Here is a 230,686-nt window from a genome sequence, read left to right on the forward strand (position 1 = left end):
AGGCCAAGGAGGGCTTCGAGTTCATCCAGGGCATCAAGGCGGACCTGCGCCGCCTGGAGACGCTCGGCAAGCCGGTCGTGGCGGCCATCAACGGCGCCGCGCTCGGCGGCGGCCTGGAGATCGCGCTCGCCACCCACCACCGCATCGCCGCGGACGTCAAGGGCAGCAAGATCGGCCTGCCCGAGGTCACGCTCGGCCTCCTGCCCGGTGGCGGCGGTGTCACGCGCACCGTGCGGCTGCTGGGCATCCAGAACGCGCTGCTGCAGGTGCTGCTGCAGGGCACGCAGTACAACCCGGCCAAGGCCAAGGAAGTCGGCCTGGTGAACGAGGTCGTCGGTTCGGTCGACGAGCTGCTGCCCAAGGCCAAGGAGTGGATCAGGGCCAACCCCGAGGCCGCGCAGCCGTGGGACGTCAAGGGCTACAAGATCCCCGGCGGCACCCCGTCGCACCCGGCGTTCGCGGCGAACCTGCCCGCGTTCCCGGCCAACCTGCGCAAGCAGCTCAAGGGCGCGAACATGCCCGCGCCCAAGGCGATCCTGTCCGCCGCGATCGAGGGCGCGCAGGTCGACATCGACACCGCGCTGACCATCGAGTCCCGGTACCTGCTTTCGCTGCTGTCCGGCCAGGTCGCGAAGAACATGATCAAGGCGTTCTTCTTCGACCTGCAGCACATCAACTCCGGCGGCTCCCGCCCGGACGGCTACGAGAAGTTCACCGCCCGCAAGGTCGGCGTGCTCGGCGCGGGCATGATGGGTGCGGGCATCGCATACGTGTGCGCCCGCGGCGGCATGGAGGTCGTGCTCAAGGACGTCTCGCAGGAGGCGGCCGACAAGGGCAGGGACTACTCGGTCAAGCTGTTCGAGAAGGCCGTGTCCAGGGGCAAGGTCACCCGTGAGAAGGCCGACGAGACCCTCGCGCGGATCACGCCGACCGCCAACCCCGAGGACCTCGCGGGCTGCGATCTCGTCATCGAGGCCGTGTTCGAGAGCACCGAGCTGAAGCACAAGGTGTTCGCGGAGATCGAGAACATCGTCGCGCCGGACGCCGTGCTCGGCTCCAACACCTCGACGCTGCCGATCACCGGCCTCGCCGAGGGCGTGAAGCGGCAGGAGGACTTCATCGGCCTGCACTTCTTCTCACCGGTCGACAAGATGCCGCTCCTGGAGATCATCGTCGGCGAGAAGACCTCCGACGCGACGCTGGCCAAGGCGTTCGACGTGGCGCAGCAGATCAAGAAGACGCCGATCGTCGTCAACGACTCGCGCGGCTTCTTCACCTCGCGCGTGATCGGCACGTTCATCAACGAGGCGGTCGCCATGGTCGCCGAGGGCGTGAACCCGGCCTCGGTGGAGCAGGCCGGTTCGCAGGCTGGCTACCCGGCGCCGCCGCTGCAGCTGCTGGACGAGCTGACGTTGACGCTGCCGCTGAAGATCCGCAAGGAGACCCAGGCCGCGATCGAGGCCGCGGGCGGCGAGTGGAACTCGCACGCGTCCGAGCCGATCATGGACCGGATGGTCGAGGAGTTCGACCGCAAGGGCAAGTCGTCCGGCGCGGGCTTCTACGAGTACGCGGACGGTAAACGGGCCGGCCTGTGGAAGGGGCTCTACGAACACTTCACCAGGGAAGGCCACCAGATCCCGTTCGAGGACATGAAGGAGCGGATGCTCTTCGCGGAGGCCCTCGAGACGGTCAAGTGCTTCGACGAGGGCGTGCTCCGGTCGGTGCCGGACGCCAACATCGGCTCGATCATGGGCATCGGCTTCCCGCCCTGGACCGGTGGTGTCATCCAGTACATCAACGGCTACGAGGGCGGCGTCGCCGGTTTCGTCGCGCGCGCCCGTGAGCTGGCGCAGCGCTACGGCGACCACTTCACCCCGCCCGCCTCGCTGGTCGCGAAGGCGGAAAAGGGCGAGAAGTTCGAGTAGACCGTTTCCGTTCGCTGCCGCCGCACCCCCCGGGGTGCGGCGGCAGCGGTGTTTCCGGCCGGTCCTCGGTGGACTGCCCTGAAAGGCGCGTTCAGGGCGCTCAACGCCCTGAACGCGCCTTTCAGGGCAACGAGCCGGTCCCCGGCTAGCGAGGGCGTCCCGGCACGCCGGGGCGGGTCTGCCACGGGTGCGGGCCCGCAGGCGGGCGGTACTCCACGCCCAGCGCGTCCAGCCTCGGCAGGTGGTGGGTGACCAGCCGTCGCTCGAACTCCTCGTACGTGCGCTCCGCCGGGCTCCATACCACCTCCGCGAACGCCGCCAGCCTCGGGAACGCCGCGTAGTCCACGCGCCGCGGCGAGTCCAGGTGCTCGGTCCACACCTGGGCCTGCGCGCCCAGCGCGGTCGGCAACGGCTCGTACGCGTACACGTCCGCCAACGTCCGCAGGTAACCCACCGGGATCGGCTCGTCGGGATGGTCGGACTGGCGGTGGTCCAGGTACAGGTGCTCCTCCGGGCACAGCACCACGTCGTGGCGTCCCGTGTCGACACCGAGGTGCCAGGCGCCGACGACCGTGCGTTCCGGCAGCGTGGGGCCGATGGCCTCGTCCCACACGTAACCCCTGCGGCCCAACGACTCCAGGTGCGTGATCAGCTGGGTCAGGAACCAGCCGTGCAGTTCGTCCACACCAGACAGACCGAGCTCCTCGGCGCGCTCGGCCGACGCCGGGTCGGTGGCCCACTGCGTGGCCGGGACCTCGTCGCCGCCGACGCAGATCACCTCCGACGGGAAGATCTCCGTCACGTGGGTGAGCACGCGGCGGTAGAAGTCCACCACCTCGTCGGTCATCGCGAGGACGTTGTCGTTGACGCCCCAGCGGGTCAGCACCTCCATGGGACGCCCCGTCACGCCTAGCCACGGGTACGCCGCGATCGCCGCCTGGCTGTGGCCTGGCACGTCGATCTCCGGCACCACCGTGATGTGCCGTTCCGCCGCGTACGCCACGATCTCCCGCAGGTCGTCGACCGGGTAGTACCCACCGTGTGGGCGGCCGTCGTGGTCGGGGGTCCCGTCGGGCCGGCGGCCGACCCAGGACCCCGCGCGCCACGCGCCCACCGTCGTCAGCCGGGGGAACTCCGGGACCTCGAAGCGCCAGCCCTGGTCGTCGGTCAGGTGGAGGTGCAGGACGTTCAACCGGTGCGCGGCCATCAGGTCAAGGAACCGCAGCAGCGCGTACTTCGGCATGAAGTGCCGCGCCACGTCGAGGAGGCAGCCGCGCCACCCGAACCGGGGCCAGTCCTCGACCACACCGCGGGGGAGCCGGCCAGTGACATGGTCCACCGCGCGGAACGCCGCCGGGCCGCGAAGTTGCCGCAGCGCCTGGGACGCGTAGAACTCACCGGCCGCGTCCGCCGCTTCGATCCGCACACCCTCGGCCGCGATGGTCAGCCGAAAACCCTCCGGCGGCAACGACGGGTCCGCCGCGAACACCGGCGCCCGCGCAGCCGGCACCGTCCCACCCGCCGACGTCACCCGCACCGGACGCGGCAGCAGCCCTTCGAACACGGTCATCCCTTCACCGCCCCCGCCATGCCGGACACCAGATGTCGTTGCACGATCAGGAAGAACGCCAGCACCGGCAGCGTCATCAGCGTCGAGCCCGCCATGATCGCACCCCAGTCCTGTTCCTCCGGTTTGAAGAACACCAGCAGCCCCAGCGGCAGTGTCCGGTTGTCGGTGCCGGAGATCAGGAACGTCTTCGCGAACAGGAAGTCGTTCCACGCGTGGATGAACGACACCACGCTCGCCGCCACCAGACCCGGTGCGACCAGCGGGAACAGCACCTGCCACGTGAACCGGAACCGGGAGGCGCCGTCGAGTGCCGCCGCCTCGGCCAGCTCGTCCGGCACGGTCGCGACGAACCCGCGCAGCAGCCAGATCGCGAACGGCAGGCTGAACGCCAGGTGCACCACCACGAGCGCGCCAAGCCGGTTCAGCCCGATCGCGGGCACCACCTCGCCGAACGAGCGCATCAGGAAGAACAGCGGGATCGTCAGCGCCTCCACCGGCACCATCTGCGCCACCAGCAACATCACGACCAGCACGGTGCGGCCGCGGAACCGGAACCTGGTCAGCGCCACCGCCGCCAGGAACGACACCACCAGCGACAGCGCGACCACCAGCAGCGCGACCACGAGGCTGTTCACGAAGTACAGCCCGAAGTTCTCCACGTCGAGCACACGCCGGAAACTGTCCAGAGTGGGCGCACCGGTCCACGGCCTCGGGTTCGCCGACTGCACCTCGCCCGCCGGTTTGAGCGCCGACAGCACCATCCAGTACAGCGGGAACGCCACCACCGCGGCGACCACCACGCACACGATGTCCACGACGAGCTGACCGCGCCTCACCGCGCACCTCGCTGCGCCCGCACGTACAGGCCCGTGATCATCAGCAACAGGGCGGTCATGACCACACCGATCGCCGCGCCGAGGCCGTACTGCTCACCGGCGAACGCCTTCTGGTACGCGAACACGTTGAGCACGAGGTTCTGCCCGGCCACGCCACCGCCGTTCGTCATCACGTAGATCTGGGTGAACACCTTGAAGTCCCAGATGATCGACTGGATCGTCGCGATCATCAGCAGTGGCCGCAGGATCGGCAGGATCACCGCCGTGGCCGTGCGGCGGGCCGACGCGCCGTCCAGCGCCGCCGCCTCCAGCACCTCGCCGGGGATCGCCCTGATGCCCGCGTACATCGTGACCAGCACGAACGGGAACGAGCACCAGATGATCTCCGCGGCGACCAGCCCGAACGCGGAGAACCGCTCGAAGGTCCACGAATGGCCGCGCATCCCGTCGAACCCGAGGCCCGCGAGCACCTCGTTGACCAGCCCGAAGTCCTGGTCGAACAGGAAGAGCCACACGTACGAGCCCGCCATGGTCGGCGTGGCCCACGCGCCGAGGGCGGCGAGGAACAGCAGCGTCCTCGGCACCGGGCGCGCGCGGGTCGCGAGCACGGCCAGCGCGGTGCCGACGAGCAGCGTGCCGACGACACAGACCGCGGCGAACACGATCGTCGCGGCCAGGACCTCCCAGAACCGCGGGTCGGACAGGAGCGTGACGTAGTTGCCCGCCCCGAGGAACAACAGCGGCGCCGCGCCGCTGGCCTGCGGTTGCCCGTAGTCGTACAGCGAGATGACGACCAGCTGGTAGAGCGGGTACGCCAGCAGCGCCAGCAGCACGACGGCGGCGGGCAGCAGGTACAGGAGTGCCGCGCGCCCGTCCCGCCGGTGGGCGAACGCCATCAGCTGCCGAAGGCTTCGTTCATCTCGGCCGCCGCCGCGCCGGTCGCCGCGGCCACGTCCAGCTGCCCGGTCGCGACCTGCTGGACCGCCGTGGGCAGCACACCAGCCGCGTCGATCTTCGTCCAGGCCGGGGTGGAGGGCACGAACCTGGTGCCACTCTGGACGGTCTCGATGAACGGTTCGAGGAACGGGTCCTCGGCGGCGACACGGTCCTGCACGTCGGTGAACGTCGGCATGTTGCCCATCGCGCCGTACATCTTCTCCTGGTACTTCTTGCCACCCAGCAGCCGCACGAACTTCAGCGCGAGCGCGTGTTTCGTGCTGGAGCGGAACACGCCGAGCAGGTTGCCGCCCGCGAACGCCGGTGCGATCGACCCGTTGTCCCTGCCGGGCAACGGGACCACGCCGTACCTGCCCTTGACGGCACCGGCGTCGACCGCGGCCCGGTTGAAGTCACCGCCGATCGTCATCGCGGCCTTGCCACCGGCGAACGCGGCGACGGACTGGCTGCCGGTGAGCTGTGCGCACGCGGCGGGCGGGCAGATGTCGTCGCTGATCAGTTCGGCGTACTGCGCCAGCCCCTGCCTCGCCTCCGCGGAGTCTATTGTGGACCGCCAGGTGTCGCCGTCCTGTTCGGCGACGTCGCCGCCGTTGGCCCAGATGTAGGGCAGGAGCGCGAACTGGTACTTGCCGCCGACCGCGATCCCGTACAGGTCCGGTTTCGCGGCGCGGACCGCACGTGCCGTCTCGGTCAGCTCGGCCAGCGTGGTCGGCGGCTCCAGACCGAGCTCAGCGAAGACGTCCGTCCGGTAGTAGAGCGCCCGGGTGCCGGTGAACCACGGCACGCCGTAGGTCCTGCCGTTCACCGTGGCGGTGTCGAGGACGTCCGGCACCAGGTCCTCGCTGTCGGCCCACGCGTCCAGGTCGGCGGTCAGGTCGGCGAAGCCGTTGGAGGCGGTGTAGCCCGCGAGGTCGGTGTTGCCGAACTCGGCGACGTCCGGTGCGCTCGCCTTGTCGTTGAAGGCACCGTTGAAGCGGGTGGCGCGGCCGTCGACGGGCAGGTACTCGACGTTGACGGTGACCCCGTCGTGTGCTTTCTCGAACTCCGCCCTCGCCTCGTCGACCACGGCTTCCTTGGCGGCGTTGGACGCTTCCTGGAAGAGCCACACTCGGAGCTCCCCGGTGGTCTCCCCGCTCTGCTCCGGTGTCTCGTTCGACGCTTGTGGTGGTGCGCAACCGATGGCGAGCGCGCCGAGAGCGGCGATGGCCAGCGTCCGTCGGAACCTCATGGTGGGACCTCCGTTGCACTATGCGCAATGGACGTTCTGCACTCTGCAACGGATGCTAGAGACGTGCCACCACCGGCACAAGGGTCTGGACCAATCAGCGCGCGCCGAACAGGACCGTCACGACGACGACGAGACAACCGAGAACGATCGCGGGCACCCACCACCCGGCGGCCAGCGCACCGAGCACGATCAGCCCGCCACTACCGAGGAAGACCCCGGTCCCGTTGCTGCGCCCCTCGGGCGTCCCGGCCACCGGACGGCTGCCGGGGCTCGCCTGCCAGGCGTCGCGTTCCTCACCGATCAACGGGTGCGGCGATGGCAGGTCGGCGAACAACGCGCGCAGGTCGGCCCTGGTCTGCGCGACCCGCACGAGCCCGCGACGACGCTCGTGTTCGGCCGTCGTCAGGTGCTCCTCGTCCCGGTGCTCGGCCAGCGCCGACAGCGCCGTCCTGCGGTCGGCGCTGTCCACCCAGAGTTCGTCGTCGTCATTCATGCCCGGCCGACGATACCGACCTCCGCGCCCTCACGTCCCGGTGCCCATGGCCGCCAGGAACTCCCTCGCGCGGCGTCCGATCTCCTCGAACATGGACTCGGCGGCCAGTTCCGGGCCAACCACACCGCTTCCGGCGGTCACCGCGAGCGCGCCGCCCGCGAGGTACTCCGCCGCGTTCTTCGCGTTCAGGCCGCCGGTGGCCACCAGGGGCACGTCCGGGAACGGGCCGTGCAGGTCGGCGAAGTACGCGGGGCCGAGCCGGGCCGCGGGGAACACCTTCACTGCCGTCGCACCCAGGTCGACCGCGGTCGCCACCTCCGTGGGGGTCATCGCGCCGAGCACGACCGGGATCCGCGCCCGCACCGCCTCCGCCGCGACCGAGGGACGCAGGCCAGGGGTGAGCAGGAACGTCGCACCGGCGTTGATCGCGTCGCGGGCGTCCCGGTCGGACATCACCGTGCCCGCACCGAGGATCAGACCGTCCACCTGGGACGCTCGCTCGATCAGGCGCGGCGCGTCCGGGGTGGTCAGCGCGAACTCGACGATCGGCATGCCCGCGTCGACGAGTGTCCGCGCGAGCCCGACCGGGTCGGGGATCTCGGGCGCGCGGATGATGCACAGCGCGCGCCGCGCGGTCAGTTCGGCGAGCAGGTCCATGTCAGACTCCCTTGTTGCGGATCGAGCGGCCGGCGAGCGCGCCGGTGTGCCTGCCGTCGTCGATGACGGGAACGCCGTTCACCAGGACGTACGGGATGCCCGCCGCGGGTGAGCGCGGATCGTCGAACGTGGCCGTGTCGGCCACCGTCGCCGGGTCGAACAGCACGAGGTCCGCGGCATACCCCTCGCGCACGAACCCCCGGTCGGTCAGTCGCAGCCGCCGCGCCGCGGCTCCGGTCAGGTGCGCGACGCATTCCTCCAGGCCGAGCACCCCCAGCTCACGCACGTACCGCGCCAGGTAACGGGGGAACGTGCCCCACGCCCTGGGATGCGGCCGGTCGCCGACCAGCAGCCCGTCGCTGCCGCCGGTGTGCGCGGGGTGCCGCATGATCGCGCGCACGTTGTCCTCGTGGCCGACATGCATGAGGCACGACGTGCCGAGCCGTTCCGACACCAGCGTGTCGAAGTACAGCTCGGCCGGTGTCCTGCCCGCCGCCCGTGCCGACGCCGCGACGGACTTCCCGACCAGGTGGGCGTTCTCGGCGCGGCGGACGCCGTTAACCTCGATCGACTCCCAGTCGACCGGCACGCCGTGACAGCCGTCGCAGCCGTGGTCCTCGAGGTCGGCGCGGATCCGCTCCCGGCTGTCTACATCGGACAGCCGGGCGATGGTCGCGGCCGGGCCGCCCTCGGTGGCCCAGCTCGGCAGCAGCGCGGACAGGTAGGTCGCGCCCGGCAGGTACGGGTAGGTGTCGAGCGTGATGTCGCAGCCGTCCGCGATCGCGTTGTCCAGCAACGACAACAGCTCACCGGCGCGGCCGGAGTTGACCGGGAAGTTCATGGTGGCGTGCGCGAGGTGCAGCGGGCAGCCGGACCGCCGTGACACCTCGACCATCTCCGCGTACGCCGCCAGCGCACCGGCGCCGTAGCTGCGGTGGTGCGGGCTGTGGTAGCCGCCGCCCTTCCCGACGACCTCGCACAACGCCACCAGCTCGGCGGTGTCGGCGTACATGCCCGGGGGGTAGGTGAGCCCGGACGACATGCCCATCGCACCCTCGGCGAGCCCGGTCGCGACCAGCGCCCGCATCCGGTCCACTTCGGACTCCGTGGCCGGGCGCGCTGCCCAGCCCACCACTAGCATCCGCACCGTTCCCTGCGGCACGAGGTACGCCGCGTTCACCGCGATGCCGCGGTCGAGCCGGTCCAGGTACTCGCCGACGCCGCGCCAGTCCCAGTCGAAGCCGGGCGGGTCGTCGTTCCACCCGGCGAGCTGGGTGCGCAGGACCGCGAGGGTGTCGTCGTCGACCGGCGCGTAGGACAGCCCGTCCTGGCCGAGCACCTCCAGCGTGACACCCTGCGAGACCTTCGCCAGGTGTCCGGGGTTCGCGAGCACCTGCAGGTCGGAGTGGCTGTGCATGTCGATGAACCCGGGTGCGAGGACCAGTCCGTCCGCGTCCACCACACGCCCGCCGCCCGCGTTGCCCACCGCCGTGATCCGACCACCGTCGACGGTCACGTCCGCTCGGTACGACGGGCCGCCGGTACCGTCGACCACCGTCGCACCGAGGAACGTGAGCATCAGAAGAACGTCCGTATGAGGTCGACCACGGTCTCGCCGTCGGCGCCGACCATCGGCACCATCGGCACCTTGTCGAACGTCGTGCACGGATGGGACAGCCCCAGCCCGACCCAGTCGCCGACCGCCAGCGCCGCGTCCGCGCCGAGCCGGACGAACCCGTGCTGGTCGTTGACCTTCGTCACCACGCAGCCGGTCAGCGGTGCGGTCACGCCACCCGCGCGCCGCAGTTCGGGCACCGGCAGGTCGATGTCGTAGGGCACGTCCCGCTTGCCCGCGGTGATGAACGCGAGCCGCGGCTCGGGCCGCGAGTTGACCTGCGCCCACGCCCGCACCGCCGGCCGCAGCCGCGCGCCGTCGAGCCGGGGCCGCGCGCCGAGCGGGGAGTTGCGCTCGTAGAACCCCTCGTCGTGCGTCAGGTACGCGCCGCTGCGCAGCACGGGCAGCACGGGCAGCCCGTCCGGCCACGGCGCGCCGAGCACGTCGACGACCTGGTCGAAGAACGCGCTGCCGCCCGCGGTCACGACCACCTGGTCGACGCCTGCGAAGTGCCCGCGTTCGGCGAGGTCCACCGCCAGCGCCCGCAGCCCGGTCAGATGGGAGTGCACGGCCGCGAGCCCGTCCGTCGTTGCGTCGCCCGCCACCGCGCCCTCGTAGCTCGCGACGCCGGTCAGGCGCAGCACCGGGCTCGCCGCGACCGCCTCGGCCACCGCCAGCGCGGCGGCGCGGTCGCGGCACCCGGTGCGCCCGCCCGGCACGCCGAGCTCGATCAGCACGTCCACCGGTCGCGACGGCGCCGCCTCGCGCAGCGCGGCCGTCATCAGCTCGACACCCCGTTCGGTGTCGGCCCAGCACCAGAACTCGAAACCGGCGTCGCGGTCCAGCTCACCGGCGAGCCAGCGGAGCGCGGCCGCGTCGACCAGTTCGTTCGCGAGGATCACCCGGTTCACGCCGAACGCGCGGTAGATCCGCAGCTGGCTCGCGTTCGCCGCGGTCTGCCCCCACGCGCCGTGCGCGAACTGGCGCGCGAACAGCTGCGGCGCCATCGTGGTCTTGCCGTGCGGTGCGTGGGCGAAACCGTGGCGCGCGCACAGGTCGGCCATGGTGGCGATGTTGTGGGTGAGCGCGGGTTCGTCGAGGACCGTGACCGGTGGGAGGAAGCCGTCACGGAACAGGTTCAGCCGTCGGTCCCTGGCGTCCCGGATGGACGATCCGGACAGCGAAGCCGGGATTGCCTTGAATCGCCAGTCGATCCGCTCGTCGAGAAGAGCGTCGAGGGCGGCGGGGTCCAGCCTGCCCGGGGTGATCTGCGGCATTCGCCCACCTCATATTGCGTATCGTGCAACGGCTATTGCGCTATGTGCCACAAAGGTGTGTAGCATCTCCTCGGCCGACCAGTCAACGGCGTGAAGGGGTGGCCGGTAGGCATGCCAGACGTGCTCTGTCTCGGTGAGACCATGGCCATGTTCGTGCCCGCCGAACCCGGTCCGCCCGCCGAGGTGACGACGTGGCACCGCACGGTCGGCGGCGCCGAGTCCAATGTGGCCTGTCACGTTGCCGCGCTCGGACTGCGGGCGGCGTGGGTGAGCGCGGTCGGCGACGACGCGTTCGGCACGGCGATCACCGCGGCGATCGCCACGTTCGGCGTCGACGTGTCCGGTGTCGCGGTCGACGAGGACCGGCCGACCGGCCTGTACGTCAAGGAACGCGACGTCTCGGGCAGCCCGGTCCGCTACTACCGCCGCGGTTCCGCCGCTTCCGGCATGGGCCCGGCACTGCTCGACTCCCTCGCGCTCGACGGGGTGCGGGTCGTGCACACCAGCGGGATCACGCCCGCACTGTCGGACAGCTGCCTCGCGCTGATGGACCACCTGGTGCACCGGCCGAGGACGTTCACGCTGTCGTTCGACCTCAACTGGCGGCCCCGGCTGTGGTCCGACCGCGACCCGTCGGTGCTGCGGGACCTCGCCGCCGCGTCGGACGTCGTGTTCGTCGGCGCCGACGAGGCCAAGCTCGTGTGGGACGTCGAGCAGCCGGAGGAGATCCGTGCGCTGCTGCCGGAACCGGCGACGCTCGTGGTCAAGCAGGGCGCGGCTGGCGCGACCCTCGTCGAGGGCGGCGACGTGCTGTTCCAGCCCGCGCTGAAGGTCGACGTGGTCGAGCCGGTCGGCGCCGGTGACGCGTTCGCCGCCGGGTTCCTGTGGGCGACCCTCGCCGGGCAGTCGCCGAGGCGGCGGCTGCGGGCCGGGCACCTGCGTGCCGCCACCGCGCTGCGCACCCACCACGACGTCGGCCCGTCCCTGCCGCCTGCGTACGTGGCCGCGATGCTGCGCGCGTCCGAGGCCGAGTGGGCCGCCGCGCACGTGACCGGAGACCTGCTGTGAGTCAGAGCCTCGACCGTGCGCTGGTGCTGCTCGACGAGCTGGCGAACGGTCAGCGGACCCTCGACGAGCTGGCGATGCGGCTCGACGTGCACAAGACGACCGTGCTGCGGCTGCTGCGCACGCTCGAGTCGCACCGGTTCGTGCAGCGCGACGGGGTCCGGTACTACCGGCTCGGCACGTCGCTGTTCGAGCTGGCGTTCCGTGCGCTCGACGAGCGGGACGTGCGGCGCAGCGTGGAGCCCGCGCTGCGCGGCCTGAACGCCGAGACCGGGCACACCGTGCACCTCGCGACCTACGAGGACGGTGAGGTGATCTACGTCGACAAGTACGAGAGCCGCCACAACGTGCGGATGTACTCCCGCATCGGCCGCCGCGCGCCGCTGCACTGCACGGCGGTGGCGAAGGTGCTGGTGGCCGCGTTGCCCGAGGACGAGCGCGGGGCGCTCGCCGCGTCGCTCACGTACGAGAGGATGACCCCGAACACGATCACGACGCCGCGCGCGTACCTGGCCGAGCTGGACCGGGTGGCGGCGCGGGGTTACGCGATCGACGACGAGGAGCACGAGGAGCACATCCACTGCGTGGCCGCGCCGGTGCGCGGGGCGCGGGGTGAGGTGCTCGCCGCGTTGTCGCTGTCGGTGCCGCAGGTCGTGCTCGACCTGGACGGTCTGCTGGAGCTGGTGCCCGCGCTGCTGGCCGCGGCGTCGGCGGCGTCCGCCGAGTGTGGTTACCCGCAAACGAGGAGGAACAACTGATGGCGAAGGTCGCGATCCACCCGGAGGGCACGAAGATCCCGACGGTGCCGCTCACGCACGGCATCCGCAAGGGCAACATCCTGCAGGTGGCCGGCCAGGTGGCGTTCCACCCCTCGACGAACGAGATCGTGGGCACCACGGTCACCGAGCAGACGCGCCAGGTCATGCACAACGTGCGGGCGATCCTGGAGGCCGGCGGCGCGACCCTCGACGACGTGGTGATGTGCCGCGTCTACCTGACCGACACGGCCCACTTCGGCGAGATGAACGACGCGTACCGAGAGTTCTTCGAAGAGTCCTTCCCAGCCCGCACCACAGTCTACGTAGGCCTCCCAGAAAACCTCCTGGTAGAGATCGACGCACTAGCCGTCCTGGACTAACCCCCGCGCGAGTCCCCCATCCGGAACCCGCGAGTCCCCGGTTCGGAACCGGTGAGTTGGCGGTTCGCGACACAACCGTTCGTGCCGAACCGTCAACTTCGCGGTCCTGAACGGGGAACTCGCGGGTCCTGAACGCGGGACTCGCGAGTTCTGAACCGGGGACTCGCGGGTTCTGGACGGGGGACTCGCGGGTTTGGGGTGGGGCTTGTGTGTGTGGGGGGGGTGGGGTTGGTCGATTGACTTTCGATAGATGGGTGTTGATAATCGATGTATGTTGTCTGTGTATCGAGTTGTCGTGCCGCTTCGGGTGTTCCTTGTCGTGCTGTTCGGGGTGCTGGTTCTGTTCCAGGTCATGTCGCTGCCGGGGCAGTTCGCGCACATGGCACGGGAGAACCCCGACCTCGCCTACCTGCGGTGGCCGGCGACCGTCGTGACGATCTTCTGGGTGCTGTGCGTTCAGGTGGTGATCGTGGCCACCTGGAAGCTGCTCACCCTGGTCAGGCAGGACAAGATCTTCACGCCGGGTGCCATGGTGTGGGTGAACGCGATCGTGGCGGCCATCGGCGCGGGCTGGGCGGTGCTGGTCGGCGTGTTCCTGTACGTGGGGTTCAACGCCGACGACCCCGGCCTGCCGCTGCTGCTGTTCCTGCTGACGACGGGGGTCACCGCGCTGGGGCTGTTGATGATCGTGATGCGCGCGCTGCTGCGCCAGGCCACCACGCTGCGCACCGACATGGAAGCGGTGATCTGATGCCGATCGTCGTGCGCATCGACGTCGAGCTGGCCAAGCGCAAGATGAGCGTCGGCGAGTTCGCCGAACGCGTCGGGCTCACCCCGGCGAACGTCGCGGTGCTGAAGAACGGCAGGGCCAAAGCGGTGCGCTTCTCCACCCTGGAGGCCATGTGCCGGGTGCTCGACTGCCAGCCCGGCGACCTCCTCGAGTGGGTGGACGAGGAGTGAAACCACCCGCCCGGGCCGTGGTCGTGCCGATGCTCGGCCACGGCCGCGACGTCCGGGACCGGGCGCCGTCGTTCGTGTGGACGTGATCGCACCTGCGAACGTTGTGCGAGTCCACCCGGGAGACACTGTCGGCCAGCGACAACGCCGGTACAGTGCCGAGGATGTCCGATGATTCACCGCTCGACCGGCTGAACGCCGAGGAGCCCGCGGCCGCGGAGCACGACCTGCTCGCCTGCTGCGCGTCCCGTCGCTGGGCCGACGAGATCCTCGCCCGGCGCCCGTACCACGACCTCGCGCAGCTGCGCGCCGTCTCCGAGCAGGTCCTCCGCGCGCTCGACTGGGCCGACGTCGAGCACGCGCTCGCCGCCCACCCACGCATCGGGGAGCGCGCGACCGGGTCCGGCCCCGAGGCCGCCTGGTCCCGTGCCGAACAGGCAGGCGCCGCCCCCAGCGAGGACCTCGTGGCGGGCAACGTCGTGTACGAGGAGCGGTTCGGCCACGTCTTCCTCATCTGTGCCACCGGCATGACCGGTGAGCAGATCCTGACCGCCCTGCGCACCCGCCTCGGCAACGACCCGGCGACCGAACGCGACGTGGTCCGCGAGGAGCTGCGCAAGATCGTGGACCTGCGGCTCGGGAAGGCGTTCTCATGAGTCTCTCCACCCACGTGCTGAACACGAGCGAGGGACGGCCGGCCTCGGGGGTCCCCGTGCGGCTCGAGCTGCACGACGCGGGCTGGCGCACCATCGCCGACGGGCACACCGACGACGACGGGCGCATCTCCGGCTGGGACACCGCCGAGCCCGGCGTGTACCGGCTCGTCTTCGAGATCCGCGGCGAGTTCTACCCAGAGGTCACCGTCGCCTTCCGGGTCACCGACGACAGCCACTACCACGTGCCGCTGCTCATCAGCCCGTACGGCTACTCGACCTACCGGGGGAGCTGACCCATGGAAATCCGCCTTGGTGACAACCAGTACGGCAAGGCCGAGACCCGTCTCGTGCGGGTCGACCGGCACCCCGACCGCCACGAGGTCACCGACCTCAACGTCAGCACCGCGCTGGCAGGCGACCTCGCCGCCACGCACCTGACCGGCGACAACGCCGGCGTGCTGCCCACCGACACGCAGAAGAACACCGTCTACGCCTTCGCCCGCGACGGGATCGGCGCCATCGAGGCGTTCGCGGCACGGCTCGCGCGGCACTTCGTCGACACGACACCGACGATCCACCGCGCCCGCGTGCGGATCGAGCAGTACAGCTGGGAGCGGGTCGCGCACCACTCGTTCATCCGCAACTCGGGCACCCGCACCACGACCGTCACCTACGACGGCGCCGCCGTGACCGTGGTGTCCGGCGTGGACGACCTGGTGGTGATGAACACGACCGGGTCGGAGTTCCACGGCTTCCACAAGGACAGGTACACCACCCTCGCCGAGACCGACGACCGCATCCTCGCCACCGCAGTGCGTGCCGACTGGCGGCACATGACCGCGGAGGGCACCGACTGGAACGACTCGCACCGGGAGGCGACCAGCCACCTCGTCGACGCCTTCGCCGACACGCATTCCCTTTCGCTGCAGCAAACCCTGCACGCGATGGGCGAACGGGTGCTGCGGCACCGGGAGGAGCTGGCCGAGGTGCGCCTTTCGCTGCCGAACAAGCACCACTTCCCCGTCGACCTCTCTGCGTTCGAGCTGGACAACCCCGGCGAGGTGTTCTTCGCGGCCGACCGGCCCTACGGGCTCATCGAGGGCTCCGTGGTGCGGGACGGCGCGCCGGAGCCCGGTCTCGCGTGGTGGTGACGATGGACTTCCTTCGACCGTCCACGTTGGACGAAGCGCTGGCGATGAAGGCCGAGTTCCCGGCCGCGGTGCCGATCGCGGGTGGCACCGACGTCATGGTTGAGCTGAACTTCGACATCCGCCGCCCGGCCGCGCTGCTCGACCTCGGCCGGGTCGCGGAGCTTTCCCGGTGGTCACAGGAGAACGGCCACGTCGCCCTGGGCGCGGCGGTGCCGTACACGCGGGTCGTGACCGAACTGGCCGACGTGCTCCCCGGGCTCGCGATGGCGTCCCGCACCGTCGGGTCGCCGCAGATCCGCAACCGGGGCACGGTCGGCGGCAACCTCGGGTCCGCGTCGCCCGCAGGGGACGCGCACCCGCCGCTGCTCGCGGTCGCCGCCGACGTCGAGGTGGCGTCCGTGCGTGGCACGCGGATCGTGCCCGCGCGCGAGTTCTTCTCCGGCCCCAAGAAGTCCGCGCTCGAACCCGACGAGCTGATCGTCGCGGTCCGGGTGCCGAACGCCGCCGGGCCGCAGCAGTTCGCGAAGGTCGGCACCCGCAACGCGATGGTCATCGCCGTGTGCTCGTTCGCGGTCGCGCTCGACGTCACGAACAAGTCGGTCGGCACCGGCATCGGGTCGGCGGGACCGACCCCGCTGCGGGCGCGGGAGGCGGAGGAGTTCGCGGTCACCGAGCTGCCGTGGGGCACCGGGAAACCGTTGCAGGAGAACACCGCGCGGGCGTTCGGCGAACTGGTCGCCGCCGCGGCGCGGCCGATGGACGACGTGCGCGGGAGCGCGGCCTACCGCCGCCACGCGCTGTCCGTGCTCGCCCGCCGCGCACTCGGCTGGGCCTGGCAGGAGGTTGTTGGGTGATGAGGGTCAACGTGGAGGTCAACGGCGAGCAGCGTGCCGCGGACGACGTGTGGCCGGGCGAGAGCCTGCTGTACGTGCTGCGGGAGCGGCTCGGGCTGCCCGGCTCGAAGAACGCCTGCGAGCAAGGGGAATGCGGGTCCTGCACCGTCTACCTCGACGGCACGCCGGTGTGCGCGTGCCTCGTCGCGGCCGGTCAGGCGCAGGGCCGGTCCGTGCGTACCGTCGAGGGCCTCGGCAGCGAGGAGGAACTGGACCCGGTGCAGGACGCGTTCGTCCGCACCGGCGCGGTCCAGTGCGGCTTCTGCACCCCTGGGCTCGTCGTCGCCGCGCACGACCTGGTGCACCGCAGGCCCGGTGCGAGCGACGCCGAGATCCGTGAGGCACTGGCCGGGAACCTGTGCCGTTGCACGGGATACGAGAAGATTCTGGACGCCGTCCGGCTCGCGGCGCGCACCGTGCGGGAGCAGGCATGAGGACCGTCATCGAGAACGCGGCCGTCGCGACCGTCGACGGTGCCGAGGGCGCGGGCACCGAGTACCGGTACGGGCACGTCGTCGTGAAGGACGACGTCATCGAGGCGGTCGGCGACGGTCCCGCGCCGCCGGGGCTGGACGCCCAGCGGTACGTCGACGGCACCGGCTGCCTCGTCACGCCGGGCTTCGTCAACACCCACCACCACCTGTACCAGTGGGCCACCCGCGGCTACGCGCAGGACGCCACGCTGTTCGAGTGGCTCACCACGCTGTACCCGGTGTGGGCGGGCATCGACGAGACGACCGTGCACACCGCGGCGGTCGCGGGCCTCACCCGGCTCGCCCGCACGGGCTGCACCACCGCCGCGGACCACCACTACGTCATCCCGCGCAACGGCGGTGACGTGTTCGGCGCGACCGTCGAGGCCGCCCGCACGGTCGGCATCCGGCTGCACGGGGTACGTGGCTCCATGGACCGGGGCGAGTCACAGGGCGGTCTGCCGCCGGACTCGATCGTGGAGACCCTGGACGGCGCGCTGACCGGCACCGCCGAGGCCATCGACCGGTTCCACGACCCGTCGCCCGGCTCGTTCGTGCGGGTCGCGGTCGGTCCGTGCTCGCCGTTCACGGTGAGCGAGGACCTGATGCGCAAGGCCGCGGAACTGGCGCGGGACAAGGGCGTCCGCCTCCACACCCACCTCGCCGAGACCCTCGACGAGGAACGTCAGTGCCTCGACGAGTTCGGCTGCACCCCGGCCGAGTTGGCCGACCGGCTCGGCTGGCTGGGCGAGGACGTGTGGTTCGCGCACGGCATCCACTTCTCCGACGACGCGGTCGCCCGGCTCGGCGCGACCGGCACGGGTGTCGCGCACTGCCCGACCTCCAACTCACGCCTCGGTGCCGGCATCGCCCGGGTGCAGGACCTGGTGCACGCCGGTGCCCCGGTCGGGCTCGGCGCCGACGGTGCCGCGTCCAACGAGGACGGTGGGCTCGGCATCGAGCTGCGCCAGGCCGTCTACCTGGCACGGCAGCGGAACGGCCCGCACTCGGCCACCGTCCGCGACGGGCTGTGGCTCGCCACCCGAGGTGGTGCCCGCTGCCTGGGCCGCGAGGCGGAGATCGGCTCGCTAGAGGTCGGCAAGCAGGCCGACCTGGCCGTGTGGCGGCTGACCGGCATGAACCACGCCGGTATCGCCGACCCGGTGGCTGCGCTGGTGTTCGGTGCGCTGCCGCCGCTGGCGCTGCTGCTCGCGGGCGGCAACGTGGTCGTCGAGGACGACGAGTGCCGCACCGTGTCCGAACCCGATGTGGCGAGCGCACTCGGCGTCGCGTCGCGAATGCTGGCGGAGAGGGCATGACCACCACCACAACGGGGCAACCACTCGTCACGAACGTCACCGGCGGGGTCGGCGACAGCCCGGTGCGGCCCGACGGCGCGCAGAAGACCAGGGGTGAGTTCGCGTACTCGTCGGACCTGTGGGCCGACGACATGCTGTGGGGCGCCACGCTGCGCAGTCCGCACCCGTACGCGCGGATCAGGGGCGTCGACCTCACCGAGGCGCTGAAGCTGCCCGGCGTGTACGCCGTGCTCACCCACGAGGACGTGCCAGGCGAGAACCTCTACGGGCTCGAGCACCCCGACCAGCCGGTGCTGGCCGTGGACGTCGTGCGCTACCAGGGGGAGCCGGTCGCGATCGTGGCCGCCGACCACCCGGAGACCGCACGCCGGGCCGCCGATCGCGTCGTCGTCGACTACGAGGTCCTGACCCCGGTGACCGACGCCGAGGCCGCGATGCGCCCGGAGTCGCCGGTGCTGCACCCCGGGCACGAGGGCGGCAACGTCGTCCGCCACGCGCCGATCCGGTTCGGCGAGGAGTCGCCGACCGCGGCGGTCGTGGTGACCGGCGAGTACACGGTCGGCATGCAGGACCAGGCGTTCCTGGGGCCGGAGTCCGGGCTCGCGGTGCCCGCCGAGGACGGCGGCGTCGACCTCTACGTCGCCACCCAGTGGCTGCACGCCGACCAGCGGCAGGTCACCCGTGCGCTGGGGCTGGCCGAGGACGAGGTCCGGCTGCACCTCGCCGGTGTCGGTGGCGCGTTCGGCGCGCGCGAGGACCTGTCCATGCAGATCCACGCGTGCCTGCTCGCGCTGCGCACCCGCAGGCCGGTCAAGTTCTCCTACGGCCGCGAGGAGTCGTTCTTCGGGCACGTGCACCGCCACCCCGCGCTCATGCGGTACGAGCACGGCGCCACCCGCGACGGCGACCTCGTCTACGTCAAGGCGGAGATCATCCTCGACGGCGGCGCCTACGCGTCGACGACCGCGGCCGTCACCGGCAACGCGGCCACGCTCGGGGCCGGGCCGTACCGGGTGCCGAACGTGCGGGTCGACTGCTACGGCGTGTACACCAACAACCCGCCGTGCGGTGCGATGCGGGGCTTCGGCGCCGTGCAGGCGTGCTTCGGCTACGAGTCGCAGATGGACCGGCTCGCGGCCGCGCTCGGCATGGACCCGGTCGACCTGCGGGTCAGGAACGCCGCCGAGCGCGGCACCACCATGCCGACCGGCCAGGTGATCGACGCGCCAGCGCCGGTCGCCGAGCTGCTGGAACGGGTTCGTGCCAAGCCGATGCCCGCCGTCCCGACCGGCCCGCGTGACCTGCGTGAGCTGCCGGGCGGGGTCTCCAACACCACGCACGGCGAGGGTGTCGTGCGTGGTGTCGGATACGGCGTCGGCATCAAGAACGTCGGGTTCTCCGAGGGTTTCGACGACTACTCGACCGCACGCGTGCGGCTGGAGGTGATCGCGGGCGAGCCGGTGGTGTCCGTGCACACGGCCGCCGCGGAGGTCGGGCAGGGCCTGGTCACGCTGAAGGCGCAGATCGCGCGGACCGAGCTGGGTGTGCAGCGGGTGCAGATCCAGCCGTCTAACACGTTCGTCGGCAGCGCGGGGTCCTCGTCGGCGTCGCGGCAGAGTTACGTCACGGGCGGCGCGGTGCGGGCGGCGTGCGAGCAGGTGCGCGCCAGGGTGCTGGAACTGGCCGCGGCGCGTGGGTTCGCGGCGACCGCGCTCGCGGGCGGGAAGGTCGTTTCGGCGACGCACGAGGTGCTCGCGGACCTCGTCGAGGTGCTCGGCGAGGAGGTGGTGGACCGGACCGTCGAGTGGCGGCACCGGCCGACGGAACCGCTGGATCCCGTGACAGGGCAGGGGTTCGCGCACGTGCAGTACGCGTTCGCCGCGCACCGCGCGGTGGTCGACGTTGACGTCGAGCTCGGGCTCGTGCGGGTGGTGGAGCTGGCGTGTGCGCAGGACGTCGGCCGTGCCATGAACCCGGACGCGGTGCTCGGGCAGATCCAGGGCGGCTCCGCGCAGGGGCTCGGGCTCGCGGTGATGGAGGAGATCCAGGTCGAGGGTGGCGTGGTGCGCAACCCGTCGTTCACCGACTACCTCATCCCGACCGTGCTGGACATGCCGCCGATGTCGATCGACGTGCTCGAACGGGCGGATCCCCACGCGCCGTACGGGTTGCGGGGCGTGGGGGAGCCGCCGACGCTGTCGTCGACGCCCGCGATCGTGGCCGCCATCCGCGCGGCGACCGGCCTGGCGCTGTCCCGGGTGCCGGTGCGGCCGGAGCACATCGTCGGAGCGTGACAGAACGACTCCGGGTAACGCCTGACGGAATATGAAGCGCAGTAGTGTGAGGATTACGTACCGCCATTGGCGGAGGCAGTTGCGTTCCGTATCTGCCCAGCGTGGCGCGGTGATCGCTACCCTCGGTAGTTCACTCGAATAGCCTAGCTTCCAGCACATAGGGTGTGCACCGTGGCGGTGATCGGTCCCCTTTTGGGTGCAGAGGGGTTGCGCTTTCACTGGTAATGTCACAAACCGCTTGAACCGGAGAAGGACAACCCGGATGACTTGGCCGCTGGAAGGCTCCGGTGGATCGATCTGAGCTTGCGCGCGAGTGGGCGGACGCGCTGGCACAGGTCATCTACGTGGCGCACGCGCGGGACCACGTCGAGGGTGAGCTGGCAACGGCCCTCGATGCGCTCGCCGGTGCCGCGCAGCGGGAGCCCTACGCCGAGCAGCCGGTTCTGGATGTCGCAGAACGCTTGGTGGCACTGGGTTTCGCCGGATCCGAATGTCTCGACGTGACCATCAAGGTACTGGGTGAGCGGATGCCGAAGCTGTCGGGGGTCGCGGACCTCATCGGCCTGCCGGGGCGTCTCGTGGACGTGTTCGGCTCGCTCGCCAGGGGACTCGCGGAAGGCATGCGGCAGCGGCTGTTCTCCGAACAGGAAGGGCTGACGCTCGCGCTGATCCGCGCCCGCGAGAACGCGGAGAACGCGTTGCGGGACAGCGAAGCCAGGTTCGAGGAGGTCTTCTCCACGTCCAGCGTCGGCATGGCGATCACCAATCTCGACCTCGGCATCGTCCGCACCAACCGCGCACTCGCCGACATCCTCGAACACCGGCGCGGCAAGCTGGCCGCCACCCGGCTCGACGAGGTCTTCCACCCGGACGACACCGACTACCTCAGGCTGCGCTACCAGGTCCTCCTCGAAGAGGACGCGCTGCCGTTCCGCGAGCGACGACGACTCGTGAAGAACGACGGGGAGGAGGCACTGGTCCACCTTTCGGCGTCGGTGCTGCGCACTCCCGCCGGCACACCGACGTATTTCGTCACGACCGTCGAGGACGTGTCGGACCGCCACTTCCTGGAGAACCAGCTCCAGTTCCAGGCCACGCACGACGCGCTGACCGGGCTCGCGAACCGGCAGCGGTTCGTCGGCAAGCTGGAGGAGGCGCTGTCCGACCAGAACACGGCCGACGAGCTCACCGTCCTGCACCTGGACCTCGACGGTTTCCACGCGGTGAACGACGGCCTCGGCCGGGAGGCGGGTGACCGCCTGCTGCGGACCGTCGCCATGCGCCTCAACGAGGTGTTCGCCGACGAGAACGCGACCGTCGCACGCTTCGACGGCGACGAGTTCGGCGTGCTGGTGGAGCACCGGCCGACGACCCCGACGAGCGCCACGATGGCGACCCGCATCAACGAGGAACTGGCGGAGCCGGTGTTCGTCGGCGACCACGGCGTGGCGGCGACGGCCACCATCGCGGTGCTGCACCAGCCGACACCGGGTACCACACCGGCGGACCTGTTGCGCGCCACCGACATCACGCTGCGCAGGCTCAAGCAGACCGGCCGCCGCCAGTGGGGCATGGTCGACGAACAGCAGAACGAGGCCGACCGCGAACTGTTCCACCTCGCCAGCTCCATGCCAGGCGCGTGGGAGAACGGCGAGATCGAGCTGGAGTACCAGCCGGTCGTCTCGTACGCCACCGGCAAGGTCGCCGCGGTGCAGGCCATGCTGCGCTGGGACCACCCGGACGGCTCACTGGACCACGACCGTTGCCTGCAGGTGCTCGCGGAAACCGGCTTCTCGCTGCCCATCGGCCGGTGGATGCTCGGCCACGCCTGCGCCGACCTCAAGGACATGCCCGGCCGGCCGGTGCTGTATGTCGAACTGACCCGCGAGTTCGCGGGCGACCCGGACCTGGTGGCCACGGTGCGGGCGGTACTCGCCGACACCTCCCTCGTCCCGGAACAGCTGCAGGTCGGCATGCCGGTGCAGGCGCTGTGCATGCGGGACGGGCTGGCAGAGGACAACCTGCACGTACTCGCCGACATCGGGGTCGCGGTCGTTCTGTACGAGTTCGGGACCACCAGCGGAGACCTGGCCTGCCTCGAGGACCTGCCGGTCCGGGCGGTGAAGATGGCTTCCCGGGTGGTGGCGCGGGTCGCTGACGAAGGATCGTTGTTCACTCGGGTGGTGCGGGATCTGGTGCCGCTGGTCCAGGGGAGCGGGGCCACCGTCCTCGTGGGGGACGTCGACGGCGCGGACCAGTTCGAGTGGTGGCGGGCGGTTGGCGCCGACCAGGCGCAGGGGGCTCATGTCGGGCTGCCGGGATTGCCGGTGGACATCCCGTCGAGCTGACGCGGCGTGGGTTCGAGTGCGGTGAAGACGCTTTCGGGACGGAGCGCCGGACGTTAAATCGGGTGACGCCTGAAGGGATCGGATGTCATCCTCTGCGCATGTTCCGGGTTGTCATGATCGATGCGTCCCTGGGGTTCGTCCCAGCGGACTCGGTCCTGGCCGCCCTTTCCTTGTTGGACGGCGCCCGACTCTGACCCTCCTCCGCGTGGCCTGTACACGGGGAACCCGCCGGGGAGGGTGGGTCTGCCACGTGGTTCTCCGGACGTCGTTCCACACCAGGGAAAGTCATGACCAAGCAACACTTCGCGCGCACCAAGCCGCACCTCAACATCGGGACCATGGGGCACGTCGACCACGGGAAGACGACGCTCACGGCCGCGATCACCAGGACGCTCGCCGAACTGGACCCCGCCACGACCACCTACGTCGGGTTCGAGGGGATCGACCGGGCGCCTGAGGAGCAGGCACGCGGGATCACGATCAACATCTCGCACGTCGAGTACGAGACCGCCACCCGGCACTACGCGCACGTCGACATGCCGGGGCACGCCGACTACGTCAAGAACATGATCACCGGTGCCGCTCAGCTCGACGCCGCGATCCTGGTCGTCTCGGCGCAGGACGGGGCCATGCCGCAGACCCGGGAGCACGTCGTCCTCGCGCGGCGGATCGGGGTGCCGCACATGGTCGTCGCGCTGAACAAGGTGGACCTCGTGCCGGACGGGGAGCTGCTCGACCTCGTCGAGCTGGAGCTGCGGGAGTTGCTGTCGCGGTACGGGTTCGACGGGGACGCCACCCCCATCGTGCGGGTCTCCGGGCTCCGGGCGCTGCAGGGGGACCCGGTGTGGGCGCGCGGCATCGTCGACCTGCTCGAGGCCGTCGACGCGCACGTACCGGTGCCGACTCGTCCTCTGGAAAGGCCGTTCCTGATGCCGATCGAGAACGTCCTCACGATCACCGGGCGCGGAACCGTGGTCACCGGGGCCATCGAGCAGGGCACCGTCGAGGTCGGGGCGCCGGTCGAAGTGGTCGGGCTCGGGCCGAGTCGGGCGTCGGTGTGCACCGGGCTCGAAACGTTCGGGAAGACGCTCGACCGCGCCGAGGCCGGGGACAACGCCGCCGTGCTCCTTCGCGGTGTGCGTCGCGACGAGGTGCGGCGTGGGCAGGTGCTGTGTGCGCCGGGGTCGGTGCTGCCGCACACCCGGTTCACCGCGCACGTCTACCTGCTGTCCACATCGGAGGGTGGGCGGGCCACCGGGTTCGCCAGCAACTACCGGCCGCAGTTCTTCTTCCGCACCACCGACGTGGTCGGCAACGTGGAGCTGCTCGACACCGCCGTCGCGCTGCCGGGGGACTCCGTCGAGATGTCCGTGACGCTCGGCAAGCCGATCGCGATGGGCGTCGGGCTCGGGTTCGCGATCCGTGAGGGCAACCGCACGGTCGGTGCCGGGACCGTGCGGGAACTGCTCGACTGACCATCGGCGGGCGGTCGGTGCCTGCGTTCGGGTGCCGACCGCCTGGTGGCTGTACCGCCGCGCAATTCCACGGCCAGATGGTCGCTGCGCGTCACTTAGTACCGCTAAGCACATTGGCGCCGCGTGGCCGGTCGATTACCGGGAGGGTTATTGCCGTTTTCCCGGTTGATCTGGCAATCGGCCTAATCGGATCAGGCGGCGGCCGGGGCCGGGGCGAGTGCGGCGACGCCTGCGTCGGTCAGAGCCGCGGGCACGAGTTCCCCTCTGGCGCCCTGGTGTGCCGGCTCGATGAAACCCTCGTGCGCGAGCGTGTGGGCAAGGTACTGGTCACAGCATGGCACACCGTCGATGAACAGGTCGGGCTCGGACGAGCAGCTGAGCTGTGCACGACCTGCGACGATGGCTTTCAGCATGGACAAGGCCCGGTGGTTCAGACCTTCTGGTAGCACGGACATCGTGTTCCCCTGGTTGGCGTTTCCCTGCGGAGTTATGTCTATCACTCGGCACAACAAATCGTGGGACGTGTGATGGACCTGATTGGTTTCATCGAATTTTCTCACGGATTGTTACCAACAAGGAGTACCCGGCCTCCCACTCAGATACGCGAGCCGCCCGAAAGGGCTACGCAGGGAGACCGAGTGAGATCAGTGCGTTCCCGCTGGGCAACCAGTCGAGGGGTCTCGTCGGCGACACGCGGTGACCCGCCGCCTCCTGCGCGTGTCGGCTCCTCCGGCCGGAACCCACATCGGACAGTCCGGCTCGCGGACGTCGATCACGGTTCGCGCGTCGGCCCGTGCGCCCTGGACAGCACCGCTACCACGTCGGGATCGCCGGCCAGCCTGTCCGCGGCCGCGTGCAGCAATTCCAGGTACTCCTTCTGCTTCTTCGGCGTGAACTCGCCCGCCGGGCCGGACACCGACAGCGCGGCGACCCGCTGTCCGTTCCCGGTCACCGGCACCGCGAGGCTCCTCAGCCCGGCGCTGCTCTCGTTGTCGTCGACCGCGTGGCCGCGCCGCCGCGTCCGCCTGACCTCCTTCGCCAGCCCGTCGAGCGAGGTGATCGTGCGTTCGGTGCACGCGGGGAACGGCTCGGCGGGCACGTGCGCGGCCAGCTGGTCCGGTGCGACCCCGGCGAGCAGCATCTTGCCAAGACCGGTGCAGTGCGTGCTGTCCCGCCTGCCTGGGCTGGTCTCGAACCGCAGCGGCCGGTCCGGCCGCCGCACGCAGACGTGCACGACCTCGCGGCCGTCCAGCAGACCGAGGTCGGCCGTCTGCTGCGTCTCGCTCACCAGCTCGTCCAGGTAGGCACCGGCCACGGCTGAGAGGTCCACACTGGACACGTACGCGTCGGCGAGCGCCGTCACCTTGTGCCCGAGGCGGTAGGCTGGCCGTTCGTCCACCCGCACCACGAACCGCATCTCGGTCAACGCGGCCAGCAGGCGCACCAGCGTGCTCTTGGGCAGCCCGGTCCGCTCGTGCATGCCGGTCAGCGTCACCGGCGGCGGCGCCGACGCCAGCAGCTCCAGCAGCACGAGCCCGCGGGTCAGCGCGTGCGTGTGGTAGTTCGCGCTCGTCTGGCCGGGCCGGTCCTCGGTCCTGGTCGAACGCGCCTCACGGCTCTTGGTGGCCATCGTCCTACCTCTCGGCTCCTCGCACCACCGGACGAATCGCGGAATCGCGTTCCATGTCGGGAATGCTAAGCCAGCCGTTGGTACGGTGCAATCGGGCCGGTTCCGCCGTCTGGAAGGGCATTTCATGTCTCGTTCGCAAGCGTGGTACGCCGGGGACGACCGCAACGCCTACATCCACCGCGCGTGGATGCGGCGAGGGCTGCCGGGGGACTCCTTCGACGGGCGGCCGCACATCGCGATCGCCAACACCGCATCGGACCTCACGCCGTGCAACGCGCACCTGACCGAGGTGGCGAAGTCGGTGGCCGACGGCATCTGGGCGGCCGGCGGGGTGCCACTGCACCTGCCGGTCGTTTCGCTCGGCGAGACGCTGATGCGGCCGACCGCCATGCTGTTCCGCAACCTCGCCGCGATGGCGACCGAGGAACTGCTGCGCGCCAACCCGGTCGACGGCGTCGTGCTGCTCGGCGGGTGCGACAAGACGATTCCCGCGCTGCTGATGGGAGCGTGCTCGGTCGACCTGCCCGCGCTGGTGGTGCCGGGTGGCCCGATGCTGACCGGGCACTTCCGCGGTGTGCCGCTCGGCTGTGGCACCGACGTGTGGCGACTGTCGGAAGAAGTCCGGGCAGGCACCCTGTCGCGCGAGGACTTCATGAAGTCGGAGTCGTCGATGATCCGCAGCCGCGGCCACTGCAACACGATGGGCACCGCGTCGACGATGGCGTGCGTGACCGAGGCGCTGGGCATGACGATCCCAGGTCTCGCGGGCACCCCGGCACCGGACAGCGGACTGCTGGAGATGGCGCACCGGTCGGGCAGGCTGTCGGTGTCGATGGTCGCCGACGACCGCCGCCCGAGCACCGTGCTGACGCGGGAGTCGTTCCTCAACGCGATCGTGGCGCTGGCGGCCGTCGGCGGGTCGACGAACGCGGTCGTGCACCTGCTGGCCATCGCCGGGCGGCTCGGCGTGCACCTCGACCTCGAGGACTTCGACCGCGTCGGTTCCGGGGTCCCGCTGCTGGTCGACCTGCAGCCCGCCGGCAGGCACCTGATGGACGACCTGCACCGCGCGGGCGGCCTGCTCGCCGTGCTGCGCGAGGTGGCGGACCTGCTGGACCCGGCCGCGACCACGGTCACGGGTTCGCCGCTGGTGTCGTACCTGGAGTCGGCGAAGATCTGGGACGAGTCCGTGATCCACCGCAGGTCCGCACCGTTGCAGGGCTCGGCGGGTATTGCCGTGCTGCGCGGCAACCTGGCCCCGTCCGGCGCGGTGATCAAACCCGCGGCGGCCACCCCGGCGTTGCTGACCCACCGCGGCCCGGCGGTGGTGTTCGACTCGATCGAGGACCTCAACGCGCGGATCGACACCGTCGAGGACGAGAACGCGGTGCTGGTGCTGCGCGGGTGCGGCCCGAAGGGCTACCCGGGGATGCCGGAGGTGGGCAACTTCCCGCTCCCGGCACCTGTGCTGGCGAAGGGGGTGCGCGACATGGTGCGGATCAGCGACGCGCGGATGAGCGGCACGGCGTACGGCACGGTCGTGCTGCACGTGGCTCCCGAGGCGGCGGCCGACGGACCGCTGGGGCGCGTCCGCACCGGTGACACGGTGGTGCTGGACGTGCCGAACCGGCGGCTGGAGGTGGCTGCGGACCTGTCGGCGCGCCCGGTGTCGCCGGAAGCGGCGGCCGCGTTCGCCGCGCCAGCCAGGGGCTGGCAGCGGCTGTACGTCGACCACGTGCTGCAGGCCGACCGCGGCGTGGACCTCGACTTCCTGACCGGAGGCGGCCGAGCCACCCCCACGAGGGAGTCGCACTGAACATCCTGGTCGGCACGACAACTGCCGGAGCGGCCGTGGTCACCGGATGCCGTCGTGCCTGACGCGATCTTCGCTCATCCCCGGCTGGCCGCGGTCTACGACGCGTTCGATGGCGCCCGGGACGACCTGGCGGTCTACCTGAACATCGCCGACGAGCTGGGCGCGCGCCGCGTCCTCGACGTCGGATGTGGGACCGGCTGCCTGGTCGCCCTGCTCGCGGAAAGCGGTCGCGCGGTGGTCGGCGTGGACCCGGCCGAGGCGTCCCTCGCGGTCGCGAAGGCGAAGCCGGGGAGCGAACGGGCCACCTGGCTCCACGGCGACGCCACGACGTTGCCGGACCTCGCTGTCGATCTCGCGGTGATGACCGGCAACGTGGCACAGGTCTTCCTCAGCGACGACGACTGGTCACGGACGCTCCAGGGCATCCACCGGGCTCTGCGTCCCGGCGGTCACCTCGTGTTCGAGACACGGCGTCCCGAACGTCGCGCCTGGGAGGACTGGGTGGCGGACACCGCACCGGTCATGGCGACGGTGCCGGGGATCGGTGTGGTGGAACGATGGCTGGCGGTGACCGACGTCCGGTTGCCCTTCGTCTCCTTCCGGTGCGGCTACCGGTTCCTGGCCGACGGCACGGTCCTCACGTCGGACTCGACCCTTCGGTTCCGTGACCGGGAGGAGGTGGCGGCGAGCCTGGCACAGCACGGTTTCCGGGTGCTGGACGTGCGCGACGCCCCCGACCGGCCGGGGCGCGAGTACGTGTTCGTCGCGGGGACCCCGCCGACGGGGTGAGTCACCGGCAGGACACGTGGAACGGCGTGCCATGTCGACACACCGGCCCGCGGCGCCGTGGTGGCGCCACGGCGCCGGCCGCGGTCAGTCCGTCGACCACACACCCGTCGCGGCGGTGCTGGTCACGTAGTCGGTGAAGTCGATCGGGTCCCTGCCCAGTGCCCGGCGCACCCCGTCGCCGGGGGCCGAGATGTGTCCCGCCCGCATGGCGGCGAAGATCGCGTCCAGCTCGTCGGCGAACTCCTCGGGCACCCCGCCCGCCAGCAGTTCCGCCCGGTACGCCGACGGTGTCACCTCCTCGTAGCGCAGCGGCCGTCCCGTCGCCGCCGCGATCGTCGCCACCGCCTCGGCGAAGGTCATGCCGCGCCGGCCCGACAGGTCGTACACCTGCCCGTGGTGCCCGTCGGTGGTCAGCGCGGCCGCCGCCACGTCCGCGATGTCCCGTGCGTCGACGAACGGCTCCGGCACGTCACCGATGGGCAGCGTCAACGTGCCGGCCAGCAGCGGCGCGTGCCACAGGTCCTCGTCGAAGTTCTGGCTGAAGTTGTTCGGCCGCAGGATCGTCCACTCCGCGCCGGACTCCCGCACCGCCTCCTCCATCGCCGTCATGGCGCGGAACGACTCCGCTGCGACGTTCTCGGCGCCGCGCGCGGACAGCACCACGAACCGCCGGACCGGCGCCGCCTGCTCCACGAACAACGGCACCAGCGCCGGATCCGCAGGCGCGATCACGTACACCGCCGTCGCCCCCGCCAGCGCGTCCGCCCACGTGTCCTGATCGGACCAGTCGAACCGCACCTCCGTCGACCGCGACACCGCCCGCACCGGGTGCCCCGCCTCGCGCAGCGTCCGCACCAGCCGCCGTCCGGTCTTGCCTGTCCCGCCGAGAACCACTGTCGTCATGCCCAGCAGTCAACCGCCGCGCGGCCCTCACGGACATGGCGCGGCGTACGGCGGTCATGTCCGATCGTCCGCGGCTATCGTGGATGCCATGGACCCGTTCGACGACCTGCTGCGCGGTGTCCGCGCGGACAGCGCGTGCCTCACGAGCACGGAACTGTCGCCGCCGTGGACGCTGCGGTTCACCGACGAGACCGCGCTGACGCTGTTCGCCCCGTTGCGGGGCGAGGGCCGGATCGACGGCACCACGGTGGCGACCGGGGAGACCGCCGTCGTCCGGGGCGAGGGCGTCGTCACCGGTGACGCCCCAGCGGTCGTGCTCACCGGGACCTACGGCGCCGTGCCCGCGCGCCTGCGGAGCGTGCTGCCACCCCTCGTGGTCGTGCCGGACGGCGACGACTGCGACTCACTCCGCGACTTCCTCGCCGCACAGGGGAACAGCGCCCAGGTCGTCCTCGACCGGCTGGTCGACTGGCTCGTCGTGTGCACGCTGCGCACGTGGTTCGACCGGGCGGACACGCCGGGCTGGCTGCACGCGCTCGGCGACGCCACGGTCGGCCCCGCGCTGCGCGCGATGCACGACGCGCCGGGCAGGCAGTGGACGCTGGCCACGCTCGCCAGGGAGGCCGGGGTGTCCCGCACGACGCTCGCCACCCGCTTCGCCAAGCTGGTGGGCATCCCGCCGCTGACCTACCTCACCGACTGGCGGATGACCCTGGCCGTCGACATGCTGACCGGGACCACCGCGACGGTCGCCGCGGTGGCCCACCAGGTCGGTTACGCGGACGCGTTCGGCTTCAGCACCGCGTTCAAACGGTTCCACGGCGTCAGTCCCACCGAGTGCCGCAGGGCCTGTCAGTCCGCGAACACCGCGTAGCTGAAGCCCGCCATGCGCAGCCTGCCGTCGTCCAGGGTCGTGTCGCGGCCGAGCACCTGCGTGCCGGACACCGGGATGTCCGTGATCGCGGGCTCGAACGCGGGGTTGACCGCGACCGTGAACCTGCCGCCCCGCCGGTAGACGAACGGGTAGCCGGGGTTGATGATCTCCACGGCACCGGCCGGGCCGAGGGCGGGATCCGACTTCCGCAGCGCGATCAGCTCCCGCACCAGGTTGAGCAGCGACTCCGGGTCCTGCTGCTGGTCGGCGACGTTCGGCCGGGTCGGCGACGGGTGCGGCGGCAGGTACGTGACCTCGGGGTCCGCCTTGTCCCACTGCATCGGGGTCCGTGACCCCGCCCGGTTGTAACCCGCGCGCTGACCACCGAGGACGCTGCCCTCCAGATCCGGCAGCCCTGGCTGGTACTGCATGCCGATCTCGTCGCCGTAGTAGATCGCGGGCAGCGTCGGCCACGTCAGGATGAACACCATCGCCGCGCGGGCGTGGTCGCCGGTGCGCGAACCGGCCACCAGCCGGGGGAAGTCGTGGTTCGCCGACGGCAGCACGATGTGCCCGTCGTCGCCGATCACGCTCGTCGCCGTCGCCCACTCGGCGAGGAAGTCGGACACGCTGCCCGCGCCGGACGCGTCGAAGAAGCACGGCCGGGGGCGGTAGGTGTGGTCGTACACCGCGCCGTTGTGGAACAGCGACCGGTACGCCTGGCTGGTGCCGAAGTGCAGGAAGAAGTCCCCGTGGAACCCCGACGGCACCGAGACCTGCGGCTGCGCCCACTCGCTGAACAGCGCGGCCTCCGGATGCGTGTGGTCGAGCCAGTCCCGCAGCTCCCGCCACAGCGCGGCGGTCTCCTTCTTGCCCGGGTCGTCCTTCACCAGCGACGACGCCATGTCCACGCGGAAACCGGACACGCCGGTGCTCAGCCAGTAGTCCATGATGTCCCGCAGCGCCTGGCGGTTCTCCCGCGGGCCGGGCGCGTCGACCGGCTGCCGCCACGGCTCCGCCGGGTCCTCGCGCCCGTACCCGAAGTTCAGCGCGGGCTGCACCGGGAAGAAGTTCGGCAGGTAGAAACCCTTGCGGCTGCCCGGCGACGGCTGGAAGCCCGGCGCCTGCCGGTCCGCCCAGATGTAGCGGTCGTCGGCCGGGTCGTCCGCCGACCGGACGAACCACTCGTGCTGGTCGGACGTGTGCCCGGCCACCAGGTCGAGCAGCACCCGGATTCCCTTGCGGCCCGCGGCGTCCACGAGCTTCGACAGGTCGTCGCGGCTGCCGTAGCGCGGGTCGATCGCGTAGTAGTCGGCCACGTCGTAGCCCGCGTCGCGCATCGGGGAGGCGAAGCACGGGTTGAGCCAGACCGTGTTCACTCCCAGCCAGGCCAGGTAGTCCAGTTTGGACTCGATGCCGTTCAGGTCACCGATGCCGTCGCCGTTGCTGTCGGCGTAGCTCTGCGGGTAGATCTGGTACAGCACGGCATCGGACAGCCAAGCCGGTACGGCCATGAACACTCCTCGCTTCACTGCCGGGTCAGTCGCAGGGACCTGATCCCGGGCATGGGCAGCTCGAAGGCGACCGACGCGACACCGTCGTCGCCGACCGCCACCTTCGCAAGGTACTCGATCGGGAGCTCGTCGGAGGAACGCAACGTGGCCCACTGGTCCTCGGTTGGCCAGTCGCCGCCGTCCATCTCCCGCCACACGCGGCCGATGTTCGCGTGCTCCTCGTCGACCCGCGCCGACTCGACGGCGTACGTGCCGGGCGCGAGCCCTGACACCGTGACCGTCACGGCCCTGGCCAGTCCCGGCGCACCGTCCACCTTGGACTGGTCGAGGGTTCCGTTCCACACCAGCACGGCCACGCCGTCGTCGGCGCGCGTCGCGATCGCCTCGACGAGCGACCCGCCACCGTCACCAGTGCACTCGGCGGGAACGCGGCCACCGGCCAGCCTGGACAGCAGGTACAGCGCCCAGAACCGCGGCTTGCGCAGGTTGCCGACGGTCAGCAGGCCGAACCCGCCGTGCAGCAGCCGGGGCGGCCAGCCCAGCTCCTCGAACTGGTCCGAACACACCCAGTAGGCGAGGCAGTCGGTGGACCCGAGCGCGCTTTTCATGCCGTGCAACACGAACGGCGCGGAGAACACCGAGTCGCTGACGTGGTGGAAGTGCGTCGGCGTGACGCCCCACTCCGTCCACAGGATCTCCGGTTCCGCCTTGCCGGTCGCCTGCGCGAACGACCTGGTCAGCGGGCGCAGGTCGAGTGGCGCGTTGCCGTAGGTGTGGGTGGAGACGAAGTCGACCGGCACGTCGTTGGCGCGGCAGTGCTCCAGCAGCGCGCCGACCCAGCCCGCCGCCGCCGAGGACGGTCCGCCGACGCGGATGCGCTCGTCGATGGTTTTGATCTCGCGCACCGCGATCTCGTACAGGCGGTGGTAGTCCTCCTGCGTGCCGTTCCAGAACACCTCGAGGTTGGCCTCGTTCCAGACCTCGAACTCCCAGGTCGCGACCTCGTCGGCGCCGTAGCGTTCGCGCAGGTGTGCGGTCAGCGAGCGCACGAGGTCGCCCCAGCGCTCCCACTCGCGCGGCACGGACACCTGCGCCCGGTAGGAGAAGACCGTGTGGCCGGGGTCGGCGGTGAGTTCCCTGGGCATGAAGGACAACTCGACCACCGGCTTCAGCCCGGTGGCGAGGAAGCGGTCGTAGACCTCGTCGAGCCCGGCGAAGTCGAAGGTGCCGTCGGCGTCGACCGTCACGGTCTCGGGCAGGAACGTTCCGTGCGCGCGGACGGTGCGCACGCCGATCTCGTCCTTCATGATCCGCAGTGCCTCGGCGTACTCGGCGGCCACGTCCGACCCGCCGGGGCCGGGCTCGTCCCGGATCAGCAGCGAGAGGTGCTCCGCGCCGATCATGCGGCGCCACACGTCGGGCAGCGGCGTGGGCGTCGCGGTGGCGTCGATGGCGACGGCCACCGCGCCGGTCCCGTCGCCGGGTGCGGCGGCCACCGCGTCGGACAGCGCCCCGGCGCCGCTGTCGCTCCAGGTGGCGACCCTGTAGTGGTAGGTCGCGCCCGGTTCGACCATGGTGTCGGCGTAGGGCGGGTGGGGCACCGCGAGCACGTCGCCGCCGAGGTGGTCGAGCGGGGTGAACGGGCCGTCGGCGCTGGTGGCGCGGTGCACGAGGTAGCCGAGCGCGCCGTCGACGGGCTGCCAGCCGAGGTGCACGAGCGCGGTGCCGGACGTGGCCGTGAGCCCCGATGGCGGCGGCAGCTCGCCGGTGCCGGTCAGCGGCTGGTCACTGGGCAGGCCGATGCGCCGCTCCCAGTCCTGACGCGCGGTCGTGTCCGTCACGATCGACCCCCTCGACGATGGCGAGCACTGACTGTAAGCGCATACACTAGGGGCGTCGCAAACCCGTCGCAACCAGGACGGGGAGGTCAGCGCGGTGCGGGCTCGGGGCAGCCGCAGCTCGCCCGCCTGGTCTGGGTGACCGGCAGCATCTCCGAGCGCGGCTCGCGGTCCGGGTCGGCAAGGCGCTCCACCAGCAGGTCCACCGCGGTCTCGCCGAGGCGGCGCATCGGCTGGGTCACCGTGGTCAGGCTGGGGCGGACGACCCGGCCGAGCGGGATCCCGTCGAACCCGACGACCGCCATGTCCGCGGGCACCCGCATGCCCTGCCGCTCCAGCACGTCGAGACCGCCGATCGCCATCTGGTCGTTGGCGAACACCATCGCCTGCGGCGGGGCGCCCCGCGCCAGCAGGCGGCGGGCGGCCTCGCGGCCACCGGCCTGCGTGAAGTCACCGCGTGCGGCAGGCTCGGCGGGCACCGGCAGGTCCGCCGCGCGCAGTGCCTGCTGGAACCCGGCGAAGCGGGCCCGCGCGTCGGGGGAGTCCTCGCCGCCGCCGACGAACGCGAGCCTGCGCAGCCCGTGGTCGGCGATCAGGTGCGTGGTCATGGTGAACTCGCCGTCGAGGTTCGCGACCTCGAGGTGGTCGAGGTGGTCGATCTCGCGCGGCCCGGCGATCATCACCACCGGCAGCCGCCGCGACATCAGCTCCAGGTCCTCGGTGGCGACGGTCCGTGCCAGCACCGCGAACCCGTCGACCCGCCCGGCCACCGACGCGACCAGGCTTTCCGGCCCGTCTTCCAGCGACGCCGCGATCAGCAGCGCGTACCCGTGCCGCCGCGCCGCCCGCTCCATGCCGCGGGTGATCTCGTCCGCGTACAGGGTCTGCTCGGCGTCGTCGTCGTCAAGGTCGGGGTCGGCGTAGTCCGGGAAGCACAGACCGAGCACGCCGGTGCTGCGGGAGGCGAGGCCGCGGGCGTTGCCGCTCGGCACGTACCCCAGCTCGCGGGCCGCTACCAGCACCCGGTCGCGTGTCTGCTCACGAACCGTGCCGGGGTTGCGGTACACGCGGGACACGGTCGCGATCGAGACGTTCGCCCGCTCGGCGACGTCGTACACAGTAGGTGCCGACAACCCAAACCTCCGGCGTGTCACGCATTCGGCGCGGTCAAGCTACCGCCCGACCCCCAGGTCGGCAACATGCCACGAGCGCCACAGCTGCGCGTATCGGCCCCCCGCGGCGACCAGCTCGTCGTGGGTCCCGCTCTCGACCACCTTCCCTTGGTCCAGCACCAGTATCCGGTCCGCCAGCACCGCCTGTGTCAGCCGGTGCGCCACGATCACCGTCGTGCGGCCCTCGGTCGCGGCGAGCGCGGCCCGTTCCAGGTCCCGCGCACCCGCGCTGCCCGCCTCCGCGGTCGCCTCGTCGAGGACCGCGACGGTCGGGTCGGCCAGCACGAGCCGCGCCAGCGCCACCTGCTGTGCCTGCGCGGCGGTGAGCGCGTGCGCGCTCTCCCCGACCACGGTGTCCACACCGGACTCCAGCGCACGGGCCCAGCCGTCCGCGCCCACCACCGCGAGCGCCGCCCAGACCTCCTCCTCGGTCGCGTCCGGCTTCGCGAGACGCAGGTCCTCGATCAGCGGCCCGGAGAACACGTGCACCTCCTGGCTCAGCATCGCCACGTGCCGCGCCCGGTCCAGCTCACCGACCGGCACCCCGCCGAGCACGACGGTGCCGCGTTCCTGCTCCAGCAACCCGGCCGCGATCCCGGCGAGCGTCGTCTTGCCCGCGCCGCTGGCACCCACGACCGCGAGCCGGGTCCCGGCCGGCACGGTCGCCGACACGTCGTCCAGCACGAGCGGATCCTCGTAGCGGTGGGCGATCCCGGTCAGCACGAGCGTCCCGTCCGCCGGCTCGCGCACCTGTTCCGGGCGCTTGGGCGGTTCGAGGTCCGCGACGCCGACGAGCCGGGCGAGGCTCGCCCCCGCCGCCTGCACCTCGTCGAACTCCATGATCAGCGCGCCGACCGGGTTGAACAGGCGGTGGAAGTACAGCGCGGCCGCGGTCACCGCGCCGACGGTCACCAGATCCCCGCGCACCAGCAGGAAACCCGCGGCCAGGATCGCGCCGAGACCGACGAACTCGGCCCGGTTCATCCGCGCGACCAGCCGCGTGAACAACCGGAACACCCCGATCGACAGGTCCATCGCCGTGCGGGAGCGGTCGTTGATCGCGGCCGTGTGCTCGGCCTCGAGCCGGTAGGCGCGCACGGTCGGCGCCGCCTGCAGCGCGGACACCATGGCCTGCGCGCGGTCGCCGATCGCGACCCTTTCCTTGGCGTAGAACGGACCTGAGCGCGGCAGGTACCAGCGGACCGCGAGCACGTAGAACGGCGCGGCCGCGAGCCCCGCGAGGCCGAGCCGCCAGTCGAGCGCGAACATGCCGCCGCCGGTGAGCACGACGGTCAGCAGCGCGGCCGCGAGTGTCGGCCCGGTCTGGCCGATCGCGGTCGTCACCACCGAGACGTCGTCGCCGACGCGCGAGAGCAGGTCACCCGAGGAGACCTTGTCGAGCGTGGGCGCTGGCAGGTGCAGCGTGCGGTCGAGGACGCGTTCGCGCAGCCGCGCGAGCACCGTCTCGCCGAGCCTGCTGATCAGCACCGCGGACAGCCCGGTCAGCACCCCGGCCAGCAGCGCGGCCCCGCCGATGATCGCCGCGTAGGTCAGCACGTCGCCGCGGTCCGCGCCCACCGAGATGTGGTCGACGAGGTCGCCGAGCACCCACGGCGCGACGAGCCCGGCCGCGCTCGCCGCGACCGCCGTCACCGCGGTGAGGACACCGAGCACGGGCAGTGCGCGCACCTCGGTCCACAACGCGGCCGCGGTGCGCCGCGCGGAAGCAATGGGAAGCAGTTCGCTCACGACCGCTCCTCGCGGTCGCCGCGCCTCGTCCGGTTCACTCCGCAGGCCCCGTTCACCGCAGTACCGCCTCCTGGTAACGAGCGTCCACTTCGGACAACTCGGTGTGCGTGCCGGACGCGGCCACGCGGCCGTCGGCGATGACCACCACCCGGTCGGCGACCGCCAGCAACGCCGGGCTGGCGGTGATCAGCACGGTGCTCGCGGCACGGCGCAACTCCGCGATGCCGTTGGCGATCCGCTCCTCGGTCATGGCGTCGACGGCCGTGGTCGGGTCGCGCAGCACCAGCACCGGCGGGTCGGCGGCGAGCGCGCGGGCGAGCCCGATGCGCTGGCGCTGCCCGCCGGACAGCGTGGTGCCGCGGTCGGCGACGGGGTGGTCGAGCCCGTCGGGGTGGGCGGCCACGATGTCCTCCGCGGCGGCCGCCCGCAGTGCGGGTCCGGGCTCCGCCGACATGAGGTTGGTCCGCAGCGTGCCCTCGAACAACGCCACGTCGTGGTGTTCGACCAGCACCTCGCTCCTGCCGGTGGCCAGGTCCAGCTCCGGCGCGGGCACCCCGCCGACCGTGATCGTGCCCTCGTACTCGGCAGGCGGCACCGCGCCGGACAACAACTCGACGAGCGCGTCGCAGTCGCGTTGTTCGTAGCCGACGACGCCGACCGTCTCACCCGGACCGACCGTGAGGTCCAGCCCGGTCAGGGTGCGGTAGGTGACGCCGGCGAGGGTGACGCCGCGGTCGGGGAGCGGGCCGGTGCGCGTGCCGGGCGCCAGCACCGTCGGCGCGGACAGCAGCGCGGCCACCCTGGTCGCCGACGCGCGGGCGTTCGCGAGCATCTGGCCGGCCGTGGCGAACAGGCGCACCGGCTCCGCGATGAACTGCGCGAGGCCCACGACCGTGATCAGCTCACCGATCGTGAGCGTGCCCTCGACCGCGAGCCAGCCCGCGAACCCCGCCACCGCCGCGAGGAACAGCCCGCTGACCGCGGCCGACGTGCCCTGGTAGACGCCGTTGGTGGTGGCGGCCCGCAGGCTCGCCGCCAGCGTGGTCCGGCTGGAGCGGCGGTAGCTGGTTGCGGCGCTGTCCTGCGCGCCGATGCCCCGCAGCGCGCGCACGCCCCGCACCAGGTCGGTCGCGAGCGCGGTGGTCTGGCCCGCGGCCTCCTGCGCGGCGGCCGCCCGGCGGGTGAGCAGCGGGCCGAGCACCTGCAGCACCGCGACCAGCACCGGCACCCCGATGAGCACGGCGAGCCCGAGCGGGACGTGGATCGTGAGCAGTGCCACGGCGGCGACGGCGAGCGCGGTCGCGGCGGCCGGCACCAGCGAGACCGCGTGCATGGCGTACATCGAGCGCTCGGCGTCGGACGTCGCGACCTGCATGATCTCGCCCGCGCGCCGGCCGGTGCGGTGGCCGCGCGGGTCGAGCACCCGCGCGACCACCTCGATGCGGAGCTGGTGGGTCTCCCGTTGCTGCGCCACCACGCCGAGCCGCGAGCCGAAGCGCCAGCAGAGGGTGAGGCTGACGAACAGGGCGGCCAGCACGGCGAGCCACAGCAGGATCCGCGTGGTGTCGCCCGTGCTCACGGCCTGGTCGATCGTCACGCCGATCAGCACCGGGACCATGGTCTCCGCTGCCTGGTGCCCGCAGAGCAGTGCGGTCGCGGCGGTCAGCCTGCCCCGGTGCCGCCGCAGCGATCGGCGGAGCAGCTGCCCGCCCGTCAGTGGTGTCATGATCCCCCTCCAGGTGTTAGGCAACCCTAACCCGGCGGGGGTGCAAGGTCAGGAACCGCTCGCGCGCTCCAGTTCCAGGGTCAGCCGGGACACGCCGTCGCCACCGTGCCCGGCCTCGATCGCGCGGGCGGCCAGCGCGTGGGCGGCACGCATGACGCTCGCGTCGATCCCGCGTGCCGCCGCCGACTCGATGATGTGGTGCATGCCGGCCGCGACGGCGGTGATGTTCGCGTAGTCGCCGTCGTGGTCGCCCTTGTCGAGGCGGGCGCTGTGCTCGTCGATCACCGAAGGCATCAGCATCGCGATGTCCTTGGCGAACGAGGCCAGTTCGGTCGCCGGGATGTTCTCGGCGCGTGCCATGGCGAAGGCGTGGATCACCCCGGCCACCGACGTCCAGAACAGGTCCAGCAGCGCCACGTCGTAGCCTGCCGCCCGGCCGGGGTCGGCGCCGAGGTACCGCTGCGTGCCGCCGAGTGCTGGCAGCGCCACGGGATGTCCACTGTGGAGGATCATGGCGGCGTCGGTGCCGATGGTCTCGGTGGGGGTCGTGATCGCGCCGTCGGTGTAGGTGATGCCGCGGTCGGCCGCCCACCCGGCCACCTCGCGGGCCGCGTCGGGGGTGCCGCTGGTCAGGTTCACCAGGTGGCGGCCGGACAACGCGTCCCCGGCCGGTGCCAGCACCGACCTGACCGCGTCGTAGTCGAGCAGGCACACCACGGTCAGTGGGGCGGTCGCCACCGCCGCCGCGACCGACGCGGCCCGCGTGGTGCCGGGCGGGGTCGGTCTGGTCGCGGTCCGGTTCCACGTCGTGGTGGGGTGGCCCGCCTTCGCGAACGCCGCTGCCAGGGCGTTTCCCATCGGGCCGAGGCCCAGGACTGTCACTGCTTCCGTCATGAACCCGACGCTAAAGCCTCACATCGGTGTTAAGGTCAAGTCGTGCGGATCGGGGAGCTCGCCAGACGGACCGGGGTCAGCGAGCGCTCGCTGCGGTACTACGGGGAACAGGGACTCCTGGCGCCCACCCGTACTCCCGCCGGCTACCGCGTCTACGCCGAGTCCGATGTGGACGTCGTGCGGCACGTGCGGATGCTGCTCGCCGCCGGGCTGAACACGGCCTTCATCAAAGAGGTCCTGCCCTGCATGGTCGACACCGGTGACGGTCTCGCCCCGGGTTGCCCCGAGCTGCTGCCGCACCTGCGCGCCGAGCGGGACCGCATGACGATCGCCATCGACGGGCTGGCCACCGCCCGCACCCTCCTCGACGACGTCATCGCCGCCACGCCACCGGAGGGCAGCGACTACGAGACGTGGGTCGCCAGGCGCACCGGCTGACCCACTTGTCGCATGCCCCCATGTAGGGGTATACATGGGGGCATGCCCAAGGTGAACGTGTACCTGCCGGACGACCTCGCCGACACCGTGAAGGAGACCGGCCTTCCGGTGTCCGCGATCTGCCAGCGCGCGCTGGAGCAGTCGGTGAAGCGCGTGACCGCGATCCGCGCCATCGGCGACCTGAGCGCCACCGACCCGACAGCTGGGCTGACGTCGTTCACCCAGCGCGCGAAGGACGTGCTGAAGCTGGCGATCGGCTCGGCCTCCGGTGAGGTGGGCACCACCGACCTGCTGCGCGGCCTGCTCGACGAGGGCACGAACCTGGCGCTGCACGTGCTGCGCACGATCGACATCGAGCCGGCGGCGGTGGCCAGCGAACTGCCGCCGCCTGCGGAGGGCCCCGCGTCGCGGATGAGCGTGACGGCGGCCAACGCGCTGGAGCTGACGGTGGTGGAGGCGCTGACGCTGGGCCACAACTACGTCGGCTGCGAGCACCTGTTGCTCGGCCTGGTGGCGGAACCGGAAGGGACGGCGGGCCGGGTGCTGCGCGGCCGTGGCGCGGAGACCCGTCAGGTGCGGCAGGTGGTGTCGGCCGCGCTGGCGGGTTACGTGCACCTGCAGGCGAACCAGGGCGGCTCCGCCGCGTTGACGGCCGCGGTGGGCAAGGCGCTGGAGCCGGTGCTGCGCCGCCTGGACCGGCTGGAGGAGAACGCCGGCCTGACATGAACCACGCGCGACGGCTGACGCACGTCCGGTGGATCGCGGGTGGCACCGGTGCGGGGAAGAGCACCGTGGCCCGCGACCTCGCCCCGCTGCTCACCTGGCCGGAACAAGCCGCCCTTCCTCCTGCCCACCAAGGAGTTCTGCGAGCGCGCGCTCGGCGACCGCTACGCCGACCCGGACCGGGCCATGGCCAACTGGGGCAGCGCCGACACGCGGCCGCGCTGGCCAACCGCCTCGGCCGCGACGCGCTGTGGGACGCGGAGATCCGCCGCCAGGCAAGGGAAACCGGCCTTCCCGTGATCGAGGTCGACGGCTCCCGCGCCCCGGAGTCGATCGCCACGGAACTCGCGCAGCGATTCCGGCTCCAGGACACGTCCCGTTGATCCTGGTGCCGCGAAGTCGAGCTGCCCGCTGATGCCCCGAAAGCCGTCGTTCAGGGCATGACCGCCGTACCCGCCGGGTGGCCGGTGCCGTGAATGGGCCGTTCAGGGCGCTCAGCGCCCTGAACGCGCCTTTCAGGGCATTCCCGCGCCGTCAACGCGCCATTCACAGCACCAGAACCGGGCGCTGCGCGCCCGCCCCGCGAAGCGGGGCCCAGCCCGCGTAACCCTGACGGTGGCGCAAGCCGACCCGCCCAAACCGCAGCCGAACAGCCCCCGCCACCCCCGAGACCTGCCCGTCCGGCGAGGACAAACCCCACACGACGCCAGAGCCCGGGCAGGGACCACCACCCGCACCAGCCTGCGGAACTGGCCGGGTGCACGGAACTAGTCGTCGTAACGGACCTCGGCCGCCGGGGTGCCGTCCACGCACCGCAGCCGGACCTCGATCTCCTGTTCCTCGGACTGGAACTTCACCGTCGGGTGGTCGTCGACGTCGTCGTCGTCCGGGTCCACCTGGAACCCCTGCGCGGGGCTCGCCGACACGATCCGCACGAGCGCGCCGTCGCACCTGGCGATCACCGTGCCGCCCTCGGTCACCGTGGTCTTCTCGGGGGGCGGGGGAGGGGCCGACGACGTGGTGGTCGGGGGCGGCGCCGGCCTGCTCGCGAGCAGCTCGTCCACTTCGGACTGGCTCAGCGGGTCCTGCCCGGCGCCGAAGATGTCCGTGCCGATCGCGGACACGGCGAGCAGGCCGACCGCGGTCGCGGCCGCGGCGGCCACCAACCACAGCACGAACCCGGTCGTCAGACGCACACCGCCAGTATGCCCAGGCGATGGTTAAGACACTCCTAACGTGCCCCTATCACCCGCGACCGCGCACCGGACACCGGCTACGGTCGCATCCATGGCCCAGGTACTCGTCGTCGAGGACGACGCGACGATCCGGTCGTCGATCATCCGGGGGCTCACCGACCGTGGGCACGCCGTGGTGTCGGCGCCGACCGCGATGGCCGGGCTCGAACAGGCGGTGAGCGCGCGCCCGGACGTCGTCGTGCTCGACCTCGGACTGCCCGACCTCGACGGCACGGCCATGCTGCGGATGCTGCGCGGCGTGTCCGACGTCCCCGTCGTCGTCGCCACCGCCCGCGACGACGAGACCGAGATCGTCGCCGTCCTCGACGCCGGTGCCGACGACTACGTGGTGAAGCCGTTCGGCATCGCCCAGCTCGACGCCCGCATCCGCGCGGTCCTGCGGCGCGGCGGCGAGGAGCAGACCGACCCGACGGTCACCGTCGGCGCGCTCACCGTCGACCCGCGTGCCCGCCGCGCCACCCTGGACCAGCGGGTCCTCGAGCTGACGCCCCGCGAGTTCGACCTGCTGCACTACCTCGCCGTGCGCGCGGGCGAGGTGGTCGCCAAGCGTGAGCTGCTCACCGAGGTGTGGCAGCTGCCCTACGGCGGCGCGGACAAGACCGTCGACGTCCACCTTTCGTGGCTGCGCCGCAAGCTCGGCGAGACCGCGCAGCAGCCCCGCTACCTGCACGCGGTCCGCGGCGTCGGCGTCCGGCTCGCGGCGCCGGAGGCGTGACGTGCGGCGGCGCGTACTGCTGCTCGTCGCGGCCACCACCACGCTCGTGCTGGTCGCGTTCCTCGTGCCGCTCGCGGTGCTGGTGCGCAACGTCGCCGCCGACCGCGCGGTGCAGCGCGCCACCGTCGAGGCGCAGGCACTGACCTCGTTCGTCGCCACCACCGACCGGCAGTCGCTCGCCGCGAGCGTCCGGGAGGTCGACTCGAGCTCCGCCTACGAGGTGTCCGTGTTCGTCGACGGCGAGGTGCTCGGGGCGCGGGCCGCCCGGTCGCCGCTGGTCACGCTCGCGGAAAGCGGGGTCAGCCAGTCCGCCGACGTGGCGGGCGGGCGCGAGATCGTGTTCGCCGTCGACCGGGGTGCCGGCCCGACGGCGGTGATCCGCACGTTCGTGTCCGACGCCGAGCTGGCGGCCGGGGTGCCACGCGCGTGGCTGCTGCTGGGCGGGCTCGGGGTCGCGCTGCTGCTCGTGAGCCTGCTCGTCGCGGACCGGCTGGCACGCACGTTCGTCCGGTCCACAGTGGACCTCGCGGCGGTGTCGCACCGGCTCGGCCGAGGTGAGCTCGCCGCGCGGGCCGACACGTCGGCACCCGGTGAGCTCGGCGTGGTCGCGACCGCCCTCAACGGGCTCGCCGGGCGGATCGACGGCCTGCTGAGCGAGGAACGCGAGACCATCGCCGACCTGTCCCACCGCGTCCGCACCCCGTTGACCTCGCTGAAGATGGAGGCCGACGCGCTGGGTGACCCCGAGGCGGCGGAACGCATCGGCGCCCGCGTCGACGCCGTCAACCGGGTGGTCACCGACGTGATCCACCACGCCCGCCGCCGAGGCGACCCGCCAGCGGAGGCCGACGCGGCCGAGGTCGTCACCGACCGCGTCGCGTTCTGGGCCGTGCTCGCCGAGGACACCGAACGCGCCCTGACCGTCGACGTCGCGCCCGGACCGCTGCCGGTCGCGCTGCCGCGCAGCGACCTCGAGGCGTGCGTGGATGCCCTGCTGGGCAACGTGTTCGCGCACACGCCGCACGGCACGGCGTTCCGGGTGGCGCTTCGCGCGCGGCCGGGTGGCGCGGTGCTCACCGTCGAGGACGCGGGGCCCGGCCTGCCCGGCGGGGACGCGTTGCTGCGTGGTGTCAGCGGTTCCGGCTCAACCGGCCTCGGGCTCGACATCGTGCGGCGCGCGGCGGAACGGACCGGTGGCACGGTGCGGTTCGAACGTGCCACCGAGGGTGGTCTGCGGGTGGTCGTCGACCTCTTAGGGCCGCGTTAACCGTCGGAAAGCGCGCCCATAGGCCGCGGGGCGGCACCGTTGCCGGTACCTGAACAGCAACGGAAGGAACCGGCATGACAAGGAACCTGCTCGTCGGCGCCATCGTGGCCGGCGCACTGGCCGTCACCGCGGGCACCGCGTTCGCCCTCTCGTCCGGCGACCAGCCCTCGCCGAGCGCGACGTCGACGACGACGACCACGACGACCACCACGCCGACTGCCACGTCCACCACCACGCCGACCTCGACCACGCCAACCTCGACCACGTCGTCGTCGGCCCCGACCTCGGCGACCGCCCCGACCTCGGCCGGTGCCGCTCCCGGTGAGCTGTCGGCGGACGACGCGGCCCGTGTCGTGCGGGAACGCATGGGCGGCACGGTCCACGAGGTCGAGCGCGAGGTCGAGCACGGCAGGCTCGAGTGGAAGGTCGAGATCACCGCACGCGACGGGAGCACCTACGACGTCCGCGTCGACGCCGCGACCGGCGAGTTCACCCGCGTCGACGAGGACGACGACTCGGACCGCGACGGCGACGACGACCGGGACGACGACCGGGACGATCACGACGACGACCGCGACGACGATCACGACGACGACCGTGACGACGACCGCGGTGACGATCACGACGACGACTGAGCCCGCGTTAACCTGCGGGTGTGAGCCGTGACATCGCCGTCCGTTCCGTGGACGCGTTCGAGTTGGCCGCCTACCGCGATCAGCTCGAACGCCTCTACCGGAAGTGCTTCTCCGCGCCACCGTGGCACGAGCCGGAGGAGCGGCTCGCCGCCTTCCAGGGCCGGCTCGAACAGCACCTGTCCAACAGCGGCGCGGGCGGGGTCGTCGTGGCCGACGAGGACGAGATGGTCGGCGCGGTCTACGGCTGGCCGGCCGGTACCGAGCTCGCGAGCGGCTCACCGTTCGACGACGCGCTGGCCGCCGCCGTCACCCCGACCATCGCCCGGCGGCTCGTCGCACCCGCTCTGGTGGTGGCGGAGCTGATGGTCGACCCCGGCCACCAGCGGCGCGGCATCGGCCGTGCGCTGCTCACCCGCTATGTCGAGGACTGGCCCGCCGCCTGGCTCGCCACCCACCCCGACGCGCCCGCCGCCACGCTGTACCGGCAGGAAGGCTGGCAGCAGGAGTGCGAGTTCTCGGTGGAGTACCACCCGATGGTGGTGTTCACGTGGCAGGCGCCCAGGCGAACGGGGTCATCGGCTCGTCGAGCGGCGCGCGGGTGAGCCGGTTCGCGAACGTTGACAACGTGTAGGCGCCGATGCCCAGCACCACCTCCAGCGCCTGCCCGGGGGTGAAGCCCGCCGCGGTGAACGCGGCCAGGTCGGCGTCGGGCACCTCGCCGGCCGTGGCCAGCGCCGTCAGCGTGAACTCGCGCAGCGCCAGCAGCCGGACGTCCGGCAGTGGTTCGCCCGCACGCAATGCCGTGACCAGCGCGGGGTCCGCACCGAGCCGCTGAAGTGCCGCGGTGTGCATGGCCACGCAGACGTGGCAGCCGTGCTGCGTCGCCACCGTCATGATCACGGTCTCGCGCTCGACCGGGTCGAGGCTCGTGGTCTCGAACATGGCGCTGAGCTTGAGGAAACCGTCGAGCAGCTGCGGTGACCCGGCGAGGCGTGCGACGGCGGCCGGCAGGTAGCCGAACTTCTTCCCGGTCGCGGCGAGCGTGCGGCGCGCGGCTTCCGGAGCGGTGTCGACGGTGTGGTCGGTGAACATGTCTCCCCTAGAATAGACAACGTGGTTGACCAAATGGTAAACGAGGTTGTCTAAGTTGACAATGACCCGTGTGAAGTCCCTCGTGACCCCCGGCTACGAGCTGCCACTGTTGCTGTTCGGCGGCTTCCGCACGCTGATCGACCGGCTCCACGAGGAGCTGGCGCGGCAGGGGCACGCGGACGCGCGGCCCGCGCACGGTTTCGCGCTGCAGGCCATCGGGCCGCAGGGCTCGACCGCGTCGGAGCTGGGCAGGCGGCTCGGGGTGTCGAAGCAGGCGGCGGGCAAGACCGTGGACCGGCTGGTGCGGCTCGGCTACGTCGAACGTGCCGCGTCGGCGGCCGACGCCCGCGCGAAGGTGGTCCGGCTGACCCCGCGCGGCCTCGACCTGCTGCACCGCTCCTCGGCGATCTTCGACGAGCTGCGGTCGGAGTGGGTGCGAACGCTCGGCGCCGACCAGGTGGCGGCGGTCGAGGCCGCGTTGCGCACGGTCGTGCCGCCCGGCCCGCGGGTCGACGCCGTGGGGTGGTTCACGGCGGAATGAGTGTCCCCGCGCGGCTCACGTGGGCGCTGTCGGTCGTCGACCCGGCGCCGACCGAACGCGTCGTCGAGCTGGGCTGCGGTCCCGGGGTCGCGGCCGCACTGGTGTGCGAACGGCTCACGACCGGGCACCTGGTCGCGGTGGACCGGTCGGCCACGGCGGTCGCCCGCACGACCGCACGCAACACCGCGCACGTCGAGGCCGGGCGGCTGTCCGTCGTCCACGCCGAGGTGGCCGGGCTGGCGCTGCCGCCCGCCAGTGCGGCCAAGGTGTTCGCGGTGAACGTCAACCTGTTCTGGACGCGGGCGCCGACGCGTGAGCTGGCGGTGCTGCGAGCGATCCTCGAACCGGGCGGTGCCCTGTACGTGCTGTACGGCAACGGCCCCACCGGCGTGGACCGGGTGACGCCGACAGTGGCGGACGCGCTGCGAACCGGTGGTTTCCGCGACGTCGAGGTGCTCGCGTGCGCGGCCGGGCTCGGCGTCCGCGCACGCGGTTAGAGCGGTGTCCGGGCTGGACGAGGCAACCGGCGTTCAGGTGGATTCCGGCTGTCGCCACTTGTCCCGGTACCGCTTCTCCTCCGCCTCGTGCGTGGCCGAGCCGGCTTGTCCGCGGACCGCGGTGGCATGCCCGGGCGGAAATCCGTACCGCACGAGCCGGGCGTCGACGCTTTCCGCGGCGTTGGCGAGGGTGAGCCGCAGGCTGACCAGTACACCGAGCAGGAGCGCGCCGAGTGCGATGGCCCAGCCGCCGTCGAAGCCAAGGAGGACGGCGAGCACGACCGCGAAGGCGGGGGCGAGCTGGACGAGCGTGCGGAACAGGACGCGGGGCAGCCACGTGCGGCAGGTGGCGTCGTGGAGCACCCAGTCCCGGTACCGGCCGGGCAGCCGCACGCCGTACTGGAAGAGCAGCCAGCGCACCGGCCCTGGCCGCTTCACCCCCCGTCCTCGACGAGCACGGAAATCTGGTCCCCGACGATCGACAGCAGGCAGGGCGCCAGCTCGGCGTCGGCCGGTGCGCCGGCCGCCCGGACGGCCTGCTCGACGACCTCGGCAAGCTCCCCGTCCGCGTCGGCGACGTGCACGAGATCGGGTGAGAGCACCCCGGCGACCAGACGTTCGGTGTCGAGAACCTCGGTGAGCCGCTGGTAGAAGCCGGGCAGACAGGTGACGGCCGCGACGAGCCGCCCGGACACGGTCACCACCCCGTCGTCGCGGGTCTCGACGGAGAAGTCGGAGTTCTCCCGGCAGACATCGGCCATGAGCACGTCGAACGAGACGTCCCCGAGCTGCTCGTGGGTGACGGGGTAGACCCCGGACGGCGTGACCACGGCAAGCGCGAGGAGCAGCCGGCCGGCGGCGACCGGCCAGTGGGGAAGGTCGGCGAGCTGTGGGGAGTCGCTCCGGAGCACCGGCCGCAACTCGGCCTGCAGTACGACACGTGCGGCGGCGAAGGCGTCCTCCCACCCGTCCGGTCCTGGCCGGACGAAGTGGTGGGTGGCGGTGACCTCGGGAAACGTGTCCGCGATAAACGCCGCGTCAGCAGGAGTGGGCTCCCACTCGGTGTGCAGTCCCACCACGTGCCTGGCCCGCGCGTTGTGGGACTGTTCCACCGCGTCCCATGCCTGCCGAACCCCGTCCTCGGCGAGAGTGGGCACCCGCCCGACGAGCCGCTTCTCCTTGCCCCTCCGCAACTGGAACACCACGACATTGGTGCGGGGATCGATGTCCACCGCCCGACTTTACCCTTGCGAAATCCCCCGGTCGCACTGCTGTTCCAGCGATCTTCACCACCGCACGGGCCGCCGGTCCGGCCGCTTGGGAACCCGGCTTCGGCCACTCGTCGGGCCACCGCTGCCCGGCCCCGCGATCGGCCCAGGTCACTGACCGGCAGGCGCCGAGGGCGTGTTTTTGTCGGTGCTCGATGCGAACATGTGTTCGTGACGGCGGCGACGATCCTCCACGCGGACCTGGACGCGTTCTACGCGTCGGTCGAACAGCGGGACAACCCCGCGCTGCGTGGCCGTCCGGTGATCGTGGGCGGCGGCGTGGTGCTGGCCGCGAGCTACGAGGCGAAGCGGTTCGGGGTGCGGACCGCGATGGGTGGCGGGCGTGCGTTGCGCCTGTGCCCGCACGCGATCGTGGTGCCGCCGAGGATGTCCGCCTACTCCGCGGCGAGCAAGGCCGTGTTCGAGGTGTTCCACGACACCACCCCGCTCGTCGAGGGCCTGTCGATCGACGAGGCGTTCCTCGACGTCGGCGGCCTGCGCAAGATCGCGGGACCGCCCGAGGTGATCGCCGACCGGTTGCGCAGGGCGGTGCTGGAGCGGGTGGGGCTCCCGATCACCGTCGGCGTCGCGCGCACGAAGTTCCTGGCGAAGGTCGCCAGCGGGGTCGCGAAGCCGGACGGTCTGCTCGTGGTGCCACCGAACGGGGAGCTGGCGTTCCTGCACCCGTTGCCGGTCGAACGGTTGTGGGGCGTCGGCAAGGTGACCGCCGCGAAGCTGCGCGACCGGGGCATCACGACGGTCGGGCAGGTGGCGAAGCTGAGCGAGTCGACGCTGACCGCCATGCTCGGCAAGGCGTCGGGCAGGCAACTGCACGCGTTGGCGCACAACCACGATCCCCGGCCGGTGCGGGTGGGCAGACGGCGGCGGTCCATCGGTGCGCAGCGCGCGCTCGGGAGCAGACCGAGACCGGCCGAGGACCTGGAGGCGACGCTCGCGCAGCTGGTCGACCGGGTGGCACGACGGCTGCGCGCGGCGAAGCGGTCCTGCCGGACCGTGGTGCTGCGACTGCGCTTCGCGGACTTCGCACGAGCCACCCGCTCCCACACGCTCGCGCACCCGACCACGGACACCGAGGTGCTGTTGGCGACCGCGCGCGGGCTGCTGCGCGCGGCGCTGCCGACCGTGTTCGAGCGAGGCTGCACGCTGGTCGGCGTGTCACTGGCCAACCTGGACGACGAGGAAGCGATGCAGCTGATGCTGCCGTTCGACGACGTGACCCCCGGCGCGCTCGACACGGCGATGGACGGCGTGCGAAACCGGTTCGGCACAGCCGCGGTGACACGCGCCGTCCTGCTCGGCCGCGACCCGGGAATCTCGGTGCCGTTGTTGCCCGACTGAGCGCTCCGCACCCGGCTTTCCGGGCGTCGTCCGCTCGTCAAGCGCGGAGATCACTTGTGGTGTTTGCTTTACACAGCTACATCGGGAGGTGACTGGATTGCAGGCGGTTGCGGCGGATCTGCGCCTGGACGCCAACGCGGTCGACTTCGTCCTGCTGGCGATCTACTTCGTGCTCGTGCTCGGCATCGGCTACATGGCCAGACGACACGTGTCGTCCAGCATCGACTTCTTCCTGTCCGGCCGTTCGCTGCCGGCGTGGGTCACCGGGCTCGCCTTCATCTCGGCGAACCTCGGTGCCATCGAGGTCATGGGCATGTCGGCCAACGGCGCCGAGTACGGCATGCCGACGGCGCACTACTTCTGGATCGGCGCCGTACCGGCCATGCTGTTCCTCGGTGTCGTGATGATGCCGTTCTACTACGGCTCGAAAGTGCGCAGCGTGCCGGAGTTCATGCTCCGCAGGTTCGGCAAACCGGCGCACCTCGTCAACGGCATCAGCTTCGCGGTCGCACAGGTGCTGATCGCGGGCGCCAACCTGTTCCTGCTCGCCTCCGTCGTGAACTTGTTGCTCGGCTGGCCCCTCTGGATCTCGGTGATCGTCGCGGCCGTGATCGTGCTCAGCTACACCGCGCTCGGCGGGCTCTCCGCGGCGATCTACAACGAGGTGCTGCAGTTCGTCGTCATCGTGGCCGCGCTGCTGCCGCTGACGATCGTCGGCCTGTACAAGGTCGGTGGCTGGCAGGGGCTCGTGGACAAGGTGTCGGCCGGCCCGGGTGGGGCGGAGCAGCTCGACACCTGGCCGGGCAACCAGTTGACCGGGTTCACCGACAACTTCCTCTCGGTCCTGGGGTTGGTGTTCGGCCTCGGGTTCGTGCTCTCCTTCGGTTACTGGACCACGAACTTCGTCGAGGTCCAGCGCGCGATGGCGGCCCGCAGCATGTCGGCCGCGCGGCGCACCCCGATCATCGGCGCGTTCCCGAAGATGTTCATCCCGTTCATCGTGATCATCCCCGGCATGATCGCCGGTGTCGCCGTCACCGAACTGCAGGGCGACAACAAGGCCGCGCTCATGGCCGGAGAAGAGGCGCCGAGCGGCGCCACGTTCAACCACGCGTTGCTGCTGCTCATGCGTGACCTGCTGCCCAACGGCATGCTGGGCATCGCCATCGCGGGCCTGCTCGCGTCGTTCATGGCAGGCATGGCCGCGAACCTCAGCTCGTTCAACACCGTCTTCACCTACGACATCTGGCAGGCGTACCTGCGCAAGGACCGGTCGGACGGCTACTACCTGAAGGTGGGCCGGGTGGTGACGGCGATCGCCACGGTGCTGGCCATCGGCACCGCGTTCATCGCCTCCACCTACGCCAACCTGATGGACTACCTGCAACAGCTGTTCTCGTTCTTCAACGCGCCGCTGTTCGCCACGTTCATCCTCGGTATGTTCTGGCGCCGCATGACACCGACGGCGGGCTGGACCGGCCTCGTCGCAGGCACACTGACCGCGGTCGGCGTGTTCGTCCTGACCGAGACCGGCGTGTGGGAACTGCCGGGCCAGGGCGGGGCGTTCGTCGGCGCGGGTGCCGCGTTCGTGGTCGACATCGCGGTCAGCGTCGCGGTGACCATGGTGACCCAGCCGAAACCGGCGGCACAGTTGGTCGGGCTCGTCTACTCGCTGACCCCGAAGGAGACGCGCCAGCACGAGACCACCGGCGAGGACGCGGGCTGGTACCGCAACCCTGCCCTGCTCGCCGGAATCGTCCTGGTCATCACGATCCTGCTGAACCTCCTCTTCTGAGCGGAGCCGGCGCAGTGAACATCGATACGAAGGAGGGTCGATGAGTACGGAAACCCGCACGTCCGCTTTCGACATCCGGCTGATCATCGCCCTGCTGACCGGCGTGTACGGCGCGGTGTTGACGGTCCTCGGCCTGTTCGTCACCTCGGACCAGGAGATCGACAAGTCGGCGGGCGTGAACATCAACCTGTGGGCCGGTCTCGGACTGCTGGTCGTGATGCTGCTGTTCGTGCTGTGGGTCCGGCTGCGGCCACTGCGCCTGCCTGCGGACCAGGAGAACAAGGAAACCGACGCCTGAGCGACCGATCCGGTGAGGTCGGTGTTGGCGTTGTGTTGGTTGTCCTCGCCGGGTGAACAGGTCTCGGGGATGGCAGGGAGCCCCTCTGTGGGGCTTGCGCCACCGTCGGGGTCGCGGGTAGTGCCTGGGCTTACGCACCGGCTTTCCGGCGCTAGACTCCGGCGATGGACGTCGTCGCCAAGATCGTTGTCGGGCTCGTCGCGCTGATCCACGGGTACATCCTCGTGCTCGAGATGTTCCTGTGGCGTACCCCGAGGGCGCGCAGGGCGTTCGGCACGACGCCGGAGTTCGCGGAGCAGACCGCGGTCCTCGCCGCGAACCAGGGCCTCTACAACGGGTTCCTGGCCGCGGGCCTGGTCTTCGGCCTCGTGGCCGGTGGCGGCGTCGGTTACCCGGTGACGGTGTTCTTCCTGGCGTGCGTGATCGTCGCCGGGCTCTACGGCGGAGCCACCGCGAGCAGGCGGATCATCGTCGTGCAGGCGTTGCCCGCCGCGGTCGCGCTCGTGCTGACCGTCCTCGCACACTGAGTTTTCGCCGGTCGAGCGGGGGTAGCCGTCGGTCATGGGCGCCGAGGAGTACGTGCCGGACAAGGCGGGCATCACCGGGTTGCGGAGGGCCGTGCAGGAGTGCCGCGGCTGCGACCTGTACAAGGACGCGACGCAGGCGGTGTTCGGCGAGGGACCAGCGGACGCCGCGGTGCTGGTGGTCGGCGAGGTGCCGGGTGACCAGGAGGACCGTCAGGGACACCCGTTCGTCGGGCCCGCAGGGCGGTTGCTGGACAGGGCGCTCGTCGAGGCGGGCATCGACCGCGCGCAGGTGTACCTCACCAACGCGGTGAAGCACTTCAAGTACAAGCCCGCCGAGCGGGGCAAGCGGCGCATCCACCAGAAGCCGGGCCGGACCGAGGTCGTCGCGTGCCGGCCGTGGCTCCTCGCAGAACTGGACACGGTGCGGCCCGACCTCGTCGTGTTCCTCGGTGCGACGGCGGCGCAGTCCTTGCTGGGCACCAAGTTCAAGGTCACCCAGGAACGCGGCAAGGTCGTCGAACTGCCCGACCGCACCGAGCGCGCGGTCGCCACCGTGCACCCGTCGTCGGTGCTGCGCTCAGACGACAGGGAGGCGGCGTACCGGGACCTGGTGGCAGATCTCCGGACCGCCGCCTCCGTGCTCGGCGGACGTCAGCGCACGAGGTAGCGCCGCTGCGTACGACGCGGCCCGGGCAGCGCCAGCCTGCGGATCAGGTAGGTGAGCAGGCCGGCGATGGCGAGCCACGCGATCGCGGCGAGGCCGTCGTTGAGGAACGTGCGCAACTTCAGGTTCTCCGGCACGAACAGGTCCCGCAGGCCGAGTGAGACGGCACCCGACCAGTCGTTGATGAGCGCCGCGAACCCGTTGCCCTGGTTGGCCTCGCCGATGACGAGGACGATGTGCAGGGCGAGCACGACCGCGAAGATCGCGCACACGGCGTTGATGATCGTGCACACGACGTTCACGGCACGGCGACGACTGTGGTCGGCGTCCGCGACCTCCTCGGCGGCCACCGGCTCGGCGACGGCCGGTGGCGGGTCCGCCGGGTTGAGATCGAGGCGAGTCCTGTCCGGATCCACTGGGTGGTTCATGGGCGTGACCTCTCCTGTCAGGGCCGCCCCCGGCAAGCCCGGCGCACACCGGGCCCGGCAGCCGACCCCTGCTGCGGTGACAGCAACCGCCAATGACCTACCCAAACGTGTGCCACCCGAAACACTTCCGCACGGATGGACGCGCAGGCGCGGACGCCTTGGCCCCGAAAGACGCTTTCGGGACGCTCAACGTCCCGAAAGTGTCTTTCGAGGCATTGGCCGCTCGTTGCCGGGTGCGCGTGCTCGGTGGGTGGTGGCGGGGATGGATGCGGTGGGCTGGTGTGTCCAATAGCGTGATCGTCGTGCGGTTCAGGTGGCCTCGGACGCGGGCGACGATTCGGCGGCGTGGGCATGCGTTGCGGTTGATGGGGTTGCCCATCCTGCAGTGCTCGATCGCCGCCGCGCTCGCCTGGCTGGTCGCCACCGAGGTGTTCGGGCACGGCAGGCCGTTCTTCGCGCCCATCGCTGTCGTGATCTGCATCGGGGTCGGCTTCGGGCAGCAGCGATTGCGGCGGGTTGTCGAGCTGGTCGTCGGGGTCAGTGTCGGGATCGGGGTCGGTGACCTGCTGATCTCGCAGATCGGCGCCGGGTGGTGGCAGCTCGCGCTGGTGCTGGGGCTGGCCATGACGACCTCGGTGCTGCTCGGCGGTGGCACGCTCGTCACGCTCCAGGCCGCGTCCTCGGCGATCCTCGTCGCCACGCTTCTGCCGCCGGACAGCACCGGGGGGCTGGACCGGATGCTCGACGCGCTGATCGGTGGGTTGCTGGGGCTCGCGGCCATCGCGCTCCTGCCCGGCGACCCGCCGGAGATCGTGCGCAGGCGTGGGCAGGAGCTGCTCGGGGAGCTGGCCGCCGCGCTCACGGCCGCCGCCGACGCCATCAGCGAGCGGGACCGGACGATCGCGCAGGAGGCCCTGCGCCGCGCCCGAACCCAGAAGGCCGGGGACGACTACCGCGACGCGTTGCGGGCCGCGCGGGAGATCGCCGCGATCTCACCGCTGCACCGCAGGCAGCGCACCATGATCGAGCGGTACACCCGCGCCAGCGAGCCCGTCGACCTCGCGTTGCGCAACAGCCGGGTGCTGTTGCGGCGGACCAGGGCCGCGCTGGCCGACGACGAGACGTTCCCCCGCAGCCTGCCGGTGGCGTTGCGGCAGCTCGCGGCGGCCGCGACCGGGCTGGCGGACGCGCTCGGCACCGACGGGGACGTGGCCGAGGTGCGGGAGCAGGTGCGGATGGCGGCGACGGTGGTCGACGCCGGCGGCATCGAGCACACCGGGTTCTCCGCCACCGTGGTCACCGCGCAGCTCCGGTCGGTCGCCGTCGACCTGTTGCAGGCCACCGGACTCAGCCACGAACAGGCCCGCGGTTTCCTGCCGTCCATGGGCTGACGGCGGCGCGGGCACACCTTCACGGGTGCTCGGTGGCCGGGCGGGCGGCGATCGTCGCGGCGGTGACCGCTGCCGTGAGGAGGAACGCGGCGGGCAGCCCGTGGCCCGAGGCGAACGCGCCGAGTGTGGCGGGACCGGCGATCGTGCCGAGACCGAGGCAGAACACGACCGCGCTGAAGCCCGCCGCGGGCCGGGCGGGGAACACGCGGTAGCTCCACACGGTCAGCATCGCCGCCACCGCCATGAACGCGGGCCCGTACAGCAGTGCGGACAGCCCGATCGCGGGCAGGGCACCGGGTGCGAGCGCCAGCACCGCGACGCCGAACGCCAGCGCACCGAACAGCAGCGCGTGGGTGCGCCGCAGCCCGAGCACGGTGAGCGCGCGGCCGGTCAGCAGGCCGCCGAGGCCCGCGACGCCGATGAGGGTCCAGAACAGCGGTCCCACCGCGTCGCCGGGAGCGTCGGCGGCGATCATGTCCACCGCGAACGTCCAGTACACCGAGCCGACCACCCCGTAGGAGAACGCGGACGCGAACAGTGGCACCGCCGCGGCGGTGGGCCGGATCCGTTGTGCGGCAACACGTTGGGGGCGGGGCAGGCCGCGCAGCAGCCACGCGTTGTACAAGGTCACGGCGAGCGCGGCCCCCGCGAACAGCACCCACGCGGGCCGCCACGGCACCGCGAGTGCCAGCACCCCGGCGACCGCCGTGCCGAACGCGGTGCCGTTGGGCACCATCGCGAGCACGCGTTCCTGCCGGTCCGGGGCCACCATCGTCCGCACCACGTCCGAGTACGGCGCCCACGCCCACCCGGAACTGGTGCCCGCGAGCAGCAGCCCGGCCACCAGCACCGGTGTGCTGTCCGCGACCGCCACCAGCGCCAGACCCGCGGTCGCGCACGCCCCGGCCGCGATGATCAGGGGCCGCGGCCCCAGGCGCGCCGAGAGCAGCCCGACGAGTGTGAGCGCGGCGAGGTAGCCGGCGTACGTGCCGCTGCCGATGAGGCCGACGGTCGCGACGTCCAGGCCGAACGTGGCCCGCAGGTCGGGCAGGAACAGGCCGAAACCGTAGCGGGCGAAGCCGAAGCTGACGCCGATCGCGGCGAGCCCGGCCACCGACAGGTGCCACACGGTGCGGGTCTGGGTGATCGTCATGGCTAGAGCCTCGGCTGTGACCGCCTCGGCCGACAGTGGCGTGAACGTCATGGTGCGATAGATTTACGCCATGCGAGTCGTCGTGCCGTTGCTGGCGAGCGTCGCGTTGTTCGAGCTGGCCGTCCCGGTCGGCGTGTTCGGCGCCGCCGACCGGGCCGACCTGGCGCCGGACTGGTACGAGCTGACCGTGTGCGGCACCGGGCCGCATGCGGCGTCGGCCGGTCTCACGGTCTCGGCGCGGGCCGGGCTGCCTGCGTTGCGCACGGCCGACCTCGTGGTCGTCCCCGCGTGCGTGATGCCGGACTACGAGCCGCCGCCGGAGTTGCTGTCCGCGTTGCGCCGGGCCCACGCGCGGGGCGCCAGGGTCGCGTCGCTGTGCACCGGCGCGTTCGTGCTCGCCGCCGCGGGCCTGCTCGACGGCAGGACCGTGACCACGCACTGGATGTACGCCGAGGACCTGCGCCGCCGGTTCCCCGCCGTGACCGTCGACGAGCACCCGCTGTACGTCGACGACGGCGACATCCTGACGAGCGCGGGCACCGCCGCCGCACTGGACCTGTGCCTGCACATCGTGCGGACCGACTTCGGCGCGGCCGTCGCCGCCGAGGTCAGCAGGCGGATGGTGATCGCGCCGCACCGGGAAGGTGGGCAGTCGCAGTACATCCCGGCGCCGGTGCCCGCGCGCACGGACGGGTTCGCGCCGGTGCTCGAGTGGGCGGTCCGCCACCTCGACCGGCCGCTGACCATGGCGGAGCTGGCCGGCCGGGCGGGCATGAGCCTGCGCACCTTCGGCCGCCAGTTCGCGGATCGGGTCGGCACGACGCCGCTCGCGTGGCTCAACCAACAGCGGCTCGCCCGCGCGCGGGAGCTGCTGGAGACCACGGACCTGCCGGTCGAGACCGTGGCCCAGCGCAGCGGTCTGGGCACCGGAAGCGGGCTGCGTCAGCACTTCCAGCGTGCCTACGCCACGACGCCCGCTGCCTACCGGCGCACCTTCCGCGCGAGCGCGGCCGGCTGACGGGTGAGTGCCACCCCGGAAACTCGAGCCCCACATCAGGGCCAGCACACCCATTCGCACCACGTGTCCACGGTCTCCCGACCAATCCGACAGGACAAGTGAAATGATCTGCAGCAAACGTTAAGCTGAGCTACATGCTGGATGTGCGAAGAATGCAGGTGCTGCGGGCCGTCGTCACGAGCGGTTCGGTCACGGCGGCCGCGACCAACCTCGGCTACACGCCATCGGCGGTGAGCCAGCAGGTGGCCGCGCTCGAACGGCAGGCGGGAGTGCCGCTGCTGGAACGCATCGGCCGCGGCGTGCGCCCCACGGCGGCGGGCAGGCTGCTGACCGAGCACGCGGGGATCATCGCCACGCATGTCGCGGAGGCGGAGACCGCGCTCGCCGACCTGCGTGCCGGGCGCACCGGCCGGCTCTCGATCCGCTACTTCGCGACCGCGGGTGCCGCACTCGTGCCACCCGCGCTCGCGAAGCTGCGTGCGGACCACCCCGGCGTGCAGGTGGACCTGAAGCTGATCGACCCGCAGGACCCGATGCTGGAGGTGGAGAAGGGGCGGGCGGACCTCGGGATCGTGGTGGCACCGCGCGACCGGGTCCGCGACGGCATCCGCATGGTGCACCTGCTCGACGACCCGTACCACGTCGTGCTGCCCAAGGGGCACCACCTCGCGGCGAAACGCGTGCTGGACCTCGCGGACCTCGCGGACGAACCGTGGGTCAACAACGAGCTCTCCACCGGGCCGTGCATGGAGATCATGCTGAGCGCGTGCGCTTCGGCGGGGTTCAGCCCGAACTTCGTGGTGGAGAGCGACGACTACGCCACGGCGCAGGGGTTCGTCGCGGCGGGCCTCGGCGTGACGCTCATCCCGAGGATGGGGCTCGGCCAGCGCCATCCGGCGGTCGTGGTGCGCCGCGTCCGCAGGCCCGAACCCGTTCGCGTGATCTACGCGGCGGTGCGGGAAACCTCCCTGGCCCAGCCCGCGCTCGCCGGTCTGCTGAACGCGTTGCGCGACGCCGCCGGTCAGTGAGCAACCAACGGTTGACGAAGTTCATTGTGCTGCACGGGAATCCGCACGTGCTCGTCACCGGCGGGGTACGCAGCGTGATGTGACATACGCGTGGTCGGGCGGTGACAGTTTGCACTGATTCCGGGGCCGTTCCGGGCGGCAACATTGCTCTCGGCTTCCCCTTCGACGAGCGGAGCGACCGAGGATGGACCAGGACTACCAGCCGTTCTGCATGGCCGACCCGTCGTTCTACGACGCGATGCACTCGGAGGCCACGGCCGGAGAGTCGTTCGCAACCGCCACGAGGCCGCTGCCCACCGGGTGGACGCTGCACGAGCAGGATGACTGGTTCGTCATCAACCCACCCGTGCGGCAGAACCTGCCCCTGCAGGGTTGGAAGATCCACGCCTCGGCGACCCAGGACAACGCGGGCCGGGTGCTCGACACGGTGTGGGAGTACTGCGTCGAACGCGGCATCTCGTTCAAGTTCCTGCGGTCGTCCTCCGCGCTGCTCGCCAGGGTGTCGAAGTACGCGCCGCGTGGCTACGCGGGCAAGCTCGTCACGATCTACCCGGAGGACGACGCCGCGTGCGAGCGCATCCTCACCGAGCTCGGTGCGCGGCTCGACGGCGAGCCGAGCCCCTACATCCTCTCCGACCTGCGCTGGGGCAGCGGTCCCCTGTACGTGCGGTACGGCGCGTTCGCCAACCGGTACACGGTCGACAGCACCGGCGTCGTCGTCGAGGCGATCGCCGACCCGGAGGGCAACCTCGTCGCCGACCGGCGCGACCCCGTCTTCCACGTGCCGCCGTGGGTGCGGCTGCCCGCGTTCCTCGAACCGCAGCTCGCCGCCCGCAACGCGGTCACGGTCACCGACCTGCCGTACAAGATCGAGCGGGTGCTGCACTTCTCCAACGGCGGCGGCATCTACGCCGGCCGCGACACCCGCACCGGCAAGGAGATCGTGCTCAAGGAGGCCCGCCCGCACGCCGGTCTCGACACCTACGGGCACGACGCGGTGCGCCGCCTCAGCCGCGAGCACGAGACGCTCACCACGCTCGCGGGCATCCCCGGCGTGCCGGCCGTGCACGACCTCTTCACCCTCGGCGAGCACCGGTTCCTCGTGATGGACCACGTCGACGGCGACGTGCTCGGCAAGGCGATCACACTGCGGTACCCGCTGATCGACCCGGCCTCCACGCCGTCGGACTACGCGGACTTCACCCGGTGGGCCGTCGACATCCACCGCCAGGTCAGCGAGACCATCGCGCAGATCCACGAGCGCGGCATCGTCTACGGCGACCTGCACCTGTTCAACATCGTGGTGCGCGAGGACGACACGGTCGCGTTGCTGGACTACGAGGTCACCTCGCCGGTCGAGGAGGCCACCCGGCCCGGCCTCAACAACCCCGGCTTCGCGCCACCGCGTGACGTGCACGGGTTCGACATCGACCACTACGCGCTCGCGTGCCTGCGGTTCGCCCTGTTCCTGCCGATGACCAACCTGCTCGGCCTGCACCGGTTGAAGGCGCGGCACTTCGCGGAGATCATCAGCACGCACTTCCCGGTGCCACCGGACTTCCTGCCACCGGCGGTGAACACGATCGTGCCGCCCGGCACCCCGGACGTGCCGAACCCGCGCACCGAGCCCGACCCCGCCGCGTGGCCCGCGTTGCGGGACGACCTGGTGCGGGCGATCCGCGCGAGCGCGACCCCGGACCGCGACGACCGGCTGTTCCCCGGCGACCCGCAGCAGTTCGCGGTCGGCGGCCTCGGGCTGGCCTACGGCGCCGCGGGTGTGCTGTACGCGATGGACGTCACGGGCGGTGGCCGGGTCGAGGAGTACGAGCAGTGGCTGCTGCGGCGGGCGACCAACCCGGCAGGCGGCAGCAGGCTCGGCCTGTACGACGGGCTGCACGGCGCCGCGTTCACGCTGGCGCACCTCGGGCACCGGCAGGAGGCGCTCGACGTCGTCGACATCTGCCTGCGCGAGAACTGGGAGACGATGGGCCACGACCTGTTCGGCGGCGTCTCCGGGTTCGGGCTGAACCTGCTGCACCTCGCCGACGCGACGGCCGAGCCCGCGCTGCGGGTGGCCGCGCACCGGGCCGCGTCGCTCGTCGCCGAGGCGCAGGGCCCCGAGGAGCCCGGCGAGGACAACCCGGTCAGCGGGTCGGGCCAGCCGTGGGCCGGGCTGTTCCGCGGGCGCACCGGCGCCGCGCTGTTCCTGATCCGCATGTACGACGACACCGGCGACACCACCTACCTCGACCGCGCCGCGGACGCGCTGCGGTTCGACCTGCGGCGGTGCGTGCGGCGGGACAACGGCACGCTCGAGGTCAACGAGGGCTGGCGGTCCATGCCGTACCTGGACGGCGGCAGCATCGGCATCGGCGTGGTGCTCGACGAGTACCTGCGCAGGCGCGCGGACGAGCAGTTCGCCGACGCCGCGGCGGCCGTGGCACGCACGGCCCGCTCACCCATGTACATCCTGCCCGGCCTGCTCACGGGCCGCGCCGGTGTCCTGCTGTACCTGGCGGGCCGCTCCGACGCCCCCGCCCATGACCCGGACGTGGCCCAGCAGGTGCGCAACCTCGCGTGGCACGCGCTGCCGTTCGGTGACGGTATGGCGTTCCCCGGCACCGGGCTGCTGCGGCTGTCCATGGATCTCGCTACCGGCAACGCCGGGGTGCTGCTCGCACTCGGCGCGGCACTGCACGACCGGCCGGTCCAGGCGCCACTGCTGGCGCTGTCCCGTCCGGCCGCCCCACAGACCCCCACGCCAGCAGGCGTGGGTCAGTAGGAAACCCCCGAATAAGGAGCCAACAATGGCACTTCTCGACCTGCAGGGCATGGAAACCGCGCCGCAGACCAACAGCGGTGGCAGCAGCAACAGCGGCCACTCCTGCCCGTCGAACCTGTCCGTCACCCTGTGCGGCGGCAGCTCCGGCCTGAGCGTGCTGATCTGCCACTGACGTCTCATGTGACGTCGTAGTGGGACGCGGTCCCGGACAACTGGCGTTTGTCCGGGACCGCGACCCTGCTCAGAAGGGTAACCCGTGAGCGCCTTCGGTGAGATCGCCAGGAAAGCCGGTGGCTGGCTGCCGCTGATCGGTGCCAGCGCGCTGCTCGGCACGCTCGGTGCGCTGGCGTTGCCGATGGTACTCGGCCGTGCTGTCGACTCGATCGTGTACGGCGGGACCCCGGTGTGGCTGTGGCTGGCGGCCGGGTTGGTCCTGCTCGGGATCGCGTCCGACCTCGTCGACGCGTTCGCGGGCACCGCGTGCGTCGCGGGCACGACGGCGTGGTTGCGCAACCGGCTGGTGCGGCACGTGCTGACGGCCGGGCACAGGCACGGGTTCGCCACCGGTGACCTGGTGAGCCGCGTGTCGGGCAACTCGGCGGAGGCCGCGAACGCCGGGCCTGCGCTGGTGACCGTGTGGACGTCGGTGCTGCCGCCGGTCGGCAGCCTTTTCCTGTTGGCGTACCTGGACATCTGGCTCGCGGTGGCGTTCCTCGGCGGCGTCGCGCTGGTCGGGGTGGTCCTGCGGCTGTTCACGGTGCGGACCGCTTCGGTGGTGACGGCGTACCTGACGGTGCAGGGCCGGATCGCGGCGCGGCTGTCGGAGTCACTGGCCGGGCTGCGGACGATCGCGGCGGCCGGCACGGCCGACCGGGAGGAGCGACGCGTGCTGACGCAGCTGCCCGAGCTGCACGAGCAGGGCATGCGGAGCTGGCGGGTGCTGTCGGGCGCGGCGGCGCAGGGCGCCGTGGTGGGGCCACTGGTGCTGGTGGCGGTACTGGGGACCGGGGGATGGGCGCTGTACGAGGGCCGGGTGACACCGGGGGAGCTGTTCGCGGCCGGGCAGTACGCGATGCTCGGCGCGGGGCTGGGTTCACTGACGAGCGTGTTCGGGCGACTGGCGCGGGCGCGGGCGGGCGCGACGCGGGTGGGGGAGGTGCTCGCGGTGCCGCCGGTGTCCTATGGCGACGGTGCGCTGCCGTGGGGGCAGGGGCGGCTGGCGTTCTGCGGCGTGTCCGTGGACGCGCTGCTGACGGACGTGACGTTCACCGTCCCCGGCGGGACGTCGGTCGCGGTGGTGGGACGGTCGGGGGCGGGCAAGTCGGTGCTCGCGGAGGTCGCGGCACGGCTGCGCGACCCGTCGGCCGGTACGGTGCTGTTGGACGGGGTGCCGCTGTCCTCGTTGTCGCACAACGAGTTGCGCACGGCGGTGGGGGTCGCGTTCGAACGCCCGAAGCTCGTCGGTGCGACCGTGGGCGCGGCGATCGGCACGCGACCGGAGGAGGCGGCGCGGGCGACCTACGCACACGAGTTCGTGTCGCGACTGCCCTCCGGCTACGACACACCGCTGTCCTCGGCGCCCATGTCGGGTGGTGAGCTGCAGCGGCTGGGGCTGGCGCGGGCGTGGGGGGCCACACGGCTGCTGGTGCTCGACGACGCGACATCCAGTGTGGACATGGTGACCGAGCTGCGGATCAGCAGGGCCATGATCGAGGCAGGCGGGCGCACCCGGCTGGTGGTGACCCACCGGTTGTCGACCGCCGTGCGCGCGGACCTGGTGTTGTGGCTGGAATCCGGCCGCGTACGGGCAATGGGGACACACGAGGAACTGTGGGCGCATCGCGACTACCGCGAGGTGTTCGGATGACGCGCGCACGAGAAATGTCGGTCCCCGCTGATAGCGTGGAAACCGGGGGGCCCCTTGGTGTGTCAATGGGACTTTCGCTCGGGTTGCGCCCGCCCGGGTGGTTGACTTTCGGGCGTCCACCGTTTTTCGCGGCTGCCGCGCGTGTTTCGCCGAGCGCGTTCACGGTGTCGTGGCACCGGGAATTGTCGGTGCCCGCTGGTAACGTTGAAAACAGGGGGCCCCTTACCCGTGTCAATGGGACATCCGTTCGCTCTTGTCCGGTGGCGGTGTTGACGTGAAGCGGGAACTTCGTTATGCCCTCCGGTCGCTTTCCCCGCGGCCGACCGCGGCGCTCATGGCCTGGTCGTTGCCCGAGGCATTGCCCGCCGCCCTGTCCGGGGTCGCGGTCGCCAACGCGGTCGACCGCGGCTTTCTCGCCGGCCGGCCAGGGGTCGGCCTGCTGTGGCTCGCCTCGCTCGTCGTCGTCTCCCTGGTCGGCGCGGTCGGGACGCGGATGGTGTTCCGACGCCTGGGCGACCTCGCGGAACCCTTCCGGGACCACCTCGTCCGCCGGGTCGTCGGTGGCGCGCTGCGCAACGGCGCGGACGGGCGGCCCGACCACGGAGCGCTCGCCCGGCTCACCCGCCAGGTGGAGATCGTGCGGGACACCTACGCGGGGCTCGTGATCGTCGTGCGCGGGTTTCTCGTCACCGTCGTCGGGGTCGTTGTCGGGTCGCTGTCCATCGCACCCGTCATCGCGCTGCTGATCCTGCCGCCGTTCCTCCTCGGGCTGCTCGCGTTCCTCGCCGTGCTCGGGGTCGCCGCCGCGCGGCAGCGGGTCTCGGTGCTCGCCGACGAACGGCTCAGCGACGCGGCCGACCGGGTGTTCTCCGGTGTCCGTGACATCTCCGCCTGCGGTACGCAGGACACCGCCGCCGCGCTCGTCGCCACGCCGGTCGCCGAACAGGCCGCCGCCGAGCGGGCCCTGGCGAGGGTCGCCGCGTTGCGGACCGCGTGTTTCGCCGTCGGGGGCTGGCTTCCCCTGCTGGTACTGCTGTTCGCCGGTTCGTGGCTCGTCGGCAACGGGCTCACCGCGGGGGCGATCATGGGCGGCGCCACCTATGTCCTCTTCGGTCTTCAGCCCGCGCTGCAGAACTTCGTCGCCGGGGTCGGGGGCAGCGGGCTGCGGTTCGTGATCACCCTCGGGCGCGTGCTCGACGCCAGCGCGGTCACCACCGAGCCGCGGTCAGGCGACCTGCCTCCCGACGGGCACGCCGTGCGGCTCGCGGACGTCACCTTCGCCTACGGGCCACACGCCGAGCCCGTCGTCGAGCACCTGGACCTCACCGTCGCGCACGGCGAGCATCTGGCCGTCGTCGGGCCGAGCGGCATCGGCAAGTCCACTATGGTCAGCCTGCTGTGCGGGCTGCTGCGGCCCGACCGCGGTTCGGTGACCCTCGGCGGGGTGCCTGCCACCGACCTTCCCCGGCCGGAACTCGCCAGGGTGCTGATCCCGCAGGAGGCCTACGTGTTCACCGGCACCCTGCGCGAGAACCTCACCTACCTGAACCCGGAGGCCACCACGGCGGACCTGGACGCCGCCGCCGCGGCCATCGGCGCCGACCTCGGTGACTACGACACCGAACTGGCGCCCGAGACCATGTCGGCGGGACAGCGGCAGCTCGTCGCGCTGGTGCGCGCCTACCTGTCGCCCGCACCGCTCGTCGTCCTCGACGAGGCGACCTGTCACCTCGACCCGGCCGCGGAACGGCGCGCGGAGGACGCGTTCGCGGCCCGCGGCACGCTGATCGTGATCGCGCACCGGATGAGCTCCGCCCTGCGTGCCGACCGGGTGCTCGTGCTCGACGGGGTGGGCGCGGTGGTCGGCGACCACACAACGCTGCTGCGCACCTCTCCTCTCTACCGCGACCTGCTCGGCCACTGGGAAGTGGCGGCACCGACGGCGTCACAGCCAGCCTGACTCGGTCGCGATGCGGATCGCGTCGATCCGCGTCCGCGCCCCGGTCTTGTTCATCGCGTTGGACAGGTAGTTGCGCACCGTTCCCGGCGACAGCGACAGCTGTTTCGCGATCTCCGGTCCGCTCGCCCCCTCCGCCGCCAGCTGCAGCACCGACAACTCCCGCGGCGTGAACGGGTTCCGGCCCGCCGACAGCGCCGCGATGACCAGGTTCGCGTCGATCACCGTGCCGCCCTGCGCGACGCCGCGGATCGCGTGCAGCAGCCGAGCGGCCGGTGCGTCCTTGTCGATCAATCCGGACACGTCGGCGGCAAGTAACCTTTTCACCAAACCAACCGGTCGTTTCACCGTGAGCGCCACAATCTGGCACTCGGGCAACCTTCTCCTGAGTTCGTGGACGGTTGTCAACCCCTTGTTCTCCGGCAGGTCCGCGGACACGACCGCAACGTCCGGCCGTAACCGCACGGCCACGGAGACGGCCTTCTCGTTGCATTTCAGGTCGGCGATGACCTCGATGTCCTCCTCCACCGACAACAGGCTCACCAGTGCCGTGCGGAGAAGATCCATGTCCTCCGCGAGCAACACACGAATGGATCTTACTTCGTCCTGCTCCGCCGAGTCGCCGGAACTGCGACGCGCCATGCCTCCTCCTGGGGACGGTAATCAGCCTGGTGCGGCGACCCCCATCCGATCGCCGTTCCCACAGAGAAGGTCCCGGCCGACCGAATTCTTGTTACAGATCGTCCTCACATGGAGCAACGAGGCAAACAAAGCTGTGGATACGGCGCTGGAATGCTACAGAAAATAGGTTTCGAAAATTCCGGACGGGGTAACGAAGACCCACTTGGGGGAATTCCTGAAATAGCGGCCATCTGGTGCAGATGCACTACGGCATCCGCACCAGTGGCCTGGTCCGCGCAGTGGTTCAGACCTGTGCGGTGCGGCACCCAGCGAGTTCGCGACCATCGCGACGTAGCCGGCCGTGTGCCCGTCGGCGTTCAGCGCGGTCTGCTCCGACCGGCTGATCCGCGCGCCGAAGTTGCGCTCCTCGCCATGGAACAGTCGTGGGTAGCCGACCACGGCCACCCGCGCGTTCGGTGCCCCTGCGCGGATCCGGCCGTACAGGTCGTCCAGTGCGCCGCGGATGTGGTTGTCGGCGGCCTCTGATGTCCGCGGTTGCAGGTGCCCGGCCACGGCAGCCTGGGTGATCACGTCGGCGAACCCGGCGCGGCCGGGTGCCGTGCCGCAGGGGCTCCCTCCACATGTAGCAGGGGGGATGTCCGGGAGACCGGACATGATCAGCGTGGGGTTTTGTGCGGCGGCCCCCCGATGCGGTAATTGTTTTCGGCTGTTAGAGAGAGTTTGCGACTTTCCGTCGCCGCCAGGTCGACGCGCTAAAGTCGGGCACATGTGCCGAAACATCACCCCGCTTCGCGGGCTGGAGCCAGCCGCCACCGACGAGGAGATCCAGGCAGCCGCGCTGCAGTTCGTCCGCAAGGTCTCCGGCGTGGGGACGGTCACCGACAAGACCCGCGACGCGATCGAGCGCGCCGTCGCCGAGATCACCGCGAGCACCACCCGCCTGCTGGCCGAGCTGCCGCCGCGCAAGCAGCCGCCCGCGACCGTGCCGCCGCTGCGCAGGCCGGAGGTTCGCGCCCGGATCGCGGCCAAGGCGGCGAAATCCTGACGGGTCCGCCTCCCGGGATGCCCGGCGTTGGTGCGTTCCAGCAGACGGCGGTGGTGCCGTGCACGCGAGACGCCCGCCCGCCGCTGTCTCGAACGACCCTTTTTCGGGACGTCGAGTGTCCTGAGAGCGTCGTTCAGAGCAGACCCCGCGCAGCTGGGCAACCGCACGACCCGGTCCTCACCGTCTGTGACATCTCACACGGCTGAGCCGCGAGATTCGGTACGCAGCGTGAGACCGGGGTAAAGTCGCGGGTCGCCGGCCTGTTCGTCAGGCGGGCTCGCTGCCCCGTGCGCCGCCGGACGCAGTGTCGGTTCCATGGGGCCCATCCACGGAGGATCCGTTGCGCCTGCGTCCGTCCGGTGATCGATGACCGCCGTCTGCGCCGAGTCACCGCTCGACACCCTCACCACCCCGCTCGCCAGGTTCAGCGGTGCCGCCGCCACCGCGCCGCGCACGCTGAACGACGTCCTCGCCGACACCGCGGCCCGCCACCCGGCGGCGCCCGCGATCGACGACGGCACGACCGTGCTCACCTACACCGGGCTGCTCGCGGCCGTGGACGAGCTGCGCCAGAAGCTCGCGGCCGAGGGCATCGGCGCCGGTGACCGCGTCGGCATCCGGGTGCCGTCCGGCACCGCCGACCTGTACGTGGCGATCCTCGCGGTGCTCGCCGCAGGCGCCGCCTACGTCCCGGTCGACTTCGAGGACCCCGACGAGCGCGCCGACCTGGTGTTCTCCGAGGCGCAGGTGTGCGCGGTGCTCGGCGCGGGCCGCGAACTGGTCGTACTCGGCACCCCGGCCGGACGCGGGCCCGCCGGGCTCGACGACGACGCCTGGATCATCTTCACCTCCGGCTCCACCGGCAAGCCGAAGGGCGTCGCGGTCAGCCACCGCTGCGCCGCCGCGTTCGTCGACGCCGAGGCGGACCTCTTCCTCGCCTCGGATCCGGTTGGCCCCATCGGCCCGGACGACCGGGTGCTCGCCGGGCTGTCCGTCGCGTTCGACGCCTCCTGCGAGGAGATGTGGCTCGCGTGGCGGCGCGGCGCGTGCCTGGTGCCCGCGCCGCGCTGGCTCGTCCGCACCGGTGTCGACCTCGGGCCGTGGCTCGTGGAGCAGGAGATCTCCGTCGTCTCCACCGTCCCGACACTCGTCGCGCTGTGGCCGGCCGAGGCGCTGCTGGACGTGCGGCTGCTGATCCTCGGCGGCGAGGCGTGCCCGCCCGACCTGGCGGCCCGGCTCGCCCAGGACGGGCGCGAGGTGTGGAACACCTACGGCCCCACCGAGGCCACCGTCGTCGCGTGCGGTGCCCGCATGACCGGCGAGGGCCCGGTCCGCATCGGGCTGCCGCTCGCGGGCTGGGAGCTGGCGGTCGTCGACCAGACCGGTGCGGTCGTGCCCATGGGCGGCACGGGGGAGCTGGTCATCGGCGGCGTCGGTCTCGCCCGCTACCTCGACCCGGCCAAGGACGCCGAGAAGTACGCGCCGCTGCCGTCGCTGGGCTGGGCCCGCGCCTACCGCAGCGGCGACCTCGTGCGGGCCGAGCAGGAGGGGCTGGTCTTCCTCGGCCGCGCCGACGAGCAGGTCAAGCTCGGCGGCCGCCGCATCGAGCTCGGCGAGATCGACGCCGCGCTGCAGGCACTGCCTGGCGTGAGCGGTGCCGCCGCGGCCGTCCGCACCACCGCGAGCGGCACACAGCTGCTCGTCGGCTACGTCGTGGCGGCCGGCTTCGACGCCGACGGTGCGCTGACCCGGCTGCGGGAGACGCTGCCCGCCGCGCTCGTGCCCCGGCTCGCGGTCGTCGACACGCTGCCGACCCGTACGTCCGGCAAGGTCGACCGGAACGCGCTGCCATGGCCGCTCGACTCGGGCAACGGCACCGGTGCGGTCGACGCCGCCGACCTGCCCGGCACCCAGGCGTGGCTCGGCGAGCGCTGGGCCGAGGTGCTCGGCGCGCCGCCCCAGGGCCCTGGCGCGGACTTCTTCGCCTGCGGTGGCGGCAGCCTCGCGGCCGCCCGGCTCGTGTCGCTGGTCCGCGCCGACCACCCGTCGCTGTCGGTGAGCGACGTCTACCACCACCCGACCGTCGCGGCACTGGCCGCGCGGCTCGACGAGCTGGCCGGTTCGGCGGCCTCCACCCGCGAGATCGCGCCCGTGCCGCGCCGCGCCGCGGTGCTCCAGACCCTGGCCATGCTGCCGCTGATGACGATCGTCGGTCTGCGGTGGACCGTCGTGCTGGCCGCGCTCGGCAACGTGCTGGGCTACCCGGTCACCACGTCGTGGTGGCTCGTCGGCGCCGGCTGGCTGCTGCTGTTCAGCCCGCCGGGCAGGGTGGCGATCGCCGCAGGCGGCGCCCGGCTGCTGCTGCGTGGCGTCACACCGGGCACCCACCCGCGCGGCGGTGGTGTCCACCTGCGGCTGTGGGCGGCCGAACAGCTCGCGGAACGGACCGGTGCGACCGACCTCGCCGGTTCGTGGCTCACCCACTACGCCCGGGCGCTCGGCGCGCGGGTCGCGGAGGGCGCCGACCTGCACTCCCTGCCGCCGGTCACCGGCATGCTGAAGGTCGGCCGCGGCGCCGCCGTCGAGCCGGAAGTGGACCTGTCGGGGTACTGGGTCGACGGCGACCTCGTCCACATCGGCAAGATCCGCGTCGGCGCCGGTGCCACCGTCGGCGCGCGCAGTACCCTGTTCCCCGGCGCGCGGATCGGCAAGCGCGCCGAGATCGCGCCCGGCTCCGGGGTGCTCGGCTCGGTGCCGACCGGACAGCGCTGGTCCGGGGTGCCCGCCGTCAAACAGGGCAGGGCCGCGCACCGCTGGCCCAGGACCCGCCCGTCGCGGCCGCGCATCTGGCTCGCCGTCTACGACGTCACGTCGGTACTGCTCGGGCTGGCGCCGGTCGTGTCCGCGCTCCCGGCGTTGTGGCTGCTCACCGCGTTCCTTGGCGGCACACCCACCCTCGGTGCCGCGCTCGCCGCCGTGCCGGCCGTGACCGTGACCTGGCTCGTCACGCACGCGCTGCTGACGCTGGTGTCCGTGCGGCTGCTCGGCATCGGGCTGCGCGAGGGCCACCACCCCGTGCGCGGCCGGATCGCGTGGCAGGCGTGGACCACGCTGCGGCTCATGGACTCCGCGCGGAGCCTCCTCTTCCCCCTGTACGCCAGCCTGTTCACGCCCGTCTGGCTGCGTGCGCTCGGCATGCGCGTCGGCAGGCACGTCGAGGCGTCGACCGTCGTGGCGCTGCCCGCGATGACGACCATCGGCGACGGCGCGTTCCTCGCCGACGACACCATGGTCGCCGCCTACGAACTGGGGGGCGGCTGGCTCCACATCGCCGCCGTGCGGGTCGGGAAGCGGGCGTTCGTCGGCAACTCCGGCATGGCCGCACCCGGCCGGTCGGTGCCCAAGCGCGGGCTGGTCGGCGTGCTGTCCGCGGCGCCGAAACGCGCCAAGGCGGGCAGCTCCTACCTCGGCATGCCACCGATCAAGCTGCCGCGCGTGGCCGAGAGCGGCGACGCGGGCCGCACCTACGAACCGACCCGGCGCCTGCTCGTCGCCCGCGCGCTCGTCGAGCTGTGCCGGGTCGTGCCGATGATGTTCTCGGTCGCGCTGGCCCTGCTCGTGTTCGCCGGGATCGCCGCGCTCGGGCTCCCGCTCGGGTTGCTGCTCGCCGGCGTGCTGCTCGTCGCGGGCGGGCTCGTCGCGTGCGCCGTCGCCGTGGTGGCGAAGTGGGTGCTGGTCGGCCGGTTCCGGGCCCGCAACCACCCGCTGTGGTCGTCGTTCGTGTGGCGCAACGAGCTGGCCGACACGTTCGTCGAGGTACTGGCGGTGCCGTGGCTCGTCGGCGCGGTCGGTGGCACACCGCTGATGTCGTGGTGGCTGCGGGCCCTCGGCGCGCGGGTCGGCCGCGGCGTGTGGTGCGACTCGTACTGGCTGCCGGAGGCGGACCTGGTCCATCTGGGTGACGGTGCGACCGTGAACCGGGGGTGTGTTGTGCAGACCCACCTGTTCCATGATCGGATCCTGCGCATGGACCAGGTGACCCTGGCCGAGGGCGCGACACTCGGCCCCCACGGCATCGTGCTGCCGGCGACGGTGATCGGGGCGCACGCGTGCGTGGGACCCGCGTCGCTCGTGATGGCGGGCGAACAGGTGCCCGCCGGCACCAGGTGGCTCGGCAACCCCGTCTCGGCATGGCGTTGAGGGACGGCGACCTACTCGGGCACGGCAACCCCGGCTACCGGGTCGCGCACTACGACCTGGCGCTGGCGACCAAACCGGCGACCGGCAGGCTGTCGGGGAAGGCGCGGCTCACCGTGGTCGCGTCGGCCGCGGACGCCCCGCTCGTGTTCGACCTCGGGCCGTTCCGGGTCGAGCGGGTGCTGGTGGACGGCAGGCCGGTGCGGTGGACCCACCGCGGCGGCAAGCTGCGCGTCCGGGACCGGTTCCTCGTGGACACCCCGTTCCCGGTCGAGATCCGGTACGCCGGGCGGCCGGAGCCGGTCCGCACCCGGCACTGGGGCGAGGTCGGCTGGGACGAGCTGACCGACGGGGTGATCGTCGCGAGCCAGCCCGTCGGCGCGCCGTCCTGGTTCCCCTGCAACGACCTCGTCGGCGCGAAGGCCACCTTCCGCGTGGCGGTCACCGTGCCGACCGCGTACACGGTGGTGGCCAACGGCGTGCTCGCCTCCCGGGTGTCCGGCGGCTCGGCCACCACGTGGACCTACGTGGCCGAGGAGCCGATGGCGCCCTACCTCGCGACTGTCCAGATCGGACCGTACGAGCGGAACCTGTTGTCGCCCGGTCAGGTCCTCGCGGTCTCCCGCGGCCTTTCGCGGGCCGCGCAGCACGACTTCGCCCGCCAGCCGAGGATGATGCGGACCTTCACCGAGCTGTTCGGCCCGTACCCGTTCGCGGAGTACGCGGTCGTGGTGACCGACGACGAGCTGGAGGTGCCGGTCGAGGCGCAGGGACTGTCGATCTTCGGCGCCAACCACGTCGACGGCCGCCGCGGCCACGAACGGCTCGTCGCGCACGAACTGGCGCACCAGTGGTTTGGCAACAGCGTGGGTCTCGCGGGCTGGCAGGACATCTGGCTCAACGAGGGCTTCGCCGCGTACGCGGAGTGGCTGTGGTCCGAACGGTCCGGCGGCCCGGCCGCGGCGGTCCTCGCGACCAGGTCCCGTGCCCTGCTGGCGAGCAGGCCGCAGAACCTCCGCATCGGCGACCCCCCGGCCCGCGACATGTTCGACGACCGCCTCTACCAGCGCGGCGCCCTCACCCTCCACACCCTGCGCACCCTGCTCGGCGACGACGTGTTCTTCGCCCTGCTCCGCGAGTGGACCACCACCCACCGCCACGGCACGGTGGTGACCGCCGACTTCGTGACACTGGCGCAGCACCACGCGGGCCGCTCCCTCACGTCCTTCTTCGACCACTGGCTGTACCAGCCCGCTTTGCCCTGAGTGCACGTTTGTGTTCTGTACGTGCACAGCCGGTCGCTGAACGTGAGATTCTCCGTAGCGTCAGGGGGCATGCTGAAGGTGCTCATGGCGGCCGCGATCGCGCTGGTCCCCGCCGCCGTCCCCGCCCCTGCCACCGCAGACCCTGCCGCGGCCGACGTTTCCGTCCAGGACACGCGGCCACCGCAGTGCTCGAACCGGTTCAAGGACCCCAACCCCCGGCAGCGGATCATCATCCGCGACACCAACCTGCACGAGATGTCGAACCCGCCGGTCTGCTCGCCGCACGGTCCCTACCTCGGCGCGCTGCGGGCCGGGTCGACGTTCGTCGTCTACCACGCCGATCCCTTCGAGCCGCTGTGGTGCTACGGCTACTCCTGGCAGCTCGCCAGGACCGGCTACATCCTGTGCGAGGCGTACGACGCCCCCGCCGCCGAACCCCGCGAACCCTGCAACGGCACCTACACGCACTGTGAGACCAACCGGTGCGAGGCCGGGCGGTTCTACCGCAACTACGACCCGACCGCCGACCACTTCTCCTGGGAGTGGGGCGCCCCGCTCGTGAAGGGCGAACAGGGCGACATCCGCGACGAGCCCTACCGCCGTCACGGGCCGCGCGGTGTGCGGGCCATGCACGCGGGCCAGTGGGGTTTCTACAGCACCGCCTGCTTCCCGTAAGCGCGCAACGCCCACGTTCGGGGGTCCCCGGTCGTGTCCGCGCCCGGACATAGACTGCGGACCTCTCGAACGTATGAAGGAGCGCGTGTGGCCGAGCCGAACGGTTCTCCGAACGGCGTGACGGACCTGGCGGCGGGGCCGCGACCCGTCGGCCTCGTGGTCGGCACCGTCGCCGCCAGTCCGCTCGAGTTCTCCGTCGGGGTCGCTGCCGACCAGTACCTGCAGCTCGACGACGTGGTCGTCACCCGGCGGAAGCTGCCGGACGGCAGCGAGGTGCAGATCGCCGGGGTCGTCACCCAGATCGAGGCCGGGCACGAGGGGGCGCGGTTCGCCTCCGACGTGTTCCTGATCGAGCAGGGTGCGCTGCCCGCCGAGGTGTCCGAGGTCGCCGAAGTGACCGTCACCAGGGTCGAGCCCGAGGTGTACGTGCCGCCGCGGCCGGGCAGCGCGGTGTCGCGGGCGCAGGGCGCCGAACGCGACTCCGCGCTGTACTTCGACACGATGGCCGACGCGAAGGTGCCGGTCGGCCTCGGGCGCGACGGGCAGCCGGTGTTCCTCAACTTCGAGTTCGTCGACGGCACCCGGGGCGGGCACGTCTCCATCTCCGGTGTCTCCGGCATCGCGACGAAGACCTCCTTCGCCACGTTCATGCTGCACTCGATCTTCAACTCGGGTGTCCTGCACGGCGAGGCGCACAACACCAAGGCGCTGATCTTCTCCGTCAAGGGCGAGGACCTGCTGTTCCTCGACTACGAGAACTCCCGACTCACCGACGCGATGCGTGCCAAGTACGGCCTGCTCGGCCTGCCGTCGTCGTCGTTCCGCAACGTGCAGGTGTTCGCGCCGCCCCGGCCGGGGGACCCGAACGGCACCCCGGACGTGCGGGCCCGCGACCGCGCGGTCTCGCCGTTCTACTGGACGCTCGCCGAGTTCTGCGAGCAGGAGCTGATGCCGTTCGTGTTCGCCGACGGCGAGGACGAGCGGGCCCAGTACACGATGCTGATCGGTCAGGTCGCCGCCCGGTTGCGGCGCGACCACACCAAGGTCGGCGCCGACGGGGCCATCTCGATCTCCGGCGTCGACGCACGCAACGGCGGCCCGCTCCGCACCTTCGAGCAACTCGTCGCGCTGATCGAGGACGAGCTGCTCGACGAGGAGCTGCGCCGCGACTGGGTGGCCGGGTCCACCTCCACCGGCAGCGTGAACGCGTTCCTGCGCCGCCTGCGCTCGGCCGTGAAACCCCTCGAACGGCTGATCCGCTCCGACCTCAAGGACCGGGGCGACCGCGCGCTCACCACGTCGAAGGCGCAGGTCACGGTCATCGACCTGCACAACCTGCCGGACCGGGCGCAGCGGTTCGTCGTCGGTGTCTCTCTGCGGCAGGAGTTCCGCCGCAAGGAGGAGCAGGGCACCGCGCGGCCGCTCATGTTCATCGTGCTGGACGAGCTGAACAAGTACGCGCCGCGCGACGGGGACAGCCCGATCAAGCAGATCCTGCTCGACGTGGCCGAACGCGGCCGGTCGCTCGGCGTGATCCTCATCGGCGCGCAGCAGACCGCCTCGGAGGTGGAGCGGCGCATCGTCGCGAACTGCTCCATCCGCGTCGCCGGGCGGCTGGACCCGGCGGAGGCGTCGCGGCCCGAGTACGGCTACCTGCCCGCGGCGCAGCGGCAGCGGGCCACGATCGCGAAGCCCGGCACGATGTTCGTGTCCCAACCCGACATCCCGGTGCCGCTGGCCATCGAGTTCCCGTTCCCCGCGTGGGCCACCCGGCCATCGGAGAAGGGCGCGTGGACCGGGGTCGACGAGGGCCCCGCGCCGCCCGCCGACCCGTTCGCCGGACTGGACGACGACCCGCCGCCGTTCTGAGCAGAGCCCGCGGAGCGAACCGACAGCGCTGAGGGGACCCATGAAGATCCTGCACACGGCCGACTGGCACGTCGGCAAGGTGCTGAAGAACCAGCCACGCATCGACGAGCAGCGCGCCGTCCTGCGCGACCTCGTGCGGGTCGCGAACGACGAGGACGTCGACATCGTCATCGTCGCGGGCGACCTGTTCGAGACCGCCGCCCCCACACCGCAGGCGCAGGGCCTCGTCATGCAGACGCTCATGGCGCTGCGCAGCGAGGGCAGGCACGTCGTCGTGCTCGCGGGCAACCACGACAACTCGCGGCTCGTGCAGGACGTGTACCGGCCGGTGCTCGGCGAGCTGGGCATGCACGTCGTCGGCACCCCGCAGCGGCCAGACCGCGGCGGCACGGCGACGTTCACGACGCGCACCGGAGAGCAGGCGGTGGTCGCCGCGCTGCCGTTCCTGTCGCACCGGCACGCGGTGCGGGCCGCGGAAGTGCTGCTGCACAACCCTTCCCAGCACAACCAGGACTACGCGAACCGGGTGCGCGCGATCGTCGACACGCTGTGCGCGGGCTTCACGAGCGACACCGTCAACCTCGTCACCACGCACGCGACGCTGCTCGGCGGCCGCTGGGGCGGCGGGGAACGGGCCGTGCAGACCCTGCTCGGCTACGAGGTGCCACCCGACACGTTCCCCGTCAGCACGCACTACGCCGCGCTCGGTCACCTGCACCGGTACCAGGAGATCGGCGGGCCGTGCCCCATCGCGTACTCGGGCGCGCCGATCGCGCTGGACTTCGGCGAGGAGGACAACACGTCCGTCGCGCTGATCGTGCACGTCACGCCGGACACCCGGGCCGCGATCCGCGCGGTGCCGCTGACCGGCGGCCGCCGTCTCGCGACGCTGCGCGGCACCCTCGACGAGGTCGTCGCCGCCGGTGAGGAGGCAGGGGACGCGTTCCTGCGGGTGATCCTCACGCAGAAGGCCAGCGCCGGGCTCGCCGACCTGGTGCGGGAGAAGCTGCCGCACACGCTCGACGTGCAGATCGACGAGAAGTTCCGCGCCAGGGCGCAGGCCGGGGCGGTGCGGTCGCGGATCGGGCGCTCGCCGACCGACCTGTTCGCCGACTTCCTTTCGGAGAAGGAGATCGACGACCCCCGGCTCGGCGCCATGTTCGCCGAGCTGCTCGACGAGTCCACCGGGAGCCGCTGATGCGACCGCTGCGCCTGATGTTCGAGGGTTTCGGCAGCTACCGCGACGAGACCGACGTCGCGCTGCACGACGTCGACTTCTTCGTGCTGACCGGGCCGACCGGGGCGGGCAAGTCGACGGTCATCGACGCCCTGTGCTTCGCGCTGTACGGCACGGTGCCCAGGTGGGGCAAGAAGGACGCCATCCGCAACGCGCTCGCGCCCTCGGTCAACGAGGGCAGGGTGTGCCTGGTGTTCGAGGCGGCGGGCGGCCGGTACGCGGCGGTGCGGCTGCTGCGGCGGACCGCGCAGGGCAACGTGCAGACCAAGGAGGCGCGGCTCGACCGGCTCGACGACAGCGTGCCGCCCGACGCCGACCTGACGAAGATCCTGGAGAACCCGGTGGCCTCGGTGGCCGAGGGCGACAAGATGACCGGCGCGGTGGCCGAGCTGCTCGGCATCGGGTACGAGCAGTTCACCCAGTGCGTCGTGCTGCCACAGGGCCGGTTCGCGGAGTTCTTGCAGGCCAAGCCGAGCGACCGGCAGGACCTGCTGATCCAGCTGCTCGCCTACGCCGTCTACGAGGACGTCGGGCAGCGCGCCAGGGAGCGGGCCAAGGTCGCCAAGGGCAGGCTCGACATGATCGAGAAGCGGCGCAACGAGCTGGGCACCGTCACCGACGACGTGGTCGCCGCGGCCGGGAAACGCGTGACGGACCTGGCCGCGCTCGTGCCGGCCGTCGACGAGGCCGTCGAGAAGATGGCGCAGGTGCGCACCCGCTGGGCCGAGGCCAACGCCACCACGAAGACCGCGCGGGAACAGCTCGCGGACCTCGCGGCCCTGCGCCGCCCCGGCGACGTCGTCGACCTCGCCACCCGCCTCGCGGACGCCGACGAGCAGATCACCCGCCGTGCCGCCGAGAAGGCCGAGGCCGAGGAGGCCGAGGCGAAGGCGGAGGCCGCCCGCGCCGACCTGCCCGAGCACGCGGAGCTGTCCCGCTGGCGCGACGCCCACACCCGGCTCGCGACCCTCACACCCCGCCTTGAGCGGTTGCGGGCCGCCGCCACCGACGCGGAGGCCGCGGAGCAGGCCGCGGGCGCCGGCCTGGCGACCGCGGAACAGGCCCTCGCCGACGCCGAAGCTGCGCAGACCGCCGCCGACCGGGCCCACCGGGCGGTCGCGCTGGCCGCCGACCTGGCCGAGGGCGAGCCGTGCCCGGTGTGCCGCCAGCAGGTCCACGACCTGCCCCACCACGCCGTCCCCGCCGACCTCGACGCCGCCCGCACCGCTGTGAAGACCGCGAAGTCGCAGGTCACGGCGGCACGCAAGGCACACGCCGACGCCGCGCGTTCCGCCGCCACCGCCAGGGCCGAGGTGGAGGGCGGGCAGCGGCAGTCCGACGAGCTGGCCGCGGAGCTGCGGGCCGCGCCGCCGCTCGCCGAGGTCGAGGCGGCGCTGGAGAAGCGGGAGGCCGCGGACGCCGCGGTCGAACGGGCCAGGACCCGGGCCCGCGCCGCGCGCCGCGCGGTCGACGACGCCCAGAAGGAGCGGACCGCGCTCGGTGCCGAGGAACAGCGGGCGTGGGCGACCCTGCGGGCCGGTCGCGACCGGTTCGTCGCGCTCGGCGTGCCACCGGTGGACGGCACCGACCTCGCCGCCGCCTGGCAGGCCCTGCTCGCCTGGGCCACCGCACAGCGCGACGAGCTGACCGCACGCGTCGACGACCTGGACCGCACCGAACGCGAGCTGGCCGCCGAGGGCACGGCCGCGAGGACCGCGCTCGCGGCACTCCTGTCCGAGCACGATGTCCCGCTGCCCGAGCGCGCCAAACCGGACGTGGTGCTCGGCACCGCGCTCGAAGGAGCCCGGCGTGACCACGCGGCCCTGGTCGAGACACGGTCCCGGTCCTCGGCGCTGGTCGCGGAGCTCGAACAGGCCAGGGAGGAGCACCGGGTCGCGCACCTGCTCGGCCAGCTCCTCAAGTCCACCGGTTTCGAGGCGTGGCTGTGCGCGGAGGCGCTCGAGTCGCTGGTGACCGAGGCGTCGGAGATCCTGATGCAGCTCTCGGGCGGGCAGTACGAGCTGCACCGCGACGCCCGCAACGACCTCGTCGTGCTCGACCACAACGACGCGGGCACCACGCGGCCGGTGAACACGCTGTCCGGCGGGGAGACCTTCCAGGCCTCGCTCGCGCTGGCCCTGGCGCTGTCCCACCAGGTCGTCGGCCTCTCGGGCGGGAAGCGGGACCTCAGCTCCATGTTCCTCGACGAGGGGTTCGGCACGCTCGACGAGTCCACGCTCGACACGGTCGCGGCCACACTGGAGCGGCTCGCGTCCGAGACCGAGCGGATGGTCGGCATCGTCACGCACGTCCCGGCCCTGGCCGAGCGGGTGCCGGTGCAGTTCGCGGTCACCAGGGACGGCGCGTCGTCGCGACTGCGGCGCGTCGAGGTGTGATGGTGCGTTCATGACCGGACTGCTGTCGCCGACGTCGTACACGGTGGACCCGTGGGATCCCGGGTACGGGGTCGCACGCGGGGACGAGCTGGACGGCCGCGAGTCCTCCGCCCGCCTGGACGTCGATGTCGAGCTGCCCGCGTCCGCGTGGCGGCCGCTGACCCCGGCAGGCGGTCCGTTGCCGGGCTCGGTGCTGTTCCTCGACGGCGTCCAGCGGATCGACGCCCGGATCTGGCGGCACGGCGACGGGCCGGAACCGCTTCCCGGTGTCGTGGCCTCGGTCGCGGCCGGTCTCGTCCAGTGCGACGGCGCCGCCAGGGTCGTCGACGTGCTGGTCGACCGCGGCGTGTTCGCCGAGGAGGGCGACGACATCAAGACCCCGCACGCCACCTACACCTTCCGCCACACCGCGGGCGGCCTCGACAAGCTGACGTTCGGCGTGACCAGGCGGATGTCCGAGCTGGAGGTGCAGCTCGCCGGTACGTGGCGGGAGCACTCGGGCGTCGAGGACGACCTGCTGGTGGTGGACGGTCCGCTGCGCGGCCGCACCCACCTGCCGAGGACGGTCGGGTACGTCAAGACGCACCAGAAGTCCTACCTGCAGGCCGAGCAGGTGAAGGTGGTGGCGTCGCTCGGGCCGGGGCAGCGGAGCCCGGTGTTCCGGATGGGCACGTCGTGGGAGCGGATGTCCTGGTACCTGCGCCTGCCGGGCGCGACGTCCGTGCCGTGGTCGGCGATCGTGCGGCTGGAGTGCTCTGCCGACCTGAAGGTGGAGGACGCGGCCGCGCTGGCCGACATGACCGCGACGGTGCTGCCGTCGCTGGCGAGCGCGCCGCACAAGGACCCCCGCGCCCCGCAGAACCTGGTGCCGATCGGTGGCCTGGAACGACAGTTGCGGCACCGCCTCGGCGATGCCGCGCTGCTGTACCGGTCGCTACGCGGCGCCCTGGCCGGCTAGCACCCGCGCGTCCTTCCGCAGGTCCGCGGCCAGCCACACCAGCCCGGCGAGCATCAGCACCCCGTGTGCGATCCGCACCGGCGCCGGCGTGAAGAACTGCGGCAGGAAGAGCACGAACCCGGCCGCGAACACCCAGGCACTCGGGCGCTTCAGCTTGAGCGCGACGAGCACCGCCCCCACCGCGAGCGCGACCAGCCCGACGCCGAACGTGGTGACGGCGACCGGGTGGTACCGCGTGGCCTCGGCGACGGCGAGCAGGTCGGTGCCCGCGGTGGTGGCGGCCGCGTGCAGCCCGAAGTCCTCGGCACCGTAGTAGGTGAGCGTCAGCCCGGCCCCGGCCCACATGACCGCGACGGGTGCGGTGCCGACCAGGTCCCGTAAGCCGAGAAGGGCGAGCCCGACGAGGATGAACCCGAGCATCGCGAACAGGTGCGAGGCCACCCACGCACCGGAGGCCATCGCGGCGTGCGCCCCGTCGGCGGTGGTCTCGTCGTCCCACGGCCGGACGACGGGGTAGAGCAGGAACAGCACACCGGCGACGGCGAGCGCGATTCTGGGCATGGGTCTCACTCCGGTCCGAGGGTCGAGATGGTGGTGGCGACGAGCCGGTCGTAGGTTTCGTCGAGGTCTTCGGGCAGGCCGAACCCGCCGCCGGCCTCCAGCGAGCTGAAGCCGTGCGCGACGGCACGCAGACAGCGGGTGGCGTGGACGGCGTCGGCCCCGCTCAGGCCGTAGGCGCGAAGTGCGGCGAGGACGACGTCGAGGAGCCTGCCGCCGGGCGCGGCGAGGGCCGGGTCGTGGAGCGGGTCGAGCGGCATGGCCGCGTACCGGGAGGGGTACCGGCGCACGTAGTCGCGGTACGCGTGCATGAGCGCCACGACCGCGGCGTCCCCACCGCGGCCGAGGACCGCCTTGGTGAAGTGGTCGGTCATGTCGTCGAGCACGCGCGCACCGAGCAACGTGCGCAGCTCACCGAGCCCGGCGACGTGCTTGTACAGGGACGGGGTCGCCACCCCGGTCCGTTGTGCGACGGCCGCCAGGGTGAGCGCGTCGACCCCGTGCTCGTCGACCACGGCCAACGCGGCGTCGACGACGGCAGCCGGGGAAAGACCGGCCCTAGGCATCCTCGCTACCCCGCATAGCCAAAAAGCTAATGCGAGTAGCTTGCGGTGTCAAACAGCCAGGGCTCGGCCCCAGCCACCGTCCTGCTTCAGTCGGCCGTGCCCTGACTGGTCAGCCTGAAACGGGCGGTGCCCTCGACCGTGTCGTCCACGTCCAGGGCCTTGTCCTCCACGTAGTCGGCGGTCAGCGTGTCCAGCAGCACGCGTGCGCCGGTCGTTTCCTCGGTGACCACGAGGTCCGTGTCGTCCGGCATGGCGGCCACGGTCATCGCGAAGTCCGGTTCGCCAGAGTGCGCCTCCACGCGCAGACCGCCGTCCATGCCCACGCCCTCGGAGTCGACGAGCTTCCTGATGGCCAGACCCGCTTCCGGCGTGATGTGCAGCATGGGTGCTGGCTGCCCCCGCCGGAGGTGTGTCAAACCACCGGTGCGGGCGACGTGGTCTGGTAGATCGCGTTCAGCCAGATCGTGTGCAGCACGGTGACCACGTCGGACTCCGCCAGCGCAGGCTCGTCGCCTGCCAGGAGCGCGTGCATCGACCGTTCGTTCATCGTGCTCAGCGCGATCGCCAGGTCGCGCGCGGGCAACCCCGGCGGGGCGGCACCCCTGGCGCGTTCGCTCTCGATCGCGGCGGCGGCGCGGTCGGTCCACGTCGCCATGACCGACGACCACAGCGCGCGCACCTCGACGTTGGTGCATCGTGCTTCCGCCGCCGCCAGCGTGACCGGCCGGTGGTCGCGGAACGTCCGGTAGAACGCCGAGATCACCGCGCGCCAGTAGCTCGGCGGGTCGGCGACCAGTTCGCTGTCGGGCACGACGGTGGCCGCCGCGTCCGCCTCCTGCACCACCCGGTCCAGAAGCGCCAGCAGAACCGCTTCCTTGGAGCGGAAGTAGAAGTAGAACGTCGGCCGCGAGATGCCCGCGCCCTTCGCGAGATCGTCGATCGAGATCTCGCGCAGCGCCCGCTCGCCGAGCAGCCGTTCCGCGGTCGCGAGGATCGCGTGCTCCCGGTCGTCCCCGGAAGGGCGCGAGGCCCGGCGGCCACGGGCAGGACGAGCTGCGGCGGTCATGCCGGCCACGCTATCAACAGTGTGTTGACTGAGTCGACACCATGTCGATAACGTGCTGGCATGGCAACGGAGCACGTCGATGTCCTGATCGTGGGCGCCGGTCTCTCCGGCATCGGCGCCGCATGTCACCTGCGTCAGCGGTGCCAGGACCGCACGTTCACGATCCTCGAGGCCCGTGACGCCATCGGCGGCACGTGGGACCTGTTCCGGTACCCGGGGGTCCGATCGGACTCCGACATGTTCACGCTCGGCTACTCCTTCAGCCCGTGGCAGGAGGCGAAGGCCATCGCCGACGGCGACGCCATTCGCGAGTACGTCCGCCGCACCGCCCGTGAGTTCGACGTGGACTCCCGCATCCGCTTCCGCCACAAGGTGATCGCTGCGGAATGGTCGAGCGCGGACGCCCGCTGGAGCGTGACCGCCGAACGGACGGCGCCTGACGTCGTCGAGACAGTGACCCTGACGTGCTCCTTCCTGTACGTGTGTTCCGGCTACTACCGCTACGACAAGGGCTTCACCCCGGATTTCGACGGCGTGGCGGATTTCGAGGGCAAGGTGGTGCACCCGCAGCACTGGCCTGCGGACCTCGACTACGCGGGCAAGCGCGTTGTCGTCATCGGCAGCGGCGCGACCGCCATCACCCTGGTGCCGTCGATGGCGGCCACGGCCGAGCACGTGACAATGGTGCAGCGCTCCCCGAGCTACGTGCTTTCGTTGCCCGGCAAGGACATCATCGCGGACAAGCTGATCGGCAAGGTCCCGCCCAAGCTGTTGTTCCCCGCCCTGCGCTGGAAGAACGTGCTGGCGGCGATGCTCTCCTTCCAGCTGTCCCGCCGCGCCCCAAAGGTCATGAAGGCGTTGCTGCGCAAGGGGGTGCTGGCGCAGATGCCGCCGGGTTACGACGTGGACACCCACTTCGCGCCCAAGTACGACCCGTGGGACCAGCGCATGTGCTTCGTCCCGGACGGCGACCTGTTCACGTCGTTGCGCTCCGGCCGGGCGTCGATCGTCACCGGCGCCATCGACCGTTTCACCAGGGACGGCCTGCGCATGAAGTCCGGCGAACTGCTGCCCGCCGACATCATCGTCACGGCCACCGGCCTGAACGTCCTTGCGGTGGGCGGCATGACCCTGACCGTCGACGGCGAACAGGTCGAGCTGGGCAACACCATGGCGTACAAGGGCATGATGCTGTCCGGGGTGCCGAACTTCGCACTGACCATCGGCTACACGAACGCCTCGTGGACCTTGAAGGCCGACCTGGTGGCCGGCTACGTGTGCCGCCTGCTGAACCACATGAAGGCGCACGACTACCAGGTGGTGACCCCGGTGCTGGCCGACCCGGAGGTCGACACGGTGCCGCTGATCGACCTCAAGTCGGGCTACGTCCTGCGCAGCCTGGAGAAGCTGCCGAAACAAGGCCCGGCGGCCCCATGGCGCCTGCACCAGAACTACCCGAGGGACGTGTTCCTGATGCGGCACGGCCCGGTGGACGACGACGTGCGCTTCGAGCGGGTGCCGACGGCGGCACGCCAGTCCGCGTAGCCGCGGAAGGCTGTGTGGAGCCTGCCCCGGAAGAGCCGTCAGGGAGGAACGTTGCGAACCCGATGACAGAAGTGAACGTCGACGGACTGCGAGTCCGCTACCGCGTCGACGGGACCGGCGACCCCGTCGTGCTTCTGCACGGCATCGCACGCACGCACGCCGACTGGGCCGCTCAGCACGATCTCCTTTCCGACCGGTTCCAGGTCTACAGCGTCGATCTCGCCGGCTTCGGCGGGTCTGATCCCCTGCCGGGCCGGTACACCCTCCAGGCGCTCGCCGACTTCGTCGAGCGGTTTCTCGACGTGGTCGGGGTCACCCGACCCGCGCACCTCGTCGGCAACTCGCTCGGTGGAGCGATCGCCATGCGGGTCTCCGTGCGGTCGCCGGGCCGGGTGCGCACCCTGGCCCTCGTGAACAGCGCCGGTTTCGGCAAGGAAGTCACGGTCGCCCTGCGGTTGCTTGCGGTCCGGGGGCTGGCCGCGCTGCTGCTGCGGCCATCGCGGGCCGGGGCGCGGCAAATGGAGCGGTCGCTGTACGTCGACCAGACGTACGTGACCGACGAACGGGTCGAGTACGGGTACCGGATCGCCACGCGGCCGCACGGGATGCGGGTCATGACCGACCTCGCGCGCAGCCTCGGGACGCTGCGCGGGGTGCGCCAGGCCTGGCGGGACGAGCTGCTCACCGGCGTCGCCGCTGCCGAGGTGCCGACGTTGGTGGTCTGGGGCGACCGGGACCTGATCCTGCCCGCCGCCCACCTCGAGGCGGCCAGGACCTTGTTGCCCCACGCGCGAATCCACCTCTTCCGGAACACCGGGCACATGCCCCAGGTCGAGCGGGCGGAGGAGCTGAGCGAGCTCCTCGTGGACTTCTGGCGCGAGTGAATCGAACATATGTACAAGGTACTTGGGCGCCGTGAACCCGGCCAGGCGCATCACCGGATCGTGTGATCAGCCCTGGTCAACGCGACGCGAGCGACGGGAACGGAAGAGGCTGGCTCGTCGGCGGACCACTCCCGGCACGGGCAGGGCGATCCCGCGGTCCCGCGCATCCGCGACGCCTTCCTGGAGGTCTGGAGCGACCTCCTGCCGCGCCGGGAGCTCGTCGCCGATCCGGAGCTGGCATGCTGGGTGAGGAAAGTCGCACGAGCGCTCACCTGGGGCGCGCGCTGCGCGCGTAGGGCCATGACCAGGCAGGGGAGTTCGCGGACGCCCCGCGTCGGCATCTCACCGGACGCCTCGCGGCCGGTCGGTCGGACCTCGTCAGGGGCGACTGATCGGACAGATGCCGGGGGTTGTCGGGGGTAGCGGATAGGCTCTCCTACGGTGGTGGACGCCTGAGGCGGGTGGTCGCACGGGCGCGCCATGAATCGGGAGACGACCAGACGTGACTGCGGGAACCTTTTACGGTGCCGACGATCTGACCCACCTCGAAGGCCTCGAGGCGGTGCGGAAGCGGCCGGGGATGTACATCGGCTCGACCGACAGCCGGGGCATCAACCACCTCTTCAACGAGATCGTGGACAACTCGACCGACGAGGGCGTCGCCGGTCACGCGAGTCGCGTCGTGGTCACCATGCACGCCGACGGGAGCGTCCAGGTCGACGACGACGGCCGAGGTATCCCCACCGGCGTCCACGCCAAGTCCGGTCTGTCCGGAGTCGAGTTGGTGCTCACCCGCCTGCACGCCGGCGGCAAGTTCGGCGGTTCCGGCTACAAGACCTCCGGCGGCCTCCACGGCGTCGGAGCCTCCGCGGTCAACGCGCTGTCCCACCGCTACGACATCACCGTGAAGCGCGACGGCAAGGTCCACCAGATGTCGTTCGCGCACGGGGTGCCCGGCGTGTTCGAGGGCGCGGGCCCGAAGGCCAAGTTCACCAAGCGTGCCGGGCTCAACGTGGTCAGGAAGATGAAGCGCGGCGAGCCGACCGGCACGTCCACCCGGTACTGGCACGACCAGCGGTACTTCGAGAACAGCGCGGCACTCGACGTCGAGGCCGTGCGGTCGAAGCTGCGCAACACCGCGTTCCTCGTGCCCGGCGTCACCTACGTGCTGCGCAACGCCACCGAGGGCGCGATCGACGAGGAGACCTTCCACTACCCCAACGGCATCGCCGACATGGTCGAGTTCCTGACACCGACGGCCGACAAACCGGTGTCCGGCATCATCATGGTCAACGGCACCGGCACCTACCGGGAGAACGCCGCCGACGAGAACGGCGTCATGCAGTCCAAAGTGGAGCGCACCGCCGAGGTCGAGGTCGCGATCCGGTGGGGCACCGGCTACGAGCGCACCATCGAGTGCTTCACCAACACCATCAGGAACGTGCACGGCGGCACCCACCGCCGCGGGTTCGACCGCGCGGTGGTGAAGGCGGTCAACGAGGCCATCGGCAGGACCAGGGGCCTGCTCAAGCCCAAGGAGGACCCGCCGACGCTGGAGGACGTGGAGGAGGGCATGACCGCGGTCGTGCACGTCCGCCTCCCGGAGCCGCAGTTCACCTCGCAGACCAAGGACGAGCTGTCCACCGCGGGCATCACCAAGGTGCTGCAGTCCATCGTGGAGCGTGAGATCCGCGCGTGGACCGAGAACCGCAAAACCAAGACCGAGGCGAAGACCGTGCTGCAGAAGGTGGTCGACGCCTCCCGCGTACGGCTCACCCAGAAACAGCAGAAGGACGCCGCCCGCCGCAAGACCGCCCTCGAGGGCGCGGCCATGCCACCCAAACTCGTCGACTGCCGCGCCACCGGCATCGCACGCAGTGAGCTGTTCCTCGTGGAAGGCGACAGCGCCCTCGGCTGTTTTACCGGTGACACGATGGTCGCGCTCGCCTCCGGGAAGAGCCGGTCGTTCGCCGACCTGGCGGCGGACTGGCAGAACGGCGTCACCCACTTCGGCTACACGACGAACAAGGCAGGCCGCGTCGTCGTGGTGCCGCTCGTCGAACCACGGCTCACCAGGCGGAACGCCCCGCTCGTGCGGGTCACCCTGGACAACGGCGAGTCGGTTCGGTGCACGCCCGACCACCTGTTCCGGCTCCGGGACGGCTCGTACCGCCGTGCGGACCAGCTCGTCGCGGGCGACTCACTGATGCCGCTGTACCGCACGGTGTCGGCCCGGGCCGCGGGCGACAAGCTGGACGGTTACGAGCGCGTGTGGATGAACGACCGTGAGGAATGGGTCTACACCCACTACCTCGCGGACGCCTACAACCTGCGGCACGGTTTGGACAGCACCGACAACGGCTCCGTTCGTCACCACGTGGACGTCGCCAAGCGCAACAACGACCCACGCAACATCCGGCGGATGACATGGGACGACCATGCGGCGCTGCACGCGGCCATGATGGGTGAGCACGTGCACGAGGGCTATCGCGCGTGGCTCGCCGACGGCGGACTCGAGTTCAAGTCCGCGATGCTGTCGCGGCAGTGGAAGGACCCGGATTTCCGGGCCGCCTGCCTGGCCAGGCTTGCGGCGCGCAACTCAGATCCGGCGTTCCGGGAGCGGATCGAGCAGGGCTTCCAGGAGTGGTACGCGTCGCTGAGCGAGGACGAGCTCGTCGCCTACGCGGAACGGCTGCGTCGGGCGCAGGCCGATTACTGGATGAAGCCCGAACATCGCGCCGCAGCGGCCGAACGGGTGCGGGCGTTCTTCGCCGACCCGGCGCGTCGAGCTGAGTGGAGCGCACGTTCTCGTCAGCAGTGGCAGGACGAGGCTCTGTTGAGCTGGCGAAGGCAGGCGACGGTGGCCCAGTTCGCAGACCCGGCTGAACGGGCTCGGCAGCGTGTCGCGGTACGCGCGTGGCATCGTGACAACCCGGAGTTCGGTGAGCGCCACTCGTCGTACATGAAGCTCCGCATGAGCGACCCGGCCACCGGCCACCTGGCGAAGGTCCAGGAAGGTCGGCGAAACTACGTCGAAACGGTGCCGAGGGCGGATCGTGTCGCCAAGCAGAACAACGGCCGCAGGCTCGCGGCGCTCAAGCGTGTCGCGGCTCTCCTCGAGTTGCCGGATCCGGAACTCGGCACCGCCTACGACGCCGAGCGGAGGCGTACTGCGCGGACCGGCTTGCGGTTCGACCGTCTCATCGGCTACTTCGACGGCGACTACTCACGTCTGCGTGACGCGGCACGGATGGCAAACCACGCCGTGGTGGCAGTGGAGGCCCTTGACGAGACGGCCGACGTGTACGACCTGACTGTGGATGGCTACCACAACTTCGCGCTCGAAGCAGGTGTGTTCGTGCACAACAGTGCGCGGATGGCGCGCGTGTCCGAGTACCAGGCGCTGCTTCCCTTGCGTGGCAAGATTCTCAACGTGCAGAAGGCGAGCCTCGCCGACACGTTGCGCAACGCGGAGATCGCGTCGATCGTGCAGGTGCTCGGCGCGGGCAGCGGGCGCACGTTCGACCTGTCGACCATGCGGTACGGCCGGGTGATCCTGATGGCGGACGCGGACGTCGACGGTTCGCACATCCGGACGCTGCTGATCACGCTGTTCGCCAGGTACATGCGGCCGGTGATCGAGGACGGCAGGCTGTTCGCCGCGATGCCACCGCTGCACAAGATCACCACCAAGGGCCGCAACCCCGAGACGCACTTCACGTTCTCGCAGCGCGAGATGGAGACCAAGCTCGCCGCGCTGGAGAAGGCGGGCAAGCAGGTCGTCACCCCGGTCCCGCGGTTCAAGGGACTCGGGGAGATGGACGCCGAGGAGCTGTGGGAGACCACGATGAACCCGGCCACGCGCTCGGTGCGGCGCATCACCCTCGACGACGTGGAGGCGGCCGAGACGGCACTCGAGCTGCTCATGGGGGAGAAGGTCGAACCCCGGCGCGCGTGGCTCGTGGAGTCCTCGGTGCGGGTCGACCAGTCGGCGATCGACATCTGAGAGAGAGCAACGGTAAATGGCACGCCGCAAGGGCCCCTCGACCACGAAGGTCGACCCGAACGCGTTCGACCAGGCGGGCGCGCAGGTCTTCGACAACTCCCTGAAGACCGAGATCGAGGACTCCTATCTGGAGTACGCGTACTCGGTCATCCACTCGCGCGCGCTGCCCGACGCGCGGGACGGGTTGAAGCCGGTGCACCGGCGGATCCTGTACTCGATGAACGAGAACGGCTACCGGCCGACGCACGCCTACGTGAAGTCGTCCCGTGTGGTCGGCGACGTGATGGGCAAGTACCACCCGCACGGCGACGGCGCCATCTACGACGCGATGGTGCGGCTGGCGCAGGACTTCTCCATGAACGCGCCACTGGTCGACGGGCACGGAAACTTCGGCAGCCCAGACGATGGACCGGCCGCGAGCCGCTACACCGAGTCACGATTGTCCCATGAGTCGATGCTCCTGGTGGGGGAGCTGGGTGAGGACACCGTCGACTTCCGGCCCAACTACGACGGGTCGCTCGACGAGCCGTCGGTGTTGCCCGCCGCGTTCCCGAACCTGCTGGTGAACGGCACGTCGGGCATCGCGGTCGGGATGGCGACCAACATGATTCCGCACAACCTGACCGAGGTGATCGGGGCGGCGCGGTGGTTGATCCACCATCCGGACGCCTCGCTCGACAAGCTCATGGAGTTCGTGCCGGGGCCGGACCTGCCGACCGGCGGCATGCTGTTGGGTCTCGACGAGGTGCGGCGCGCGTACGAGACCGGTCGCGGTGTGGTGCGCATGCGTGCGAAGGTCGAGATCGGGCCGCTGGAGGGGAGCCGGGGGCGGCAGGCGATCACGATCGTGGAGCTGCCCTACGCGGTGGGGCCGGAGAAGATCATCGAGAAGATCACCGACGAGGTGACGAAGTCCAAGCGGCTCACCGGGATCGCGGACGTCAAGGACCTCACCGACCGGGAGAACGGCACCCGGGTGGTGATCGAGTGCAAGGTCGGGGTGAACCCGCAGGCGTTGCTGGCCGACCTGTACCGGTTGACGCCGATGGAGCAGTCGTTCGGCATCAACAACCTGGTGCTCGTCGACGGGCAGCCGAGGACGCTGGGGCTGAAGGCGCTGCTGGACGTGTTCCTGAAGCACCGCTACGACGTCGTCACCCGGCGTACGAGGTTCCGCCGCCGGAAGCGGGAGGAGCGGCTGCACCTCGTCGAGGGGCTGCTCATCGCGTTGCTGGACATCGACAAGGTGATCCGGCTGATCCGTGGGAGTGACGACGCGGCCGCGGCGAAGGAGGGCCTGATGAAGCGCTTCAAGCTCTCCGAGATCCAGGCGACCTACATCCTGGACACGCCGCTGCGCCGCCTCACCAGGTACGACAAGCTGGAGCTCGAGCAGGAGCAGGAGCGTCTGCGCAACGAGATCGCCGAGCTGACCAACATCCTCGAGAACGAGCCGGTGCTGAAGAAGCTCGTGTCGTCCGAGCTGGCGAAGGTCGCGAAGGACCTCGGGCAGGAGCGGCGCACCGCGTTGATCGACGGTGACCTCAAGGAGGTGCTGGCGGCGTCCAAGCCCGCGGGCCCGCTGGAGGTCGCCGACGACCCGTGCCAGGTGATCCTGTCCGCCACCGGGTTGGTCGCGCGGACCGCGGCCGAGTCGGAGGAGGCGACCGAGGCACGCAGACGCAGTGGTCGTGCGAAACACGACACGGTGTCGGCGGTGGTGCACACGACCGCGCGTGGTCAGGTGCTGCTGGTGACGAGCCGCGGTCGGGCGTTCAAGACGGACGTGTTGCCGTTGCCGGTGTTGCCGGAGGCCGCGGGCACGGTGTCCTTGCGTGGCGGCATGGCGGCGAGCGAGCTGGTTCCCTTGGTGAAGGGGGAGAAGGTCGTCGGCATCGCCCCGCTCGGCGAACGGGCGGAGGGGTCGCCGGGGCTGGCGCTCGGCACGAAACACGGTGTGGTCAAGGTGTGCTCGCCGGAGTGGCCGGTCCGTTCCGACGAGTTCGACGTGATCTCGTTGAAGGACGGTGACGAGGTCGTCGGCGCGACCTGGCTGACCGACGGCGCGGAGACCCTGGTGTTCGTGTCGTCCGAGGCGTCACTGCTGCGCTACGACGCTTCCCTTGTGCGGCCGCAGGGTGTGAAGGGCGGCGGCATGGCGGGCATCAACCTGGCGAAGAACGCCGAGGCGGTGTTCTTCGCGGCGGTCCGCACCGACGACGACGAGCACGGTGAGCCGATGGTCGTAACCTGTACCGGGCAGAGCGTGAAGGTGACGCCGTTCGAGCTGTACCCGGCGAAGGGCCGCGCCACCGGCGGGGTCCGCACCCACCGGTTCCTGAAGGGCGAGACCCGGCTGGTCCTGGCGTGGGTCGGGCCGCGGCCGGCCGGGGCGTCGAACAACGGGTCGTCGGTGGAGCTGCCGGAGCCGGACCAGCGCCGCGACGGGTCCGGCACCGCACATCCGGGGCCGGACGTGGTCGGTCACCTCATCGAACGAGGCTGAACGTCCCCTCACCGCGGCCGACGCGGACGGCGCCGACGCACGCGGCGTCGGTGATCAGCGCGGTGAACGGGCCGACGGTCGGCGGCACGCGGGTGTCGCCGACCCACACCGCGGTCAGTTCACGGCCGACGCACTCGCGCGGGAGTTCTGCCGCCGCGCTGGTGCCCGCGTGGATGGTCACGTTCGCGGGCAGTCCGGCGGTGTACGCCGGGTCGCGTTCGGGTGCGGGCGACGGCGCGGGTGCCGCGGGCTTCTCGTTCCCGGCCGCCGTCGCGCTCGGCAGTGCCAGCGCGTAGCCGGTGCCGCCGAACAGCGTCAGCACCGCGGCGATCGCGAGTACCCGGCGGGCGAGGCGGAACCGGCCCCGCAGCTGCATCACGCCCGACTCCGCGAGTACCAGTGAGCGGTGGTCCTGGTACATGGTGAGCTGGTCGTCGATCTCCGCCAGTTCCTTCTGCCTGGTGGTGAGTGCCGCGCGTTCCGAGTCCAGCTTGGTCGCGGCGGCCGTGTACATGGCGGAGGTCGTGCCGATCTCCTTGTCCACAGAGGAGTCCTCGCCTCGGCGGGCACGCAGCTCCACGAGGAGCTTGCCGAGGTCCTCGATCCGCTTCTCGTACGAGGACACCGACACGGTCAGGTTCGCGACCACGGGGGCCAGCTTCGCGTGCTCCGACTCCAGCTGGCCGAGGCGTTGGATGAGGTTCGCGATCGACGCCTGCCGGTCCTCGCTGTGCAGGTTCGGGCCGAGGTGGGCGGACGACTCGGGGCCGTGCAGGATGTGCGCCAGCTCGATGCGGCAGGCGATCCTCGGGTTCCACCAGGCACGCAGCTTGCTGACGGTGATGACGGGCTTGCCCTTGACGAACACGAAGCCCTTGTCGTCGGTCTTCTGTATCGAGCGCAGGTCCGAGTCCAGTTCGCCGAGGCTCGCGTCCTCCGGTTCGCTCACCATCGACACGGCGACCACCGCGCTGACGATGCCGGCCACCGCCAGCACGAGCCCGCCGATCAGCCACAGGCTCGACGGCCAGCGCACTTCGACGTCGGCGACGGCGGCGAACGGGAGCGAGCCGAAGATCAGCGCACCGACGGCGGCGAACGCGGCGAGCATCCAGCGGGCGGTCTTCTGGTAGCTCTGGCGTGCGTTGCGGGCCATCCGCACGGCGGCGGAGTTCTCGGGGACGGCGCCACGTGGTGCCGCTTGCTCTTTCTCGTCCGCGCCGGCAACCTTCGACACGAAGCTCTTCAGCGCCTCCACCGCGTCGGTCAGCTTCGAGATCATCGAAACGTCGATCGCCATCCGTCCCCCAACTTTCTTTCTTCTTCGACCGGTTATCGCGATGAGTACCACGGTCGTGACAGGACGCTGAACATGGGTCACCAGCAGAGATATGACCTATCACGTAAGAGTTTGCAAGGGCTTGCGTAGTTTTGCGTTCTTGACGCGGAATACATCCGATCTCTAACCTTCGAGGGTCGATCGGTGACAGCGAGGGATGAGCGAAGATGCGCGTTCAACGAAGAGCGTCCCGGTTCCTTGCGGTCGCGGTGGCCGCCGCGACCGTGCTTTCCATGGCGACGAGCGCGGCCCAGGGCGCCGCTCCTGCTCCCACCCCGAAGCCAGAACCCCGCGACCCGGCCATGACCCTGTGGTACGACGAGCCGGCGACCGACTGGGAGTCGAAGTCGCTGCCCATCGGCAACGGCGCGCTCGGCATGAGCGTGTTCGGTGGCGTGCGGAACGAACAACTGCAGTTCAACGAGAAGTCGCTGTGGACCGGCGGTCCCGGCTCACCCGGCTACGACTTCGGCAACTGGCGCGAGCAGCGGCCGACCGCGATCGCCGACGTGCGGAACCGGATCGACGCGGAAGGGCAGGCCGACCCGGCGTACGTCGCGGGCGTGCTCGGTCAGGGCAAGACCGGATTCGGCGCCTACCAGACCTTCGGCGACCTGCACCTCGCGCAGCCGGCCAACCCACCGTCGGTCACGGGCTACCGGCGCGGCCTGGACATCGCGGCGGCGGTCGCCGGCGTCACGTACACGTCCGAGGGGGTCACGTACACCCGCGAGTACTTCGCGTCCGCGGCCGACGACGTGATCGTCGCCCGGCTGACCGCGAGCAGGCCGGGCCGGATCGGCTTCACCGCGTCGATCACCGCGCCGGACAACCGGTCCCGGCAGCTCACCGCCCGGGACGGCCGGATCACGTTCGCCGGCAACCTCGACGACAACGGCATGCGGTTCGAGTCGCAGGTGCGGGTGCTCAACGAGGGCGGCTCCCGCACCGACGACAGCGACGGCTCGGTCACCGTGACGGGTGCCGACGCGGTCACACTGGTCCTCGCCGCGGGCACGGACTACTCGATGAGCCATCCCACCTACCGCACGTCCGACCCGCACGACGCGGTGACGGGCCGGGTCGACGCCGCGGCGGCCAAGCCGTTCGGTGCCTTGCGTTCCGCGCACGTCGCCGACTACCGGCGCCTGTTCGACCGGGTCACGCTCGACGTCGGCCAGCGGATGCCGGACCTCCCGACCGACGAGTTGCTGCGTGCCTACCGCGACCCGAACACGCCCGCCGCGACCAGGAAAGCGCTGGAGGTGCTGTACTTCCAGTACGGCCGGTACCTGCTGATCTCCTCGTCGCGCGCCGGGTCGCTGCCCGCGAACCTGCAGGGGGTGTGGAACAACTCCACGTCACCGCCGTGGAGCGCGGACTACCACGTGAACATCAACCTGCAGATGAACTACTGGCCCGCCGAGACGACGAACCTGTCCGAGACCACCGGGCCGTTCTTCGACTACGTGGACTCGATGGTGCCCGCGGGGGAGCGGACCGCGGGGGAGATGTTCGGCAACCGGGGGTGGGTGGTGCACAACGAGACCAACCCGTTCGGGTTCACCGGCGTCCACGACTGGCCGACGGCGTTCTGGTTCCCCGAGTCCGGTGCGTGGCTGGCGCAGCACTACTACGAGCACTACCTGTTCACCCGCGACCTGACCTTCCTGCGGGAGCGGGCCTACCCGATGCTGAAGTCGCTGTCGCGGTTCTGGTTCGACGAGCTGGTGGCCGACCCGCGCGACGGCAAGCTGGTCGTGAGCCCGAGCTTCTCGCCTGAGCACGGGCCGTTCTCGGCCGGTGCGTCGATGTCCCAGCAGATCGTGTGGGACCTGTTCACCAACACGGCCGAAGCGGCGACCACGCTGGGGGACAACGGTTTCGCGAACGAGGTGCGCGGGTACCTCGGCAGGCTCGACCCCGGGCTGCGGGTCGGGAGCTGGGGTCAGCTGCAGGAGTGGAAGTCCGACTGGGACGACCCCGGCAACGACCACCGGCACGTGTCGCACCTGTTCGCGCTGCACCCCGGCCGTCAGATCACGCCGCAGGACGACCCGGCGCTGGTCGAGGCCGCGCGGACGTCGCTGACCGCGCGCGGTGACGGCGGGACCGGCTGGAGCAAGGCATGGAAGATCAGTTTCTGGGCGCGGCTGCTGGACGGCGACCACTCGCACACGATGCTGTCGGAGCTGCTCAGGACCAGCACGCTCGACAACCTGTGGGACACCCACCCGCCGTTCCAGATCGACGGCAACTTCGGCGCCACCGCCGGGGTCGCGGAGATGTTGCTGCAGAGCCACCGCGGTGTCGTGGACGTCCTGCCCGCGCTGCCCGACTTCTGGGCGGATGGTTCGGTGACGGGGCTGAAGGCGCGTGGTGACCTCACCGTCGACACCGACTGGACCGGCGGGGTACCGACGCGGATCGCGTTGCGTGCCGGGAAGAGCGGCACGCTGCGGGTGTCGAGCGCGTTGTTCGACGGCCGGTACCAGCTCGTCGACCAGCGGACCCGCAAACCGGTACGCCACCAGCGGACGGGCACCGAGATCACGTTCAAGGCGGCCCCCGGACGGACCTACGTCGCGACCTCAGCGCTGCCGGCCACCGTCGCCGCACCGGAGCAAACCCAGAACCCGCGAGTCCCCGTTTCGGAACCCGCGAGTCCCCGTTTCGGAACCGATGAGTTGACGGTTCGCTCCCGCGGCGGCATATCGCGAAACGCCCACTCGGAATCCTGAATGGGGAACTCGCGGGTCCTGAACCGGGGACTCGCGGGTCCTGAACCGGGGACTCGCGGGTCCTGAAACGGGGACTCGCGGGTTCTGAATGGGGGACTCGCGGGTTCCGAACGCGGGACTCGCGGGTTTGGGTGGGGATGTGTGTGGGGTGGGTGGGTCAGCCTCGGCCTATGTGGGGCATTTTGGTGGCCATTACGGTCAGGAACTGGACGTTGGCCGTCAGGGGGAGTTCTGCCATGTGCAGCACCATGTCGGCCACGTGCGACGGGTCCATCGTCGGCTCGGGCCGGGTGGTGCCGTCTGCCTGAAGGGTGCCCGTGCTGATCGACGACGTCATCGCCGACGCCGCGTTGCCGATGTCGATCTGGCCGCACGCGATGTCGAACTCGCGGCCCTCCAGCGACAGCTGCTTGGTCAGGCCCGTGATCGCGTGCTTCGTCGCCGTGTAGGCCACCGCGTGCGGGCGGGGGCTGTGTGCGGAGATGGAGCCGTTGTTGATGATGCGGCCGCCGCGTGGATCCTGTGTGGACATCAGGCGGAACGCGGCCTGCGCGCAGTAGAACGAGCCGGTCAGGTTGGTGTCGACGACCGCGCACCAGTCGGCCGGGGCCACGTCCGCGACCGGACCGCCCGCACCGAACGTGCCCGCGTTGTTGACCAGCAGGTCCAGCCTGCCCCAGCGGTCCTCGACGGCGGCGAACAACGCGGTCACCGAGTCGTGCGAGGACACGTCGGTGACGATCGCGGTGCCGCCGGTGTCGGCCGCGGTCGCCAGCAGCGGCTCCTCGGTGCGGCCCGCGACCACGACGTGGTGGCCCGCTGCCGCGAGCCGCAGCGCGATCGCCCGGCCGAGGCCGGAACCGCCGCCCGTGACGACCGCGATCCTCATGCGAGCCGCCGGGGCCCGACGAACGCCGCGGCCGCCGCGAGCACGTAGCCCAGTGCCGGGCCGTACGCGCCGAACCGCACGTCGGCGAACCCGAACCCGTCGGTCAGGTCCGACACCGCCGACACGTGCACGCCCGCGATCACCAGCAGCACCAGCCCGGCGAGGCGGCGGAACGTGGACATCGCCATCTTCAGCATGAAGATCACCACGACGAGCGCGGCGAGTGCGATGACCGCGAACGTGATCTCCTTGCGGGAGAACTCGACCGACCCGCCGGTGAACAGGTCGCCGAACGGCCCGAACCGCAGCGCGAGCACCCCGATGCCGATGATCGTGAGCGCCGCCCAGATCACCTTCATCGCCACCGACTCGAGCACCGCCACCAGCGACAGCAGGATGCCGAGCACCGCGAGCGGGTAGCTGAACAGCACGACGTACGCGCCGGAGAAGCCGTGGGCCTCGAAGTTCGTCGCCAGGTCCCAGATCGCGGGCAGCGCCTGTGCGTCCTCGCTCGCCGACGAGTACACCCACGGCAGCACGGTGAAGCTGACGACCTGCACGACCAGCCCGAGCAGGCTCAGCAGCAGCCCGAGCCCTGGCAGCCGGAAGCCACCGCCACCGGGCTCCGGCGGCGGCGCGGGACGCTCCGGACGCCGCGGTGCGGGCCGGGCGGGTAGCGGCTCGGCGTACCCGCCGCGCCGCGGTTCCGCGTGGCCGGGCGGGTAGCCGGGCCCGGGATACCCGCCACCCGCGTAGCCACGGTCGTAACCCTGGTCGTACGCGGGCTGCGGTGGGTACCCACGCTGGTGGCCGCCCTGCGGCTCCTGCGGGTGCCTCGGCGGGTACTGCTCGTCTCGGTACGGTCCTCCTGGTCGGGACATGCGGGCACGGTACCCGCAGTTCACCTCATGTGGTGACCGGTTCTCTCCGGTAGGCGGCGATCGTGGCGACCGCACCGGCCCCGACGGCGAGCAGCACCCCGACGAGACGCACCCACGACGCCGCGGCCACCCCGGCCTCGGCGAAGTCGGTGAGCTTGCCGAACCCGCTGAGGACCGCGGCCACCTCCGCGACGGCGGCGAGCGCGCCGACGACCACCGGCCACCGCCTGCGCGTGGCCACGATCAGGATCGCCGACCCCACCATGAGCACCAGTCCCGGCGGCACCGCCGGCATCGCGACTCCCGCGACTTTCTGCGCGACGAGCCCCGCCGCCCCGACGACCAGACCGGCCACCGTCCACGTTCGTGCGGACATCGGGTTCCCCCTTCACTCGACCGATGTCGTCTACAGTCGCAGGGCCGGGGCGTGGGGTCGTCCCACTCTCGAACCGTCTTCGGATACGCCGCACGGCGTAGGTGAGGAGCCGCATGGGAGCCGCGAAGAGCACGGAGTCGCTGGCCGACGTCCCGCTCACCAACCTCGACCAGCCGCTGTTCGAAGACGCGGACGCCACGAAACGCGACCTCGTCGACTACCTCGACGCCGTCCACACGCGACTGCTGCCGGAGCTGGCGCGGCGCCCGCTCTCGGTGCTGCGGGTGCGGCTCGGGCAGGACCCGTTCATGCAGAAGAACGTCCCGAAGTACGCGCCGGAGTGGCTGGCGACCACGGCGCAGTGGGCGGAGTCGTCGCGGCGGGAGGTGCGGTACGCCTTGTGCGACGATCGAAGGTCGCTGGTGTGGTTCGCGAACCAGCGGGCGGTCGAGTACCACCCGACGCTCGGGAAGGTGCCGGATCTCAGCAGGGCCACGCACCTGGTGCTGGACCTCGACCCGCCGGAGGGTGACGACACGTTCGGTGTCGCGGTGCAGGCGGCACTGCTGGTTCGGCAGGCGCTGAACGAGCTCGGGCTCGACGGCGCGGTGAAGACGAGCGGCGCCAAGGGTGTGCACGTGTTCGTGCCGATCACCGCCGACGTCGAGATGGCCGACGCGGCGGCCGCGACCCGCGCCATCGCGGCGCGTGCCGAGCGCATCGACCCGGACCTGGCGACGACCGCGTACATCAAGGCCGACCGCGGCGGGCGGGTGTTCGTCGACTCGACCCGCGCGGGCGGCGCGACGGTCGTGGCCGCGTTCAGCCCGCGCGTGCGGCCCGGTGCGACGGTGTCGTTCCCGGTGCCGTGGGACGAGATCGAGAACGTGGCACCGCGTGACTTCACCATCCGCAACGCGGCCGCGCTGCTCGGCGAGAACAACCCGTGGGCCGACGCCCTGCCTGCGCCGCAGACCGTGCCCCAGGTGCTGCTCGACGAGGGACACGAGATCCCGGTCGCCCGCGTCGTCGCGATGCACGAGGGCAAACGCCGCAAGCGTGCGGCGGAACAGGCCGCCAAGGAGAAGTCCTGACGGGCCCGCATGGCGGGTAGCCTGGGATCGTGGAGGTTCTGCTGCCGTTCCTGCTCGTCGCGGGGGTATGCGTGGCGATGTGCTGGGGTCTGGTGCGTGGCGCTGCCCGCATGCGGCGCCGCCGGGTGGGCAGCGCCGCGATGAGTGGTGCGATGAGCGTCATCGACGAGATCTGGCACCCGGCGGCCCACGAACCCCAGATCTAGATCCAGCAGGCCTACGAGCGGCAGGCCCCCACCCCGTCACCTGACGACAAGCTCTAGTCCTTGCTCCTGAGCTTGGCCAGCTGCTCCGAGAACGGGACGAACTCCTCCTTCACCGGCGCCGGGCTGCGCACCATCAGGTCCGCCAGCTCACCCGCCGCGCGGTCGACGCGTTGCGCCAGGTCGGTGCCCGCCCAGTCCTCCGACGCCGCGTACACGGCCGTGGGGACGACCACCGCGTGCAGGTAGGCGAACATCGGGCGCATCGCGTGCTCCAGTGCGAGCGAGTGCCGCGCCGTGCCGCCGGTCGCCGCGATCAGCACCGGCTTGCCGGTCAGTGCCTCGTTGTCGACCAGGTCGAAGAACGACTTGAACAGCCCGCTGTAGGAGGCGGTGAAGATCGGCGTGGCGACGACGAGGCCGTCCGCCTCGGCCACGGCGGTCAGCGCGTCCCCCAGCTTCGGCGCGGGGAACCCGGTGACCAGGTTGTTGGCGATGTCGACCGCCAGGTCCCGCAGCTCGATCACCCGCGTGGTGACGTCCGCGTTGGCGGCGACGGCCGTCGCCAGCCGGTCGGCGAGCAGCCTCGTCGACGACGGCTGGGTCAGGCCCGCCGACACGACGACGAGTTTCATGCCTCCACCTTCTCCCGGGCCGCCGCGACCAGCGACTCGTGCGTCGGCGCCGCCGCGACACCGGGGGCGCGCCGGGCCGCGAACTCCTTGCGCAGCACGGGAACGATCTCACCGATCTGGTCGAGCTGCTCGAGCACGGTCTTCAGCGGCAGCCCCGCGTGGTCGGTCAGGAACAACTGGCGCTGGTAGTCGCCGAAGTGCTCGCGGAACGTCAGCGTCCGGTCGATCACCTGCTGCGGCGACCCGACGGTCAGCGGCGTCTGCGCCATGAAGTCCTCCAGCGACGGGCCGTGCCCGTACACCGGCGCGTTGTCGAAGTAGGGCCGGAACTCGTTCACCGCGTCCTGGGAGTTCTTCCTGATGAACACCTGCCCGCCGAGGCCGACGACCGCCTGCTCCGGCGTGCCGTGCCCGTAGTGCGCGAACCGCTCCCGGTACAGGCCGATCAGCCGCTGGAAGTGGTAGGTCGGCCAGAAGATGTGGTTGGCGAAGAACCCGTCGCCGTAGTAGGCGGCCTGTTCCGCGATCTCGGGGCTGCGGATGGAGCCGTGCCACACGAACGGGGGCACCCCGTCGAGCGGCCGCGGCGTGGCCGTGAAGCCCTGCAGCGGCGTGCGGAACCGGCCTTCCCAGTCGACGACGTCCTTGCGCCACAGCTCGTGCAGCAGCGCGTAGTTCTCGATGGCGAGCGGGATGCCCTGGCGGATGTCCTGCCCGAACCACGGGTACACGGGGCCGGTGTTGCCACGGCCCATCATGACGTCGACGCGCCCGCCCGCCAGGTGCTGGAGCATCGCGAAGTCCTCGGCGATCTTCACCGGGTCGTTCGTGGTGATCAGCGTCGTCGCGGTGGACAGGATCAGCTTCTCGGTCCTGGCCGCGATGTAGCCGAGCATGGTGGTCGGCGAGGACGGCACGAACGGCGGGTTGTGGTGCTCGCCGGTCGCGAACACGTCGAGCCCGACCTCTTCGGCCTTGAGCGCGATCGTGACCATGGCCTTGATCCGCTCGTGCTCACTCGGCGTCACGCCGGTGGTCGGGTCCGTGGTGACGTCCCCGACGGAGAAGATCCCGAACTGCATCACGCTCATCCTCCCGAAGTAGTTGCAAACTCAACTACTGCCTGGAACCGTACCCGATGCCCGGGTATTCCCGCCTGTCAGGTGCGCGATCGCAAAGCACGTCGTGAGCCACAGGAGCCCGATCAGCCAACCCGCGAGCACGTCCGAGGGCCAGTGCACGCCGAGGTAGACGCGGCTGAACCCGACCACGACCACGAGGAACACACCGAGCGCGGCCAGCGCCGTACGCCGCACGGCACCGGGGCGTTCGCGCACCGCCAGCACGGTGAGCAGCCCGAGGACGGCCATCGAGTTGAGGCTGTGCCCGGACGGGTAGGACCAGCTGTGCACGAACACCACGTGGTCCGACAGCGCGGGCCGCGGCCGTTCGACGATCGCCTTGAGCACCGGGCCGAGCGCGAGCGCGCCCGCCGAACCGCCGACGACCAGCAGCGAGTCGCCCTTCCTGCCCCGCCACACCAGCCACGCGCCCGCCGCCAGCGCGATGACGATCAGCGACGGCGTGCTCCCGAAGCGGCTCGCGTTGACCATGACCTCGGTCAGGAACCCGTTCCGGTGGTCGATCACCTGGTCCCGGAACGGGCCGTCCAGGCCGGCGAGTGCCCTGTGGTGGATCACCGCCTCGGTCAGCACGATCGCGGCCAGCCCGAGCACGACCACGGCCAGCGCCGCGACGGTGGTCTGCCTTGATCGCGTCACGTCACCAAAGTAGGCGGAGACCGGCAGGCTGGCCGATCGGCCACCGGTGGGTCGGCCGATCGGCCGGGGCGTTCCTCGGGGCCATGGCCATCTGCCCGAAGTGCCGGAGCTGCCTTCTCCGCGAAGGTTTCCCCCGGCACACACAGAGCCGCAGGCAGAGAAGGGACAGACATGACATCGCTGTTGTCCGGTCGGGGGCTGGTGAAGCGGTACGGCGACGCCTACGCGCTGGCCGGGGTGGACATCGACATCGCGGCTGGGGAGGTCATCGCGATCGTGGGCCCGTCGGGGTCGGGCAAGACCTCGCTGCTGCACGTGCTGGCGGGCATCCTCAAGTCGGACGAGGGCACGATCACCCTTGGCGGGCAACGCGTCGACCAGCTGTCGGAGACCAAGCGCAGCGAACTGCGGCGCACCGAGTTCGGGTTCGTCTTCCAGTCCGGGATGCTGGTCGCCGAGCTGACCGCGGAGGAGAACGTGGCGTTGCCGCTGCTGCTCGGCGGCCGGGACCGCGGCATGGCGATCGCCACCGCGCGCACCTGGCTCGGCAGGCTCGGGCTGGCGGGCAAGGAGACCCGCCGTCCCGGCGAGCTGTCCGGTGGCGAGGCGCAGCGTGTCGCGATCGCGCGGGCCATCGCGCACCGGCCGAAGGTGATCTTCGCCGACGAGCCGACCGGTGCGCTGGACACCAAGACCGGCCACGCGACGATCGGTGCGCTGGTCGACGCCGCCCGCGAGACCGGAGCCGCGGTGATCGTCGTGACCCACGACCGGGAGATCGCCGCGATGATGCCCCGCACGGTCGCCATCCGCGACGGCCGGATCGAGCAGCCGGTGGCGGTCCAGTGAACCCCGTTCAGCTGGCCTGGCGCGTGCTGCGCGTCGACCGGCGCACCCAGGTGTCCACCGTGCTGACCGCACTGGGGGTCGCGGTGGCCACCGGGCTGGTGCTCCTGTTGACGAGCCTCCCGTACGCGACGCAGGCACGCGCGGAGCGGACGCTGTGGCAGGAGGCCACCGGCTACACCGAGTCCGGCGGCCAGGTCAGCTTCGCCTCCAGCGAGGACCAGGTCGACGGGCAGGTGATCACGCGGGTGGACGTCGCGCCGCTCGTGGACCCGGCCGGGATCGAGCTGCCGGCTGGCATCGACCGGCTGCCCGCGCCGGGCGAGATGCTGCAGTCGCCGGAGCTGGCGCACCTCGCGTCGGTCAAACCCGCGGCGGAGCTGGCGGACCGGTTCGGTGCGCGGCCGGCCGGGCTGCTCGGCGAGGACGCGCTGATGTACCCCGAGCAGCTGGTGTTGCTCGTCGGTCACACGCAGGAGACCATGCCCACCAGTGCGGTCGAGCTGACCGCGCTCGCGTCGGGGGAGGCGCGGCCGGACGGGCTGCTGACGCTGCTGGCAGGCGTCGGGGTCGTCGTGCTGCTGGTGCCGAGCCTGGTGCTGGTGGCGTCCGCGTCCCGGCTCACGGCCGCGCGGCGGGAACGTCGTCTGGCGGCCCTTCGGCTCGCCGGTGCGACACCCGCGCAGGTCACCGCCATGGTCGGGGCCGAGACCGGGCTCGCGGCGGTGGTGGGCGCCGTGCTGGGGGTCGCGATGAGCCCGGTGCTGCACTCGCTGGCGACATGGGTGCCATGGGGCGGTGGCACCTGGTTCGCGCAGGACTTCATCCTGCCGTGGCCGATCATCGTGCTGGTGGCGGTCGCCGTGCCGGTGCTCGTGGTGGGTGCCGCGGTCGCGGGCCTGCGGCGGGTGGTGAACACGCCGCTGATGGCGACGGGCGGCCACACCAGCAAGCCGCTCAGCAAGGGACGGCTGCTGATCGTGCCCGTCGCGGTGCTGCTGTTCTTCGCGTCGCTGTCGATGGCGAAGGAGTCCTCCAGCGCGCTGCTGCCACTGCTGGCCTCGCTCGGGTTCCTCATGTGGTCGCCAACCGTGGTGGGACCGTGGGTGACCTCGGCACTCGGCGGGGTGTTCACGAAGGTGTGGCGCAAGCCGTCGGCACTGCTGGCGGGGCGGCGGCTGCGGGACGACCCGAAGGCGGCATACCGGGCGTCGGCCGGTGTGGTGCTGGCCGTGTTCGCCGGATCGATGGCGCTGACGCTGATGCCCAGCCTCGAATCGGAGGCCGGGTACTACAGCCCCTACCGCGACTCCGTCCTGTACGTCGGCACGGACGCCGAACACGCGCCCGCCGTCGTCGAGAAGGCCGACGAGGGGCTCGAGCGGTACGGGCTCGCGGTGCGGGCCGCGCAGGTGGGGCAGGTCCAGCTCAAGCAGGGCGAGAACTACCCGCAGGGGTATGTCGTGTCCTGTGCGGACGCCAGGGTGCTGCTGCCGGTGTCGGTCGACTGCCGGTCCGAGCCCGCCGTGTACGCGCCGTCGGGCGCCGCGCTCGAGTTCGTGTCGTGGTCGACGGAGTCCACGCCGCAGGGCCCGGCCGAGGAGCTGAAGCCGTTCGAGGTCACGCCGGTCGCGGCGGCGACGGGCATCGTGCTGATCGACCCGGCGCTGATGCCCGCGGACATCGAACTGTCGAATGTGGACGTCGCGGTGCCCGGGAACGGCCACGCGCGGGAGTCGGCGCGGACCGCGCTGCTCGCCGCGGCGGGCGGTGCGCAGGTGATCAGCAAGGAGATGAAGCTCGGCGAGCAGAACGCCGAGCTCGCGGACTTGCGCAGGGTGACGGTGATCGGGCTGGTGACGGCCTCGGTGCTCGGCGGGCTGTCGGCGGCGATCGCGACGGCGGGTTCGGTGATGGACCGGCGGCGCACGTTCGGTGCGCTGATGGCGGCGGGTACGCCGGTGCACACGCTCGCGCGGGCGCTGCGTGCGGAGGCGGCACTGCCCGCGCTGGTCGCGACCGTCGGGGCGGGGGCGCTGGGGACCGTCGTCGGGGTCGGGCTGTTCGGGCTGGTGTCGGAGAGCATCCCGGTGTTCAGCCCGTGGCTGGCCGCGCCGATCGTGCTCGGTGCGCTGGTCGCGTTGCTGGCGGCGTCGGTGTGCTCGCCCGCGCTGAAACGGGTGCGTGCGGAGCCGCTGGCCGACGAGTGAGGACCTGGGGAGCGTCCCGCCACCCCCTCGGGTGGGGCGCTCCCCGGCCTGGCGGGGCGGTGGGGGCCGGGGGAAGGGTTCGATGGTGTGCCCGGACCGCTGTGGCGGCGGGCCGGGCGCCCGTTTCTCGTTGCGGTGGCGGACCTTCAGGCCTGCTGCTGGTCGGTCAGTTCGGTCTGCGTGCGCACCAGGATGGCGTGCGCGTCGACCACCTCACCGGCGAGCAGCAGGTCGGCGGCCAGCCGGACCCCGTCGCACTGCTGCCGGATCCGGCAGCTGTCGCCCAGCGCGGCGGTGCGGGCCAGTGCGGTGCGAAGGTCGTCGGCGAGGCCGAGGGTGTCGTCCGGCTCCGCGAGCCGGGCAAGCACCTTGTCCACCCCCATGAGCAGGTCGTGCCCAGCGCGTGGCCGGATGTCCGGGGCGGTCATCACCGTCCGCGGTCCCGGAATCGGTCGGGTGGCGGTCATCTGTGCGGCCTCGATGGCCATGCGGTCCTCCTCGTCGTTGAGGTCTGCCCATCGTTTCCCTCGGCAGGATCGGGCAAAACCTGAAGACATTCCAACGGGTGAACGCCCTCGGCGGCACTCTCCGCGTCCGGACCGCGACCGGTTCGGTGGAGTACTCCGTGGTCAGCGTCCCGGTCCACCGACACGGTGGTCGGCTGGTGGGCACGATGCACACAGTTGCTCCGGTCGGGGGGTGACACGCGGGGAAAGACGTGCGCATGAGGGCGCTGTCGGGGATCTTGCTACTGGCCGCCGGAGCGCCGGCAACCGGGTGCGCCCCCCGTCCAGAACCCGCGAGTCCCCCGTCCAGAACCCGCGAGTCCCCTGTTCGGAACCCGCGAGTTCCCCGTTCAGGACCGGCGAGTTGCCCGTTCGCGACTACCCGGGCCCGTTGACCGCCGAATAGGATCCGCCTGTGACCCGGATCCCTGCTCGCGTCGCCACCGTCGCGCTCACCGCCGCGCTGGCCATGACGGGACTGACCTCCGCCACAGCGGAAAGGCGGCCGGACCTGACGCTCACCGTCGAGTCCAACACCAAACCGGAGTTCGTCAGCGGCGGTGACGTGCTGGTCCGCGTCGAGCACGGTGACCGGGTCCGCGTGCGCAGCAACGGCCGCGACGTCACCGGCGCGTTCACCACACAGCCGGACGGCGCACTGCTCGGCGTGGTCCGCGGCCTCCGCGAGGGCCGCAACACGATCACCGCCACCGCGAGCCGCGGCAGGCACGCCGTCCTGCGCGTGGTGAACCACCCTCGATCCGGCCCGGTGTTCTCCGGCCAGCAGCAGACGCCGTTCTACTGCCAGACCGAGGCGTTCGGCCTTGCACCGGCGCGGCAACCGCTGTGTGCGGCCCCGACCGTGGTCACCTACGTCTACCGGACGACCGGCGGCCGGTTCACACCGCTGGCCAACCCCGGGGACCGGCCGGCCGACCTCGCGTCCGCGTCCGTGGACGGCGTCGCGGTGCCCTACGTCGTGCGGGTCGAGACCGGCGTCATCGACCGCGCGGTGTACCAGCTCGCGGCCCTGTACGACGGCACGGCCCCGTCGCCGGTCGCGCCCGAGACCGGTTGGAACGGCAGGCTGGTGTACCACTTCGGCGGCGGCTGCAACGGCGGCTACCGGCAGGGCGGCGGCACCGCGGGCGTGCTCGACGACCTGTTCCTGTCGCAGGGCTACGCGGTCGCGTCGTCGTCGCTGAACGTGCTGGACAACAACTGCAGCCCGATCATCTCGGCCGAGGCCGCGATGATGGTCAAGGAGCACTTCCAGGAGACCTACGGCCCGGCGCGGCACACCATCGGCTGGGGCGGCTCCGGCGGCGCCATCCAGCAGTACGACATCGCCGACGCCTACCCCGGCATCCTCGACGGCATCGTCCCCGGCATCTCCTACCCGGACCCGCTGACCACGATGGGCCCGGTCAGCGACTGCGGGGTGCTCAACGCGTACTTCGCGAAGGGTGGCTTCACGCCGGAGCAGCAGCGCGCGGTGTCCGGCTACATCTCCTACAACACGTGCCTGTCGTGGCAGGCCACGTTCCTCAGCCGCGCCACCGCCACCGGCAGCTGCGACCCGATCATCCCCGTCGAGACGCGGTGGCACGAGGAGACCAACCCCGACGGGCTGCGGTGCGGCGCCGCGGAGCAGTGGGTCAACCAGCTGGGCCGCGACCCGCGCAACGGCTTCGTCCGCGCGGTGCTGGACAACGTCGGCGTGCAGTACGGCCTCGCCGCGCTTGCGGACGGCACCATCACCCCGGCGCAGTTCGCGGCGCTGAACGCGGGCGTCGGCGGCTACGACCACGCGGGCCGCCCGATCGCGACCCGCACGTCGGCCGACCCGCGCGGCCTGTCCGCCGCGTACGCGGCGGACCTGGTCAACAGCGCGGGCCTCGGCCTGCGGTACACGCCGATCATCGACCAGCGCACCTACATGGACCGGCTCACGCCGCTGGCGGACATCCACACGGCCGAGATGTCGTTCGTCATGCGCGACCGGCTGCGCACGGCCAACGGCACGCACGCGAACCAGGTGATCATCGAGACCGCTCCGGACCCGGCGCAGACCGCCGCCGCGGCCAGGTACCAGCTCGACGCCATGGACCGCTGGCTGACCGCCATCGGCGACGACGGCTCCCGCCGCGACAAGGCCGCGAAGGTGATCGCGAACAAGCCGGCCGACCTGACCGACGGCTGCTACGTGTCCGCGACGGAACGCGTCAGCGAGCCCCTGGCCTACCCGCCGGCCGGCCGGTGCGGGCGGCTGTACCCGATCGGCGCGAACCCGCGCCTGGTGGCGGGCGCGGACCTCTCGATGACGACGGCCAAGTGCCGCCTGACCCCGCTGGACTTCGACGACTACCCGGTCACCTTCACCGACGGCGAGAAGGCCCTGCTGCGCAAGGCATTCCCGACCGGCGTGTGCGACTGGTCCCGCAAGGGCGTGGGCGAACGCGACCCGCGCGGCGTCTGGCGGACCTATTAGCGGGACGGGGCGCCGGCACGGGCGCATCGGGTGATCGTGGCCGGTTGACGAGTTTCGGTGCCAGGACATCCGGGGAACCTCGTTGTCATGGCATCCAAGCGCGTCGTGATCGTCGGAGGCGGGTTCGCCGGGTTCGAAACGGCCCGCTCGCTGCTCAAGTCCCTCCCGGAGGACGCAGACACCGAGATCGTCCTGGTCAACCCGACCGACTACTTCCTCTACCTGCCGCTGCTGCCCGAGGTCGCCGCGGCGGTCATCGACCCGAGGCGGGTGACCGTGTCGCTCCCGGCCGCGCTGCCCGGTGTGCGGCTGGCCCTCGGCACCGTGTGCAAGATCGACCTGGACGGCCGTGCCGTCACCTACACCGACCCGGAGGGCCGCGACCACGAGCTCGGCTACGACCGGCTCGTCCTCGCGGCGGGCAGCGTCAACAAGCTCCTGCCCATCCCCGGTGTCGCCGAGCACGCGCACGGGTTCCGCGGCGTTCCGGAGGCGCTCTACCTGCGCGACCACGTCATCCGCCAGATCGAACTGGCCGCCGCGACCGACGACCAGGCCGAACGTGAGGCCCGCTGCACGTTCGTCGTCGTCGGCGCCGGCTACACCGGGACCGAGATCGCCGCGCAGGGACCGCTGTTCACCAGGGCCATCGCCGACCGGCACCCCGAGCTGCGCGACCAGAAGATCCGCTGGCTGCTGCTCGACATCGCGCCGAAGGTGCTGCCCGAGCTGAACCCGCGCCTGTCGCGGACCGCCGACAAGGTGCTGCGCTCCCGAGGCGTCGAGGTCCGCATGGGCGACACGGTCGAGGAGGCCACCGCGGACGGCGTGAAGCTGAAGAGCGGTGACGTCGTGCCGACCCGCTCGCTGGTGTGGTGTGTCGGTGTGCGGCCGGACCCCGTGGTCGAGCAGACCGGCCTGACCACGCAGAAGGGCCGCCTCGTCGTCGAACCGACCCTGGCCGTGCCGGGGCACCCGGAGATCTTCGCGTGCGGCGACGCCGCCGCGGTCCCCGACCTGACCCGTCCCGGCGAGATCACCGCCATGACCGCTCAGCACGCGTCCCGGCAGGGCAAGCTCGCGGGCCGCAACGTCGTCGCGTCCCTCACCGGCGGCAAGCTGAACCGGTACAAGCACCACGACCTGGGCTTCGTCGTCGACCTCGGCGGCAAGCAGGCCGCGGCCAACCCGCTGAAGATCCCGCTCGGCGGCTTTCCCGCGAAGGTCGTCACCCGCGGCTACCACCTCGCCGCCATGCCGGGCAACCGCGTCCGCACGGCCGTCGACTGGCTCATGGACGCGCTGATCGGGCGGCAGTCCGTACAGCTGGGCCTGGTCCGCGCACCACATGTGCCATTGGACACCGACAACCCGGAGGTGCCGTATTTCCCGGCTCTCGCCGCCGGTAGCCGGGCAGGGGAAGGGTCCTGATCAACCGCCCGCCGCGAGGACGTGGGCGCGGAACGCGGCCGACAGCGGCGGCAGCTCCCGACCCGCGAGCCACGCGACACCAATGTCGCGTTCGGACGGGACATCGGTCACCCGAAGGTGTGGTGCCGGGGAGGAGCTCTGGGGCGGTGGCACCAGCGCGACGCCAAGGCCCGCGGTGACCAGGCCGCGCAGTGTCTCGACCTCCTCGCCCTCGAACCCGACCCGGGGTGCGAACCCGGCGGCGGCGCACAGTGCCTCGGCCGTGGCACGCAGGCCGTAGCCGGGGCGCAGCAGGATGAACGTCTCCTCGGCCGCGTCGGCCAGCCGCACCCGTTCGTGGGTGGCGAGGCGGTGGTCCGGCGGCACGGCCAGGCGCAGCGGCTCGACGAGCAGCCGCCGCCACTCGATCGCGGGCAGTCCCGGGTCGTCGCTGGTCAGCACGAGGTCGGCGGTGCCGTCGAGCAGTTCGGCGGTCAGGCCCTTCTCACCGTGCTGGCGCAACACGAACCGGGCCCGGGGGTGTCGTTCGCGGAAGCCGCGGATCACCCTCGGGACGAGCCACGTGCCGAGGGTGTGCAGGAACGCGAGCGGGACCGTGCCCGCGTCCGGGTCGACCAGCTCGCGGACCGTGCGCACACCCTGGTCGTAGCGGTCGAGCACGGCCTCGGCGTGTGCCTTGAACGCGTGGCCCGCCGGGGTGAGCGCCAGCGTGCGGCCCGCTCGCCGGAACAGCTCGGTGCCGACCTCGTGCTCGACTCGCCGCAGCGCCCTGGACAGCGCAGGCTGGGTGAGCCGGGCGCGGGCGGCGGTGTCGGTGACCGTCGCGCCGTTCGCGACCTGCTGGAAGAGACGCAGCACCGCCAGATCCATGCACTCAGCTTATGGGTCGTAGGAAGAAGCGGCATTGGACGCATGGTTTGCCGGGGCGGATGCTGACGGTAGGACTTCGGACGGTGAAGGGAAGCTGGGATGGCGACGGTCGCGGAGCAGCTGGTGCGGACGCTGCGGGACGCCGGTGTGGAGCGGATCTACGGGATCGTCGGCGACAGCCTGAACCCGGTCGTCGACGCGGTGCGCCGCACCGACGGGATCGAGTGGGTGCACGTCCGGCACGAGGAGGCGGCGGCGTTCGCCGCGGCGGCGGAAGCGCAGGTCACCGGAAAGCTGACGGTGTGCGCGGGCAGCTGCGGGCCGGGCAACCTGCACCTGATCAACGGGCTGTACGACGCGCACCGCAGCGGTGCGCCCGTGCTGGCGATCGCCTCGCACATCCCATCGACGCAGATCGGGACGGGCTTCTTCCAGGAGACGCACCCGGCCGAGCTGTTCCGCGAGTGCAGTCACTACAGCGAACTGGTGTCCGAGGCCGAGCAACTGCCGCGCCTGCTGCGGATCGCGATGCAGGCCGCCGTCGGCAAGCGGGGCGTTTCGGTGCTGTCGATCCCCGGCGACGTGGCCGACCGGCGCGCGGCCGGGCCGGTGTCGGTGCCGGTGACGCTGGTGCCGCCCTCGCCGGTGGCGCCGTCCGCCGAGGACGTCACCGACCTGGCCGCACGGTTGAACGCGGCCGAGAAGGTGATGCTGTTCGTCGGCGCGGGTGCGGCCGGTGCACACGACGAGGTGATGGCGCTGGCGGAAGCGCTGGCCGCGCCGGTCGGGCACTCGCTCGGCGGCAAGGAGGTCATCCAGTACGACAACGCCTACGACGTGGGGATGAACGGGCTGCTCGGGTACGGCGCGTGCTACGAGGCGATGCACGAGGCGGACCTGGTCGTGTTGCTGGGCACCGACTTCCCGTACGACAACTTCCTGCCGCAGGCCAGGACGGTGCAGGTCGACGTCGAGCCCGCGCACCTCGGGCGGCGGACACCGCTCGAGCTGGGGGTGCACGGGTCTGTCCGTGAGACGGTCGAGGCACTGCTGCCGCTGCTGCGGACCCGCGCGGACCGGTCGTTCCTGGACCGGATGCTGCTGCGGCACGCACGCAAGCTGGAGAAGGTCGTCGAGGCGTACACGTCCGGGGTGGCGCAGCGGACACCGATCCACCCGGAGTACGCGGCGTCGCTGGTCGACGAGGTCGCCGAGGACGACGCGGTGTTCACCGTGGACACCGGCATGGGCAACGTGTGGGCGTCGCGCTACCTGACTCCCAACGGCGAGCGGCGCGTGATCGGCTCGTTCCGGCACGGCAGCATGGCGAATGCGCTGCCGCAGGCCATCGGCGCCGCGCTCGCACAGCCCGGCAGGCAGGTGGTGTCGCTGTCCGGCGACGGCGGGCTGTCGATGCTGATGGGTGAGCTGCTGACGCTGTCCGCCTACGACGTGCCGGTGAAGGTCGTGGTGTTCAACAACGCCTCGCTCGGCATGGTGAAGCTGGAGATGCTGGTCGACGGGCTGCCGGACTACGGAACCGACCACCCCAAGGTCGACTTCGCCGCGATCGCGCGAGCGTGCGGGCTGTACGCGGAGCAGGTGACCGACCCGGGTGACGTGCGGGCGGCGTTGGAGAAGGCGTTCGCGCACCCCGGTCCCGCGGTGGTGGAACTGGTGACCGACCCGAACGCGCTGTCCATCCCGCCGAAGATCACGGGCGGGATGGTCCGCGGTTTCGCTCTGGCGGCGAGCAAGACGGTGCTGAACGGCGGTGTGGGCAAGATGGTCGAGATGGCCCGCAGCAACCTGCGCAACGCCCCGCGGCCGTGATCAGCCCCGGTCGATGAGGGCGCGGACGAGTGCGTCGAGCGACCCGGGCGGCGGCAGGTTGCCCATGTCGGCGACCTCGGTGTTGCCGGTGGTCACGGCGCGGTGGAGCAGCAGCGTCGCGTACGGGTTGCCGGCCTCGTAGTTGCTGTTCAGCTCGGTCAGCAGGGTGAGGAGCCGGTCGCTGGCGGGATGTCGTGTCGCGGCCAGCTCCCGCAGCAGCGCGGGATCGACGTACTCCTTGCGTGGCGCGGGTTCCTCTGGCGCGTCGACCGCCCTGTGGACGTAGTCCCTGAGGTTGCGCACGCCCGCGTACGCGGCGAACCCGTCCCCGGCGGTGATCGTCCAGCCGTCGCCGTCGGCGGTGATGTCGACGGCCGCGCCGAGCGGTTCACGGCGCAGGACAGCGGGGAACGTGCGGACGTGGTGGGCGTGGTCGGCCCCGAACTGACGGTGGAAACGGGTGCTCGACATCGTGACCGGTCCCGTGCTCCTGACCCGGTTCGCGCACAGCCGGATCATCGCCAGGTAGGGCGCGATCTCGTGGTCGATCGTCAGCAGGCCCGCCGCCAGGGTCAGGCCGATCTCGCCGTCCTCGCCGAGCCAGATCGCCCGGTACCGCGTCCCGGCGTTGGTTCCCGTGGTGGGAAACGAGTCGACGATCACCTGGACGTCCGCGGCGGGGTCCTCCTCGCGCAGCCATTCGGTGAGCACGCGCGTGGTGGGCCAGGAGCCGTCCTCGCCCCGGGTGGTGAGGACTCCGCACAACAGCAGCGACTGTCCGGCGGTCGGCTCGTCCCAGATGCTCTGTGCCACCCGCACAGCGTATGCGGCCTGGCGGAGCAGGCCGGACCCGCAGGGCCGGACCGGACCGGAACAGACCGACCGTCCCCCAGGAGCGGACGTCAGTCGAAGCGGATGTGTTTCAGGCTCGTCCACGTGCGGCGGGCGTAGCCGCGCAGGCGGGTGTCCGTGTTCGGGGTCAGGTGCACGCCTGCCTTGGCCGCGACGTGGTCGGCCACCTCCTTGACGGTGAGGTCGTCGGTCCACACCCGGGTCGCGAACTCGGGGTCCTGCAGACGGGTCAGACATTCGTCTACTTTGGACATCGCCCAGGTTTCGCGGGCCAGTGTCGCGTTCTTGCCCGCGACGAACTGCACCACGTGGCCGAACCCGCGCTCCCGCAAGCGTTTCAGCACAGTTTCCCTGCGTGCCAGCAGTGAGAAGTGGTGGACCTCGTGGTCCATGTCGCGTAATCGGCCTACCGTCTCCTTGAGGTACTCGGGGTTGACGACTGTCATGGGTACGATCACCGGGCCGTTGTGCTTGCGCAGCACCAGGTCCAGGATCTCCACCACGCCCTCGCGCCATGACCTCAGGTTCTGGAAGTCGGTGCGCAGGGGTGGGGGCAGCATTCTGCGCATGCCAAAGCCTGCCTGCTCCGGATCACAGATCACGCTTCCGGGTGAGCGGCGGGACAGTTCGTGTGCTGTCTGGGTCTTGCCGCCACCGAAAGGGCCGTTCAGCCAGATCAGTTTCTCGGGGGTCGGGGGGACGCTCCCCAGAAGTCTCATGCGCGTGTCAGTGCCACCAGCGGGATCTGTCGGTTCGCCTTCTTCTCGTGGTCGACGAGGAACGGGTTCGCCGCCGTGATCTCCGCCCATAAGCGGGCACGCTCGTCGCCGGTCAGTACTGTCGCCGTCGCCGGATAGGTCTCGTCGTCCCGCTCGACCGTCGCCGACGGGTCGGCGCGCAGGTTCGTGTACCAGTCGGGTGCCTTGGGCGCACCCGCGTTCGACGCCATGACCAGCACCCGGTCGCCGTCCGGATGGAACATCAGCGGTGTCGTGCGGTCGATGCCGGTCTTCGCGCCCTTCGTCGTCAGCAGCAGCAAGCGTTCCCGGTGCATGCCCTCGATCTCGCCGCCGGCGCGGAACTGCTCGATGACCCTGCGGTTGATCTCCTGGATGTCCATGGCGGACACGGTAGCCCGGCCCACCGACAATTCGTGCCGTCAGGTTCTTTCGCGGAACATGACCTCGATGGCCGGGCCCGCCACCGAACCGGACCCGTGCCACCAGCTCCGCGTCCACATGCAACGGTTCCGGCGACGCAACGCGTGTCCTGCCGCCGGTAGCGTGATCCTTACTGCAGGTAGCCCTCCACGACGTTGCCGGGGCGCGGCGAGGCTTCGTCCGGGTTCTCCCCGGCGGAGCGGCGGGCGCGGCGCTGGCGCAGCAGGTCCCAGCAGGTGTCCAGCTCGACCTCGATGGCGCGCAGCCGCTCGGGGTCAGGTTCCTGACCGGCGCGCTCCAGCTTGTGCTCCTCGTCGATGAGGAAGCCGATGCGGGCCGAGATCTCCTTGTCGTCCATGCCGTCCATCGTCCCAGAGAGGTGGCATGCCTGCCGGGGACCGAGCACGCACGCGCCGCTCTCGCCGCCGCCAGGCAGGCGAGCGAGTGCCGCCCTCGCCCACGTCGTCGTCGAGAGACCACACTGCAGACCGTCGACCTGCCGCTGCGCCGGTTGCGGGCCGGGGCCCACCGGCTATCCGTGAGTGACGCGGTCCAGGAAAGCAGCCAGGTTCGCCGTGGTCCGCGCGATCTGCTGGTCGAGCGGCAGCGAGTCGTGGGCCCGCGCGCCGGGTTCCGTCTCCTTCTTGCCGCGCAGGTACAGCGAGCAGGCGAGGTCCGCGCACAGGTAGGAGCCGACGGAGTTGCCCTGCTGGCCTTCCTTGCCCGCCTTGCGTGCCGTCATGAGCGCGACGCCGTCGCCGCTGTGAGTGGTGAGGCACAACGCGCACATCGAGCGGCGAGCCCCCGCGGTCGGCTTGGCACGACGCAGCGTGACGCCCAGGAGACGGTCGCCGGACTCGGCGACCAGGTAGGCCCGGTCGGGGGCGCTCGGGTCCCGCCAGCCGAGGAAGTCGAGGTCGTCCCACGGAGAGGCGGCCAGCTCCCTAGGAACGGCCAGCCGCTTCGCCGCACCTTTGCTGCAGTTGACGAACGATGCGCGAATCTCACGCTCGGTGACCGGTCTCATGGCTGCGACGGTAAGCTACCTAGGAGTCCTAGGCAAATCCTTTAGGCAGTTAGGCGCATTGCAGCCGGTCACGGTGCCGCTCTGCGGAGGTGGACCCGGTAGGAGTACTGCTCCGGCAGGAAGTGCGAGATCGCCAGTTCCACCGGTTCGCCTCGGGTCGAGTGGTAGGTGCGGTCCACTCGCAGCAGGGGGTCGCCCGGTGGGCAGGGCAGGTGGGTTGTCGCCGGGGAGGTGGCCGGTACCGCGGTGATGCTCTGTTCCGCCGCCCCGATCGGGAAGCGGGTGTCCACCATCGCGATCACCGTGACCGCGCTTGTCGCACCCGGTGACGTCAGTGCCGGCTCCGCCGCCAGCGTCGCGCCCACGTGCGGTGGCAGGTGCACCGTCGTCACGCAGAACGGGATGTCGTTGTGTATCCGGCGGAACACCACCGTGTGTACCGCGTCACCCGTCAGGTGTAGACGAGACGCGGCTTCGATGTCCACTCGGCGACGCAGTGGGGTCACGATCTCGAGCCTGGTGTCGATCGACAGGCCCATCAGGTCGTCGATCGTGCCGAACTGGCGCAGGTAACGGCCGTCGCGTGGGTGGCGAACGTTCCCCTGCCCCGCACGCGGTGGACCAGGCCGTCCGCCACCAGGTCGTGGAACGCCCTGCGTACGGTCTGGCGGCTCACCTTGTACTCGTCCGCCAGTTCCGCTTCCGTCGGCAGGCGCACGCCGTCGCGGTACCGGCCCTGCACCAGTGCGTTGCGCAGTGTCCTCGCCAGTTGCCGGTAGGCGGGTTCGCGGGTCATCAGCCCGGTAGGCCGCGGGACACCAGCTGCGCGGCGATCACGTTGCGCTGGATCTCGTTCGTGCCCTCGCCGACGATCATCAGTGGCGCGTCGCGGAAGTACCGTTCCACGTCGAACTCCGTCGAGTAGCCGTAGCCGCCGTGGATGCGGATCGCGTCCAGCGCTATCTCCATCGCCGTTTCCGATGCGAACAGCTTGGCCATGCCCGCTTCCAGGTCGGCGCGTTCGCCCGCGTCCACGCGCGTCGCGGCGAGCAGCACCAGCTGCCGTGCCGCTGTGTACTTCGTCGCCATGTCCGCCAGGTAGTTGCCGATCGACTGGTGCTTCCAGATCGGTTTGCCGAACGCCTCCCGTTCCTTGGCGTACCGCAGCGCGTCGTCCAGGGCAGCCCGCGCCACTCCCAGCGCCCTCGATGCCACCTGGATGCGGCCCGTCTCCAGGCCAGTCATCATCTGGGCGAAACCCGCACCCTCCTTGCCGCCCAGCAGCGCCGAGGCGGGGGCCCGGTAGTCCGCGAACGACAGCTCGCAGCTCTCCACGCCCTTGTACCCCAGCTTCGGCAGGTCACGCGACACCGTCAGGCCCTCGCCGTGTTCCACCAGCAGGATGCCGATGCCCGCGTGCCTCGGGGTGGCGTCCGGATCCGTCTTGCACAGCAACGCGATCAGCCCCGAGCGGCGGGAGTTCGTGATCCACGTCTTCGTGCCGTTGACGACATAGCCGTCCGCGGTGCGCCGCGCGACCGTCGTCATGGCCTGCAGGTCGGAGCCGCCACCCGGTTCGGTGAGGGCCATCGTCGCGCGCACCTCGCCGGTCGCCATGCGGGGCAGATAACGCTGTTTCTGTTCCTCGGTACCGAACCTGGTGATCAGCTTGGCGACCACCGTGTGCCCGCCCATCGCGCCCGCGAGGCTCATCCACCCGCGCGCGAGCTGCTCGGTGACCTGCACGTAGCACGGCATGGACACCGCGACCTCGCCGTACGGCTCGGGGATCGCGAGCCCGAAGACGCCCAGCTCCTTCATCTGCTCGATCAGCCGCTCCGGGTAGGTGTTCGCGTGCTCCAGCTCGCGCACCACCGGGCGCACCTCGCGGTCCACGAACTCGCGCACAGTGTCGACGATGGCCTGCTCTTCTTCGCTCAGCATGGTTTCCCTCAGACCGCGTGCGCTTCGCGCAGTGCCGCGATGTCGGCGTCCGTGCGGCCCAGCGCGCGCAGGATCGGTTCGGTGTGCTCGCCGGGTGCCGGCACCGGGTTCATCACCGGTTCCACCCCGCCGAGGTCCGCGGGCGGGCGCAGCGCCTCGATGACACCGCCAGGGCTGTCCACCTCGCGCCACCGCCCGCGTTCGCGCAGCACCGGGTGGTCGAGGAACTCGGCCACCGAGTTGACGCGGCCGTTCGCCACCCCCGCCTGGTCGAGCAACGCGACGGCATCCGCTGTGCTGAGCCCGTCGAAACGTTGCTGCAGCAACTTGTTCAGCTCCGCGCGGTGGGTGACGCGAGCCGGGTTGGTGGCGAACCGCTCGTCCGTGGCGACCGATTCGTCACCCAGTAGCAGCTCGCACAGAGCCACCCATTCGCGTTCGTTCTGCACGGCCAGAACGACCGGTTCGCCGTCCTTGCTGGTGAACGGGCCGTACGGTGCGATGGTCGCGTGCTGCGCGCCGACCCGTTTCGGCTGGTGCGGACCGTAGCGGGTGTAGTAGGCGGGGGAGCCCATCCACTCGGCCAGCGCCTCGAACAATGACACCTCGACGGTCGTGCCCTCACCCGTGTTCGCCCGCCGCAGCAACGCGGTGAGGATGCCCGAGTAGGCGTACATGCCCGCGGCGATGTCGGCGATCGAGATGCCGGCCTTGGCCGGGTCCTCCTCGGTGCCGGTGAGCGACACCACCCCGGTCTCGCACTGCACCAGCAGGTCGTAGGCCTTGCGGTGCGCCCACGGGCCGTCGGTGCCGTAGCCGGAGATCGTGCAGTGCACGAGCCGGGGGTTGTGTGCCCGCAACGGTTGCGCGTGCAGGCCGAGCCTGGCCGCCGCGCCCGGTGCGAGGTTGTGGACGAACACGTCCGCGTCGGCGATCAGCTCGTCCAGCACCTCGCGGGACGCCGGGTGCTTCACGTCCAGCGTCACCGACTCCTTGGACCGGTTGAGCCACACGAAGTAGCTCGACTGGCCGAGGACCGACTCGTCGTAGCGGCGGGCGAAGTCCCCGCCGCCCGGTCGTTCCACCTTGATCACGCGCGCGCCGAGGTCCGCGAGCTGGCGGGTCGCGTACGGCGCCGCGACGGCCTGTTCGAGACTGACGACGGTGATCCCGGCAAGGGGGCGGCTGTGTCGGTCGTTCACTCCGCAAGCTCCGTTCACGACGGGATTTCCTCGGAAAAGCAGTGTGCGCGCGGACGTCCACTGGGGAGTGCAGGCCGCGGTCGGGGCGGCATGGCGCTCCCTCCGACAAAATGTACGGCCGATTTCACTGGGCGTTCTCCAGGGTGTCAAGGACATCTACAGTCCATTTGGCCGGACGTTTGAGAGGACGCGTGGAGATCGTGGACGGGTCCCGGTTCGACGAGCTGTCGGTCGGTGACCGGTTCGACGGGGCGCCGTCGATGACGCTCACCAGCGGGCACGCCGCGGTGCACCAGGCCGTGTTCGGCGACCGGCTGCGGCTGCGGCTCGACGACGGGCTGGCGCGCGCGATCACCGGGACGGCGCTCGTGCGCGCCGCCGGTCGACGGCGTGACCACCGCGTTGTCCGATGTGGACGCCACGCGCGGACACCGGCATTCGGTCGAGCTGGGGTTCACGGGGAAGCTGTGCGTGCACCCGCGCCAGGTCGTGGTCGTGCACGAGGCGTTCCGGCCCTCCGGCGAGGAGATCGCGTGGGCACGCGCGGTCCTGGCCGCCGCGGGCGATGGGACGAGCGCCGTCGGCGGGCAGATGGTCGACCGGCCGGTGCTGCTGCGCGCGGAACGGTTGCTCCGGCGGGCGGGCTTGCGTCCGATACCCCCTAGGGGTATACAGATGGCATGTCTGAAGCAACGTGGTCGACCGCGGTGTCGGCGACCCTTCACTGCCTGACCGGCTGCGCCATCGGCGAAGTGCTCGGCATGGTCATCGGCACGGCACTCGGCTGGCACGGCATCGCGACGATCGTGCTGGCCGTGGCGCTCGCGTTCGTGTTCGGCTACGCGCTGACCATGCGGGGCGTGCTGCGAGCGGGCGTGAGTTTCCGGCAGGCGCTGCGGATCGCGCTGGCCGCGGACACCGTGTCGATCCTCGTGATGGAGGTCGTCGACAACGCGGTGCTGGTGACCGTGCCGGGCGCTATGGACGCCGGGGTCGTGTCGTGGCTGTTCTGGCTGTCGCTGGCGTTCGCGCTGGCCGTCGCGTTCGTGGTCACCGTCCCGGTGAACAAGTGGCTGATCGGCCGCGGCCGGGGGCACGCCGTGATGCACGAATACCACCACTGACCGCGAATGTCGCACCGGACCCGGCGTGGTCCGCGCACTGCGGGCGCTGTCGAAACCCGATGCGGCTGCAGTTGCCGCGCGAGCGATCGCCGGCCAGGTCGAGGTCGGCGTGTGCGCGAGCCACATCCAGGCCCAAGGCCGGGCTCGCCCGGTTGGTGCGGTCCACGCGCGTCGGGATACAGGCGGGACGAGCAACCGATCGCCGAGTTTGCCGCCTCTCGGTCAGACGCTGCGAGCGGTTGTCCACAGCTGGTCCGGTTATCCACGGTTGGGCTTGCTTCCCTTGTTTTGTCGGTGGGAGGCGGTAGACTGGCATGGCGGGACACCCTCGGCTTCGCGTGGCAATGTCCTGAAAGGCGCGTTCAGGGCGCTGGGCGCCCTGAACGGCCCATTCACGGCACTCGTTGTGCAGTGAACGTGCCCTTCACGGCACCGGCCCGCCCTGCGGGGGGCCGACCCCTCGCGGTGCGGGTGATCGGGGTCGGCCCGGGCAGTCGGCCGTGCCGTGGTGGCGGGTGCTCGGGGACGTCTTGCTGTCAGGCGGCGATCGGTAGCGGGGTGGTCGGCAGCGCGGGGGCCGGGGCACGGGACAGCATGACCGCTGTCGTGTTGTCCTTCGTGCCTTCGGACACGGCCGCGGCCACCAGGGCTGCCGCCGGGTCGGTGGCCGTGCGCAGGATGTCGGTCATCAACTCGTGGGTCAGAATCTTGTGCACGCCGTCGGTCGTGAGCAGGAGGGTCGCCGCGCCCGTGGTGGTCAGGCCGTAGTGGGTGGCCGCCGCGGTGCGGATGCTCGTGGTCACCAGATGTTCCATGCGTGGCAGCACCTGGCCGCCGTGGTCGCGGAAGTACTGGGCGAGCGTGTGGTCCCGCGTCAGCTGCCACAGGGCGACGCCGTCCCACGCGTACGCGCGCACGTCGCCGACCCAGCCGATGTGGTAGCCGCCCGAGTACGGCTGCGCCACCACGAGAACGCAGTCGCCTTCCGGCGGCAGCGCGGCGTGTGCGGCGGACAGGGCGGCGACCGGGCCCGCGGCCGACGGGACGCGGGCCGCCGCGGTGACCGCGGCCAGCGCCGCCCGTGCCGCGTCCGCGCTGTCGCCGACGCCGTCCGCCAGTGCCACGACGCCGCCGGACGTGGCCACGGCGTCGGCGTTCACCGTGCGGGGCCCCTGGGCGCTGGTCGTGCGCCAGGCCGGTAGTGGTCGCATCTCGGCCTCCTCGCTCTCCTCAAGAACGAGGATCCGGGAGCTGCCTGTGAGCTCGCTGAGTACCCCGTGAACGCGCGCTGTGAAGATCGACTGTGTAACGCGGCTCTCACAGCGTCGGACTCCGGGCCTTCTCAGGTTCCCGGAGCCCGACAGTCACTGCCGAATCAGCAACCGCACTTGCCGCCACAGCAGTCGCTGTTACCGCAACCACCACACCCGCAGCTACATCCGCTCACCAGCATGCCGACCTCCTGACTGGGAACTCTCCGCGCACAGAATGGTACGCGTCGTCGCCGACCGGGACATCGTGCGAACGTGTGGTGCGCGGGAGTTTGTACGAGTCTTGTACATCGCCCTGGTGTGGTTGGGGTCCCTGCAGCCCCGCGAAGCGAGGTCACATGTCACTCCGCATGATCGGTGCGTTCGTCGCCGCCGTCACGGCGGCGCTCACGCTCGCCGCCCCGGCGAGCGCGGACGTCGGCGCACAGGCGCTCAACCTGCGCACCCCGTTCGACTGCGGCCAGGTGTGGAACGCCAACACCCGCACCAACCACAACCCGCAGCTCTCCGTGGACTTCCAGCGCAGCGGCGCGCTCGGCAAGAACGTGCGCTCCAGCGCCGCCGGTGTCGTGGAGACCAGGAGGGATCTCGGCAACACCAGCTACGGCAAGTACCTCGTGATCCGGCACTCCGGTGGCTGGAAGACGTTGTACGCGCACCTCAACTCGTTCAACGTGTCGGTCGGGCAGAACGTCAACACCGGCACGATCATCGGCAAGGTCGGCAGCACCGGCGGATCCACCGGTCCGCACCTGCACTACGAGCAGCGTCTCAACGGCGTCGTGCAGCGGGTCGTGCTGAACGGCGTCCACATCCGGTACTACGGCAACACCTCCATCACCAGCTCGACCGGCTGCTAGCGCGGGCGGGCGGCACGCTGCCCGAAAGGCACTTCACGGCAGCGTGCCGGTCAGCAGCGACGCGCGGATCGCATGTGCGCGGTCCGCGTGTCGCCGCGCCGCCGCCCGGTCACCGAGGGTTTCGTGCAGGCGGGCCAACAGTTCCGCCACGTCGGCCTCGGACCGGCGGTCGCCGTTGCGGTGGTGCAGGTCGAGTGCGGTCGCGAGCAGCCGGTCCGCGTCCGCGAGGTCACCGCCGGCCAGACACAGCTCACCGAGGCTCTGGTTGGTGTAGCCGACGCAGTGTTCGTCGTCGAGCTCGCGGAAGATCGTGAGCGCCCTCGCGACGTGCTCGCGGGCCGCGGTCAGGTCGCCGCGTTGCTGGTGCAGCGACGCGATCCGTTTCAGCGCATGGGCTTCGCGGTGCCGGTCGCCGATCGCGGCGCACAGCTCGTACGCGTCGGTGAACCAGCGCCCGGCCGGTGCGAGGCAGCCGAGCGCGAGCCACACCGAGCCCGCCGCGAGCCGCGCCACCGCCTCGCCGTGCCGGTCACCGATCCGCGCGAACAGCTCGAGCGCGGCGTAGCAGTGGTCGAGGGCGGGCCCGTGCTCACCGAGGACCCGCAGGACCGTGCCGAGCCCTGCGCGGGCGACCGCGGCCCCCTGCAGGTCGCCGACCTGCGTGAACAGGGCCTGCGCCGCGGTGAACGCGGACCTGGCGTCGGCGTACGCGTCGCGGTACAGGGCGACCTGGCCGAGGTTGCGCAGCACGATCGCCTCCCCGCGCTGGTCCCCGGCCCGACGGGCCGCCGCGAGCGCGACCGTGTGCGTGCGCTGCCAGTCGTCCTGGTTGCCGCGCAGGTCGAAGTACGGCGCGAGCGTGGTCGCGAGCCGCCACGCCAGATCGTCGGCGCCCCACGCCTCCGCGAGCGACACCATCGCGGCGCACGCGTGCCGTTCCGCGTCGAACCACCTCGCCGGGGCGGCCATCGGCGTCGCCTTCTCCGGCAGCACACCGAAGTAGGGCATCCCGGCCGCCGCGTCCGCCGCCCGCGCGAGGTACCCGGTCAGCACCCGCACCACCGCCGAACCGTCCTTCTCGGACAACTCGGCGGCGAAGCAGCGCAGCAGGTCGTGCAGCCGGTAGCGGGGCGCGCCGGTGTCGTCGGACCCCACCAGCTCGACGAGGTGGTTGTCCACCAACAGGTCCAGCACGTGATCGTCGGTGTCGGCCTCCCGGTCCAGCAGCGCACCGACCACCCAGCCCGGCCAGCGCACCGGCCCCAGCAACCCCAGCAGCCGGAACGCACGTGCCGCGTCCGGCGGCAGGGACGCGTAGGTGAGGCCGACGCTCGCCCGGACCGCGAGGTCGCCGACGGCCAGTTCGTCGAGGCGGCGCCGCTCGTCGCGCAACCGCTCCGCGAGGGTGCGCAGCGTCCAGCCGCGCCGGTGCGCGAGGCGGGTGCCCGCGACCCGGATCGCGAGCGGCAGGTGCCCGCAGAACCGCAGGATCGCCGCCGCGCTCTCCGGTTCCGCACGGGTGCGGACGGCGCCGACGATGCCTTCGAGCAGCCGCGCGGCCTCCGCGTCCGCCAGCACGTCCAGCTCCACCGGCCGTGCGCCCACCAGGTCCGGCAGCATGACGCGGCTCGTCACCAGCACGGCCGACCCGCCCGCGCCGGGCAGGAGCGGCGCGACCTGGGCGGCGTTCGCCGCGTCGTCGAGCACGAGCAGCACGCGGCGGGCGGCGAGCGCGGACCGCAGCAGCGCCGCCCGCGCCGCGACACCGCGGGGGAACTCGGCGTGGCCCACGGCACGCAGCAGCTCGGCCAGCACGTCGGCGGGCCTGCGCGGCGACGCCGACGTGCCCGCCAGGTCGAGGTGCAGCTGACCGTCGGGGAAGGAGGCCCGCACCAGGTGGGCGACCCGCACCGCCACCGCGGACTTGCCGACCCCCGGCGGCCCGGACAGCACGACCACGGTGGGCCGGTCCCGGTTGCGGACCTGCCGCACGAGGTCGTGGACGAGGTCGTCGCGGCCGGTGAAGTCCGGCAGGTCCAGCGGCAGCTGGCAGACCGGCGACAGCGCGGCGAGCAGCGCGGCACCCGGCGCGGCGTCCAGTTCGTCGCGGAGGACCTGCTCGGCCTCGGTGTAGGCCTGGATGGCGTCGGCGCGGCGGCCCGCGGCGGTGAGCGCGTTGATGAGCAGCTCCCACAGCTCCTCACGCAGCGGGTGGTCGCGGAGCATGCCGCGCAGCTCGGCGGCCGCGGCGTCGTGCTCGCCCCGGTCGATCCGCGCCCGCAGCCGGTCCTCGCGGGCGGACAGCCACAGCTCCGTGGCCGCAGCGGCGGTCGCCTCGAACACCGGGCTCTCCGGCAGGTCGGCGAGGAACCGGCCGCGCCACAGGTCCGGGTCGCGGGTCTCCTCGAACCGGTACAGGTCGATCTCGCCGGGCTCGGCCCGCAGCAGGTACCCGCCGGGCCGGTGCTCGATGCGGTTGTCGAGCAGGCGGCGCAGGCCGTGCACGTAGGTCCGCACGTTGGCGGCCGCCGACCGCGGCGGCGAGGTGGGCCACAGCACATCCACCAGAACGTCGGTGCTGACCGCGGTGTTCGGCCGCATCAGGAGGGTTGCGAGCAGCAGGCGCGGCTTGGGTCCGCCGAGCGCGACAGGGCGCCCCTCGACTTCGGCTTCGAGAGGTCCGAGCACCCGGAACACGACCCTCGCCATCGTTCCGGATCGTATGCCGCGAATGTGCCGAACGGAACAGTCCGTGCGCTATCCGTTCCGCAGCGTGGCGAGCTCGCCCCGGCACTCTCACTGTCGGCGACCGGACGCGGGGCGGGCAATGTCGCATGGCTGAAACATTCGCGAACCTGCGGGTAACACGCGCTCCATAGCGTCGCTCCCAGCCGAACCGAGGAGGACAGCGCGTGACGATCGCCGCCAGCCCGTTGTCACCGAGCACCGGCACCGTCGACACACACTGCCCCTACTGCGCGCTCCAGTGCGGGATGCGGATGACGGGCACCGGGATCCAGCCCCGCGACTTCCCCACGAACCGGGGTGGTCTGTGCCAGAAGGGCTGGACCGCATCGACCCTGCTCGACTCGCCGGGCAGGCTCACGTCCCCACTGGTCAGGGTGGACGGTGAGCTGCGGCCGGCGAGCTGGGACCACGCGCTCGACCTCGTCGCGAACCGCGTCATCGACCTGCAGGCAAGACACGGCCGCGACGCCGTCGCGGTGTTCGGCGGCGGCGGGCTCACCAACGAGAAGGCCTACCTGCTCGGCAAGTTCGCCCGCGTCGCGCTCGGCACCGCACAGATCGACTACAACGGACGGTTCTGCATGTCCTCTGCCGCGGCGGCCGGGACGCGTGCGTTCGGGATGGACCGCGGGCTGCCCTTCCCCGTCGCGGACCTGCGTGCCGCGGACGCGGTGCTGCTGGTCGGCGGCAACCCGGCCGAGACGATGCCGCCGTTCGTGCAGCACCTGCGGGGTGCCGAGCTGATCGTGGTCGACCCGCGCCGGTCGGCCACCGCGGAGCTGGCGACCCTGCACCTGGCGCCCGCGCCGGGCACCGACCTCGCGCTCGCGCTCGGCATCCTGCACGCCGTGGTCGCCGACGGCCACCTGAACCACGACTACCTCACCACCCGCACCACCGGCTTCGACGACGTGTGGCGGGTGGCGGCCGCGTGGTGGCCGGAGCGGGTCGAGCGGGTGACCGGGGTCGCCGCCGCCGACCAGCGGGCCGCCGCCGCGATGCTGGCCGCCGCGGGCAACGCCTACGTGCTGACCGGACGGGGGACCGAGCAGCACGCACGCGGCGCGGACACCGTCAGCGCCTGGATCAACCTCGCGCTCGCGCTGGGACTGCCCGGCACACCGGGGTCGGGTTTCGGCTGCCTCACCGGGCAGGGCAACGGGCAGGGCGGCCGCGAGCACGGGCAGAAGGCCGACCAGCTCCCCGGTTACCGCAAGCTCGACGACCCGGCCGCCCGCGCGCACGTCGCGGCGGTGTGGGGGGTCGACCCGGACTCGCTGCCCGGTCCCGGCCGGTCGGCCTACGAGCTGCTCGACTCCGCACCGAAGGGGCTGCTGGTGTTCGGCAGCAACGTGCTCGTGTCCGCGCCGCACGCATCGCGGATCGCGGGCCGGCTGTCCGAGGTGGACCTGCTGGTGGTCGCGGACGTCGTGCTGTCCGAGACCGCGGCGGTCGCGGACGTGGTCCTGCCGGTCACGCAGTGGGCCGAGGAGGACGGCACGATGACCAACCTCGAGGGCCGGGTCCTGTTGCGGCGCAGGGCGGTCACCGCCCCGTCCGGGGTGCGGACCGACCTCGCGGTGCTGCGCGGGCTCGCGACCAGGCTCGGGCAGCCGGCGGACCGGTTCCCCGACGACGCGGAGCGCGTGTTCGACGAGCTGGCGCGCGCGTCCGCGGGCGGGGTCGCCGACTACGCGGGGATCTCCTACGACCGGTTGCGGGACGGGGCGGCACTGCACTGGCCCGTGCCGTCGGCCGACCACCCCGGCACCCCGCGTGCCTTCCTCGACGGGTTCGCCTTCCCCGACGGGCGCGCCCGGTTCGTCGCGGTCGACCACAGTGGACCCGCGGAACCACCCGACGACGAGTTCCCCCTGCAGGCCACCACGGGCCGGGTGCTGGCGCACTACCAGTCCGGCGCGCAGACCCGGCTGGTGCCCGAGCTGATGGCGGCCGTGCCCGAGGCGTACGTGGAGGTGCACCCGGACACCGCGACCAGGGCCGGGGTCGCGGACGGCGACCTCGCCGACGTCACCTCCCGGCGCGGCACGGTCCGGGCGCGGGTGCGGTACGTGCCGTCGATCCGCGTCGACCTCGTGTTCCTGCCGTTCCACTTCCCCGGCGCCGCGCGGGCGAACCTGCTCACCAACCCCGCGCTGGACCCGACCAGCCGCATGCCCGAGTTCAAGGTGTGCGCCGTGCGACTGGAGGCCGTCACATGAGGCGCATCGTCATCGTCGGGTACGGCATGGCCGGGGCCCGGCTCGCGGAGGAGATCCGCGGGCGGGACACCGAGAACGGCACCGTGACCGTCCTCGGCGCCGAACGGCACCCCGCGTACAACCGGATCCTGCTGTCCAGTGTGGTCGGTGGCGGCATGACCCCGGAGATGGTCCGCCTCCACGACGAGGGGTGGGCCGCCAGGCACGACGTCGACCTGCGGCTCGGCACCACCGTCACCGGCATCGACCGCGCGGCAAGAACGGTGGCGCTCGACGACGGGTCCGCCGTGGACTACGACGCGCTGGTGCTCGCCACCGGCAGCCGCCCGTGGCTCCCGCCCACCGAGGGCCTCGTCGTCGACGGGGCACCCGCGCCGGGCGCGGTCGCGTTCCGCACCCTCGACGACTGCGAGCAGATCGTCGCCGCGTCCAGGCCCGGCGCGCCGGTCGCGGTCGTCGGCGGCGGGCTGCTGGGGCTCGAGGCCGCGCGGGGCCTCGCGAGCCGGGGCAACCTCGTCACCGTCGTGCACCCGGTCGGGCACCTGATGGAACGCCAGCTCGACCCCGGCGCGGGCGCGGTCCTCGCGGCCCGGCTCGCCACGCTGGGCATCGAGGTACGGCTGGGTGTGAAGGCCGCCAGGTTCGTGCCGGGCGACGGCCTCAAGCTCGACGACGGCACCCACGTGGCCGCCGACCTCGTCGTCGTGTCCGCCGGGGTCGTCCCCGAGACCGGGCTCGCCCGCGACGCCGGGCTGACCGTCGAACGCGGTGTCGTCGTCGACGACCTGTTGCGCACCGACGACTTCCGGGTCCACGCCATCGGCGACTGCGCACAGCACCCCGGCACGGTCGCCGGGCTCGTGCAGCCCGCGTGGGAGCAGGCCGCCGTGCTCGCCGATCTGCTCACCGGCGCGAACCCGGCAGCCCGCTACCGCGGCACGCCCGTCGTGACCCGGCTGAAGGCCAAGGACGTCGACCTCGCCGCGCTCGGCGACGTGCACGCCGGGCTGGACAGCGCCGAGGCCGAGGTGCTGTGCCTGTCCGACCCGGTGGGCGGCCGGTACGCCAAGCTCGTCCTGCGCGACGACCGCGTGACCGGCGCCATCCTGCTCGGCGCGCCGGACGCGGCCGCCGCGATCACACAGCTGTACGACCGGGGGATCCCCGCGCCGTCCGACCGACTCGCGCTGCTGCTCGGCCGCGCACTCCCACCGGGTGCCTCGGCCGCGCACAGCCCGGCAGACCTGCCCGCGGCGACAACGGTGTGCCGCTGCAACACCGTCAGCAAGAGCCAGCTGGTGAAGGCGTGGCGCGGCGGTGCCCGCGGCGTGGCCGGCCTCGCGCAGGCGACCCGCGCGACCACGGGCTGCGGCGGCTGCCGCGACACCGTCACCGCGTTCGCCGACTGGCTCGCCACCGCCGACGAAGGCACGGCCTGAGCCCACCCCGGCCGCCGCCAGAAGCTCCCGAGGAGACCGCGACTTGACCGCCACGATCGAACCCTCGACGACCACCACCGTCACCCGCCGCAAGGGCCGCTGGATCGACGACTGGGACCCCGACGACGAACGGTTCTGGGAGGCAACGGGCAAACGGATCGCACGCAAGAACCTGGTCTTCTCGATCTTCGCCGAGCACCTCGGGTTCGCCATCTGGGTGCTGTGGTCGGTGGTCGTGATCAACCTGGCGAACGCCGGGCTGCCCATGACGCTGTCGGAGACGTTCTGGCTGACCGCCATGCCGAACCTCATCGGGGCGGCGCTGCGCATCCCGTACACCTTCGCCGTGCCGCGCTTCGGCGGTCGACTGTGGACGGTGATCAGCGCGAGCCTGCTGCTGCTCCCGTCGCTGCTGCTCGCGGTCGTGGTGCCCAGCGGGTGGCTCGCGAGCCAGCCCCACGACACCCAGTTCTGGGTGCTGCTGGCGTGCGCGGCCACCGCGGGTGCCGGCGGCGGCAACTTCTCCTCGTCGATGGCGAACATCTCGTTCTTCTACCCGGAACGCAGGAAGGGCTTCGCGCTCGGGCTGAACGCGGCGGGCGGCAACCTCGGGGTCGCCGTGGTGCAGCTGGTCGTGCCGCTCGTGGTGATCATCGGGGTGCCCGCCGCGGCGGCGCGGCTGCCGCGGCACGAGGTGCACCTCGCGTACGCCGGGCTGATCTGGATCCCGTTCGTGGTGGTCGCGGCGCTGTGCGCGTGGCTGTTCATGGACAGCATCACCCACGCCAGGGCCGACACGAGGTCCTATGTGTCCGCGCTGCGGCACGGGCAGACGTGGATCATGTCGATCCTCTACATCGGCACGTTCGGCTCGTTCATCGGCTACTCGTTCGCGCTGCCGCTCGTCATCAAGAACACCTTCCCCGAGTTCCTCGCACAGAACCCGTTCATCGCCACCTATCTCGCGGGCCTCGGGTTCGTCGGCGCGCTGATCGGCTCGGTCGCCCGCCCGTTCGGCGGCTGGCTGTCCGACCGCGTCGGCGGCGCGCGGGTGACGCTGTGGTGCTTCGTCGGCATGGGCGTGTTCACCGCGCTCGCCATCGTCGGCGTGAACGCGCACAGCTTCGCGTTGTTCTTCTCCTCCTACATGGTGATCTTCCTGCTCTCGGGTGCCGGCAACGGCTCCACGTACCGGATGATCCCGGTGATCTTCGGTGAGCTGGGCCGCAAGGAGGTCGCGGAGAAGGGCCTCGACAAGGCGGTGACCGCGTTGCGGTACAAGCGGCAGGCCGCCGCGGTGATCGGCATCGCCGGGGCGGTCGGCGCGTTCGGCGGGTTCCTGATCCAGCTGATCTTCCGGCAGGCGAGCCTCGGGGTCACCGCGAAGGTGACGGCCGCGCAGACCCTCGCCGAGAAGCAGGCGGTGGCGGCGGCCAATGACGACTGGTCGACCTCGGCGCTGTACGTGTTCCTCGCCGCCTACGTCGTCTTCGCGTTCATGACCTGGTTCTACTACCTGCGCAGGAGCTTCGCGGTCGCCCGCGTCCCGAGCCTCGCGCACGCGGGGGTGTGACTCATGCCGAGAACACTTGTGGTGGCTGGCAACGGACCCGTCGGGCACCGGCTCGTGGAGTCGTTGCGCGAGAAGGACGTCACGGGTGAGTGGCGGGTGGAGGTGTTCGCCGAGGAGTCCCGGCCCGCCTACGACCGGGTCGCCCTCACGTCCTACGTGGACACCTGGGATCCACTGGCACTCCAGCTCGACGGCGCCACCCACGACGGCGACGAGCTGGTGGGCCTGCACCTCGGCGACCCGGTCGTGGGCATCGACCGGGCGGCGAAGGAGGTCACCACGCGCAGTGGCGCCACCGTGGCCTACGACGCGCTGGTGCTCGCCACCGGCTCCTACCCGTTCGTGCCGCCGGTGCCCGGCCACGACCTGCCCGGCTGTCACGTCTACCGCACCATCGAGGACCTCGACGCGATCCGCGCCGACGCGGAGAAGGCCGCGCGTGGCCGCCGCGCCGCGCTGGTCGTCGGCGGTGGCCTGCTCGGACTGGAGGCCGCGAAGGCGTTGCGGGACATGGGACTGTCCCCGCACGTCGTCGAGCTGGCGCCGCGGCTGATGCCACTGCAGGTCGACGACGGCGGCGGCGGGTTGCTGCGCATGCTCATCGAACGGCTCGACGTGACCGTGCACCCCGGCACCGGCACCCAGTCCATCGAAGCCGACCGCGGCCGGCTGCTCGCCAGGCTCGGCAACGGTACCGAACTCGACGTCGACCTCGTCGTGTTCTCTGCCGGTGTGCGGCCCCGCGACGAGCTGGCCCGCGCGGCCGGACTCGACGTCGGGGCGCGCGGCGGTGTCGCGGTCGGCAGCGACTGCGCCACCAGCGACCAGGCCATCTACGCGATCGGCGAGTGCGCGTGTGTCGATGGCGTCGTGTACGGGCTCGTCGCGCCGGGCAACGCGATGGCCGAGGTGGTCGCCGACCGGCTGCTCGGCGGGCAGGCCGCGTTCGAGAGCGGTGACACCTCGACCAGGCTGAAGCTGCTCGGCGTGGACGTCGCCAGCTTCGGCGACGCGCACGCGACGACCGAGGGCGCGCTCGAGGTCGTGTTCAACGACGCGGTCGCGGGCACCTACAAGAAGCTCGTGGTCTCCGACGACGCGAAGACGCTGCTCGGCGGCGTGCTCGTCGGCGACGCGGCGCAGTACCCGCTGCTGCGCCCGCTGGTCGGCCGCGACCTGCCCGGTGATCCGGCCGCCATGATCGCCCCGGCCGGCGCCGCCGCCGTCGGGATCGGTGCGCTGCCCGACGAGGCGCAGGTCTGCTCGTGCAACGCCGTCACGAAAGGCGCGATCCACGGCGCCATCACCGAGGGCTGCGCGGACGTGCCGGCGCTCAAGGCGTGCACCAGGGCGGGCACGACGTGCGGCTCGTGCGTGCCGATGCTCAGGCAGCTCCTGGCCGCCGCGGGTGTCGAGCAGTCCACCGCGCTGTGCGAGCACTTCACCAGGAAGCGGTCCGAGCTGTTCGAGATCCTGCGGTCCACCGGCATCCGCACGTTCAGCGAGCTCGTCTCCCGCTACGGCACCGGGACCGGCTGCGACGTCTGCAAACCCGCGGTCGCGTCGATGCTCGCGTCGCTCGGCAACGGGCACGTGCTCGACGGTGAACAGGCCGCGCTGCAGGACACAGGCGACCACTTCCTCGCGAACATGCAGCGCAACGGCACCTACTCGGTCGTACCGCGCATCCCCGGCGGCGAGATCACACCGGAGAAGCTGATGGTGATCGCACAGGTGGCGCAGGACTTCGGGCTGTACACCAAGATCACCGGGGGGCAGCGGATCGACCTGTTCGGCGCGACCGTCGACCAGCTGCCGCGGATCTGGCGGCGGCTCGTCGACGCCGGGTTCGAGTCCGGGCACGCCTACGGCAAGGCGCTGCGGACGGTGAAGTCGTGCGTCGGCGACACGTGGTGCCGCTACGGCGTGCAGGACTCGGTGCGGCTCGCGATCGAGCTGGAGCTGCGGTACCGGGGCCTGCGGGCCCCGCACAAGATCAAGGCGGCGGTGTCCGGTTGTGCGCGGGAGTGCGCGGAGGCGCGGTCGAAGGACTTCGGCGTGATCGCCACCGAGCACGGCTGGAACCTCTACGTCGGCGGCAACGGCGGGTTCACGCCGAGGCACGCGGAGCTGTTCGTGTCCGACGTGCCCACGGCGGACCTGTTCACCTACATCGACCGGTTCCTGATGTTCTACGTGCGCACGGCCGACCGGCTCCAGCGCACGGCCGCCTGGCTCGAGTCCCTCGACGGCGGTGTCGACCACCTGCGGGAGGTGATCGTGGACGACAGCCTCGGCATCTGCGATGACCTCGACGCGGCGATGGCCAAGCACGTCGGGTCGTACGCGGACGAATGGGCCGGTGTGCTCGGCGACCCGGCGAAGCTGGCCCGGTTCACGTCGTTCGTGAACGCGCCGGACACCCCGGACCCGACGATCTCGTTCCGCGAGGAGCGTGGCCAGCCGGTCCCGCTCGGTCTGCCGGTGGCGGTGACCAGGTGACCGCGCTGGAGGTGTGGACGCCGGTCTGTGCGCTGACCGCGCTGATCCCCGGCAGAGGGGTGGCCGCGCTGCTGGCGAACGACGAGCAGGTGGCGATCTTCCTGACCGCCGACGGCACCGTGCACGCGCTGTCCAACGTGGACCCGTTCAGCGGCGCCGCGGTGCTCTCGCGCGGCCTCGTCGGCGACCTCGGCGGGGTGCCGGTCGTGGCCTCACCCATGCACAAGCAGCACTTCGACCTGACCACCGGATCCTGTGTGGACGACCCGGCGGTCTCGGTCGCGGTGTACCCGGTGCGGGTCGAGGGCGGCACCATCCTGGTCGGCCGCCCGTGACCGCCCCGCTGGCCGGCTACACGGTGGGTGTCACCGCCGCCCGCCGCGCCGACGAGCTGGGCGCACTGCTCGCGCGCAGGGGTGCTGCCGTCCTGTTCGGACCGGCGATCCGGCTCATCCCGCTCGCCGACGACGAGGACCTGCTGCTGCGGACACGGGCCGTCATCGACGTGCCGCCGGACTTCGTGGTCGCCACCACCGGCATCGGGTTCCGCGGCTGGGTGGAGGCCGCCGAGGGCTGGGGACTCGGCGAGGGCCTCCTGGCCGCGCTCGGCAAGGCGACGGTCCTGACCCGCGGCCCGAAGGCGAAGGGCGCGGTGCGCGCGGCCGGACTGGTCGAGGCGTGGGCGCCGGTGTCGGAGGGCAGTGCGGAGCTGCTGGAGCACCTGCTGGCGGCCGGTGTGGCGGGGAAGCGGATCGCGGTGCAGCTGCACGGGGAACCGTTGCGGGACTTCGTCGACGTGCTGCGCGGCGCGGGCGCCGAGGTGGTGGAGGTGCCGGTGTACCGGTGGACCGGGCCTGCCGACCCGGCGCCACTGTCGCGCCTGCTCGACGCGCTGGTGGCGGGTCAGGTGGACGCGCTGACGTTCACCAGCGCCCCCGCCGCGGCGAGCGTCCTGCGGACCGCGGCCGAGGAGGACCGGCTCGAACCGGTGCTGGACGCGCTGCGGTACCGGGTGCTCGTGGTGTGCGTCGGGCCGATCACGGCCAGCCCGCTCGCCCGCGTCGGGGTGCCGGTGATCCAGCCCGCGCGGGCCCGGATCGGTGCGCTGGTGCGGGAGCTGGCGGTGGCGCTGCCCGCGCGGGCGACGCGGGTGAAGGTCGGCCGGTGCGAGCTGGAGCTGCGCGGGCAGGCGGTGCTGGTGGACGACGAGCTGCGGCCGGTGCCGCCGGCGCCGATGGCGGTGCTGCGCGCGCTGGCCGAGCACCCCGGCCGGGTGCTGTCGCGACGGGTGCTCGCCGGGGTGCTGCGCAGGCACTCGGGCCGGGAGGACACAGTGGACGTGCACGCGGTCGAGACGGCGGTGGGGCGCCTGCGTGCCGCGCTGGGCACCCCGAACCTGGTGACGACGGTCGTGAAGCGCGGCTACCGGTTGGCCTTGGAGCCCTCGTGACCTGTGTGCTCGTTGCCCATGGGACCAGGGACCCGGCCGGCGCGGCGGTCGTCGACGCGCTCGCCGATCTCGTCCGGCGGCGCCTGTCCGACGTGCGGGTCGCGTTCGCCGACGTCCGGGGGCCGAACGTCACCGACGTGCTCCGGGAATGCCCCGGCCCGGCGGTGGTCGTGCCCGCGTTCCTCGCCGCCGGGTACCACGTGCAGGTCGACCTCCCGGAGCAGATCGCCGCGGCCGGTGCGCCCGCGGTGCTCACCCCGCACCTGGGGCTCGACCTCGTGACCGTGGCGCGGCACCGGCTCGTCGAGGCCGGGTGGGTGCCTGGGCGGCCGGTCGTGCTCGCCGCGGCCGGGTCGTCGGACCGCCGTGCCCGTGCCGAGGTGTACCGCGCCGCCCGCAGGCTCGGCGCCGACCGGGTCGGGTTCGTCGCGACGGCGGAGCCCGCGCTCACCGACGTGCTCGAACCGGGCGCCGCCGTCGCGAGCTGGTTCCTCGCGCCCGGCCTCTTCCACCGGCGCGCCGTCGCGGCGGGGCGCGGAGGTGACCTCGGCGCCGCTCGGCGCGCACCCCGGGGTGGCCGAGCTGGTCGTCCGGCGCTACCGGCACGCAACGATTCGTGAACGTTGGGTTTCCCGCACGGGTACAGGACTTGGACATCGGGTGCCGTAGCCCTCATGATGTAGGCGGCCGGAGGAGTCTCGGCCACCCCCATCGCTACCACCCTCTTGGAGTCCTGCCCGTGGGCTTGTTCGGCAACCGCAAAAAGGCCGGTGACGTCCGCCGTCTCCTCGACACCCCGGCGGGACCCATGCCCGCGGGCTATGAGCCGGGTACCGCCGTCCCCGGGGCCGTCGCCGTCTACTTCGCCGACGACCCGCGCAAGTTCTACCAGCTCAGACAGTGGCTCCCCGTGCTGGAACGGCTCGACCGCGAGCACCCGGTCACGATCATCACCCGGAACCGGAAGACCTACGAGGAACTGGCCACCCCGCTGCGGACCGTCCTCGCGCCGGCGTTCCCCGACCTCGTGCAGCTCTACGAGGCCAGCGACTTCAAGGTGGCCGTGTACGTCAACAACTCCGTGCACAACTTCCACTCGCTCATGCAGCGGCACGTACTGCACGTGCACGTGAACCACGGCGAGAGCGACAAGGTCTGCATGGTCTCGAACCAGGTCAAGGCCTACGACCGGGTGTTCGTCGCCGGTGAGGCGGCCCGGCGGCGGCACCGCGTGGCGCTGATGGAGTTCGACGAGTCGAGGCTCGTGCCGGTCGGCCGCCCGCAGCTCGACCTGCGCCCGGCGCCCTCGCTGCCGCCGAGTACACAGAGGACAGTCCTCTACGCGCCGACGTGGGAGGGGGAGAACGCCTCCAACAACTACACGTCCGTCGACGTGTTCGGCCCGGCGATCGTGGCGAAGGTGCTCGCGGTCCCGGACGTCCGGCTCGTGTACAAGCCGCACCCCCGGGTCGCGGTCAGCCCCATCCCGGACGTCGCGGCGGCGCACCGGGAGATCGTCCGCCGCATCGGCAGGGCGGGCGGCGAGCACGTCGTCGCCGAGCAGGGCGACATCCTCGCCGTGTTCCCCGGCTGCGACCTGATGATCACCGACGTGTCGTCGGTCGGGCTGGACTTCCTCTACCTGCGCCAGCACCAGCCGATCTTCATCGCCGACCGGTACGACGACCGGGAGAAGCTGCACACCGACGCGGCGGTGAGCCGGTGCGCCGACGTGATCGACTCGGCCACCATCGGCCGTCTCACCGAGACCGTGCGCATGCGCCTCGAACACGACGAGTACCGCGCGGCCCGCGCCGCCGTGCGCGAGCTGTACTTCGGCGACCTGGCGCCGGGGGAGAGCACCACCCGCTTCCTCGCCGCGATCGACGACGCGGTCCGCACCCGCGACGCCAACCTGTCCGCTCCGGAGCCGATGGTCCACTCCGCGAGCGCCGCAGGCTCCGCTCCCACCACCATGGAGGTGCCCGCATGAACGTCGTGATCCTGGCCGCCGGTATGGGCACCCGGCTCGGCATGCCCCACCCGAAGCCGCTGACCCCGCTCGCCGACGGCCGCAGCATCATGCGCCAGCAGTTGGACAACCTCGCCGCCGGGCTCACCGACCCGGAGGTCACGATCGTCGTCGGTTTCCACGCAGAGGAGATCATGCGGGCCGCGCCGCTGGCCCGGTTCGTCTACAACGAGCGCTACGAGCACACCAACACGTCGAAGAGCCTGCTCAAGGCGCTGCGGCTGTGCCAACCGGGTGGCGTGCTGTGGCTCAACGGCGACGTCGTGTTCGACCGGAAGCTGCTCGAACCGGTCGCGGCGGCGGTCGCGGCGGACCGCAGCTTCGTGTGTGTCAACACGGAAGCTTGCGGTGAAGAAGAAGTGAAGTACACCGCTTCGGTCGACGGACTCATCCGGGAGCTGTCAAAATCGGTGGTCGACGGCTTCGGTGAGGCCGTCGGCATCAACTACATCGCGTCGGCCGACCGGTCGACGCTGGTCGAGCACCTGGAGGGCTGCACCGACACCGACTACTTCGAACGCGGCATCGAGTCCGCGATCGAGACGGCCGGCATGCCGGTGCTGGCGTTGGACATCTCCGAGTTCTTCGTGGTGGAGGTGGACTTCGCCGGGGACCTCGAACGTGCCAACGTGGAGGTGGGCAAGACCGTCACCTCGGCGGCCTGAGCAGCTCGGAGCGGACCGACCCGTTCCCACGCTGCTGGCGCGCCGGTGTCGGCGCGCTATGGACGGCAGACTCTTCGGTCCCGGGCCGACGCTCCTGGGACATCGTGGTTTGGGCCGGGGCACGGTCGAGGGCATCGCGGAGAACACTCTCGAGTCGTTCCTCGCCGCCGCGGCACTGGGCATCGACTGGGTGGAGGTGGACGTCCGGCGCACGTCGGACGACCGCCTGGTCGTGGCGCACAACCCGGCGAACGCCGACGGCGTGTTCTACGCCGACATCACCGGCACCGAAGCCACCGGCGACGGCGCCCTCGACCTGGCCGAACTGCTGGCGGCACTGCCCGACGGCGTCGGCATCGACTTCGACGTGAAGACGTCGATGGAGGACGCCACCCGCGACCGCGCGGGCACCACCATGGCGCAGCTGGCCAGGGTCGCCCAGCGGGAGGCCCGCCGACGGCCGACGCTGATCAGCTCGTTCGACGCCGGTGCGCTCGACATCGCGAAGGAGGTCGCCCCCTCGGTGCCGCGCGGCCTGCTGACCTGGGTCGAGTTCCCGATCGGCCAGGCCGTGGCGATGGCGGGACACCTCGACGTGCAGGTGCTCGCCCCGCACTGGGGCTCGCTGCGCCCCAACGAACGGGAGCCCACGGAGCTGCAGCGACCGCTCGAGTACGTGGTCGAGACGGTGCACGCCAGCGGCCGGGAGTTCCTCGCGTGGTGCCCGACGGTGTCGTTCGCGCAGCAGCTTCTCGACGCAGGCGTCGACGCGCTGTGCGTCAACAACGTCCCGAAGGCGATCGCCGCGCTACGCGGGGAACTGGCGACGGTCGGGTAGGGCCACCCCCGCGACCGGCAGCTCACCGGCGCCACTGCGCGAGCCGGTGCGCGATCACCTCGACCGGCTCGGCGCAGCGGCGGCCGTCGACGATGAACGCGGTGCCGAACCGGCGGCGCAGCGACCGCACCCGCCAGTGCGGACGGGCCGGGAAGAGCGCCTCACCCTGCCTGCTCGTGATCCGCACCACGGGGCCCTTCGCGGTGTCGATCCCGTCGACGGCGCACCACGGCAGGAACACGGTCTCCGGGCGGCGCCCGAGCCCGGTGCGGACCCACACCCCGGTGTGGTCGGCGGCGAGCTGCGGCCCGAGCAGCCCCTGGTACTCCCGCAGGATGAGCACCGTGAAGTACAGCTGGAGCAGGAGCGGCGGGACGATCACGAGGAACAGGGGCGTGCTGAGCACGAGTGAGGCCACCGGCACCGCCACGTGCAGCACGACCAGCAGCGCCGCGGACACCAGCAGCATCGCGTACAGCGCGGTCGTGCCGGACCTGGTCCGCACCACCAGCGGCGCGTGACCGGGCACTTCGGGTGCGAACGACACCATCGGACCCCCTCCCTCCACGTCAGGTTGTGACGGGAGGGAGGGGGCCCGCGTTCCTCAGAACCCCGCGGTGACGCGCGTGAAGTCCCAGTTGTTCTGGGCTATCCCGCTGCAGTTGCTCACCACGCCGCCACCGGGACAAGGCCGGTCGCGGTTGACCGACCAGAACGCCAGCCTGCCGAGGCCGCGGTTCTTGGCCCAGTCGCGGATCTGGGTCCAGGTGGCCAGCGACGTCATCTCCTGCTGGTCGGAGAGGCCGTTCATGCCGGAGATGCCCATGTGGGCGTACGCCTGGGCGTCGGTCCAGCCGAACGCGGACCTGAGCTTGTTCTTCAGGCCCTCCGCCGCGTTGATGGTGTCGGCGCCGATGTTCCCCGAGCCGAAGTCGAACGGCATGATCGTGAACACGTCGATGCCCGCGTTGATCGCGGCGGCGCGTTCGATCAGCTGGTTGCCGTAGTAGTTCGGGCCGGTGGTCGTCGTGCCGAACGTGACGATCGTCTGGATGCCGGGGTTGTTCTGCTTGACGATCTTCAGCGCGTCGAGGATCCGGTTCCGCACGGTGTCGTTCTCGAACTCGTCGGAGTTCTCGATGTCGATGTCGATCGCCTTCAGGTCGTAGGCGTCGATCACCTGCTGGTAGGCGCCCGCGAGGGCCTGGGGTGTCGAGCAGTTCGGGCCGAGCTTGTTGCCGCTCCAGCCGCCGAAGGACGGCACGATGTCACCGCCCGCGGCGCGGATCGCGTTGATGGCCTGCTGGTCGACACCGCCGGTCAGCGGCCGGGTCGAGTCCCACGCCGGGGTGCAGCCGCCGCCGGAGAGCACGAACGCCATGGTGAACCACTTGACACCGGTCGCCGACATGACCGTGGCCGGTGCTGGTGGGTCGCCCCATCCCATGTACAGGTACGGAGCGCCGCGGCCACCGGCCGGCTGGGTGCAGCCGGTGGTCGTCGCGCCGACCGGGCCGCTCTTCGCCGACTCGCCCGCGCTGTTGTACGCGGCGACCGTGTAGGTGTGCGACGTGCACGCGCCGAGTCCGCTGACGGTGGCGGACGTGCCGGTCACCGTGGCGCGGACGGTCGTGCCCTCGTAGACGCGGTAACCGGTGACGGTGCCGGTCGAGCCACCCCACGACAGGGAGATCGAGGAGTTGGTGGTGCCGGTGACCGACGGCGTGCCAGGGGCCGACGGGGCGCCGGGGTTGCCTCCGCCGCCGTCGCAGGGGTCGCCGTTGAAGCGGCAGTTCTGGATGCCGGGGAAGTTGCCGGGGCCGCCGTTGAAGCCGAACGTGGCGGTGGCGCCCGCGGCGAGCGTGGGTGCCCAGGACGGGTTGCGGAACGTGTGGTGCTGGCCGCTCACGGTGTGCTGGGCGTCCCAGACGCTCGGGATGGAGTAGCCGCTCGGCACGTCGAACTCGATGGTCCAGCCGTTCAGCGCCGTGCTGGACGCGTTCTTGACGGTGACCTTGCCTTCGAAGCCGGTGCCCCAGTCGGACACCTTGGTGAACGAGGCCGTCAGCCCGGGCGCGGCGCTCGCTGGCGCCGCGGTGACCAGGCCGAGAACCAGGGTGGCCGCGGCCATGCCGGTGAGCCATCTTCGCATCGTGGAACTCCTTCGCGCAGGAACGAAGAGCACCCCGTGGATCTCCCGTACCCCAGTGTGGTCTAGACCATGTCGTCCAGGCAAGGGTCTGAACCAATACGACGACTGGTAGGGGTTTCTCCGGCCGTGCGCAGTCGCTTGCCGGGCTCGTGAACCGCGTGCGACCGTGGGTTGGTGGAGCCCACGATCTCGCGGAGCACGGACCTGGCCGCCGACCCGGAGGTCGTGTGGGCCATCGTCACGGACCTGCCCAACATGGGTGACCTCAGCCCGGAGAACGTGGGCGGCCGCTGGGCCGGTGGTGCGACCGGACCGGCCGTCGGCGCCCGGTTCCGCGGCGTCAACCGCGGCCCTGGCAAGGAGTGGCGGACCCGGGTGCGGGTGATGGAGTGTGAGCCGCCGCGCTGGTTCCTGTTCGACGTCCGCTCGCCGTTCGGGATGCGGGTGTCGCGATGGGCGTACGAGATCACGCCGACGGCCACCGGCTGCCGCCTCACCGAGCACTGGTACCGCGTCGGCAACAAGTTCGTCCAGCGCTACCTCGGCCCGATCGTGACCGGGAAGGCGGACCGTCCCGGGTTCAACGCCTACTCGATCGAGCAGACGCTCGCGGCCGTGGCGCGGAAGGTGGCTGCCCGCGCGGGGCGCCCGTGAAAGGTGCGCTGACAGCGTTGAAATGCCCTGAAAGGCGCGTTCAGGGCGCTGGGCGCCCTGAACGCGCCTTTCAGGGCATCGGCCCAGCCCCGTCCGGCGCCCGCGGGGGTGTGGGGGTTGCCTGATGACGGGTCCACGCCAAGCCACTTCACATGAGCTTCACGGAATCAGTCGTCTAGCCTGGGGCGCATGTCCATCACGGTCCTGGTGCGGCGCCCTGGTCCCCGGCTCGCCGAGGGGCTGGTCTCGCACATCGAGAGGACGCCCGTCGACGCTGGTCTCGCTCTGCGGCAGTGGGAGTCCTATGTGGCGGCGCTGGCCGCCGAGGGCTGGCGCGTGGTCGAGGTGGCACCCGCCGACGACTGCCCCGACGCCGTGTTCGTCGAGGACCCCGTTGTCGTGTACGGGGGGACGGCCGTGCTCGCCCGGTCCGGCGCGGCCGGGCGGCGGGGGGAGACCGAGGGGCTGGCCGCGGCGCTCGGCGGGTACGAGATCCGGCGGATCGAGGCGCCGGGGACCCTCGACGGCGGGGATGTGCTCAAGATCTCCTCGACCGTCTACGTCGGCCGCTCCGGCCGCACCAACGACGACGGCATCCGCCAGCTCGCCGCGTACCTGCCAGACGCGACCGTCGTGCCGGTGCCGGTCACGAAGGTGCTGCACCTGAAGTCCGCCGTCACCGCCCTGCCCGACGGCACCGTGATCGGCCACCCGCCGCTGGTCGACGACCCGTCCGTGTTCGGCCGGTTCCTCGCCGTGCCGGAGGAGAGCGGTTCGCACGTCGTCCTGCTCGGCGGAAACCGCGTGCTCATGGCCGCGGGCGCGCCCGGGTCCGAGGCGTTGTTCCGGAGCCGGGGCCTCGAACCGGTGGTGGTCGACATCAGCGAGTTCGAGAAGCTCGAGGGCTGCGTCACGTGCCTCTCGGTCCGCCTGCGTGACACCGCGGCGCGGCCCTGACACCCCCGGCGCGCCGGCGTTGACGGCGCGCGGCGACGGGTTTCCGCGTCCTAGATTGGCACCGTGATCACACCACGAACCGAAACGGTCTGCGTCGGCGCGGGCCGTGGCCCGGAGGAGCCGGGTGCGCCGCTGAACGTGCCGCCGGTGTTCGCGTCCAGCTTCCGCAGCGGCGGCCAGTACGAGTACTCGCGCAACGAGGGCACCCCGACCTGGGAGGCGCTGGAGCAGGTCGTCGGGCGCTTGGAGGGCGGGGCGGCGACCGCGTACGCGTCGGGCATGGGCGCGGCGGCGGCCATCGTGGACCTGCTGCCCGCCGGGTCGCGGGTGGTCGTGCCCGCCGACTCCTACACCGCGGTCCGCCACCTGGTCGCCGCCCGCGGCCACACCGTCGACCTGCGGGACGTCACCGACACCGACGCCACGCTCGCCGCCCTCGACGGTGCCGCACTGGTGTGGCTGGAGTCGCCCACCAACCCGCTGATGGACGTCGCCGATCTGCCAGCCCTGTGTGCGGGCGCGCGGGCCGCAGGGGTGCCGGTCGCGGTCGACAACACGTTCGCGACCCCGCTGCTGCAGCAGCCGCTGTCGCTGGGCGCGGACATCGTGATGCACAGCGGCTCGAAGTACATCGGCGGCCACGCCGACCTGCTGATCGGCCTGACCGTCGCCGCCGACGAGGAACTGGCCGCGCGCCTGCGCACCAACCGGGTGCTCGCCGGTGCCACCCCTGGTGGCATGGAGGCGTTCCTGGCCGTGCGCGGTGTGCGGACCATGGCGCTGCGGGTCCGCCAGGCCCAGGCGTCGGCCGGGGTGCTCGCGGTACGGCTGGACCAGCACCCGGCGGTGACCCGCGTGCGGTACCCGGGCCTGCCGTCCGACCCCGGCCACGTACGGGCGGCCGCGCAGATGTCCGGGTTCGGCGCGATGCTGTCGTTCGAGGTCGCGGGTGGCGCCGAGGAGGCGGACGCGGTGTGCGCGGCCCTGCGCGTGGTCAACGCGGCGACCAGCCTCGGCGGCGTGGAGTCCACGGTCGAGCGACGTGCGAAGCTCGCCGGGCAGGAGCACGTGCCGCCGTCGCTGCTGCGGCTGTCGGTCGGCTGTGAGCACGTCGAGGACCTGTGGGCGGACCTCGACGCCGCGCTCGGCGGCTAGCGCCTGTCGTGTGGCACTGCCGGCACCGAGGTTGCGCGGTCGGAGCGTGCCGTTGCTCTGATCTCGCAGCTCGCCGACCGGCCACTGTGGCCGGACATATCGTCACCGACGATCACATGTGGACGGCCATCCGAATGGCCCATTGACAGGCCCGGGTTTCCCCGTGTCGGCGGGCTGCGGCACGCGTGATCTCCTTCCACCGCGGACTAGCTGCAGGTAGTCGACATGCGACGCTGTGATGATATCTCCCTTGTAAATAGGCCATTCGTCGCACAACCGGTAGTAGCGGGGTCGCGGTGTGTCGAACATCGCCGGGAGTGATCAATTCCCAGAGTTCCGGGGAAGTGATAAAAAGTTCTCGCGCGCTCGTCGTCGCTGGTCCGGGCGCTGGCCGGGTCTCGTGTTCAGGTTTCGTCACTCTCTGCTTAACGATTCGCCGGGATTCTGCCTCTAGAATCCCGCCGGATCCGATCTGGATGGAGAGCCGATGATCATCACCGCGCGACCCGGCGTGGCCAAGCGCACCGGGGCCGGACTCGTTCTCGACGCCGTGGACCGGTGGGCGGCGGACCTGCCCTCGGCGACCGCCGTGACCGCGCCCGACGGCCTGCTGACCTTCGCGGACCTCGCCACGACCGTCCGGGGCCTCGCCGCCGCGCTGCGTGCCGAGGGCGCCGGTCCCGGGGTGCCGGTCGGACTCGCGTTCGGACGGTCGAAACTGACCGTGCCCGCGCTGCTCGCGGTGTGGCACACCGGTGCCACCGCGGTGCCGCTCGACGACCGTCATCCCGGTGAGCGGCTGTCGTTCGTCCTCCAGGACGCGGGCGTGCGGCTCCTGCTGGGTGAACTTCCCGCCACCGTCACGGTCTCCGTCCCGAAGGTGGACCTGGCGGCGCGGGGCGCCGACGTGCCCGCCCACGTCCCGGAAGCCGGTGACTGCGCTTACATCGTCTACACCTCCGGCACCACCGGCAGGCCCAAGGGCGTCGAGATCGGGTACGGCGCGCTCGGCACGTTCCTCGCCGCGATCGCCACGCTGGGCCTCACCCCCGGCGGCGTGGGCTTCAACCCGCTCTCACCCGCGTTCGACGGCTGGTTCTGGTGCACCCTGCTGTACCTGGTGCACGGGCAGGGGGTGGCCATCGTGGACACCTCCGGCGAGGACGCCGACCTGGCAGGCGCGCTCGCCGCGGTGGCGCCGAGGACCGTCTGCATGAGCCCGTCGCTCTACGCCGCGTGCCCGGACGACATGCCGGGGGTCGACGTGGTCGTGGTGGCGGGGGAGGCGGCCACGCCCGCGCTGGTGCGCCGCTTCGCGGGCAGGCACCGCGTGCTGAACGTGTACGGCCCCACGGAGACCACGATCGCGGCGACGTGGGCCGACAGCGCGGCTGGCGACGACGTGCACACGATCGGCCGCGCGCTGCCCGGCTACCGGACCTACGTGCTCGGCGCCGACGACCGTCCGGTGCCGCCCGGCGGTGAGGGGGAGCTGTGCGTCGCGGGGCCATCGGTCGCGCTCGGCTACCGCAACCTGCCCGACCTCACCCGCGAGCGGTTCGTGCCGGACCCGTTCGGCGACGGCCGGATGTACCGCACCGGGGACCGCGTGCGGCCGCGGCCCGACGGGCAGCTGGACTTCCTTGGCCGCGTCGACGACCAGGTCAAGATCCGCGCGTTCCGCGTCGAGCTCGGCGAGGTGGAACGCACCGCCGTCGGCGCGGACGAGGTCCGTGCCGCGTCGGCGTTCGTGCTGGCCTCGGGGGACGCGCTCGGCCTGGCGGTGGTGCCGGAGCCCGGAACGGACCCGGTCGCGGCCGTCGAGGCGGCGACCGGCCGGTGCCAGCACCTGCTGCCGGACTACATGGTGCCCTCCGTCGTGCAGGCGGTGGCCGAGCTGCCGGTGACCGCGCACGGCAAGGCCGACCGTGCCGCGCTCGCCGAGCTGGTCGCCACCGCGCAGGCGTCCTCGGGTGGCCGCCCACCCGCCACCGAACGGGAACGGCAGGTGTGCGAGGTCTGGAGCAGCGTGCTGCCCCGCCCGGTGTACGACGTGGACGCGAACTTCTTCGCCGTCGGCGGGCATTCCCTGCTCGCGTCCCGTGCGGTGGTCGCGCTGCGCAAGGTGACCGGGCTCCGGCTGTCCATCAAGGACCTGCTGTCCCACCCGACGCCCGCGGAGCTGGCGCGCAAGCTGGACCGGTTGGCGGACTCGTGAGCGGAGCTTGCGGAGTGAGCCGGTCGGTACCGAGCGGAGCCTGCGGGGAAAGATCGTGAGCTGGCTCGTGCCGTTCGCCGAGGTCGGGGCGCGGCCGGTGCTGGTGTGCCTGCCGCAGGCCGGCTCCGGGTGCGGGGTGTTCTCGTCGTGGCAGGACAGTCTCGACGACGTGACGGTCGTCGGGGTGGCGCTGCCCGGCCGTGAGCACCGGTTCCTCGACCTGATGCCTGCCACGTTCGCCGACGTCGTCGCCGAGATCGTGGCCGCGCTCGTCGCGACCGTCCCGGCCGGACGATCCATGGTCCTGTTCGGACACAGCTTCGGCGGGCTGCTCGGTTACGAGGTGGCCAGGGCGTTGCCGCACACGCACACACCGGACGCGCTCGTGGTCGCCGCGTCCCGCCCGCCGCACCTGAGCGGGCGCGCGGCGGGCAGCATGGGCGACGGGGACGGCGCCGAGGTGTTCGCGAACCTGTTGTCCGCCAAGGAACTCGACGACGACCTGCGTGAGCTGGTGCTGGAGATCCTCGAGCAGGACGCCGAGCTGTCGGGCACCTACACCGACCCGGGTGGCGCGCCGGTGCCGTGTCCGCTGCACGCGTGGGGCGGCGAGAGCGACGAGCTGGTGACGGCCGCGCACCTGGCCGGTTGGGCGTCCTACGCGGGCGCGTCGTTCCACACCCGGCGGTTCCCCGGTGGCCACGACTTCTGCCTGGCGCTGCCCGCCGAGGTGCGCGCGTTGTTCTCCCCATCGCGGCAAGGAGTGTGAGGGTGCGGATCGACCTGAAGGACCCGGGTCTGTTCGAGCGCGACGAGTTCGGCGAGGTGCTCGCCTGGCTGCGCGCCAACGAACCGGTGTACTGGCACGAGGAACCGGACGGGCCGGGGTTCTGGGTGCTGACCAGGTACGCCGACGTCGTGCACGTGTACGGCGACGACGACCTGTTCAGCTCGCGGCAGGGCATGCGGCTCGACAGCAGCCCCGAGGCGGTCGAGGCGGTCGCGGGGCGGATGCTGATCGTCACCGACCCGCCGGACCACACACAGCTTCGGCAGGTGGTGGGCCGGGCGTTCGGCCGTTCCGCGATGCCGAGGATCGAGGCGGTCGTGTCGCGGGTCGCGGCGACCGTCGTGGCCGAGGCGGTCGAGCAGGGCGAGGTGGACTTCCTCGACGTGGCCAAGAAGATCCCCAACCACGTGGTGTGCGAGCTGATGGGGTTGCCGCGCGAGCACTGGGAATGGGTCGGCGACACGACGACCGAGGCGTTCGACGCGCAGGCCGACGAGGACCGCGTCGCCGCGTACGGCGAGCTTTTCCTGCTGTTCACCGAGTTGCTGATGGAGCGGCGCGAGCACCCCGGTGACGACTTCATCAGCATGATCGCGCAGGCGCGGCAGCGGGAGCGCGGTGGTGTCGACGGCCGCGAGCTCACCGACGAGGAGGTCATCGTCAACTGCAACGGTGTGCTCGCGGGCGCCAACGAGACCACCCGCTACTCGATGGCGGGTGCGGTGCTGGAGTTGCTGCGCGACCCCGCGCACTGGCACTGGCTGCGCGCCGCCGGCCCGACGGGGATCGCGTCGGCCGTCGAGGAGATCCTGCGGTTCACCTGCCCAGGGGTGCACGCGCTGCGCACGGTGACGCGGCCGACGACGATCGGCGGTGTCCCGATCGCGGCCGGGGACCGGGTGACGATCTGGAACTCGTCGGCGAACCGGGACGAGACCGTGTTCTTCGACCCGGACCGGTTCCGCCCGGACCGGACCCCGAACAAGCACGTGACGTTCGGTGCCGGCAGGCACTTCTGCATCGGTGCGCGGGTCGCCCGGCTCGAGCTGACGGCGTTCCTCACCGAGCTGCTGTCCAGGGTGGACCGCATCGAGTCGGCAGGCGAGCCGCGCTACAACTCGTCGAACTTCACCTGGGGGCTGCGGACCCTGCCGGTGCGCCTGGTGCCCGCGACGGCAGGGGCCTGACGGGCGCGCCCGCAGTTCGCGGTGGCCGCCCGCGCCAGCTCGGCCTTCGCCGTCACGTCAGGGCGGTGCGCCGCGCCGCGTACGACCGTGAGCCGTTCCCGGCCGGGCGGGGGCAGCTCCAGGGCGTGGCGGCGGCGGCCGTGCGGGGCGGGGCGGGCCGCCTGCGGCCGGCTCACGCTGTGGCGCACGGCCAGGAATAACGCGGCGCGACCGGGGCACCCAACCGCATGACCGAGCTGCCGACCATCGACCGGCTCGGCGAGCTGACCCTGCTGATCGAGCACGGCGAGAAGCTCTATCTGCGGTACTCGCCCGGTCCGCTCGCCGACGCCGCCCACCCCAGCAAGGACCACGAGAGCGGACTGCTCATGTCCGGCCACTCGGCCAACCCGCTGTGGCCACCTCGGTGGTGGACCAGGCCCACCGAGGACTGGGTCGCCCGCAGCGTGTGCCAGTACCTCCGCGAACTGGACGAGGGTGCGCGGCCGTGGGTGCTGACGGGCAGGGTCGTCGACTTCGGCCCGGACAACGAGCCGCTGCTCGCCGACATCGAGCCCGTGGCGTGGCTGTCCGGTGAACTGCTCACGGCCGCGCGCAGGCACTACCGGGAACAGCTCGACGCCGGTCAGGCCACGCACCCCGGTTGACCCCCTGGTTCGTGGGTACCCGCGCCGCATGGTGAGCATCGGATACTTCCTGTCCTGCGAGGAGTTCGGGCCGAAGGAGCTGGTGCGGCAGGCGAAGCAAGCGGCCGACGCCGGGTTCGAGCGGCTCTGGATCTCCGACCACTACCACCCGTGGAACGACGAGCAGGGGCAGAGCCCGTTCGTCTGGTCGGTCATCGGCGCGCTGTCCGAGGCGGTCGACCTGCCCGTGACCACCGCGGTGACCTGCCCGTCCGTCCGCATCCATCCCGCGGTGCTGGCGCAGGCGGCGGCCACCGCGGCCGTGCAGCTCGACGGCCGGTTCGTGCTCGGTGTCGGATCCGGCGAGGCGCTCAACGAGCACATCCTCGGCGACCCGTGGCCGAACGCGGACGTGCGGCTGTCCATGCTGGAGGAGGCCGTCGAGGTGATCCGGCTGCTGCACGAGGGCGGCAGCCGCAGCCACCGCGGCGAGCACTACACGGTCGAGAACGCCCGCGTCTACACGCTGCCGGACGAGCCGGTGCCGATCTACGTGTCCGCGTTCGGGCCGAAGGCGGTTCAGCTCGCCGGCCGGATCGGCGACGGGTTCGCGTGCGTCATGCCGGACGCCGACCTGGTCAAGCAGTACCGCGACGCGGGCGGCAAGGGGCCCGCGCAGGGCGGGTTCAAGGTCTGCCACGCGCCGACCGTCGAGGAGGGGCTGGACACCGCGTACCGGATCTGGCCCAACCAGGGCCTTCCCGGTGAGCTGGCGCAGGTCCTGCCGCAGCCGCGGCATTTCGAACAGGCGAGCACCCTTGTCACGCGTGACATGCTGTCGCTGCCGACCGGGCCGGACCCCGAGCCGTACGTCGAACAGGTCAGGTCCTTCGCGGACGCCGGTTTCGACGAGGTGTACGTGGCCCAGATCGGTCCTAGGCAGGATGAGTTCTTCCGGTTCTGGCGCGAGGAGGTAACCCCGCGACTGTGAGCACGTTCGGTGTCGAGGAGGAGTTTCTGCTGGCCGACCCGGAGTCGGGCCGGTCGGTACCCGCTGCGACGGAAGTGCTGAAGGCGGCGCGGGAGGAACCCGCGCCGGGAGCCGTGCACGCCGAGCTGTCGCAGACCCAGGTGGAGGCCGCGACCGTGCCCTGTGCGTCGCTCGACGAACTGGAGCACGCGCTCATGGCCGGGCGGGCGCGGCTCGCCGCCGCGGCACGCGGGTGCGGTGTGTGGCTCCTCCCGAGCGGGACCTCGCCGCTCGGCGGGGCCGCGGTGCCCACCGACGGCGCCCGGTTCGCGAGCATCGCGGCCAGGTACGCCGAGGTCGTGCGGGGCTACCAGGCGTGCGGCTGCCACGTGCACGTCGGCGTGCCAGACCGGGAGACCGCGGTCGCGGTGTGCAACCACCTGCGGCCGTGGCTGCCGACGCTGCTCGCCCTGTCGGTGAACTCCCCGTTCCACGACGGCCGCGACACCGGCTACGCGAGCTGGCGGATGGTCGAGCAGTCCCGGTTCCCCGGCTCCGGCGTGCCGCCGAGGTTCCGCGACGCGGCCGACCACGACGAGCAGGTCGCGCGCCTGGTCGACAGCGGTGCGCTCCTCGACGAGGCCCAGTCGTTCTGGCTGGTCCGGCCGTCGCCGACGTGGCCGACGGTCGAGCTGCGGGCGGCCGACACGGCCGTCGACGTGTCCGGTGCGCTGCTGCAGGCCACGCTGTCGCGGGCACTCGTGACCACCGCGCTCGCCGACCTGTCGCTCGGCAGGGAGGCGCCGCACTTCGACGACCAGGTGCTGGCCGCCGCCGTGTGGTCGGCGGCGCGCTACGGACTCGGCGGGGTCGGCGTGCATCCCGTGCGGGCACAGCGGGTACCCGCCACCGAACTGCTCGACGAGCTGATCGTGCGGGTCGCGCCCGCGCTTGCCGAGGTCGGCGACCTCGCCGCCGCGCGGGAGCTGTTCGCCGGCGTGCTGCGGCGCGGCACCGGTGCGGAACGCCAGCGCGTGGTCGGCGAACCCCTCGACGTCGTGCGCCTGCTTGCGATAGGAGTGTCCTATGAGGACTGATGTGCGCCCGGTGCTGTCCTGCGCCCTGCCGAGACCGAGGGGGCCGCTGTCGGCGGCCGTGGTCACGCTGCTGCGCGACGGGGTGCCGCCGTCGGCCGACGTGACCGGCGCCGACCCGTTCGGCGCGGACCTCGCGGTCGCGCTGCACACCTGCTACGAGCTGCACTACCAGGGTTTCCGCGACGTCGACCCGGACTGGGAGTGGTCACCCGAGCTGCTCGCGTTCCGCCGCGAACTGGAACGGGTGTTCGAGTCCGCGCTGCGGGCGGCGGTGCCTGCCGGGGACGACGTCGCGGCCGTGTTCGACGAGCTGCTGGTCGAGCCGGTGCCGGGCGCCGGGGTGTCGCACTTCCTGCGCGACCACGGCGAGTGGTGGCAGTTCCGCGAGTACGTCGTGCACCGCTCGGTCTACCACCACAAGGAGGCCGACCCGCACGCGCTGGTGATCCCGCGCCTGTCCGGCCGGGCGAAGGCGGCGCTGGTCGCGGTCGAGTTCGACGAGTTCGGCGGCGGGCACGCCGACCGCGTGCACGCGCAGCTGTACCGGGACCTGATGGCCGCGACCGACCTGGACAGCGGCTACCTGTCCTACTTCGACCGGGTGCCGGCGCCGGTGATCGCGGTGGTCAACATGATGTCGCTGTTCGGGCTGCACCGGCGGCTGCGCGCGGCCATGGTCGGCCACTTCGCGGCGGCCGAGATCACCACCGCGCCCAGCGCGGCCCGTATCGTGAAGGCGATCGAACGGCTGGGCGGCGGCCCCGACGTGACACACTTCTTCGCCGAGCACGTCGAGGCGGACGCGGTGCACGAACAGGTGCTGCGGAACGACGTCGTCGGCGACCTGCTCGACCGCGAACCGGAACTGGCGGCGGACGTGGTGTTCGGGGTGCGGGCGACGGAGTTCCTCGAAGCACGCTTCGGTGAGCACGTGCTCACCGCGTGGCAGGAAGGCAGGACCTCCCTGTCGGCGTCCTAGTCCACGCGGACCCGTTTGCGGTGGCTGGTGTCGCACAACGGGTAGCGCTTGCTGCGACGGCACGTGCAGACGGCGACCATGAACCGGTCGGCAACCACGGTCTCGCCGTCGTCGGTGACCAGTTCGACGGGCCCTTCGACCAGGAGGGGCCCGTCGGGCACGATCCGGACCTCACGAGGTCGCCGGCTGGTCACCGCGGATCACCACCAGCTCCTCGGTGGACTGGTCCGGTGTGATGAGGCCCTGCGCCACGAGTTCGTTCCTGCGGGCACGCATCACCGGGCCGAACGGCACGTCGGCGCGCGCGACCACGGTGGCCTTCAGGCCGCCGTCGCGCAGCTGCCGCAACGTCTTCTCCTCGTCGCACAGCCCGGAATGGACCACCAGCAGCGTGCCGCCGGACGCGAGCAGCAGGGGAGCGTTGACGCAGAGGCGATCCAGCTGCACGCGGCCGTCCAGACCGGCGTCCCACGCGCGGTTCCTGCCGCGCGGGCGCCCGTCGTGGCCAGGCACGTACGGCGGGTTCGCGAGCACCAGGTCGAAGGTGCGGCCCGCGACCCGCGCGAACGCGTCACCGTGCACGATCTCCGCGTGGACCCCGCGCAGCACGGTGTTGACGCGCGCGGCCCACACGGCTCTCCTGCACACGTCGACGGCTGTGATGGATCGTGGCCGGGTGCTCGCCGCCGCGATGGACAGCGCGCCGGTGCCACAGCCGACGTCCAGTACGGCCGCACCAGGCCGGATCCCGGCCTCGGCGAGCGCTTCCGCGAGCAACCACGTGTCGTCCTGTGGCCGGTACACCCCCGGCGGGCGAGTCAGTGACATGGCGTGAGAGTGCCTCTCCCGGACCCGGTCAAACCTCGTCCCTCGTACGGGTGAGAAGCCCTCTACCGGCGCATATTCGTTGCGCGGCCGGGCAAGCCGGTGCGACACAGCTCGACCGTCGACAATGGAGGGTGAGAACCGTGATCGGACAGGACATGGTCAACCGGTTGTACGACTGCCAGGTCGTCGACCCGAGGGGCGAGAAGATCGGCTCCGTCAAACGGGTGTGGCTGGACGGCCAGACCGGGGACCCGCTGTGGGCGTCCGTGCACACCGGATTGTTCGGGTTGAAGGAGTCGTTCGTCCCGTTGCAGCGCGCGGAGCTGCGCAACGACCAGTTGCGGGTGCCGGTGGAGAAGGAACAGGTCAAGGACTCGCCGAGGATCGAGGCGACCAACGACAACATGACCGACGAGGAACAGGCCGAGCTGTACCGCCACTACGGTTTCGGCCCCCAGGGCGGGCAGCGGCAGTCGCAACAGTCCCAGCAGCCGCCGGTGAGGCGGCCGGGCTCGAGCATGCAGCCGGGGGAGTACCCGAACCGTGGCCGGGAAACCCAGCGCTTCGACGGCGAGGCGATGACGCGGTCGGAGGAGCAGTTGCGGGTCGGCACCGAGCAGGTGGAGACCGGCAAGGCGCGGCTGGTGAAGCACGTGACCACCGAACAGCAGCAGGTGCAGGTCCCGGTGAGCCACGAGGAGGTGCGGCTCGAACGCGAGCCGATCACCGAAGAGAACCGTGCGGCGGCCCTGCGGGGCGAGGACATCACCGAGGCGGAGCACGAGGTGACGCTCCACGCCGAGAAGCCGGTGGTGCGGAAGGAAACCGAGCCGGTCGAGCGGGTTCGGCTGTCCACGGATACGGTGGCCGACACCGAGACGGTGTCCGACCAGGTGCGCAAGGAACAGATCGACGTCGAGGACGGCCACGCCCGCGACCGGCGGCGGTGACGGCAGGCGTACCCGGGACCCTGTGACGTGCGCGGGGTCCCGGGCCTGCGGTCAGATGCGGTTCAACGCGGACAAGGCGCCTGCCTGGGTCACGTAGACCTCCAGGTCGGCCGTCGCGTTGGTGAGGCTGAGCACCCGCTGAACGGGGTGCGAAGGGGCCACAAGCACCATCCTGCGGTGCTCGGCGGTGCTGCGTTCACCTGCGTCGCGCAGCACGTGTACGCCGACGAGCGCGAGGAACTGCACGTCGGAAAGGTCCACCAGCACGTTCTTGACCTGACGCCGCTCGGCGTCGGCCAACGCGTCCCGCAGGACGGGGGCGCTGCACAGGTCGATCTCGCCGATCGGGCGGATCTGTTCGAGGTCGTCCCGGTCGTGGGTCTGCAGCACGGTGAGGTGCGGTTGGGTGTGCTCCCGGCGGATGACCGGGTTGCGGGTGTTGTTGCTCATCTGATCTCCCTGAACCGGTTGATCGTGAGCGCCAGTAAGAAAGAACCACCCCAGCGACATCGCTGGTGATGCGGCAGCCGTTGCCGCCTGCCGTCGTGGCAGAGGACTTGCGATACAGCGTCTCTTCGGTGCGGCTGGTTACTCAACCTTTATCCAGCATCGCACGGTGTGGCAGCGGTGTCCACCGGACCTCAGGCCTCCACGGCCGCCCCCGCACGGCGAACGGCGGCGACGATCTCGGCGTTCGTGATGCCTTTGACCAGGTACTCCCGTACGCCGAGGCGCTTCAGTTCGTCCACCGTGCCCGAGTCGTCGTAGGCGGAGAACGCGAGCAGTTGTGTGCGCGGAGACCGGACCCGGATCTCCCGCGCGGCGTGCGTGCCGCCGCCACCGGGCATCCGCACGTCGAGCACCGCCACGTCGGGGCCGTGCTCCTCGGCCATGGCGACGGCCTGTTTCGCGTCCTCCGCGATGGCCACCACCTGCAGGTCCGCCTCCGCCGCCAGCACCTCGGACAGCGCGAGGCGGATCATCGGGTCGTCGTCGGCGACGAGCACCCGCACCGGCACCCGCAACTCGTATGTCACAACCCGCCTCCGGTGTCCGCAGGTGGGTTGGGCAGCCAGAACTGGACGGTCGTGCCGTCCTCCGGTGAGCTGGTCATCGACCACCAGCCGCCCGCGGTCTCGGCCCGCTCCCGCATCTCGATCAGCCCGAAATGTCGGTTCGCATCCGGTATGACCGGATCTGCGAAGCCGTGCCCGTCGTCGCGCACCCGCACCAGTGTGCCGCCGTCCGCGCTGGTCAGCCGGATGTCGACCCGGGTGGCGGCCGCGTGTTTGCGCACGTTGGTGAGCGCCTCCTGGCAGATCCGGAAGATCGTGACGGCGGTCGCCGTCGGCGGTTCGACGGTCAGGTCCGCCGACAGCGCCGCCTCGAACTCCCACGCGTCCACCACGTCGTGCAGGTAGCCGGCGAGCGCAGGCACCAGCCCGTGCTGGTCGATCGCGGTCGGCCGCAGGTGCACCACCAGGTTGCGCAGCCGCGTGACCGACGCCCGAACGGACTCCTCCAACTGCTCGGCGACGGCGCGCTGCTCGTCCGGCAGTCGCCCGGCGAGCAACTGCAACCGCATGCCGACGGCCACCATCGCCTGGATCGAGTCGTCGTGCACGTCCCACGCGATGCGGCGGCGCTCCAGTTCCTGCGCCTCGACGAGGTGGCTCAGCAGCCGCCGCCGCTCGACGAGCGTCTGCTCGGTGTTGCGGCGTTCGGTCATGTCGCGGGTGACTTTGCCGAAGCCGCGGAGTTGTCCGGTGTCGTCGAGGAGTGCGGTGATGACGACGTTGGCCCAGAAGCGGGTGCCGTCTTTGCGGAGGCGCCAGCCTTCGTCTTCGAGGCGGCCTTCTGTGATGGCTTCGCGGAGTTCGTTGTCGGGTTTTCCGGCGGCGATGTCTTCTGGTGGGTAGAAGACGGAGAAGTGTTTTCCGAGGATTTCGTGTTCCTGGTAGCCCTTGATGCGTTCGGCACCGTCGTTCCAGCTGGTGATGTGGCCGCTGGTGTCGAGCATGAAGATCCCGTAGTCCTGGACGCTCTGCACGAGCAGCCGGAACCGCTCCTCGCTCGCCCGCAGTCTTTCCTCGGCGTTGCGGCGTTCGGTCATGTCGCGGGTGACTTTGCCGAAGCCGCGGAGTTGTCCGGTGTCGTCGAGGAGTGCGGTGATGACGACGTTGGCCCAGAAGCGGGTGCCGTCTTTGCGGAGGCGCCAGCCTTCGTCTTCGAGGCGGCCTTCTGTGATGGCTTCGCGGAGTTCGTTGTCGGGTTTTCCGGCGGCGATGTCTTCTGGTGGGTAGAAGACGGAGAAGTGTTTTCCGAGGATTTCGTGTTCCTGGTAGCCCTTGATGCGTTCGGCACCGACGTTCCAGCTCGTGATGTGACCGGTGGGATCGAGCATGAAAATGCCGTAGTCCCGGACGTTGCGCACCATCAGCCGGTACCCGCGATCGTCGGGATGCATGTCCCAACTGTGCCCCACCGGCCGGTGGTCCCGCTCGTCAGACTCCGTCGCCGCTCGGAGGTGTGGCCAGCTCACACCACACCACCTTCCCCCGCCTGCGGCGCGAGGCACCCCAGGCGGACGAGACCTGCTCGACGACCTGCAGGCCGAGCCCACCCGTCGGGGAAACCCGGTGTGACACCGGCAGCAGGGGACTGTCGTCGCACACCTCGACACGGACCCGGTCGCCGCAGTCGATGAGCCGGAGCAGGGGCGTGCCGTGCCCATGCCGGAGAGCGTTCGTGACCAGCTCGGAAACGGCCAGCACGAAATCGTCGTGCGAACAGGGGCTCCGCCACGAACCCAACGTCGACCGCGTGAACTGCCGCGCGAGGGCAGCACTGGCATCCCGTTCTGCGAGGCGGAGCTCGGCCACCGCCGGTGCACGTGTCTCCACGCAACCACCCTCCGCCACCCTGGGCCCGATCACGAGATGCGGATGACGGCGACGACCTAGTGCAGGTGCACCATCGCCCTCCGGTTGTCCACAGCCGTCCTGGTTATCCACAGGTTGGCTCTTGCCCCTTGCTTTGCCGGTGGGGGCCGATAGACTGGCATGGCGGGACGCCCCCGGGTTCGGGTGGGGGTTGCGTTCCGGGCGGTTTGCTGCGCGGGGTCGGGCGCGTAGCGCCTGGCTTGGTGGCGCGTTGACGGCGTTGGCAATGCCCTGAAAGGCGCGTTCAGGGCACTCGGTGCCCTAAACGCGCCTTTCAGGGCACTCGTTGTGCCGTGAACGCACCTGCCCTGCGGGGCCCGTCGGGCGCAGCGACGGGCCTGGACGTCGTTCAGGGCAGCGGTGGGCGGCTCACGTTTGCGGGTGTGCGGGTGTCAGTCGAGCAGGCCTTCTCGGCGGGCGATGGCCACTGCCTCGAGTTTCGAGCGGGCGCCCAGTTTTTCCAGTACGCGTTGCACGTGGTTGCGGGCCGTGTTGTGGGCGATGCCAAGGCGGGTCGCGACCTCGGCTGTGCTCACACCGTCGGCGATCAGGCCCAGTGCCTGCCGTTCCCGGGTGGTGAGGCTCGCGCTCGGGGTGCGGCCGGTCAGCCGGTTCAGGACGCCTGCCAGGAACTCGGCGCCGAACACCGCCTCGCCGTCCGCCACGCGGCGGACCGCGTCCTCCAGTTCGCCAAGGCCCGCCGACTTCAGCAGCAGGCCCGCCCCGCCCGCCTCGGCGACCCGTGCCGCGACCGACGACGTGGCCTCGCCGGTCAGCACCAGTACCCGGGCGCCGGACCTGGTCAGTGCGCCGATCGACTCGATCGCGTCGCCGTCCGGGAGTCTGCGGTCCAGCAGTACGACATCCGGTGCGTGTGCCGCCACCGAGGCGACCGCGGTGGCGATCGAATGGGCGCGGGCCACGATCTCGATGTCGTCCGCGCGGTCCATGGCGAGGGTCATCGCCTCGGCGACCATGTCGTGGTCCTCCACCAGGACGACGCGGGTCGGCGTCACGGGGCGATTCTCGTCCGCCGGCGGCTCTGCGTGCGGACTGTTTCCCGGTGGCAAGGCTCTCCCGCTCTGGTCCGATCTCGGCAATGGCTCCCAATGGCTCCCAGTGTCCCCCGTCCACGCACGGGCTACCCCACCCGGTGTCCGTTTAGCCATCTGGCGACCTGGCTATTCCGCCCGCATGACCCGCTCACTGTGGCTTGACACGACGCAGGGCGCGGCCCGCAGGGAACCGCCGTTGCCCGCGACCGCCGACGTGGTGGTGCTCGGCGCCGGCATCGTAGGCCTGACCACGGCATATCTGCTCGCCGAGGCAGGCCGGTCGGTGCTGGTGCTGGAGGCGGGTGAGATCGGTGGCGGCGTCTCCGGGCACACGACCGCGAAGCTCACGGCACAGCACGAGCTGATCTACCACCGCATCGGGTCCGCGGCCGCCAGGTACGGCGCGAGCCAGCTCGCCGCGCTCGAGTGGGTCGCCGCCACCGCCGGACGCAACGGCATCGACTGCGACTTCGAACGCACCGCCAGCCACGTCCACACCACCGACCCCGAGCAGCTACCCGTGTTGCGTGCCGAGACCGAGGCAGCGGTCGCCGCCGGGATGCCCGCCGAGTTCGTCGACACGATCGACCCGCCGCTCGGTGCCGTGGGGGCCGTGCGCTTCCGTGACCAGGCACAGTTCCACCCGCGCAAGTGGCTGCTGGGCCTCGCCGCGCTGACCGAGGCGGCGGGCGGGCGGATCATCGAGGGGGTCCGCGCCACCGGTCTCCAGGAGGGCAGCCCGTCGATCGTGCGGACGAGCGCCGGTGCCGTCCGCGCGGCCGACGTCGTCGTCGCGACCCACTACCCGGTCTTCGACCGCGGGCTGTTCTTCGCCCGCCTCGAACCGACGAGGGACCTGGTCGTCGCCGGACCCGCGAGCCGGGAGATCGAGGGCACCTACCTGGACGCCAAGACCCACCACTCGGTCCGCGCCGTGCCGACGCCCGAGGGCAGGCAGGTGATCGTCGGTGGCGAGCACTACCGGGTCGGTGACCACGTCGACGTCGATGCCCGGTTCGCGCGGCTCGAGGCGTGGGCCCGTGAGCACGTGGGGCTGACCGAGGTGCGCTACCGCTGGTCGGCGCACGACATGTCCACCGTGGACAGCGTGCCGTATGTCGGCCGCTACCACCCGAGGGCGAAGCACCTGTGGGTGGCGACGGGCTTCGGGCAGTGGGGCATGACGGGCGGTACCGCGGCCGGGCTGCTCTTGCGCGACCTGGTGACGGGCGAGGACAACGAGTACGTGGACCTGTACGACCCGAACCGCTTCTCGCTGCGTGCCGCGGCGGGGATGGTGTCGGCGAACGCGACGGTGGCGAAGTTCCTCACCGGCGACCACGTGCGTGCGCTGGCCGCACCGGGCCTGGCGGACCTCCCCCCGGGCGAGGCGACGGTGACGAGGCAGGGCGTGTCGATGGTCGCCGCGTACCGGGACGAGAGCGGGGCGCTGCACGCCGTGCGCGCGCACTGCACACACCTCGGTTGCCTGGTCGCGTTCAACAACGCAGAACGCACGTGGGACTGCCCGTGCCACGGATCGCGGTTCGACGTGGACGGTCAGGTCATCCAGGGACCCGCGGTCCAACCACTGCGCAAGGTGACCGGAAAGGAAGAACGATGACCGAACCGATCCCACCCAGCCCAGAACCGCTACCGCAACCCGGCGAACCGACCCCGGGCCCGACGGACCCGCCGCAGCCACCGGTTCCGCCCGGGCCGGACCCGAGGCCACCGTCCGAACCGGACCCGTTGGGGCCCGCCGGGCCAGCCTGACCGCCGGCCTCCGGCCCCTCGAACCACACTACGCGAAGGGACCGACAGCCCCGGCAGCTGACGCCCCTGCCTGTGGACAACCACCCCGCGAGTCTCCCGTTCAAGACCTGCGAGTTGGCGGTTCGCCACTCGGCCTGCGACACGAACCGCCAACTCAGGGGTTCTGAACGGGGGACTCGCGGGTTTCGAACGGGGGACTCGCGGGTTCTGAACGGGGGACTCGCGGGGTTTGGAGGGGCTCGTGGGGTCAGGTCAGGCGGTTCAGGAACGGGTTGCCGAACTTGCCCTTCGGGTCGTGGTGTTCGCGCAGTTCCACGAAGTCCGTCCACTGTGGATAGAGTGCGGCGACCGCCGTGGTGTGGAACAGCTTCCCCCAGTGCGGCCGGGCGCCAAGCGGCAGCAGCACCGCCTCGATGTCGGGCAGCAGCGCCGTCACGCCGGGCACGTCCAGCTTCCACGTGAAGTGGACGCCGAGCACATCCCGCCCGTACGCGGGAGACAGCCACAGGTTGTCGGCGGCCACCGTGCGCAGCTCACTGATCTGCAGCAGTGGCCTGATCCTCGGCGCCATCTCCCGCAACCGCGCCAGCGCCGCCGCCGCCGACTCGCGGGGCAGCAGGTACTCGCTCTGCAGTTCCGCGCCCGCGCTCGGTTTGTGGCCCAACCGGAAGTGCGGAAGGCGGTCCAGCCACGGTCCCGGCACCCCACCCTGCTCGGTCACCGCCGCCACCGACTCGCCGGCCAGCATGTGCACCGGGCCCTGCGCGGGGGTCGCGTCGAACGGGAGCGTCGCCGGGGCGAGGCTCTTCACCCACACCTGCGCGGTCCCGGTCCAGTCGGTGAACACGCTGACGCTGTACCCGCTCGCGAACAGCCCGGCCAGCTCACCGGCCACCGCCGCCCACGGCACGTCGACCCAGACCTGTTGCCGCACCTGGAAAGCAGGTCGCACGTCCAGCGTCACCCTGGTGACCACACCCAGCGCGCCGAGTGCCACCACGCTGCCCGCGAACTCCGGGTCGCCGCGCCACAGCGTGCGCAGGCCGCCGGCCGCGGTCACCAGTTCGAGTCCGGCGACCGCGGTCGACAGGCAGCCGTTGCCGTCGCCGGAGCCGTGGGTGCCGGTGGCGATCGCGCCTGCCACCGAGATGTGCGGCAGCGACGCCATGTTCGGCAGCGCCAGCCCGCGTTCGGCCAGGAACTCCGCCAGCACCCCGTACCTGGTCCCGGCAGGCACGGTCACCTGCTGCCCGGTCACGACGATCTCGCCGGGCAGCTCCTCCAGGGACACCAGCGTGCCCGGTCCGTCGGCCAGGTCGTTGAACGAGTGCCGCGACCCCAGCGCACGCACCCGGTCCCGGTCGGCCACCAGCTCCCGCAGCGCGGCGACCGAACGCGGCCGCACCACCTCCCGTGCCAGGTACCCGACGTTGCCCGCCCAGTTGTGCTCCACTTACGACTGCTCCTGTCTGTGTGCCAGTGCGGCCGCCTGGATCCGGCTCCTGACCCCGAGCTTCCGCAGGATGTTGGAGACGTGCACGCTCGCCGTCTTGGTGCTGATGAACAGCTCGGCCGCGATCTCCGCGTTCGTCTTGCCCTGCCCAACGAGGAAGAAGATCTCCGCCTCACGGGCGGTGAGGCCAAGGACCGGCGCACTGCCCGGCACGACCAGCCGGGCCCGTTCACGCAGCGCGGTGACCAGGGCGGCCAGCGGCGCCGCGGACAGCTCGGCGGCGGTCGCGGCCGCCGCCGCGAGCAGTTCCGCCGCCCGGGTGCGGGATCCCTTGGCGGTCAGCAGGGACTCGGCCTCGCGGAACCGCGCGTACGCGGTCAGGTACCGGTCCGGGCCGCCGTCGACCGCCGCCCACGCCACGGGGTCCGGTTTGCCGAGGCGGCCGCGTTCCGCCTCCGCCAGCGACACCGCACGCAGTGTGCGCGGCAGCGCCACCGCACCGCGGGACTCGAGCGAGGCCCGATGGGAACGACCGGCCGACAGCATCTCGTCGGCGGTCGCCGCGTCCCCGGCCTCGGCCGCCAGCCACACCCCGGTCGCCACGAGCCGCGCCACCAGCCACATGTCCTGCGCCGACAACGCGATCTCCAGCCCCGCGCGCACCGCCGCCAGCCCCTCGTCGTGCCTGCGCTCGGCGCCCGCGAGCCGCCCCCGCAGGTGCGCCAGCTCGGTGCCGTACTGCGCGTCGTCCTGCCCGTCGAGCACCGCACCCGCGCGGGACAGCAGCGCGGCCGCGGCTGCCGGTTCTCCGCGCCGCAGCAGGACCTCCGCGCGCGGCAGGTCCACGAAGATCCAGTTGAAGGGGTCGGCGGCCGGGTCGTCGGGGTCGGCGGAGGTGTCGAGCGCCTCGTCCCACCTGGACAGTTCGGCGAGCGCCCGCACCGCGTTGCCCACGATCGGCAGCAGGTAGATCGCGAACCCCAGCTCGTTCGCCCGCTCGATGCCGTCGCGGGCGAGCGCGAGCGCCTCGGTGTGCCGGTCCGCCCAGACCAGGCTCTCCGCCGTGTTCACGTACCCGACGCCGACGAACCTCGGCACCCCGGTCCGCGCGCCGAACTCGCGGTGCCGCGCCAGGAACCCGACGCCGTCGTCGACGTGCCCGAGCATGACGTGGGCGGTGCCGAGGACGGTCAGCGCACGGTTGCGGGGCACCAGGTCCTCGGCGTCCTCCCTTGCCTGCGGCAGGATCCGCTCGGCGTGCCGGACCGCGTCCAGGTACCGCGCGCCGAGCATGTCGAGCATCATCTGCCACGACTCGACCCGCAGCCGCGCGGGCGAGTCGGGCGGCAGCAGCCGGACGGTCTCGGCGCTGGCGTGTCGCGCCAGCTGCCAGTTGCCGACGCTGCGGGCCTGGTAGGAGAGCTGTTCGTAGGCCTGTGCGACCCGTTCGGGATCGCGGAGGGCGGCCAGCCGCTGCCGGGTCAGCTCGACCGCGCGCTGGTTGTGGCCCGCGAGGCTCGCGGCCTCGGCGGCACGTTCCAGCAGCGTGTCGTGGTCGATGCCGGTCACCGACGCGGCGTCGGCGACGTCCGGCCAGCGGCGCAGCGCCCGTTCGTAGTGCGCGTGCGCGGTGGCGGGCGCGTGCCCGTCGAACGCGCCGGCCGCCGCCAGCACCGCCGCTGCCAGCGCCGGTTCCGCCTCGCCCGCCGCGTCCCAGTGGTGTGCCAGCTCGGCGGTCTGCGACATGGCCAGCTCGGGGTGCGCGGTGAGGCAGCGCGCGACCGCCGCGTGCGCCTGCCGCCGCTCGCCGGGCAGCAGCTCCCGGTACAGCGCCTCGTGGATCAGCGCGTGCCGGAACGCGTACGCGTCCGGTTCGACGATCACCAGCTGGCCGTGGTCGACCAGGTCGCGGACGGCGACGTGCAGGTCGTCCGGCGGCACCAGCGCGGCGAGCAGGTCGTGCGGCACCGTCCTGCCGACCACCGACGCGAGCCGTGCCAGCCGCTGCGCCGGCGCGGACAGCCGGGCCATGCGGGTCACGATGATCTCGCGGACCGTGCGCGGCACGGTGTTGCCAGCGGCAAGCAGCTCCTCGGTGAAGAACGGGTTGCCCTCCGCACGGGTCATGAGCGTGTCGACCAGCTCGTCCGGGGGCGCGGCGCCGAGGACACCCGCCGCGAGCGCCGCCACCCCCGCGCGGTCCAGCGGCGGCAGGTGGATCCGGGTGGTGTGCCGGGAGCGGGACAGCTCCGCGACCAGCGCCGCGACCGGGTGGTGCGCCGGCACCTCGTCGGTGCGGCACGTGACCACGATCAGCACCGGCGTGGCCGCGAGCGCCCGGTGCAGGAACAACAGCAGGTCACGGGTGGCGGCGTCGGCCCAGTGCAGGTCCTCGAGCACCAGCACCACGCGCTCGCCTGCCGCGCGGACCGCGTCGGCGACCTTGCGGTACTCGGTGGCGCGGTCGCCTGCCGCGGTGCCGATCCCGTCCGTGAACAGGTGGGGGAGCGCCTCGACGAACGGCGCGTACGGGATGTCCGCCTCGAACTGCAGGCAGCCGCCGGTCAGCACGGTCGCGCCGCAGTGCCGCGCGAACGCCCGGACCAGCCGCGTCTTGCCGACACCGGCGTCGCCCTCGACCAGCACCAGCCGGATGTCCGAAGTGGACCAGCAGGCCGCGAGGGCGGCGAGCTCGGCTCGTCGCCCGACAAGTTCCGGCACCGACACCCGCGCCACGCGGTGCAGTATGTCCTAGATGATTGATTCCGTGAAGATCATGTGAAGTGGGGCTGGCCTCGTCGCACGGCACCGGGACGGGTCCTGTGCGTCCGCGGGCCCTGTCCGGTTGACTCGAGGTCATGACCGACTACCGCATCGCCCTCATCCCCGGCGACGGCATCGGCGCCGAGGTGCTGCCACCGGCCCGTGCCGTCCTCGACCGCGTCGGTGCCCGCCACGGCGTCACGTTCCGCTACGACGAGTTCGACTGGTCGTGTACGCGTTACCTGGCCGAGGGCGCGATGATGCCCGCCGACGGCGTGGACCGCCTCCGCCACCACGACGCGATCCTGCTCGGCGCGGTCGGCTGGCCGGGCGTGCCGGACCACGTGTCGCTGTGGGGCCTGCTCATTCCGATCCGGCGCCAGTTCCGGCAGTACGTGAACCTGCGGCCGATCAGGGTGTTCGAGGGCGTGCCGTCCCCGGTCCTCGGCGCGGCGCCCGGCATGGACTTCGTGGTGGTGCGGGAGAACGTCGAGGGCGAGTACTCGGAGGTCGGCGGCCGGTTCAACCGCGGCTTCCCCGACGAGATGGCCGTGCAGGAGGCGATCTTCACCCGGCCAGGGGTCACCCGCATCCTCGACTACGCGTTCGAGCTGGCGGCCACGCGGCGTGGCCACGTCACGTCCGCGACCAAGTCCAACGGGATCGTGCACACCATGCCGTTCTGGGACGAACTGGTCGTCGAGGCCGGCGCCCGGCACCCCGCCGTGGAATGGCGGCAGGAACACATCGACGCGCTCGTCGCGAAGGTCGTGCTGGACCCGTCGCGGTTCGACGTGATCGTCGGCTCCAACCTGTTCGGCGACATCCTCTCCGACCTCGCGGCCGCCGTCGCGGGCAGCATCGGCATCGCGCCGGCCGGGAACATCGACCCGACGCGGGAGTTCCCGTCGATGTTCGAGCCGGTGCACGGATCGGCACCGGACATCGCGGGCCAGGGCGTCGCGAACCCGCTCGGCGCGATCTGGTCCGCCGCGATGATGCTCGACCACCTCGGCCACCGGGAGGCTGGCGACGAGGTGATGGCCGCGGTGACCGGTGTCCTGGCCGGCTCGCCGGTGCGCACCCGTGATCTCGGCGGCACCGCGTCCACCGACGAGTTCGCCAGGGCGGTGCTCGACGCGCTGCCGGGCTGACGCCGGGGTTCCAGTGTCGGGCCCGTGGCGGAGGAGAGGTCCGAGAGCACGTTGACCGTGCTCGTGGCGCTGGGCGCGAACTTCGCGATCGCGGTGCTGAAGCTGATCGCGGGCGTGATCACCGGGTCGGCCGCGATGCTCGCCGAGGCGGGGCACTCGGCCGCGGACACGTTCACCGAGGGGCTGCTGCTCACCGCGCTGCGCCGGTCGAGCAGACCGGCGGACCGCGCTCACGGGCACGGGTCCTGGCCCGCTACGGCGTGCCCTGAAAGACGCTTTCGAGACGTTGAGTGACCCGAAAGCGTCTTTCAGGGCATTGCGGGGTCAGCCGGTCGCTCCCGGCCGGTGCCGCAGCAGCACACCGATCCCGTCGCGCACCGGCACCGCGTCACCACCCATGTCCATGGCGCTGACCAGATCGGCGCCGACCATGAGCGCGGCGGCGGGCAACGCCTCGTCGGCCCGCACCCGGTCGACGTGCTCGGCGCCGACGGCACGCAGTTCCTCCTCGGACAGCGCGACCGACCTCGGCTCGTCGCTGGTCCACAGCGCGGCGTCGTGCAGCGTCGGGTCGCTGATCACGACCGCGGCCGCGTTGCCAGAACGCAGCGCGGCGGCCGTCTCGGCCAGCCCCTGCACGGCCAGCCCCCGGTCGGCGGCGAGCGCGGCGCGGAACTCCTCGACGACCCGGTCCTGTTCGGACCGTGCCCGTTCCGCGGCGAGGCTCGTGACGATCCGGTCGAAGTCCGCGCCCTCGTTCTCACGACGGCCCGCCGGCTCGGCCAGGATCTCCTGGCAGCGCGGCGGCAGCTCCGTCGCCAGCTCCGCCACCACCTGCCGCTCACCGGCCACGACCAGCAGCCGGGCACCGACCTCGTCGACGAGCCGGGCCAGCTCCTCGGCGACCCGCCGGATGTTGCGGTGCACGGTCTCGTCGACGTTGTGCTGCATGCGCAGGTGCGACCAGCCGCCACCGCGGACCTTGTGCACCGGGTGGTCCTCGCCGTCCGTCGAGTGCTCGGTGCGCACGACCCCGTCGGCGTCGACCGCACGCACGTCCGCACCGATCTTGTCGACGAGCGCGGCCACGTACGGCACCTCCCCGCTGTCCAGCTCGACCAGCGGCAACAGGTACGGACAGGCACCCACCCTGGTGACCGGTGCCGGTGGCGGGCCCGCCAGCGCGCGGTCCAGCAGCACCTCGCCGCCCGCCGCGATCAGCAGTCTGCCCGCCCGGCCCGTCGCGGGCGGCGCGTCGCGCACCGCGTTGTCCATCGCGGACAGTGTGTCCTCGTCCGCGCCCTTCTCCGCCAGCTCCTCGCGTGCCGCGCGCCAGCGCAGCTCCAGCTCGTGTGCGGCGTTCTCGGTGTCGTGCGACCCGTCCAGGTGCACGGTCGCGAACGGCCCAGCGTGCGCCAGGATTTCACGCAGCTCACCCGTGTTCATGGTGCGCCTCCTTCCGGTCCGGCGCACCGGGTACCCACTCCCGTGGTGGTCATTCCAGGACCAGGTGAGCGACCCTTTCCGGATCGGCGAGCACGTCGATCTCGACGATCCGCCCGTCGACCACCGTGAACCCGAACACCACGTGCGGGTGCCCCTCGCGCCGCACGACCATGCCCGCCGCACTCGCTGAGTGAGCCCAGCATGCGGTACGTCACCGCCCGCAGCCGGGGCGTTGACGATCGCCGGGAAGCGCCTACCGTGGACAGGCATGTCGTTGATCATTCCGCCGCCCAGGCGGCTCGTCGACCACTGTGGCCCGGTGCGGCTCGGGGACCGCGTCGCGCTGGCCGGGGTGACCGGTGCGGACCGGGCGGCCGAGACGGTCGTCCTTTCCGCGCTCGCCGCTGCCGGGGTGCACCGGGTCGGGGTGCCCGAGCCCGACCTCACGATCCGTTTCGCTCGTGGTGCTGGCGGGCCAGGGGCCTACCGTGTGGTCACCGGGCCGGGGGAGGTGCTGCTCGAAGGCGGTGACGACGCCGGGGCCTTCTACGCGGCGCACGTCTTCGCTCGGCTGCTCGCCGGCGGGCTGCCCGCCGTCACCATCGAGGACCGGCCCGCGATGGCCTGGCGGGGGTCGATCGAGGGCTTCTACGGCACCCCGTGGACGCACCGGGAACGCCTGGCACACCTCGACTTCCTCGGCGCCCACCGCATGAACACCTACGTCTACGCGCCCAAGGACGACCCCTACCACCGGGACCGCTGGCGGGAGTCCTACCCGCCTGAGGAACTGGCGCGGCTCGCCGAGCTGGTGGACCGCGCCGCCGCCAACCACGTCCGGTTCGTGTTCTCCGTTTCGCCCGGGCTGTCCATCCGGTACAGCGAGCGCGCCGATCTCGATGCCCTGCTCGCGAAGTTCGCCGCGGTCCGTGCGCTCGGTTGCGACACGTTCTGCGTCGCGCTCGACGACATCGATCCGCTGGTGTGGCACGACCCCCGGGACGAGGACGAGCACGGCCACCTCGGGGCGGCGCACGCGTGGCTGGTCAACCGGGTGCGTGACTGGGCGGGCGCGCCGGTCCAGTTCGTGCCCACCGAGTACCACGGGCTGCGGGAGACGCGGTACCGGAAGGAGATCCGGGACCTGCTCGCCCCCGACACCGCCGTCTGGTGGACCGGCCACGACGTCATCCCCGCCACCATCACCGTCGACGAGGCGCGGCAGGCGCGGGAGCTGTTCGGGCACCCGATCCTGGTGTGGGACAACTACCCGGTCAACGACTACATCCCGGGCCGGGTCCCGCTCGGGCCCTACGACGGTCGCGAGAACGGGCTGTCCGCGCACGTCGAAGGCGTCCTGTCCAACCCGGCCAACCAGGTCGCGATGAGCACGATCGGGCTGTCGGCGTTCGCCGAGTACGGCTGGGACGACACCGGGTTCGACGCCGCCGCGGCCCACCGGCGGGCACTCGCCGCGCTCGCGGGTGGCCGTGCCGAGGCGGTGGCCGCGCTGACGGCGTTCGCGGACCTCAACACCCGTGACGACCGCCTCCACCACGACCAGGCGCCCGCCCACGCGGCCGCGCTCGCGACGGTGCGCGCGGACCTCGCACGGGGTGACCGGGCCGCCGCCGTCGAGCGGCTCACGGACTTGGCCGACCGGCTGATCGCCCTGCCGGGGCTGATGGCCGACGCGCGGTTCGCCGTCGAGGCCGAGGCGTGGCTCGCCGCGGCCCGGCTGTGGGGTGAGGCGCTCGCCGCGCTCGTGCCGGTGCTCGAAGACGGGGTCGGGCACGACAACGTGCGGCGCCTCATGGCGGCGGCCGCGGCTGTCCGGGACGACCGGAGACCGCACCGGAAGACCGGTGTGCTGGTGGGTGACGGCGTGCTGGACGCCTTTCTCACCGAGGTGCTGGACGCGTCCTGACCGCGTGTGGCAACGTTGCCACACATGCGGCCGGCCGACGGAGTCCACCTGTTCCGCGACACCTGCAACGTCTACGTGCTCGTCCGTGACCGGGACGCGGTCCTGATCGACTTCGGGGACGGCGCGGTGCTCGACCACCTCGCCGACTTCGGTGCCGACCGGGTCACGGACGTGCTCGTCACCCACCACCACCGCGACCAGGTGCAGGGCCTGCACAGGGCGGTCACGCACGGTGCGCGGATCTGGGTGCCGCCCGCCGAGCGCGACCTGTTCGACAGGGTCGACGCGCACTGGCAGCAGCGCCCGCTCCAGAACTACTACGACCTGCGCCAGGACCGGTTCTCGTTGCTGGAGCCGGTTGCGGTCACCGGCACGGTCCCCGAGTACCGCACGCGCCGGTTCGGCGGGTTCGACGTCACGACGATCCCGACACCCGGCCACACCGCGGGTTCGGTGACCTACCTCGTCGACGTCGACGGCAGGCGGCTCGCGTTCACCGGCGACCTCATCCACAGCGCGGGCAAGGTGTGGTCGCTGGCCGCGACCCAGTGGTCGTACACGGCCCTCGAAGGCGTCAAGTCGACCGTGCTCTCGCTCTACGACCTCGGCGCCCGCGCCCCGGACCTCGTGCTGCCATCGCACGGTGACCCGATCGACGACCCACCTGCGGCGTTCGACCTGCTGGAGCGGCGGTTGCTGGCGTTCAACGACTCGCGGCACGACAAGCCGTGGGACGCCCGCGGCCAGTGGGAGCACCCGTTCGAGGAGCTGAGCCCGCACCTGCTGCGCAACAGGACCAGCTTCGCGACCAGCTACGTGCTGCTGTCCGACACCGGCGGCGCGCTGCTCATCGACTTCGGGCTCGACATGATCGTCAACCTGCCGACCGGTGACGACCGGTCCTCGCGGCGGCCGTGGCTGCCGTCGCTGCGCCCGTTGCGCCGCGACTACGGCGTCGACCGGGTCGAGGTCGCGATCCCCACGCACTACCACGACGACCACGTCGCCGGGTTCAACCTGCTGCGCGAGGTCGAGGGCACGCGGGTCTGGTCGGCGGGCACGGTCGCCGACGTGCTGGCCACGCCGTCGCGCTACGACCTGCCATGCCTGTGGTACGACCCGGTTCCCGTCGACCGCGTCCTCGAGACCGGGCGTCCCGTGCGGTGGCACGAGTACGAGCTGACGCTGTACCCGCTGCCCGGGCACACGCTGTACGCCGTCGCCATCGCGTTCGAGGTGGACGGCCAGCGGGTCGTCGCGACCGGTGACCAGCAGTCGACCACGTGGCGGCCGGGTGAGCGGGCCGAGATCCTGAACCTGCAGTACAAGAACCGCTTCCGCATCGACGACTTCACCAGGAGCGCCGCCCTGTACCGGAAACTGCGGCCCGAGCTGATGATCAGCGGGCACTGGGAGCCGAGGCGGGTCGACGACGCCTACCTGGACCTCCTCGAGGAGAAGGGCGCCGAGCTGGCCCGCATGCACCGCGAGCTGCTCCCGCTGTCCGAAGTGGACTTCGAAGCGGAGGGCTTCGGCGCGTGGCTGCGGCCCTACCAGGTGACCACCGCGCCCGGCGTGCCGTTCGGTGTCGAGGCGCAGGCCCGCAACCCGTTCGCAGACGCCGACGAGGTCACGATCGCGCTCGTCGTGCCCCACGGGTGGCGGGTGGCGCCCGCCAGCGCGACCGCGGAGGTGCCCGGCCGCGCGACGGAGACGTTCGAGTTCGTGGTGACACCTACGGAGAGCCCGTGCAGGCGGGCGCGGATCGGCGCGGACCTCACGGTCGGCGCGACCCGTTTCGGCCAGCACGCGGAGGCGCTGGTGGACGTCCGATGAGGGTGGACCCGCGCCGCGCGGTCGCCACGGTGGAGCACGACGGACTGCTGTGGTTCCAGCTGCGCCTGTTGTCGTCACTGGACACTCTGGATGGTCCGGACGAGACACTCGCCGTGACCGTTGCCGAGGACGGCAACCGGGTCGAGGCCCGTTGTGCCAGCTCCCGCTGGGACGAACGCGTCACCGTCCTCGAACACCACCCGGATCGGTTGGAGATCACCACGACCGTGCGCGGCCACGGCGACCTGCTCACCGCGCACCTGCTCGGCGGGCACCGGCCACCGAGCGGCTTCCTGCCCAGCGGTTCCGCGCTCGACACCGTGTTCTCGCCGAACCCCGACCACCCGCGCCGCGTCCTGCGCCCGGCCGCCGAACCGGCGGTCGTCGCCGTCACCGGCGACGGCGCGGAGCCGGGGGTCGGGCGCTGGCTGTTCTGCCCGGCGCCGTGGTGCTACGCGGTCTCCCGCGACGACCGCTGGGCCGCGCTCGGCCTCGCCGCCGGGATCGACGAGCAGACGTTCACGTCGTTCCACTACACCGGCGGCACCGACGGTTTCGCGCTGCGCCTGGACTACGAGGGCCACACCCGCGTCGACGGCGAGTTCACCACGCCGGCGCTGGTGATCCAGTTCGGCCATCCCACACCGCAAGCCGCGATCAGCGCCCACGGCGACCTGCTCCGGGAGCGCGACCTCGCCCCGCGGATCCGCACCGAGATCCAGCGGCACTGGCTCGAACCGATCTTCTGCGGCTGGGGTGCGCAGAGCGCGCTGCCCGGGGTCACCCAGGAGCATTCGACGCAGGAGAACTACGACGGCTTCCTCGCCCACCTCGGCCACCACGACGTGGTGCCCGGCACGGTCGTCGTCGACGACAAGTGGGCCGCCCACTACGCGACCAGCCGGCCCGACGAGCGCAGGTGGCCGGACCTGCGCGGGTGGATCGCGCGGCGGCACGCGGACAACCAGCGCGTCCTGTTGTGGTGGAAGGCGTGGGACCACGACGGCGCGCCGCGGGAGGCGTGCGTGACGCTGCCGGACGGCACCCCGGTCGCACTCGACCCGGAGCACCCGCTCGGCGAGAAGACCGTGGTCGACGCCGTCACCCACATGCTCGGCGACCTCGACGCGGACGGCCTCAAGGTCGACTTCCTCGCCAGGACCCCGAGCGGGACGGCGTTGCGGCACGCGGGTAACCGCTGGGGTGCTGCGCTGCTCCATCACCTGCTGAAACTGGTGTACGACACGGCGAAGGCGGTCAAACCCGGCGCCCTGATCGTCACCCACACGCCGAACCCGGCGTTCGCGGACGTCACGGACATGGTCCGGCTCAACGACATCCGCATGCTCGACGCGATCGACCCGGACGGCCCGGTCGTGCCGCACATGCGGTACCGCGCCTCGGTCGTGGCCGCCGCGCTGCCCGGCGTGCCGGTCGACAGCGACGGCTGGTGCCTGCCCGACCGCGCGCAATGGCGTGCCTACCTGGACATCCAGGCGGAACTCGGCGTGCCCGCGCTCTACTACGCCGACCGGGTCGACCTCTCCGGCGAGGAGCTGACGGCCGCCGATCTCGCCGAGGTGGCCCGCGTGTGGGCGGCGTACCGGCGCACCCTTGACGAGCCAGGGACAGCGTCCTAGGTTGTGGCAACGATTCCATGTGGGATCGTTGCCACATCTTTCCCCTCGATGACGCGGAGGAAGCTTCGGATGCGATACCCACAGGTGGCGGCGTTGTGTGCCGCAGCAGCGCTGGTCCTGGCAGGCTGCGGTGGCGTCGGCGGCGATGACGGCGAAAGCGATGGTGGCAAGGTCACCCTCACCACCATGGGCTTCGGCCTCGGCGACGAGATCGCGACAGTCCGGGCGGACCTGGCGAACGAGGCCATCGCCCCGGCGGACGTGAAGGTCAGCGAGAACGCGTTCGACCCGCAGCAGTTCCTCTCGGCGGTCGCGTCGGACAACCCGCCGGACCTGGTCTACATGGGCCGCGAGAAGCTCGGCACCTACGCCGCGCGCGGCACCATCGAGCCGCTGGAGAACTGCGTCGAGAAGGAAGGCATCGACCTCGACCAGTACCGCGACCCCGCGCTCGAGGAGATCACGCTCGACGGCAAGCTCTACGGGCTGCCCGAGTTCTACAACAACCGCGTCATGCTGATCAACGACTCGTCCGTGCGCAGCGCCGGCCTCACCCCCGACGACGTCGACCCGAGCGACCGGAACAAGCTCGCCACGGTCACCGACCAGCTCACCAAGCGCGACGGCGACAAGCTGGCCCGCATCGGCTTCGACCCGAAGATCCCCGAGTTCCTGCCGGTGTGGGCCAAGGCCAACGGCGTCGACATCATCAGCGAGGACGGCAAGACGGCCAACCTCGACGACCCCGAGCTGATCGCGGCGCTGGAGTACACGGTCGGCCTGATCGACAAGCAGGGCGGCTGGGGTTCGTTCAAGGCCTTCCGCGACTCGTTCGACCTCTTCGGCGACCAGAACCCGTTCGAGACCGACCAGCTCGCGGCGTTCCCGATGGAGGACTGGTACCTCAACGTGCTCTCCGACGTCTCGCCGGACCTCGAGCTCACGGTGCGGCCGTTCACCGACGAGCAGGGCAAGCCCATCGACTGGGTCACCGGCTCCGCGTGGGCGATCCCGGCCGCGGCCAAGCACAAGGACCAGGCCTGCAAGTGGATCAAGACGATGACCGACTCGCAGACCTGGATCGCGGCCGCGGAGGCCCGCGTCGAGAAGCGCAAGTCCGAGGGCAAGCCGTTCACCGGCGTCTACACCGGCAACGAGGTGGCGGACGAGAAGATCTTCGGCGAGCTGGTGTCGCTGGGTGACACGCCCGTGTACGACAACGCGGTCAAGGCCGTCCTCGAGGCCCAGGAGGCCGCGTTCTCGCTGCCGGCCTCGCCCGCCGGTTCGGAGTTCCAGACGGCGTGGCAGGACGCGGTGAACCGGGTGCTGTCCGGCCAGCAGTCCCCAGCCGACGCGATGAAGCAGGCACAGCAGGAGGCACAGACCGCGCTCGACAACGCGGCGAAGTAGTGCGGCCGCTCGACATGTCCCGGGGGCCGCGCGTCCGTCGCTGGGCGCGCGGCTTCCGGGACCGGGAGACGTGGGCCGCGTACGGGTTCCTCGCCCCGTGGATCATCGGGTTCACCGTCTTCCTCGGCGGCCCGATGATCATCAGCCTGGTCCTGTCGTTCACCGACTACGACGGGCTGCGGGAGACGAGCAACGTCGGCTTCGCGAACTACGAGCAGCTGCTCAGTGACCCGAAGATCCGCAAGAGCCTCAGCAACACGATCATCTACGCGATCATGGTGGTGCCCGGCACGATGATCGTGGCGCTCGGGCTCGCGATGATGCTCTCGCGGGTCGGGCGGCGCTCGGCCGGTGTCTTCCGGACGCTGTTCTACCTGCCGGAGGTGACGCCGAAGGTCGCGGTCGGCGTGCTGTTCCTGATGCTGTTCAACGGCCAGGTCGGCATGGTGAACGGGGCGCTGGGCCTGATCGGCGTCGACGGCCCGGACTGGAGCACGGACCCGGCATGGGTGAAGCCGGGGCTGGCGATCATGAACGTCTGGTCGGTCGGCGGCACGGTGATCATCTACCTGGCCGCGCTCAACAACGTGCCGCGTGACCTGTACGAGGCGGCCGCGCTGGACGGGGTGTCGGCGTGGCAGCGGTTCCGGCACATCACGGTGCCGATGATCAGCCACGCGCTGTTCTTCACCCTGATCGTGCAGACCATTCACGCGTTGCAGTCGTTCGACGAGGCGTACACCGCGTTCTACGGCAGCTCCGCGTCGGCGACCTACTCCTCCGACGCGGCCCTGTTCTACCTCGTGTACCTGTTCCAGCAGGCGTTCCAGTTCCTGCACATGGGTTACGCGTCGGCGATGGCCTGGCTGCTGTTCGTCCTGATCATGGTCATCACCGTCGTCCAGATCAGGGTCAGCAGACGGTTCGTCTACTACGAGGGCGGTGACCGCTGATGGCCACGACCACGCCGCCCGTGACACGACCGGCGTCCGCGTCGCCCGGCCGGCCCAAACCCGTGCCGGTCAAGAAGAGCCGCGTGCTGTTCTGGGTTGGGCTGACCGTCTCCTCGGTGTTGTTCCTGTATCCGTTCTGGTGGGTGCTCGCCGCGTCGCTCAAGCCGCGGTCGCAGGTGTTCGACAACCTGTTCCTGCCGAGGAACTGGGCGTTCGCCAACTACCTCAAGATCTGGGACGCGGCACCGGTCTGGACGTGGTTCGTCAACAGCGTCACGGTCGCGCTCGCCGCCGCGCTCGCGGCGACGATCTCCAGCGCGATGGTGGCGTGGGCGTTCGCCTACTACCGGTTCCCCGGCCGCAACGGGTGGTTCGCGATCGTGCTCGGCACGATGATGCTGCCGACCGCGGTCACGATGATCCCGGTCTACCTGATCTGGAACTCGGCGGGGCTCGCCACCACGCAGGTGCCGCTGTGGGCGTCGAACCTGTTCGGCAGCGCCTTCTACATCTTCCTGCTGCGGCAGTTCTTCCTCGGCCTGCCAAGGGACCTGTTCGAGGCGGCGCGGATCGACGGGGTCGGGCACTGGGGCCTGTTCTGGCGGATCGCGGTGCCGCTGTGCAAGCCCGCGCTGATCGTGACGTTCGTGTTCGAGCTGAAGGCCAGCTGGTCGGACCTGCTCAAGCCGCTGATCTACCTGCGGGACGTGGAGCTGTTCACGTTGCCGCGCGGGCTGAAGGCGATCTCGGACCGGTTCGGGCAGGCGGGCGAGCAGCAGTGGGAGATCGTGCTCGCGGGCAGCGTGATCACCACGCTGCCGATGGTCGTCGTGTTCTTCCTCGCGCAACGCCACTTCATCCACGGCATCGCCACGCAGGGGCGCAAGGGATGAGGGCCCCCCGGGTGCTGGCGCTCGACATCGGGGGGACCAAGCTCGCGGCCGGGCTGGTCGACGCGACGGGACGGGTCCGCTCGTTCCTCGTCGCGCCGACCCCCGCCGCGGACGGGCCGGAGCCGGTGCTCGACGTGCTGTTCGCGCTGGGCCGCAAGGCGGTCGCCGACGCGGGCGTGGACTGGCCGGAGGTCGCGGCGGTCGGCATCGGCTGCGGCGGCCCGCTCGACGCGGACCGGGGCGTGCTGCTGTCGCCGCCGCACCTGCCGGGCTGGGTGGACGTGCCGGTGACCACGCTCGCGGCGACCGCGTTCGGGCGGCCCGTGGCACTGGACAACGACGGCACGGCGGCCGCCGAGGCCGAGCACCGGTTCGGCGCCGGTGCGGGCACGGCGCAGATGGTGTACCTGACGCTGTCGACCGGTGTCGGCGGCGGCGTGGTGCTCAACGGCGAGGTGTACCGGGGCGCGACGGGCAACGGCGCGGAGCTGGGCCACGTGGTCGTGGACTGGCGCGGCCGGGCGTGCCGGGGCTGCGGTGGCCGCGGCTGCCTGGAGGCGTACGTGTCGGGCACGTCGATCGCCGAGCGCGCCAGGGAGGCGCTCGACGACGGCAGCTCGCTGTCCACTGTGGAGTCGCTGACCGCGGCCGAGGTCGCGGCGCACGCGTCGGCGGGCGACCCGCTCGCGGCACGCGTGTGGCGCGAGACCGCCGACGCCCTCGGCGCCGGGCTCACCTCGATCGTGAACGTGCTGGAGCCGGAGCTGGTCGTGCTCGGCGGCGGGGTCACCCGGTCCGGCGACGCCCTGATCGCCCCGGCGCGGGCCGCCGTCCACGCGTCCGCGATGACGCCTGGTGGCCGGTCCGTGCGGGTCGAGCGGGCCGCGCTCGGCGACCAGGTCGGTGTGGTCGGCGCGGCCACGGTGGCCATGCGCCGGTTCTTCCCGGAAGGAGTCGTGTGAACGAGGCGGAGCGGAGCAGCGTGGCGACCGATCGAACACTGGCGGACCAGTTGGCCGACCATGTCGGGCTCGCGTCCAGCGTCGCCGAGCTGCTCCCCGAACTGTCCACGGTGGCCGATCTGCTCATCGCGACCTACGAGCGGGACGGGCGGCTGTTCACGTTCGGCAACGGCGGCAGCGCCGCAGACGCGCAGCACCTCGCCGCCGAGCTGATCGGCCGCTACCAGCGCACCAGACGGCCGTTGCCCGCGCTCGCGCTGACCGTCGACCCGTCGGTGCTCACCTGCATCGCCAACGACTTCGGCTACGACGACGTGTTCGCCCGCCAGGTGACCGGGTTCGTCCGCCGCGGCGACATGGTCATCGCGTTCTCCACCAGCGGGCGATCACCGAACGTGGTTCGCGGCCTCGCCGAGGCCAGGAAGATGGGTGCCACCACGGTGTTCTTCGGCGGGTCGGGCGGTGGGCCCGCCGCCGAGCACGCCGACCACGCGCTGGTGGTCGACTCGAAGCAGACCGCGCGGATCCAGGAAATGCACCTGCTGCTCCTGCACCTGCTCAGCGAGCGGGTCGACGCATGGGCCGCAGGGGAGGGGTGAGTATGTCCACAGAGGAACGCATGCTGCACATGATCGGCAACGCCCACATCGATCCGGTGTGGCTGTGGCAGTGGCCGGAGGGCTACCAGGAGGTGCGCGCCACCTTCCGGTCGGCCATCGACCGGATGGAGGAGTACCCCGAGTTCGTGTTCACCTGCGACTCGGTGCTGTACCTGGCGTGGGTGGAGGAACACGACCCGGACCTGTTCGCCGCCATCGGCAAGCGGATCGCCGACGGGCGCTGGCAGCAGCTGGGCGGGTGGTGGATCGAGCCGGACTGCAACCTGCCGGGCGGTGAGTCGTTCGTGCGGCAGGGGCTGTACTCGCAGCGGTACCTGAAGGAGCGCTTCGGCGTCACGTCGACCGTCGGCCTCAACGTGGACCCGTTCGGGCACAGCGCGTCGCTGCCGCAGATCCTCGCCAAGTCGGGGATGGACTCCTATGTGTTCATGCGGCCGGGCCCGCACGAGATGACGTTGCCCGGCCCGTACTTCTGGTGGGAGTCGCCCGATGGCACCCGCGTGCTGACCTACCGGATCCCGCACGAGTACTGCAGTTCCGGCACCGACCTGGGTTACCAGGTCGACAAGTCGCTCGCGCAGCTGCCGCCGGACGCGCCGAACCTGATGGTGTTCTACGGTGTCGGCAACCACGGTGGCGGGCCGACCAGGGCCAACCTCGACTCGATCCGCCGCCTCGACGCGACCGGCGGGCTGCCGAGGCTGCGGTGCTCGTCGCCACGTGAGTTCTTCGACCAGGTCATGTCGTCCGGGGTGGACGTCCCGGTCCACGCGGGGGAGCTGCAGCACCACGCCGTCGGCTGCTACTCGGCGCACTCCGGGGTGAAGCGGTGGAACCGGCGTGCGGAGAACCTCCTCGCCCGCGCGGAGAAGTGGGCGGCGGTCGCCGCGTCGGTGTCCGGTGTGACCTACCCCTTGGCGGATCTCACCAGGGCCTGGAAGCTCGTGCTGTTCAACCAGTTCCACGACACCCTGGGCGGCGCCGCGATCGAACCGGCCTACGAGGACAGCCGCGACCAGTACGGGCACGCCGTCTCGCTCGCCGGTGAGGCGTTCAACCGGTCGGTGCAAACGCTTGCGCGGCGCATCGACATCCGGCAGGAGCCGGACATGACGCCGCTGGTCGTGTTCAACCCGCACCCGTGGCGGCTGGTCGCGGACGTCGACTTCGAGTTCGGCGGGTTCCCCGCGTTCGGCGCCCGTGCGGTCGACGACGACGGCAACCCGGTCGCCGTGCAGCGCACCCGTTCCAGGGCGACCGTCAACGGGTGGCGGCGCAGGCTCACGCTCGCAGCGGACGTGCCGCCGCTGGGCTACCGCGTGTACCGGATCTACCCGTCCGGCGACACCGAGGGCGCGCCGGTCGTCACCGCCACCGACACCCGGCTGGAGAACGACTTCCTCGCACTGGAGATCGACCCAGGGACCGGGTGGCTGCGGTCGCTGCGCGACAAGGTGTCCGACGTGGACGTCGTCGGCGGCGGCTCGCACGGTGTCGTGATCGACGACCGGTCGGACACGTGGGGCCACCGGGTGCGCGCGTACGACAAGGTGGCGGGCACGTTCACCCCCCGGTCGGTGCGGCTCGTCGAACACGGCCCGGTCCGCGCGGTGGTGCGGGTGGTCAGCGAGTACGGGTCGTCGACCCTCACCGAGGAGTACGTGCTCGGTGTCCGCGACCGCCACGTCGAGGTCCGCGTCACCCTGGACTGGCACGAGAAGCAGAAGCTGCTGAAGCTCCGCTTCCCGACCGTGCTGTCCAACGTGGCGGCCACGTTCGAGATCCCGTACGGCCACCTGGTCCGGCCCGCGAACGGCAGCGAGGAGGTCGCGCAGGCGTGGGTCGACGTGTCGGGTGAGCTGCCCGGTGGGCGGCGCGCCGGGCTCGCGGTGCTCAACGACGGCAAGTACGGGCACGACGTGACCGGTGCCGACATCGGCGTCACCGCGGTCCGCAGCCCGGTGTACGCGTGGCACGAGCCGAAGGAGCTGGACCCGGACGAGCTGTACACCTTCCAGGACCAGGGCAGGCAGGAGTTCGGCTACCGGCTCGTCCCGCACGCGGGCGACTGGCGCGACGCGTCCGTGGTGCGGCTCGCGGCCGAGCTGAACCAGCCGGCGTTCCCGCTGCTGGAGTCCTATCACGACGGTGACCTGCCCTCGGCGCGGTCGTTCATGGCGGTCTCGGACGGCAGCGTCGTGCCGACCGTGCTGAAGGCCGCCGAGGACGGGCAGGGCGCGCTCGTGGTCCGGGCGTACGAGACCGCGGGCCGCGCGTGCGACGCGACGGTCGAGGTGCTCGGCCGTTCCGTGAGCGCGTCGTTCGGACCGGCGGAGATCAAGACGTTCCTGGTGCCCCGCGATGCCGATGCCGCGGTGGTCGAGACGGACCTGATCGAGTGGTGACCCCGCCGTTCACGGTGACGGTGCTCGGCCAGGACGCCGCGCTGGCGGTCGCCGAGGAGGTGACACCGCACGACGGTGGCCGGTTCGCGGTGCGGCTGACCGTGACGGCGCGGGCCGCGGGCGCGGCCGGGTTGCGGGTGTCGCTGCGGCTGGGGCGCACCGACGACCCCGGCTGGCTCGTGCCGGGCGTGTTCTACGGCGAGAACCGGGTCACCGGCTGCCGGGTCCGGTACCCGAGGTTCACGGTGGCCGACCCGGACCCGGCGGCGCTGGAGTCGGACGCGTGGTCGTTCCGGGCCGACCGGTGCGCGACACCCGCGGTGTTCGGCTGGGACGCCGCCGGTGGCGCCGCGCTCGTCACCACCGAGTGGTCACCGCTCGGGCAGGCGGGGGTCGGGTTCGCCGTGGACGACGGGCATCCGGTGCTGCGTCTGCACTTCCCGTACCGGGAGGAGCCGGTGGTGTACGACGGCAGCCCCACACCGCGCCCGGCCGACGTCCCGTCGTACCCGTGGGAGGCCGGTGAGACGGTCACCATCGACTTCGACGTGTACGTGCTCGGACCCGACCGGCACTCGTACAGCGAGGTGCTGCGGGACGTGCACCGCAGGACCGCGGCGCGGGACCTCGACACGGTGCCGTGGGTGTCGCTCACCGAGGCGGCCGACCTGACCGCGTGGGGGCTGTACCGGTGGCACTACCGCGACGAGGACGCGGTGCTGCTGGAGACGGCCGCGTTCGACCGGGACGCGCTGGGGGAGCGCGGCGACCGGCAGGCCATGCACGTGGCGTGGCTCAGCGGTGTCCCGCACGCGTACGCGCTGCTGCGCCACGGCCGCCGCGTCGGCAATCGGTCCTATGTGGACGCCGCGTGCGCGGTGCTGGACAACATCACCGCGAACCTCACCCCGGGCGGCACGTTCTGGGGGCAGTGGACCCGAGAAAACGGCTGGAACGCTGGCTGGACCCCGAACCGGCGCCGGGTCCACGCCCGCACCCTCGGCGAGGCGACGGTGTTCCTGCAGCGCGCGGTCGCGCTGGGCGCGGCGCCCGCGCTGTGGGTGACGGCCGTCCGGTCCAACCTGGACGTCGCGTGCGCGAGCCAGGACGCCGACGGCGCACTGGGTTCCGGCTACGACGTGGAGACCGGGGCGGTGATCGACCGGTTCGGCACGAGCGGCCTGGCGTGGATACCGGCCCTGGTGTCGGCGGGCCGGGTGGCCGTGGCGCAGCGCGCGGGCCGGTACTACGCACAGGCGGTGCGCGAGGAGTTCCTGTACGGCGCGCCGGAGGACGTGGACCTGGCGCCCACGTCGGAGGACGGCTACCTCGCGATCATGGCGTACGTGGCCCTGTACGAGGCCGACGGCGACCGCGAGTGGCTCGACCTGGCGTGCCGGGCCGCGGACTGGACGCTCACCTTCCGGTACACCTACGACGTCGACTTCCCGCCGCACACCCTGCTGGGCCACTACGACTTCCGCTCGCGTGGCGCGGACCAGGCGTCTCCGGCGAACCAGCACCTGCACTCCTACGGACTGATCTGCCACCGCGAGCTGACCCGCCTCGGCGAGCACACCGGCGACGAGTACTACACGCGGTCGGCAGCGGAGACACTGGCGTGTTTCCGGCAGTTCGTGGCCCGCGAGGACGGCGACTTCAACGCCTACCGCGGCATGGTGACCGAACGGTACTTCCAGACCGCCTGTTACCAACCGAAAGGGATGCTGCTGACGCTGTCGCACGCGTGGTGTGTCGGCGTGCTGCTGCTGGCCTGTGAGGAGAGCCTGTGAGCGAGCTGGTCGTGTACGGGGCGACGGCGGCCGGGGTGTGCGCGGCGGTCGCGGCGGCGCGGCACGGGGTGGCGGTGACGTTGCTGGAACCGGGCAGGCACGTCGGCGGCATGGTGTCCGGCGGCCTCGGGTACACCGACATCGGCGACCCGAGGGTGCTCGGCGGCATGGCGGCACAGTTCCGCGCGGCCGTCGCCGACCACTACGGCACCGACCGGTACGCGGGCCCGGAACCCCATGTGGCGGAACGGATCTTCACGCGGTGGCTCACGGAAGCGGGCGTGGCGGTCGAGTTCGGCGCCGAGGTCCCGGCCATGACCGACGCCGCGGTGTACATCGACGCGAGCTACGAGGGCGACCTCATGGCCGCGGCAGGCGTGTCGTACCGGGTCGGCAGGGAAAGCCGCGCACTGCATGGCGAGTCCTTCGCGGGCCGCACCGAGCCCGCGCCGGGGAAACACCAGTTCCCGCCGTACCTGAACCCGTTCGCGCGGGACGGTTCGCTGCTGCCGCTGATCGACCCCGGCGAGGAGGCCGCCGTCGGCGAGGGCGACGGCCGCGTCATGGCGTACGGCTACCGGGTCTGCCTGTCCACGGCGCAGGACCGGATCCCGTTCACCCGCCGCGACGGGTTCCGTGACGAGGAGTGGGAACTGGCGCGCCGGTGGCTGGCGCCGGGACCGCCCGACGACGTGGTCGGCCTGGTGCAGAACCTCCCGAACGGCAAGTGCGACGGCAACTCCATCGGCCCGCTGTCGCTGAACCTGCTGGACGGGAGCCACCAGGACTACCCGACGGCCGGCCCGGCACGTCGCGCCGAGATCGTGCGCCGATTCCAGGAGTACACAAGGGACTTCCTGTACTTCATGGCGTCACAGGGGCGGTTGGACGGCTGGGGCTGGGCAGCGGACGAGTTCGACGGCGGGCTCCCGCACCAGCTGTACGTGCGCGAGGCCCGCCGCATGGTCGGCTCGCACGTCCTGACCCAGCACGACCTGACGGCGACCCCACAACACGACACGGTGGCGATGGGCTCGTACCACATGGACATCCGCGAGGTCCGCCGCACGTGGCGGTGGGTGTACGAACACCCGGACCCGATCCCGTCGGTGTACAACGAGGGCTACCTGTCGGTTCCCGTGCGGCCGTACCAGATTCCGTACCGCTCACTGGTGCCGAGATACAACGAGTGCCGGAACCTGCTGGTGCCGGTGTGCGTGAGTGCTTCCCATGTGGCGTTCAGCTCCGTGCGCATGGAACCGCAGTACGAGATGCTGGGCCACGCGGCCGGACTGGCGGCGGTGCAGGCACTGAAGAAGAACGTGGCCGTGCAACAGATCGACACGAGGGCCCTGCAGGACCAACTGCACGACGAGGGCCAGGTGCTGGCGCTGTAGAAACGCCTCCACCCCTGTGGACGACTCCACCGTGACAGCCCGGAAATGTCGTCCGTGCCACGTAGGCTGGAAACCGGGGGCGGAGGCCCGTCTTCGTCATGACGACCGGTGGGTTCGTCCTCGCCGGACGTCGGACGGGCAGGTCTCCGGGGTGGCGGGAGCCCCTGTGTGATGGGCTTTGCGCCACCATCGGGGTGCGTTGGCTGTGTCACGGCATCGGCCCGCCGTTCCGGGGTGCGGGGGCGAGCCTGTGGATGGTCGACCCGGAATTGTCGGTGTCGGCCGCTACGCTGGAGACCGGGGGCCGGAGGCCTGCCCACTCAGCTTCCGTGTCGAACCGCGGCGTTCGAAGGCCGGTGTCAGCCACTCGGTCTTCGGTGGCCCGTCGAACTCTCCCGACAGCCGTGCCAACAGCATCTCCGCCGCCCGGGACCCCATCGCCACGACCGGCTGCGACACCGCGGACACGGCGGGCTGCACCATGGTCATCCACGGCAGGTCGTCGAACGCGACCAGCGAGATGTCCCTTGGCACCCGCAGCCGCCGCCGCTGCAGTTCCTGCCACACCCCGGACGCCATCAGGTTGTTCGCCGCGAAGACCGCGGTCACGTCCGGTCGCGCGTCGAGCAGTGTCGAGAGCGCGGTCGCGGCGTCGCCGGAGCCGAAGCCGACCCTGGCGACGAGCCGCTGGTCGAACTTGACCCTCGCCGCGCGCAGTGCCGCCTTGTACCCGGCCAGGCGGCCGACGCCGGTGGTCCACTCCAGCTCGTCGATCAGGAACGCGATCCGCCGGTGCCCGAGCTCCAGCAAGTGCGACGTGGCGACGCGGGCGCCGTGCTCGGAGTCGACCAGGACCGCGTCGCACTGGCTCTGTGCCATCTGCCGGTCCACCTCGACGACCCGCACCCCCTGCGCGGTCAGCAGCGCGCCCGCCTCCGGCGTGAGTGGGGTGACGATCGCGCCGGGCACCCGCATCGCCAGCAGTGTGCGGGCGCCCGCCAGTTCACGGTCGGCATCACCGTCGTCGTTCACCAGCACCATCTGGTAGCCGGCCCCGCCGAGCACCTGCTCGATCCCGGCGGCGAGGTCGGCGTAGAACTGGTTGCGCAGGTCGGAGATGACGACCCCGACCAGCCTGCTCGTCCGCCGCTTGAGGCTGCGGGCGATGTCGTCGGGCACGTAGCCGAGCCGGTCGGCCGCGGCCAGCACCCGCAGCTTCACGGAAGCCGCCGCGTACCCCTGCCCGGTCAGCGCCCGCGACGCGGTCGACGGTGACACCCCGGCGGCCCTGGCGACATCGCCAATGGTCACCCGCCGGGGCACCCCGTCGACCTGACTCATGCAGCGACCTCCTGCCACGGCCGGGCTGAGCTGTCGACCACCTCGGCGAGCCGCTTCAGCCGGTCCACCGCACGGGACCGCAGCAGTGGCCCCGGGTCACTGAGCGTGTCGCTCCAGATGGCGCGGCCCGCGAGGAAGCCGGACGCGCCGGCGTCGCACGCCGTCTGCACGGCCTGCGGGAAGTCCTCGATCGTCACACCCTGTGACAGCACCACCCACGGCACCGGCACCGTCGCGGTGATCCGCTCGCACACGCGCCCGACCTCGGCCTGGTCGCCGAGCCCGCGTCTTGGCACCTGCGCCTTGTACAGCGACGGCCGCAGCGCCCCGAGCTCGGCGGCGGCCTCCAGTTGCAGCCGGTCGAAGTCGTCGTCCGACGTCGGGCGCACCACACCCTCGAGGATCGACACCAGCCCGGCGCCCGCACAGCGCCGCACGAACTCCTCCGCCATCGCGAGCCGCGCGCCCCGGTGCTCGTCCGGCCGCCACACCAGCAGCAGCTTCATCGCGACCACGCCGCGCTCGCGGACGTGCACCGGGTTGATCTCCTCGTCGAGCGAGGTCTCCACCACGGGGCCGCCCTCCGGCGGGTGCCGCAGCCGGTCCGCGGCGAGGATCAGCCCGCACGACGGCGGCAGCAGCCGCTCCGCCAGCACCTGGTCGAACCCGAAGGTGCGGTCGATCAGGAACCCGCTCGCGTGCGCGCCCAGCTCCGTGGCCACCGCGAGCTTGAACTTGGTCAGGTCGCTGTCGGAGACCGGTGCGGGAGTGTGTGCGCCGAGCATCGCGCGCAGGCTCTCCCGCTGGTCCATCGCCACCATGGCCAGGCCACCGGACGGCCGCGCCAACTCGGTCAGGCTTGTCATGCCACCTCCCGTACCCGGGGCAGGAAGCCACCCCGGTAGATCGCGTCGTATCGGTCGGCGAGGAGATCGTCACGGGCCAGCACAGCGCTACGCAGCACGGGTGCCGGCATGCCGACGGCGGCGCCCGCCAGCAGCGCGGCACCAGCGCACGCCGCGTCCGGGGTCGCCGTCGAGCGCACCGGACCCGGCATGACGTGGGCTTTCACCGTCATCCATGCCGTGCCCCTGCTCGGTCCGCCGAGCACGGTCACCGCGTGGAGCTTGGTGTCCGTGTGCTCCGCGTGGTGCTCGGCGAGCCACCGGGCGTGGAACGACGCGCCCTCGAGCGCGCCGACGAGCACGTCCGGCAACCCTTGCCCCGGCGCCAGGTCGTGCACCGAGAGTCTTCGGTGCGGGTCGGGGGCCGGCGCGCCGAGGCCCTCGAGGTAGGGGAGCACCACGATCCCGGTCGGTCGCCGGTCCACCGACGCGGCCACCTTCTCCAGGCCGGCGACGTCGCCTGCCGGTGACGCCAGCGAGCACAGCCATTCGAGAAGTCGGCCGCAATGCGGGAAACCGGAGACCATGGCCCACCGTGTCCCGTCCACGGTCCGGTTCCAGGACATGCCGGAACCGGCCGCGGCGCGGGGGGCCGCCCGCTCGGACACCGTCACCACCGCCTCTGCCGTTCCCAGAGAGTCCACCACATCTCCCGGCTCACGCGCGCCCGCCGCGTGTGCGGCAACCAGGTGATCGTGCCCGGCCACCACGACCGGAGTGCCTACTGGGAGTGGTCCCGCCACGGCCGCGCCGACGTGCTGGTCGGGCAGTTGCCCGGCCCGGACCCCCGCCAGCCCGAGCAGGTCCTCGTCGTAGCGGTCCAGCAACTGGTCGTAGGCCCCCGACCGCCCCGCGAACGTCCGGTGCGACAACGGGTTACCCGCCAACACCGTCGCCACCAGCTCGGGAATCCCCACCCACACCCGCATCCGGTCAAGAAGCGCCGGCTGGTGCCGCCGCACCCACAGCCACGAGGCGAGCGGCGTCCGCGCGGCGACGTCCACCCCGGTGGTCGCGAAGATCGACTCCCGTCCCACCCGCTCGGCGAGCCACCCGGCCTCACCCGTGGCGCGTTTGTCGTGCCACCAGAGCATCGGCCCCATCGGCAGCAGGTCGTCGTCGAGCGGCAGCCCGCCCTCGGCCACCCCGGTCACCCCGACCGCGTCCGGCGCCCCGGCCTCCGCGACGCATCGACGCAGGTCATCCAGCACCCCGGCCACCAGGTTCCCGGCATCGGCGGGGGTAGGCCGCCGCCGCTCGACCACGGCGGTACCGTCTACGGTGTAGACGCCGACCTTGCAGTTGGTCGTCCCGACGTCGACGCCGGCCAGCAGCCCGGTCACACTTTTCCCTTCCCCAGAGGTGTGGCAACGTTGCCACATCAGGGCGTAATCCTCACCACCGGGCCGGCAAAGGTCAAGTCAGTCCGAAGTAGACAGGAATCGTGGTCGTCCCGAGGACGGCCGAGGTTCGGCCGGACGGCGGCGAGCCGGGTACAGCAGGTGAGGTCACCCGCCGTGCTGGCCGTCGGTGGATCTGGTGCCTGGCACCAGGGGCTGGGTCGTCTCCTCGTCGGCGAGCCAGGGCAGGTTCCCGGCAGTCGCCTCCTGCGCGGACCGGGCTATGGGCACGACCTCGCGATAGAACGTGGGCACGGTCTCGATCTTGCTCCGCAGGCGCGCCGACCTGGTCGAGTTGCCCGCTTCGTCGTACATGTCGGCGGCGTGGCGCCACGCGACCGCCGCGTCCACCAGGTCTCCGCACTCGTACTGTGCGGTGCCGAGGGCTTCCAGCGCGCGTGCGTGGTTCAGGATGTCATGGGTTTTCTCGCACAGGTCGATGGCCTGTCTGCCGTAGTCGACCGCGACCCGCGACCGGCGCCGGACCCGGTTGATCTCGCACAGATCCACCAGGCTCCCGGCCATCGCGGACATGTCCGGCACGCTCTGCGCGATTGCCAGTGCCTGTTCACAACAACCGGCCGCCATCGCAAGGTCCCCGAGTTCGCGGTGGATGGCACCGATCTCGCTCAGGCTCGCGGCCTCAGCCGAGGACTCACCGATCTCCTGGGCGAGGAGGGCAGCGCGGTTCAGGTGGGCGAGTGCCTGCTCGTGCTGGTCGAGAGCGTGCAGCGCGTGCCCGATGCGACAGTGTGCCCAGCACAGGCCTTCCCGGTTTCCGCTCTTCTGGTCGATCTCCATGCCACGACGGAACAGGTCGAGGGCCTCGGCCGGGTCTTCCCGGCGCAGCGCGACCCGGCCGAGCAGGTGGAGGATCGAAGCCTCACCTCGGTCCAGGCCGTTCTCGGTGGCCAGCGGGAGCGCCGCCTCGAGGCAACGGCGGGCCTCGTCGTGATCGCCCAGCATCATGTGTGCCATTGCCAGGAAGCTCAGCATCGAAGCTTCGGCCTCCCGGTTGCCGAGTGCCCTGGCCGAGCGCAACGCGACCTGCCGCACGGCCCGGCTGCCGATGACGTTGCCCGCCCGGTCGAAGAACGTCGTCACGGGATCCGTCAGCCGCCAGACATGGTCGTGGTACCCGTGTTCGGCCGCGTACGTGATTGCGGCGGTCAGGTTCGCCCGCTCCCTGGCGAACCACTGGCGGGCGCTGTCGGAGTCGTCGAACGTGGTCAGCCGAACGCCTTCATGGGCTGATGTGCGCGGTGGCGGGTTGTAGCTGCGGTGGGCGGCTCGGCAGGCGTTGGTCACCGAGCCGAGGTAGTAGTTCAGTACCCGGCGTTCGGCCGCCGCCTGTTCCTCCTGCGGTTCGTCAGCGTCCCGGCACTGCGCGGCGAACTCCGCGAGCACGTCGTGGAAGCGGTAGCGGCGCACCGAGTCCGCTTCTTCCACTAGGTGCGCTCCGGCCAGCTTGCCCAGACTCGTCGTGGTGTCGTCCACCTGCCGTCCGTCGCACACGCACGCGGCGTCCAGCCCGATCTCGGGCCCGGGGTGCAGGGTCAGCAGCCGGAACAGCCGACGTTCGGGGGCGGCCAGGGCCCGGTACGACGGCGCGAAACAGGCCGCGCCGCTGACCGGTCCGTCGCCCTTGTCGCCGAGGCCGCGGACAAGGTCTCGCCGGTCGACGAGCGCGGAGTACTCCTCGACGCCCGTGGCGGACTTGCCGGCGAGGTCGCCCGCGATGACAGTGAGCAGCAACGGCAACCCACCACAGAGCGTCGTGAAGTGTTCGAGCTGCTCGTCGCCGATCTCGTTGCCGGGGCCCAGCTGCGCCGAGAGCAACCGGGCGCCTTCACTCGCCGACATCGGCCGCAACGTGATCCGCCGGGCTCCGAACTCCCCTTGCAGGGACGTGAGCCATTGCCTGCTCGTGATCAACACGACGCAGTTCGACAACAGCGGGACCAGGTCACGGACATGGGCGGTGTCCCGCACGTTGTCGAGCAGGACCAAGGTCTTCTTGTCGGCGAGGAGCGAACTCAGCAGCTGCTCCCGGCGGCGGAGGTTGAACGTCGCCTCTGGTGGGTGGCCGAGAGCGGTGAGGAAGTCATCGACAACGGTGATGTGCTCCACCTTCGCCCGGTCGGCGTAGCCATGCATGTTGACGAACAGGGCGCCGCCCGGAAAGAGATGGCGATGGTCGTGCGCCCAGTGCACGGCGAGGACGGTCTTCCCGACCCCGCCGATGCCGTCGATGACGACGACGCCCGCGGCCGGTTCACCGGACGAGACGTCGACGATCGCGTCCAGCATGCCGAGCGGCTCGGTCCTTCCCACGAAACCGGGGCGGTCGGGTGGCAGCTGTTGCGGTGTCAAAGTCGGAACTGGCCGGAACATCACCCCGTGTTCCGTGCGGAGCGTGTCGTGGTGCTGGCGCAGGTACTCGGCGGCCTGGTCGTCGCCGTTGGCCCGGAGCCTGCTGCGGACGGCGAAGTAGAACGACGTCGCGTGCGTACGGCGCAGACCGCCGTAGAGCGCGGTGAGCCGGAGCGAGGCCAGGGTGACATCGTCGGGATAGTCCCCGTGCAGGTCGTCGAGCCTGGTGAGCGCCGCGTCGAACCGGCGCAGTGCCAGCAACTGTTCGACGAGGGTCGTGTGCGCGGTGAGGAGCTCTGTTTCGATCACCGCGTTGCGCCACGCCGCCGCGGCGGGGCTGGTGAGGTCCGCGATGGGGGAGCCACGTGACAACGCGAGGGCGCGGTCGATGAGTTCGATCGCCTGCTCGGGTTCGTGCGCCGCGGCGCGAGCGCGGCCTTGTGTCACGAGCGTCCGGAAGCGGTTGCGATCGATCAGGGCTGGGTCGATCTCGAGCCGGTAGCCGCCGTGGCGGGCACGAACCTCGGTCGGTGTGGGCAGCGCGCGCAGCGCGTTGCGGATCCGTGCGGCATACGTGTGGAAGGTCGTTGCCGGGTTCTGTGGAATGGGCTTGTCCGCCGGCCACGCCCATCTGATCAGCGTCTCGAGTTGCACGACCCGGCCGACATGCACGGCCAACGTCGCGAGGACGGCGCGCTCGCGCGGCTTGCCCCACGTGTCGTCGACCTCGCCGTCGATGACCAATGCCGTAGTACCGAGGATTCCCAGCAATGCGTCCACCCCAGCCGCACCCCAACCATGCTGGTCATTTGGATGTACCGACCCACAGCGCCAACAGACCGGATGCTACTTACCGACTGAGATCAGCTACCCCACGTAATTGGATCGTTGTAGTACGGACCAGGGAACTGAAAGGTTCTTGACAGGTTTTCCGATACTTCACGTGCAGGTGCTCGCGCTGAATGCACGGCGTCCACCCGACCTCAGGGATTTTCGTGCGTTGACCGGAGTCGTACAGAACACGGACCCGCGTTCGGAAACGCGCGGCTCTCATGCTCGGTGCGAGGCCGGTGCACGTCGTCGGCCTTCACGAGGGAGGGAGCGACGATGACCGAACGCTGGTACAGCGGTCCGGGGGACAGGATCGCCACGCGAGGTGTGTTCCGGCATGGCTGCCGGACCGTGCTCGTGGTCGTGCCATTCGTGGGAGCAGGCACGAGGTTGATGGACGTGCTGCCGCTGTTGGAGGCCGATCACCGGATATCGACCGTCTTCGCGGTCGCGCCGAACTCGGAAGGCGCGGCGTGCCCCAGCGCGGAGGAATTCCTGCGCGCACACTCCTGCCTCGTGCTGCCATGGCAGGAAGCACTCCGGTACGAGTTCGATCTCGTGTTGGCGGTCGGTCCGCACGGGCTGGCCGGCCTGCGGGGGAAGTCGCTCCTGCTCGATCGTGAATCCGTGCCGAACGGGGAGTGTGTTCTCCCGGATGTCCTGGCGCTGTCGCACGACTCGGAGCTCGACCTGCTGGCGGAGTCGTGCCAGGAGGCGCTCCCGGCGGCGACCGTCGTCGGCGACATCTCCTACGACCGCCTGCTGGCCAGCATCCCGTTCCGTGGCCGCTACCGGCAGGCACTGGGGCTGTCCAGAGGGCAGCGACTCGTCGTGACGTCCACGCGGCGACCGGACCTGGTGGGGAGGATGGTCGACGAACTGTCCGCCTGCCGCTTCACGGTCGCGGTGACCATCCATCCGGAGGTGTGGGACGCGCATGGTGGATGGCAGGTTCGCGCGTGGCTCGCTGACGGCCTCGACGCGGGAGCGCTCCTTCTCCCACCCGGCCAGGGCTGGCAGGGGGCGTTGATCGCGGCGGACCTCGTCATCGGTGACTGCGATCCGGTCACGAGGTACGGCGCCGCGATCGGCCTTCCCACCATGGTCGTCGCGTCGCCCGAGGAGGGATGCCGGGACCCGTTGTCCGACCTTGTCCGGCGGCTCGCGCCGCCGGTCCGTGCCGATCACCCGCTGGCCGACGAGGTGCGAGCGGGGATGGCGGGCGACCGTTCGTGGCAGGACCTCGTGGCCGCGCGGATCACGTCGCGGCCCGGCAGGGCAGGTGAGTTGCTGAGGCAGTTGCTGTACCGGACGCTCGACCTCCGCGAACCCGCTCGCGCGGCCCCCTGCCCGCCAGTGCCGTTGCCTTGTCCGATCACCGGTGCGACGTGGTGGTGGAAGAAAACGGTCGGTGAGTGACGGCGACGTAGAACGCACAGTTCCGGAAAGGGTGCGGTGCGTGTCAAATATGCACGTGCAGATGCACATGCATCGAGTCTTCGTCATCATGTTGGTAGCCGACAACGAACGGAGCACGTTTGGCGCACGATCGAGCGTGAGTGAGTAGCACGCCTACCCAAGGTTTACGGCGGCTTACTCCGTATGGGGCTGGAACGCACCGCCCTCCGTGATACCCGTGACCAATGTCTTGACACCACGCATAACAACGGTTATTCAGAAAAGGCTGCGCGGGACCCGGGCAGACGTAATCCGCCGATACGTGTCGCGGGGATCGGCGCGCGTCGCTGGGCGGGGAGGAGCCGCGGATGGATGCCGCCCAGGACGACGAGGACAGAGCCTTCGCCCGGGTGCTGGGGCAAGAACTGCGAACCGCCCGCGAGACAAAGGGTCTGACCCGTATACAGCTTGTCGCGCAACTCCCGTCCGGAATCGGCGACCGCACGTTGCTCACCTACGAACACGGAATTCGTCAGATAACGGTGAATCGCTTTGTCGAGATATGTCGTGCGCTTGGCGTCGCTGCCGCGGAAATCCTGGACCAGGCGCTGGAAAAGGCGCGCGATCTGCGCGCCTTTTCCTTACGTGTGAATTTGACCGCGGTTCTTCGCGATCAACGCGACGAATTAGCTCCCATTCGATTCTGGGCTCAGCGCAGAATCGAGGACTCGTCATCGGCCGAGGTGTTGCTGCCGCCCGCTGTGGTTCGCGAACTTGCGGCGGCACTGGGTTTTTCCCATGCCGCACTTGCGCGTTATCTCGTCGAGTTCAGTGCCGACGATCCACCGGCGACATAGCCTGGTTCAGTTGTATGGGAAGTGCTCCTCGATCTGGGCTGCTCCACTGGAGGCCGCGATGCTGACCACGTCCTGCTGGGACGCGGGCTCCGCGGTCGCGTTCGATCCGACCGCGAACAGAGCCGCGGCGGCGATGCCGATCGCGGCAACGAGCTTCCTCATCTAGGTTCCTTTCCCGACTGCGTGTTTTCTGCGGTCGCGCCGGTACGGGGACCGGAGACGCAACGGCCCACAGTCTGTCGCAAGTCTGGGCGCGAAGGCAACTCTCGGTTGCATCAGTTTCATAGCCGGTACAAGTCAGCGTACCGGGTGTCATCTGCGAGAACCTTCCCGTTCGTGATCCATGGTTCGCGTACCCGGCGAAGAATCTCGATCGTGTGTTACTGGCCGGTTGTGTTGCGTTGCACCAAGGACTCTGCTAACGCGATGGTGTCCGGCTGTTGCGCACTGATTCGGTAAGGTGACATGCCCGGAAGTGTCGATGTGGCGATATCGAGGGGATCCGGCGGGGTCCTCCGGCGACCCACATTCGTATCGCGGCGCTTTTCCCATTCACATGACAGCAAAACTTCGGCGCTGACGATTACGGGCCGATACCACGAAGGCGACGAACGTTGTTCCGGTTGCTGACAGTCGAAGCGGAGTGGTGGGCGGTACAGAGTTTCCCGTCGTTCGCTGTTCTGCGGGTGTCGACGAGCGGCGCTCTCGTTGTGCACCCGGACGGATGGCGTTCCGGCTGTCACGAAACTCCGTCGCCGGGCTGCGCTGGTCATGCGGTCCGGCCAGCGTCCACGTCGCCTGCCCGGCACAGCCCGGCAGGTCGTGCCGATGCGGACATCGGCGGCAAATGACGGTGCGTCCGACGGCAAATAAAGTTTTGCGCAACAATCCAGTCACGACCTGGTTCTGATCTCTGTCGATAAGTAGCATCCAGCGGAGATATGATCCTCGGTACCAGCTTTGTTGTTTTGGGGTGAAAGCTGGATGGACGACGCGCTGGGCATTCTGGGGACGACCGCGTTGCTGTTGGACGGCGGTCCGGACGACACGTGGGGAAAGCCGCGCGAACGGGCGGTGCTCGCGACGCTGGTCGTACACGCGGGACACGTCGTTCCCGTCGAGACGCTTGTGCGGTGGGTGTGGCCCGAGGACAAACCGATCCCGTTGAACCCGGCGTCGACGCTGCACACCTATGCCACGCGGATTCGCCGCGCGCTGGACCGGATGCCTTCGGCGCCCGCGTTGCACGTGGTGAGCGGCGGCTATCTCCTGGAGGTGGACCACTCACGGATCGATCTCCACAGATTTCGCGCGCGAATCTCGGAGGCGGCGTTCTCGCTGGCAGACGATCCGTGGCGAACGGTGGGGATGATCGACGAGGCACTGTGGTTGTGGCGCGGGCTGCCCGCCGCGGATCTGACCAGCGCCCCTGCCCAGTTGTGGCGTGCGCAGTTGCTGCGGGAGGTTTGGCTCGGCGCACACACCTTGCGGGTAAGGGCATTGCTCGATCTCGAGCGATACGAGGAAGCCGAGGACGCGCTCATCGAACTGCAGGGCGACTTCCCGGAGGACGTCGTACTGGCGACCATGCGGCTGACCGCGCTCTACGGACTGCGTCGGTACGCGGACGCGACCCGCTACTACCTCGTCACCTCGCACAGGTACCGTGCGGACGGCGACGAGTACGCCAAGCACCAGTTGTGTCAGCACAACGCCCTGTTGAGGGCGAAGCACACCGTGCCGGCCGTGCCGCAGCCGACCATGGTGCCCCGTCAGTTGCCGCGTGACGTCACGAGCTTCGTCGGCCGACACGCGGAACTGGCGACCCTCGACGAGATTGGGCCGGGCTCCGGCGTGGTCGTCATCGACGGAGTCGGTGGCGTCGGCAAGACAGCGTTGGCCGTGCACTGGGCACACCGTGCCCGTGATCGTTTTCCCGACGGGGACGTCTTCGTTCAGCTACATGGTTCGTCCGTGAACGGACAGGCCGAGTCCGCGGCGGTGGTGGACGGCATCCTTGCCGCACTCGGTCAACCGCCCGATCCCGTGCTGGGCCGGACGCAGCGAGAACGGCTCCTCAGTCTGCTGGTGGCGGGCCGGAGGATGGTGGTCGTGCTCGACAACGCGCGCGACACCGACCAGGTTCGGGCACTGGTGGGGCTTCTGCACTCCTGCCTCGTCGTCGTCACCAGCCGGCAGCGCCTGTCGATGCTGGCCGCGGAGACCGGGGCGCGCCGGATCACGGTCGAGCCGATGGACACCCCGATGGCCGAGAACCTCCTGGCAGTGCACGCCGACCGGTGTCTCCCGGCGTTCGACCGGGTCATCGGCTTTTCTGGCGGCTCACCTTTGTTGATCACGATTCTCGGCCGGGAGCTGTGCGGGCGGCCTCGTGGGCAGGTGGACGAGTTCGTCGCCCATCTCGGCATGAGACGCCTTCTCACCGCGAACAGCCGTCGTGACGAGACGATGTCGGCCGCGGAATCGTGTTTTGCGACGGCCTACCAGGCGTTGCCCGCGCCGGAACGGCGACTGTTCCGTCTGCTTGCGATTCATCCCGGCACGGACATCGCCGCCTCGGTCGCTTACGCGTGCGACGGCAGGACACCCGCCGATACCATGAGGAGCCTCTCGGCACTGATCTCGTTCCACCTCGTCGAGCAGGACGACGAACTGGACAGGTTCCGGTTCCACAACATGGTGGCGGAGTTCGCCGCACGTTGTCTCGACCGCGACGAGATGGCCGAGGACCGGGATGCGGCACTCTCGCGCTTGCTGGAGTTCTACCGCGTGGCGGCAACCGACGCCGCACGTCTGCTGTGCCGTGAGTACCCGGCGCCTGCGAGCAGAGCGACCGAACGGTGGGTCGCCTTCTCCGACGTGGCTGAGGCTGCCGCGTGGTTCGACCGGGAACGAACCACTCTGCTCGCGCTGGTCCGGACAGGCTATGAGGCGGCTCGCCATGACCAGGTCTGGTCGTTGGCCGAGCCGGCCGCGCTTCTGTTCGATCTCGCCGGATGCCATGTCGAGAGCCGGTCGGTCCGCGAGCTCGCGGTCGACTCGGCTGACCGGGAGGGCAAACGTGAGGCGGCAGCCGCGGTACAGCACGGTCTTGGCCTGACATGTATTCGCCTGGGGGACCACGATGCCGCTCGTCGATGGCTGGAGGCAGCCGCGAACTCGGGTGACACGGAACAGCTCCGTGGCGGTCAGGCGTCTGCGCTGCTTCAACTCGGCCGACTGGCGATGCTCCGCGGCGACGCCGAGGAAGCGGTCCGTCTCTACGTGCGTGGTGCGGCGGCCGCGGAGCGTGCCATGGATGTCACCGGTTCGTGCTGGTTCGAGTTCCGGCTGGGGCAAGCGTTGCGGGGCGTCGACAGGGCCGGCGCTCTTGCCCACCTGTGGGAGGGTCGACGGATCGCTCAATCCATCGGCGAGGGATCCGTCGAGTCGGCGATCCTCGCCGAACTGGGGGCGACGTACCGCGATCTCGGTGACATGCCCACCGCGCTGGCCTGCTACGAAGACGCGTTGACCGTTGCCGAAGCGGCGTCCGACCTGACCGCCGCGGCCCTTGCCTGCGTGGCGCTCTCGGAGATCTGCGTCGAGCAACGCCAGTTCACCAAAGCAGGGGGGTTCGCCGAGAAGGGTGTGGAACTCCTCCGCGGCACGCAGGAGTTCGCTGCCCAGGCTCTTGCGGTCGAGGCCCTTGCGGACACCCTGCACAGCAGCGGCGAACTGCACACGGCGTTGTCCGTCTGGCAGGAAGCCATGGACCTGTACGACTACACGGGATCCCCGGGACTCACCGTGCGCCTACAGGAGAAGATCGACAGGTTTCGGTTCCCCAGCCGCGTGCCGTCAGCCCGCGTCGACGAACCGTCGGAACAGGCCATGGTGCACACGTTGCCCGTTATTCGTCTGTCGCGATTTCGGAACTGAGTTCCAGCGGTTCGTCCGGAATGAAGCGGGCCAGGTAGTTGGCCAGTTCGTGGTAGGGGCAGCCGATGAACGTTGCCATTTCCCGCACCGACGACGGCGACAGCTCGACGACACCGTCCGGATACTCCCGCAGCTTGTTGCGCGCCCATCGGTTGATCGGGAGGAATCTGTCGTTCCTGTCGTCCAGCAGGTGACGCAGGTTCACCTGCAGGACCAGGTTCCGCAGGTGGACACGTCCGCGTTGCAGGGCCTGGTTCAGCAACGCCGGTGCCGCGACACCGAGTGCCCCGCACAGTTCGATGAAGCGGAGCAGCGTGAGATGGCGTGTGCCGTGTTCGTAGGAGAGCAGTGTTCGGTCGCCGATTCCCGATGGAAGGCGGGAGACGAGCTGGCCGCGTGACCAGCCGTTCGCTTCGCGCGCCCGGCGCAGTTCCTCGCCGATCGCGCGCGAGATGATCTTCTCGGCGACCTCGTCCTGCGGGTCCATCACACGGCCCAGCCGTGGAACGTGGCAGGGTGGCTGGGTCGGTCGCCCGCGTATGGAAGGGTCATGCGAACTCCCGTTTCCGGTCACAGCCCGAGTCGATGAGCGTCGTCGTGGGGGCATGCTTCGACTCCCAGGCGCGATGACATGCCTCGGGCCGGGCTGGCCGATACGTCGGCTGGGCTGACCGAATCCGCCCATGGCCTGACGGTCCTTCGCACCGAGATGGAAGGCTGCACCGTGCCTCGTCCAAGGTTAGAGGCGGGAGCAGTCGTCCGGTGGGCGAACGACACCCATCGTGATCGCTTTTCATCACTTGGGCGGGAATGTATTGACTATAACCGTACGTGCCGTGGTGATCACGAGGCACATTAAAGTACGCGGGTGAACGGGGTCAAGTTCGCGGGTGACTATCGAATGCGTTCCGTGTCTTGTGGACTTCGCATCGTTCGTTCGGTGCTTTTCAGATAGCTGACGTCAGGGTGTTATTTCGTTTCCGGAACCTGATGTTTGCGTGTAGGGGCTATTTCACCGGCCTTTCGTGATGTTGTCGTCAGCGTGTCGCGGGTGCCTGTGTGCGTCCTCACCGGACACAACCCGATCGAGTGCGTGTTCGAGCACGGTGCACGGCCGTTCGTCGAGGGCCTGGCACACGTCGACGAACTGGCCCAGCGTCAGCGCGTTCGCATTGGTCTCGTGTGCGTGCACCGTCGTCGCGTCGAGGGAGCTGGGCAGCCTTTCCTTCTCAGGCGTACAGGCAGAGGTTGGAGCTCCTTGTGCTCACCCTTGAGTCGGTTGTCATCCATAGTGCTTCGATTCACTCGATGGGACGGACGATTGTGCAATCGTGTACGCAATTTTCGATCGGCTGGACGATCCAGTCGTCACCTGATCAGAGGTGAAGTCCTGGCGTTCAAATCGGCGTGTAACCACTGGGTACTGGCGCGCGATGTCGGGGAACATCATGATTCTGCCATTTGTGTGATAGCTTGCGTCAAAATTGACGGCTTCGTGTGTCTGCAACCAAAGCGCCGAGCGGCGGCGTGGAGAACCACGCCGCCGCTCGGGAGAACCTGTCTCTGCGCTGTGCCTACTCCGCGGGTTTCACGTTCGGGATGCCGTTCGACGGTGGGGCGTCGCTGGCCGCCGAGTCGTCTTCCCTGATCGGGGCGTCGCCAAGGTCGGTCACCAGGACCGGGGTCAGGTCCTCGCCGACGCCGTCCTTGAGTTCGACGACGTTCATGCCCGAGATGCCGAGGTGGCTGTCGCCGGTGAAGCGGAACGGGGCGATGCCGGGACCTTCGAACGACTTGCCCGACTTCTCGATGGCCTCGACGATGCCCTCTCGGGTCGGGTTCGGGCCCGCGGCCTGGAGCGCCTGGACGAACGTGTATGCCTGCGACAGGCCGTAGATCCGGTAGTTGGTCAGCTCACCGTCCTTGCCGTGCTCGTCCCACACCTTCTGCCACAGCTTCATCCACGGGTCGTCCGGTGCGTCCACGCCGGCCAGGTACTCCGTGGTGAGCACGCCGTTGAGCAGGGTCGCGCTGTCGGTGACCGCACCCTCGGAGAAGCGGGCCAGCAGCGAGCCGACGAGGGCGGGGTCCGAGCCGACGCTGCTGTAGAACCACTTCGGCTTGAAACCGATCTTCAGTGCCACCAGCTGGCTCAGCGCGGTGTAGGACGGGACGTTGAAGCCGAGCACGAGGTCCGCGCCAGCCGCCTGCAGCTGGGCGATCTGGGGGGCGACGTCGGTGTTGCCCGGCGTGTACTTCGCGACCCCTACGATCTGCTTGTCCAGGTACCTGCGGGCGCCCTTCTCGCCGTCGCGGCCGAAGTCGTCGTCCTGCAGGAACAGGCCCACCTTGGCGTCGGGCATGTTCTTCGCGACCCAGTCGCCGATGATCTTGCCTTCGATCTCGTAGTCCGGTTGCCAGCCGAAGGTGAACGGCTTGTCCTTGGGCCAGTCGCCCCACTGGAGCGAACCCGACGACACGAACAGGTCCGGGACCTTCGCGTCGTTGAGGTAGTCCACCACGGCGCTGTGCGTCGGGGTGCCGAGGCCACCGACCATCGCGAAGATCTCTTCGTTGAGCACCAGCTCGTTGGTGACCTGGCTGGTGTTCGTCGGGTTGTAGCCGTCGTCCTTGACCACGAACTCGATCTCGCGGCCGTTGATGCCGCCGTTCGCGTTGACGTAGTCGTAGTAGGCCTGGTGGCCGCTCGGGATCTCGCTGTACCCGGGCGCCGCGACACCCGTCAGCGGGAAGTGCGCACCGATCTTGATCGTCGTGTCGGTGACGCCGACGGTCGAGCCCTTCTCCTCGCTGTCGGGCCTGCCGCCCGCGCCGCAGGCGGTCGCGGTGACCGCCATGGCGAGGATTAACGCCGTACCTGTGTACCAGCGCTTCATGAACTTCGCCTCCAGTTGATGAGTTTCCGCAGTCCGCCGGCAAGGCCGGCCGGTGCGAGCAGCACGACCAGGACGGTGACCAGGCCGTAGATCAACGGCGCGAGCTGAGCGGCCTGCACGTCGGACAGCCCGAGGTCGGTTCCCGCCCCGGTCACCACCTGCGGCAGGAACGTCAGCAGCGCCGCCCCGACCAGCGCCCCGACAAGACTTCCCAACCCCCCGAGCACCACCGCCGACAACAGCAGCAGCGACAGGGTCAACGTGAACCCGCTCGGCGCGGCCAGCCGGGCCGACAACGCGAGCAACCCGCCCGCGAGCCCAGCACAGGCCGCGCTCACCACGAACGCCTGCACCCGCGCGCGGCCCAGGTTGATGCCGGCCAGCTCGGCGGCGACCTCGTCGTCCCGCACCGCCTGCCAGTTGCGGCCGATCCGGCTGCGCGTCAGGTTCGCGAGCAGCACGAACACCACGATCACCACGAGCCAGCCGAGGTAGGCGAGGTAGCGGATCTGCGTGAGCTCCTGCCCGGTGACGAAGTACGCCGCGTCCGCGAGCCACACCGGGATCTCCGGCATCCGCACGTTCAGCCCCTGCTCGCCGCCGAGCCACCCGCTGAAGTACAGCGGGATTCCCGGTACCGCGACGGCCAGCGCGAGCGTCGCGCCCGCCAGGTACGGCCCGTGCAGGCGGGCGGCGGCGATCCCCACGACCGCGCCGACCACCACCGTGACCACCATCGCCAGGAACAGGATCACCAGCAGCGGCAGTGTTCCCTCTCGGGACTGCAGCATGAGCGCCGTCGTGTACGCGCCGACCGCCATCAACGCGCCGTGCCCGAGTGAGATCTGACCGTTCAGTCCGGTGAGGACGGTGAGGCCTGCCGCCGCGATCGCGAAGTAGGCCATGCTCGCGAACTGCGCGTTGCGGAACTGGCTGGTGGTCTCCAGCACGAGCACGACGACCACCAGCGCGCCGAGCGCGAGGAGCAGATGCCTGCGGACCATGTCAGACCCTCCGCTCACGGACGCTCGCGAACAGGCCACCCGGTTTGAGCAGCAGCACCGCCATCAGGATCACCAAGGCGGCGAGCGGCACCAGTTCCGAGCCGACGTATCCGCTGACCAGGCTCAGCGACAGTCCCAGCAGGACGCCGCCGACGACGGCGCCGACCGGGCTGTCCAGCCCGCCGAGCACCGCCGCGACGAACCCGTACACCACCACGCCGTCCATGTAGGACGGGTGGACGAGCCCGCCGCCCGCGATCAGCAGCCCGGACAGCGACCCGACGAGCGCGGCGAGCGCCCAGCCCAGCGTCAGCATCCGCCCGACCTTCACGCCGAGCAGGCGCGACACCTCCTGGTCGAACGCCGACGCCCGCATCCGCAGCCCGAGGTCGGTGCCGCGGAACAGCAGCACCAGCCCGGCCATCACCACGGCGACCGCGACGATCGTGAACACCCCGAACCCGGTCAGTGCGATCGTCGTGTCCCCGATCTGGAAGCCGCGCAGCCCGAACGGCGCGGGGAACGACCGGTACCGCGAGCCGAACACGATGGCCGCGAGCGCGTGCAGGACGATGAACAGCCCGAGCGTCAGGATCACCGCGTTGATCTCGGACTTGCCGGACACGAACCGGACCACGAACCGTTCCACCACGGCGCCGAGCACCAGGCCGGACACCAGGGCGACGGCGAAGCCGAGCCAGTACGAGTAACCGGCGTCGATCAGCACCAGCGCGATGTAGGTGGTGATCATCGCCATCGGCGCCTGCGCGAAGTTCACGATCCGCGTCGCGCGCCAGATCAGCACCAGCGCCAGCGCGAACGCGGCGTACACCACGCCCAGCGTCAGGCCGGTGAGCACGGTGGTCAGCAGTTGCTGCACGAGGCCCCCTGTCAGAATCCGAGATAGGCGTGGCGGAGACCGTCGTCCCCGGCGAGGGTGGCCGCGGTGTCGCGCACCACGACCTTGCCGAGGTTGAGCACCACGCCGTGGTCCGCGATGGACAGTGCGCTGCGCGCGTTCTGCTCGACGAGCACGACGGTCAGCCCGTCGTCGCGCACGAGCCCGCGCAGCAGTTCGAAGATCTGGACGACGATCCGCGGCGCGAGGCCCAGCGACGGCTCGTCGAGCAGCAGCACCTTGGGCCGCGACAGCAGCGCGCGGCCGATCACCAGCATCTGCCGCTCGCCGCCGGACAGGACGTGCGCGAGCCTGGTCCTGCGCTCGGCGAGCGGCGGGAACAGCTCGTAGATCCGCGCCAGGTCGCCGGCGGACAACCGCCGCCGCGCGCCGAGGGCGCCGAGGCGCAGGTTCTCCTCGACGGTCAGCTCCGCGAGCACGCCCCTGCCCTCCGGCACGTGCGCGAGCCCGAGCCGGGGCAGGTTCTCGGTCGGCACGCCGGTGAGCACGCGGCCGTCCAGGGTCACGGTGCCGGACCGGGCGCGGACCAGGCCGGAGATCGTGCGCAGCAACGTGGTCTTGCCCGCCCCGTTCGCGCCGAGCACCGCGGTGATCTCGCCCCGCGCCGCGGTGAGGCTCACGCCGTCGAGCGCACGCACCGGCCCGTAGCCGGCGGACAGGTCATCGACCGTCAGCACCGGTCACCACGTCCTCGCCGAGGTAGGCGGCCTGCACGGCCGGGTCCGCGCGGATCTCGTCCGGTGCGCCGCGGGCGATCACCTTCCCGAAGTCCAGCACGACGATGTGGTCGCACACGTTCATCACCAGGTCCATGTGGTGTTCCACCAACATCACCGACATCCGGCCGGTGAGGCTGCGCATCAGGTCCCCGATCTCGTCGATCTCCGCCGAGGACAGCCCGCCGGCGGGTTCGTCGAGCAGCAGCAGGTCGGGCTCGCTCACCAGTGCCCTGGCGAGTGCGATCCGCTTGCGCACCGGGTAGGGCAGGCTGCCCGGGTACCGGCCCGCGACCTCGGCGATGCCGAACTCCTCCAGCACCGCCATCGCCCGCTCGGTCAGCGCCCGCTCGTCCCGCGCCCGCTTCGGCAGCCCGAACAGGGACGGCCAGAACCCGGTCGTGGCGTGCCGGTCCGCGCCGACGAGCACGTTGTTCAGCACGGTCATGCGGTCGAAGAGGCCGAGCTCCTGCAGGCTGCGTGCGATGCCGAGCCGCGCGAGCTGGTGGGGCCGCAGCTTGCGCAGCTCCTCGCCGCGCCAGGTGAGCGTGCCGGTGTCCGGCCGGACGAACCCGCACGCCACGTTGAACAGGGTGGTCTTGCCCGCGCCGTTCGGTCCGATCACGCCGAGTACCTGTCCGGGTGCGACGGACAGGGAGACGTCGGAGAGCGCGACCAGCCCGCCGAAGGTCACCGACACGCCGGACATCTCGAAGGTCTCTGCCACGCACGGCTCCCAACGCTGGGGTTCAACGTGGGTAGAACTTTGGACGCACCGCACGATCGAGAACATGGGCGCGGAGCCCAAAATCACTGGTGCGAACCGACCCAAACTGGGCTTTTGGACTAGTGGTTCTGTGCAGTCGCGTGCAACCCTGCCGACATGGACGTCGCCAGGGTGCCCACACTCGAGCCCTCGTTGGAGCGTGAGATCGAACGGGCGTGGGCCTCGTTGCTCGGCAGGGCGGACGCCATCGCCGACGACATCACGCTGACCCTCATCGAACGCGATCCGTACTGGTCACAGCAGCCGCCCGACCAGCAGGCCCACCTGCGGGCGAGCACCCGTGAGCACATCCGCCGGGGCATCCAGGCGATGGCGGGGCGGCCCGACCCGGACCTGCGCGCGATCGACGTGTGGCGGGAGAACGGCAGGCTCCGCGCGCGGCAGGGCGTCCCGATGGACCGGGTCCTGTCGGCGTACACGCTCGGCACCCGCACCCTGTGGGAGGCGCTGCTGCGGCAGGGCTGGGACCACGAGGTCGAGATCGCCGAGCACCTGATGCTGTACGCGGGGCAGAAGCTGTGGGCGGCTCTCGACGTGCAGAACGCGGTGTTCGTCGAGTCCTACCGGCGGGAGAGCACCCGGCTGCAGCGTCGTGACCTGCAACGTCAGCAGAGCTTCCTCGACGGGCTGGTCGAGGGCCGGGGCGCGGACCCGGAGTTCGCCAGGGAGGCCAGGGAGGAGCTGGGGCTGGGGTCCGACGAGTCGATCCTCTGCGTGACCGCGCCGTTCTCCGACCCGCTCGACGAGCCGCTGCGGGCGCCGGAGGACCGGCTGGAACGGGCCGGGATCGTGTCGCACTGGCACGTGCGGGGCGGGAACTACTTCGGGCTGGTGTCCCGGGGCGGGTTGTCCGTGCGGGACGTCTGCGACCAGCTCCGGCCCTGCGTGGCCGGGCGGGTCGGGGTGGCCGCCTGCGCCGACGGGCTCGCCGGGTTCGCGACCGCCTACCAGCTGGCTTCACGGGCGGCCGAGTCGTTGCCCCGGGGAGCACATCGGCTGGTGGCGCTCGCCGACCGGTTGCCGGAGGTGCTGCTCGCCGGGAGCCCCGAGGTGGTGCCGGTGCTGGTGGCCGAGACCGTGGGGCCGATCCTCGCCCAGCCGCCCCAGCTCGCCGACACCCTGCTGGAGACGCTCGCCGCCCTGCTCGGGCACGACGGGTCGCCAACGCACGCGGCGCAGGCTCTGTACTGCCATCGGAACACGGTGATCTACCGGATGAAGCAGATCGAGTCGATCACCGGGCGGAGCCTGGCCGACGCTCACGACAAGTTCGAGTTGATGCTGGGACTGCTGGCCGCCGGACGCGGATACGACGGCCGACGTTGATCCTGGTCTTGAGGATGGTTGCCCGGCCCTGATCGTTGGTGAGTGGGTCGTCGTGTGCTGGTCCGGTGGGTTGGCTGCTGTCCGTTGTGGGTTTGTCCTCGCCGGACGGGCAGGTCTCGGGGGTGGCGGAGGGCTGTTCGGCGGCGGTTGGCGGGTCTGCCTGCCATCCCGTCGACCTCCCTACGGGCTATCACACCGCGCCAACGGGGGGCCGGGTTTCCGCATGATGTGATTCGGGCTTCTGGCCCCCCTTGACACGGCGTGATCGGGCGCTGCCAGGTCGACGGGATGGCAGGGAGCCCCTTTGTGGTGGGCTTGCGCCCCCGTCGGGGTGCGTAGGCAGGGGCCGCTTCGCGGGGTTTGCTGTGCCGGGCTTACTTGTGCTGGGCTTGCTGCGCGGGGGCCCGCTTCGCGGGTCCGGGGCGCGTAGCGCCCGGGCTTTGGTGCCGTGAAAGGCGCGTTGACGGCATCCGCAATGCCGTCAATGGGCCGTTCACGGCGCTCAACGCCGTCAATGTGCCATTGACGGCACCGGTTTTGCCGTGAACGCGCCTTTCACGGCATCGGGGTGCCCCTGCGGGCGCCCGTCGGGCGCCCGCAGGGGTGTGGGTGTCGTGCCTGGTGACCGTTCGTATGCCGAAGTCACTTCACATGATCTTCACGGAACCAGTCGTCCAGAGGTGCCCTTCGGGGGGTGCTGTCAGGCCGCGTGCGGGCAGGTGTCGCGGTACTCCTCGATGTCCCTGTCGTCCGGGGCCGGGCACAGGAACTGTTCGTAGCGGGTGTCGTTGTCCACGAAGCGCTTCAGCCACGAGACCATGTACTTCGCGACCGTCGTGTTCGACGTGTTCGGGAAGAAGTGGCTCGCGTTGTTCATCTCCATGTACGCCTTCTCGGCCGAGGCGGGGATGGAGTTGTAGAACGGGATGGCGTGCGAGGACACCGACGCCACCGAGTCGTTCTCGCCGCCGATGACGAAGGTCGGGACGCGCAGGTTCGACCAGGACTTCTGCGTGTTCCACGGTGCGAGCGGGATCGCGGCCTGCAGGGTCGGCTGGTCCTGTGCCGCCTCCAGGGAACCGCCGCCGCCCATCGAGTGGCCCGCCACCGCCAGGCGGGAGGCGTCGATCCTGGAGCGGACCGAACTGCTGTTCGTCAGGTACGACAGGGCGGCCCGTAGCTGGTCACCCCGGCTGGAGGGCTGGTCGTAGATGGAGTTCGTGTCGATGGTGATGACCACGAAGCCCTGCGACGCCAGCCGTGGGCCCATCCACGCGATGCTCGACTGGCGCGCGGTGAAGCCCGGCGAGATCGCGATCGCACCGAACGTGCCCTCCGCGGTGCTGGTCGGGTAGTAGATCGTGCCGCCGCCGAAGCCCGACACGAGGCTCGACACGGTGGTCTGCGACACCGAGAAGGGGCCACGCACCGCCTCGATGCTGTTCTCCGTCGGGTCCGGACCCCGTTCGTAGGGGTTCTCCGCCGCCTGTGCGGCCGGCGCGATCGCGAGTGCCGCGACCGCCGACAGTCCACACAGGATTCGCGTGCCTCTTCGCATTGTGCTCTCTCCGTTCGCCGTTGAACACGGTCGGTAACCGACTGTGGCAAACGGGCGCCGGTCACCGCATCGGTGCAATCACCGGTCCGTCGTGGGAACCGGGGCGACGGGACCGTCCCCGGACGTACGATCGGCGATCGTGAGCCCCACCGCCGACGAGATCATCCGTGCCGCGGCGCACTGGATCGATCGCGGCATCCGCATGGACACCCGTACGTTCGCCCACGAGCTGGGCATCTCCCGCAGCACGTTGTTCCGCCGCGTCGGCAACCGGGAGGAACTGCTCGGCGACGCGCTCTTCTACCTCGCCGACCGCACCATGGCGACCGCGGTCCGCATGTGGGAACGCGCCGAGGGGGCCGCGGTCCGTAACGCGGAAGGGGAGCTGCGGTGCCTCGCCGTGATGCGGGAGTACCGGTCGGCCATCGCGGGCAACCGGGGGTTCCGGCGGTTCCTCGACGACGAGCCGACGGTGGCGATCCGGGTGCTCACCGACCCGCGCGGGCGGGTGCAGCCGAGGGTGATGGCCGCGCACGTCGAACTGCTGCGCCGGGACGTCGACGACGGCGGGTTCGTTCCCGCGGTGAGCCTGGAAAGCCTGTGCTACGCCATCGTCCGGCTCGGCGAGGCGTTCCTGTACTCCGATGTGCTCGCATCGAGGGCACCCGACCTGACGGCCGCGTCGACGCTGCTAGCGGCGCTGGTGGAGGGCCGGGTGCCGACCGCCCCCTTGTGAAACACTCGCGCGTGGTGTTTCATCGAGGGCGACTTCGAGGAGGCGCCGATGCCGGTCCGGACGGACGTGAGTTGGCCACCCGGACTGCCGGGATCACTCGTATATCCCGAAGTCCCCGCCGGTGCGATCCTCGCGGGCGCGGTGGCGCGCTACGGCGACCGGGTCGCGTTCTCCCGGGGCGGTGAGTCGCTGACCTACCGCGAACTGGGTGAGCGGGCGGCGCAGGCCGCGCACGGGCTGATCGGCCGCGGCGTGCGGCCGGGGGACCGGGTGGCGCTGCGGATGCCGAACTGCCTGGAGTACCCCGTCGCCTACTACGGCGTCCTGCTCGCGGGCGGGGTGTTCGTGCCGGTGAACCCGCTGCTGCCGGAGACCGCCGCCGCCAAACAGATCGCCGACGCCGGTGCCGGGGTGGTGCTGACCGCCGCCGACGTGCCCGGGTTGTGCGCGGGGGAGCCGTCGACCCCGCCGAGTGTGGATCTCGACCTCCACGACGGCCTCGCACACCTCGCCTACACCGGCGGCACGACCGGCGAGTCGAAGGGCGTGCGGCTGCCGCACCGCAACGTCGTGGTGAACACGCTGCAGTACGCGTGCTGGATGTCCGGTTCGCTGCCCGCGCTCGACGCGGACGGCGGGGTCGTGCTCGACCAGGTCGCCCCCGAGGAGGAGTACCCGACGCGGCTGGGCACCTCGGTCGCGATCAACCTGACGCCGTGGTTCCACGCGATGGGCACCATCGCCGGGCTCAACGCCTTGCTGCTGCTGGGTTTCACGACCGTGCTGCACGACCGGCTCGACCCCGGCGCGTACCTGGCGGACGCGGAAGAGCTGCGGATCACCTCGATCGGCGGTGCGCCCGCGTTGTTCGCCGCGCTGCTCAACCACCCGGCGATCGAGACGACCGACCTGACGTCCGTGCGCACGATCTCCTCCGGCGCGGCCCCGATGCCGCTGGAGATGATCAACCGGATGCGTGCGCTGGCGCCCGACGCCGTGGTGACCGAGGGCTACGGCCTCACCGAGGTCACCATGGGCGCCGTGCTCGGGCCGGTGCACCGGTCGGGGGTGCGGAAGGTGGGCACCGTCGGCGTGCCGATCTTCGACACACGGGTGCGGATCCTCGACTCGTCCGGCGCCGAGGTCCCGTCCGGCGAACGCGGCGAGGTGTGCATCAGCGGCCCGCAGGTGATGACCGGGTACCACAACCGGCCGGACGCGACCGACGAGGTGATCGTGGATGGCTGGCTGCACACCGGCGACGTCGGCGTGTTCGACGAGGACGGCTATCTGTCCATTGTCGACCGGATGAAGGACATGCTGCTGTACAAGGGCTACAACGTCTATCCGCGGGAGCTGGAGGAGATCCTGGCCGCGCAGCCGGGTGTCCTCGCGGCCGCGGTGGTCGGCAAGCCGGACGCGTCGGTCGGCGAGCTGCCGGTGGCGTTCGTCGTGCCCGCGTCCGGCGCGGTGACCGCCGAAGCCCTGATGTCCTCGGTGAACGAGCAGGTGGTCGCGTACAAGCGGCTGCGGGAGGTCGTGTTCGTCGACCAGATCCCGGTGTCGGCGGCGGGAAAGGTGCTCAAACGCGAGCTGCGGGGCCGGTTGTCGTGACCGCCTACCCGCTGCGTGGCAGGGATGCCGTGCTCGGCGGGCTGCGGTCGGTGGTCGGCGGCGCGGTGCTGGTCCGTGGCGCGGAAGGGCTCGGCAAGTCCGCGTTGCTGACGGCCGTGCGTGCCACCACCGGCAGGCGGATCCTCGGTGCCCAAGGGCTGCGGGCCGAACGCGAGTTGCCCTTCGCCGGGCTGCAACGGATGTTCGGCGCCCCGGTGCCCGACGGCGTGGCGGTCCACCGCCTGCTGACGGGAATGTCGATGCCGACGCTGTGCTGGGTGGACGACGCGCAGTGGCTCGACGAGGAGTCCCTCGCGGCACTCGCCTACGCGGCGCGGCGGCTTTCCGGGTACCCGGTGGGGGTGGTGCTGGCGTCCAGGACGGCGTCGGAGCTGTTCGAGTCGGTGGAGCTGACACCGCTGACCGACGACGCGGCGGACGCCGTGCTGCGGGACCACGGGGTGCCCGCCGGAGTGCGGCCGCAACTGGTCGAGCTGGGCGGTGGCAACCCGGCCGACCTGGTGGCGCTGGCGGAGTCGCTGACCCCGGCGCAGGTGGCCGGCCGGGAACCGGTGTCGCCGGTCCTCGTGTCGCGGCTGTCCCGGTACGCGGCCCGGCTGGCGGAGCTGCCGGAGGCGGACCGCATCCGGTTGCTGGCCAACGCGGCGGAGGCATCCGCCGACATGAGCAAGGCGACCCGCTCGACGTGGTACGCCGCCGCGTCGCTCGCCGACCGCAGGGCAGCGCACGCGTACCTGGCGTCCGCACTGGAGGGTCCGGACCGGACGTGGCACCGCGCGATGGCGACCGCGGCGCAGTCGGCGACGCTCGCGGACGAGCTGGCGGCCGCCCCCGCGGCCGACCACGCGACGGCCGCGCGCCGGCTCGAACGCGCGGCGGCGCTGACCGCCGACCCGGCGGTGCGGGCCACCCGGTTGCTCGCCGCGGTCGACGCGGCGTGGCAGGCCGGCCGGCCGGGGTGGGCGCGGCTGCTGCTGTCGCAGGTGGAGGCCCGGGCGGGCGAGGTCGCGTTGCGGCACGGGGAGATCGAGCTGCACGACGGTGACCCGGCCGTCGCCACGCACGAGCTGACCACCGCGGCGGCACTCCTCCCCGACCCCGCACACGCCCTGCTGAAGGCGGGCGAGGCCCGAAGACTGGGTGGCGACCTGCGCGGCTACCGCAGGCTCGCGCGCGACCTGTCCACCGACGACGGGCTGGTCACCGCCCACTTCCGCGGGTTCACCGCGATGTTCGCCGGGCGGCACGACGACGCAGCGGAGCCGCTTGACGAGGCCGTGCGGCACGGCATGGCCGCACCCGACGTCGCGAGCGCCGTCTGGGCTGCGGAAGCCGCCTTCGCACGCGGGAGGGCCGAGCAGGCCCACGAGTGCGCGGCCGCCGCGGTCGGCAGGGCCCGGCTCGGGAAACGGCACGCGGAGCTGCCGTGGGCACTGGTCTACCTGTCGCTGTCCGCCATCGTGCTCGACCGGATCTCCTGCGCCAGGGCCGCTTCCAGGGACGGGCTGCACGCGCCCCACAACCTGCGCATGGAGCACCTCACACTCCTCGGCCTCGCCGCGGCGCTGCTCGGCGACCGGGCGCCGGAGCTCGACGAGGCGGCCGACGGCATCGCCGAGCGCGGCCTGGGCAGGCCCGCCGCCGTGGCCGCGTGGGCACACGCCTGTCTCGACCTCGCCGAGGACCGGCCGGACGACGCGCTCGGCAGGCTGGAGGACCTCGCCGCCGGCGTGGCCGGGGACCAGGCGGCCATCCGGGTGCTCGCCACCCCCCAACTCGTCGAGGCGGCCGTGCTGGTCGAACGGCCCGGCCGCGCGCGGGCGGCGCTCGACCTCTTCGACCGCTGGACCCGCGCAGGCAGGAGCCCGTCGTGGCTGGCGCTGTCCCACCGCTGCCACGCACTGACCACATCGGACACCGACGAGGCGGAACACCACTTCCGCCAGGCCATCGACCACCACCGGCGCGCGGGCAGCGGCATGGAGCTGGCCAGGACCCAGCTCGCCTACGCCACCCTCCTGCGCCGCCACCGGCGCACCCGCGACGCACGCGACCAGTTCCGCGACGCGTTGCGGGGCTTCGAGAACGCGGGCGCCACCCGCTACGTCGAACGGGCCCGCGCCGGGCTGCGGGCCACCGGCGAGACCGTCGCGGCGCCACACCAGTCGCTCGCCGGGCTCACCCCGCAGCAGGCGGCGATCACCCGGCTCGTCGCCGCAGGGGAGACCAACAAGGAGATCGCGCGGCGGCTGGTGATCAGCCACCGGACCGTGGACCACCACCTGCGCAACATCTTCACCACGCTCGGGGTGCGGTCGCGGGTCGAGCTGGCGCGCCGCGTCGCGGTCAGCGAACGAACGCGCTCAAGCCCGTGACCGCGCGCCCCACGATCAGCTGGTTGATCTCCCTGGTGCCCTCGTAGGAGTACAGTGCCTCCGCGTCGGCCATGTAGCGTGCGACGTCGTTCTCGAGCAGGATCCCGTTGCCGCCGAGCACCTCCCGCGCGAGCGCCACCGTCTCGCGCATCCTGGTCGACACCACCGACTTCGCGAGCGCGGCGTGCTCGTCCTTGTTGATACCGCGGTCCTGCAGGCCGGCCAGGCCGACGACCATCGCGAGCGAGGCCGTCACGTTGCCCAGCATCGTCGCGAGGTGGTCCTGCACCAGCTGGAAACCCGCGATGGGCCTGCCGAACTGCACCCGTTCGCCCGCGTACCGCAGAGCGGCCTCGTAGGCGCCCATCATGCAGCCGACCGAGCCCCACGCGACGCCGCCCCTGGTCTGGCGCAGCACGTCGCTCGTGTCGCGGAACGAGGCGGCCCGTGCCAGCCGGTTCGCCTCCGGCACCACGCAGTCGGTGAGGACGATGTCCGCGTTCTGCACGGTCCGCAGCGCGACCTTGCCCTCGATCTTCGTCGCGGTGAACCCGGGCGTGCCCTTCTCCACGACGAAACCCTTGACCTGGTCGTCCTCCTCGTCGCGGGCCCACACGATGACGAGGTCGGCGAACGTGGCGTTGCCGATCCACCGCTTCGCGCCGTTGAGCACCCAGACCTCGCCGTCGCGGCGGGCCGTGGTCTCCAGGCCACCGGCCACGTCGGACCCGCCGTGCGGCTCGGTCAGCGCGAACGCGCCGATCTTCTCCATGCGTGCCATGGCGGGCAGCCACCGTTCCCGCTGCTCCGGTGAGCCGCAGCGGTTGACGCTGCCCATCGCGAGTCCGGTGTGGACGCCGTAGAAGGTGTTCATGGACGGGTCTACGCGGCTGATCTCCAGCGCGATGAACCCGGTCAGCAGCCGGCTGCCACGGTGCGCGGCCATCCCGTCGTACATCAGGCCCGCGGTGTCCAGGGCCCGGAACCCGTCGATGACCTGGAACGGGAACTCGGCGCGGGACCAGGAATCGGTGGCGATGGGCGCGATCTCGGTCCGCAGGAACTCCCGAACCCGCATGACGATCGCGCGTTCGGCGTCCGACAACTGCTCCTCGAACCCGAAGAGATCACCGGTGAGCGTCGAGAAGCCGGTCATGGCACCAGTATCAACCGGATCGGGTCGCCGGTCTTGTCGATGAGCGCCCGCACGGCCGCCGGTGCCTCGGCGAGCGGCATGGTGCCGCTGATCGACCTGGACAGGTCCAGCCGCCCGTACCTGGTCAGCTCGACGAGCCGTTCCACGTCACCGGGCTTGGACCCGTAGTGGCCGAGCACCCGCAGCCCCCGGACGCTCAGCCCGATGCTGTTCTTCACCGAAAGCGGCTCCGGCGTGAGCCCGACGAGCACCAGCCTCCCGTTGCGCCCCAGGCATCGCAGCGCCTGCGAGCGGACCGCGCCGACCCCGGCCATGTCGTAGGCCACGTCGAGCCCGGCGCCGCCGGTGGCGGCGAGCACCCGGTCGCCGAACTCGGGGTCGGCCGGGTCGAAAGCGACGTCCGCACCGAACTCGAGCGCCCTGGCACGCGCCTGCTCGAGCGGGTCGACCGCGACGATCGGTGCCGCGCCCAGCAGCCGCAGCAGTTGCACGGCGTGCGCGCCGAGCCCGCCGACCCCCCACACCCCGGCAGGCCGTGCGGGCTCCGCGCGGCCGGTGCCCGCCACCGCACCCCACGGCGTGGACACCGCGTCCGGCACGATCGCCGCCTGCTCGAAGGGAAGCGAGTCGGGGATCGCGACCAGCGTGTGGTGGGTCGCGAGCGCGTACTCGGCCCAGCCGCCGTCGTAGTCGACGCCCCGGGTGCGCACGGCGAGACACGGCTCGCGGAACCGTGTGCACTGTGCACACACGCCGCACCGCTCACCGGCGGCGAGCGTCACCCGCGTCCCCGGCTGCCACTGCTCCGGCACGTCCGGGCCGACGACGTCGATCTCACCCGCGACCTCGTGTCCCAGCGTCACCTCCTGCGCGGTGAGGTGCGCGGGGCTCAGGCTGCCGTCGATGAGGTGCACGTCCGAAAGGCACACACCGGCGGCGCGAACCTGGATCCGCACCTCGCCGGGGCCCGGCTCCGGCACCGGCACCTGCTTCATCTCGAACGTTCCGGCACTCGGGTTCAGCCGCCCGGCAAGCATCGTCACGAGGGCCACACTAGAGGATTGATTCCGTGATGGTGTGGTGATCACGTGCTGGTCACGTCGGTCGGGACGGGGCGCCTGCGTGGTGGGTTCGGCAGGTCTCGGGGGCGGCGGGGAGCCCCTTCGGGGTGGGCTTGCGCCACCGTCGGGGTTGCGTGGGCAAGCCCGCGCTTCGCGGGCGCCCGCTGCGCGGGGCGGTTCCGTCGCGCCGCACTCGACGAGCGCAGGACGTGGCCGCCTTGGCCCGGGTTCCGAGTTCCGTCAGATCCGCATCGGCGGGTCGCCGTGGTCGCGGCGCAGGCCCTTCAGGATGCGGTCCATGACGTCGGGCGACAGGTCGTCAGCTGAGGCGATCTGCGCGGGCGGGGGCGCGGCGGCCGCGGCGGCGCGGGTGGTGCCCCGGCGGGGGAGCGGTACGACGGTGGCGTCCATGCCCTTCGGGAGCGGGACCTCGCACCACAGCAGTTGCTTGCCCGTCGAAAGGAGCTGCACGCCGGCGTTCGGGCCGTCGAGGGATCTGGGCACACGCAGGGACGGACTGGTGCGGTCGTCCTCGATCTCGACCGCCAGCGCGCTGCCCGACAGCCGCAGCCTGAAGAGCAGCATGGTCGGTGTCGACGTCGGCTTCGCGTCGCCGACGACCATTCTGACCAGTGCCTCCGCGGTGCGCCGTACCTCGGCGACCATCGACTCGACGCGCCACTCCGTGAGCGTGAAGCGCACGAAGAGGTCGGCGCAGTTCACGGCGCTCGGCAGCGCGACAAGTTTCAGGTCGTCGACCTGCACCGTCTGATCGCGCACGGCTTCCTTCACATCCCAACCTCGCGAGACGCGGTGATCATGGCCCGAAACCCGGCGTGGCGCATGTCCACGCTGGCAGCAGGTTACTGCCATCGTGCAACATGCTCACACCCGCGTGTCGAACGATTACACGTGGGCATCCCCCGCATCGTTCTGACCTGCGCAGAAGGGTTGCGGGGGACGATACACGCCATTTCGTCACACTGACAGTGATCACTCTGTACTAGTCCGCCTCCCCGGAATCCAAAGTGTCGGTCTCGATCCGGTGACCCCCCGGACCGCGGGTGGTTGGTGTCCCGTTCCAAAGGACACGCTGGTGCCGTCAATGGGCCGTTCAGGGCGCCCAGCGCCCTGAACGCGCCTTTCAGGGCCTAGATGAGGCCCTCCTTCAGCGCGTACGCCACCGCGTGTGCCCGGTTCTTCAGCTGGAACCGGTTCGTGACGTCGTGGATGATGCTCTTCACCGTCCGCTGCGAGTAGCACAGCTTCTCCGCGATCTCCTGCGTCGACAGCCCGGACGCCACCAGCCGCAGCACCTCACCCTCCCGGTTCGTGATGCCCGCGAGCTGCAGCCCGCGCGGCTCCAGCACGTGCCGCTGCAGCCGCGACACCCGGCTCAACAGCCGCCCGAGCAGGTCCGGCGGCAGCGCGCCCTCCCCGGCCTCCGCCGCCTTCACCAGGCGCACCAGCATCTCCGGCGACGCCTCGGCGCGGCGCGCGACCGCGCACACGCCCGCCTCGACGGCGGTCAGGATCTCCGCCTCGGCCATGTCGCCGGAAACCAGGACGATCCTGGTGAAACCGCGGCCCTGCAGGACCCGCAGCAGCTGTGCCGCGCGCTCGTCGTACCGGTCGGCGGCGACGAGCGCGACGGTCGTCGACGGCTCGGCGTCGTCATCGGCGAGCCAGACCTCCTGCCGGGTGCGCAGGGCCGCGGCGATCCCGTTCTGCAGGATCGGGTCGGTCGCACGGACCAGGACCTGGGTGCGGGTGGTTGCCATCATTTGCTGTCTCCCCACATCAGCCGAGCTGGTCGGCATAGACGATGACGTTGTCGAGGTAGCTGCGCGCGGCACGGTCGAACGCGCCGCCGCAGGTGATGAGCCGGAGAACGGGCGCGGTCGCGCCGTTCCAGATCCGTTCGGTCGGCAGCGCGGTCTTCGCGGTCTGCTCCTTGCCGGTGACGACGAACGTCACCGCGCCGGCGCGGTAGTGGACGACCACCTCGTCGCCCGCCGCCAGCTCCTTGAGCCGGTAGAACACGTCCGGCCCGCCCACGGCCGAGTCCACGTGCGCCACCACCACGGCGGGCCCCGGCTCGCCGGGCCGTGGGCCCGGCGAGTACCAGGCGGCGAGCCCGAACTCCGGTGTCCGCATCGCGCCGTCCGGTTCGAGTCCGACCGGCACCAGTGCCGCGTCGACGTCGATCGCCGGGATCGTGACCCGCAGCGGGTCACCGGGGTCGGCGGGGGGCGGCGTGGTGGTGGGCTGGGTGGTCGCCGTCGTCGACACCGCGCGCAGTTGCGTGCCGACGATGACGACTGCGACGACGGCGACGACCGCGACCAGTGCGGCCGACACCCACGTCACGACCTTCATGACGGGCGGCGTTCGCTGCGCTGGACCACCAGCCACGCGCCGGTCGCCGCGAGCCCGAGCAGCGCGAGCGCGGGAAGCGCGATCAGCCACCAGGCCACCGGGTCGGCCGGGCCCGCGCCGGTGTCGATGCGGTTGGGGGTCGGCACCCCGGACGGTGCGTCCTTCGGCTGCTCGACCGGGGGCACCGGCGTCGTCGTGGTGACCGGCGGCTCGGTGGTCTTCTGCGGGTCGGCCGGGTCGGCCGGTTCCGGGTCCTCGGTCGGGTCCGCGATGTCCGTCGGGCCGGTCGGGATGGTCGGGTCCGGGTCCGCCGTGGGGTTCGCGATGTCGGTCGGCGGCTCCGCCAGCGTCGGCACCGTGATGTCGCAGGCGACGTGCTTGATCGCGCACGGCTCCGGCTCGATGGTCGCCGTCGGCGCCACGATGTCCGTCGGGCCCGCGGACGGTGGCGCCGCGGCCGCCACGCCCGCGCCGGAGAGCAGCGTGCCCAACAGGATGGTCGTGGTCAGCATGGCCTTCTTCATCGGTACCTCCTGGTCGACGGTGTGTCGCCAGGTATGAGCCGAGGAGGGCCGCGGGCCTTACAACTTTCTCCGGAGAACTTTCTAGCCGATCATCGGGCAGTCCGAGACCGTGATGGTGCCGGTCCCGGGGGCGCTGGTGTTCCCCGCGGCGTCGGCCGCCGTCACCGACCAGTTGATGGCGCCGCCGCTGGTGAACGGTCCGATCGTGGCGGAGAACGTGCCGCCGCTCCCGGACATGGTCTGGCCCCCGCCGGGGCCCTGTCCCGGTCCGGTCCAGGTCAGCTGCACGGAGGTGACGCCGACGTTGTCGGCGGCGCTCACGGTGACGGTGCTGGTGGTCGGCCCCTGCTCGCAGGCCGGCGTGGTGAGCCACGGCTGGTCGGCCGCCGCGCTGCTGATCACCGGTGACTGGGTGTCGGGTGGCGGGGGCGGGGGCTGGGCCACGGTCGTCGTGGTCGTGGTGGCCCTGGTCGTGGTGGTCGTGGTGCGGGTCGTTGTCGTCGTGGTGGCGCGGCCGGTGGTCGTCGTCGTGGTCGGTGGCGTCGTCGTGGTGGTGGTCGCCGGGACCGTGGTCGTGGTCACGCCGCGGGTGGTGGTCGTGGTCGGGACCGTGTTCTCCAGCGCCAGTGGCTCGTTCTCGAGGGGCTCACCGCTGCGCCAGTACACCACCGCCGAACCGGCGGCCAGCAGTGCCAGCGCCGCGACACCCGCGGCGACCACCCGGCCGCGACGGGACCTCGGCGGTGGTGGCGGTGGCGCCATCGGCGTGATCACGGTCCGGTCGGCGGACACGAGCCGCGCCTCGGCCATCACGCGGTCCTTCAGGAACAGCGGCGCGGGCAGCAGCGGCACCCCGGCGAGCAGCGCCAGCGGGCTGACCGCGACCCGCCGCCGCTCCGAGCAGACTTCGCACGCGTCGACGTGCCGGGCGACGCGTTTGCGCAGCAACGGGGAGAACCGGCCGTCCCAGCCGGACAGGAGGGCGTCCAGCCCGGTGCAGTCCTTGCGGCCGAGGCGGGCGATGAGCAGCGCGCCAAGCGACCGTTCCACCTGGTCGCGGAGCCGGGTGAGCAGCACGTACGCGTGGTTCGCGCTGACCCCGACGGCCTCGCCGAGCTCGGCGCCGTCCAGGCCCTGGCGCAGGTGCAGGTCGAGCAGGGCGCGGTCGCGCTCGGACAGCCCGGCCGCCGCCGACCACACGAGGTCGGTCAGTGCCTGCTGTTCCGCCGCGCGCTGCGGCCCGGGGTCGGTGTCCGCCATGTCCTCCACCTCGTCGAGCACGACGCGGCCGCGGACCCGGACCCTGCGCAACGCCACGCTGCGTGCGATGGCGTACAGCCAGGGGCGGAGCCGCTCCGGGTCGTTGAGCTGTGCGAGGCGTTCGACGGCGAGGACGAAGGTGTCCTGGACGGCGTCCGCGGCCTCGTCACGGTCGCGGAGCACGGACCAGCAGAAATCGTGCAACCGGTCGGCGTAGCGGTCGTAGACCGCGGCGAACGCGTCCCGGTCGCCCGCGAGCACGCCGGCCACCAGCTCGGTGTCAGTGCGTTCACTCACGGAAGACCTCCGGGTACGGGCATACGACGTGCATCGACAAGGAGCCCCCGAAGCGAGGAAACCTTACGACTTCGGCCCATGTCGGCCGTACCGCCATCCGTCGCACCGTTGTCCGCCCCAAAGGGCATGCTGAACCCGTGCTGGAGATTTCCGAACACGGCGAGGTCGCCGTACTCACCATGTCCCGCGGCCCGGTCAACGCGCTCGACCTGGAGCTGCTCGCCGCGTTCCCCGGCGCGCTGGCGGAGGTCGCGGACCGGGCCGCGGTGGTGCTGACGGGTGCGGGCCGCTGTTTCTCCGCCGGGGTCGACCTGAAACGGATCGTCGAGGGCGGCCCGGACTACGTCGCGGCCTTCCTGCCCGCGCTGAGCACCGCCGTGCTGGCGCTGTTCGACCACCCGCGCCCGGTCGTCGCCGCGGTCAACGGGCACGCGCTCGCCGGTGGCTGTGTGCTGGCCGCCGCGTGCGACCTGCGGCTGATGTCCGGCGGCACCATCGGGCTGACCGAGCTGGCCGCGGGCGTGCCGTTCCCGACCGTTCCGCTCGAGGTCATGCGGCACGCTGCGGGCCCGGCCATCGACCGGCTCGTGCTGACCGCGGCGAAGCTGCCGCGCGAGGAGGCGCACCGGATCGGGCTGGTGGACGAGCTGACCGACGACCTGCTGCCCACCGCGCTCGCCCGCGCGGCGGCACTCGCGGCCGCGCCCGCCGAGGTGTACGCGCTCGCGAAGCGGCGGTTGCACGGCCCGGCGCACAACCGGATCGCGGCCCGGCGCGAACAGGACGATCCGGGCGTCGCCGAGCTGTGGAGCGCACCATCCACCCGTGAACGGCTCAGGGGATTCCTCGCGGGGCTCACGGCGCGGTAGTGTTCGACGACGTCCGCTCGACCTCGGGAGGTGAGACCCATCAACGCCATGGCAGGCCGGGTGCTCTCACCTGACAGGCTTTAGGACAGCCCGGGAGCGCCCTCAGCGAAAGGCGCTCATGACCTCTGATCTCAGTATCGACCTCGTCGCACGGCTGCGTGCCGCCGGTTGCGTGTTCGCCGAGGACGAGGCGCGGCTGCTCCTCGAAGCGGCCACCAACCCGGCCGAACTCGCCGCGATGGCCGCCAGGCGCGCCGCCGGGGTGCCGCTGGAACACGTGCTCGGCTGGGCCGCGTTCCTCGGGCTGCGCGTCGCCGTCGACCCGGCCGTGTTCGTCCCCCGCCGCCGCACGGAGTTCCTTGCCCGCCAAGCGATCCGGCTCGCCCGGCGCGGCGCGGTGGTCGTCGACCTGTGCTGCGGCTCCGGTGCGGTCGCCGCGGCCGTCGCCGTCGCCGTGCCGGACGTGGACCTGACCGCCGCCGACATCGATCCCGCCGCCGTCCGCTGCGCCCGCCGCAACGTGCACGGCGCGGTGTACGAGGGCGACCTGTACTCGGCGTTGCCGACGCGCCTGCGGGGCCGGGTGGACGTGCTGGTCGCGAACGTGCCGTACGTGCCGTCGGACGAGGTGGCGCTGCTGCCGCCGGAGGCCAGGGGGTACGAGCCGCTGGTGGCCCTCGACGGCGGCGCGGACGGGCTCGACGTGCTCCGCAGGGTGGTCGCGGGCGCGGGGGAGTGGCTCGCGCCGGGCGGTCACCTGCTGTCCGAGATGAGCACCCGCCAGGTCCCGGCCGCCGGGGAGCTGCTCACGGCGGCCGGCCTCACCTCGACGGTGGCAACGGACGGGGACCTCGCGGCGACAGTGGTGATCGGGAGGTGTCCGCCGAACCGCTGACGTGGCGGCAAATGGCGCACCGTGTCCGCGCGCCCACCGATCGTGTGACGCATCGCCCGTTTCGGCGGTACATCAGTGGAAAGACCGCTCCTACGCTGACGTGCCGTGGAGGTTCTTCGTTGACCAGTACCGAACAGGGGCGGCGCAAGTACGACGCGCTCGCCGACCGCTACGAGGAGATCTACTTCTACGTCGCCGACCTGGGCCAGGAGCTGGTGTCGCACGCGGCGCCGCCGCCGGGCGCGCGGGTGCTGGACGTGGGTGCCGGACGGGGCGCCGTGGCCAGGGCGGCACTGGCCGCGGGCTGCGCGGTGACGGCGGTCGACGCGTCGGCAGGCATGGTGGCCCGGCTCGCCGCCGACCACCCGGAACTGGTGGTGCGCCAGCAGGACGCCGGCACGCTCGCCTTCCCGGGCGGGTCGTTCGACGTGGTGACCGCGGGCTTCCTGGTGCAGGTGCTCACCGAGCCCGAGGCGGCGCTGGCGGAGTTCCACCGCGTCCTCGCACCGGAGGGCGTGGTGGCGCTGTCCCTCGAACGGCAGACGGTCGGCCGCCTCGGCTGGCTCCACGACCTGAACCGCGAGTTCTTCGGCGCGGGCACCTCCGACGACCCGCTGTCCCCGGACGGCCTTGACGAGCTGCTGACCGGCGCCGGTTTCACCGCTCCGGCGCGGGCACTGGTGAAGGTGCCGAAGAACGTGGCGAACCCGGCCGCGCTGTGGGACTGGCTGGCGCTGCAGGGTGTCCCGGAGGTGCTCGACACGCTCCCGAGCCAGGACGCCGTCGCGTTCCGGGAACGCTTCTTCCGCGGCGCTGAGGACATGCACCGCAACGGCGGCATCACCCTGGAGTTCGCCGCGACCCTCCACACCGCCACCCGCCCCTGACCAGCTCCACCTCCGGATCGACGCCGTCGAGGCGGCCGTCACCGCAGTGGGCTCGCCGGGCCGCCGCCCGCCCGGGTACGTCGTCGCCAACGGCGGGTCGCCGGACGACGCGCCGGTTCGCGTCCGCGCCTACTTGAGCACAATCCGAACATACTTTCGCAGAAACCCAGCGAAAGTCTTGTGTGGAACCGACACATCCGGTACCCCTTGAACAGGAACCGCACAGAAGCGGTCACGTTCACACACAGCGTGGGGTCTGCCGATGAAGTCCAGCCTTGTCACCGCCGCCGCGCTCGTCGTGGCGCTGGCCGCCTCGATACCCGTCCCCGCGTCCGCCGCGCCGCCCGGCCGCTGGACCGTCACCGGTCCGGACCGGGCGCTGACCGCGCAGGTCGCGCTCGACCAGGACGGCATTCCGACCCTGAGTGTCACCAGGGGTGGCACGCAGGTGCTCGCGCCCGCGCCGCTCGGCCTGCACACCACCGGCGCCGACCTGTCGCGTGGCCTCCACCTGGTCGGCGACCGCAGTCGCACGGTCGCCGAGCGGTACACCATGCCAACCGGCAAGCGCCGCGAGCGCGCGACCACGATGACCGAGCGGCGCCTGTCCTTCGCCGGGGACGGCGGTGCCCGCATCGACGTCGTGCTGCGGGTCGCACCCGACGGCGTCGCCTACCGCTACGAACTGCCCGCCGCCGCCGAGATCACGTCCGAGGCGTCGGCGTTCACGCTGCCCGCCGACGCGCCGGCGTGGCTGCTGCCCTACAACGCCTGGTACGAGGCCAACCGGATCACGACGACCGCGGGCGGTGCCGCCGCGGGCGACTTCGGCAACCCGTCGCTGTTCCAGGTCGGCGACAGCTACGCGCTGCTCACCGAGTCCGATGTGGACGGACGCTACTCCGGTGCGCGCCTGCGGCACGCGGCCGGCTCGTCGACCTACCGGGTGGTCCTCGCCGACGAGAAGGTCACCGCGCGGCAGACGCCGTGGCGCACCGCCATCATCGGCGACCTCGGCGGCGTCACCGAGTCGACGCTGGTCGACGACCTCGCGACCCCCTCGAAGGTCGGGGACACGTCGTGGATCCACACCGGCAAGGTCGCCTGGTCGTGGCTGTCGGAGCACCAGAGCCCGTCGGACTTCGAGCGGCAGAAGGACTTCGTGGACTTCGCGGCCGGCAACGGCTGGTCCGCGGTGCTCGTCGACGAGGGCTGGAGCGCCGACTGGGTGCCCGAACTCGTCCGCTATGCCCGCGCCCGCGGCGTCGAGGTGCTCCTGTGGTTCCACTGGAACCGGCTCGACACCGCCGAGAAGCGGGACACGATCCTGCCGATGGTGAAGAGCTGGGGCGTGCGCGGCGTGAAGATCGACTTCATGGAGTCGGACTCGCAGGCGCGCTACCAGTGGTACGACGACGTGCTCGCGAAGACCGCCGAGCTGCGCCTCATGGTCAACTTCCACGGCTCGACCATCCCGCACGGGCTCGCCAGGACGTGGCCCCACATCATGACCATGGAAGGCATCCGCGGCGCGGAGAACTACCCGCCCGCGGCGAACAACCCCGTGCAGGCCTTCACCCGCAACGTGGTCGGCTCGATGGACTACACGCCGGTCTCGCTCGACGTCGGCACCCGGGAGGCGACGGTGGCGCACGAGATCGCGCTGCCGGTCGTGTACGAGTCGGGCTGGACGCACTACGCGGACAAGCCGGAGGCCTACGAGCGGCACCCGGAGGCGCTGCGGTTCCTGAACCAGGTGCCGGCCGGCTGGGACGAGACCCGGTACGTGGCCGGGCAGCCGAGCGAGGGTGCCGTGCTCGCGCGGCGGTCGGGCAACCGGTGGTTCGTCGGCGCGATCTCAGTCGGGGCCGCGCGGACGGTGACCGCGCCGCTCGGCTTCCTCGGCGGCGGCAGCTGGACGGTCGAGTTGGTGCGCGACGGGTCCGCGACCGAACGCGGTGACGTCGTGTGGTCGCGGCAGCGGATGCGGGCGTCGGACACGCTGTCGGTCGACGTGCCCGAGAACGGCGGGTTCGCGGCGATCGTGTGCCGGGCGTCGTCGTGTGAGAAGCCGCTGCCGGACGTGCCCTCCGGCGCGGTGTCGGTGACCCCGGCCACCGTGGACGCCGAGGCCGGTTCGACGGTCGAGGTGACCGGGACCTTCACGCTGGACGACGGCGTCGCGCGGGACGTCCGGTTCCGCGCGGGCGCACCGGAGGGCTGGTCGGTCGACGGGCCGGTGATCACCAGGAACCGGCTGAAGGCGGGCCAGTCCGTGACCGGCCGCTGGACCGTCCACGTGGGACAGGCCAGGGGATATGTCGACGTGCCGGTGTACGCGGAGTTCCGCGCACCGGACGGGATGTGGTCGGCACGGGTGCACGTGGCGGGCGCCGTGCGGGTGTTCGTGCCGCCACCGCCGCTCACCGGCAACCCGTACGTCAGCGACCTGACGTTCGTCAGCGAGACCAACGGGTGGGGCCCGGTCGAACGGGACCGCTCGGTGGGCGAGTCGGCTGGCGGTGACGGCAACCCGATCACGATCGGCGGTGTGGTCCACGAGAAGGGACTCGGCACCCACGCCCCCGCTTCGGTGCAGGTCTACCTCGGTGGCCGCTGCACCACGTTCACGGCCGAGGTCGGTCTCGACGACGAGACCACCCAGCCGGGTTCGGTCACCTTCCGGGTGCTGGCCGACGACACGGTCGCCCACGACAGCGGCGTCCTCCGGCCCGGCCCTGCGACATCGGTGACCGCCGACGTGACCGGCGCCCGGATGCTGACGCTCGAGGTGACCGACGGCGGCGACGGCAAGAACTTCGACCACGCCGACTGGGCAGAGGCCCGGCTGACCTGCCAGGGGTGACAGGAGAACGGGGCCCGGACGGCAACGTCCGGGCCCCGTGCCACGCTCAGCCCTGGTACGGGCCCACCACCTGTGGCCTGGTCAGCCTGGTCGACGTCGCCCCGGAACCCGGCACCTCGGTGGCCAGGCAGCGCAGGCCCCACCTCGGCGGCCTCAGGTCGATCAGGTAGTCGTCGACCGCCCGGTTGACGCAGTCGCTCGGGCCGCCGTTGCCGTACGCGGTGTGGCCCCAGCCCTCGTACGTGATCAGGCGCGCGCCGCTCTGGTGCGCGGCGGTCAGGTTCCACTCGTACACGGTCGCCGGGTCGTGGACGTTGCCGATCATCACCAGCGGTGGCGCGTCGTCGATGTCGAGGCGGCGCTGCGGGTTCGTGGTCTCGGTGCCGCTGCCGACGCACGTCATGACGTGGTCGACGTACGGGGACCACTCGACGTTCGGGAACTCCTGACCCAGCTTGTCGCGCAACGACTGGTAGTCGGCGTGGTTGCTGACCCGGTAGCGCCAGTCGCTGCACCAGATCGACGGGTACGGGACGTTCCGGATGTCCTCGCTGAGCGCCGCGACGGTGCGCGTCGCGGCGCCGTCGCGCAGGTCGGCGAAGTACGTCGCGATGTCACCCCATGCCCCGGGCTGCATCACGCCGAACGTCGAGGACGCCAGGTCGTGGAAGTCGATCGGCTTCCCGTTCTCGTCGGTGAGCGTGCCCGCCCTGGCGCGTCGCTTCAGGTCGGCGTACACGGCCCTGGTGTCCGCGCCGTGCAGCGCGCACGACGGGGTGGTGTCGCACCAGTCCGCGAACTCCACGAAACCCTGCTCGACCGGCGCGGTCTCGCTGCGCACGAACTCCCACGCCGTCCGCAGGCTGTGGTCCATGTTGCCGTCCATGACCAGCGCGCGGATCCGGTGCGGGAACAGCTCCGCGTACTGCTGGCCCATCAGCGTGCCGTACGAGTAGCCGACGTAGGTCAGCTTCTCCTCGCCGAGCGCGGCGCGGATCGCGTCCATGTCCCGCGCGGTCGCGAGGTTGTCGACGTGGTCGGCGAGCCCGCCGGAGTTGGCGCGGCAGCTGTCGTGCAGCGCCCGGTTGATCCGCGCCAGCTGGTCGAACTCGGCCTGGTTCGTCGGGTGCTTCGCCTCGTCGGACCGCCGTGCGAGTTCCGCGTCGCACCGCAGCTGTGCCGAGGTGCCGATGCCGCGCGGGTCGAACCCGACCTGGTCGAACCGCGCGTTGACCGCCTCGGTGAACACGTCGGTCCGCTTGACGACCTCGACGCCGGAGCCACCCGGCCCGCCCGGGTCCATCAGGATCGACCCGATGCGGGCCGACGGGTCCTGCGCCGGGCGCCTGGCGAGTCCTATGCGGATCTTCTCGCCGTCCGGCCGCGCCCAGTCGAGCGGCACCTCGATGGTCGCGCAGTCGACCTCCTCGACGTCCGGGCACGGTTGCCAGTCGATGGCCGGTGCCGCTGCCGCCGTTCCCGGCACGAGCGCGACACCCGTCGCGGCCAGCGAGCACGCGAGCAACGCGATCGAACCTCGCCTACGCATGTGGATCCCCCGATTTCATGATCAGCATGACGTGCTGCCCATGATGCCCGCAGTCGGCCACACGCGCAGAAGTCCCGCGCCGCCGTGGTCGGCGGCCGCCGTGCCGGTCCTGACCGTGCCCGGCGGCCCCATGCTGCTCCGGTCCGCGCCGAACCATCCGGAAAGCGACCCCAGACCCCCGCTTGACCAGCGGAAAGTGCCGCTTCGCACGCATCGGCCGGCACCTGGGACGGACTGAACACCGGGTGAACACCGCCCGGGAACCGGACGCCGTAAAATCATGCGGTCGAATTCGTGTTGAAAGGGGGATGCCCGTGACCGCGCAGGTCGAGACGCTCGAGTTCCAGTCCGAGGCACGCCAGCTGTTGCAGTTGATGATCCACTCGGTGTACTCGAACAAGGACACCTTCCTGCGTGAGCTGATCTCGAACGCGTCCGACGCGCTCGACAAGCTCCGCCTGGAGGCGTTCCGGGACAAGGAGCTGGACGTCGACACGTCCGACCTCCACGTCGAGCTGGAAACCGACCCGGTCGCCCGCACGCTCACCGTGCGCGACAACGGGATCGGCATGAGCCGCGACGAGGTGATCAGCCTCATCGGCACCATCGCCAAGTCCGGTACCGCCGAGTTCCTCGCCAAGCTGAAGGAGAACCAGCAGAACGACGAGCTGATCGGCCAGTTCGGCGTCGGCTTCTACTCCAGCTTCATGGTCGCCGACAAGGTCACGCTGGTGACGCGCAAGGCCGGGGCCACGGAAGGCGTGCGCTGGGAGTCCAGCGGCGAGGGCACCTACACGATCGAGCCCGCCGAGGACGCGCCGCAGGGCACCGCGGTCACGCTGCACCTCAAGCCGGAGGACACCGAGGACCGCCTGTACGACTACACGGACAAGGCCAAGCTCACCGAGATCGTCAAGCGGTACTCGGACTTCATCACCTGGCCGGTCCGCCTCGGCGAGGACACGCTGAACTCGATGAAGGCCCTCTGGGCGCGCTCCGACGCCACCGAGGAGGAGCACACCGAGTTCTACAAGCACATCAGCCACGACTGGCAGGCGCCGCTCGAGACGTTCCGGCTGCAGGCCGAGGGCACGTTCGAGTACCAGGCCCTGCTGTTCCTGCCGGCCAAGGCGCCGTTCGACCTGTTCATGCGGGAGCGCAAGCGCGGCGTGCAGCTGTACGTCAAGCGCGTGTTCATCATGGACGACTGCGAAGCGCTGATGCCCGAGTACCTGCGGTTCGTCAAGGGTGTCGTCGACGCGCAGGACCTGTCGCTGAACGTGTCGCGGGAGATCCTCCAGCAGGACCGGCAGATCGAACGCATCCGGCGGCGGCTGGTGAAGAAGGTGCTGCAGACGGTCAAGGCGCTGCCCGCCGAGAAGTACGAGACGTTCTGGGGCGAGTTCGGCAAGGCGGTCAAGGAAGGCCTGCTGGACGACACGGAGAACCGCGAGGCGATCCTGGAGATCTGCTCGTTCGACTCCACCCACTCCGCGGAGGGGCAGACGAAGCTCGCGGAGTACGTCGAGCGGATGAAGGACGGCCAGGAGCACATCTACTACCTGACCGGCGATTCGCGCACCGCGGTCGAGAACTCGCCGCACCTGGAGGCCTTCCAGGCCAAGGGTTACGAGGTACTGGTCCTCACCGACCCCATCGACGAGATGTGGGTCGACGCGGTGCCCGAGTTCGACGGCAGGAAGTTCCAGTCCATCGCGAAGGGCCAGGTGGACCTCGAGGACGAGAAGGACCCCGAGCAGGAGAAGGAGTTCGAGGGCCTGCTGACCTGGCTGAAGTCCACTCTGGACGAGCAGGTGAAGGAGGTGCGGCTCTCGTCGCGGCTCACCACGTCACCGGCGTGCATCGTCGGTGACACCTACGACCTGACGCCGACGCTCGAGAAGATGTACCGCTCGATGGGGCAGCCGATGCCGCAGATCAAGCGCATCCTGGAGCTGAACCCGAAGCACGAGTTCGTGCTCGCGCTGCGGGACGCGCAGGCCAGGGAGCCGGGCGAGGACAAGCCGGACCTCGCGGAGGTCGCCGAGCTGCTCTACGGCATGGCGCTGCTCGCGGAGGGCGGCGACCTCGCCGACCCGTCCCGCTTCACGAAGCTGATGGCGACGAGGCTGTCGAAAACCCTGTGATACTGCGCCGTTTCACCTCGGCGGACGCCGCTGCGCTGGCCAGCCTGCACGGCGACGCCGAGGTGATGCGGCACATCGGTGCCCCGGAACCGCGGGCGGTCGTCGAGTCCTCGACGCTGCCCGCGGTTCTGCGTGAGTACGACTCGCTGCCCGCCGGGATGGGCCAGTTCGCCGCGGCGGCCCCGGACTTCGTCGGCTGGTTCTCGCTCAAGCCCGCGACGAGCGTTGGCCTCGACCCGGCCGACGTCGAGCTGGGGTACCGGCTGCTGCCGTCGTGCTGGGGCCGTGGCCTGGCCACGCGGGGTGCCCGGCTGCTGGTGCGGCGGGCGTTCGCCGAACTCGGGCTTCCCCGGGTGGTCGCGACGACGATGGCCGTGCACACCGGGTCCCGGCGGGTGCTGGAGAAGGCCGGTCTGCGGCACGTGCGCACGTTCCGCGCCGACTGGCCGGACCCACTGCCCGGCGCGGAGAACGGCGACGTCGTGTACGCCCTCACCCGGCCGGAATGGCTTCGCCAGTCGAGGCACTGAAGGACCTGCGAGCCCAACCTCACGCCCCGAAAGACGCGTTCGGGACGCTAAAGGGGGGCGGTCAGGGGCGTAGTGCTCCGGTGAACCAGTCCGCTGCCTGTACGGCGACCTCCTCCAGCGTGCCCGGTTCGTCGAACAGGTGGGACGCGCCCGGCACGATTCGCAGCTCCGAGGGTGCGGTCAGCACGTTGCGTGCGCGTTCGTTGAGGTCGGCCACCATCGGGTCGCGCTCACCCACGATGAGCAGCGTCGGTGCCTGGACCTGGGCAAGTGCGGCACCGGCCAGGTCCGGTCGGCCGCCCCGTGAGACGACCGCGCGGACGGCCTCCGGTCTGGTCGCCGCCGCCACCAGTGCGGCCGCGCCGCCCGTGCTCGCGCCGAACAGGCCCAGTGACAGGCCGGCTGTCGATGGTTCGGTGGTCAGCCGGTCGATCGTGCCGACCAGGCGTTCGGCCAGCAGGCCGATGTCGAACCTCGGGCCGCCGTCCTCGTGGTCCTCCTCCGCGGTCAGCAGGTCCATCAGCACCGTGGCCAGGCCGCGGCGGTTCAGTTCCGCCGCCACCGCGCGGTTGCGGGGGCTGTGCCGTGAGCTGCCGCTGCCGTGCGCGAACAGCACCACCCCGTACGCCCCGTCCGGTACCACCACGTCGGCGTCCAGGTGGGCACCCGCGGTGTCCATCACCAGCTGAGTCATGACGCTGTCCTCCCAAGTAGTGCGAGTGGTCGCAGTGCGCTCGTCTCGTCGAACCACAGGAACGCGTCGTAGCGGTCGCCAAGGACGGTCGGTACGTAGTTGCCCCACCGCTCGCGTTCCGGGTGGTACACGACCCCGATCGCGCGGTGGGCCAGTTCGTCGGTCAGCAGTGGCGGGCGGGCCCCGGGCCACACGAACAGGGCGGCGGGTGGCGCGTCGTGGTGCAGCACCGCTTCCAGCGACCCGTCCCGTGCGGGTGGCACCGGCATCGCCGACATCGGGGCACCCCACGCGTCGCCCGCGATGACCGTGCCGCGGTGGCCGCCGAAACCGACCAGCACCACCCGGTTCGCGCCGTGCCGTTCCCTGGCCAGCTGACCGATGTTCACCTCACCAGCGGCCGCCATGCTGGTGGCCCGCGCGTCGCCGACGTGCGTGTTGTGCGCCCACACCACACCCTTCCCGCCGTGGTGGGCCAGCAGGCGGTCCAGTGTGTCGGCCATGTGGTGGTCCCTGGTGTTCCACGACCGCCTGCCACCGCCGAGCATCGTCCGGTAGTAGCGTTCGGCGCCCGCGACCACCTCGGCGTTCTGCCACGCGGTCAGCGCGCCGCGGCCGCGCAACCGCACGAGCAGGTCGACCACCTCGTTCTCGCAGCTCGCGGGCGTGAACCGGGTCGCGTACTCCCGGCCGCTCTCGCCGTACGGTTCGAAGCAGCGGTACGCGGCCAGCGCGGCCGGCACGTCCTCCGGCGAGTGCTCGTGCAGCCACGTGAGGATCGCGCGCAGCGACTCCCACAGCGAGTACACGTCGAGCCCGTGGAAGGAGACCGGCCGTTCCCGAATACGGTTGTGCTCGCGCAGCCACCGGCAGAAGTCGGTGACCTCCTCGTTGGCCCACATCCACGTCGGCCAGCGGTCGAACTCCGCGAGCGCCTCCCTCGGGTCGGCCGGTGCGTCCGGTTCGGCGCGGACCGACCGGTCCACGCGTTCGCAGTCCGGCCAGTCGCCCTCGACGGCCACGAACGCGAAGCCGCGTTCGGTGATCAGCCGCCGCGTCAGCGCCGCCCGCCAGCCGTAGTACTCGTGGGTGCCGTGGCTGGCCTCGCCGATCAGCACGACACGGGCGTCGCCGATCCGCTCCAGCAGCACGTCGAGGTCGCCGGGGTCGGTCAGCGGTGCCGCCAACCCGGCGATCTCGTCCCCGTAGCGTCCCATCCCCGTCGGCCTACCCTGGGCGGCCACGCCTAAACCGATCGTGCCGGGTGGCGCGAGGGCGCGGTTCGCCGACTACCGCGCTGCGCCGCCGGTCACGGTGCGACGTCCCGCAGCAGCGCGAGCAACGCGGCAAGCGCACCGCCGAACGACGGTTTCGACGGGGCCGCGTAGCCGATCATCAAGCCGGTCAACGGGTCCTCGGCGCGGATCGCGTGCGGGCTGACCGGTTCGATGACCAGTGAGTGCCGTGCGGCCGAGGCGGGCACCGCCGCCTCCGCCGTCGCGGACAGCGGCACGAACAGCTGCAGGCCCGCCGAGATCCCGCGTGGTTTCAGGTGCGCGGGCAGCGCGGCGACGAGCCGGTCCCGCCGCGACCGGTACTCGAGCCGGCCCCTGCGGACGTGCCGGTCGAACGCGCCGGAGCTGATCAGGTCGGCCAGCGCGAGCTGGTTGAGCATGGGCGGCACCACGCCGGTGTCCTCCACCGCCGCGATCACCGGGTCCACCAGGAACCTCGGCAGCACCAGCCACCCGATGCGCAGCGACGGCGCGAGGGTCTTGCTCGCGGTGCCCGCGTACACCACGCGTTCCGGCGCGAGAGCCTGCAGCGCACCGACCTGCTGGCGGTCGAAGCGGAACTCGCCGTCGTAGTCGTCCTCGACGACGATCGCGCCGGAGCGGACCAGTGCCGTGCGGCGGCCGGGTGCCATCGTGACACCCAGCGGCGCCTGGTGGGCCGGGGTGACGACGACGGCGGGGCTCGACAGCTTCTCGACCACCAGCCCCTGGTCGTCGACCGGCACGCCGGCGATCCGCTGCCCGGCGGCCGCCGCGAAGGTCCGGAACCGGTCGATCGACGGGTCCTCGAACGCGGTCTCGGTCATGCCGAGGTCGGCGAACGCGCGGCCGAGCACGGTCATGGCGTGCGTGAACCCGGCGACGACCACGATGCGGGCCGGGTCGGCGAGCACGCCCCGGCTGCGGCCGAGGTACGCGGCGAGCGTCGCACGCAACACGAGCGACCCGCGGTGCTCGCCGTAGCCGAAGATCTCGTGGGGCGCGTTGGCCAGCACCCGCCGCGTCGACGCGAGCCACTGGTCGCGCGGGAACAGCGACACGTCCGGCCTGCCCGCCATCAGCGTCCAGCGCCTGGTCTGCCTCGGTGTGTAGGCGCGGTCGGGGGAGGCCAGCGGCGCGGCGCCCGCCGTCGCGACCCTGGTCGGCGCGCCCTGGCTGGTCCGCAGGTAGCCCTCCGCGGCGAGGTCGGCGTAGACGCGGGTCACGGTGCCGCGGGCGACGCCGAGGTCGGCGGCGAGCGCGCGGGTGGAGGGCACCACCGACCCCGGTCGCCACCGGCCGTCCCGGATCGCGTCCCGGATCGCGTTCGCGAGCTGCGTGCGCCCGCTGCCGGGGGTCCAGTCGAGGTGTGCGTCGACCGACGAACTGGTCCACGAATCCGCCATGGAACTGGACTCTACGCGTGGACAGGTGGCCGCTAACGTTGATCACATGACCAAGCGGATCTCCATCATCGACGGCATGTCCGGCGCGTTCGGCGCGCTCAACACCCTGGCGGGGGAGGTCGCGAAGGCGGCGGCCGACGCCGGCGTGGACACCAAGCTTCTCGAGCTCGTCAAGATCAGGGCCTCGCAGCTCAACGGCTGCGCGTACTGCCTCGACATGCACACGGCCGACACCCTCGCCGACGGCGAGGACCCGAGGCGGCTGCACGTGCTGGCCGCGTGGCGCGAGACCGACCTGTACACCGAGCAGGAGCGGGCGGCGCTGGCGCTGACCGAGGTGCTCACCCGGCTGCCGGACACCAACGACGTGCCCGACGACGTCTACGAGTACGCCACGTCCGTGTTCACCGAGGCGCAGTACCAGGCGGTCGTGTGGATGGTGATGGTGATCAACGGCTACAACCGGGTCGTCCTGCCCGGCCACCCGAAGCTGCCCACGAGGACGGCGTGACCGGTCGCCGCTCGACCTGCGGCGTCAGACCCCGGGGAGCAGGACCAGCGCGTTCGCGATCCGGTGCCGTAGCGCGGTCTCGTGGTCCTGGCCGGTGTTCAGCGTCAGCGTGAGGCCCTCCGGCGCGGCGGCGGCGGCGATGTCGAGCAGCACGGCGAACTGCGCGGGCGGTTCGTCGGCGAGCAGTTCCTCGGCGTGTGCCACGACCACGTCCACGGCGCCGAGGCCACGCACCGCATCGGCCAGTACGTCCCAGCCGGGTCCGGCGGGCACCGGGACACCCAGTGCCCGCGCCGCCTCCGCGAAGAAGGCGGCGCGGGTCCGGCAGGCACGCCCGTCCATGCCGACGGTGGCCGGGGCAGTGGTCACCGTCAACCAGTGGACGGGCGTCGTCACAGGAACTCCTCACAGCCGGTGGAATTCGCTGTAGTGTCGCGCCCGCACCTTGTCAGGACATGGCGAAGATCGGCAAGAGAGGTGAACTTCAGGTTCCCCTCAGGCGTTCTCGTCCACCCACAACCCCAGCAGGCCGCGGAAGTGCGCGACGAACCGGTCGTGCTCGGGCACCGGGTAGGTCGACCGCACGGTCGACACCAGTAACTCGTCGAAGGCCGGGGACACCACCCAGTCCCGCACCAGGTCATCGACGTGCGACAGCGACGTCGCGCAGAAGTCGTGGTAGCGCTCGGTTTCGAAGTAGTCGTCGGCGAGCTTGCGGTACTCGGTCAGCTTCTCGTCGTAGGACCGGTCCGAGTCGGCGACCGCGAAGTACGCGCGGGTGTCCAGGTCCAGCCTCGGCGTGCGGCCCGACACCGCGCAGAACGCCGACCACTTCAGCAGTGAGCCGATCGCCCACGGGAAGTAGTAGTGCAGCGAGGTGATCGAGATGTCCGGGCACGCGTTCGCGTAGTCGATCGGGTGCACCGACCCGTCGACCACGAGGCTCTCGCACGAGTTGAACTCCCACCGGAAGAACGCGTTGATCAGCCGCGAGATCGTCAGCACCTCCTCGCCGGCCGCCGGTGAGAGGAAGGCGTGGTCCACCGCGTACCGGTGGTGCATCGGCTCGTCGGGCTGGAAGCGCATCACCATGCTGTCCGGGCCGATCGTCAGCGACCGCGCGAACACGTCGAAGCCCTCGACCGACGCCTGCAGGTGCATCAGCATCTCGCCGGACTCGTCGTACGCCCTGTGCAGGGCCGCCCGGTCCCTGACGCGGGACACGCCGCGCCACGCGCCACCGTCGTAGGGCTTCATGTACATCGGATAGCCGATCCGCGCGGCGATGTCGTCGAGGTCGAACGGCTGGTTGTACTTCGCCGCGGTGTAGGCGTAGCGGGCGTTGTCGACCGGGTTCTTGTACGGCACCAGCCACGTTTCGGGCACCTTGAGGCCCAGCCGGATCATCGCGCAGTACGCGGCGTGCTTCTCCATCGACTGGAACGTGAACGGGCTGTTCAGCAGGTACACGTCGTCCATCAGCGCGATCTTCTTCAGCCACTCGCGCGGCACGTAGTACCAGTACGCGAGCCGGTCGATCACGAGGTCGTACCTCGGTTTGGCACGCAGGTCGAACGGTTCGATCGTGATCCGCTCGGTGCGCAGCGTGTGGTCGGCCCCGTCCGCGCGCACCGGGCCAAGGCGCCGCACCAGCTCCTCGAACGCGCGCGGCCAGTCCTCCTCGGTGCCCAGCAGGAGACCGAGCAGGTGTTCCGTACGGTCCACGTGTTCCTCCGTCAACAGAAGCGGGGCAGGTGGTGGGCGAGCTGCGCCCGCCATGACGGCCAGTCGTGCGGCACGTCGTGGCCCCACACGTCCAGCTCGCAGCGCAGACCCTTGTCGTGCAGCAGGTTCGCGAACGCCTGGGTGGAGTGCAGGGAGCCGGTCGTGTCCTCCCACTGGCCCTGGCCGACGACCAGCAGCACCGAGAGGCGCGACCGCAGCCAGTCGAGGTGGCCGCCGTTCAGGTTCGGCACGAAGTCGACGGGGTTGGTGAAGTACGCGGCCTCGCCGCGCTCGCCCCAGCCGTTCCACGTCGACGGGTCGTAGTTGCCCGACATGCCGATGGCCAGCGGGAACAGGTCCGCGCGGCGCAGCGCGAACAGCACCGCGTGGAACGCGCCGAGCGAGCAGCCGAGCGTCGCGACCTCGGTGTACCCGCCGCAGTCGCGGTGGATGGCGGGCAGGACGTCGTCCAGGATCCATGACTCGTACACGCCGTGCTGCTGTGCGCGCTGCTCCAGCGGGACCGACGGGTTCGACCAGGACGCCGCGTCGTGCGAGTCGACGCAGTACAGCTTGACCCGGCCCTCGTCGATCAGCGGCGCGACCCCGTCGAGCATGCCGCCTGCCTCGAAGTCCCACGCCCGGCCCTGCTCGGAGGGGAACACGAGGAAGGGTCTGCCGTAGTGCCCGTACGCGATGACGGTGCCGCCGCCGAGCTCGTACTGGTCGCGGCGCATCAGCGGCCCCAGACCGCGCGGAGCAGCCCGGTGAGCGCGGGGTCGAACGCGTCGCGCCACGCGACGTAGTTGTGCGAGTCGGGCACCTCGTCCAGCCGCACGTCGTAGCCCTGTTTGGCGAGGGTGGCGGCCATCTGCCGGTTGTTCGCGAGGTTCTCCTCCGCCGTGCCGCACGTCATGACCACCGGCACGGCCTCGTGCGGCACCGTGCGCAGCACGTCCGCCACATACACGCTGACCTGCCCGAACCGGCTGAACCGGTGCTGTTCCTGCGGGTCGAGGTCCACGGTCAGGAACGACGCCGACTGCAGGAACAGCCCGCCGAACAGGCCGGGCAGCGCCCGCTGCGCGTGCAGCATGGCGAGCCCGCCCAGGCTCGCGCCCATGCCGGCCACCGGCCCGGTGACCGCGACCGTCGCGCGCAGCAGCGGCAGGACGCGCTGGTGCAGTGTCGCCGCGTACCGGGGGTTGGCGGCGTACTCGTCGTCGCGGTCCCCCGGGGCGAGCAGCGCGACCCGGAAGGGCGGCAGCTCCCCGGTGGCGATCATCGCGGCGGCGTACCCGGTCAGGTCGGCGAGCCGGTCGTACTCGGGACCGTCGTGCGCCACGAGCAGCGGCAGCGGCTCGGCCGCGGGCGCCGGTGACCAGACACGTACGGCGATCTCCCCGCCGAGCAGTGGCGCGGGCACCGCGAGGTCGGCCACCTCGCCGGGCGCGCGGTCGGCGACCAGCCATTTCGGTGGTGTGTAGCCGGGGAACTCGACGACCGACTTGTCGCCGAACGCACCGGGGGCGCGCAGCGGGTTGGCCGGGTCGCAGATCTCCTCGTCCTGCCCGCCGGGGTGGCGCAGCCGGAACCGGTACTCCATGCGGTGGACCGGCGGGCGGGGCAGCGCGAGGCGCCACAGCCCGTCGGCGAAGGTGAAGTCCAGGTCGGTGCCGGGAAGTGACAGCGCGGGCAGCAACCGGGTGCCGGCCAGCGCCGACTCGGCGTCGGGCAACCGGAACGTGACGGAGTCGTCGGTCACATGCGGCTCCGTCTCGGTGATCACCGACCCATCGAAACCACCGGCCGCACGAGAAGTCAAGGGCGCCGTCGAGACGCGCTCCCGGCCGCTGCCCCCGCGCGGTGAGCGGCCGGCCATGATCCGTCACGTGGTCCCCGGCCCGGTTGCTCAGCCGGGCGCGAGCGCCTCGATGATCTCCATCGCAAGGCCGGTCGCGGATTCCGGGGCCACGTCGGGGTTTCCGATGCCGTCGTGCCAGTTCAGGTCGTAGTACAGCTCCGTGACGCCCTGCTCGCCAAGCCACGCGACGTCCGCGCGGATCTCGTCGGGAGTGCCGGTGAGCCTGCCGTCCCGCCGGCCCGGCCGCACCACCCCGCGCACCACGATCCGGACCCGCTCCTGGTCGGCTGCGGCCCGCCGCACGACCGCGATGTCCTCGCCGATGCGGTCCAGGTCGGTGGCGCTGCGGCTCATCCAGCCCGCCGCCAGCCTGCCCGCCCGCTCCAGCGCGGGCGCCACGACCCCGCCGAGGAGAATCGGCGGACCGCCCGGCTGCACCGGCCGGGGACGCATCCGGCTCGGCGGCACCGTGTAGAACTCGCCGTCGAAGCTCGCCGGGTCGTCGCGCCAGAGCGTGTGCAGCACGCGGACGTACTCCTCGGCACGAGCGCCGCGCCGGGCCTTGTCCGCGCCGGTGGCCGTGAACTCGGTGGGGGACCAGCCGACGCCGAGCCCGAGGTCGAATCGGCCGCCGGACAGCACGTCGAGGGTCGCCGCCTGCTTGGCGAGGTACACCGGCGAGACGAACGGCAGGTTCACAAGCGCCACCCCAAGCCGGATGCGGGACGTGTGCGCGGCCGCGAAAGCCAACGGCAGCAACGGGTCCAGCACACTCTGGTAGACGGCGTCGAGCCGGTCGTCCACCCCGACGAGCAACCGCTGGAACGTCCACAACGAGTCGTAGCCCAGCTCTTCGGCCCGCACCGCCACCCTGGCGATCGTCTCCGGCGACGCCCACGCGCCGGACACCGGCGCCCCAAGCCCGATCCTCATGCCCCCAACCTAGATGATTGCTTCCGTGAAGTGCGTTCACGGCAACAAGTGCCCTGAAAGGCGCGTTTAGGGTGCTCAGCGCCCTAAACGCGCCTTTCAGGGCATTGCCAACGGCGCCGCGAAGCGGGCCCATCCTGCGCAACCCTGACGGTGGCGCAAGCCCACCCGAAAGGGGCAGGCAGACCCGAACCCAAACCAGACCGGACCTAGCCCGACGTGACCGGCGATCACCACCGACCATGCCTCATGAGGGAAGGCCCGCCCGGACACGTCCGGACGGGCCTTCCCTCACTCGCTCAGAGCTTCGCGCACTGGCCCGAGGCCGGGCCGCGCACGGTGTTCTTCCTGTCGTCGTTGCCAGGCGGCGGGTTGTTGGCCGCGCACGCGAGCGGGCCGGTGATCGTGTTGCCCGCAACGACCGCCTCCCCGCCCGTGTTGCCGATCAGCGTCACCGGGCCGGTCACCTTCGACGTGTCGAGCCGCACGCCCGCCTTGTTGGTCGCCAGTGAGACGGGGCCGGTGACCTTCGCCTCGGCCAGCACCACCGCGCCGGTCGCGCCGGTCACCGTCACCGGGCCGAAGACCCGCGTGCCGGTCATCTCGAACAGTTCGGGACGGGTCGCCGTCACCGGTCCCGCGACCAGGCCACCGGTCACGACCAGCGACGCGCCGGGGCGCACCGTGACCGGACCGAGGATCGTGGCACCGTCCACACAGGTCAGTCCGGACGAGACGGTGACCGGGCCGAACCGCATGCCCGTGATCGTCGTGTCGCAGGACGGGCCCGGCTCGCCGATCGACGACCTCGGCGCCGGGTCCGCGGTGATCGGCGAGTTGGCACCGATGTACGCGGTCAGCATCGTCAGGTCGTTGTCGCCCGTCGTGGCCGGGTCCGTGCCCTCGGCGAGGGTGAAGAAGTTGTCGCCACCCGAGGCCAGGAACGAGTTCACCGTCACCCGGTAGGTCGCAGCCGGATCGATCGGCTGACCGTTGAGCGACATCGACGTGATGCGCTGCCCCGCCGGGTTGTCCGGCAGGTAGGTGTAGGTGAAGCCCTGCGAGACACCCAGGTGCAGCTTCGGCCGCGACGCGCCTGCCGGCTGCCACTGCTCCTCCAGCACCTGCTTGATCTGCGCACCCGTGTACGACATGGTCACCACGTCGTTGGAGAACGGCTGCACCGAGAACGCCTCGGCGTAGGTCACCACGCCGTCCGGTGCGTGCAGCAGGTCCGACCGCAGCCCGCCCGGGTTCATGAACGCGATCTGCGCCCCGCCCCGGCCAGGATCGTTGGTGCCCGCCAGCTGCACGTCGGCGACGAAGTTGCCGAGCACCGACTCCGACCCGCGGTCCTCGGCACCGGCCGGGGTGAACGCCCGCGTGATGTCGGCCGTGATCGAGCCGAGCGGCTGCTTGCCCAGCTCCTCGGCGTTCGCCTTGGCCTGCGCGACCAGCGCGGCGACCTCGGGGTCACTCGGTGCGCCGGTCAC

General features: G+C 71.3%; 201 protein-coding genes and 1 pseudogene (2 of these 202 running past the window's edge). 110 read left to right on the forward strand and 92 right to left on the reverse strand.

Features of this window, described 5'->3' with window-relative positions; translation table 11 throughout:
* Positions 1–1,925: the 3' portion of a 3-hydroxyacyl-CoA dehydrogenase NAD-binding domain-containing protein gene (locus ACFPCV_RS16475; RefSeq protein ID WP_378057051.1), read on the forward strand. It extends 235 nt beyond the left edge of the window; the window shows 1,925 of its 2,160 coding nt (coding positions 236–2,160); its start codon lies off the left edge, out of view; the stop codon is at positions 1,923–1,925.
* Between the two features lie 145 nt (positions 1,926–2,070).
* Here the strand turns inward: ACFPCV_RS16475 and ACFPCV_RS16480 are convergent, their stop codons facing one another.
* The 8 genes from ACFPCV_RS16480 to ACFPCV_RS16515 form a co-directional block, all read right to left on the reverse strand.
* Entirely contained in the window at positions 2,071–3,495 is a 1,425-nt protein-coding gene (locus ACFPCV_RS16480; RefSeq protein ID WP_378057052.1) for a beta-N-acetylhexosaminidase, read from the reverse strand.
* Positions 3,492–4,331, reverse strand: a complete 840-nt coding sequence (locus ACFPCV_RS16485; protein WP_378057053.1) for a carbohydrate ABC transporter permease — start codon at positions 4,329–4,331, stop codon at positions 3,492–3,494. Before ACFPCV_RS16485 ends, ACFPCV_RS16480 begins: the two co-directional genes overlap by 4 nt.
* Positions 4,328–5,227: a carbohydrate ABC transporter permease gene (locus ACFPCV_RS16490; RefSeq protein ID WP_378057054.1), complete on the reverse strand. Its 900-nt coding sequence runs from the start codon at positions 5,225–5,227 to the stop codon at positions 4,328–4,330. The genes ACFPCV_RS16485 and ACFPCV_RS16490 overlap by 4 nt, the downstream gene beginning before the upstream one ends.
* The gene (locus tag ACFPCV_RS16495; protein WP_378057055.1) at positions 5,227–6,516 is read right to left on the reverse strand and encodes an extracellular solute-binding protein; all 1,290 of its coding nucleotides are present in this window, start codon (positions 6,514–6,516) and stop codon (positions 5,227–5,229) included. The genes ACFPCV_RS16490 and ACFPCV_RS16495 overlap by 1 nt, the downstream gene beginning before the upstream one ends.
* A 94-nt stretch (positions 6,517–6,610) precedes the next feature.
* Entirely contained in the window at positions 6,611–7,009 is a 399-nt protein-coding gene (locus tag ACFPCV_RS16500; RefSeq protein ID WP_378057056.1) for a DUF1707 SHOCT-like domain-containing protein, read from the reverse strand.
* 30 nt (positions 7,010–7,039) lie between these two features.
* Entirely contained in the window at positions 7,040–7,666 is a 627-nt protein-coding gene (locus ACFPCV_RS16505) for a bifunctional 4-hydroxy-2-oxoglutarate aldolase/2-dehydro-3-deoxy-phosphogluconate aldolase (RefSeq protein WP_378057057.1), read from the reverse strand.
* Between the two features lies 1 nt (position 7,667).
* Positions 7,668–9,245, reverse strand: a complete 1,578-nt coding sequence (locus ACFPCV_RS16510; protein WP_378057058.1) for an N-acyl-D-amino-acid deacylase family protein — start codon at positions 9,243–9,245, stop codon at positions 7,668–7,670.
* Positions 9,245–10,558, reverse strand: a complete 1,314-nt coding sequence (locus tag ACFPCV_RS16515) for a type III PLP-dependent enzyme domain-containing protein (protein WP_378057059.1) — start codon at positions 10,556–10,558, stop codon at positions 9,245–9,247. The genes ACFPCV_RS16510 and ACFPCV_RS16515 overlap by 1 nt, the downstream gene beginning before the upstream one ends.
* A gap of 111 nt (positions 10,559–10,669) precedes the next feature.
* On the opposite strand from ACFPCV_RS16515, the gene ACFPCV_RS16520 reads away from it, so the two are divergent.
* From ACFPCV_RS16520 to tuf, 14 genes are all read left to right on the forward strand, one after another.
* Complete coding sequence (locus ACFPCV_RS16520; protein WP_378057060.1) at positions 10,670–11,626, forward strand: sugar kinase; 957 nt, start codon at positions 10,670–10,672, stop codon at positions 11,624–11,626.
* A complete protein-coding gene (locus tag ACFPCV_RS16525) occupies positions 11,623–12,381 on the forward strand; it encodes an IclR family transcriptional regulator (RefSeq protein ID WP_378057061.1) in 759 nt (252 codons plus the stop codon). The genes ACFPCV_RS16520 and ACFPCV_RS16525 overlap by 4 nt, the downstream gene beginning before the upstream one ends.
* On the forward strand, positions 12,381–12,761 hold the full coding sequence (locus tag ACFPCV_RS16530; RefSeq protein WP_378057062.1) for a RidA family protein: 381 nt from the start codon (positions 12,381–12,383) through the stop codon (positions 12,759–12,761). The genes ACFPCV_RS16525 and ACFPCV_RS16530 overlap by 1 nt, the downstream gene beginning before the upstream one ends.
* 271 nt (positions 12,762–13,032) lie before the next feature.
* A complete protein-coding gene (locus ACFPCV_RS16535) occupies positions 13,033–13,512 on the forward strand; it encodes a DUF2975 domain-containing protein (RefSeq protein WP_378057063.1) in 480 nt (159 codons plus the stop codon).
* Positions 13,512–13,721 (forward strand): helix-turn-helix domain-containing protein, encoded by a 210-nt coding sequence (locus ACFPCV_RS16540; protein ID WP_378057064.1) that lies wholly within the window; start codon positions 13,512–13,514, stop codon positions 13,719–13,721. The genes ACFPCV_RS16535 and ACFPCV_RS16540 overlap by 1 nt, the downstream gene beginning before the upstream one ends.
* 161 nt (positions 13,722–13,882) lie before the next feature.
* A complete protein-coding gene (gene uraD / locus ACFPCV_RS16545; protein WP_378057065.1) occupies positions 13,883–14,374 on the forward strand; it encodes a 2-oxo-4-hydroxy-4-carboxy-5-ureidoimidazoline decarboxylase in 492 nt (163 codons plus the stop codon).
* Positions 14,371–14,667 (forward strand): hydroxyisourate hydrolase, encoded by a 297-nt coding sequence (uraH, locus tag ACFPCV_RS16550; protein WP_378057066.1) that lies wholly within the window; start codon positions 14,371–14,373, stop codon positions 14,665–14,667. Before uraD ends, uraH begins: the two co-directional genes overlap by 4 nt.
* A gap of 3 nt (positions 14,668–14,670) precedes the next feature.
* The gene (pucL, locus tag ACFPCV_RS16555) at positions 14,671–15,525 is read left to right on the forward strand and encodes a factor-independent urate hydroxylase (RefSeq protein ID WP_378057067.1); all 855 of its coding nucleotides are present in this window, start codon (positions 14,671–14,673) and stop codon (positions 15,523–15,525) included.
* A gap of 2 nt (positions 15,526–15,527) precedes the next feature.
* A complete protein-coding gene (locus ACFPCV_RS16560) occupies positions 15,528–16,379 on the forward strand; it encodes an FAD binding domain-containing protein (protein ID WP_378057068.1) in 852 nt (283 codons plus the stop codon).
* Positions 16,379–16,852: a (2Fe-2S)-binding protein gene (locus ACFPCV_RS16565; RefSeq protein ID WP_378057069.1), complete on the forward strand. Its 474-nt coding sequence runs from the start codon at positions 16,379–16,381 to the stop codon at positions 16,850–16,852. Before ACFPCV_RS16560 ends, ACFPCV_RS16565 begins: the two co-directional genes overlap by 1 nt.
* Complete coding sequence (locus ACFPCV_RS16570; RefSeq protein WP_378057070.1) at positions 16,849–18,210, forward strand: 8-oxoguanine deaminase; 1,362 nt, start codon at positions 16,849–16,851, stop codon at positions 18,208–18,210. Before ACFPCV_RS16565 ends, ACFPCV_RS16570 begins: the two co-directional genes overlap by 4 nt.
* Complete coding sequence (pucD, locus tag ACFPCV_RS16575; RefSeq protein ID WP_378057071.1) at positions 18,207–20,504, forward strand: xanthine dehydrogenase subunit D; 2,298 nt, start codon at positions 18,207–18,209, stop codon at positions 20,502–20,504. The genes ACFPCV_RS16570 and pucD overlap by 4 nt, the downstream gene beginning before the upstream one ends.
* 287 nt (positions 20,505–20,791) lie before the next feature.
* Positions 20,792–22,852 (forward strand): putative bifunctional diguanylate cyclase/phosphodiesterase, encoded by a 2,061-nt coding sequence (locus ACFPCV_RS16580; protein ID WP_378057072.1) that lies wholly within the window; start codon positions 20,792–20,794, stop codon positions 22,850–22,852.
* A gap of 287 nt (positions 22,853–23,139) precedes the next feature.
* A complete protein-coding gene (gene tuf, locus ACFPCV_RS16585) occupies positions 23,140–24,327 on the forward strand; it encodes an elongation factor Tu (RefSeq protein WP_378057073.1) in 1,188 nt (395 codons plus the stop codon).
* A gap of 191 nt (positions 24,328–24,518) precedes the next feature.
* Here tuf and ACFPCV_RS16590 read toward each other — a convergent pair whose 3' ends face one another.
* Together ACFPCV_RS16590 and ACFPCV_RS16595 are read right to left on the reverse strand one after the other, a co-directional pair.
* Positions 24,519–24,782 carry a hypothetical protein gene (locus ACFPCV_RS16590; RefSeq protein ID WP_378057074.1) on the reverse strand — a complete coding sequence of 88 codons (264 nt, stop codon included), beginning with the start codon at positions 24,780–24,782 and terminating at the stop codon, positions 24,519–24,521.
* 317 nt (positions 24,783–25,099) lie between these two features.
* Positions 25,100–25,957 (reverse strand): IclR family transcriptional regulator, encoded by an 858-nt coding sequence (locus ACFPCV_RS16595; RefSeq protein ID WP_378057075.1) that lies wholly within the window; start codon positions 25,955–25,957, stop codon positions 25,100–25,102.
* A gap of 124 nt (positions 25,958–26,081) precedes the next feature.
* Here ACFPCV_RS16595 and ACFPCV_RS16600 point away from each other — a divergent pair, with 124 nt between their 5' ends.
* Together ACFPCV_RS16600 and ACFPCV_RS16605 are read left to right on the forward strand one after the other, a co-directional pair.
* Positions 26,082–27,773 carry a dihydroxy-acid dehydratase gene (locus tag ACFPCV_RS16600; RefSeq protein WP_378057076.1) on the forward strand — a complete coding sequence of 564 codons (1,692 nt, stop codon included), beginning with the start codon at positions 26,082–26,084 and terminating at the stop codon, positions 27,771–27,773.
* Positions 27,774–27,827: 54 nt separating this feature from the next.
* Positions 27,828–28,562 (forward strand): class I SAM-dependent methyltransferase, encoded by a 735-nt coding sequence (locus ACFPCV_RS16605; protein ID WP_378057077.1) that lies wholly within the window; start codon positions 27,828–27,830, stop codon positions 28,560–28,562.
* Between the two features lie 84 nt (positions 28,563–28,646).
* Here ACFPCV_RS16605 and ACFPCV_RS16610 read toward each other — a convergent pair whose 3' ends face one another.
* Positions 28,647–29,465, reverse strand: coding sequence for an NAD(P)H-binding protein (locus ACFPCV_RS16610; RefSeq protein WP_378057078.1), 819 nt, complete (start codon positions 29,463–29,465; stop codon positions 28,647–28,649).
* Positions 29,466–29,553: 88 nt separating this feature from the next.
* Between ACFPCV_RS16610 and ACFPCV_RS16615 the strand changes: the two genes are divergently transcribed.
* Positions 29,554–30,339, forward strand: coding sequence for an AraC family transcriptional regulator (locus tag ACFPCV_RS16615; protein WP_378057079.1), 786 nt, complete (start codon positions 29,554–29,556; stop codon positions 30,337–30,339).
* Here ACFPCV_RS16615 and ACFPCV_RS16620 read toward each other — a convergent pair.
* The 6 genes from ACFPCV_RS16620 to ACFPCV_RS16645 form a co-directional block, all read right to left on the reverse strand.
* The gene (locus ACFPCV_RS16620) at positions 30,318–31,853 is read right to left on the reverse strand and encodes an alpha-amylase family glycosyl hydrolase (protein ID WP_378057080.1); all 1,536 of its coding nucleotides are present in this window, start codon (positions 31,851–31,853) and stop codon (positions 30,318–30,320) included. The two genes, ACFPCV_RS16615 and ACFPCV_RS16620, sit on opposite strands and share 22 nt — an antisense overlap.
* A gap of 14 nt (positions 31,854–31,867) precedes the next feature.
* A complete protein-coding gene (locus ACFPCV_RS16625; RefSeq protein WP_378057081.1) occupies positions 31,868–33,694 on the reverse strand; it encodes a GH39 family glycosyl hydrolase in 1,827 nt (608 codons plus the stop codon).
* An 86-nt stretch (positions 33,695–33,780) separates the two neighbouring features.
* Complete coding sequence (locus ACFPCV_RS16630; protein ID WP_378057082.1) at positions 33,781–34,824, reverse strand: LacI family DNA-binding transcriptional regulator; 1,044 nt, start codon at positions 34,822–34,824, stop codon at positions 33,781–33,783.
* 39 nt (positions 34,825–34,863) lie between these two features.
* A complete protein-coding gene (locus ACFPCV_RS16635; RefSeq protein ID WP_378057083.1) occupies positions 34,864–36,612 on the reverse strand; it encodes an ABC transporter ATP-binding protein in 1,749 nt (582 codons plus the stop codon).
* Between the two features lie 52 nt (positions 36,613–36,664).
* Entirely contained in the window at positions 36,665–38,338 is a 1,674-nt protein-coding gene (locus ACFPCV_RS16640) for an ABC transporter ATP-binding protein (protein WP_378057084.1), read from the reverse strand.
* A gap of 48 nt (positions 38,339–38,386) precedes the next feature.
* Complete coding sequence (locus ACFPCV_RS16645; RefSeq protein ID WP_378057085.1) at positions 38,387–39,232, reverse strand: imine reductase family protein; 846 nt, start codon at positions 39,230–39,232, stop codon at positions 38,387–38,389.
* Positions 39,233–39,274: 42 nt separating this feature from the next.
* Here ACFPCV_RS16645 and ACFPCV_RS16650 point away from each other — a divergent pair, with 42 nt between their 5' ends.
* The 3 genes from ACFPCV_RS16650 to ACFPCV_RS16660 are packed head-to-tail and all read left to right on the forward strand — an operon-like array spanning position 39,275 to position 40,776.
* The gene (locus ACFPCV_RS16650) at positions 39,275–39,670 is read left to right on the forward strand and encodes a MerR family transcriptional regulator (RefSeq protein ID WP_378057086.1); all 396 of its coding nucleotides are present in this window, start codon (positions 39,275–39,277) and stop codon (positions 39,668–39,670) included.
* Between the two features lie 42 nt (positions 39,671–39,712).
* Positions 39,713–40,396: a Clp protease N-terminal domain-containing protein gene (locus ACFPCV_RS16655; RefSeq protein WP_378057087.1), complete on the forward strand. Its 684-nt coding sequence runs from the start codon at positions 39,713–39,715 to the stop codon at positions 40,394–40,396.
* Entirely contained in the window at positions 40,393–40,776 is a 384-nt protein-coding gene (locus ACFPCV_RS16660) for a hypothetical protein (protein ID WP_378057088.1), read from the forward strand. The genes ACFPCV_RS16655 and ACFPCV_RS16660 overlap by 4 nt, the downstream gene beginning before the upstream one ends.
* A gap of 384 nt (positions 40,777–41,160) precedes the next feature.
* Here ACFPCV_RS16660 and ACFPCV_RS16665 read toward each other — a convergent pair whose 3' ends face one another.
* Positions 41,161–41,589, reverse strand: a complete 429-nt coding sequence (locus tag ACFPCV_RS16665; RefSeq protein ID WP_378057089.1) for a hypothetical protein — start codon at positions 41,587–41,589, stop codon at positions 41,161–41,163.
* A 91-nt stretch (positions 41,590–41,680) separates the two neighbouring features.
* Between ACFPCV_RS16665 and ACFPCV_RS16670 the strand changes: the two genes are divergently transcribed.
* From ACFPCV_RS16670 to ACFPCV_RS16685, 4 genes are all read left to right on the forward strand, one after another.
* A complete protein-coding gene (locus ACFPCV_RS16670) occupies positions 41,681–42,364 on the forward strand; it encodes a response regulator transcription factor (RefSeq protein ID WP_378057090.1) in 684 nt (227 codons plus the stop codon).
* A 1-nt stretch (position 42,365) separates the two neighbouring features.
* A complete protein-coding gene (locus tag ACFPCV_RS16675) occupies positions 42,366–43,631 on the forward strand; it encodes a sensor histidine kinase (protein ID WP_378057091.1) in 1,266 nt (421 codons plus the stop codon).
* Between the two features lie 74 nt (positions 43,632–43,705).
* Entirely contained in the window at positions 43,706–44,266 is a 561-nt protein-coding gene (locus tag ACFPCV_RS16680) for a PepSY domain-containing protein (RefSeq protein WP_378057092.1), read from the forward strand.
* Positions 44,267–44,286: 20 nt separating this feature from the next.
* Positions 44,287–44,868, forward strand: a complete 582-nt coding sequence (locus tag ACFPCV_RS16685; RefSeq protein ID WP_378057093.1) for a GNAT family N-acetyltransferase — start codon at positions 44,287–44,289, stop codon at positions 44,866–44,868.
* Here ACFPCV_RS16685 and ACFPCV_RS16690 read toward each other — a convergent pair.
* Positions 44,810–45,358, reverse strand: coding sequence for a carboxymuconolactone decarboxylase family protein (locus tag ACFPCV_RS16690; RefSeq protein ID WP_378057094.1), 549 nt, complete (start codon positions 45,356–45,358; stop codon positions 44,810–44,812). The two genes, ACFPCV_RS16685 and ACFPCV_RS16690, sit on opposite strands and share 59 nt — an antisense overlap.
* Positions 45,359–45,419: 61 nt before the next feature.
* Here ACFPCV_RS16690 and ACFPCV_RS16695 point away from each other — a divergent pair, with 61 nt between their 5' ends.
* On the forward strand, positions 45,420–45,899 hold the full coding sequence (locus ACFPCV_RS16695; protein ID WP_378057095.1) for a MarR family winged helix-turn-helix transcriptional regulator: 480 nt from the start codon (positions 45,420–45,422) through the stop codon (positions 45,897–45,899).
* Entirely contained in the window at positions 45,896–46,396 is a 501-nt protein-coding gene (locus ACFPCV_RS16700) for a class I SAM-dependent methyltransferase (protein WP_378057096.1), read from the forward strand. Before ACFPCV_RS16695 ends, ACFPCV_RS16700 begins: the two co-directional genes overlap by 4 nt.
* 33 nt (positions 46,397–46,429) lie before the next feature.
* Here ACFPCV_RS16700 and ACFPCV_RS16705 read toward each other — a convergent pair whose 3' ends face one another.
* Both ACFPCV_RS16705 and ACFPCV_RS16710 read right to left on the reverse strand, forming a co-directional pair.
* Complete coding sequence (locus tag ACFPCV_RS16705) at positions 46,430–46,834, reverse strand: DUF5313 family protein (protein ID WP_378057097.1); 405 nt, start codon at positions 46,832–46,834, stop codon at positions 46,430–46,432.
* Positions 46,831–47,628: a hypothetical protein gene (locus ACFPCV_RS16710; protein WP_378057098.1), complete on the reverse strand. Its 798-nt coding sequence runs from the start codon at positions 47,626–47,628 to the stop codon at positions 46,831–46,833. The genes ACFPCV_RS16705 and ACFPCV_RS16710 overlap by 4 nt, the downstream gene beginning before the upstream one ends.
* A gap of 201 nt (positions 47,629–47,829) precedes the next feature.
* On the opposite strand from ACFPCV_RS16710, the gene dinB reads away from it, so the two are divergent.
* From dinB to ACFPCV_RS16735, 5 genes are all read left to right on the forward strand, one after another.
* A complete protein-coding gene (gene dinB, locus ACFPCV_RS16715; protein WP_378057099.1) occupies positions 47,830–49,023 on the forward strand; it encodes a DNA polymerase IV in 1,194 nt (397 codons plus the stop codon).
* Between the two features lie 97 nt (positions 49,024–49,120).
* The gene (locus ACFPCV_RS16720; RefSeq protein ID WP_378057100.1) at positions 49,121–50,818 is read left to right on the forward strand and encodes a sodium:solute symporter family protein; all 1,698 of its coding nucleotides are present in this window, start codon (positions 49,121–49,123) and stop codon (positions 50,816–50,818) included.
* Positions 50,819–50,858: 40 nt separating this feature from the next.
* A complete protein-coding gene (locus ACFPCV_RS16725) occupies positions 50,859–51,116 on the forward strand; it encodes a hypothetical protein (protein ID WP_378057101.1) in 258 nt (85 codons plus the stop codon).
* Positions 51,117–51,280: 164 nt separating this feature from the next.
* On the forward strand, positions 51,281–51,643 hold the full coding sequence (locus ACFPCV_RS16730) for a DUF1304 domain-containing protein (RefSeq protein ID WP_378057102.1): 363 nt from the start codon (positions 51,281–51,283) through the stop codon (positions 51,641–51,643).
* Between the two features lie 34 nt (positions 51,644–51,677).
* A complete protein-coding gene (locus ACFPCV_RS16735; protein WP_378057103.1) occupies positions 51,678–52,310 on the forward strand; it encodes a UdgX family uracil-DNA binding protein in 633 nt (210 codons plus the stop codon).
* Here ACFPCV_RS16735 and ACFPCV_RS16740 read toward each other — a convergent pair.
* On the reverse strand, positions 52,295–52,735 hold the full coding sequence (locus ACFPCV_RS16740) for a hypothetical protein (RefSeq protein ID WP_378057104.1): 441 nt from the start codon (positions 52,733–52,735) through the stop codon (positions 52,295–52,297). The genes ACFPCV_RS16735 and ACFPCV_RS16740 overlap by 16 nt on opposite strands.
* A 365-nt stretch (positions 52,736–53,100) precedes the next feature.
* Here ACFPCV_RS16740 and ACFPCV_RS16745 point away from each other — a divergent pair, with 365 nt between their 5' ends.
* Positions 53,101–54,126: an FUSC family protein gene (locus tag ACFPCV_RS16745; RefSeq protein ID WP_378057105.1), complete on the forward strand. Its 1,026-nt coding sequence runs from the start codon at positions 53,101–53,103 to the stop codon at positions 54,124–54,126.
* Between the two features lie 19 nt (positions 54,127–54,145).
* Here ACFPCV_RS16745 and ACFPCV_RS16750 read toward each other — a convergent pair whose 3' ends face one another.
* Positions 54,146–55,279 carry a YbfB/YjiJ family MFS transporter gene (locus ACFPCV_RS16750; protein WP_378057106.1) on the reverse strand — a complete coding sequence of 378 codons (1,134 nt, stop codon included), beginning with the start codon at positions 55,277–55,279 and terminating at the stop codon, positions 54,146–54,148.
* A gap of 70 nt (positions 55,280–55,349) precedes the next feature.
* On the opposite strand from ACFPCV_RS16750, the gene ACFPCV_RS16755 reads away from it, so the two are divergent.
* From ACFPCV_RS16755 to ACFPCV_RS16780, 6 genes are all read left to right on the forward strand, one after another.
* A complete protein-coding gene (locus tag ACFPCV_RS16755; RefSeq protein WP_378057107.1) occupies positions 55,350–56,297 on the forward strand; it encodes a GlxA family transcriptional regulator in 948 nt (315 codons plus the stop codon).
* Between the two features lie 134 nt (positions 56,298–56,431).
* On the forward strand, positions 56,432–57,325 hold the full coding sequence (locus ACFPCV_RS16760) for a LysR family transcriptional regulator (RefSeq protein WP_378057108.1): 894 nt from the start codon (positions 56,432–56,434) through the stop codon (positions 57,323–57,325).
* A gap of 184 nt (positions 57,326–57,509) precedes the next feature.
* A complete protein-coding gene (gene lanKC / locus ACFPCV_RS16765; RefSeq protein WP_378057109.1) occupies positions 57,510–60,107 on the forward strand; it encodes a class III lanthionine synthetase LanKC in 2,598 nt (865 codons plus the stop codon).
* A gap of 25 nt (positions 60,108–60,132) precedes the next feature.
* Positions 60,133–60,279, forward strand: a complete 147-nt coding sequence (locus tag ACFPCV_RS16770) for a SapB/AmfS family lanthipeptide (RefSeq protein WP_378057110.1) — start codon at positions 60,133–60,135, stop codon at positions 60,277–60,279.
* Between the two features lie 84 nt (positions 60,280–60,363).
* Positions 60,364–61,974, forward strand: a complete 1,611-nt coding sequence (locus tag ACFPCV_RS16775; RefSeq protein ID WP_378057111.1) for an ABC transporter ATP-binding protein — start codon at positions 60,364–60,366, stop codon at positions 61,972–61,974.
* A gap of 274 nt (positions 61,975–62,248) precedes the next feature.
* Positions 62,249–63,934, forward strand: coding sequence for an ATP-binding cassette domain-containing protein (locus tag ACFPCV_RS16780; protein ID WP_378057112.1), 1,686 nt, complete (start codon positions 62,249–62,251; stop codon positions 63,932–63,934).
* On the opposite strand, the gene ACFPCV_RS16785 is transcribed toward ACFPCV_RS16780, so the two are convergent.
* The gene (locus ACFPCV_RS16785; RefSeq protein ID WP_378057113.1) at positions 63,920–64,573 is read right to left on the reverse strand and encodes a response regulator transcription factor; all 654 of its coding nucleotides are present in this window, start codon (positions 64,571–64,573) and stop codon (positions 63,920–63,922) included. The two genes, ACFPCV_RS16780 and ACFPCV_RS16785, sit on opposite strands and share 15 nt — an antisense overlap.
* 153 nt (positions 64,574–64,726) lie before the next feature.
* On the reverse strand, positions 64,727–65,143 hold the full coding sequence (locus ACFPCV_RS16790) for an SGNH/GDSL hydrolase family protein (protein ID WP_378057114.1): 417 nt from the start codon (positions 65,141–65,143) through the stop codon (positions 64,727–64,729).
* A 196-nt stretch (positions 65,144–65,339) separates the two neighbouring features.
* On the opposite strand from ACFPCV_RS16790, the gene ACFPCV_RS16795 reads away from it, so the two are divergent.
* The 8 genes from ACFPCV_RS16795 to ACFPCV_RS16830 all read left to right on the forward strand — a co-directional run bounded on the left by ACFPCV_RS16795 (position 65,340) and on the right by ACFPCV_RS16830 (position 78,215).
* Positions 65,340–65,618 carry a DUF2277 domain-containing protein gene (locus ACFPCV_RS16795; protein ID WP_378057115.1) on the forward strand — a complete coding sequence of 93 codons (279 nt, stop codon included), beginning with the start codon at positions 65,340–65,342 and terminating at the stop codon, positions 65,616–65,618.
* A 366-nt stretch (positions 65,619–65,984) separates the two neighbouring features.
* Positions 65,985–69,818, forward strand: coding sequence for a Pls/PosA family non-ribosomal peptide synthetase (locus ACFPCV_RS16800; protein ID WP_378057116.1), 3,834 nt, complete (start codon positions 65,985–65,987; stop codon positions 69,816–69,818).
* Positions 69,809–71,080: a M1 family metallopeptidase gene (locus ACFPCV_RS16805; protein WP_378057117.1), complete on the forward strand. Its 1,272-nt coding sequence runs from the start codon at positions 69,809–69,811 to the stop codon at positions 71,078–71,080. Before ACFPCV_RS16800 ends, ACFPCV_RS16805 begins: the two co-directional genes overlap by 10 nt.
* A 69-nt stretch (positions 71,081–71,149) precedes the next feature.
* Positions 71,150–71,755, forward strand: a complete 606-nt coding sequence (locus ACFPCV_RS16810) for a hypothetical protein (protein WP_378057118.1) — start codon at positions 71,150–71,152, stop codon at positions 71,753–71,755.
* A gap of 87 nt (positions 71,756–71,842) precedes the next feature.
* Positions 71,843–73,624 (forward strand): ATP-binding protein, encoded by a 1,782-nt coding sequence (locus ACFPCV_RS16815; RefSeq protein WP_378057119.1) that lies wholly within the window; start codon positions 71,843–71,845, stop codon positions 73,622–73,624.
* 40 nt (positions 73,625–73,664) lie between these two features.
* Entirely contained in the window at positions 73,665–74,822 is a 1,158-nt protein-coding gene (locus ACFPCV_RS16820; RefSeq protein ID WP_378057120.1) for an exonuclease SbcCD subunit D, read from the forward strand.
* The gene (locus tag ACFPCV_RS16825; protein WP_378057121.1) at positions 74,822–77,257 is read left to right on the forward strand and encodes an AAA family ATPase; all 2,436 of its coding nucleotides are present in this window, start codon (positions 74,822–74,824) and stop codon (positions 77,255–77,257) included. Before ACFPCV_RS16820 ends, ACFPCV_RS16825 begins: the two co-directional genes overlap by 1 nt.
* Positions 77,258–77,267: 10 nt before the next feature.
* A complete protein-coding gene (locus ACFPCV_RS16830; RefSeq protein ID WP_378057122.1) occupies positions 77,268–78,215 on the forward strand; it encodes a hypothetical protein in 948 nt (315 codons plus the stop codon).
* Here the strand turns inward: ACFPCV_RS16830 and ACFPCV_RS16835 are convergent.
* The 4 genes from ACFPCV_RS16835 to ACFPCV_RS16850 all read right to left on the reverse strand — a co-directional run bounded on the left by ACFPCV_RS16835 (position 78,192) and on the right by ACFPCV_RS16850 (position 80,405).
* Positions 78,192–78,776, reverse strand: coding sequence for a hypothetical protein (locus ACFPCV_RS16835; RefSeq protein WP_378057123.1), 585 nt, complete (start codon positions 78,774–78,776; stop codon positions 78,192–78,194). The genes ACFPCV_RS16830 and ACFPCV_RS16835 overlap by 24 nt on opposite strands.
* A 5-nt stretch (positions 78,777–78,781) precedes the next feature.
* Positions 78,782–79,339 carry a TetR/AcrR family transcriptional regulator gene (locus ACFPCV_RS16840; protein ID WP_378057124.1) on the reverse strand — a complete coding sequence of 186 codons (558 nt, stop codon included), beginning with the start codon at positions 79,337–79,339 and terminating at the stop codon, positions 78,782–78,784.
* 86 nt (positions 79,340–79,425) lie between these two features.
* Entirely contained in the window at positions 79,426–79,722 is a 297-nt protein-coding gene (locus ACFPCV_RS16845) for a hypothetical protein (protein WP_378057125.1), read from the reverse strand.
* Between the two features lie 29 nt (positions 79,723–79,751).
* A complete protein-coding gene (locus tag ACFPCV_RS16850) occupies positions 79,752–80,405 on the reverse strand; it encodes a TetR/AcrR family transcriptional regulator (protein ID WP_378057126.1) in 654 nt (217 codons plus the stop codon).
* A gap of 60 nt (positions 80,406–80,465) precedes the next feature.
* Between ACFPCV_RS16850 and ACFPCV_RS16855 the strand changes: the two genes are divergently transcribed.
* The 4 genes from ACFPCV_RS16855 (at position 80,466) to ACFPCV_RS16870 (ending at position 89,346) form a co-directional block, all read left to right on the forward strand.
* Positions 80,466–81,950, forward strand: a complete 1,485-nt coding sequence (locus ACFPCV_RS16855) for a flavin-containing monooxygenase (protein ID WP_378057127.1) — start codon at positions 80,466–80,468, stop codon at positions 81,948–81,950.
* 62 nt (positions 81,951–82,012) lie between these two features.
* Positions 82,013–82,834 (forward strand): alpha/beta fold hydrolase, encoded by an 822-nt coding sequence (locus ACFPCV_RS16860; protein ID WP_378057128.1) that lies wholly within the window; start codon positions 82,013–82,015, stop codon positions 82,832–82,834.
* A gap of 502 nt (positions 82,835–83,336) precedes the next feature.
* A complete protein-coding gene (locus tag ACFPCV_RS16865; RefSeq protein ID WP_378057129.1) occupies positions 83,337–86,840 on the forward strand; it encodes an ATP-binding protein in 3,504 nt (1,167 codons plus the stop codon).
* 16 nt (positions 86,841–86,856) lie between these two features.
* Positions 86,857–89,346 carry a DNA gyrase/topoisomerase IV subunit A gene (locus ACFPCV_RS16870; protein WP_378057130.1) on the forward strand — a complete coding sequence of 830 codons (2,490 nt, stop codon included), beginning with the start codon at positions 86,857–86,859 and terminating at the stop codon, positions 89,344–89,346.
* Here ACFPCV_RS16870 and ACFPCV_RS16875 read toward each other — a convergent pair.
* Entirely contained in the window at positions 89,330–90,646 is a 1,317-nt protein-coding gene (locus ACFPCV_RS16875; RefSeq protein ID WP_378057131.1) for a hypothetical protein, read from the reverse strand. The two genes, ACFPCV_RS16870 and ACFPCV_RS16875, sit on opposite strands and share 17 nt — an antisense overlap.
* Positions 90,647–90,852: 206 nt before the next feature.
* Here ACFPCV_RS16875 and ACFPCV_RS16880 point away from each other — a divergent pair, with 206 nt between their 5' ends.
* On the forward strand, positions 90,853–93,426 hold the full coding sequence (locus tag ACFPCV_RS16880; protein ID WP_378057132.1) for a glycoside hydrolase family 95 protein: 2,574 nt from the start codon (positions 90,853–90,855) through the stop codon (positions 93,424–93,426).
* Positions 93,427–93,583: 157 nt separating this feature from the next.
* On the opposite strand, the gene ACFPCV_RS16885 is transcribed toward ACFPCV_RS16880, so the two are convergent.
* Genes ACFPCV_RS16885 through ACFPCV_RS16895 form a run of 3 tightly spaced genes read right to left on the reverse strand, consistent with a single transcriptional unit; the run spans position 93,584 to position 95,572 of the window.
* On the reverse strand, positions 93,584–94,315 hold the full coding sequence (locus tag ACFPCV_RS16885; RefSeq protein WP_378057133.1) for an SDR family oxidoreductase: 732 nt from the start codon (positions 94,313–94,315) through the stop codon (positions 93,584–93,586).
* Positions 94,312–95,196, reverse strand: coding sequence for a hypothetical protein (locus ACFPCV_RS16890; protein ID WP_378057134.1), 885 nt, complete (start codon positions 95,194–95,196; stop codon positions 94,312–94,314). Before ACFPCV_RS16890 ends, ACFPCV_RS16885 begins: the two co-directional genes overlap by 4 nt.
* Positions 95,197–95,221: 25 nt before the next feature.
* Complete coding sequence (locus ACFPCV_RS16895; protein WP_378057135.1) at positions 95,222–95,572, reverse strand: hypothetical protein; 351 nt, start codon at positions 95,570–95,572, stop codon at positions 95,222–95,224.
* A gap of 113 nt (positions 95,573–95,685) precedes the next feature.
* Between ACFPCV_RS16895 and ACFPCV_RS16900 the strand changes: the two genes are divergently transcribed.
* Complete coding sequence (locus ACFPCV_RS16900; protein ID WP_378057136.1) at positions 95,686–96,666, forward strand: DNA polymerase domain-containing protein; 981 nt, start codon at positions 95,686–95,688, stop codon at positions 96,664–96,666.
* A 29-nt stretch (positions 96,667–96,695) separates the two neighbouring features.
* Positions 96,696–96,872 (forward strand): hypothetical protein, encoded by a 177-nt coding sequence (locus ACFPCV_RS16905; protein WP_378057137.1) that lies wholly within the window; start codon positions 96,696–96,698, stop codon positions 96,870–96,872.
* A 53-nt stretch (positions 96,873–96,925) separates the two neighbouring features.
* Here the strand turns inward: ACFPCV_RS16905 and ACFPCV_RS16910 are convergent, their stop codons facing one another.
* From ACFPCV_RS16910 to ACFPCV_RS16920, 3 genes are read right to left on the reverse strand one after another with little or no spacing between them, the layout of a single operon-like run.
* Complete coding sequence (locus ACFPCV_RS16910) at positions 96,926–97,504, reverse strand: FMN reductase (RefSeq protein WP_378057138.1); 579 nt, start codon at positions 97,502–97,504, stop codon at positions 96,926–96,928.
* Positions 97,501–98,586 carry an LLM class flavin-dependent oxidoreductase gene (locus tag ACFPCV_RS16915; protein ID WP_378057458.1) on the reverse strand — a complete coding sequence of 362 codons (1,086 nt, stop codon included), beginning with the start codon at positions 98,584–98,586 and terminating at the stop codon, positions 97,501–97,503. The genes ACFPCV_RS16910 and ACFPCV_RS16915 overlap by 4 nt, the downstream gene beginning before the upstream one ends.
* A gap of 30 nt (positions 98,587–98,616) precedes the next feature.
* The gene (locus ACFPCV_RS16920) at positions 98,617–99,285 is read right to left on the reverse strand and encodes a phosphatase PAP2 family protein (protein WP_378057139.1); all 669 of its coding nucleotides are present in this window, start codon (positions 99,283–99,285) and stop codon (positions 98,617–98,619) included.
* A gap of 171 nt (positions 99,286–99,456) precedes the next feature.
* Here ACFPCV_RS16920 and ACFPCV_RS16925 point away from each other — a divergent pair, with 171 nt between their 5' ends.
* Together ACFPCV_RS16925 and ACFPCV_RS16930 are read left to right on the forward strand one after the other, a co-directional pair.
* Entirely contained in the window at positions 99,457–100,134 is a 678-nt protein-coding gene (locus ACFPCV_RS16925) for an ABC transporter ATP-binding protein (protein WP_378057140.1), read from the forward strand.
* Positions 100,131–102,341 carry an FtsX-like permease family protein gene (locus ACFPCV_RS16930; RefSeq protein WP_378057141.1) on the forward strand — a complete coding sequence of 737 codons (2,211 nt, stop codon included), beginning with the start codon at positions 100,131–100,133 and terminating at the stop codon, positions 102,339–102,341. Before ACFPCV_RS16925 ends, ACFPCV_RS16930 begins: the two co-directional genes overlap by 4 nt.
* A 146-nt stretch (positions 102,342–102,487) precedes the next feature.
* Here ACFPCV_RS16930 and ACFPCV_RS16935 read toward each other — a convergent pair whose 3' ends face one another.
* A complete protein-coding gene (locus tag ACFPCV_RS16935) occupies positions 102,488–102,829 on the reverse strand; it encodes a hypothetical protein (RefSeq protein WP_378057143.1) in 342 nt (113 codons plus the stop codon).
* A gap of 433 nt (positions 102,830–103,262) precedes the next feature.
* On the opposite strand from ACFPCV_RS16935, the gene ACFPCV_RS16940 reads away from it, so the two are divergent.
* Positions 103,263–105,338, forward strand: coding sequence for a DUF6351 family protein (locus ACFPCV_RS16940; protein WP_378057144.1), 2,076 nt, complete (start codon positions 103,263–103,265; stop codon positions 105,336–105,338).
* Positions 105,339–105,425: 87 nt separating this feature from the next.
* Positions 105,426–106,769, forward strand: a complete 1,344-nt coding sequence (locus tag ACFPCV_RS16945) for an NAD(P)/FAD-dependent oxidoreductase (protein WP_378057145.1) — start codon at positions 105,426–105,428, stop codon at positions 106,767–106,769.
* Here ACFPCV_RS16945 and ACFPCV_RS16950 read toward each other — a convergent pair whose 3' ends face one another.
* Positions 106,770–107,639: a LysR substrate-binding domain-containing protein gene (locus ACFPCV_RS16950; protein WP_378057146.1), complete on the reverse strand. Its 870-nt coding sequence runs from the start codon at positions 107,637–107,639 to the stop codon at positions 106,770–106,772.
* Positions 107,640–107,738: 99 nt separating this feature from the next.
* Between ACFPCV_RS16950 and ACFPCV_RS16955 the strand changes: the two genes are divergently transcribed.
* Entirely contained in the window at positions 107,739–109,472 is a 1,734-nt protein-coding gene (locus ACFPCV_RS16955; protein ID WP_378057147.1) for a pyruvate dehydrogenase, read from the forward strand.
* On the opposite strand, the gene ACFPCV_RS16960 is transcribed toward ACFPCV_RS16955, so the two are convergent.
* From ACFPCV_RS16960 to ACFPCV_RS17000, 9 genes are all read right to left on the reverse strand, one after another.
* The gene (locus ACFPCV_RS16960; RefSeq protein WP_378057148.1) at positions 109,473–110,285 is read right to left on the reverse strand and encodes a hypothetical protein; all 813 of its coding nucleotides are present in this window, start codon (positions 110,283–110,285) and stop codon (positions 109,473–109,475) included.
* Between the two features lie 89 nt (positions 110,286–110,374).
* Positions 110,375–111,043 carry an AAA family ATPase gene (locus tag ACFPCV_RS16965; protein WP_378057149.1) on the reverse strand — a complete coding sequence of 223 codons (669 nt, stop codon included), beginning with the start codon at positions 111,041–111,043 and terminating at the stop codon, positions 110,375–110,377.
* Positions 111,040–111,444: a nitroreductase/quinone reductase family protein gene (locus tag ACFPCV_RS16970; protein WP_378057150.1), complete on the reverse strand. Its 405-nt coding sequence runs from the start codon at positions 111,442–111,444 to the stop codon at positions 111,040–111,042. Before ACFPCV_RS16970 ends, ACFPCV_RS16965 begins: the two co-directional genes overlap by 4 nt.
* Before the next feature lie 170 nt (positions 111,445–111,614).
* On the reverse strand, positions 111,615–111,842 hold the full coding sequence (locus ACFPCV_RS16975) for a DUF2630 family protein (RefSeq protein WP_378057151.1): 228 nt from the start codon (positions 111,840–111,842) through the stop codon (positions 111,615–111,617).
* A gap of 174 nt (positions 111,843–112,016) precedes the next feature.
* On the reverse strand, positions 112,017–112,511 hold the full coding sequence (locus tag ACFPCV_RS16980; protein ID WP_378057152.1) for an FBP domain-containing protein: 495 nt from the start codon (positions 112,509–112,511) through the stop codon (positions 112,017–112,019).
* 68 nt (positions 112,512–112,579) lie between these two features.
* The gene (locus ACFPCV_RS16985) at positions 112,580–113,050 is read right to left on the reverse strand and encodes a UTRA domain-containing protein (protein WP_378057153.1); all 471 of its coding nucleotides are present in this window, start codon (positions 113,048–113,050) and stop codon (positions 112,580–112,582) included.
* Positions 113,050–113,307, reverse strand: a complete 258-nt coding sequence (locus ACFPCV_RS16990; RefSeq protein ID WP_378057154.1) for a GntR family transcriptional regulator — start codon at positions 113,305–113,307, stop codon at positions 113,050–113,052. The genes ACFPCV_RS16985 and ACFPCV_RS16990 overlap by 1 nt, the downstream gene beginning before the upstream one ends.
* Positions 113,307–114,455, reverse strand: coding sequence for an acyl-CoA dehydrogenase family protein (locus ACFPCV_RS16995; RefSeq protein ID WP_378057155.1), 1,149 nt, complete (start codon positions 114,453–114,455; stop codon positions 113,307–113,309). The genes ACFPCV_RS16990 and ACFPCV_RS16995 overlap by 1 nt, the downstream gene beginning before the upstream one ends.
* Positions 114,456–114,463: 8 nt before the next feature.
* Positions 114,464–115,657, reverse strand: coding sequence for a CaiB/BaiF CoA transferase family protein (locus ACFPCV_RS17000; protein WP_378057156.1), 1,194 nt, complete (start codon positions 115,655–115,657; stop codon positions 114,464–114,466).
* A 680-nt stretch (positions 115,658–116,337) separates the two neighbouring features.
* Here ACFPCV_RS17000 and ACFPCV_RS17005 point away from each other — a divergent pair.
* Positions 116,338–116,781 carry a DUF4396 domain-containing protein gene (locus tag ACFPCV_RS17005; RefSeq protein ID WP_378057157.1) on the forward strand — a complete coding sequence of 148 codons (444 nt, stop codon included), beginning with the start codon at positions 116,338–116,340 and terminating at the stop codon, positions 116,779–116,781.
* Positions 116,782–117,317: 536 nt separating this feature from the next.
* On the opposite strand, the gene ACFPCV_RS17010 is transcribed toward ACFPCV_RS17005, so the two are convergent.
* Positions 117,318–117,992, reverse strand: coding sequence for a PP2C family protein-serine/threonine phosphatase (locus ACFPCV_RS17010; protein WP_378057158.1), 675 nt, complete (start codon positions 117,990–117,992; stop codon positions 117,318–117,320).
* A gap of 398 nt (positions 117,993–118,390) precedes the next feature.
* Here ACFPCV_RS17010 and ACFPCV_RS17015 point away from each other — a divergent pair, with 398 nt between their 5' ends.
* Positions 118,391–118,912, forward strand: a complete 522-nt coding sequence (locus tag ACFPCV_RS17015; protein WP_378057159.1) for a M23 family metallopeptidase — start codon at positions 118,391–118,393, stop codon at positions 118,910–118,912.
* Positions 118,913–118,945: 33 nt separating this feature from the next.
* Here ACFPCV_RS17015 and ACFPCV_RS17020 read toward each other — a convergent pair whose 3' ends face one another.
* Complete coding sequence (locus ACFPCV_RS17020) at positions 118,946–121,621, reverse strand: AfsR/SARP family transcriptional regulator (RefSeq protein WP_378057160.1); 2,676 nt, start codon at positions 121,619–121,621, stop codon at positions 118,946–118,948.
* Between the two features lie 203 nt (positions 121,622–121,824).
* Here ACFPCV_RS17020 and ACFPCV_RS17025 point away from each other — a divergent pair, with 203 nt between their 5' ends.
* The 10 genes from ACFPCV_RS17025 to ACFPCV_RS17070 all read left to right on the forward strand — a co-directional run bounded on the left by ACFPCV_RS17025 (position 121,825) and on the right by ACFPCV_RS17070 (position 134,381).
* Complete coding sequence (locus ACFPCV_RS17025; protein ID WP_378057161.1) at positions 121,825–123,882, forward strand: molybdopterin oxidoreductase family protein; 2,058 nt, start codon at positions 121,825–121,827, stop codon at positions 123,880–123,882.
* Complete coding sequence (locus tag ACFPCV_RS17030; protein WP_378057162.1) at positions 123,879–125,321, forward strand: FAD-dependent oxidoreductase; 1,443 nt, start codon at positions 123,879–123,881, stop codon at positions 125,319–125,321. Before ACFPCV_RS17025 ends, ACFPCV_RS17030 begins: the two co-directional genes overlap by 4 nt.
* Before the next feature lie 43 nt (positions 125,322–125,364).
* Complete coding sequence (locus tag ACFPCV_RS17035) at positions 125,365–126,894, forward strand: MFS transporter (RefSeq protein WP_378057163.1); 1,530 nt, start codon at positions 125,365–125,367, stop codon at positions 126,892–126,894.
* Between the two features lie 3 nt (positions 126,895–126,897).
* Positions 126,898–129,396, forward strand: a complete 2,499-nt coding sequence (gene nirB / locus ACFPCV_RS17040) for a nitrite reductase large subunit NirB (RefSeq protein WP_378057164.1) — start codon at positions 126,898–126,900, stop codon at positions 129,394–129,396.
* A complete protein-coding gene (gene nirD / locus ACFPCV_RS17045) occupies positions 129,393–129,731 on the forward strand; it encodes a nitrite reductase small subunit NirD (protein WP_378057165.1) in 339 nt (112 codons plus the stop codon). The genes nirB and nirD overlap by 4 nt, the downstream gene beginning before the upstream one ends.
* Positions 129,728–130,846 (forward strand): uroporphyrinogen-III synthase, encoded by a 1,119-nt coding sequence (locus ACFPCV_RS17050; RefSeq protein ID WP_378057166.1) that lies wholly within the window; start codon positions 129,728–129,730, stop codon positions 130,844–130,846. The genes nirD and ACFPCV_RS17050 overlap by 4 nt, the downstream gene beginning before the upstream one ends.
* Positions 130,843–131,466, forward strand: coding sequence for a sirohydrochlorin chelatase (locus ACFPCV_RS17055; protein WP_378057167.1), 624 nt, complete (start codon positions 130,843–130,845; stop codon positions 131,464–131,466). The genes ACFPCV_RS17050 and ACFPCV_RS17055 overlap by 4 nt, the downstream gene beginning before the upstream one ends.
* Positions 131,467–131,585: 119 nt before the next feature.
* Positions 131,586–132,839 carry a CDP-glycerol glycerophosphotransferase family protein gene (locus ACFPCV_RS17060; protein ID WP_378057168.1) on the forward strand — a complete coding sequence of 418 codons (1,254 nt, stop codon included), beginning with the start codon at positions 131,586–131,588 and terminating at the stop codon, positions 132,837–132,839.
* Entirely contained in the window at positions 132,836–133,543 is a 708-nt protein-coding gene (locus tag ACFPCV_RS17065; protein WP_378057169.1) for a phosphocholine cytidylyltransferase family protein, read from the forward strand. Before ACFPCV_RS17060 ends, ACFPCV_RS17065 begins: the two co-directional genes overlap by 4 nt.
* 58 nt (positions 133,544–133,601) lie before the next feature.
* Positions 133,602–134,381: a glycerophosphodiester phosphodiesterase gene (locus ACFPCV_RS17070; RefSeq protein WP_378057170.1), complete on the forward strand. Its 780-nt coding sequence runs from the start codon at positions 133,602–133,604 to the stop codon at positions 134,379–134,381.
* 22 nt (positions 134,382–134,403) lie between these two features.
* Here the strand turns inward: ACFPCV_RS17070 and ACFPCV_RS17075 are convergent, their stop codons facing one another.
* Both ACFPCV_RS17075 and ACFPCV_RS17080 read right to left on the reverse strand, forming a co-directional pair.
* Positions 134,404–134,931 carry a hypothetical protein gene (locus ACFPCV_RS17075; RefSeq protein WP_378057171.1) on the reverse strand — a complete coding sequence of 176 codons (528 nt, stop codon included), beginning with the start codon at positions 134,929–134,931 and terminating at the stop codon, positions 134,404–134,406.
* A 54-nt stretch (positions 134,932–134,985) separates the two neighbouring features.
* Positions 134,986–136,533 carry a cellulose binding domain-containing protein gene (locus ACFPCV_RS17080; protein ID WP_378057172.1) on the reverse strand — a complete coding sequence of 516 codons (1,548 nt, stop codon included), beginning with the start codon at positions 136,531–136,533 and terminating at the stop codon, positions 134,986–134,988.
* Positions 136,534–136,707: 174 nt separating this feature from the next.
* On the opposite strand from ACFPCV_RS17080, the gene ACFPCV_RS17085 reads away from it, so the two are divergent.
* From ACFPCV_RS17085 to ACFPCV_RS17110, 6 genes are all read left to right on the forward strand, one after another.
* The gene (locus ACFPCV_RS17085) at positions 136,708–137,187 is read left to right on the forward strand and encodes an SRPBCC family protein (RefSeq protein ID WP_378057173.1); all 480 of its coding nucleotides are present in this window, start codon (positions 136,708–136,710) and stop codon (positions 137,185–137,187) included.
* Positions 137,188–137,376: 189 nt separating this feature from the next.
* The gene (gene ddaH, locus ACFPCV_RS17090; RefSeq protein ID WP_378057174.1) at positions 137,377–138,144 is read left to right on the forward strand and encodes a dimethylargininase; all 768 of its coding nucleotides are present in this window, start codon (positions 137,377–137,379) and stop codon (positions 138,142–138,144) included.
* Positions 138,145–138,207: 63 nt separating this feature from the next.
* Complete coding sequence (locus tag ACFPCV_RS17095) at positions 138,208–139,299, forward strand: trans-sulfuration enzyme family protein (RefSeq protein ID WP_378057175.1); 1,092 nt, start codon at positions 138,208–138,210, stop codon at positions 139,297–139,299.
* Between the two features lie 487 nt (positions 139,300–139,786).
* Positions 139,787–141,517 (forward strand): non-ribosomal peptide synthetase, encoded by a 1,731-nt coding sequence (locus ACFPCV_RS17100; protein ID WP_378057176.1) that lies wholly within the window; start codon positions 139,787–139,789, stop codon positions 141,515–141,517.
* Positions 141,518–141,572: 55 nt separating this feature from the next.
* Entirely contained in the window at positions 141,573–142,286 is a 714-nt protein-coding gene (locus ACFPCV_RS17105; RefSeq protein ID WP_378057177.1) for a thioesterase II family protein, read from the forward strand.
* A 2-nt stretch (positions 142,287–142,288) separates the two neighbouring features.
* Positions 142,289–143,494: a cytochrome P450 gene (locus tag ACFPCV_RS17110; protein ID WP_378057178.1), complete on the forward strand. Its 1,206-nt coding sequence runs from the start codon at positions 142,289–142,291 to the stop codon at positions 143,492–143,494.
* On the opposite strand, the gene ACFPCV_RS17115 is transcribed toward ACFPCV_RS17110, so the two are convergent.
* Positions 143,419–143,670, reverse strand: a complete 252-nt coding sequence (locus ACFPCV_RS17115; RefSeq protein WP_378057179.1) for a hypothetical protein — start codon at positions 143,668–143,670, stop codon at positions 143,419–143,421. The two genes, ACFPCV_RS17110 and ACFPCV_RS17115, sit on opposite strands and share 76 nt — an antisense overlap.
* A gap of 51 nt (positions 143,671–143,721) precedes the next feature.
* On the opposite strand from ACFPCV_RS17115, the gene ACFPCV_RS17120 reads away from it, so the two are divergent.
* Genes ACFPCV_RS17120 through ACFPCV_RS17135 form a run of 4 tightly spaced genes read left to right on the forward strand, consistent with a single transcriptional unit; the run spans position 143,722 to position 147,166 of the window.
* Positions 143,722–144,141, forward strand: coding sequence for a DUF6098 family protein (locus ACFPCV_RS17120; protein WP_378057180.1), 420 nt, complete (start codon positions 143,722–143,724; stop codon positions 144,139–144,141).
* 28 nt (positions 144,142–144,169) lie between these two features.
* Complete coding sequence (locus ACFPCV_RS17125) at positions 144,170–145,111, forward strand: TIGR03557 family F420-dependent LLM class oxidoreductase (RefSeq protein WP_378057181.1); 942 nt, start codon at positions 144,170–144,172, stop codon at positions 145,109–145,111.
* A complete protein-coding gene (locus ACFPCV_RS17130) occupies positions 145,108–146,187 on the forward strand; it encodes a carboxylate-amine ligase (protein WP_378057182.1) in 1,080 nt (359 codons plus the stop codon). The genes ACFPCV_RS17125 and ACFPCV_RS17130 overlap by 4 nt, the downstream gene beginning before the upstream one ends.
* Positions 146,177–147,166, forward strand: coding sequence for an iron-containing redox enzyme family protein (locus tag ACFPCV_RS17135; RefSeq protein ID WP_378057183.1), 990 nt, complete (start codon positions 146,177–146,179; stop codon positions 147,164–147,166). Before ACFPCV_RS17130 ends, ACFPCV_RS17135 begins: the two co-directional genes overlap by 11 nt.
* Here ACFPCV_RS17135 and ACFPCV_RS17140 read toward each other — a convergent pair.
* Together ACFPCV_RS17140 and ACFPCV_RS17145 are read right to left on the reverse strand one after the other, a co-directional pair.
* Complete coding sequence (locus tag ACFPCV_RS17140; protein WP_378057184.1) at positions 147,163–147,360, reverse strand: CDGSH iron-sulfur domain-containing protein; 198 nt, start codon at positions 147,358–147,360, stop codon at positions 147,163–147,165. The genes ACFPCV_RS17135 and ACFPCV_RS17140 overlap by 4 nt on opposite strands.
* On the reverse strand, positions 147,338–147,994 hold the full coding sequence (locus ACFPCV_RS17145; RefSeq protein ID WP_378057185.1) for a HemK2/MTQ2 family protein methyltransferase: 657 nt from the start codon (positions 147,992–147,994) through the stop codon (positions 147,338–147,340). Before ACFPCV_RS17145 ends, ACFPCV_RS17140 begins: the two co-directional genes overlap by 23 nt.
* Positions 147,995–148,134: 140 nt before the next feature.
* Here ACFPCV_RS17145 and ACFPCV_RS17150 point away from each other — a divergent pair, with 140 nt between their 5' ends.
* Positions 148,135–148,944, forward strand: a complete 810-nt coding sequence (locus ACFPCV_RS17150; RefSeq protein ID WP_378057186.1) for a DUF2382 domain-containing protein — start codon at positions 148,135–148,137, stop codon at positions 148,942–148,944.
* A gap of 51 nt (positions 148,945–148,995) precedes the next feature.
* Here ACFPCV_RS17150 and ACFPCV_RS17155 read toward each other — a convergent pair whose 3' ends face one another.
* From ACFPCV_RS17155 to ACFPCV_RS17175, 5 genes are all read right to left on the reverse strand, one after another.
* Positions 148,996–149,394, reverse strand: coding sequence for an STAS domain-containing protein (locus ACFPCV_RS17155; RefSeq protein ID WP_378057187.1), 399 nt, complete (start codon positions 149,392–149,394; stop codon positions 148,996–148,998).
* Positions 149,395–149,585: 191 nt separating this feature from the next.
* The gene (locus tag ACFPCV_RS17160) at positions 149,586–149,981 is read right to left on the reverse strand and encodes a response regulator (RefSeq protein ID WP_378057188.1); all 396 of its coding nucleotides are present in this window, start codon (positions 149,979–149,981) and stop codon (positions 149,586–149,588) included.
* Positions 149,978–151,411, reverse strand: coding sequence for a PAS domain-containing sensor histidine kinase (locus tag ACFPCV_RS17165; RefSeq protein WP_378057189.1), 1,434 nt, complete (start codon positions 151,409–151,411; stop codon positions 149,978–149,980). The genes ACFPCV_RS17160 and ACFPCV_RS17165 overlap by 4 nt, the downstream gene beginning before the upstream one ends.
* Before the next feature lie 37 nt (positions 151,412–151,448).
* Complete coding sequence (locus tag ACFPCV_RS17170) at positions 151,449–151,847, reverse strand: ATP-binding protein (RefSeq protein ID WP_378057190.1); 399 nt, start codon at positions 151,845–151,847, stop codon at positions 151,449–151,451.
* A gap of 431 nt (positions 151,848–152,278) precedes the next feature.
* Positions 152,279–152,902 carry a response regulator transcription factor gene (locus tag ACFPCV_RS17175; RefSeq protein WP_378057191.1) on the reverse strand — a complete coding sequence of 208 codons (624 nt, stop codon included), beginning with the start codon at positions 152,900–152,902 and terminating at the stop codon, positions 152,279–152,281.
* Positions 152,903–153,080: 178 nt separating this feature from the next.
* Between ACFPCV_RS17175 and ACFPCV_RS17180 the strand changes: the two genes are divergently transcribed.
* Positions 153,081–154,565: an FAD-dependent oxidoreductase gene (locus tag ACFPCV_RS17180; protein WP_378057192.1), complete on the forward strand. Its 1,485-nt coding sequence runs from the start codon at positions 153,081–153,083 to the stop codon at positions 154,563–154,565.
* A gap of 399 nt (positions 154,566–154,964) precedes the next feature.
* Here ACFPCV_RS17180 and ACFPCV_RS17185 read toward each other — a convergent pair whose 3' ends face one another.
* Positions 154,965–156,170: a D-arabinono-1,4-lactone oxidase gene (locus ACFPCV_RS17185; protein WP_378057193.1), complete on the reverse strand. Its 1,206-nt coding sequence runs from the start codon at positions 156,168–156,170 to the stop codon at positions 154,965–154,967.
* A complete protein-coding gene (locus ACFPCV_RS17190; protein ID WP_378057194.1) occupies positions 156,171–158,906 on the reverse strand; it encodes a helix-turn-helix transcriptional regulator in 2,736 nt (911 codons plus the stop codon).
* A 122-nt stretch (positions 158,907–159,028) separates the two neighbouring features.
* Between ACFPCV_RS17190 and ACFPCV_RS17195 the strand changes: the two genes are divergently transcribed.
* Together ACFPCV_RS17195 and ACFPCV_RS17200 are read left to right on the forward strand one after the other, a co-directional pair.
* The gene (locus tag ACFPCV_RS17195; protein ID WP_378057195.1) at positions 159,029–160,087 is read left to right on the forward strand and encodes a tartrate dehydrogenase; all 1,059 of its coding nucleotides are present in this window, start codon (positions 159,029–159,031) and stop codon (positions 160,085–160,087) included.
* Positions 160,088–160,111: 24 nt separating this feature from the next.
* Positions 160,112–160,330: pseudogene (locus ACFPCV_RS17200) on the forward strand (cation efflux transmembrane domain-containing protein); the annotation flags it as partial.
* Between the two features lie 81 nt (positions 160,331–160,411).
* On the opposite strand, the gene ACFPCV_RS17205 reads toward ACFPCV_RS17200, so the two are convergent.
* Positions 160,412–161,533, reverse strand: a complete 1,122-nt coding sequence (locus ACFPCV_RS17205) for an Rv2629 family ribosome hibernation factor (RefSeq protein WP_378057196.1) — start codon at positions 161,531–161,533, stop codon at positions 160,412–160,414.
* 49 nt (positions 161,534–161,582) lie between these two features.
* Entirely contained in the window at positions 161,583–161,705 is a 123-nt protein-coding gene (locus ACFPCV_RS17210) for a hypothetical protein (RefSeq protein ID WP_378057197.1), read from the reverse strand.
* 96 nt (positions 161,706–161,801) lie between these two features.
* Here ACFPCV_RS17210 and ACFPCV_RS17215 point away from each other — a divergent pair, with 96 nt between their 5' ends.
* From ACFPCV_RS17215 to ACFPCV_RS17265, 11 genes are all read left to right on the forward strand, one after another.
* The gene (locus tag ACFPCV_RS17215) at positions 161,802–163,460 is read left to right on the forward strand and encodes a beta-N-acetylglucosaminidase domain-containing protein (RefSeq protein WP_378057198.1); all 1,659 of its coding nucleotides are present in this window, start codon (positions 161,802–161,804) and stop codon (positions 163,458–163,460) included.
* 24 nt (positions 163,461–163,484) lie between these two features.
* Complete coding sequence (locus ACFPCV_RS17220) at positions 163,485–165,296, forward strand: MBL fold metallo-hydrolase (RefSeq protein ID WP_378057199.1); 1,812 nt, start codon at positions 163,485–163,487, stop codon at positions 165,294–165,296.
* A complete protein-coding gene (locus ACFPCV_RS17225) occupies positions 165,293–166,936 on the forward strand; it encodes an alpha-amylase family protein (RefSeq protein ID WP_378057200.1) in 1,644 nt (547 codons plus the stop codon). Before ACFPCV_RS17220 ends, ACFPCV_RS17225 begins: the two co-directional genes overlap by 4 nt.
* 69 nt (positions 166,937–167,005) lie before the next feature.
* Positions 167,006–168,346, forward strand: a complete 1,341-nt coding sequence (locus tag ACFPCV_RS17230) for an extracellular solute-binding protein (RefSeq protein ID WP_378057201.1) — start codon at positions 167,006–167,008, stop codon at positions 168,344–168,346.
* Positions 168,347–168,360: 14 nt separating this feature from the next.
* A complete protein-coding gene (locus ACFPCV_RS17235) occupies positions 168,361–169,299 on the forward strand; it encodes a carbohydrate ABC transporter permease (RefSeq protein WP_378057202.1) in 939 nt (312 codons plus the stop codon).
* 83 nt (positions 169,300–169,382) lie between these two features.
* Entirely contained in the window at positions 169,383–170,192 is an 810-nt protein-coding gene (locus ACFPCV_RS17240; protein WP_378057203.1) for a carbohydrate ABC transporter permease, read from the forward strand.
* Positions 170,189–171,154, forward strand: coding sequence for an ROK family protein (locus ACFPCV_RS17245; RefSeq protein WP_378057204.1), 966 nt, complete (start codon positions 170,189–170,191; stop codon positions 171,152–171,154). The genes ACFPCV_RS17240 and ACFPCV_RS17245 overlap by 4 nt, the downstream gene beginning before the upstream one ends.
* Positions 171,151–171,753: a D-sedoheptulose-7-phosphate isomerase gene (locus ACFPCV_RS17250; RefSeq protein ID WP_378057205.1), complete on the forward strand. Its 603-nt coding sequence runs from the start codon at positions 171,151–171,153 to the stop codon at positions 171,751–171,753. The genes ACFPCV_RS17245 and ACFPCV_RS17250 overlap by 4 nt, the downstream gene beginning before the upstream one ends.
* A gap of 2 nt (positions 171,754–171,755) precedes the next feature.
* Positions 171,756–174,179, forward strand: coding sequence for an alpha-mannosidase (locus ACFPCV_RS17255; RefSeq protein ID WP_378057206.1), 2,424 nt, complete (start codon positions 171,756–171,758; stop codon positions 174,177–174,179).
* A complete protein-coding gene (locus ACFPCV_RS17260; protein WP_378057208.1) occupies positions 174,176–175,972 on the forward strand; it encodes a hypothetical protein in 1,797 nt (598 codons plus the stop codon). Before ACFPCV_RS17255 ends, ACFPCV_RS17260 begins: the two co-directional genes overlap by 4 nt.
* Entirely contained in the window at positions 175,969–177,369 is a 1,401-nt protein-coding gene (locus ACFPCV_RS17265) for an FAD-dependent oxidoreductase (RefSeq protein ID WP_378057209.1), read from the forward strand. The genes ACFPCV_RS17260 and ACFPCV_RS17265 overlap by 4 nt, the downstream gene beginning before the upstream one ends.
* 285 nt (positions 177,370–177,654) lie before the next feature.
* Here the strand turns inward: ACFPCV_RS17265 and ACFPCV_RS17270 are convergent, their stop codons facing one another.
* The 4 genes from ACFPCV_RS17270 to ACFPCV_RS17285 form a co-directional block, all read right to left on the reverse strand.
* A complete protein-coding gene (locus tag ACFPCV_RS17270) occupies positions 177,655–178,710 on the reverse strand; it encodes a LacI family DNA-binding transcriptional regulator (RefSeq protein ID WP_378057210.1) in 1,056 nt (351 codons plus the stop codon).
* Positions 178,707–179,576, reverse strand: a complete 870-nt coding sequence (locus tag ACFPCV_RS17275; RefSeq protein ID WP_378057211.1) for a hypothetical protein — start codon at positions 179,574–179,576, stop codon at positions 178,707–178,709. The genes ACFPCV_RS17270 and ACFPCV_RS17275 overlap by 4 nt, the downstream gene beginning before the upstream one ends.
* A complete protein-coding gene (locus ACFPCV_RS17280) occupies positions 179,573–180,958 on the reverse strand; it encodes an FGGY-family carbohydrate kinase (protein WP_378057212.1) in 1,386 nt (461 codons plus the stop codon). Before ACFPCV_RS17280 ends, ACFPCV_RS17275 begins: the two co-directional genes overlap by 4 nt.
* Positions 180,959–181,123: 165 nt before the next feature.
* Positions 181,124–184,168 (reverse strand): AfsR/SARP family transcriptional regulator, encoded by a 3,045-nt coding sequence (locus ACFPCV_RS17285; RefSeq protein ID WP_378057213.1) that lies wholly within the window; start codon positions 184,166–184,168, stop codon positions 181,124–181,126.
* A 327-nt stretch (positions 184,169–184,495) separates the two neighbouring features.
* On the opposite strand from ACFPCV_RS17285, the gene ACFPCV_RS17290 reads away from it, so the two are divergent.
* Positions 184,496–185,638, forward strand: coding sequence for a hypothetical protein (locus tag ACFPCV_RS17290; protein ID WP_378057214.1), 1,143 nt, complete (start codon positions 184,496–184,498; stop codon positions 185,636–185,638).
* A gap of 347 nt (positions 185,639–185,985) precedes the next feature.
* Positions 185,986–186,474: a helix-turn-helix domain-containing protein gene (locus ACFPCV_RS17295; protein WP_378057215.1), complete on the forward strand. Its 489-nt coding sequence runs from the start codon at positions 185,986–185,988 to the stop codon at positions 186,472–186,474.
* Positions 186,475–186,480: 6 nt separating this feature from the next.
* Here the strand turns inward: ACFPCV_RS17295 and ACFPCV_RS17300 are convergent, their stop codons facing one another.
* The gene (locus tag ACFPCV_RS17300) at positions 186,481–186,636 is read right to left on the reverse strand and encodes a hypothetical protein (RefSeq protein ID WP_378057216.1); all 156 of its coding nucleotides are present in this window, start codon (positions 186,634–186,636) and stop codon (positions 186,481–186,483) included.
* Positions 186,637–187,458: 822 nt separating this feature from the next.
* Between ACFPCV_RS17300 and ACFPCV_RS17305 the strand changes: the two genes are divergently transcribed.
* Positions 187,459–190,416, forward strand: a complete 2,958-nt coding sequence (locus tag ACFPCV_RS17305; RefSeq protein WP_378057217.1) for an AfsR/SARP family transcriptional regulator — start codon at positions 187,459–187,461, stop codon at positions 190,414–190,416.
* Here the strand turns inward: ACFPCV_RS17305 and ACFPCV_RS17310 are convergent.
* The 6 genes from ACFPCV_RS17310 to ACFPCV_RS17335 all read right to left on the reverse strand — a co-directional run bounded on the left by ACFPCV_RS17310 (position 190,388) and on the right by ACFPCV_RS17335 (position 196,661).
* Positions 190,388–190,903 carry a helix-turn-helix domain-containing protein gene (locus ACFPCV_RS17310; RefSeq protein WP_378057218.1) on the reverse strand — a complete coding sequence of 172 codons (516 nt, stop codon included), beginning with the start codon at positions 190,901–190,903 and terminating at the stop codon, positions 190,388–190,390. The two genes, ACFPCV_RS17305 and ACFPCV_RS17310, sit on opposite strands and share 29 nt — an antisense overlap.
* A gap of 1,087 nt (positions 190,904–191,990) precedes the next feature.
* Positions 191,991–193,313, reverse strand: coding sequence for an ABC transporter substrate-binding protein (locus ACFPCV_RS17315; RefSeq protein ID WP_378057219.1), 1,323 nt, complete (start codon positions 193,311–193,313; stop codon positions 191,991–191,993).
* Positions 193,310–194,317, reverse strand: coding sequence for a branched-chain amino acid ABC transporter permease (locus ACFPCV_RS17320; protein WP_378057220.1), 1,008 nt, complete (start codon positions 194,315–194,317; stop codon positions 193,310–193,312). The genes ACFPCV_RS17315 and ACFPCV_RS17320 overlap by 4 nt, the downstream gene beginning before the upstream one ends.
* A gap of 1 nt (position 194,318) precedes the next feature.
* Positions 194,319–195,197 carry a branched-chain amino acid ABC transporter permease gene (locus ACFPCV_RS17325; RefSeq protein WP_378057221.1) on the reverse strand — a complete coding sequence of 293 codons (879 nt, stop codon included), beginning with the start codon at positions 195,195–195,197 and terminating at the stop codon, positions 194,319–194,321.
* An 11-nt stretch (positions 195,198–195,208) separates the two neighbouring features.
* Positions 195,209–195,913, reverse strand: coding sequence for an ABC transporter ATP-binding protein (locus ACFPCV_RS17330; protein WP_378057222.1), 705 nt, complete (start codon positions 195,911–195,913; stop codon positions 195,209–195,211).
* The gene (locus ACFPCV_RS17335; protein ID WP_378057459.1) at positions 195,897–196,661 is read right to left on the reverse strand and encodes an ABC transporter ATP-binding protein; all 765 of its coding nucleotides are present in this window, start codon (positions 196,659–196,661) and stop codon (positions 195,897–195,899) included. Before ACFPCV_RS17335 ends, ACFPCV_RS17330 begins: the two co-directional genes overlap by 17 nt.
* A 174-nt stretch (positions 196,662–196,835) precedes the next feature.
* On the opposite strand from ACFPCV_RS17335, the gene ACFPCV_RS17340 reads away from it, so the two are divergent.
* On the forward strand, positions 196,836–198,065 hold the full coding sequence (locus ACFPCV_RS17340; RefSeq protein ID WP_378057223.1) for a PucR family transcriptional regulator: 1,230 nt from the start codon (positions 196,836–196,838) through the stop codon (positions 198,063–198,065).
* Between the two features lie 700 nt (positions 198,066–198,765).
* Here ACFPCV_RS17340 and ACFPCV_RS17345 read toward each other — a convergent pair.
* Positions 198,766–199,623 (reverse strand): alpha/beta hydrolase family protein, encoded by an 858-nt coding sequence (locus ACFPCV_RS17345; RefSeq protein ID WP_378057224.1) that lies wholly within the window; start codon positions 199,621–199,623, stop codon positions 198,766–198,768.
* 139 nt (positions 199,624–199,762) lie between these two features.
* Between ACFPCV_RS17345 and ACFPCV_RS17350 the strand changes: the two genes are divergently transcribed.
* The 3 genes from ACFPCV_RS17350 to ACFPCV_RS17360 are packed head-to-tail and all read left to right on the forward strand — an operon-like array spanning position 199,763 to position 204,369.
* On the forward strand, positions 199,763–200,359 hold the full coding sequence (locus ACFPCV_RS17350) for a QsdR family transcriptional regulator (protein ID WP_378057225.1): 597 nt from the start codon (positions 199,763–199,765) through the stop codon (positions 200,357–200,359).
* Positions 200,360–200,407: 48 nt separating this feature from the next.
* Positions 200,408–201,973 carry a class I adenylate-forming enzyme family protein gene (locus ACFPCV_RS17355; protein ID WP_378057226.1) on the forward strand — a complete coding sequence of 522 codons (1,566 nt, stop codon included), beginning with the start codon at positions 200,408–200,410 and terminating at the stop codon, positions 201,971–201,973.
* Complete coding sequence (locus ACFPCV_RS17360) at positions 201,970–204,369, forward strand: LuxR C-terminal-related transcriptional regulator (protein WP_378057227.1); 2,400 nt, start codon at positions 201,970–201,972, stop codon at positions 204,367–204,369. Before ACFPCV_RS17355 ends, ACFPCV_RS17360 begins: the two co-directional genes overlap by 4 nt.
* Here the strand turns inward: ACFPCV_RS17360 and ACFPCV_RS17365 are convergent.
* From ACFPCV_RS17365 to ACFPCV_RS17395, 7 genes are all read right to left on the reverse strand, one after another.
* On the reverse strand, positions 204,341–205,525 hold the full coding sequence (locus ACFPCV_RS17365) for an acyl-CoA dehydrogenase family protein (RefSeq protein WP_378057228.1): 1,185 nt from the start codon (positions 205,523–205,525) through the stop codon (positions 204,341–204,343). The genes ACFPCV_RS17360 and ACFPCV_RS17365 overlap by 29 nt on opposite strands.
* Positions 205,522–206,562, reverse strand: a complete 1,041-nt coding sequence (locus tag ACFPCV_RS17370) for a zinc-binding dehydrogenase (RefSeq protein ID WP_378057460.1) — start codon at positions 206,560–206,562, stop codon at positions 205,522–205,524. Before ACFPCV_RS17370 ends, ACFPCV_RS17365 begins: the two co-directional genes overlap by 4 nt.
* 264 nt (positions 206,563–206,826) lie before the next feature.
* On the reverse strand, positions 206,827–207,366 hold the full coding sequence (locus ACFPCV_RS17375; protein ID WP_378057229.1) for an ATP-binding protein: 540 nt from the start codon (positions 207,364–207,366) through the stop codon (positions 206,827–206,829).
* 371 nt (positions 207,367–207,737) lie between these two features.
* Entirely contained in the window at positions 207,738–208,370 is a 633-nt protein-coding gene (locus tag ACFPCV_RS17380) for a response regulator transcription factor (protein WP_378057230.1), read from the reverse strand.
* A gap of 16 nt (positions 208,371–208,386) precedes the next feature.
* Positions 208,387–208,965, reverse strand: a complete 579-nt coding sequence (locus ACFPCV_RS17385; protein ID WP_378057231.1) for a sortase domain-containing protein — start codon at positions 208,963–208,965, stop codon at positions 208,387–208,389.
* A complete protein-coding gene (locus ACFPCV_RS17390; protein ID WP_378057233.1) occupies positions 208,962–209,489 on the reverse strand; it encodes a hypothetical protein in 528 nt (175 codons plus the stop codon). The genes ACFPCV_RS17385 and ACFPCV_RS17390 overlap by 4 nt, the downstream gene beginning before the upstream one ends.
* 81 nt (positions 209,490–209,570) lie before the next feature.
* On the reverse strand, positions 209,571–211,046 hold the full coding sequence (locus ACFPCV_RS17395) for a sigma-70 family RNA polymerase sigma factor (protein ID WP_378057234.1): 1,476 nt from the start codon (positions 211,044–211,046) through the stop codon (positions 209,571–209,573).
* A gap of 137 nt (positions 211,047–211,183) precedes the next feature.
* Between ACFPCV_RS17395 and ACFPCV_RS17400 the strand changes: the two genes are divergently transcribed.
* From ACFPCV_RS17400 to ACFPCV_RS17415, 4 genes are all read left to right on the forward strand, one after another.
* Positions 211,184–211,915, forward strand: coding sequence for an enoyl-CoA hydratase/isomerase family protein (locus tag ACFPCV_RS17400; protein ID WP_378057235.1), 732 nt, complete (start codon positions 211,184–211,186; stop codon positions 211,913–211,915).
* Positions 211,916–212,033: 118 nt separating this feature from the next.
* A complete protein-coding gene (locus ACFPCV_RS17405; protein ID WP_378057236.1) occupies positions 212,034–212,810 on the forward strand; it encodes a putative protein N(5)-glutamine methyltransferase in 777 nt (258 codons plus the stop codon).
* Between the two features lie 119 nt (positions 212,811–212,929).
* A complete protein-coding gene (locus tag ACFPCV_RS17410) occupies positions 212,930–213,697 on the forward strand; it encodes a class I SAM-dependent methyltransferase (protein ID WP_378057237.1) in 768 nt (255 codons plus the stop codon).
* A 262-nt stretch (positions 213,698–213,959) separates the two neighbouring features.
* A complete protein-coding gene (locus ACFPCV_RS17415; protein ID WP_378057238.1) occupies positions 213,960–216,563 on the forward strand; it encodes an NPCBM/NEW2 domain-containing protein in 2,604 nt (867 codons plus the stop codon).
* 46 nt (positions 216,564–216,609) lie between these two features.
* On the opposite strand, the gene ACFPCV_RS17420 is transcribed toward ACFPCV_RS17415, so the two are convergent.
* Positions 216,610–218,112, reverse strand: a complete 1,503-nt coding sequence (locus ACFPCV_RS17420) for an alpha/beta hydrolase (RefSeq protein WP_378057240.1) — start codon at positions 218,110–218,112, stop codon at positions 216,610–216,612.
* 314 nt (positions 218,113–218,426) lie between these two features.
* On the opposite strand from ACFPCV_RS17420, the gene htpG reads away from it, so the two are divergent.
* Positions 218,427–220,259 (forward strand): molecular chaperone HtpG, encoded by a 1,833-nt coding sequence (gene htpG / locus ACFPCV_RS17425; protein ID WP_378057241.1) that lies wholly within the window; start codon positions 218,427–218,429, stop codon positions 220,257–220,259.
* Positions 220,256–220,789, forward strand: coding sequence for a GNAT family N-acetyltransferase (locus ACFPCV_RS17430; protein ID WP_378057242.1), 534 nt, complete (start codon positions 220,256–220,258; stop codon positions 220,787–220,789). Before htpG ends, ACFPCV_RS17430 begins: the two co-directional genes overlap by 4 nt.
* A 61-nt stretch (positions 220,790–220,850) precedes the next feature.
* Here ACFPCV_RS17430 and ACFPCV_RS17435 read toward each other — a convergent pair whose 3' ends face one another.
* The 3 genes from ACFPCV_RS17435 to ACFPCV_RS17445 form a co-directional block, all read right to left on the reverse strand.
* A complete protein-coding gene (locus tag ACFPCV_RS17435) occupies positions 220,851–221,483 on the reverse strand; it encodes a dienelactone hydrolase family protein (RefSeq protein ID WP_378057243.1) in 633 nt (210 codons plus the stop codon).
* On the reverse strand, positions 221,480–222,700 hold the full coding sequence (locus ACFPCV_RS17440) for an erythromycin esterase family protein (RefSeq protein ID WP_378057244.1): 1,221 nt from the start codon (positions 222,698–222,700) through the stop codon (positions 221,480–221,482). Before ACFPCV_RS17440 ends, ACFPCV_RS17435 begins: the two co-directional genes overlap by 4 nt.
* Before the next feature lie 92 nt (positions 222,701–222,792).
* Positions 222,793–224,163, reverse strand: coding sequence for an aminotransferase-like domain-containing protein (locus ACFPCV_RS17445; protein ID WP_378057245.1), 1,371 nt, complete (start codon positions 224,161–224,163; stop codon positions 222,793–222,795).
* Positions 224,164–224,209: 46 nt separating this feature from the next.
* On the opposite strand from ACFPCV_RS17445, the gene ACFPCV_RS17450 reads away from it, so the two are divergent.
* Positions 224,210–224,674, forward strand: coding sequence for a carboxymuconolactone decarboxylase family protein (locus ACFPCV_RS17450; RefSeq protein ID WP_378057246.1), 465 nt, complete (start codon positions 224,210–224,212; stop codon positions 224,672–224,674).
* A 24-nt stretch (positions 224,675–224,698) separates the two neighbouring features.
* On the opposite strand, the gene ACFPCV_RS17455 is transcribed toward ACFPCV_RS17450, so the two are convergent.
* The 6 genes from ACFPCV_RS17455 to ACFPCV_RS17480 form a co-directional block, all read right to left on the reverse strand.
* Positions 224,699–225,070, reverse strand: a complete 372-nt coding sequence (locus ACFPCV_RS17455) for a barstar family protein (protein ID WP_378057247.1) — start codon at positions 225,068–225,070, stop codon at positions 224,699–224,701.
* A gap of 99 nt (positions 225,071–225,169) precedes the next feature.
* On the reverse strand, positions 225,170–226,399 hold the full coding sequence (locus ACFPCV_RS17460) for an ATP-grasp domain-containing protein (protein ID WP_378057248.1): 1,230 nt from the start codon (positions 226,397–226,399) through the stop codon (positions 225,170–225,172).
* Positions 226,400–226,410: 11 nt separating this feature from the next.
* Positions 226,411–227,136, reverse strand: a complete 726-nt coding sequence (locus ACFPCV_RS17465) for an esterase family protein (RefSeq protein WP_378057249.1) — start codon at positions 227,134–227,136, stop codon at positions 226,411–226,413.
* Positions 227,136–228,164, reverse strand: coding sequence for an alpha/beta hydrolase (locus ACFPCV_RS17470; RefSeq protein WP_378057250.1), 1,029 nt, complete (start codon positions 228,162–228,164; stop codon positions 227,136–227,138). The genes ACFPCV_RS17465 and ACFPCV_RS17470 overlap by 1 nt, the downstream gene beginning before the upstream one ends.
* A gap of 147 nt (positions 228,165–228,311) precedes the next feature.
* Complete coding sequence (locus ACFPCV_RS17475) at positions 228,312–229,196, reverse strand: TIGR03619 family F420-dependent LLM class oxidoreductase (protein ID WP_378057251.1); 885 nt, start codon at positions 229,194–229,196, stop codon at positions 228,312–228,314.
* Between the two features lie 296 nt (positions 229,197–229,492).
* Positions 229,493–230,686: the final stretch of an ExeM/NucH family extracellular endonuclease gene (locus tag ACFPCV_RS17480; protein ID WP_378057252.1), read on the reverse strand. 3,162 nt of this gene lie beyond the right edge of the window; 1,194 of the gene's 4,356 nt are visible here — the last part of the coding sequence; the start codon falls outside the window, past its right edge — the gene reads right to left on this strand; it ends in the stop codon at positions 229,493–229,495.

This window comes from Actinophytocola glycyrrhizae (assembly GCF_042653545.1).
GTDB lineage: Bacteria > Actinomycetota > Actinomycetes > Mycobacteriales > Pseudonocardiaceae > Actinophytocola > Actinophytocola glycyrrhizae.

Excerpts from the sequence above, each read along its gene's own strand:
- ACFPCV_RS16480 (WP_378057052.1), bottom strand. The coding sequence starts at position 3,495 with ATGACCGTGTTCGAAGGGCTGCTGCCGCGTCCGGTGCGGGTGACGTCG.
- ACFPCV_RS16490 (WP_378057054.1), bottom strand. The coding sequence starts at position 5,227 with ATGGCGTTCGCCCACCGGCGGGACGGGCGCGCGGCACTCCTGTACCTG.
- ACFPCV_RS16495 (WP_378057055.1), bottom strand. The coding sequence starts at position 6,516 with ATGAGGTTCCGACGGACGCTGGCCATCGCCGCTCTCGGCGCGCTCGCC.
- ACFPCV_RS16500 (WP_378057056.1), bottom strand. The coding sequence starts at position 7,009 with ATGAATGACGACGACGAACTCTGGGTGGACAGCGCCGACCGCAGGACG.
- ACFPCV_RS16505 (WP_378057057.1), bottom strand. The coding sequence starts at position 7,666 with ATGGACCTGCTCGCCGAACTGACCGCGCGGCGCGCGCTGTGCATCATC.
- ACFPCV_RS16510 (WP_378057058.1), bottom strand. The coding sequence starts at position 9,245 with ATGCTCACGTTCCTCGGTGCGACGGTGGTCGACGGTACCGGCGGCCCG.
- ACFPCV_RS16515 (WP_378057059.1), bottom strand. The coding sequence starts at position 10,558 with ATGCCGCAGATCACCCCGGGCAGGCTGGACCCCGCCGCCCTCGACGCT.
- ACFPCV_RS16520 (WP_378057060.1), top strand. The coding sequence starts at position 10,670 with ATGCCAGACGTGCTCTGTCTCGGTGAGACCATGGCCATGTTCGTGCCC.
- ACFPCV_RS16530 (WP_378057062.1), top strand. The coding sequence starts at position 12,381 with ATGGCGAAGGTCGCGATCCACCCGGAGGGCACGAAGATCCCGACGGTG.
- ACFPCV_RS16535 (WP_378057063.1), top strand. The coding sequence starts at position 13,033 with ATGTTGTCTGTGTATCGAGTTGTCGTGCCGCTTCGGGTGTTCCTTGTC.
- ACFPCV_RS16540 (WP_378057064.1), top strand. The coding sequence starts at position 13,512 with ATGCCGATCGTCGTGCGCATCGACGTCGAGCTGGCCAAGCGCAAGATG.
- uraD (WP_378057065.1), top strand. The coding sequence starts at position 13,883 with ATGTCCGATGATTCACCGCTCGACCGGCTGAACGCCGAGGAGCCCGCG.
- uraH (WP_378057066.1), top strand. The coding sequence starts at position 14,371 with ATGAGTCTCTCCACCCACGTGCTGAACACGAGCGAGGGACGGCCGGCC.
- pucL (WP_378057067.1), top strand. The coding sequence starts at position 14,671 with ATGGAAATCCGCCTTGGTGACAACCAGTACGGCAAGGCCGAGACCCGT.
- ACFPCV_RS16560 (WP_378057068.1), top strand. The coding sequence starts at position 15,528 with ATGGACTTCCTTCGACCGTCCACGTTGGACGAAGCGCTGGCGATGAAG.
- ACFPCV_RS16565 (WP_378057069.1), top strand. The coding sequence starts at position 16,379 with ATGAGGGTCAACGTGGAGGTCAACGGCGAGCAGCGTGCCGCGGACGAC.
- ACFPCV_RS16570 (WP_378057070.1), top strand. The coding sequence starts at position 16,849 with ATGAGGACCGTCATCGAGAACGCGGCCGTCGCGACCGTCGACGGTGCC.
- pucD (WP_378057071.1), top strand. The coding sequence starts at position 18,207 with ATGACCACCACCACAACGGGGCAACCACTCGTCACGAACGTCACCGGC.
- tuf (WP_378057073.1), top strand. The coding sequence starts at position 23,140 with ATGACCAAGCAACACTTCGCGCGCACCAAGCCGCACCTCAACATCGGG.
- ACFPCV_RS16590 (WP_378057074.1), bottom strand. The coding sequence starts at position 24,782 with ATGTCCGTGCTACCAGAAGGTCTGAACCACCGGGCCTTGTCCATGCTG.
- ACFPCV_RS16595 (WP_378057075.1), bottom strand. The coding sequence starts at position 25,957 with ATGGCCACCAAGAGCCGTGAGGCGCGTTCGACCAGGACCGAGGACCGG.
- ACFPCV_RS16600 (WP_378057076.1), top strand. The coding sequence starts at position 26,082 with ATGTCTCGTTCGCAAGCGTGGTACGCCGGGGACGACCGCAACGCCTAC.
- ACFPCV_RS16610 (WP_378057078.1), bottom strand. The coding sequence starts at position 29,465 with ATGACGACAGTGGTTCTCGGCGGGACAGGCAAGACCGGACGGCGGCTG.
- ACFPCV_RS16615 (WP_378057079.1), top strand. The coding sequence starts at position 29,554 with ATGGACCCGTTCGACGACCTGCTGCGCGGTGTCCGCGCGGACAGCGCG.
- ACFPCV_RS16620 (WP_378057080.1), bottom strand. The coding sequence starts at position 31,853 with ATGGCCGTACCGGCTTGGCTGTCCGATGCCGTGCTGTACCAGATCTAC.
- ACFPCV_RS16640 (WP_378057084.1), bottom strand. The coding sequence starts at position 38,338 with ATGACACCACTGACGGGCGGGCAGCTGCTCCGCCGATCGCTGCGGCGG.
- ACFPCV_RS16645 (WP_378057085.1), bottom strand. The coding sequence starts at position 39,232 with ATGACGGAAGCAGTGACAGTCCTGGGCCTCGGCCCGATGGGAAACGCC.
- ACFPCV_RS16655 (WP_378057087.1), top strand. The coding sequence starts at position 39,713 with ATGCCCAAGGTGAACGTGTACCTGCCGGACGACCTCGCCGACACCGTG.
- ACFPCV_RS16660 (WP_378057088.1), top strand. The coding sequence starts at position 40,393 with ATGAACCACGCGCGACGGCTGACGCACGTCCGGTGGATCGCGGGTGGC.
- ACFPCV_RS16670 (WP_378057090.1), top strand. The coding sequence starts at position 41,681 with ATGGCCCAGGTACTCGTCGTCGAGGACGACGCGACGATCCGGTCGTCG.
- ACFPCV_RS16680 (WP_378057092.1), top strand. The coding sequence starts at position 43,706 with ATGACAAGGAACCTGCTCGTCGGCGCCATCGTGGCCGGCGCACTGGCC.
- ACFPCV_RS16690 (WP_378057094.1), bottom strand. The coding sequence starts at position 45,358 with ATGTTCACCGACCACACCGTCGACACCGCTCCGGAAGCCGCGCGCCGC.
- ACFPCV_RS16695 (WP_378057095.1), top strand. The coding sequence starts at position 45,420 with ATGACCCGTGTGAAGTCCCTCGTGACCCCCGGCTACGAGCTGCCACTG.
- ACFPCV_RS16700 (WP_378057096.1), top strand. The coding sequence starts at position 45,896 with ATGAGTGTCCCCGCGCGGCTCACGTGGGCGCTGTCGGTCGTCGACCCG.
- ACFPCV_RS16725 (WP_378057101.1), top strand. The coding sequence starts at position 50,859 with ATGAGTACGGAAACCCGCACGTCCGCTTTCGACATCCGGCTGATCATC.
- ACFPCV_RS16730 (WP_378057102.1), top strand. The coding sequence starts at position 51,281 with ATGGACGTCGTCGCCAAGATCGTTGTCGGGCTCGTCGCGCTGATCCAC.
- ACFPCV_RS16735 (WP_378057103.1), top strand. The coding sequence starts at position 51,678 with ATGGGCGCCGAGGAGTACGTGCCGGACAAGGCGGGCATCACCGGGTTG.
- ACFPCV_RS16740 (WP_378057104.1), bottom strand. The coding sequence starts at position 52,735 with ATGAACCACCCAGTGGATCCGGACAGGACTCGCCTCGATCTCAACCCG.
- ACFPCV_RS16745 (WP_378057105.1), top strand. The coding sequence starts at position 53,101 with ATGGGGTTGCCCATCCTGCAGTGCTCGATCGCCGCCGCGCTCGCCTGG.
- ACFPCV_RS16750 (WP_378057106.1), bottom strand. The coding sequence starts at position 55,279 with ATGACGATCACCCAGACCCGCACCGTGTGGCACCTGTCGGTGGCCGGG.
- ACFPCV_RS16755 (WP_378057107.1), top strand. The coding sequence starts at position 55,350 with ATGCGAGTCGTCGTGCCGTTGCTGGCGAGCGTCGCGTTGTTCGAGCTG.
- ACFPCV_RS16760 (WP_378057108.1), top strand. The coding sequence starts at position 56,432 with ATGCTGGATGTGCGAAGAATGCAGGTGCTGCGGGCCGTCGTCACGAGC.
- lanKC (WP_378057109.1), top strand. The coding sequence starts at position 57,510 with ATGGACCAGGACTACCAGCCGTTCTGCATGGCCGACCCGTCGTTCTAC.
- ACFPCV_RS16770 (WP_378057110.1), top strand. The coding sequence starts at position 60,133 with ATGGCACTTCTCGACCTGCAGGGCATGGAAACCGCGCCGCAGACCAAC.
- ACFPCV_RS16785 (WP_378057113.1), bottom strand. The coding sequence starts at position 64,573 with ATGGCGCGTCGCAGTTCCGGCGACTCGGCGGAGCAGGACGAAGTAAGA.
- ACFPCV_RS16795 (WP_378057115.1), top strand. The coding sequence starts at position 65,340 with ATGTGCCGAAACATCACCCCGCTTCGCGGGCTGGAGCCAGCCGCCACC.
- ACFPCV_RS16800 (WP_378057116.1), top strand. The coding sequence starts at position 65,985 with ATGACCGCCGTCTGCGCCGAGTCACCGCTCGACACCCTCACCACCCCG.
- ACFPCV_RS16805 (WP_378057117.1), top strand. The coding sequence starts at position 69,809 with ATGGCGTTGAGGGACGGCGACCTACTCGGGCACGGCAACCCCGGCTAC.
- ACFPCV_RS16810 (WP_378057118.1), top strand. The coding sequence starts at position 71,150 with ATGCTGAAGGTGCTCATGGCGGCCGCGATCGCGCTGGTCCCCGCCGCC.
- ACFPCV_RS16820 (WP_378057120.1), top strand. The coding sequence starts at position 73,665 with ATGAAGATCCTGCACACGGCCGACTGGCACGTCGGCAAGGTGCTGAAG.
- ACFPCV_RS16825 (WP_378057121.1), top strand. The coding sequence starts at position 74,822 with ATGCGACCGCTGCGCCTGATGTTCGAGGGTTTCGGCAGCTACCGCGAC.
- ACFPCV_RS16830 (WP_378057122.1), top strand. The coding sequence starts at position 77,268 with ATGACCGGACTGCTGTCGCCGACGTCGTACACGGTGGACCCGTGGGAT.
- ACFPCV_RS16835 (WP_378057123.1), bottom strand. The coding sequence starts at position 78,776 with ATGCCCAGAATCGCGCTCGCCGTCGCCGGTGTGCTGTTCCTGCTCTAC.
- ACFPCV_RS16840 (WP_378057124.1), bottom strand. The coding sequence starts at position 79,339 with ATGCCTAGGGCCGGTCTTTCCCCGGCTGCCGTCGTCGACGCCGCGTTG.
- ACFPCV_RS16845 (WP_378057125.1), bottom strand. The coding sequence starts at position 79,722 with ATGCTGCACATCACGCCGGAAGCGGGTCTGGCCATCAGGAAGCTCGTC.
- ACFPCV_RS16850 (WP_378057126.1), bottom strand. The coding sequence starts at position 80,405 with ATGACCGCCGCAGCTCGTCCTGCCCGTGGCCGCCGGGCCTCGCGCCCT.
- ACFPCV_RS16855 (WP_378057127.1), top strand. The coding sequence starts at position 80,466 with ATGGCAACGGAGCACGTCGATGTCCTGATCGTGGGCGCCGGTCTCTCC.
- ACFPCV_RS16860 (WP_378057128.1), top strand. The coding sequence starts at position 82,013 with ATGACAGAAGTGAACGTCGACGGACTGCGAGTCCGCTACCGCGTCGAC.
- ACFPCV_RS16870 (WP_378057130.1), top strand. The coding sequence starts at position 86,857 with ATGGCACGCCGCAAGGGCCCCTCGACCACGAAGGTCGACCCGAACGCG.
- ACFPCV_RS16875 (WP_378057131.1), bottom strand. The coding sequence starts at position 90,646 with ATGGCGATCGACGTTTCGATGATCTCGAAGCTGACCGACGCGGTGGAG.
- ACFPCV_RS16880 (WP_378057132.1), top strand. The coding sequence starts at position 90,853 with ATGCGCGTTCAACGAAGAGCGTCCCGGTTCCTTGCGGTCGCGGTGGCC.
- ACFPCV_RS16885 (WP_378057133.1), bottom strand. The coding sequence starts at position 94,315 with ATGAGGATCGCGGTCGTCACGGGCGGCGGTTCCGGCCTCGGCCGGGCG.
- ACFPCV_RS16890 (WP_378057134.1), bottom strand. The coding sequence starts at position 95,196 with ATGTCCCGACCAGGAGGACCGTACCGAGACGAGCAGTACCCGCCGAGG.
- ACFPCV_RS16895 (WP_378057135.1), bottom strand. The coding sequence starts at position 95,572 with ATGTCCGCACGAACGTGGACGGTGGCCGGTCTGGTCGTCGGGGCGGCG.
- ACFPCV_RS16900 (WP_378057136.1), top strand. The coding sequence starts at position 95,686 with ATGGGAGCCGCGAAGAGCACGGAGTCGCTGGCCGACGTCCCGCTCACC.
- ACFPCV_RS16910 (WP_378057138.1), bottom strand. The coding sequence starts at position 97,504 with ATGAAACTCGTCGTCGTGTCGGCGGGCCTGACCCAGCCGTCGTCGACG.
- ACFPCV_RS16915 (WP_378057458.1), bottom strand. The coding sequence starts at position 98,586 with ATGCAGTTCGGGATCTTCTCCGTCGGGGACGTCACCACGGACCCGACC.
- ACFPCV_RS16925 (WP_378057140.1), top strand. The coding sequence starts at position 99,457 with ATGACATCGCTGTTGTCCGGTCGGGGGCTGGTGAAGCGGTACGGCGAC.
- ACFPCV_RS16935 (WP_378057143.1), bottom strand. The coding sequence starts at position 102,829 with ATGGCCATCGAGGCCGCACAGATGACCGCCACCCGACCGATTCCGGGA.
- ACFPCV_RS16945 (WP_378057145.1), top strand. The coding sequence starts at position 105,426 with ATGGCATCCAAGCGCGTCGTGATCGTCGGAGGCGGGTTCGCCGGGTTC.
- ACFPCV_RS16950 (WP_378057146.1), bottom strand. The coding sequence starts at position 107,639 with ATGGATCTGGCGGTGCTGCGTCTCTTCCAGCAGGTCGCGAACGGCGCG.
- ACFPCV_RS16955 (WP_378057147.1), top strand. The coding sequence starts at position 107,739 with ATGGCGACGGTCGCGGAGCAGCTGGTGCGGACGCTGCGGGACGCCGGT.
- ACFPCV_RS16965 (WP_378057149.1), bottom strand. The coding sequence starts at position 111,043 with ATGAGACTTCTGGGGAGCGTCCCCCCGACCCCCGAGAAACTGATCTGG.
- ACFPCV_RS16970 (WP_378057150.1), bottom strand. The coding sequence starts at position 111,444 with ATGGACATCCAGGAGATCAACCGCAGGGTCATCGAGCAGTTCCGCGCC.
- ACFPCV_RS16975 (WP_378057151.1), bottom strand. The coding sequence starts at position 111,842 with ATGGACGACAAGGAGATCTCGGCCCGCATCGGCTTCCTCATCGACGAG.
- ACFPCV_RS16980 (WP_378057152.1), bottom strand. The coding sequence starts at position 112,511 with ATGAGACCGGTCACCGAGCGTGAGATTCGCGCATCGTTCGTCAACTGC.
- ACFPCV_RS16985 (WP_378057153.1), bottom strand. The coding sequence starts at position 113,050 with ATGGGCCTGTCGATCGACACCAGGCTCGAGATCGTGACCCCACTGCGT.
- ACFPCV_RS16990 (WP_378057154.1), bottom strand. The coding sequence starts at position 113,307 with ATGACCCGCGAACCCGCCTACCGGCAACTGGCGAGGACACTGCGCAAC.
- ACFPCV_RS16995 (WP_378057155.1), bottom strand. The coding sequence starts at position 114,455 with ATGCTGAGCGAAGAAGAGCAGGCCATCGTCGACACTGTGCGCGAGTTC.
- ACFPCV_RS17005 (WP_378057157.1), top strand. The coding sequence starts at position 116,338 with ATGTCTGAAGCAACGTGGTCGACCGCGGTGTCGGCGACCCTTCACTGC.
- ACFPCV_RS17010 (WP_378057158.1), bottom strand. The coding sequence starts at position 117,992 with ATGCGACCACTACCGGCCTGGCGCACGACCAGCGCCCAGGGGCCCCGC.
- ACFPCV_RS17015 (WP_378057159.1), top strand. The coding sequence starts at position 118,391 with ATGTCACTCCGCATGATCGGTGCGTTCGTCGCCGCCGTCACGGCGGCG.
- ACFPCV_RS17020 (WP_378057160.1), bottom strand. The coding sequence starts at position 121,621 with ATGGCGAGGGTCGTGTTCCGGGTGCTCGGACCTCTCGAAGCCGAAGTC.
- ACFPCV_RS17030 (WP_378057162.1), top strand. The coding sequence starts at position 123,879 with ATGAGGCGCATCGTCATCGTCGGGTACGGCATGGCCGGGGCCCGGCTC.
- nirB (WP_378057164.1), top strand. The coding sequence starts at position 126,898 with ATGCCGAGAACACTTGTGGTGGCTGGCAACGGACCCGTCGGGCACCGG.
- ACFPCV_RS17065 (WP_378057169.1), top strand. The coding sequence starts at position 132,836 with ATGAACGTCGTGATCCTGGCCGCCGGTATGGGCACCCGGCTCGGCATG.
- ACFPCV_RS17070 (WP_378057170.1), top strand. The coding sequence starts at position 133,602 with ATGGACGGCAGACTCTTCGGTCCCGGGCCGACGCTCCTGGGACATCGT.
- ACFPCV_RS17075 (WP_378057171.1), bottom strand. The coding sequence starts at position 134,931 with ATGGTGTCGTTCGCACCCGAAGTGCCCGGTCACGCGCCGCTGGTGGTG.
- ACFPCV_RS17080 (WP_378057172.1), bottom strand. The coding sequence starts at position 136,533 with ATGCGAAGATGGCTCACCGGCATGGCCGCGGCCACCCTGGTTCTCGGC.
- ddaH (WP_378057174.1), top strand. The coding sequence starts at position 137,377 with ATGTCCATCACGGTCCTGGTGCGGCGCCCTGGTCCCCGGCTCGCCGAG.
- ACFPCV_RS17100 (WP_378057176.1), top strand. The coding sequence starts at position 139,787 with ATGATCATCACCGCGCGACCCGGCGTGGCCAAGCGCACCGGGGCCGGA.
- ACFPCV_RS17120 (WP_378057180.1), top strand. The coding sequence starts at position 143,722 with ATGACCGAGCTGCCGACCATCGACCGGCTCGGCGAGCTGACCCTGCTG.
- ACFPCV_RS17125 (WP_378057181.1), top strand. The coding sequence starts at position 144,170 with ATGGTGAGCATCGGATACTTCCTGTCCTGCGAGGAGTTCGGGCCGAAG.
- ACFPCV_RS17135 (WP_378057183.1), top strand. The coding sequence starts at position 146,177 with ATGAGGACTGATGTGCGCCCGGTGCTGTCCTGCGCCCTGCCGAGACCG.
- ACFPCV_RS17145 (WP_378057185.1), bottom strand. The coding sequence starts at position 147,994 with ATGTCACTGACTCGCCCGCCGGGGGTGTACCGGCCACAGGACGACACG.
- ACFPCV_RS17155 (WP_378057187.1), bottom strand. The coding sequence starts at position 149,394 with ATGAGCAACAACACCCGCAACCCGGTCATCCGCCGGGAGCACACCCAA.
- ACFPCV_RS17165 (WP_378057189.1), bottom strand. The coding sequence starts at position 151,411 with ATGCATCCCGACGATCGCGGGTACCGGCTGATGGTGCGCAACGTCCGG.
- ACFPCV_RS17180 (WP_378057192.1), top strand. The coding sequence starts at position 153,081 with ATGACCCGCTCACTGTGGCTTGACACGACGCAGGGCGCGGCCCGCAGG.
- ACFPCV_RS17195 (WP_378057195.1), top strand. The coding sequence starts at position 159,029 with ATGACCGACTACCGCATCGCCCTCATCCCCGGCGACGGCATCGGCGCC.
- ACFPCV_RS17205 (WP_378057196.1), bottom strand. The coding sequence starts at position 161,533 with ATGAACACGGGTGAGCTGCGTGAAATCCTGGCGCACGCTGGGCCGTTC.
- ACFPCV_RS17210 (WP_378057197.1), bottom strand. The coding sequence starts at position 161,705 with ATGGTCGTGCGGCGCGAGGGGCACCCGCACGTGGTGTTCGGGTTCACG.
- ACFPCV_RS17215 (WP_378057198.1), top strand. The coding sequence starts at position 161,802 with ATGTCGTTGATCATTCCGCCGCCCAGGCGGCTCGTCGACCACTGTGGC.
- ACFPCV_RS17220 (WP_378057199.1), top strand. The coding sequence starts at position 163,485 with ATGCGGCCGGCCGACGGAGTCCACCTGTTCCGCGACACCTGCAACGTC.
- ACFPCV_RS17225 (WP_378057200.1), top strand. The coding sequence starts at position 165,293 with ATGAGGGTGGACCCGCGCCGCGCGGTCGCCACGGTGGAGCACGACGGA.
- ACFPCV_RS17230 (WP_378057201.1), top strand. The coding sequence starts at position 167,006 with ATGCGATACCCACAGGTGGCGGCGTTGTGTGCCGCAGCAGCGCTGGTC.
- ACFPCV_RS17235 (WP_378057202.1), top strand. The coding sequence starts at position 168,361 with ATGTCCCGGGGGCCGCGCGTCCGTCGCTGGGCGCGCGGCTTCCGGGAC.
- ACFPCV_RS17245 (WP_378057204.1), top strand. The coding sequence starts at position 170,189 with ATGAGGGCCCCCCGGGTGCTGGCGCTCGACATCGGGGGGACCAAGCTC.
- ACFPCV_RS17255 (WP_378057206.1), top strand. The coding sequence starts at position 171,756 with ATGTCCACAGAGGAACGCATGCTGCACATGATCGGCAACGCCCACATC.
- ACFPCV_RS17270 (WP_378057210.1), bottom strand. The coding sequence starts at position 178,710 with ATGAGTCAGGTCGACGGGGTGCCCCGGCGGGTGACCATTGGCGATGTC.
- ACFPCV_RS17275 (WP_378057211.1), bottom strand. The coding sequence starts at position 179,576 with ATGACAAGCCTGACCGAGTTGGCGCGGCCGTCCGGTGGCCTGGCCATG.
- ACFPCV_RS17290 (WP_378057214.1), top strand. The coding sequence starts at position 184,496 with ATGACCGAACGCTGGTACAGCGGTCCGGGGGACAGGATCGCCACGCGA.
- ACFPCV_RS17295 (WP_378057215.1), top strand. The coding sequence starts at position 185,986 with ATGGATGCCGCCCAGGACGACGAGGACAGAGCCTTCGCCCGGGTGCTG.
- ACFPCV_RS17300 (WP_378057216.1), bottom strand. The coding sequence starts at position 186,636 with ATGAGGAAGCTCGTTGCCGCGATCGGCATCGCCGCCGCGGCTCTGTTC.
- ACFPCV_RS17305 (WP_378057217.1), top strand. The coding sequence starts at position 187,459 with ATGGACGACGCGCTGGGCATTCTGGGGACGACCGCGTTGCTGTTGGAC.
- ACFPCV_RS17310 (WP_378057218.1), bottom strand. The coding sequence starts at position 190,903 with ATGGACCCGCAGGACGAGGTCGCCGAGAAGATCATCTCGCGCGCGATC.
- ACFPCV_RS17315 (WP_378057219.1), bottom strand. The coding sequence starts at position 193,313 with ATGAAGCGCTGGTACACAGGTACGGCGTTAATCCTCGCCATGGCGGTC.
- ACFPCV_RS17320 (WP_378057220.1), bottom strand. The coding sequence starts at position 194,317 with ATGGTCCGCAGGCATCTGCTCCTCGCGCTCGGCGCGCTGGTGGTCGTC.
- ACFPCV_RS17335 (WP_378057459.1), bottom strand. The coding sequence starts at position 196,661 with ATGTCCGGCGTGTCGGTGACCTTCGGCGGGCTGGTCGCGCTCTCCGAC.
- ACFPCV_RS17340 (WP_378057223.1), top strand. The coding sequence starts at position 196,836 with ATGGACGTCGCCAGGGTGCCCACACTCGAGCCCTCGTTGGAGCGTGAG.
- ACFPCV_RS17345 (WP_378057224.1), bottom strand. The coding sequence starts at position 199,623 with ATGCGAAGAGGCACGCGAATCCTGTGTGGACTGTCGGCGGTCGCGGCA.
- ACFPCV_RS17355 (WP_378057226.1), top strand. The coding sequence starts at position 200,408 with ATGCCGGTCCGGACGGACGTGAGTTGGCCACCCGGACTGCCGGGATCA.
- ACFPCV_RS17365 (WP_378057228.1), bottom strand. The coding sequence starts at position 205,525 with ATGACCGGCTTCTCGACGCTCACCGGTGATCTCTTCGGGTTCGAGGAG.
- ACFPCV_RS17370 (WP_378057460.1), bottom strand. The coding sequence starts at position 206,562 with ATGCTTGCCGGGCGGCTGAACCCGAGTGCCGGAACGTTCGAGATGAAG.
- ACFPCV_RS17380 (WP_378057230.1), bottom strand. The coding sequence starts at position 208,370 with ATGATGGCAACCACCCGCACCCAGGTCCTGGTCCGTGCGACCGACCCG.
- ACFPCV_RS17385 (WP_378057231.1), bottom strand. The coding sequence starts at position 208,965 with ATGAAGGTCGTGACGTGGGTGTCGGCCGCACTGGTCGCGGTCGTCGCC.
- ACFPCV_RS17390 (WP_378057233.1), bottom strand. The coding sequence starts at position 209,489 with ATGAAGAAGGCCATGCTGACCACGACCATCCTGTTGGGCACGCTGCTC.
- ACFPCV_RS17405 (WP_378057236.1), top strand. The coding sequence starts at position 212,034 with ATGACCTCTGATCTCAGTATCGACCTCGTCGCACGGCTGCGTGCCGCC.
- ACFPCV_RS17415 (WP_378057238.1), top strand. The coding sequence starts at position 213,960 with ATGAAGTCCAGCCTTGTCACCGCCGCCGCGCTCGTCGTGGCGCTGGCC.
- ACFPCV_RS17420 (WP_378057240.1), bottom strand. The coding sequence starts at position 218,112 with ATGCGTAGGCGAGGTTCGATCGCGTTGCTCGCGTGCTCGCTGGCCGCG.
- ACFPCV_RS17435 (WP_378057243.1), bottom strand. The coding sequence starts at position 221,483 with ATGACTCAGCTGGTGATGGACACCGCGGGTGCCCACCTGGACGCCGAC.
- ACFPCV_RS17440 (WP_378057244.1), bottom strand. The coding sequence starts at position 222,700 with ATGGGACGCTACGGGGACGAGATCGCCGGGTTGGCGGCACCGCTGACC.
- ACFPCV_RS17445 (WP_378057245.1), bottom strand. The coding sequence starts at position 224,163 with ATGGCGGATTCGTGGACCAGTTCGTCGGTCGACGCACACCTCGACTGG.
- ACFPCV_RS17450 (WP_378057246.1), top strand. The coding sequence starts at position 224,210 with ATGACCAAGCGGATCTCCATCATCGACGGCATGTCCGGCGCGTTCGGC.
- ACFPCV_RS17465 (WP_378057249.1), bottom strand. The coding sequence starts at position 227,136 with ATGCGCCGCGACCAGTACGAGCTCGGCGGCGGCACCGTCATCGCGTAC.
- ACFPCV_RS17475 (WP_378057251.1), bottom strand. The coding sequence starts at position 229,196 with ATGAGGATCGGGCTTGGGGCGCCGGTGTCCGGCGCGTGGGCGTCGCCG.